Below are 226,766 nucleotides of genomic sequence, written 5' to 3'. Positions count from 1 at the left end.
CCAGTTCTTACTGTCTCCGAAGCCGGTCGTCTGCTCGACCACTATTGCCCATCGTGGCATCGCGCAGCCTCCTTATAGCATCCAGCATAGCCCGGCGGATGCCTCCTGAACGGTGTTCAAGTATGCTGCGGAGCTGTGAGTGCCGATCCCTTGAGCTGGCTGGACGAACGCGCCGCCGAGCGCGTGGATGCCGGACTGCGCCGCGAGCTACGCCCCCGCGCACCCGAGACCGCGAGCATCGACCTGGCCTCCAACGACTATCTCGGACTGGTCCGGCATCCCGAGGTGATCGACGGAGCCGTCGACGCGGTGTGCAAATGGGGCGCGGGCTCGACCGGATCCCGCCTGGTCACCGGGACCACCGCCGAACACGAACTGCTGGAGACCGAACTCGCCGAATTCGTCGGGGCCGAAGCGGGATTGGTCTTCGCCTCCGGATACGCGGCGAATCTGGGCGCGGTCACGGCACTGGCCGGGCGTGGATCGCTGGTGGTGTCCGATGCGGGCAGTCACGCCTCACTGGTGGACGCCTGCCGATTGTCGCGGGCGCGCGTGGAGGTTGCCGCGCACCGGGATCCGGGCGCGGTGGACCGGTTGCTGGCCGAGCGCACCGAGGAGCGGGCGCTGGTGCTCACCGATTCGGTATTCAGCGCGGACGGCGATCTCGCACCGCTGGCCGAACTGCATCGAGTGACCCGGGCCAATGGCGCGGTGCTGATCGTGGACGAGGCGCACGGCATCGGGGTGCGCGGCGAGGGCGGGCGCGGACTGGTGCACGAGGTCGGACTGGCCGGGGAACCCGATCTGGTGATCACCGCGACGCTGTCCAAAGCCCTTGCGGCACAGGGTGGTGCGGTGCTGGCCAGTGCCCGGGTGCGGGCGCACCTCATCGATTCGGCGCGGACGTTCATTTTCGATACCGGACTGGCTCCGGCGGCGGTCGGTGCGGCGCGCGCCGCGCTGCGGGTGCTGCGCCGTGATCCCGGTATGGCCGCGCGTGTACTGGAGCGGGCCGCCGATCTGGCGCGCATCGCCGGTGTGCCGCAACCTGATTCGGCCGTGGTCTCGGTGGTGCTCGGTGAGGCGCAGATCGCCTACGACGCCGCCCAGGCGTGTGCGGCGCGCGGGCTCAGTGTCGGATGCTTCCGGCCGCCCTCGGTCCCCGAGGGCACCTCGCGACTGCGGCTGACCGCGCGCGCGAATCTCACCGACAATGACATCGCCACCATCGCAACGATTCTCGGCGAAGTGCTGGCACAAGCACGGGAACGGACGGTTGTCGCCTCATGAGTCTGCTCTTCATCACCGGCACCTCGACCGATGTCGGCAAAACCATCGTCACCGCCGCGCTGGCGGCCACCGCCGCCGCGGCGGGCGCACGTGTTGCCGTGGTCAAACCGGCCCAAACCGGTATCGCGCCGGGCGAACCCGGCGATCTCGCCGAGATCACCCGGCTCAGCGGTATCACCCGCACGGTGGAACTGGCCCGCTATCCCGAACCCCTGGCCCCCGATACCGCCGCCCGCCGCTGCGGTCAGCCGCTGCTCACCCTGGCCGAAACCGTGGCCGGTATCGAATCCTGCGCCGACGCCGACCTCACCCTGGTCGAAGGCGCGGGCGGCCTGCTCGTCCGCATGGGCGAATTCACCCTCCTGGACCTGGCCCAAAAACTCGACGCCCCAGTCCTGGTGGTCGCCGCCGCCGGACTCGGCACCCTCAACCACACCGAATTGACCACTCGCACCCTGCACTCCGCGGGCGTCCACTGCGCGGGCCTGGTCATCGGCTCCTGGCCCGAAACCCCCGACCTGGCCGCCGACTGCAACCGCACCGACCTCCCCGCCGTCACCGGCATCGACATCATCGGCACCCTCCCCGCCGGCGCGGGCTCCTGGTCCACCGGCCGCTTCACCACCACCGCCCCCACCTGGTTCGACCCCGCCTGGACCGCCCGCCACCTGCACCCGGCCAACTAACGCCGCCCCCGTCATCCCGGCATGCTTTCGGCAGGGATCCACACCTGCGGATCTCCAGCCGTCCGCAGTGAATTCCGGCTAACGCATCGGACTGACGGGAGCCATTCTCCCGGCCTCACGATTTCCTAATGAGCCCACTGCGACCGTGAGCGCATGGACGAGTTCGCCGCTGTGGCGCATGTACTGCGGCGTACCACCTTCGGCCCATTTCCCGGGATGACCGAGGCGTTCGCTGCGCGCGGGGTCGGGGGCACCCTGGATGCGGTGCTGGACGCGCGGCCGCTGACACCCGCCGCACCGGTGTTCGACGAGCTCGCCGAAGCCGGGGCGGATGGACCGGCGGTGCGCTGGCTGCGGCTCATGGCCGATCCGGCCGCCGGGGTGCACGAGAAGCTGGTGTGGTTCTGGCACGGGCATTTCACCTCCAGCCACGACAAGGTCGACACCTGGGATCTCATGTGGCGGCAGCATTTACTGCTGCGCGAGCACGCACTGGGGAATTTCCGGGCGCTGGCACAGGCGATCACCGTCGACGCCGCCATGTTGCAGTGGCTCGACGGGGCGGGCTCGGTGGCCTCCGCGCCGAATGAGAACCATGGGCGAGAACTCATGGAACTGTTCACCATTGGGCGCGGGAACTATTCGCAGGCCGATGTGAAGGCCGCGGCGTCGGCGCTGTCCGGGTGGAGCGTGGATGACGACGGTAAGGCCGTATTCGATCGCGAATCCGGGAATCAGACCGCGGTGCAGCTGCTTTCGCGCCCGGTGACCAATGTGCACGACGCCGTGGACGTGCTGTGCGATCAGCCGGAGACCGCGCGGCTCATCGCCGCCAAACTGCACGCCTTCCTGCTGGGGGAGTGGCCCGGCGACCAGCGGCTCGGGGAGCTGGCCGAGGTATTCACGCGGGCGCGCTTGGAGATTCGGCCGCTGGTGGAGGCAATCGTGCGGCATGAATCGTTTCGCACCGCCGTGCGCACCCGCCCCCGCTACCCGGTCGAATGGGTCACCGCCGCCTTCGCGGTGTGCGGAATCGATGATCCGGCAGCGGCTTTCGAGCATATGACCGCGCTCGGCCAATCCCCGTTCTATCCGCCCAATGTCGCGGGCTGGCCACTCGGCGGCACGCTGCTGGGTCCGGGCAGCGCGGTCGCGCGCGCCGCGCTCGCGGTGGACGCGCCGGTGATTCCCGAATTGGCCAATGCGGCGGATCCTGTCGCGGCGGTATTCGCCCGCGCCGGAATCCACGATGTGACACCGGAAACCACCGTGGCCGCACGTGATCTCGCGTTCGCACTGCGCCGCGATCCCGAACAGGCCGCGACCGGATTGCTCGCGCTCACCCTCACCTCACCCGAATTCGCGCTGGCCTGAACGGCCGGTGCGCACGCACAGTAGGGAAACTCATGGTCTCGTTGACTCGGCGCACGGCATTGCGGGCCGGTGTCGGCCTGGGCGTGGCCGCCACCACGGCGGGCATCGCGGCCGTGCGCACCCTGTCCTGGCAACCTCCGGATCTCTGGCAGCCGTCCCCGCCCGTGCGCGCCGCCGCACCCGAGCTGCGGCGGCTGCTGGTGATCGAAATGGCCGGTGGCAGTGACGGTTTGTCCATGGCCGTGCCCTATGCCGATTCCCGCTACCGGGATCTGCGCCCCGCCACCGCGATTCGCGCCGACGCGGTGCACGCGATCGACAATTCGATCGGGCTGCACCCGGAACTCCCGAAATTGGCGGCCGGGGGCGTCTCGGTGATTCCGGGTGTCGGTGTCGCCCAACCCGATCTCTCGCATTTCGAAATGCTGTACCGCTGGCAGACCGGTGATCCGGCCGGCAGCACCCGACCGGCCACCGGATTCCTCGGCAGGCTCTGCGATCACCTCGGCGATCCGAGCGTCCCGGCGGTCGGCGTCTCCCTCGGTGTCGGCGCGACCCAGGCGCTGGCCTGTGAACACGTCACCACGCTGTCGGTGGATGCCGGAAACGACGGTCTCTTCCCGGTTTTCGAGGATGAGAACCTGCGTTCGGCATGGCTGGCCGCCCAGCGCGCCATGTCGCATCCGGACCGTGCGGACACCCCGCTGCTGGCCACCGCCCGCGCGGGCACCGCATCGGCCCTGCGCTTCTCGGATGTCGCCGCCACCCTCTCACCCGCCGCCGCGGGCTATCCGGACACCGACCTCGGCATCCAATTGCGCCTGGCCGCACGGCTTCTCGCCGACGACCAGCACGGTCTGCGCATAGTCCACGTCCCGGTGGGCGCGGATTTCGACACCCACACATCGCATCCCGCGCGCTATGCCCTGCTCATGCGCGACCTCGACGCCGCCCTCGCCGCCCTGCGCACGGACCTCGCCGCGCGCGGTATCGCCGACCGCGTCCTCATCGCCGCCTACAGCGAATTCGGCCGCCGCGTCCCCGATAACGGCTCCGACGGCCTCGACCACGGCGCGGCGGGCACCGCCCTGCTCCTGGGCCCCACCAATACCGGTGTCTTCGGCGCGCTGCCCTCCCTGCGCACCCTCGACCCCGACGACAACCTCCGCGCCACCGTCCACATGACCGAGTACTACGCCACCCTCGCCGAATCCTGGTTCGGCATCCCCGCCTCCGACGTCCTCCCCGGCTTCCCCCGCCCCATCCCCGGCGTGATCGCCGCGTGAGCCCGGCGTCCCGCCTCGAGACGCGGTCGGCCGCTGCGCGCGCTGACCTGGACGTGTGCCTGATTGTTGGATGGCACACCGCGCGTGTGCTGGCCGGGGCGTCGGGGGTGATGCTCTAATGGCGAAAGTGCGGGTGTTGGTGTGTGAGGACGATCGGCGGCTGGGCGACGAGGTGGCCGCCGGGCTGCGCGCGGCCGGGTTCGCGGTGGATCTGGCCCGCGATTACGCCGACGCGGATCTGAAGATCGCGGTCAACGCCTATGACTGTCTGGTCGTGGATCGCGGGCTGCCCGATGGGGACGGGCTGGATCTGGTGAAGGCGCATCGGGAGTCCGGACAGCGGACGCCGGTGGTGATGCTCACCGCGCGGGACGCGCTGGCGGATCGGCTGGACGGGTTCGCGCAGGGGGCCGATGACTACGTGGTGAAACCGTTCGCCATGGATGAGCTCACCGCGCGGGTGGGCGCGCTGTGCCGCCGCCGGGAACCGCCCGCGCCGACCCGCACCACGCTCGGCGATCTCACCGTCGATCGCCCGCGCCGCAAGGTGCATCGCGCGGGCGTGCTACTCACCTTGACGCCCAAGGAGTTCGGCGTGCTGGAGTTGCTGGCCGCACGCGCGGGCACGGTGGTCTCGCGCACCGAACTCATCGAATCCTGTTGGGACGAAATGGCGGAGCCCGCCTCCAATGTCGTGGACGTGGTGGTCGCGCAGCTGCGCCGCAAACTCGGTGATCCGCCGCTCATCGATACGGTGCGCGGTGTCGGCTTCACGATCGCCGAATCCCCATGAGCGCGTGGCTGCTTCGGCTGCGCGCACGGGTGGCGGCACTGTTTCGATCGCGCGGCGATAAGGCCGCGACCGGTCCGAGCCGCAATCCGACGACGCCGGGGCGGTTGCGGCGGATGCGATGGTTGCTGACGGCGCTTTTCACCGCGCTCACGGCCGCCTGTCTGCTGGTACTGGCCACGGTGGCCGCGTCGATCGACAGCCATTCGCGGGACCGGGAGCTCGATGACAGCGTGAATCGGGTGGTCACCGGGTTGGCGCGAGTGGTGTATTGGAATGAGGAGGGCGCACTCGATCTGGAGGCGCTGCGGGATGACGATCTGGCGCAGGGTGATGCGGCGGTCGTGGTGCTATCGCTGGAACAGGACGGGAAATGGCATGAGAAATATGGGCATCTGCGCTCGGAGCTGCCGCAGGATCTGAGTGCGGCGGCGGCGCAGACGGCGCTCGCCGAGGACACCGTGCTCAGCACCATGACCGATCGATCGGGTAATCGGATTCGGGTGGCGGCGGCTCCGGCATACGACGCCGACTATGCCGTCGGCGCGGTGGTTTTCGCGGGCGCGGACCCGGAACCTTCCCTGCGCGATCACCGAAAACTGGTGCTGGCCTTGGAATTCGGCGGTCTGGGCCTGATCGCCCTCGCGGCCTTGATCGGTCACGTGCTGTCCGGGGTGAGCACCCGCCCGGCGGTGCGCATGCTCGCCGAACAGGAGCGTTTCCTCGCCGACGCCTCCCATGAACTGCGCACGCCGCTGGCCACGCTGCGGCTGTATCTCGATGCGGCACTGCGGGATCCGGATGACACCCGGCGCGCGGTCACCGAGGCGCGTGAGCTCACCGATCGGATGGGCCGCCTGGTCACGGGCCTGCTGGCGCGCACCCGCACCGAGACCGGGATAGGCGAACTCGAGGTGGAGCGGCTGCGCCTGGACCAGCTGGTGGAGGGCGTGGTCGCCGAATCCGGGGTGGCGGATATCGAGGTGCGATCGGAACCGGTTGTGGTGCAAGCGGATCCGGATCTGCTGGCGCTGACGGTGCGCAATCTCATCGATAACGCGCTGGTGCACGGCGGCCTGCCGATCGAGATCACCGTCGCCGATTACGCGGTCACCGTGCGTGATCACGGTCCGGGCTTGGATCCGGAGCTGGCCGATCCCTTCGAGCACGGTGCGACCGGTCCGAGCGGTCGGTACGGTATCGGGCTATCCCTGGTGCAGTGGGTGGCCCGCGCGCATTCGGGTTCGGTGGCGATCGGTTCCGCACCCGATGGCGGCACCTTAGCCACGCTCACCCTGCCCGCCCCACCCCAGCTCTGACCTGCGCGCTGTCCACTCGAACCGGCCTCGGAAACCAACAGACCGGGCGTATGGTGACGCCCGTGAACTCCACCCGCGTCGAGTGGTTCGTGAGTGCTCCCCGCCCGAATGTCTTCCGGGCACTGCTCGATGCGCGATCGGTACGAACGTGGATGGTCCCCGACGGTATGACGAGTCGCATCCACGAATTCGACCCGCGCGTCGGCGGCCGCTTCCGAATCTCGCTCACCTATGACGTCCCCACCGTGGCCGGTAAAACCTCCGCGCATACCGACACCTTCCACGGCCACTTCGTGCGCCTGGTGCCGGATGCGGAGGTGGTGCAGAGCGTCGAATTCGAAACCGAGAACCCGGACTTATCCGGCGAAATGACCATTACCTATTCGCTATCCTCCGAGCGCGGCGGCACCCGGGTGATCGCCAAGCATGAGAATCTGCCGCCCGGACTGTCCCCGGACGACAATGAACTCGGCTTCCGCATGTCCCTCGCCAAGCTCGCCGACCTGGCAGAACACGCCGAATCGAATACACCGCCCGACTGAATCAGGCGTAACGGACGGCTGCGCGATCCCGGGTTCGGTGCCTATGGTGGATTGGTATGGCGCTGCCGGGCTATCCACGTCCGTCCACTGCCGTTGAGTACGACGATCGACGGCGGCAGGCCCGCCTGCGCGAAACCCGCCTCGGCCACGACTGGATCGATTGGCGGCGCACCCGGCTGATCCTGCTGCGCGGCAGCCTGATTCCGCTCATGCTGATCGGCCTCTTCGCCCAGTATCTGGCCTGGGATGTCATGCCCGAACGCGCCCGGCTGGCGCGCACCGAACCGGCGGTCATGCCGATCGCCGGACCCTCGGATCCGCGCGCGTCCGATACCGCGGTCTTCGATCTCGTCGGGCTCGGCGTGCTCGATGCCACCGATACCGCGCAGGCGCTGCCGTCGCTGAGCAAACTCGGTTCGGTGTGGGCGGTGCGCTATGACAACACCGGTATCGACACCAAGGTCATCGCCGATCTGATCGTGAAGGTCACCGCGGCGGCCCGCGCGCCGAACGTGGTCCTGGTGGGCCACAGTATGGGCGGGGTCATCGCGCTCGAGATCGCCAATCACCTGCATACCGAGAGTGATCGACGGGTGCTCGCGGTCATGCTGGACTGCACCCCGGTCGACCTGCACGCGGTCCGCGCCGAGAGTCGCGATCAGGGTGAGGAAATGCTGCGCTGGACCGGCTGGATTCCCGGCGCGCGGGAAAGCCGCCTGCTGCGCTTCACCGTCGAAATGTACGCTCGCCATGAGCGATTCATGGGCGGTGGCCGCTACGGCTTCCGTCCGGAACGATTCCGCGAGGCGGTAGCGCAGGTGCTGCGCGACAAGATCTTCAACAGCGATATCGCCAGCAACGGGCTCATCGAGGCGCAATTCAAGGCGATCGTGGCGGGCGGCGCGATCGACGATCTGCGCGCCCTGGCCAAACCCGCCGCCGGAAAACCGCGTCCCGCAATCGTTTTCATCCGCCCGCATGACGGCTACCGCGATCCGATCGTCGATGTCGACTACTCGCATCGCGTGCTCATCGATCAGGTCGGCGGCGTCAACGGCACGCTGTTGGTCATCACGACGCGGAATACCGCGCACGCCAATCCGATTCAGCGCCCGCGCGAGTACAACGCGGTCATCGAACAGCAGGCGGTGCCGTTCATCCGGCTGCTGCGGCAGCAGCCGGTATCGGTCGCGGCCCCGCCCAGATGATCCTGCACCGACAACTATACTTGTCTTGACAAAAATATTTGTCGGTAGCAGACTGGGCGCATGCTCGACGTAGCCGTGATCGAAGAACCCGCCGTGGCGGAGGCGTCCCTGGACCCGATTCGGTCCCGGATCCTGGCCGCGCTGGCCGAACCCGGTTCGGCGGCCATGCTGGCGGGGCGGCTCGGATTGCCTCGGCAGAAGATCAACTACCACCTCAAGGAGCTGGAGAAGCACGGTCTGGTCGAGCTGGAGCAGGAGCGGCGCAAGGGCAATGTCACCGAACGGGTCTATCGCGCCATCGCCGCGTCCTATGTGATCTCGCCGAGTGCGCTGGGCGCGATCAGTCCCGATCCGGACCGCTCACCCGATCAGCTCTCGGCCCGCTGGTTGCTGGCACTCGGCTCACGCCTGGTGCAGGAGGTGGGCGCGCTGCTCACCGGAGCCGCGCGGGCCCAGCGCCGGGTCGCCTCGTTCGGCATCGACGCGGAAGTGCGATTCGCTTCCGCCGCCGACCGCGCCGCCTTCGCCGATGAACTCGCGCAGACCGTGGCCGGGCTGGTGAGCCGCTATCACGATGAGTCGGCCGCGGGCGGACGTCGCCACCGGGTGATCGTCGGACTGCATCAGATCCCCGATGCGCTACCGAGCTCCACGCCGAAGCCGGAGACCGAAACCGAAGCAGGACAGGAGAACTGACCAATGCCGCAGCCGTTCGAAATCGAACTGGAGACGATTCTCGCCGCGAGCCCGGAACAGGTGTGGGAGGCGATCGCCACCGGTCCGGGCATCGATTCCTGGTTCATGGGAGCCAATGAGGTCGAACCGCGCGTGGGCGGTATCGCCGCCATGGACACCGGCGGGCACCGTGAGGAATCGACCGTCACCGCCTATGACCCGGGCAAGCGCCTGGCCACCCGCACCGAACCCGATGCCGACGGCAAATTCATGGCCTTCGAATACCTGCTCGAGGGTCGCGACGGTGGCAGCACCGTCCTGCGGGTCGTGCACAGCGGCATGCTCGGTGACAACTGGCAGGACGAGTACGACGCGCTGCGCAGCGGCTGGCCGTTCCACCTGCACACGCTGAGTGAATACCTGACGCACTTCCCGGGCCGCATCGGCGTGCCGGTCTTCGCTGTCGCGAATGGTGAGTCGGCACAACAGGTTCGGGCCGCGCTCACCGCGGCACTGGCCCTGCCGACGCCGATCACCAACGGCGCGCGGGCGCACGCCGAGATCGCCGGACTTCCGCCGCTGGACGGCGAAGTGGTGTGGGCGGATGACCAGCGTTTCGAGGTCCGCACCGCCGACGCCCTCTACAGCTTCCACCAGGGGCCCACCGGCCTGACCCTGATGTTCCACCACCTCTTCGGCCCGAAAACCGATGGGGTACAAGCCACTTGGCAGCAGTGGCTCAGCACCCTGCTGGGCTGAATCGACCAACGATCCGAAACACACAGAAGGACAACCACATGCGCACCCTGATCAGCACCGCGTTCATCTCCCTCGACGGCGTCGTGGAAGGCCCGGGCGGCGAGCCCGGCTACCGCAATTCCGGCTGGACCTTCAAGGACATCGACTTCGTGCCCGATGCCTTCGAGATCAAGGGCCGCGAACAGACCGAGGCCGCCGCCATGCTGCTGGGCCGGGTCAGCTACCAGGCCTTCAGCCCGGTCTGGCCGGATATGGAAGAGTTCGGCGACTACAAGAAGATGCCCAAGTACGTCGTCTCCACCACCCTGAAAGACGAAGACCTGGTCACCAATTGGGGCGACACCACCATCCTGCGCTCACTCGACGACGTCGCGAAGCTCAAGGAAACCGAAGGCGGCCCCATCATCGTGCACGGCAGCGCCTCCCTGAACCAGTCCCTGTCCGACGCGAACCTCATCGACCGCTACCACCTCCTGGTCTTCCCCCTCCTCCTCGGCGCCGGCAAGCGCCTGTTCTCCACCACCGACAAGGACACCCAGAAACTGAAGCTGGTCGAAAGCGAGTCCTACTCGAACGGCCTCCAGAAGAACGTCTTCGACGTCATCCACTGATCGGTCATTCGCGAGATCAAGTTCGCGAATGGCCGACGTGAGTCGCGCCGGAACCGCACAATCAGCGTATGCCGAGCAATGCGATCGGCGACAGCTTCGGTGCCAGGGTCCGGCGTGCCCGGCTGTCGAGGGAATTGAGCGTCGCGGACCTCGGCGCGCTGGGCGATTGGCCGGAGTCGTGGGTGCGTGAGGTGGAAGCCGATCGGCTCACCCCGGATCGGTATTCGTCGATCGACAGGCTGGCCGACCTGCTCGGCACCGATATTCCATGGTTGTTGGGACAGCCCTATCGATCCGCCGAACCCGCCCGGGATGCGGGATTCGGTGCGGTTCCCGCGCTGCGTACCGCGCTGTGCCGCACCGATCTGATGTTGTCGGGGCATCGGAGAATATCCGCGGTCGCCGAGCCGGTGCCCATGGATGCACTGCGCGCCAACGTCTTTCGTGTAGTGCGAGACAGGCAGGCGGCGAGCCTGCGCGCGGTCATGTTCGAACTGCCACGGCTGGTGGAGGATTTGAACACCGGGGCGCTCGACGCGGCGGACACCGCTGAGCTGGATGGGATCTATCGCCTGATCATCGAAACCAGCCAGGTCGCGCGAATGGCGTTGAACAAGCTCGGTTTCCACGATCTGGCCTGGACCGCCGCCGGTAACGCCGCCGCGGCCGCCGCTCGTCTGGGTGATCCGCTCATGCTCGCGGTCGCGGCCTGGGACCGGTGCGGTGTGCTGCTGCACAGCGGGGCGCTGCGGCAGGTTCGCGTGGTGGCCGAAGCGGCACTGGACGATCTGCGTCCCGGGCTGAGTTCGCCGAACCCGCAAGTACTTTCGCTGTTCGGGGCGCTCAATCTGCGGTGTGCTGTGGCGGCGGCGCGCGGTGCTGACGCGGCGTCGGCCTGGGAGCACCTGGGCGAGGCCGACCGGGCGGCGACCCGGCTCGGTGTCCAGCGCAACGATTTTCAGACTGTCTTCGGTCCCGGCAATGTGGCGATTCATGCCGTCGAGATCGCGGTGGAACTGGATCAGCCGGATGTGGCGCTACGGCGCAGTGCCGGTTTCGATCTCACCTCGGTGCCGAGTAAGGAACGCCATTCCCGGCACCGCATCGATGTGGCACGTGCCTACGCGCACATCGGCGACGACGCGAGTGCGGTCATGACCCTGCGCATAGCGGCTGACGACGCACCGCAGTATGTCTACGGTCATCCTCTCGCACGCGGTGTGGTGGAGAATCTGCTGCGCCGGGCGCGACGTTCCGCATTTGATGCCGGACTGGTCGGAATCAAAAATGGAATGGGCCTGGAATGAACCGTTTCATGATCTCGGGCGCTCATTGCCGTACAGCGTGAGGATGGCGAGAAACACCATCGACGCCGTATTCCAGTCGGTGAGCAGTCCGGTGATCGTGGCCAGTCCGGCGCTGATCGAGAGCACCACCATCGGACGCGTCGACGATTCGGTATCCGCTCGATGATCATTTCCGCTGTCCGGCGATTCATTGAAATCTGTCATTGTGAAGGTTCCATCCCATGCGCAAGATCGATTCGCCGGATTCCCGGCCGCGAATAGAATGGCAACTATTCGGTCGAAGTTTCGTCAGATATCTGACGGTCCGGCGAAGAATCTGTCGACCGTCAATTTATTAGCGGTTTTTCCGGATCGACCCCATAGACTCGGAGTGTGGCCACCAGCACCAATGCCGCATTGACCATCGGCTCGCGAATACGACGATCTCGGCGGGCCCGCAGGATGAGTCAAGCCACCCTCGCCGGTCTCGTGCAGCGTTCGGAATCCTGGCTGCGAGGAGTCGAGGCCGGCCGCATCGAACTCGACAGGTATTCGGTGATCGATCGGCTCGCCACCGTGCTGGAGATCGATATCGGCTGGCTGCTCGGACAGCACCTCGATTTCGGCCAGGAGACCGAGCACAGCGCCATCCCGGCGTTGCGAACAGCCTTGCGCCGCACCGGTCTCGGCCTCGCCGGACAGCCCGGTCTACGTCCGGCGGCACCGCCGCAGCTGCTCCCGGATCTGCGAGCCGAGGTCGACCGCATCACCAGGCGGCGTCAGGCCGCGAATCTGCCGGAGGTGATGCGGCAGCTCCCGGATCTGGCCGAATCGCTGAATACCGCCGCCCTCACGGTGGACGGCGCGGAACGGGATCTGGTCGACGGATTGATCGTGGAGACATCGCATGTCGCCCGGACCGTGCTCAATCAGCTCGGTTACCACGATCTGGCCTGGACGGCCGTAGAGAACGGCGCGACCGCCGCGGCCCGGCTCGGAGATCCGCTCATGCGTGCCTGCTCGGCCTGGGACCGCTGCGGGGTGCTGTTGCACACCGAGGCCACCACCGAGGTGCTGACGGTCGCCGAGGCCGCACTGAACGATCTCCGCGCCGCCATGACTTCGCCAGCACCGCAGGTGCTTTCGCTGTGGGGAGCACTGCATCTGCGCTGCGCGGTGGCATCCGCGCGCCGCCACGATGCGTCCGGCGCGTGGGCGTACCTGGCCGAGGCGGAGGTGGCCGCGGCCCGGCTCGGTGTGGATCGCAATGACTTTCAGACCGTTTTCGGGCGTACGAACTGCGATATCCATGCCGCGGAGATCGCCGTCGCGCTCGATCAGCCCGATATCGCGTTGCGTCGGCATGCCTCGATCAATCTGGCGCGACTCGCTTCGAAGGAGCGGCACACCCGGCATCGCATCGAAATCGCCCGCGCCTGTGGGCTACTCAAACAGGATGGTGCGGCGGTGCATCAGCTGCAGCGGGCGGCTCGGCTGGCCCCGCAGTACGTCTACAACCATCCGACCGCCCGGGATCTGGTCGGCGAACTGTGCCGACGAGGCCAGCCGACCGCGATCGACGCCGGACTCGGCGCGATCGAACGCGCGATGCGGCTGGCCTGAGGGATCAGGCTGTCCGGGCGGCTGGTGCGTGACCGGCGAGGATCGCTTCCTCGACGATGTGGAGCTGGCGGATCGCGGGATCGGTCAACGGGGGAACGATCAGGGTGGGCATGCCGACCGCCGCGGCAGCACCGTCACGCGAGGGCCGATCGCCGACCATCAGGGTGGCGGCGGCATCGGTACCGAGTTCATCGAGCATCAGCTGGAAGATCGCGGGATCCGGCTTCTGCACGCCGACCTCGTTGGACAGGATGAACGCGTCGATCTGTTCCAGTAGCCGGGCGGCGTCGAAGACCGGACGGATATCGAAATGAATGTTGCTGAGAACGCCGATCTTGCAACCATTCTCGATAGCCATGTGGATGGTGTCCGCCGCGTCTGCCGCGAAATGGTTGTATTTCGTACTCGAGTCGATGTCCCACAATGCGTCCGCCACATCTTTTTCCAGCCCGGCATCGGTGAAAACGCCGTAGTAGGTCTCACGGTGACGCTGTGCGCTGGTGTTGCCCTGCGGTGACTGGAGTCTGCGGAGTAATTCGGGCGCGTGAATGGCTTTCAGTACCGTGTCGACGGCATGATCATCGTGATCGCGGTTCGTGAGTCGTAGTGCTTCGCGGACCCATCCGCATGCGTCGAGTTCTGAGACGAGCGTGCCTCTCCAGTCGAAGACGACCGCTCGGATACGCTGGGGGAGTGGATCATTCGGCGTAGGTGTCAGCATGATTGCGCAAGACTAATGTGACACCGGAGGAATCGCCGAACAATGCGGCGGACTCGCCGGATGTGCCCCGAATTTGCAGAGTGTGCCTATTCGAACTAATTGTTCTGCTGATTCAGCGCACTCGGGTGCCGAGGAGGTGGCGGACGCCGCTGATGAATAGTTGCAGGCCGAAGTCGAAGCGGGAGGTGGCGTCGGGGCTGTCGTAGAGGGGGGAGCTTTCCTCGGGAAGGGCTCCGGCGGAATCCATTTGGATGCGGGACTGTTCGTCGACCGTCTGACCCAGCACGTAGTAGAGGAGGGTGTAGGCCGCCAGTTCGGCTTCCTCGCGGGTCATGCCGGCGCGGATTGCCGCGCCCGCCAGGCGTTCCCGGCCCTTGCTGGTGGTGAGGCGGGAAGCGTATGTGGCCGAGACCAATTCGGCGCCGTCGCGGTAGGCGAGCAGGCAGGAGCGCAGGCGGTGCGCCAATTCGGTGATCTGGCCGGACCATTCGGTGGTTTCGACCGGTTCGTCCATGGGGGCCAGGATGCGGTCCGCGACCGCGCCGAGCAGGGCCTGTTTATTGGGGAAGTGCCAGTACAGCGCGCCGGGCTGTACGTGCAGGGAACCCGCGAGCCGCCGCATGGTCAGATCGGCGAGGCCGTACTGGTCGAGAATGGCGATGGCCCCGTCGACCACGTCCGTGCGGTGCAGTTGCACTGAAATTCGACCCCTTCGTGTTCCGGCTCACTCTCCGGACTGCTAGCCTACCCTGAACACCGTTCAAGTTGCTCGGCCGCACCCGGCCGGACGAAGGGATTCGCGCGCATGACCCAGGCAGCCGTCCGCACCGAAGCCGACAGCACGGCAGGTGAGGACATTCTGACCATCGCCCGCGAGCAGGTGCTCGAGCGCGGCATCGGTCTCACCCAGGAGCAGACCGTGCAGGTGCTGCGGCTCGGTGACGACCGGCTCGAGGAAACCCTCGCCCTCGCGCACGAGGTGCGCATGAAGTGGTGCGGTCCCGAGGTCGAGGTCGAGGGCATCATCTCGCTCAAGACCGGCGGCTGCCCCGAGGACTGCCACTTCTGTTCGCAGTCCGGGCTTTTCCAGTCGCCCGTGCGCGCCGCCTGGCTCGATATCCCCAGCCTGGTCGAGGCCGCCAAGCAGACCGCCAAGACCGGCGCGACCGAATTCTGCATCGTGGCGGCGGTGCGCGGCCCGGACGCCCGCCTCATGGCGCAGGTCGCCGCGGGCGTCGAGGCCATCCGCAACGAGGTCGACATCCAGGTCGCCTGCTCGCTCGGCATGCTGAATCAGGAGCAGGTCGATCAGCTCGCCGCCATGGGCGTGCACCGCTACAACCACAACCTCGAGACCGCCAAATCGCACTTCCCGAACGTGGTCACCACGCACTCCTACGAGGAGCGCTACGACACCCTGCGCATGGTGCGCGAGGCCGGTATGGAGGTGTGCTCCGGCGGCATCCTCGGTATGGGCGAAACCCTGGAGCAGCGTGCCGAATTCGCTTCGCAGCTGGCCGAATTGCAGCCCGACGAGGTGCCGCTGAACTTCCTCAACCCGCGTCCGGGCACCCCCTTCGGTGACCTCGAGGTGCTGCCCGCCGCCGACGCGCTGCGCGCCGTCGCCGCGTTCCGCCTCGCACTGCCGCGCACCATCCTGCGGTTCGCGGGCGGTCGCGAGATCACCCTCGGCGACCTCGGCGCCAAGCAGGGCATCCTGGGCGGCATCAACGCCGTCATCGTCGGCAACTACCTGACCACGCTGGGCCGACCCGCCGAAGCCGATATCGATCTGCTCGGCGAGCTCTCCATGCCGATCAAGGCGCTCAACGAAACCCTCTGAGATAAACGGGTTATGGGAAACCGGTACCGTGAGCGGTACCGGAACTTCACTGAGGCTGAGGTGCACTGAGGTGGTCGTGGATATAGAGGAGCGCTACAACCCGTTCACGGGCAAGCGAGTGGTGCCGGGTCTGGACGATCCGGTGCCGACCGCCGCCGCCATGGGCCTGGAACCGCCGCGGTTCTGTGAATCGTGCGGCCGCCGCATGATCGTGCAGGTGAGTCCGGACGGCTGGTGGGCCAAATGCTCCCGGCACGGCGTACTCGATTCCAGCACCCTGGAAAACCGCTAGTGGCAACCACATTCACCGCTGCCGAGCAGCCGTCGATGCGTATCGAGACCCTGATGCGCGAGGCGCGCGCGGCAGCGGTGGTGTTCGCGGCCATCGCCGCGGTGAGCGCGCTCGGCGGGGTGCTGTGGGGTTTCCTCGCACCCGCCGAACAACTCCTGGTGGTCGATCCGGACCGGGGCGCGGCCCTGACGGGGGAGAGCACGCACCGTTTCGACGCGGTCGCCATATTCGTGCTCTTCGGTGTCGTCGTCGCCGTGTTGAGCACCGCCGCCGCCTGGCGCTGGCGGCGCGCTCGCGGCCCGGTCATGCTGCTGGGCCTGCTGGCCGGTTCGGCACTGGGCTCCTCGCTCATGCGCTGGGTGGGTGAGGCCGTCGCCGAGCAGCGCCACACCCGGCCCGCGCATCCGGTGGTGCACACCATCGTCGAATTCGCCCCGACCGTCGAGGGCTGGCCCGCACTGCTCATGCAACCCCTGATCGCGGTGCTGGTCGTGCTCATCCTCACGGCGCTGAGCACTTCCGATGACCTCGGCAGCGGGCAGTTCCTGCCGTTCGGCGGCAAACCGCGGGATCCGGCGGTCTTCGCTCCCGCCCAGTACGGTTCCGCCATCAGTTACGGCCCGTACGGTGGTCCGGGCGGCAATGGCGGACCGAGTTACGGACCCCGCGATCCGGTCGTGCCCTTCGATCCTTCCGAAGCCGACCGCAACCGCTGAAATTCGCTGGAGTGACCGGCCGAATCCCCCTACCCTGATGTCGAACTCACGACATCGCAGGGGGATCGGCCATGACAGCCGCACCGCACGCCGATCGTGCGCCGCAGGCTACCGAGGCCCCGGCGGAACGACCGGACCTCACCGCCTGGCGGCAGCGCCATGCCATCCGGCAATCCAATGCCGCACAACCGATTCCGAGTGGGCGCAGGTACAAGCGCACCTCGAAGCATCGCGATCGCGCGTGGTGATCGGCTCAGCCGAACCATTCGGGTCGGTCCGTCGGCGGTGGTCAGATCGACATCGAGCATGCGTGGACCGACCCCCGGATAGTCGATGTCCAGGCCCGACATCATGCCCGAGACGAAGTAATTGGTATCCGGCAGCCGCAGCAGATCGGTGAAGAGGTCGCGGACCGTGGCCAGATCCGCGTCCCGGCTCGGATTCATGATCATGCTCTGCGCGCGGGTGGTGCGCAGTACGCGCGCGGCGACCGGGTGGCGTTCGGTGTGATAGCTGTCGAGCAGCCCCTCCGGTGCCCAACCCCGCACTGCCGCAGCGAGTTTCCAGCCGAGGTTGATCGCGTCCTGAATGCCGAGGTTCACGCCCTGGCCGCCGATCGGCAGGTGAATGTGTGCCGCGCCCCCGGCGAAGAGCACCCGGCCCTCGCGATAGTTCTCGACCTGCCGGGTGGCATCGCTGAATCGGGATGCGGCAAGTAATTCGCCCAGGGTCGTCTCGGGTCCGTACACCGCAGTCAGTGCCTCCTGGACCTCCTCGGTCGTGATGGGCAGCTCGCGATCCGGGCGCTCGGCGGCGAACCTGCCGAAGATCAACCGGTACCGCTCGCCGTCGATCGGATGTAAGACGGTGAAGAATCCGTTGGCGGACTTGGGATATCGACTGAAATGTTCGGACACGCGCGGGACGGTCTCGGACCGGGACGCCAGGGTGAGGTCCGCGACCACCGATGACATGCGCCCCGGAATGCCGGGAAAAGGGACGCCGAGAAGTTTGCGCACCGCGCTGTGCCCGCCATCGCAGGAGAAACTGCGCCTGCGCGAGACGATCGCGGCCACGGCGATCCGCATGTTCCTCGAATCGGGATTCGACCGGGTGTCCATCACCGAGATCGCGCAGGCGGCGGAGGTGTCCCGACGCACGCTCTTCGCGTACTTTCCGACCAAGGAAGACCTTGTCCTGCAGCGGTTCGCCGATCACGAGGACGAGGCGGCCAGGCAGATCCGGGCCCGGCCCGGCCATCCTCCGCTGGATACCCTGCGGGAGGCGCGATTGGAGGCGCTGAGCCGTCGCGATCCGAACACCGGATTGAACGACACCCCGGAGATCATGGCTTTTCTCCAATTGGTCAGGGGTACGGAGTCTTTGGCGGCCAGGCTGACGAGCTATCTGTCCCGTGCGGTGGACACCCTCGCGGAAGCCTTGCGCGAGAACGGTTTCGATCCGCTCACCGCACGCCTGGTCGCGGCCCAGGTGGCCGTGATCCATACCGAACTGGCCGCCATGAATCACGATCACCTCGTCGCCGGCGAGTCCGCCGACCACCGCAATCCGGCGGCGGTGCACGCGACGAACGTGGCCTTCGATCTGCTGCGCGACGGGCTGGCCGCGCAGCGCGCGCACTGAGCGCCCGAGTTACCTCAATTCGCTTGGCTCTCCCGCATTTTCGATTCCATCCGCTGCACATAGTCGACCGCATCGCCCAGGGTGCGCAGGCTCGCCAGATCCTCATCGGGAATCTTGACCTCGTACTTGTCCTCGAGCTGCACCGCGATCTCCACCAGGGACAGCGAATCGATCTCGAGATCCTCCGAGAAGGATTTCTCGATGGTCACCTCGGACGCCTCGATGCCGGTCACCTCCTCGATGATTTCCGCGATACCGGCGACGATTTCCGCTTGCGTGATAGCCATGCGATTACGCTAGGAGCTCCAGTGGGGTGGAGGTTCAAGCGGTTGTGACTGATGACACACGGGACGGCGGACTCGTCAGCATCGGAGAGTTGGCGTGCGCCACCGGGATTGCCGTGCGGACGATCCGGTTCTATATCGAACGGTTGCCGCTGGTGCGGCCGCACTGCTGATTCTGCGGGCTAGCGGTTCCTGACCCGATCCCACAGGCGCAGATAGACTTCCGCGCCGTGGAACACGTCGGTCATGATCTCCGGACCGCCCAGAACGCGCACCGCCTCGAGCCAGTCGGCGTACGTGCCGTAGGTCGCGGTGCCGTCGGCGCCGATGTCGAAAGTGCGGTCGCCCCAGCGTTCCCGATCGAAGGTCACCGTGCCGTCGTAGGAGGTGAACGGGTAGCGCACGACGCCGGGTCCGACCGGTGCGCCCTGGCCCGCCAGACCGTTCATATCCGAGCCGAAACCGTAGCCGAAATCGCCGCCGGGGCCGTGCAGGGCTCGGGCCTTTCGCCACGAGTCGACGAATTCCTTGGGCGCGCCCGCGTACGGGGTCGCGAAACCCCCTGCGGCATAGACGCGTTGGGTGGTGCGCTCGGAGTCCCAGCCGTGTGAGGACAGCACGCCGGGGTAGCGCCGCTGTTCGATGATCGACATGACGTCCTCGGCCGTGGCCTCACTCATATGGTCGACTTCGATCAGGAATCCCTGATCGATCATCTTGTTGATCAGGTATCTGCCCAGATCGGTCAGCCCGCGTGCGTTGCAATGGGTGCCCGCCGGGTAGAGCGGCAGCGGTACACCGCCGAGCAGCGGGCCGGTGAGATTACCGAGGAACTGATTGATATCGCCCGCGATCGGCACCGACGGCTGGGTGCTGTCGCGGCCGGATCCGGTGCAGGGCTGCACATTCCAGAAGGTGCCGGTCTGTACGAAGTTGCCCGCGTTGACCAGTAGACCGGTGAGGTCGTGGTCCATCTTGGTGCCACCGAAGGCATCGTCGAATTTGTGAATCGGGAAGAAGCTGCTGACACCGAGAGCACGGAGTTCGACCAGCCAGCGGTCGATATCGGCGGTACCGCATTTGGGGCGGCCCAGGAATACACCGCAGCCCATGGGGTCGGACAACTCCATACCGAGAATCACCGCGAGCTTTCCCGATGCGGCGACCCGCCGGGCTTCGGCGGGTTCGGTGACGATTCGGAAGAAGCCCTGTCCGGGACCACCGGCCTGGGCGTCGATGTAGTCCTGGAGCGCACGCATGCCCGCGGCCTGGGTGCGCACCGAAGCCATGTCGTCACAAGGGTTTCGGCGATCGGTCAGCATGGCGCACAGGGACTCGTTGTCGACCAGGTCGACCGTCATGACGCGCAGGCCCGCCTTCCACGCTCGCTCGATACCGGTCCAGTAGGTGCCTTCGGTGGTGACCATGGACGGCTTGGGCCAGTCCCGGAAACCGGGCCAACCGGCGGTGTCCGATGCGTGGGCGGGTTCGCCGTAGTCGAGGAAATTGGCGATCAGGCCATTGGTTCCGGTGCGGTACGCCGCACAATCCGGCAGGGCGTACGTGACACCGTAGGGATGCCAGGGACGGCCGCAGTGGAAGTCTCCGCCCATGAATTCATAGGCGGAGATGTGGACGTGCGCGTCGATGGTGCCCACGATCGAACCATCCGCGCCGACGCTCGGTCCGGGCGTGCCGGTCGCGCCGACCTGGGCCTCCGGGAAGTCCGCGCAGCCGGTGTCCGGGATGAACGTGGCGGGCGTGGCGGTCTTGGTCGCGCCATTGGCGAGGGTGAATCCGCTTGCGCCGGAGCCGTTCACGGTCCAGACCGCATTGGCGGACGGGTTCTTCGCGGGATGGATCGACCCGGCCGAGGCGTCCAGCACCTCGCGGGTTCGTCCGTAGAGCAGGTATTCGCCGAGCGCTGTCGCGTGCATTCGATACGGGCCCGCCGCCGGAACCAGTGGGCCGCCGGGGGTGTCGATCCGATAGCAACCGTTGACCAGCGAATAGCGGGTTTGGCCCGGATCGGGCGTTGGGTCGGCGGCGGCGGGTCCGGCGCCGGGTCCGGCCAATCCCGTGGCGATCAGGGTGGCGGTAAGGGCTGATAGGTACTTCACACGTGCTTCTCCTGAGTGGGAGATGTTGAAGCGCAGGGCTTCTCACTCTGAACTAGTTCCGTTTCACATTTAGGGCGACCGTGCCCTCACGCAAAATACTATGGAACATAGTTTTTCGTGGCGGAATTCAGACCATGGCCAGGCAGGCCAGCGCCGCACTCAGCCCGACCGCGAGCGTCGCGGCGGCCGGACCCAGCAACATCGTCGCGAAAAGCAATGCCGTCGCGGTGCGTCGCGACGCGGAACGGGATTCCGGCGCCGCCGCAAGGCATTCCAGGCGCACCGCCAAGGCCTCGTCGATCAATCCCAGCCGTGCGGTGGGTGTCGCGGCCGAGTGCGCGGCGACCGTATGCAATGCGCTGTAGAGGCTGTGCGGATCGGTGGAGCAGGAGGCCGTGTGATCGGCGGCGAGTTCGACCAGGGTGGTCAACGCCGCCGGGGCCGCGGCGAACAACGGTATCCAGGGGAACGCACGCGCCAGGACCTGGCATGTGCCGATGATGTGATGATGGAATCCGCGCAGGTGAGCGGTCTCATGGGCGAGCACCGCCCGCCACTGCGCCTCGGTCAGACAGCGTGCCAGGCCATCGGTGACCACGACATAGCCGTCCCGCCCGGCCACGCTGTAGGCCAAGGGAATTGGATGATCGAGCCACACCAGTTTCGCGCGCGCGGGATCGGCGCGGCCCAATACCCGGACCACTTCATTGTGCCGTCGGCGCAGCGCGGCCCCGCGCCCTCGGTGCCCGATCGCGATCCGCGCCAGCTGTCCGGCCGGGACGGTGATGCCGATCGCGGCCGCCGGCAGGATCAGCCCCGCGGTCCAGGTGACGATCACCGGCTCGACCGCACCCAGGCACTCGAGCACGGTGCCCGCCAGGAATTCGCCCGGCGGATCACCCGGCCACGCCAGCGCGATGATCGTCAGCACCCCGCATCCGATGGTGGCGGCGATCGCGCCCAGCCACGCGCCGATCCCGACCACCGGTGCGGCGGTGAAATCGATGCGGGACAGTGCCGCGGGTGCGGCGACGGCCAGTGCGATACCCGCCGCCAGCAGTGCCGTCATCAGGATCACGGCTGACGCTCATCTCCGGAGAGCCCCTGCCGCAACGCTTCCACCTCGTGTGCGCTCGCGGTGCGCGCCAGATGCAGCAGCACCGCGGGAGCATCGGGACTGGCGTCCAGGATTTCCCGGAGCAGATCGGTGGTCGCCTCCGCGCGGGAACGGCTGGGCCGGTATCGATAGGAACGGCCGATCTTCTCCCGCCGGACCCAGCCCTTCTCCCAGAGATGCGTCACCACCGTCAGGACCGTGGTGTACGCCGGGGTCCGGTCCGCGTCCGTGAGCTGATCGACCAGCTCGTGCACCGACAACGCGTCCGGACCGTCCCACAGCACGGCCATCACCCGGCTCTCGAGCGCGCCCAGGCCCTTCATCGTTCTCCCTCGATCGGTTCGCCCCCGATCCGATGAATCGCCCGGACCGGTGACGCCCGCCCAATTTACTAGTGTTCGTAGTTTTTTCGAGCTCGGTTCACCTCCGCCGCCTCGATACCGGTCACCTCCACGATTTCCGCGATTCCGCCGACGATCTGTTCCCGCGTGGTTGCCACTGCACACCCTTCTCGTTGTGTGTGTCGGTACGCTGAGACCTCCAGTGGGGTGGAGGGTCAACAGCCTGTGACGGACGACATACGAGATGATGCGCCGGTGAGCATCGGAGAGTTGGCTCGTCGTACCGGGCTCGCGGTGCGCACGATCCGGTTCTATTGCGATGCGGGCATTCTGGAGTCGCGGCGCAGTGCGGGCGGACATCGGATATTCGAAGCCGATACCGCCGTCGAACGACTGCTGCTGGTGCGGCGGTTGCGTGCGCTCGGTCTCGGGTTGGGCGCGATTGCCGATGTGCTGCAGGGGAAATGGTCGATCGACGAAGCCGTCGCCGCCGAAACCGCGCTGCTGGACCGCGAATTCAGGACCTTGGCCTGGCGGCGGGCGGCATTGCGTGCGCTCGGCACGGGTGGTGCCGCGCGGCGCGATGAGCGGCTCACATTGCTGGCCGCGGTCTCGGATGCCGATGCGGTATATGAGGGTCTGGTGCGGTTCTGGCGCGGTGTGCTCGCGCCGATACCCCGGGCCGAGGTCGATATCTTCATCGGCTGGAATGTCCCGGAGCCGCCCGCCGATCCGACCGTGGACGAAATCGTCGCCTATGCCGAGCTGGCCGCGCTGATCACCGACTCCGGACTGCACGGCGCTGTGCGACAACAACTCTGGCGGACGCGTCCGGAAACCGTCCGCGATGGGCCGGAGCTGTATGCCGCGGTGGGTGCGGTGATGACCGATGTGGTGCCGCTGGTTTCGAGCGGGGTGGCACCGCGCGGCGGCCGTGAGCTGGACAGATTCGTCGGAGCGCACGCCACCGCGCGCGGTGAGCGGGATTCCCCGCGTTTCCGCGCGCGGCTGCTGATCGATGGGCCCGATACCGATCGGCGCATCGATCGGTACTGGGCGCTGACCGAACGGCTGCTGGGACCGCGCATCACCGTCGGGCGAGCGCATCGGTGGGTGTACGACGCGCTCGCCCATTCGGCCGATAACGCTATGAATTAGCTCGGTGGGCGGAAGGCCGCGAATTCGTCGGTGACCCGGATTTCGGAGTCGGCGAAACGGTAGAGCGCCGCCGGGCGGCCGCCCGCCCGGCCGGGGGAGGCGGTCGCACCGGTGGGGGTGATGACGCCGCGGCGGGTCAGCACCCGTTGCAGATTCGTGGTGTCGACGTCATAACCGAGTGCGGCGCAATAGATCTCGCGCAGCGTCGACATGGTGAAGCGTTCGGGGGCGAGGGCGAAGGCGATATTGGTGTAGGAGAGTTTCGCGGCCAGCCGGGTGCGGGCGTGCTCCACCACGATGCCGTGGTCGAAGGACATATCCGGCAGGTTCGATACCGGATGCCAGCGGGTGTCCGGGGGTAGCTGCGGATCCGCGGTCAGCGGGACCAGGCCGAGATAGGCCGAGGCGATGCGGCGATCGCCGGGCACCCGATCCGGATCGCTGAAGACCGAAAGCTGTTCCAGGTGCGTCAATTCGCGCACATCCACTTTCTCGGCGAGCTGGCGCGCGGCCGAGGTGTTCAGATCCTCGCCATCGCGTAGCCGTCCGCCGGGGGTTGACCAGGTGCCGATCGCCGGGTCCAGGGCGCGTTCCCACAGCAGTACCGCGAGTTCGGTGTGCTGTCCGGGCGGGCAACGGTCTCCGACTGGGGTGGAATTGCTCTCACCTGCGGTGTTGGTGTCCGGGAAGCGACGAACCTGGAACACCGCGGTGAGCGTTTCGTGGATGGTGCTACGATGGGGCACGTTTTCGATCCTAAGTCGAAAACCGGTTGTATGCGAATCGGCGATGTGGCCGGGCGCATGAGAGAAGGAGCCAGGAGATGGCTGCACTAGGTGCGACGTTGGCGCTCACCGAGCGCATTGTGGATGGGCCCGCGGGATTCACCGGCGTCAACGCCACCCCCGAGTGGGCGTCGGAGATCAAGCGGCTGGCGCGCGAGCGCAATGCGACGATCCTGGCGCACAACTATCAGCTGCCCGAGATCCAGGACATCGCCGATCATGTGGGCGATTCGCTCGCGCTCTCCCGGATCGCCGCCGAGGCGCCCGAGGACACCATCGTGTTCTGCGGTGTGCACTTCATGGCCGAGACCGCCAAGATCCTCAGCCCGACCAAGACCGTGCTGATCCCGGATCAGCGGGCCGGATGTTCGCTCGCGGACTCCATCACCGCCGATGATCTGCGCGAGTGGAAGGCCGAGCACCCCGACGCCGTAGTGGTCTCGTACGTGAACACCACGGCCGCGGTGAAGGCGCTCACCGATATCTGCTGCACCTCCTCCAATGCCGTGGACGTGGTCGCCTCCATCGACCCGGACCGCGAGGTGCTCTTCCTGCCGGACCAGTTCCTGGGCGCGCACGTCAAGCGCATCACCGGCCGCGAGAACATGCACATCTGGATGGGCGAATGCCATGTGCACGCCGGCATCAACGGCGATGAGCTCAACGCGCAGGCCAAGAGCCACCCGGACGCGGAACTGTTCGTGCATCCCGAATGCGGTTGCGCCACTTCGGCTCTCTACCTGGCGGGCGCGGGCGAGTTCCCGGCCGACCGGGTGCACATCCTGTCCACCGGCGGCATGATCGACGCCGCCAAGGCGGCCAAGTCGAATCAGGTGCTGGTGGCCACCGAGGTCGGCATGCTGCATCAGCTGCGAAAGGCCGCACCCGGCATCGACTTCCAGCCGGTCAACGATCGCGCGTCCTGCCAGTACATGAAGATGATCACCCCGGCCGCGCTGCTGCGCTGCCTGGTGGAGAACCGCGACGAGGTGCACGTGGACCTGGAAACCGCTGCGCTGGCGCGGAATTCGGTGCAGCGCATGATCGAGATCGGCAATCCGGGCGGCGGGGAATAGCACGGGCTCGGTCGTTCGCCGGAAAGGGTGAAGCCGTGAGTATTTCCCTCACGTGGGAGGCCGAAGCGGATCTGATCGTGGTGGGTGGTGGCGTCGCGGGTTTGACCGCGGCGCGCACCGCCTCACTGCGCGGACTGCGCGTCCTCACGCTCAGCAAGGGCGGGGCCACCGACACCTCCACGCAGTACGCTCAGGGCGGTATCGCCGTGGTCGCGCCGCACGGGGATTCGGTCGCCTCGCATGTACACGACACCGTGGTGGCCGGGGCCGGACTGTGCGATCCCGAGGCGGTGCGCTCGATCGTGGAGGGCGGCGTCGAGGCGGTCGCCGCGCTCACCGACCTCGGAGCCGTTTTCGATCACGGCCGCGATGGCGAGGTCGCGCGCACCCGCGAAGGCGGGCACAGCACGCGTCGCATCATTCACGCCGGTGGTGACGCCACCGGGGCCGAGGTGCAGCGGGCGCTGAACGCGGCCGGACTGCCGGTGCTGTTCGGGGCCGCCGTGGTCGAGATCGTGACCGGACCCGATGGCGTGCGCGGTGTGATCGCGGTGTCGGACAAGGGTTTCGGCATCGTGCACGCACCCGCCGTACTGCTGGCCACCGGCGGATTGGGGCAGCTCTACGCGTGCAGCACCAATCCGCCCGGAGCGACCGCGGACGGTATCGCGCTGGCCCTGCGCGCCGGTGCGGTGGTGGCGGATCTGGAGTTCCTGCAATTCCATCCCACCGTGCTGTTCACCCCGGGCGGGGTGGGGCGGCGGCCGCTGATCAGCGAGGCGGTGCGCGGCGAAGGCGCGATTCTGGTGGATTCCCAAGGGAATTCGGTGACCGCCGGGGTGCATCCGCGCGGTGATCTCGCACCGCGCGATGTGGTGTCGCGGGCCATCGCCGCGCGTATGCGCGAACTCGGCACCGATCACGTCTTCCTCGACGCGCGCGCCATCGAGGGATTCCCGGAGCGGTTCCCGACCATCACCGCGTCCTGTGCCGCGGCCGGGATCGATCCGCGCGTCGATCTCATTCCGGTCGCACCGGCCGCGCACTACCAGTGCGGTGGGGTGGTGACCGATACCCACGGGCGCACAGCGGTTCCCGGGTTGTACGCGGCCGGTGAGGTCGCGCGCACCGGACTGCACGGCGCGAATCGCCTGGCCTCCAACAGCCTGCTCGAAGGTTTGGTGGTCGGTGGGCGCGTCGGCGTCGCGGCGGCGGAACGACTCGGCCGGGCCGAGTTCATTCCCGCCGAACAGCGGTTCGCCGGGGTGGCCGCGCTCCCGCGTGCGGATCGCAAACTATTGCAGGAGTTGATGACCGAGCACGCCGGGGTCGTCCGCGACGGTGACGGCCTGCGCGGTGCGGTGCTGCGCCTGGTCGGGCTGATCACCGGCGGCGAAGCCGATGAGAGCGATGACGTGCGCGCCGATGATCCGGCCGCGGTGATTCGCGATCTGGAGGACTCCGCGCTCACCCTGACCGCGCGAGCGTTTCTGCTGACCGCCTCGGCGCGCACCGAAAGCCGTGGCTGCCATACCCGTTCGGACTATCCGGAACCGCGCGAGGAACTGCACCGCAGTACCGCGGTGCGACTCGGCTCCGACGGCCGCCCCCAGTTGCTCACCGATGGCTCGGAAATGGTGCCGACCTGGCATCACGACGCTTCACGCACTGAAGAAGGAGTGCCGCAATGACTCTCGACGCCGGACTGGATCGCGATGAGGTGATCGCGCTCATTCGCCGGGCTCTGGAGGAGGACCTGCGCTACGGCCCCGATATCACCACGGCCGCAACGGTTCCCGCCGACGCGGTGGCCAAGGCGACCATGGCCTCGCGTCAGCCCGGCACCATCGCCGGACTCGATGTCGGGCTGCTGGTGCTGGACGAGGTGATCGGCGCGGGCGAGTACGAGGTCACCGCCCGCGTCGCCGACGGCACCCGGGTGCGGCCCGGTGACGCTGTGCTGAGCGTGGTCGCGCCGACGCGCGGCCTGCTCACCGCCGAGCGCACCATGCTGAATCTGGTGTGCCATCTGTCCGGAATCGCCACGGCGACCTCCGCGTGGGTGGATGCGGTCGCGGGCACCGACTGCCGAATCCGGGACAGCCGCAAGACTTTGCCCGGTTTGCGAGCCTTGCAGAAGTACGCGGTGCGCACCGGTGGCGGCGTGAATCACCGCATGGGCCTGGGCGATGCCGCGCTCATCAAGGACAATCACGTGGTGGCGGCCGGTTCGGTGGTCGCGGCATTGCGCGCGGTGCGCGAGGTGAACCCGGACATCGAGTGCGAGATCGAGGTGGACAGCCTCGACCAGCTCGATGCCATCCTCGACGAAGACGTCCAGCTGGTGCTGCTGGACAACTTCCCGCTCTGGGCTACCCAGGCCGCGGTACAACGCCGCAACAACCGCTCGCCGGGGACCAAGCTGGAATCCTCGGGCGGGTTGTCCCTGGATGTCGCGGCGGAATACGCGGGCACCGGTGTCGATTATCTATCGGTCGGCGCATTGACCCACTCGGTCCGAGTTTTGGACCTGGGTTTGGATATGTAATTCCGCTTTTCCCGAAAAGTCCGAAATTCCGGAATTTAACTGGGAATTTCGCTGCGGGTTCAGCGGCGGTATTGCGGCGCGTCGGCTAGCCAGCCGGTTCCGCCGCATACCGAGCACCACTGCACCGAGTCGTTGACCAGGCCGTAATCGCCCTTGCCCTCGCACATCATGCAGTACCGCCAGCCCCTATTGGGGTGAACGGTATCGAAGAAAATATTCAGAAAACCTTGGATCGCCATGCAGCGTGCACTCCTCGCTCGGAATCCAAACTCACCAAGGGTGCGATATTTACCGAGCGATGTAAAGGCGTATCCAGCAGTCTTTACACCCCGAATTCGAGTGTTTCCAGGTGCAGTACCTGACAAGCCTCCCGGACAGCGGCAACCTCGTGGGCATCGAGCCCGCGATCGGCGGCGGCGATCATGATGCCCAACCGGACCACGGCGCGCGCCTGTTCCGGATCGGCGGTGCATTCGGCGATCTGCGCCAGTACGCTGGCGCGGCCGAACGCCGGATCCATACTCATGCGGGAGCAGTTGTCCTCGAAGAGATTTCGCAGCTCATCGGCCGGAAAATGCTGGAGCGCGGGATCCGCGCCGAGCAGGTGCGCCACCCGCGCGCGATGTTCGGGATCGATACCGCCGTCCGCCGCGGTGATCAGGGCGCAGACCGCCACGATCGCGTCCCGGAAAGGGCCGCCGCGCAACTCGTTTCGCTGTGCCAGCAGCTGCTCCCGCCACTGTGCGGTGTGCTCCGGCAACCGGGGAATCGAGATCGGCTGGGCATCGACGCGATGCGGGAAAGTCATGACACACTCCGAAATGATCTCCCCGGACTCGTGAACCCCGTGTCGATGCCCGGACTGTGCGGATGTACGAACAGACCCTAACAGTCGGCGACCTGGTGAAGTCCAGGAAATTCCGGTGCGAACGCCCAGCATCCGCTGATTGCCCCGAGGTGAGAACGATTCCGGCCGTACGGGATTCGGTCGGCCGCGTGGATCCCGGCCACAAACGCGCCGGGATGACGGGGAGGCGGGCGAGATGGGCGGCCCGGTCTGCTCAGGTGGTGAGTTCGCGTTCCAGTGGGGTGCGGAAGCGGGGGATGGGACGGACTTCGCCGTACCAGGTGGTCATGCGCGCGGCTTCGGCCTCGATGCGGGCTTCGGCCTCGGCGCCGATGTCTTCCAGTAGGCGCCAGACTATTTCGCCGTCGGGGCGCTGGGCCCAGCCGCCGACGATGCGGCCGTCGGACCAGATGGTCGGGCCGACATTGCCATTGCGGTCGAATAGGGCCGGGCCGTGTGAGCCCAGGTACCAGTCGCGGGCCTGCCAGCCCATCGGGGTCGGATCGAGGGCGGGCAGCAGGGCCACCCAGGGGTCGGGGGTGGGGACCGGGTCGACATCGTCGGCCAGGACCAGGCCGGTTACGCCGTCCAGGTCCACCTCGACCGTATCGATGTGCGCGAGGGTTTTGCGGACCTCGCCCAGCGTCCAGCCCGTCCACCATTTGATATCGCTCACCGGGGCGGGGCCGAAGGCGTACAGCCACTTTCGCACCAGCTCGACACGGGCCTGCTCGGCGGAGAGTGCCGGAATGCCCGCGGGCAGCCAGGATTCGATGGGGGCCCAGGTGTACTGGCTGCTGCTCCAACTGCCATTGGGCCGTCCGCGCACGATGCGGCCCTCCGCGCCGAGCACCACCAGGATCCAGGTGGTGATGCTGGTCGGCTTGGAATACGACTTGCCCGGGGCCGCGTCGATCTGGGTGCGCAGGCGCGGCACCAGCTTGCTCAATTGCGCGCCGGTGGCGGCACCGGCGGTGAGCAACGCCTGATGGGTTTCGGCTTCCACCTCGGCTAGCCAGGAGGAGATATCGCCCTCGATCACCCCGGCCTGATCGATGAGCCGCCCGTAGGTCTTGCGCTGCTTGTGCGCGAGCGCGTCCGCGCACGAACCCTGGAGCGCGGGAACCAGTTCGAGCGGTGCGACGAACATGGTGCGCCGCATGGCCAGCATGCGCAGCAGTGTCCGATCCTCGTACAGCGCCTTCTCCACATGCCCGGGCTCGAGCACTCGGCTGCGCGCGGCGATCGAGAGGAACACCGTGGCCGGATCGGTGGCGTGCAGTACCACCAGCGACCGCACGATCTCGTTCACATCGTCGGCACGCTCGGCCGTGGCCAGCCGATGCCGCACCCCGACCCGAGCCCGCCGCTCCGCAACACTCATCGAACGCATGGGCGAATCCTAGCCGCCGGGTACGACATTCGACTTATCTCGGCCCCGGTGTCCGGACACCGGGGCCGGGCTGCGGAGTTCGGCGGCCGTGACGTGCGATGATTCCGCGATGGGTGGTCGGAATCGGCGGTGGCTGGTCGGCGGTGTGGTGCTCGCGATGCTGGGCGCGATGGTGGCCGGATTACCGGAGGCCGGCGCCGAAACCCCGGTGCGGGTGCGCGAGGTGACGCTCACCGTGGAGGGCGAACCGGCCACCGGGCGGGTCTACGAACCCGACGGTGAGATCCGGGATCTGATCGTCGCGGTGCACGGGCACGCGGGCAGCGCCGCCGACTTCCCCGAGTACATGGCCTCGATCGCACAGCACACCGGAGCCGCGCTGCTGACCATGGATCAGCGCTCGGCCGACGGCCGCTGGCGCACCGGGGAATGGAATGTGTGGGCGGGCTGGCAGGACATCGTCGCCGCCACCCAGTGGTATCGGGGTGAGCATCCGGGCATCGGCCGCACCGTGCTGTGGGGGTGGAGCCAGGGCGGATTGACCAGCGGTCTCGCCGCCGCGTACGCACCGCCGGGCACCTACGACTACTGGGTCGACACCTTCGGCCAGGCAAGCGATTTCATCTCCTGGTACGAGGCCCCGCTCGCCGGTCCGGCGCTGCGACCGGAGATCGAACGCGATGCGGGCGGCTGTGGACCGCTGACCTGTCCGGCCGCGTACGCGGCGCGCTCACCGTCCCTGCTGGCCGGGCGGATCGGGGTGCGCCGGGCAATCCTGTTGCACGGCACCGCGGATCCGCTGGTGCCGTACAGCTCCGGACTGGAAATGCGGGCCGCGCTCCTGGCCGCCGGGAAGCCGGTATCGATGTACACCGTGCTCAGCGGCCGCGATCTGGGCGGTGCGGTGGTGCCGGGGGAGCACGGCCTCGGCCCGGTCTTCTTCGAATCCGGTTGTGTGGTGGAACGATTGCTCGCGAACTCCGAGCCGTGGGGCAGCGACTACATCGTCGATATCGCCAACGGGATCAACACCGCCCCGCCCGCACCGCCGAATGCCAAGTGCGCCGCCTGAATCCGAGTGCCTATCGGTACCGCACGATGTGGGCGTGCGCTACCCGCGTCGATATCAGTCGGCGCTGACGGCCTCGACGATATTGAGCCGGGCCGCGCGGACGGCGGGCGGAATGGACCCGAGCAGGCTCAAAGCCAATGCGGCGACGGTGAATACGAGCAGCGGCGGCCCGGGCCGGAAGTGCACGTCCAGACCCATGATGTCGGTGGCCAGCAGCGAATACAGGTACTGGTTGGCCAAACCGAACAGCACACCCAGCGCCGCGCCGATCAGCCCGATGGCCGCGGCCTCGGCCAGCACCATGCGCAACGCGAACCGCCTGCTCGACCCGACCGCGCGCAGAATCCCCAATTCGCGGCGGCGCTCCAGCAGCGCCAGCGTGAGGGTGTTGAGCAGCGCCATCGCGGCGATGAACGCCACGATGACCAGCATCACCCGGGACAGGACGAGACCCTGCTCCATGGCCCGGCTGACACCGTCCAGCGCCGCCGCGCCGGTGTACACGTGTAGTTCGGGCGGCACGACCTGCCTTATGGCCGTGAGCAATCGCGCCTTGTCCGCGCCGGGCGCGGCATCGATCTGCAGGGTGGTCGCGCCCGGGCGATCGAACCACTCCCGCATCAGCGTCAGGCTCATCGACGCCGTACCGCTCAGTGCCGAGAAGTACGATACCGACGCCAGCACCCGCGTGCGCCGCTCCCCGCTGGGCGTCTGCACCGTCAACTCGTCCCCGGCCGAAACCCCCAGTGCGCGAGCCAGATCCCGGGACAGCACGACTCCCGCACCGGCGAGCAGTCGCTGCCGGGTCGCGGTGTCGAGTGCGCGCGCCATGGCGAAATTGCTGTCCGGATCTACCCCGTAGACCAATGCTTTGGTCCCGCCGAAGGATGCGAAGGCCAACTGCCCCTGGGTGACTCGTCCGACCCCGGGTACGGCGGCGACCTTTTCGGCCAGTCCGTCCGGCAGCAGCGGTGTGGGCACCATATCCTCGGCGGTCACGCTCACCCACACATCGTTATCGGCGATGGAGGCGAAGGTATCGCGCGCCGAGCGCACCGCGTCCGCGTTCGATCCGGTGATCGTGATGGTCATGGCCACCGCGATGGTGACCGTCATGAGCGTGGCCCACACCCGGCGCGGCGCGCGATCGACATTCACCCCGGCCAGCACGCCCGCGGACCCCAGCCGCCGCGCCGTCGCACCGGTCAGCCACACGATCGGACCGGTGCAGGCGAACGCCAGCGCGATCTCCGCGCCCAGCGCCGAACCCAGTGCGGCAGCGGCGAAAAGACCGAGGTGCGCGCGCACGACCAGTACCGTCACCACCGCCAATCCGGCCGCCAGCGCACCCGCGAGCAGCCGCGCGCGCAGCGGCACCGCATCGGCCTGCGAAACCCCCACCGGGGCCAGCGCTTCCACCGGCGACACCCGGTACACCTGCCGGGCCGCGACCGCGGTGGCCGCCAGATTGGTGAGCACGGCCGCCAGCACCGCGGCCGGAATCGCGTACCAGGGCAACAGGTATTCCAGCCGCGCCTCCATCATCTGACTGAACGCGCCCGGCAGCAGACCGATGGCATAGCGCCCCATGAGAACCCCGAGACCCGCGCCGAGCAGCCCGCCCACCAGACCGAGCACCGCGGCCTCGGCCAGCACATCGCGCACGATGGTCTGTTTGCGGCCGCCGATGGCCCGCAGCATGGAGATCACCGGCCGCCGCCCGGCCAGCGCCATGCCGATGGTGTTGTAGATCAGGAACGCCGACACCACGAACGCGATGGCCGCGCCCATGGCCGCGATGAAACGCAGCATGACGACACCGCCGCTGGTCTGCGCGGCGCGCAGGCTGGGCGTGCCCACCAGCGCGCGCCCCGCGACGGCGTTGGTGACCGCCGAATTCACCTGTGCGGCATCGGTGTCCGGTGCGGTGATGATCAGGATGGAATCCAGCTGTCCGGATCGGCCGGTGACGCGCTGGGCCAGGGGGAGCGGTGCGATCAGATAGTGGCCGCCATTGAGCCGGGACTGCTCCTTACCGGACAGGACGGCCGCGACGGTCACCGTGCCCGAACGCAGGGTGATCACATCGCCTTTCGTGAATCCGGCACCGGGTCCGGCCAGGACGCCATTGGGCACGCTCAGTAGCGCTGCCGTCTGCGCACTTCCGACCGAATCCTTCAGATCGCTGTCCAGCGCTGCGGTGGAGGCGTCCACGCCGAGCAGCAGGAGCCGGTCGTCGTCCGGTCCCACACTCGCGCGCAGCATCGGCACCGCCGCGGTGACGCCCGGGACCGCCGCGACATCCGCGCGCACCTGCTGCGGGAATCCGGCATCGGTGACGCCCGAGATCTCCAGCGCCGCATTGCCCGCCACACCCGATGACAGTTGCGCGATGGATCCGGTGAGCGAACCGGAGATGCCGATCACCGCCACCAGGAACGCCGAGGACACCGCCATGACGACGACCGAGGCCACCGTCCGGCCCCAGTGGGTGGCGAACTCACGAATGGTGAGCAGCCGCAACCGATCCAGCAGCGCGATCATGGACCGAGGCTATGACCGCCGGAACGCACTGTCCACGAAATCCGGACAACCGTCCCAGACGAACCCGATATGGATCACCCCAGTTTCCGCCCCGCAAACCCGCCGGAAATGCTCGATTCCGGAACATCTTCGTGATGTGCGGGGTTGCTGCGGAAGAACGTGAATCGAAACGGAGGCAGTGATGACGAAACCGGTGGATCCGTCCTATTTGTGGAGCGGTGGCGAATTGGATCTCGACGCGTACCTCAACCGCATCGGATACACCGGTGAGCGCACCCCGACGCTGGCGACCCTGCGCGGTCTGGTCCGTGCGCACACCACCACCATCCCATTCGAGAATCTGGAGAGCATTCTCGGCCGCGGTGTGCCGCTGGATCTGGAATCGTTGCAGGACAAGCTGATCCGGCAACGCCGCGGCGGTTACTGCTATGAGAACGTACTGCTGTTCGCCGCCGCGCTCGAACGCCTGGGCTTCGAATTCACCGGTATCTCCGGCCGAGTCACCATGGGCGCCAGTGGATTGCGGCCCGCCACGCACGCGCTGCTGCGGGTGCGCCCGGTCGATGACGAGCGCGCCTGGCTCTGCGATGTCGGTTTCGGCTCGGGTCCGCTGGAACCGTTCGAGCTGACCCCCGATCGCGGCGAATTCGCGCTCGGCGCTTGGCGTTACCGGCTCGAGCTCGGTGCGGACGCGCTCGGCGGTGAGCTCTGGACGCTGTATCAGTTCGGCCGGGACGGCTGGCTGGATCGCTATACGTTCAGCCCGAATCCGCAGTATCGAACAGACTTCACGGTCGGTAATCACTTCGTCGCGACCTCACCGCGTTCGCCGTTCACCATGCGGCCGTTCATTCAGCGCTTCACCGATGCGGTGCATCACCAAATCGACGGTACGACCTGGACGACTGACTATCCGGACGGAACGGGCGAAGTTCGCGAATTGGACGCGACCGAACTGCCCAAGGTGCTCGCCGAGGTGTTCGATATCGAACTCGGCGCGGCCGATGCGATGCGGCTCACCCGTGCCGAATGGCCCGCCGCGCACCGCGAGACCGACGGCGCGACACGCAACGACTGAAATCCCGTCCCACGCGGTGGGATCCACTCTTGTGCGGCAGAATTCGCTGTCATGTCATCGAACTGCTCTGAGCAGCACTTTAACGTGGCCCGTCGTATAAACGTCACCCGAGTGCGGCGTACATCTCACCGAGATCTCGCTCATATCTCACGCTGACGTCGGCGTGCTGCCCATCGCCCGCTACACTCATGCGGGGAAACACGCGGGCAACCGCGTCGTCACAGTCACCATCGCGCAGAATTTCGGAGTAGTGCCATCGAAACCGGCCAAGTGATCGCAGGGCATTACCGCCTGGTCGAACGGATTGGTAGCGGCGGCACAGGCGTCGTCTGGCGAGCCGTCGACGAGCGGCTGGAGCGTTCGGTGGCGATCAAACAGATCATCACCCAGCCGAGCCTGTCCGCGGCCGACAAGGACATCGTGCGTCAGCGCGCTGCCCGCGAGGCCCGCAATGCCGCTCGCTTCCAGCATCCCAACGCCATTGTGGTGTTCGACATCACCGAGCACGAGGGCGATCCATGCCTCGTGATGGAGTACCTGCCGTCGCAGAGCCTGGCGGTGGTGCTGTCCTCGCAGGGGACACTGCCGCTGCCCCAGGTCGCGCGCATCGGTGAACAGGTCGCGTCGGCGTTGATCGCCGCGCACCGGGTCGGCATCGTGCATCGCGATGTCAAGCCCGGCAACATCCTGCTCGGCGACAACGGGGCGGTGAAGATCACCGACTTCGGCATCTCCAAGGCCAAGGGTGATGTCACCCTCACCGCCACCGGACTCATCTCCGGTACCGCCGCCTACCTCGCACCCGAGGTCGCGCGCGGCGCCGAACCGAGCCCGGCCGCCGACGTATTCGCCCTGGGCGCAACGCTTTTCCACGCGCTCGAAGGCGAACCGCCCTACGGCACCAACCCGAATCCGCTCGCCCTGCTGTACGCGGCCGCCAACGGCCAGATCAGCACGCCGCGCAATGCCGGACCGCTCAGCGATCTGCTGCTGGCCCTGCTCAGCTTCGAGCCGGAGGACCGGCCGAGCATGACCGAGGTCCGCGACATCATGGCGGAGTTCGCGGAAATCGGGCCCGATGCCGAGGCCACCCGCGTCATGGCGGCACGCCGCCAGGGCGGCACCCTGACCCCGCCCGCCAAACCGGCGGGAGCGCGGCCCGCACCGCAGCGGGGCAATACCCGGCAGATGGACCGGCGCGGATCCGCCAACGCGGATATCCCGACCGGCGCCATGAGCCAGGCCCAGCTGCTCGAGACCCCGCCGCCGCGACCCTCGGTCAACGGCGGTCCGCCCACCCGTTCCACCTTCGCCCCGCATCTGGACGATGACGAGCCCGAACAGCCGCGCCGCACCAAACTGGTGATCGCGGCCCTGGTCGCCGCCGTCGTCGTGGCGGGCGCGGTGGTCTTCGGCCTGATGAGTTCGGGCGGATCGGACAGCCCGGGCACCACCGGTGGCGATACCAGCGCCACGAAGGCGTCCGCGCAGACCACCACCGGCAAGGGCACCGCCGGCGCGCTCGGCCAGACCAAGAGCGCCGGACAGGTCACCGTGCAGGACGGTGTCGACGCGGTACAGAAGTTCTACGACGGCCTCGTCTACCTGAACTTCGCCGACGCCTGGAACCGCCTCACCCCCGCCGCCCAGCAGGTGTACGGCAGCCAGTCCGCGTTCCAGTCCTACTGGACCGATAACCGAATCACCCGGTACTCCACCATCAATGGCGCGCGCGGCTGGTCCGACAGCGTGAATGCCGATGGCTCGGCGGATATTTCGGTGGCCACCGTCTCCACCTCCAGCTCCACCAAATCGGTGACGCTCCGCGTGATCGATATGGGTGGCGGCAATGTGAAGATCGACAGCGACACCAAGATGTAGTCGCTACCCGCGATACCCCTGCGCCGCACCGGAATCCCGGTGCGGCGCAGTGCGTTTACGGCGAATGCTGGGCCGGATCGCCGCGTCGCTCCGTGTTCGCCGCGGGTACGAAGGGCCGCGATGCGCACGTCAGGGGCTGTCCGAATGTGCCCGGGGTGATTAGCCTTTCGATATGAACGTGCGCCAGCTGCTCATCGATGAGCGCGGGGAACTGGTCGAACTACTGCGGTCGCTGACTCCGGAGGAGTGGGAGACACCGTCGCTGTGCGCGGGGTGGCGGGTGCGAGATGTGGTGAGCCACTTGCAAACCGATACCGTATCGCTGCCGAGCTATGCGCTGCTGGGGCTGCGCAATCCCGCCACCGATCGGCTCAATCAGGCGCTGGTCGAACACTTCAATGGGCGGCCCACCGGGGAACTGGTGGATCGACTGGTCGAACCGCGCGGCTGGTTCTCGCGGTATATGCCGAAAACGGCGCTGTCGGACAGCTTTGTGCACCAGCAGGACATTCGCCGTCCGCTCGGTCGCGCGCGGGAGGTCCCGGCCGAACGACTGATCACCGTTCTCGACAACCCGGATATGTTCGCCGGTCCGGGCCGCTATCTGAAGGGTCTGCGCTGGGAGGCGACGGACGTCGACTGGTCGAAGGGCTCCGGGCCGTTGGTCCGCGGCCCCGGCGAGGCGCTCGCCCTGGCCATGGTCGGGCGGACGGTCGCACTCGATGACCTCGAAGGTGCTGGGGTGAGCGAACTTCGGGCCCGCTGCGCCTGAATCGCGGTGTGCCCGAATCAGACCGACTGGGTTTCGGCGGTCAGGCTCGCGAGCAGGCGCAGCGCGTTGGCGCTGGGGGAGTCCTCCGCCACGGTGTGCGCGATCAGGCCCTGATCCGGATCATCGGGCAGGCGCAGGGTTTCGAAGCCCAGGTCGATGCGGCCGACAACCGGGTGCAGATAGACGTAGCGGCCGTGCGTCTTGTCCTTGAGTTCGTGCCGGTCCCAGAGCTCGCGGAACTCCGCACTGGATTCGGATAGGTCGGCGATCAATTCGGCGATGCCGGAATCGCCGGGGTTGCGGGCGGCGTCCAGCCGCAGATAGGCGACCACATCGGCGGCCTTGGCCTCCCAGTCCGCATAGAGTTCGCGCATGCCCTCGTCCAGGAAGACCAGGCGGGCCAGGTTCCGCTCGCGCGGCGGCAGTGCGGCGAAATCGGTGATCAGGGCCGCCGCCAAGCGATTCCAGGCCAGCACATTGGTGCCGCGCCCGACGATATACGCGGGCACATCAGCGGCGGATTCGAGTAGTCGCCGCAGGCCGGGGCGCACCTGCTGTTCGGCGGGCGGCTCCTCACCCGACCACGGCCGCGCCAGCCGGTAGAAATGTTCGCGCTCCACCGGATTCAAGCGCAGCGCCCGCGCCACCGCGTCCAGCACCGATTCGGAGAAGTGCAGCGTGCGGCCCTGTTCCAGGCGCACATAGTGATCGACGCTGACCCCGGCCAGCAGGGCGAGCTCCTCGCGCCGCAGCCCGGGCACGCGTCGCCGCGCGCCGTGATCGATCAGCCCCACCTCCTGCGGGCTCAGCCGAGCCCGGCGCGAGCGCAGGAATTCACCGAGTTCGGCACGACGGTCCAGGGTCATGCGTCCAGTATCGCGGGCCGGGCAGTTTGGTTCCTGGTCACCTCGTGCCCAGGCTCGCGACGTGCTCGAATCGAACCCGGCATACGGTGCCGGGAGCGAGTGCCGCGGCTCACCGGCAGGTGAGGTCCTGATCGGGGCGGGTGCCGTCGCGCAGGAAGCGTTCGACGGCCGCGTTGGCGCAGGCGTTCGGCGAGGGGTAGGCGCCATGGCCGCCCGCGTCGACGGTGATCATGCGGGCGCGGTCGCCGTACGCCCCGCGCAGATTGAGCGCGCCGCTGTAGGGCGTGGCCACATCCCGCAGATTCTGGACGAGCAGCACATTGGCGGGACCGTTCGAGTCGACGACTGTCTTCGCGGCCGGCGGGTAGGGCCAGAACGCGCACGGGGAGACATTCTGCGGCAGTCCGGCCGTGAGCGGATCCTCCGCGCGACTGCGCATGACCGCGTCGGCATAGTCGGAAAGCTTTGTCGGCCACGCGGAATCATTGCAGATGGTGCCCACCGCGACGGCGGTGCGCTGCTGGAGCAGAGGTTCGGGCGGCGCGGGCTGCGGATCGGGCAGCGTGGCCGAGGTTCGCGCGGCGCGAATCACCCGCGCCAGCGCGGGGAAGGCCGCATCGCGATAGAGCGCGTCCAGTAGCGCTTGCCGCAGCCCGTTGCCGGTCAACCGTCCCGTCTCCGATCCCGGCCAGGGCAGCGGATCGCGATCGAGTCGCGCTGCCAGGCCGAGGAATTCGCCGAGCATGGCCTCCGGTGTATCGACCAGGCGATCGGGATTGCCCGCATCGGCCGCCCAGCGCGCGAAATCCGGGAATCGATCCCGCACGCCCACCGCGTAATTCGCGTTCCATGTCCGCTCCACCCGCTCCGGATCGGGATCGTCATTGCTGTCCAACAGGATTCGATCGGTGCGCCCGCCGAACAGCGTCGCGTAGACCGAGGTCGCGTAGGTGCCGTAGGACTCACCCCACGCGGAGATGCGGTCCTCGCCCAGTGCCGCGCGAATGCGATCCATATCGCGGGCCTCGGTGCGGGTGCCCATGGTGCGCACCAGGGTGCCGCCGTTATCCGCGCAGGCTTTCGCGATGCGCTGCGAGACAGCGATATTCGCCGAGATGTCACCGTCCGGGCTCGGCCAGCCGCGGAACCGCTCCAGCGCCAGATCGGCGCGGTCGATCCGGCAATCGGCGGTGGTGCTCGCGCCGAGTCCGCGCGGATCGAAGCTGACCAGATCATAGGTATCACGCAGTGCGGCAGGGAGTTTCGCGCCCCAGGTGGTCGGCAAATCCAGTCCCGTTCCGCCGGGGCCGCCGGGGACGAGCAGCAGTACGCCGTGCCGCGACTCCGGATGCGCGCTGCGAATCCTGGAGACGGCCAGCGTGATCTGCTCACCCTCGGGATGGTCGTAGTCCAGGGGGACCGAGATAGTGCCGCATTCCTGCCTCGGATCCAGACCACCACCCTGACAGGTATGCCACTCCAGTGCGGTCGCGGCGGGCGCGGTGCGACAGGCCGCGATCGTCGAGACGGACAGAATCGCAAGCGCCGCAAGCGCTCCGACACGATGACTGCTCTTCATATGGCCGACGCTAGGAGCCCTGCGAACTCGGCCGCATCACCCTGCGGAGCCGTTCCCGCCTGGCTCCCGAGTCGCATCCTGGTCATCGCGTGCCCAGGCTCGCGCGGCACTGTTTACCCCGCTCGCGGCGGACAAAAGTAGTGCTCACAGCCGGAACCGATCCGGCAGCGTCAGGAGATTCGAATGAGCGACACCCGTCCCTTCGGCGATACCGGTATGAACCTCACCCCGCTCGGCTTCGGCACCTGGGTGGTCGCGGGATCCGGCTGGCAGTACTCGTGGGGAGCCACCGATGACGCCGAATCCATCGCCGCCATCCGGCACGCCGTGGACAGCGGCCTGAACTGGCTCGATACCGCACCCGCCTACGGTCTCGGCCATGCCGAAACCCTGGTCGGCCGCGCTCTCGCCGAACTGCCCGAGGCCGATCGCCCGTACCTGTTCACCAAGACCGGCCTGATCTGGGAGGAAGGCGACGACCGCTCGGGCCCGCCGCGCCGCATCATGCGCCCGGAAACCATTCGCGCCGAACTGGAATCGTCACTGCGGCGACTGCGCGTCGACCATATCGACCTGTACCAGGTGCACTGGCCGGACACCGGCGCGGTCTTCGTCTACGGCGGCGAGGGTGAGAGCCTGGCCCAGCCCACCCCGCTGGAGGAGTACTGGCAGATCATGGCCGACCTCAAGAAGGAGGGCAAGGTCCGCGCCATCGGACTGTCCAATCACGATGTGGCCGAACTGGATCGAGCCGAGGCGATCGCCCACGTGGACGCCATCCAACCGCCCTTCTCCGCCGTCAACCGCGGCTCCGCTCCCGAAATCGCCTGGGCGCAGGCGCATTCCACCGGCGTGATCGCCTACTCCCCGCTCCAATCCGGCCTGCTGACCGGCGCCTTCACCGCCGACCGCAAGCTCACCGCCGACGATTGGCGTTCCGGCAGCCCGGATTTCACCACCGGCCTGCTCGCCAACCTCGCCCTGGTCGACGCCCTGCGCCCGATCGCCGCCCGCCACGGCGTCACGGTCGCCGAGGTCGCCCTGGCCTGGGTCACCTCCTGGCCCGGCATCACCGGCGCGATCGTCGGAGCCCGCAGCACCACCCAGATCGACGGCTGGACCGGTGCGCTCACCCTCGCCCTGACCCCCGCGGACCTCGACGAGATCGCCACCGCCATCACCACCACCGGCGCGGGCACCGGCCCCGCCCGCCCCTGATCACCACACCTCACGAACGGAACATCTCATGTCCCTGCACGTCGTCGCCGAACTCCGCGCTCTCCCCGAGCATCAGGATCGCCTCCGCACCGCCCTGGAAGCCATGATCGAACCGTCTCTGGCTGAGCCGGATTGCCTGAGCTATCAGCCCTTCGCCAACCCCAACGATCCGGCGCATATGGTCGTGGTCGAGGAGTGGACCGGTGCCGAGGCACTGGAAGACCACTTCACCACCCCGCATTTTCGTCATATCGCGGGCGTGCTCGACGGCATCCTCGCCGAGCCCATGATCATCCGCCGCCTCATCGCCGAATAACCCCGCCGAGGTTTTCCGCCTCACATGCGGGCGCGTCCGGCCCGATCTATGGGTAGGGTCGACGGCATGGTCACGCGGATGAAGACGGCGGTGGTGCTGGTGTGCACCCTGATCGTCGCCGCGTGGGCCGTGCTCTTCCTGGCCGCGGCCGAACCGAATTCGCTCTTCGTACTGGGTGCGGCCGCGCTGGTCGCGCTGACCGCCGCGCTCATCGCGGCGCGCGGCCCGGTACTGCGGACCGCCGTCCACGCCGGACCACCCGAATCGGCGGCCGGACGGCGGCGGGGAGCCTTTCTGCGACAGAGCAATCCGGATGCGGCGGGACGACCGCGGCCGCGAGCGCCCGGGGTGTGCCCGGCCTGATCGTGCGCGCACGATCGGGTCCACCGCTGCCCTGAATCGCTCCACCCGCGCCCGTGCGCGGGTGCCTCGCAGTGAGGTCCCCCATGCTCAACTTCATCTATTACCCGGTATCGGCCGTGCTCTGGTTGTGGCACACCGCTTTCGCGGCGGTGCTCGGCGCATCGAGCGGCCTGGCCTGGGTGCTGGCCATCATCTTCCTGGTGCTGACCCTGCGCGCCCTGCTCATCAAACCGTTCCTGGCCCAGCTGCGCTTCTCCAAGGGCCTGGCCGAAATGCAGCCGCATATCGCGGAGATCAAGCGCAAACATCCGGGCGATCTGCAGAAGCAGAGCGAGGAGATGCGCAAACTCCAGGAGGAGAAGGGCGTCAACATGCTCCTGGGCTGCCTCCCGATAGTCGGCCAAACCCTGGTCTTCATCGGCCTGTACCACGTACTCCGCTCATTCCAGAACCCGAATATCGCGAACTACGTCTTCTCCCCGGAGCAGGTGCAATCGTTCCTTCAGGCCAAACTCTTCAGCGCCCCCTTGGCCTCGACCCTGATGAACGCGGGTGACTCGTTCACTTCCGTTGCGGCCGTGGCCATCCCGCTCATGATCATCGCCGCCGTCGCCACCCATTTCACCGCCCGCTTCACCGTGGAACGCCAGCGCCGCATCGGCACCGAGGTGACCCCGCAGGTGCGGTTGATCAACAACCTCTCCCTGTACGTCTTCCCCCTCGGCGCGATCGCCGCCGGCGCCGTCATGCCGGTCGCGATCCTGCTCTACTTCGTCACCCAGAACGCCTGGACCTTCGCCCAACAACATCTGGTCTACCGCCGTTTCGACGCGGAAGTCCCGGTGCCATAACCGGGCCGTGCCGGTCCTGCGGATAAGCGGTGGCGCCGACCCGATAGTCTGGTACCTGGTCGCGGGCAGTTTCGGCTGTGCGCCGGACCCCTTTGATGATCAGCACAGACAAGGACTTGACAGCGCTATGACAAGCCGCATCGAGCTCGCCCGCGTGGATCTGCGCGGACGTACTCCCACTGCTGCCGAACTGCGCGCGGCTCTGCCGCGTGGGGGCGTCGACGTGGACTCGGTGCTGCATCATGTGCGACCGGTCGTGGAGGCCATTCGCGATCGAGGTGTCGAGGCGGCGATCGAGTTCAGCGAGAAGTTCGACGGGGTGCGGCCGGTATCGGTGCGGGTGCCCGCCGCCGAACTCGAGCAGGCCCTGGCCGAACTGGATCCGGCCGTGCGGACCGCGCTCGAGGTCGCCATCGAGCGCACCCGCAAGGTGCACGGCGATCAGCGGCGCAGCGATAAGACCACCGAGGTGGTGCCCGGCGGCACCGTGACCGAGCGGTGGGTTCCGGTCGAGCGGGTCGGGCTGTACGTGCCCGGCGGCAATGCCGTCTACCCGTCGAGCGTGGTCATGAATGTGGTCCCCGCGCAGACCGCGGGCGTGGATTCACTCGTGGTGGCCTCACCGCCGCAGGCGCAGTTCGGCGGACTGCCGCACCCGACGATTCTGGCGGCCGCACAGCTGCTCGGGGTCGAAGAGGTGTGGGCGGTCGGCGGCGCGCAGGCGGTCGCACTGCTGTCGTACGGCGGTATCGATACCGATGGCGCGCAGCTGGAACCGGTCGACATGATCACCGGGCCGGGCAATATCTATGTGACCGCGGCGAAGCGGCTCTGCCGCGGACTGGTCGGCATCGATGCCGAGGCCGGGCCCACCGAGATCGCGATCCTGGCCGATGCCACCGCCGATCCGGCACATGTGGCCGCCGATCTGATCTCGCAGGCCGAACACGATGTGCTGGCCGCGAGCGTGCTCGTCACCGACAGCCTGGAATTGGCCGATGCCGTGGACAAGGCGCTCACCGCGCAGATGGCCGTGGTCAAGCACCACGATCGGGTCACCGAGGCGCTGACCGGTAAGCAGTCCGGCACCGTGCTCGTCGATGACATCGCGCAGGGCCTGCGCGTGGTGAACGCCTATGCGGCCGAACACCTGGAGATCCAGACCGCCGATGCCGCCGCCGTCGCCGCCCGGGTGCGCAGTGCCGGAGCGGTTTTCGTCGGCGCGTGGTCCCCGGTCAGCCTCGGCGACTACTGCGCGGGTTCCAATCACGTGCTGCCCACCGCCGGATGTGCCCGGCACTCTTCGGGTTTGAGCGTGCAGACCTTCCTGCGCGGCATCCACGTCGTGGACTACTCCGAAGCGGCGTTGAAAGACGTTGCCGGACACGTGGTCGCGCTGGCCAACGCCGAGGATCTGCCCGCACACGGCCAGGCCGTACAGGTGCGATTCGGAGAACTGTCGTGAACGCCGTGACCGTCCCCGGATCCGCTGTCTCGCTGGACGATCTGCCGCTGCGCGAGAACCTGCGCGGTAAGAGTCCCTACGGCGCACCGCAATTGACGGTGCCGGTACAGCTCAATACCAATGAGAACCCGCACCCGCCGAGTAAGGCGCTCGTCGACGATGTGGCCGAATCCGTTCGCGCCGCGGCCGCCGACCTGCACCGCTACCCGGACCGCGATGCCGTCGGCCTGCGCACCGATCTCGCCGCCTACCTGACCCGGCAGACCGGCGTCGCGGTGGACGTGTCGAATGTGTGGGCCGCCAATGGATCCAATGAGATCCTGCAGCAGCTGCTGCAGGCGTTCGGCGGACCCGGCCGCAGCGCACTGGGTTTCGTGCCCTCGTATTCGATGCACCCGATCATCTCCGAGGGCATCGACACCGAGTGGATCGAAGCCAAGCGCAATGGCGACTTCTCCCTCGATATCGACTACGCCGTCATGGCGATCGCCGATCGCCGCCCCGACGTGGTGTTCGTGACCAGCCCCAATAATCCGACGGGCCACAGCATTCCGGTCGCGGACCTGGAGCGCATCCTCGATGCCGCACCCGGCATCGTGGTGGTGGACGAGGCGTACGGGGAGTTCTCCAGCGCGCCCAGCGCCATCTCGCTGATCGACCGGTTCCCGGCGAAACTCGTTGTCAGCCGGACCATGTCGAAGGCGTTCGCCTTCGCGGGCGGGCGACTCGGTTACCTGGTCGCCGCACCCGCGGTCATCGACGCCATGCTGCTGGTGCGCCTGCCGTACCACCTGTCCGTGGTCACCCAGGCCGCGGCGCGGGCGGCACTGCGGCATGCCGACGAAACCCTGGGCAGCGTCGCGGAATTGGCGGCGCAGCGCGATCGGGTGATGGCGGCGCTCACCGATATGGGTTACGACGTCATCCCCTCCGATGCCAACTTCGTACTCTTCGGCCGCTTCGCCGACGCCCCCCGTGCCTGGCAGCACTACCTCGACGAGGGCGTGCTCATTCGCGATGTCGGCATTCCGGGGTATCTGCGCACCACCATCGGCCTGGCCGCCGAGAACGACGAATTCCTGCGCGTCAGCGCGAAACTTGTTGCGACCGAAACGGTTGCCCGATGAGCACGGAGGCAAGCCTCCCGATGAACACGGAAGCGAGCATGGACCGAATCGCCCGGGTGGAACGCACCACCCGTGAATCGAGCATCGTGGTCGAGTTGAACCTCGACGGCTCCGGTAAGACCGATATCTCCACCGGCGTCCCGTTCTACGATCACATGCTCACCGCGTTCGGCCAGCACGGCAGCTTCGATCTGACCGTGCAGGCCAAGGGCGATATCGAGATCGAGGCGCACCACACGGTCGAGGACACCGCCATCGTGCTCGGCCAGGCGCTGGCGCAGGCGCTCGGCGATAAGAAGGGCATTCGCCGCTTCGGTGACTCCTTCATCCCCATGGACGAAACCCTCGCGCAGGCCATCGTCGACGTCTCGGGCCGCCCGTACTGCGTGCACACCGGCGAGCCGGAACACATGCTGCACACCGTGATTCCGTCCGTCGGGGCCGGTGCCTCGTACTCCACGGTCATCAATCGCCATGTCTTCGAATCGATCGCGCTCAACGCGCGCATCGCGCTGCACGTGCGGGTGCTGTACGGCCGCGATCAGCATCACATCACCGAGGCCGAATTCAAGGCTGTGGCAAGGGCTTTGCGCGCCGCCGTGGAATACGACCCGCGCGTGACCGGCATCCCGTCCACCAAGGGGACGCTATGAGCACGAAACTCGCACTGCTGGACTATGGTTCGGGCAACTTGCACTCGGCCGAGCGCGCGCTGGTGCGCGCCGGGGCCGAGGTCACCGTCACCGCCGATCCCGAGATCGCCTTGAACGCGGACGGTCTTGTGGTGCCGGGCGTCGGCGCGTACGCGGCCTGCATGTCGGGGCTGCTGGGGGTGCGTGGCGATCGCATCATCGGTAAGCGGCTCGCGGGCGGCCGTCCGGTGCTGGGCATCTGCGTCGGCATGCAGATCCTGTTCGAGCGCGGTGTCGAATTCGGTGTCGAAACCGACGGCTGCGGTGAATGGCCCGGTGTCGTAGAGCGTTTGGACGCGCCCGTGCTCCCGCATATGGGCTGGAACACCGTCAAGGCTCCGGCGGACAGTGTGCTGTTCGCGGGCATGGACGCGGACACCCGCTTCTATTTCGTGCACTCCTACGCCGCCCAGAACTGGGAACTCACCGATGACGGCCCGCTCGCCCCGGCCAAACTGACCTGGGCCGAGCACGGTGTCCCGTTCCTGGCGGCGGTGGAGAACGGTCCGCTGAGCGCCACCCAGTTCCATCCGGAGAAGTCCGGCGACGCCGGTGCTCAGCTACTGCGCAACTGGGTCAACTCGCTCTGACATCGCGTATCGGCATCCGAAACCCCCGCTGTCGGCGGGGGTTTCGTGTTTCAGCGGGACGACTGCGATCGGCGCGTGACTGGAACGTTGGCCCCACCAACAAGAGGGGTACTTTGCCCGCATGGACATCGCGCCCGCAGGAGCCTCCGGCCGCCTCCGCGCCCTCCCGACCCGCCTGGTCGGCCAGGTCGCGATCCTGGCCAGCCGCGCCACCGAACGCGCCCTCGAACCCACCGGTTCGCGCCGCTACCACTACGCCCTGCTCGCCACCGTCGATGAAACCGGTCCCCTGAGTCAGGCCGAGGTCGGTCGCCGCACCGGGATCGACCGCAGCGATATCGTCGCCGCCGTGAACGCTCTCTCCGATCGCGGCTACCTCACCCGCACGCCGGATCCGGCCGATCGCCGCCGCAATACCCTCACCCTCACCGCCGCCGGACGCGCCCACCTGCACGACCTCGACACCCGTCTCGAAGCCGCGCAGACCGAACTGCTGCCCGGCTTCACCGCCGCCGAACGCGCCAACTTCGTCCTCACCCTGACCCGCATCCTGGAACTACACGCCCGCAACTGAATCGGCGGCAGTACGGGCCGACGCCGAGGCGGTGACCGGTAACTACTAGGATGCTTGCGTGAGTCTTGTGCTGCTACCTGCCGTCGATGTCGCCAATGGTGAGGCCGTGCGCCTGGTTCAGGGGGAGGCGGGCAGCGAAACCAGTTATGGTTCGCCGCGCGACGCCGCCCTGGCCTGGCAGAACGACGGCGCCGAATGGGTGCATCTGGTGGATCTGGATGCCGCGTTCGGCAAGGGATCCAATCGGGAACTGCTGGCGGATGTCATCGGTGAGCTCGATGTGAAGGTGGAGCTGTCCGGCGGTATCCGCGATGACGAATCGCTGAAGGCCGCGCTCGCCACCGGGTGCGCGCGGGTCAACCTGGGCACCGCCGCGCTGGAGAATCCGGAATGGTGCCGGCGCGCCATCGGTGAGTACGGCGACAAGATCGCGGTCGGCATGGATGTGAAGCTCATCGACGGTGAATACCGGCTGCGCGGGCGCGGCTGGGTCAGCGACGGCGGCGATCTGTGGGAGGTGCTCGAGCGCCTCGAACGCGATGGCTGCTCGCGCTACGTGGTCACCGACGTCAGCAAGGACGGCACGCTGACCGGGCCGAATCTGGTGCTGCTGCGCGATGTCGCCAATGCCACCGACTCGCCGGTCGTCGCCTCGGGCGGCGTCTCCACCATCGACGATCTGCTCGCCATCGCCACCCTCACCGAGGACGGCGTCGAAGGCTCCATCATCGGCAAGGCCCTGTACGCGGGCCGGTTCACCCTGCCCGAAGCCCTCGCCGCGGTGCGCTGAACCAGATGGCCGCCGAACTCGCCGAGCTGCTCACCATCGCCCGTGATGTACTCGACGCCGCCGCACCGCGTTTCGTGGAAGGCGTCGGCGCGCCCAGCGCGGTCGAGAAGGGGCGCAACGATTTCGCGACCGAACTCGATCTGGAGCTGGAACGCGCCATTTCCGAGCAGCTGACCGAGCGCACCGGATTCCCGGTGCACGGTGAGGAATTCGGCGGCCCCCAGCTCACCAGCGGTACCGCGTGGGTGCTGGATCCGATTGACGGCACCTTCAATTACTCTGCGGGACATCCGCTTTCGGGGATGCTGCTGGCGCTGGTGCGGGACGGCGAACCGGTCATCGGCTTGACCTGGCTGCCCGGGCTCAATCAGCGCTACGCCGCCACCGTGGACGGGCCGGTACTGCTGAACGGGCAGCCGCTGCCGAAACTGGCGCACGGCAAGCTCTCCAGCGCCATGATCGGCTTCGGGGCCTTCAATATCGATGGGGCGGGCCGTATTCCGGGAATCTTCCGCTTCAACCTGTTGGGTGCGCTGAGCCGGTTGTCGGGGCGCGTCCGCATGCACGGTTCGACGGGAATCGACTTGGCATACACCGCATCCGGCGTGTTGGGTGGAGCGGTCGTCTTCGGACACCATCCCTGGGACAACGCCGCGGGCGTGGCCCTGGTGCGGGCCGCGGGCGGCGTGGTCACCGATCTGCTGGGCCGCGACTGGACCATCGAATCCAAGTCGGTGCTGGCCGCCGCGCCCGGCGTGCACGAGGAACTACTGGACATGATCGGCGACACCGTCAGGGCCGCCGACATATCCGAGGAAAGGTAGAGCAATGACGTTGGCAGTGCGCGTAATCCCGTGCCTGGACGTGGACGCCGGCCGCGTGGTCAAGGGCGTCAACTTCGAAAACCTGCGTGACGCGGGCGATCCCGTCGAACTCGCCGCCACCTACGACGCCCAGGGCGCGGACGAACTCACCTTCCTCGACGTCACCGCCTCCACCGGCGACCGCGGCACCATGATCGACGTGGTGACCCGCACCGCCGAACAGATCTTCATCCCCCTCACCGTCGGCGGCGGCGTCCGCACCGTCGCCGATGTGGACCGCCTGCTGCGCGCGGGCGCGGACAAGGTCTCGGTCAACACCGCCGCCATCGCCAATCCCGATGTGCTGCGCGAAATGTCGGAACGCTTCGGCTCCCAGTGCATCGTCCTCTCGGTCGACGCCCGCACGGTGCCCGAAGGCCAGCCCGCCACCCCCTCCGGCTGGGAAGTCACCACCCACGGCGGCAAACGCGGCACCGGCATCGACGCCGTCGAATGGGCAATCCGCGGAGCCGAACTCGGTGTAGGCGAGATCCTGCTCAACTCCATGGACGCCGACGGCACCAAAGCGGGCTTCGACCTCACCATGATCCGCGCCGTCCGAGCCGCCGTCTCCGTCCCCGTCATCGCCTCCGGCGGCGCGGGCAAGGTCGAGGACTTCGCCCCCGCCGTCCAAGCGGGCGCCGACGCCGTCCTCGCCGCCAGCGTCTTCCACTTCGGCGACCTCACCATCGGCGAGGTCAAAGACGCCATGCGCACCGAGGGCATCACCGTCCGCTGACCCGCATCACCCCGAGCGTGTCCTCCCCAGGACCGCACCCCCTTTCGGAATGATTGCACCGGCACCACGCCGCCGCATACCACCGAGGGGGAGCTATGCCCGACCACGATCCGCAGCCGACTCCATCCGACCCGGCCGCCGCCGAGCCGAATGCCGAACCGGGCGGCCCCAGCATCAGCCCCGAACCCGGTTCGACGTCGAAATCGACTGTGTCGTCGATCGATTCGGGGCGCGGCTCCGAATCGGACGCTGAGGCCCCGGCTGCTGAATCCGGTCGGCGGACGCCTGCCGTCCTGGGCATGTTCGGTGCCGGACTGGTTATCGGGGGGACCGTACTGGCGCTCTACAGTCGATTCGGAGCGGCGACTCGGAATCTGGGCGACCGGTGGGCATCCGGGCGAGATGTGTTCGGCGAGTTCGCGCTGCCGTTCGCGACGGTACCGGAGCGGTGGTCCGGCCTCGCGCTCATCTGGGGTTTGATCCTGGTGGTCGTCATCGCGGATCTATTGCGCCGCAGCCGAACCGAGCGCCCTGACCGGGCTGTCAGCGCCTGGGCGCTGGTGCTGGGGGTCGCCGTGGTGAACCTGAGCTGGTACGCGGTCACCCAGCATATGCCCGGTGTGCTGACCGGGGCGCGGTTCGAGTACCCGCTGTTCCCGCGACTGCCGACCGCTGCCGGTGCGATCGCTCTGATCCTCTGCGGCACAGTGCTTCTCATCGGTCTACTGCGCCCCGCGACCGTGCGCGCCGCCGAACGGCGGCATCTGGTTCTCGGGCTCGGTGCCGGGATCCTCGTCAGCGCACTGGTAGCCGCGGTGTCGATCCACGCCGGTAACGACGGTACTCGGATCGATCATGTCACCGCCGCGTCGATCCCGGTTCCGGCTATCCCGGCCACGCTGGGCGCGGAGCGGTATCGCGTTTCGCTGCCGCTCAGTGCCGATGGTAAGAGCCTCGCCGGAATGGTCATCGCCGGAACCGGTTTCGTGATCGCCACCGAGACCGGACTGGTCGCCTACGACGGTACGACCGGTGCGGCGCGCTGGCACTACCGACGCTCGAACGTGCCGGTGGATGGTCAGTCGGGCGTCGCCTACATCGCGGACTCGCTGATGTCACTCGAAGGCGGATCGGTGGTGCTCGCCCAGTGGCGCAATGGCGGCTTGACGGCCTTCGACGCCGTCACAGGCGAATTACTGTGGGGCGAATCGGAATTCGCGGATCTGGCGTTCGGAAAGGAACGCTGGCCCGCGTGGCGGGAACGTGGCTGGAGCGGGCCGGTGGCACTGCTCGCCACCGACGAAACCCATATCGCTCGGTATGCGGCCCGGAGCGGAAAACGCCTGTGGTCCACCGAAGTCTGCGAGGGCGCGGGCCTGGATGACGTGATCAGCACCGACGCGGCGATCTACCGAATCGCGAAATGCCCGTTCCGACTCGACGGCGGTGTGCTCGCCGCGCGACTGGTGGTTACCGCGCTCGATCCCGTGACCGGGTCGATCCTGGCCGAACGTGAGCTCGCACGGGCAACCCGCAGGGGCGAGCTGGGGTCGATCATCACGCACCTGGCGGGTGCGGTGCTCATCGATTTCCACGCCGGGAACGGCCCGCGGCAGCGGATTCTCATCGATAAGCCCGAACATCTGATCAGCGCCCCGATCGTGAGATCGGCGGGGTCGAATGTCCTGGCCGTCGACCCGACCGGCACCGACATGCTGATCCAGCCGGAGACCGACCCCGACGAGCCCGTCGTGCTGGAGATTCGCAGGGTCGCGGACGGGTCGGCGGTCAACCGCCTCCAGGTGCCCGACCATTCGAACATCGCCGCGTCCGACGACCTGTTCCTGTCCGATGAACTGGTGGAAGCCACCCGCTACCGGTCCGATCTCCGGCTCTACACCGAAGTGCGGGCGTGGCGGCGCACCGACGGCACGCCCGTTGCCGGCGTGCCGATCACCAGGGATGGCATACGCTGCTCCGGCATCACACCACTGTCCGTTCCGGGCGCGACGCTGGTGCCGTGCGTCACTGACACCGGGGCCGACCTGGTCGGATTCCGGCCGAACGGCTAGCCGCGCGCGGACGGGGTCGTTCACCCTGTTATAACCGAGGGATGAGTCTCGATCCCGCTATCGCCGCCCGTCTCAAGCGCAATGAGGATGGGTTGTTCGCGGCTGTCGCGCAGGAGCGCGGTACCGGGGATGTGCTGATGATGGCCTGGATGGATGATGAGGCGCTGGCTCGGACGCTGGAGACGCGTAAGGGGACGTACTATTCGCGGTCGCGGCAGCAGTACTGGGTGAAGGGGGAGACCTCGGGGCATACGCAGTATGTGCATGAGGTTCGGCTCGACTGCGATGGGGATACCGTGCTGCTGATCGTGGATCAGGAAGGCGCGGCCTGCCATACGGGGACGCACACCTGCTTCGATACCGATGTGCTGCTCGCCCGGGGCGATCAGCTGCTCTAATCCAGGTGGCTGTTGGGGCGGCCGGAGCGGCCGACGCCGCGGGCCATGCCCTTGTCGAGTTGCTGGAGAAGCGCCTCGCCGAGTTCGAGCAACTCTTTGGTCTGGTCTTTGTCGAGTCCGTCGAAGACCAGACCGCGTACGCATTCCAGGTATCCGGGGGCGGCCTCGGTGACCTTCTGGAAGCCCGCGTCGGTGAGTACGGCCTGTGCGCCGCGTCGTCCGGAGATGGAGACGCGTTCGGCCCAGCCCAAACGCTCGAGCTTGGAAATCACATGGGAGAGACGCGATAGCGATGCGTTTGCCTTTTGCGCAAGCTCACTCAGTTGCAACCGGTGGCCTGGTTCTTCGGAGAGCAGAGTCATCACGAAGTATTCGAAATGGGTAATCCCGGACTCACGTTGAAGCTGGGTATCCAGTGCAGCGGGGAGTCGGGTGGTCAGCGCGATGACGGTTCGCCACGCTCGCTGTTCCATGGGATTCAACCACTTTGTCACCGTGCCAGCCCTCTCGTAGCAGCCAAGTGACATGTTGTGCTGGCCAGTCCGGCGGTTGGTGGAGCATCAACAGCGAGTCACCCGCAAAGCAAAGTTTGCCACGATTTCGCTCGTCAGTCACGGTGTTCATGAATGACGTGACATCCATCACGCGTGTCGCACGGCGAAATCAGTACGCGCCGGGTTCCGCGGGATTTGGCGGCGTATCGGCGGACACGCGCGGCTTTTCCGGAACCGGCTGTTGCTTCGCGGCGCGATTCTTCCGGATTCGCCTGCGCACCAAGAGAAATGCCACACCCAGGAACACCACCGCGGCCGCGATCGCACCCGCCAGCGCGGCCCCGCGAAATGCGGGCGCGTCGACATCCATAATCCGCTGACCGGCGTGTGCGGCATTGGAACTGCCGAGTACGACGGTCAGCGTCATCAAATTCGGGATGGCGGCAATGAGAGCGAGAACGGCCGAAGCGCCCGCAATAAACGGACCGCTCCGTTTCCGCCAGGTCATTCCCGCGATCAACAGCAGAAAAAGCGGCAGAAAGGTACAAACCGCACCCATCGACAAACCGGTCCAGATGCCCTTGGAGAAACTGCCGTGCACCATTTCCGCGATCCGCTGCGCCCACCAGCGCGGAATGAACGCCGCCAGAATGAGATACGACAACCACAGCACCACCGCCGCGATAACCAGCGCGATGATGCGATTGCGCCACGTGACGAACGAGGATCGCTTGCGCTCCGGCACGGTCTCGCTGGGCGTAGTCATAGCCCAAGCGTATGCCGCGCCACGCGACGCGGCAGTGAGCGCCACTCCGGACCAACCGGACGCGACGGACGAACCGAAGCGCCGCGGCGGGTGCGGGGCCTCGAATCAGCTACGCGCGCGCAGGAACTCCAGTGCCTCATCCGCGTGCACATTGGCGCGCAGCTCGCTGTTGATCACCTTGGCGATGCTGCCGTCGGGATCGATGATGAAGGTGGTGCGCTTGACCGGCATGAGCGGGCCGAGCAGTCCGCGCTTCACTCCGAATTCGGCCGCGACCTTCGCACCCTTGTCCGACAGCAGCGGGTAGCCGAGCCCCTGCTTCTGCGCGAACCCGGACTGCACCTCGACATCATCGGCGCTGATCCCGACGCAGGACGCGCCCAGGGCCTTGAATTCGCCTGCCAGATCCCGGAAGTGGCACGCCTCGGCGGTGCACACCGGGGTGTTGGCGGCGGGGTAGAAGAAGAGCACCACGGGACCATCCGCGAGCAGTGACTCGAGGGAACGCACGGTGCCGGACTGATCCGGAAGCTCGAACTTCGGGGCGAGCTGGCCTGGCTTCATACGCAGCAGATTACGTGATTACCTTCGCGCACGAATCAGCCCGTGGACGGACCTGTCTGTACGGTCCGGCCGCGGGCCGTTTTCGGAACTTCGGGAACGCCCCTGGGTCAGACACCGATGAGCGCGGCGACCTCAGGGTTCTTGATATCCATGACATCGAGAATGCCGTGTGCCCGCAGGAACGGCTTGAGCTCACGAAGACGCTCGGTGTGCTCGGCGTACTCGTCCGGGAAGTTGCGCGGATCGAGCGCCTCCAGGGCCTTCACATAGGTGACGAACGAGGCGATGGCGCTGTACTTACCGCCGACCTGCTGACCACCCTGCTGGTGATTCATATTCATCATCCGCGGCGGTTGACCGGGCATACCCTGGCCGACCTGCGGAGCAGCGTGCCGTGGACCCTCCGGAGCTACCGGTTGCGAGGGGTACATCTGTGTTGAACTCCTCTCGATTGGGATACCGCGTGCGACCTCTCCATCTGCTGGAGGAGCAGATTGATCTGCTGAAAGCGCAGATTGCCGCGAGCGTAGTGATGACCGCACCGAGTATTCGCCGCCGGAGGGGTCCTGGCTGGGCGGGGATGGCCAATTCAATTTCCCGTTGTGTCGCCTGGAATGATGGGGCAATGCCCAGCGCGTCGAACCCCTCCACCACCTCCCGCGAACAGTTCCGGTTGCTCGCGGCCGATCATCGGGTTGTGCCGGTGATTCGAAAGGTGTTGGCGGACTCGGAGACTCCACTCTCGGCCTACCGCAAACTGGCCGCCGACCGGGCCGGGACCTTCCTGCTCGAATCCGCCGAAAACGGGCGCTCCTGGTCGCGATGGTCGTTCATCGGCGCGGGTAGTCCGACCGCGCTGAGCGTGGTCGACGGTGAGGCGGCCTGGCTCGGGCAGAGTCCGGCCGACGCGCCCGCCGGTGGCGACCCGCTGGTCGCGCTGCGTGAAACCCTGGAATTGCTGCGCACCGAACGCCTGCCCGGTCTGCCGCCTTTGACCGGTGGCATGGTCGGCTACCTCGGCTATGACGCCGTGCGCCGGATGGAACGCCTGCCCGCGCTCGCCGCCGATGATCTGGAACTGCCGGAGATGGTGCTGCTGCTGGCCACCGATCTGGCCGCCTTCGACCATCACGAGGGCGCGATCACCCTCATCGCCAATGCCGTCAATTGGAACGGCACCGATGATCGCGTCGACGAGGCGTACGACGACGCCGTGGCCCGGCTCGATCGCATGACCGAAGCCCTTGCCGCCCCGGCCGAATCCACCGTCTCGGTATTCGACCGCCCCGAACCGAACTTCCGCCGCCAGCGCACCTCCGAGGAATTCGGTGCGGGCGTGCGCCGCCTGGTCAAGGAGATCGAGGCGGGCGAGGCGTTCCAGGTGGTGCTGTCGCAGCGCTTCGAGATCGAATACGGCGGGACGCCGATCGACCTGTATCGCATGCTGCGCGCGTCGAATCCGAGCCCGTACATGTATCTCATGCACATTCCGGACGGTTCCGGCGGCACCGCGTTCTCCATCGTCGGCTCCAGCCCGGAATCGCTGGTGACGGTCAAGGATGGCATCGCGACCACGCATCCCATCGCGGGCACGCGCTGGCGCGGGACCACCGAGGAGGACGATCTGCTCCTCGAGAAGGATCTGCTCGCCGATGAGAAGGAGAACGCCGAGCACCTCATGCTCGTCGATCTCGGCCGCAATGACATCGGCCGCGTCTGCGAACCGGGCACCGTGCGTGTCACCGAATACCGGCATATCGAGCGCTACAGCCATGTGATGCACCTGGTTTCGACGGTGTCGGGCCGCCTCGCCGCGGGCAAGGTGGCATTCGACGCGGTGCAGGCGTGCTTCCCCGCGGGCACCCTCTCGGGCGCGCCCAAGGTGCGGGCCATGGAACTCATCGAGGAACTCGAGCCCACCCGCCGCGGTATCTACGGCGGTGTGGTCGGCTATCTCGATTTCGCCGGTGACGCCGATACCGCCATCTGTATCCGCACCGCGCTGCTCAAGAACGGCACGGCGTACGTACAGGCGGGCGCGGGCGTCGTCGCGGACTCCGATCCGGACTACGAGGACGTCGAATCGCGCAACAAGGCGATGGCCGTCCTCAAGGCCGTGGCCGCCGCCGAAACCCTGCGCGCTTACCGCCCGAACGGCAGCACCGATGAGTGATCCGGACCCCGACCCGGAAAAGGCCGTACCGCAGCGGGATTCGGATGACCTGACCGCCGCGTCGGCCGATGCGCAAGCCGCACAGGCGGATGCGCAGGCCGCACAAGCGGATGCGGCGCGGGCCGAAGCCGACGCCGCCGAAGCGAAAGCCGATGCGCGACAAGCCGAGACGGATGGGGCCAAGTCGAAGCCCAGGCCCGTGGGCGCGGCGGCCCTGCTCGCCGTGGCCGCGGCACTGCTGTGGGCCGCGTCGCGGATGACCTGGGTGAGCGTCGAAGTCATCAGTGAACTCGGTCCCGGCCGCACCGATAAACTCGACGGCGGGACCTGGTTCGGCGCGCTGACGCCGCTGGCGCTGGTGCTGCTCGCCACCATCGCGGCGGTTTTCGCCACCAGCGGCTGGCCGCGCCGGATAATCGGCGTGGTGGTGGCGGTTCTCGCCGCCGTGGCCGCCGTACCCGCGTACGCCCTGCTCAAGGGTGCCGGTAAAACGGCGGAGCGGGCCGGTCGGCTGGCGGAATTGCACGACTGGGAACATGTAGGGCAGGCGCAGACCTCGACGCTGCCCGCGGTGCTGACCCTCATCGGCGCGGTGGCGGCGTTCGGAGCCGGTGTGCTGCTGACGCGCATGCCGTCGGCCTCCGCGCCCATGTCCGGAAAATACGACAACCCGGTTTTCCGGAAGTCCGAGGCGGCCGAACAGGTTGCCGAACATCACGCGGTCACGCGCGCCGCGGAATCCGGGTCACAGTCGACCCCGGCGGAGCCGCTGTCGGGCCGTGTCCTGTGGGATGCCCTCGACGCCGGTGCGGATCCGACCGACGATGAAACCAATACCCCTGCCGCACACGATGATCCAGGTAGCGGGAAAACGGGCCATAAGCCCGCGTGAACAGCGGGCCGGAGCAGAGTCGCTCCCGGTTCCGCCCCCGCCGACAGTGACGGGAACATAGCCATTTACTCTTTATCAGCATCGGTGAGACAGCGCCTGGGGGGATTCTCAGGCAGCAAGTCCGTCTCCCCAGAAAGGATTCGAGCCAGATGACGGTACTCGACTCGATTCTCGACGGGGTCCGCGCGGATGTGGCCGCTCGGGAAGCCCTCCTGGATTTTCAGGCAGTAAAGAAGGCCGCCGCCGCGGCGAAATCTCCACGTGACGCCAAGGCTGCGCTGCACGAAGAGGGTATCGGCGTTATCGCCGAGGTGAAGCGGTCTTCTCCTTCCAAGGGCGCCCTGGCCGACATTCCGGACCCGGCCGTGCTGGCCCGTGCGTACGAGGACGGTGGCGCGCGCATCATCAGCGTGCTGACCGAACAGCGTCGCTTCGGTGGTTCGCTCGCGGATCTCGACGCGGTGCGTGCCGCGGTCGACATTCCGATCCTGCGCAAGGACTTCATCGTCGGCCCGTACCAGATTCACGAGGCCCGCGCCCATGGCGCGGACGTGATTCTGCTGATCGTGGCCGCGCTGCCGCAGGACGTGCTGTCCTCGCTCATCGACCGCACCGAATCGCTCGGCATGACCGCGCTGGTCGAGGTGCACACCGAGGAAGAGGCGGATCGCGCCCTCGAGGCCGGCGCCACCGTGATCGGTGTGAACGCCCGCAACCTCAAGACCCTCGAGGTCGATCGGGATGTGTTCGCGCGCATCGCCCCCGGCCTGCCCAGCGATGTCATCCGCATCGCCGAATCCGGTATCCGCGGCACCGCGGACCTGCTGGCCTACGCCGGAGCGGGCGCGGACGCCGTGCTCGTCGGCGAAGGCCTGGTGACCAGCGGCGACCCGCGCGCCGCGGTGGCCGAGCTGGTGACCGCCGGCACCCATCCGTCCTGCCCGAAGCCGGTTCGCCGGGGCCGGTGAAAGAGCCGATGACACAGATCAACGACCTGGGTAAGAACACGCTCGGCCTGCCGCAGGCCAGCGCGGGCGTCGCGCAGCGCAGTGCGCATGAGCCGGATCTCGGCGGGCACTTCGGCGTCTACGGCGGCCGGCATGTGCCCGAGGCGCTCATGGCCGTGATCGAAGAGGTCACCGCCGAATACGACAAGGTGCGCGTCGACCCCAACTTCCTCAATGAGCTGGATCGCTTGCAGCGCGACTACACCGGGCGTCCGTCGCCGGTGTTCGAGTGCAAGAACCTCGCCAAGCACGCGGGTGGCGCTCGCATCGTGCTCAAGCGAGAAGACTTGAACCACACCGGTTCTCACAAAATCAACAATGTGCTCGGGCAGGCGCTGCTGGCCAAGCGTATGGGCAAGACCCGCGTTATCGCGGAGACGGGCGCGGGCCAGCACGGCGTCGCCACCGCCACCGCGTGCGCGCTGCTCGGCCTGGAATGCGTCATCTACATGGGTGCGGTCGATACCGCGCGGCAGGCGCTGAACGTGGCCCGCATGCGGTTGCTCGGCGCCGAAGTCGTCAGTGTGACAACGGGTTCGCAGACGCTCAAGGACGCCATCAACGAGGCGCTGCGGGACTGGGTCACCAATGCCGACGCGACCTACTACTGCTTCGGCACCGCCGCCGGACCGCATCCGTTCCCGCTCATGGTGCGCGACTTCCAGCGCATCGTCGGTATGGAGGCGCGCCAGCAGATCCAGGCGCTGACCGGTCGGCTGCCCGATGCGGTAACCGCCTGTGTCGGTGGCGGTTCCAATGCCATCGGCATCTTCCACCCGTTCATCGATGATGAGGGCGTGCGCCTGATCGGCTACGAGGCGGCGGGCGACGGTGTCGAAACCGGCCGTCACGCAGCCACTTTCGCCGGTGGCCGCCCGGGTGCGTTCCAGGGCGCGTACTCGTACCTGCTGCAGGACGAGGACGGCCAGACCATCGAATCGCATTCGATCTCAGCCGGTTTGGACTACCCGGGCGTCGGCCCGGAGCACGCGCATCTCAAGGACATCGGCCGCGCCGAATACCGGCCCATCACCGATGCCGAGGCCATGGACGCGCTCATGCTGCTGAGCCGCACCGAGGGCATCATCCCGGCCATCGAATCCGCGCACGCCGTCGCCGGTGCGCTGAAGCTGGGCCAGGAATTGGGCGAGGGCGCGATCATTCTGGTCAACCTGTCCGGTCGCGGCGATAAGGATATGGACACCGCCGCCCGCTGGTTCGGGCTCTTCGACAAGACCGAGGAGAACGACAAGTGAGCCAGCAGTCCCGTCTTGCCAATACTTTCGCGGCCTGCCGTGAGGAGAATCGCGCGGCGCTCATCGGTTATCTGCCCGCCGGATACCCGGATTTGCAGGGCAGCATCGACGTCTGCCGCACCATGGTCGAATCCGGTTGCGACGTCATCGAAGTCGGCGTCGCCTACTCCGATCCGGTGATGGACGGACCGACCATCCAGGCCGCCGCCGAACAGGCGCTGCGCGGCGGGATCCGCGTGCGCGATGTGTTCAAGGTCGTCGAGGCGATCAGCCAGGCCGGTGGTAAGGCCGTGGTCATGACCTACTGGAATCCGGTGCTGCAGTACGGCGTCGACACCTTCTCCCGCGATCTCGCGGCGGCGGGCGGTCTCGGCCTGATCACGCCGAACCTGATTCCGGAAGAGGCCGACGACTGGTTCGTCGCCTCCTCCACCTACAACCTGGATCGCATCTTCCTGGTGGCCCCGTCCTCCACCGAAGAGCGCCTGGTCAAGACCTTGGAAGCCTCGCGCGGATTCGTCTACGCGGCCTCCACCATGGGCGTCACCGGCGCTCGTGACGCGGTCTCGGATATGGCCCCGGCCCTGTGCGCCCGCGTCCGCGCGCATTCGGATATTCCGATCGGCGTCGGCCTGGGTGTGCGCAATGGCGCGCAGGCGGCCGAAATCGCTTCCTACGCAGACGGAGTCATCGTCGGCTCGGCGCTGGTGAGCGCCGCCGCCCAGGGCCTGGGCGCGGTCCGCACCCTCACCGAGGAACTCGCCCTCGGCGTCCGCTCGGCCGCCGTGGCTTCCTGACGAACCAGCAAAAGCGCAGGGCCCGCACCGAATTCGGTGCGGGCCCTGCGCGGCTGTGGGCCGGGCCCGTCCCTCGGAGGGGGCGAGCGGTGGCCGGGCCGCGGTGGGGTGTTGTTCGCCGAGGTGTCGGCGGCGCGCCACCCGGGCCACATGCCTTCCCAGCTGATTCCGCTACGGTGGGCGCGTGACCATACGAGCCCTGGCCGACCGAGTTCCGGCCTCCGACGTGCTGGCCTACATTCCCAGTCCGCCTCGCGGCGTATGGGATATCGGACCGTTCCCGCTGCGGGCCTACGCCATCTGCATCATCCTCGGTATCGTCGCGGCCATCTGGCTGGGGGAGAAGCGGTGGCAGCAGCGCGGCGGGCAGCAGGGCATGGTGCTGGATGTGGCCATGTTCGCGGTGCCGCTGGGTCTGATCGGCGGCCGGCTCTATCACGTGGCCACCGACTGGTCGACGTACTTCGGTCCCGGCGGTAAGGCGGGGGACTGGTGGAAGATCTGGCAGGGCGGCCTCGGCATCTGGGGTGCGGTGCTGCTGGGCGCGCTCGGCGCGTGGATCGGCTGCCGCATCTACAAGATCCCGCTGCCCGCGTTCGGTGACGCCATCGCGCCGGGCATTCTGCTCGCGCAGGGCATCGGGCGACTCGGCAACTACTTCAATCAGGAGTTGTTCGGCCGCACCACCACCATGCCGTGGGGTCTGGAGATCTACGACCGCTTCAACACCCACGGTGATCCGGATCTGATGAACGGCATCGCCTCGGGTCCGCCGGTCAAGATCGTGCAGCCGACCTTCCTGTACGAGCTGATCTGGAATCTGCTCGGCGTGGCGATCCTGCTGTACGTGGATCGCAAGTTCAAGATCGGGCACGGGCGACTGTTCGCGCTGTACGTGGCGATCTACTGCTTCGGGCGCTTCTTCGTGGAGCTGCTGCGTGATGATCACGCCACCCATATCGCCGGGATCCGGATCAACTCGTTCACCGCGGCGATCGTATTCCTGTGCGCCATAGCGTATTTCGTCTTCGCGACCAAGGGGCGCGAGACGCCGGACCAGGTGCGAGCCGGTGTGCTGCGGCCGTGGCCGTGGCAGTTCTCCGCCCTGCGTAAGTACGGCGCGGGCACCGGGGTCGCGGCGGCCGAGTTCACCACCGCCGATGCCGCCGCGGCCGACACCGCCGCCGACGATGCGGCGGTCGATCTCGAGAAGTCCGATTCGCCTGATCTCGAGAAGGCCGGGTCATCCGAGTCATCCGGGGACCCCGCCACCTCCGATTCCGCTTCGGAAGGCAACGAATCCGCAAAGGTGCGCGATAACTCTTCCGAATCCGGTGAATCCGAACCGGCGGTCACGCTCGACGCGACGAAAACGGTCGACTCGGGCAAGAATGGCTCCTGACCGCCGCGTATCGAGGCTCGCACGGCGGGTTCAGCACACAGGGGGCCGTGCGGCCCGCGATCCAGGAGGACTCGAGTGACCGACCCATTCGCCAAACAGCCCGAACCGGGCCCGCAGTACGGCGCGCCTGGTACGGGCCCGCAGTACGGTCAGCAGCAGCCGGGGTACGGCCAGCCGCAGCCCGGTTACGGTGAGCCTCAGCCCGGTTACGGTCAGCAGCCCGCCTACGGACAGCAGCCCGGATACGGTGCGCCGCAGCCCGCGTACGGTCAGCCCGGCCCCTACGGTCAGCCGATGCCCTACGGCGCGGATGCCGAGGCCCCGTTCGGCCGCGATCCGTACGGCGTCCCGTACTCGGACAAGTCCAAGCTGACCGCGGGCCTGTTGCAGATCCTGGTGGGCGGCCTCGGCATCGGCCGCTTCTACCTCGGTTACACCACCATCGGTGTGCTGCAACTGATCACGTGCGGTGGCTTCGGTATCTGGTCGCTGATCGACGGCATTCTCATCCTCACCGGCAAGGTGCCGGACCCGCAGGGTCGTCCGCTCAAGGACTGATCGCGCGGTAGCGACACACCGACTTCGGCGGGCACCACTGGGCAGGGCGGTGCCCGTCCGCCGTTTATCATCACCATGCGTGATCGCACAAGGTTTTCGCGCGATCAGATGGTTGACGTGCCACCCGGTTGGTTTACGGCGTACCCTTTGTCGGTTGTCCGTCGCGTGGGTCGACCACGCTCGAGGAGAGGTAGTCCCCGTGCGCCGTAAGTTGTTGGCCGCCGTATTCGCCGTAGTCGCCGCCACCGCGGCGCTCACCGCATGCAGCAGCGGCAATGACGACCCCAATGTGCTCAAGATCGGCACCGAGGGCACCTACGCTCCGTTCAGCTATCAGGACGGCGGCAGCATCACCGGCTACGACGTCGAGGTCGCCAAGGCCGTCGGCGAAAAGCTCGGCCGCAAGGTGGAATTCGTGCAGACCCCCTGGGATGCGATCTTCGCGGGCCTCGAGTCCAAGCGCTTCGATCTGGTCGCCAATCAGGTGACCGTGAATCCCGAACGCGCGCAGAAGTATTCGCTCTCGCAGCCGTACACCACCTCCGAGGGTGTCATCGTCACCAAGGCCGATAACACCGGTATCCACGCGCTCACCGATCTGAGCGGTAAGACCTGCGCGCAGTCGGTCACCAGCAACTGGAACAAGGTCGCCGCGGGCGCGGGTTGCAAGGTCGAGGGCGTCGAGGGCTTCGTACAGGCCATCCAGCTGCTCAAGAACGGCCGCGTCGACGCGACGGTCAACGACACCCTGGCCGTGGGCGAGTACAGCAAGAAGACCAATGATTCCAGCGTGCACGTCGCGGGCAAGACCGGTGAGACCAGCAAGCAGGCGTTCGCCGGGCGCAAGGATTCGCAGGCGCTGATCGATCAGGTCAACACCGCCCTTGATCAGCTGCGCGCGGACGGCACCCTGGCCAAGATCTCCGACAAGTACTTCGGCACCGACGTCAGCAAGTAAGCGGCACAGGACGATTGGACGACTGGCGACCGAATGGACGACGCCACCTGGGAACTGATCCGGGCGAATCTGTGGCCGATGTTGAAGGCCACCGTCGAGATGACGCTGCCGCTCACCGCCATCAGCTTCGCTATCGGACTGGTGCTGGCGCTGTTCGTGGCGCTGGCCCGGATGTCCAAGCTGTGGCCGGTATCGGCGGCGGCCCGGTTCTACATCTCGATCATTCGCGGCACGCCGCTGCTGGTGCAGCTGTTCATCGTGTTCTACGCGCTGCCGCAGTTCCACATAGTGATCGATCCGTTCCCGGCGGCGGTGATCGCGTTCAGTCTCAATGTCGGCGGATATGCGGCCGAAGTCATTCGCGGCGCTATTCTTTCGGTCGCCGAGGGGCAGTGGGAAGCGTCCTATGCGGTCGGTATGAGCTATGCGCAGGCACTGCGTTTGATCATCCTGCCGCAGGCCGCGCGGATCGCGGTGCCGTCGCTGTCCAACACCCTGATCTCATTGGTGAAGGACACCTCGCTGGCGTCCACCATCCTCGTCACCGAGTTGTTGCGGACGGCTCAGCTGGCGGCCGCGCCGACGTTCGACTTCTTCGCGCTGTATGGCGTAGCGGCACTCTACTACTGGGTAATATGCCTGGTCCTGGGCTTCGGGCAAACCCGGTTGGAGACCCGCCTCGGACGGCACGTCGCGCGCTGACCGGCGGTTAGCTGAACGGCATGTGTATATCTTTCGCGGGAGCGTGTGCCCGTTCAGCGGGACACCAACGGCAGGTCTAGGGTTGATGCCGTGATGCGACGAACGAAGATTGTGTGCACACTCGGACCGGCTGTGTCGTCCGAGGACCGTATTCGTGAACTCGTTGAGAGTGGAATGGACGTGGCGCGGCTGAATTTCAGCCATGGCGAACACTCCGACCATGCCGACAACTATAAAAAGGTGCGTCAGGCCAGCGATCTGCTCGGCCGCGCGGTGGGAATTCTCGCCGATCTCCAGGGACCGAAGATCCGACTTGGCCGGTTCATCGAGGGTAAGACCGTCTGGGCGACGGGTGAAGAAATCCGCATCACGGTAGACGACATCGACGGCACTCACGACCGAGTTTCGACCACCTACAAGCAGCTCGCGAAGGACGCCAAGGCCGGGGATCGGCTGCTCGTCGACGACGGCAAGCTGGGACTGACCGTCGAGCGTGTCGACGGCAATGACGTGATCTGCCGGGTCACCGAGGGCGGCCCCGTCTCCAACAACAAGGGCGTCTCGCTGCCGGGTATGGATATTTCCGTTCCGGCCCTGTCCGAGAAGGACATCGAGGATCTCGAGTTCGCGCTGAAGCTCGGCGTGGACTTCATCGCGCTGTCCTTCGTGCGCTCCCCGTCCGATGTGGAGCTGGTGCACGAGATCATGGATCGCGTGGGCCGCCGGGTGCCGATCATCGGCAAGCTCGAAAAGCCCGAAGCCATCGACAATTTGGAGGCCATCGTGCTGGCCTTCGACGCCATCATGGTGGCGCGCGGCGACCTCGGCGTGGAGCTTCCGCTCGAGCAGGTGCCGCTGGTGCAGAAGCGTGCCATCCAGATGGCGCGCGAGAACGCCAAGCCGGTCATCGTGGCCACCCAGATGCTGGAATCGATGATCACCAATTCGCGGCCCACCCGCGCCGAGGCGTCCGATGTGGCGAATGCGGTGCTCGATGGCGCTGACGCGGTGATGCTTTCGGGGGAGACCTCGGTCGGCGACTACCCGATCGAGACCGTGCGCACCATGGCCCGCATCGTGCACGCGGTGGAATCGGAATCCTCCACTCGGGTGCCGCCGCTGACCCATGTGCCGCGCACCAAGCGCGGCGTCATCTCCTACGCGGCGCGCGATATCGGCGAACGGCTCAATGCCAAAGCGCTGGTTGCCTTTACGCAGTCCGGTGATACGGTGCGCCGCCTGGCCCGCCTGCACACCCCGCTGCCGCTGCTGGCATTCACCCCGAATCCGGCGATTCGCAGTCAGCTGGCCTTGACATGGGGCACTGAAACATTCATCGTCCCCACCGTCGATAGCACTGACGAGATGATTCATCAGGTGGATACCGCGCTGCTGTCGATCGGCCGGTACCGCAAGGGCGATCTCGTGGTGATCGTGGCGGGCTCCCCGCCGGGTACCGTGGGGTCGACCAATCTGATCCACGTGCACCGCATCGGCGAGGAGGACCACTAGGTGAGTGCGTCGCTTGACGAAACCCTGACCGGGGCTGAAACACCGGCCCCGGCCGATGATCTACGGGTGCTCCTCGAGCTGCTCGATCTCGAGGAGCACGGACCGGACATCTTCATCGGACAGCACCCGGAGAAGGTGTGGAGTCGCACCTTCGGCGGGCAGCTGGTTTCGCAGGCGATCATCGCCGCCGGGCGCACGGTCGGCCCCGGCCGGCCGGTGCACGCGGTCAACGCGCATTTCGTGCGCGGCGGCGATGTCAAGAAGCCGATCGAATATCGCGTCGATCGGCATCGCGACGGGCGCGCGTTCGCCAATCGCACGGTGACGGCCTATCAGGACGATCAGGAACTGTTCGTCATGCTGGCCGCCTTCCAGGACTGGGGTAAGGGCCTCGAGCACGGTTCGCCGCTGCCCGAGGTCGCCGATCCGGAAAACCTTCCGCGCGTGGAGGAATCCTTCATCGGCATGGAAGACAAGCTCGAAATGTTCGTCAAGGCACCGCATCCCATCGATATGCGGTACACGAACGATCCGGCCTGGATCCTCAAGGGTACGGGCGAGAAGCTCAACCACAATCGGGTGTGGATGCGCACCGATGGCGCGCTGCCCGATGATCCGCTGATTCATGTTGCGGCGCTGGCGTATTCGTCCGACACCACGGTGCTGGACTCGATCATCACCACGCATGGGCTGTCCTGGGGGCATGACCGGATTCTCGCGGCCACGGTGAACCATTCCATCTGGTTCCACCGGCCGTTCCGGTTCGACGACTGGGCGCTGTACGCCACCGAATCGCCGGTCGCGGCGGGCTCGCGCGGGCTGGCGCGCGGTCACTTCTACTCGCGCGCAGGCGAACTCCTGGCCACCACGGTGCAGGAAGGCGTCATCCGGCACTTCCCGGCCCGCGCCTGAACCGAGACAGCAGATCTGGGCCGTACCCGTCGCGCGGGTGCGGCCCGTTCGTCATTCCGGCATGGTCTGGGCCGGAATCCACCCGCTCGCAATGGATGCCGAGGGGTAGCGGCTCAGATGAGCTCGCGGTTCTCTTCGAGGTCGAAGTTCTCCCGCTGCAGCGCGTGCACGATGTAGGGGATGGGTTCGTCCGCGGATAGCTCGAGCACCAGCCGCTGCTCCAGCCGGGCGATGCCCGCCTTGGTGAGCTGGCGCGCCTCGCCGACCAGGCTCAGCGCTATCTCGTAGGTGCGGCGCTCACCCGGATCGGCGTCGGGATGATCCAGGCGCCACTGGGTTTCGAGGACCGTATGGGTGGGATCGTCGCACTCCACCGGAAGGGTGAAGCGCCACGCGAAGATGTCGCGATCGTCCACGTAGTCATCCACGACGCGGCACACGGTTTCGGTGACGCGGTGGAGGGTTTGCGGTGTGACGAAAACATGGAGCGAAACATCCGAAATGCGCTTCGGCATGTCTGAGTCCTGTTCCTGTGTCGAACCACCGGCGGTGGTGTTCCGCGCGGAAGTGTAATCCCTTACCGGACTTAGCGGGCAGACAGGTGTATTGACACGCAGGGGCCAGCGTAATCCTGGTTACGCCACAAGGGAAGTAGCAGCGGGCCGCGAATGACCGAAATCGCTGCCGAGTGGCCGGAATTCGCCGACGTCGGTGGCCGGAATTCGTATGTGTCGCCGGCCGGAGCGGGGCCTATCCGGCCGAGTGCCGCACGGGTTCGGCTGACCGCCGGGACAATTCGGGCAGCGGACCGGTATCGGCGCGTCCGCCCGGCAGCACCAGCAGCGCGGGGCGCTGCGGCGCGTCGGCGTCACCCGCGCCGCGCCGCTGGATGGTGGCCTGCGGATGCTGATGCGCGTGCAATGCGAGCAGCAGCGGCACCAGCGCCTCGGCGATCCGATCGCCGACCTCGCAGAACTGCTGGGCCTTCAAACCCACCGGGTCCGAGATGTTCTCGCGCCCCACGTAGGCCAGATCGTCGCGGGCGGCGTGCAGTCCGACCACCGAGCGCGCACCGCTCACCTTGGCGATGCGGTACGCCTCCAGCAGGGTGAAGGTGCGGGGCAGCGCCTCGGGCACCAGTTCGCGCACCTGATCCCGGATCTTGTCGGTCATGGTGAGCACCAGATCGGCGCGCAGCACCATCTCCGGTTTCAGCCGGCGCGCCTTGAATCCGCTCGGGTCGCCGCCGAGTCCGATGATCGTTTGCGCCGCAAGCGGTTCCGCCGGGAAGCCGACCAGCGCCCGCACGCCCGCACTTTCGGCGGATAGCTCCTGTAGCCCGTGTTCGGCGGCCACCGCCAGCGTGAGGCGCTCGGCGATGACGGACCTGCAAACGTTGCCGCTGCACACGAAGAGCACATGCATGCGCTCAACGTATGCCCATGGCGCGGCCGCGAAAACGCCTGGAAGACCGAATCACACGTTTCGTCCGGGAAGTTCATCTCGCGGCCGAATGTCGGTCGCCTGGAGTTCGCTCCCGGCGTAGTACTCGGTCTCGTCGACCACCGATTCGACCAATGGTTCCGCGCCCCGCACGCGCTGGCGGGTGGAGAACATGCGGCCGCGCGCGGGCACCATCGGTGCGAATCGGGTGAGCCCGGAAACCGGGGACATATCGTCGTACACCGAATCGATCCCGCCGCGCGCGAAATACGCCTCATGCCAGAAGCCGGTGCCGCCGGAATCCTTCAGGAAGTCCCGCCACCAGATCTTGTGCGGTTCGGATCTGGTCCAGCGCTCCAGACTCTCCAGATCGCGCCAGTACTGCCGCGCACCCCAGTGCGGCGGGAACAGCGACCAGATCACGTCCTCATGCGAGAGCAGGCCGTCCGGGCGGTCGTGATGGGATCTGTAGAGCTTGGGGCCCACACCCAGCAGTCGCAGGATGCCGCGTGCCCGGTGCACCCGCATACCGAGCAGGATGACCACCAGGTCCGGGTATTCGGACAGATCCGCCGTAACCCTGTGCACCCGCATGAGGAGACCTCCACTTCGAACCGAGGCCGTCGTCAGGTCGGTCTGTGCGGATGTACGAGATAGCCGCTACGACGGTTCGGACCCTCTTCACTACGCGTCCCCTGGGGTCCAGCATGCTCTCTCGGGCCCGCGGATGCCATCCAGCCGTCCAGTCCGTTACCGCTATTCGTGCACGTTGAGCGAATTCACCACCAGTCGCGTGGCGTCCGCGAGCAATGCGTTATCGGTGGTGGCGTCGGGTTCGGTCTTGGTGGCCAGCATCGAGATCACGATCGGGCCGCCGAGTTCGGTCCAGGCGATCGCCACATCGTTGTTGCCGCCGTAGGCCGGGGTGCCGGTCTTGTCGCCGACCGTCCAGCCCGGCGGCAGACCGGCTCGAATCCGTTGTGCGCCGGTGGTATTGGCGACCAGCCAGGCTTTGAGCTGATCGCGTTCGGGCTGTCCGAGTACATCGCCGAGCACCAGGGTGCGGTAGTCGGCGGCCAAGGCGGCCGGGGTGGTGGTGTCGCGCTCATCGCCCGGAATATTGGTGTTGAGATCGGTTTCCCAGCGGTCCAGACGGCTCACCTGATCGCCGATGCTCCGCATGAACGCGGTGATCGCCGCCGGTCCGCCGAGTTGCTTCAGCAGTTGGTTGGCGGCGGTGTTGTCGCTGGCCGTAATGGCGGCATGACAGAGTTCCGAGATCGTCATACCGCTCTCGACTCGCTGCGAGCTGATCGGCGAGGCGGCCACCACGTCCTCCTGGCCGAAATGCGCCACGGTGTCCCAGTATCCGGTGTGCAGCGGATGCTGCTTCAGTAGCGCCCCGCACGCGATTCCCTTGAAAGTGGATGCCAGCGCGAACTTCTCGTCCTTGCGATACGACACCTCGTGGCCGCTGTCGGTATCCACCGCGAAGACGCCCAGGCGTGCGCCGTATCTGGTTTCCAGATCGCGCATCGCGCCGGTGACGTCGACGGTTTCGGCGGCGCTGCCTGTGGTTTCCTTCGCGTCGGGGCCGGAATCGTCACCACCGCCACATCCCGCGATCGCGATGAGGGCCGCCGCCCCCAAAACCGTGCCACGCCACCCGAACCGCATACGCATCCTTTCGTCGCCGCTATTCCATTACCGACCCTAATAAACCCGGGCGATCAGCTGCCATCGGGCAAATGCCGCATCCCGCGCAGCGGTCGCGCCACGCCGGTTCCCATCCGAACCGTGAGTCGTTCTAATGCCGTGCGGGACCAGCACCGGCCCGGATACTGTCCGGTGGTGAGCTCCGAAACCGTCGCCGCCCCGCGCACCTACCACCTACGCGATCTGGCCGAAATCTATGTACTGGCACAGGCGAACTGGTCCGATCCGATCGGTGGCTACATCCAGGAGAACACCGCCTACAACGCGGCCCTGCGCAAGTACCGCGAACGATTACTGAGCGGCCTGGAAGACCTCTACAGCCTCACCCTGGAAATGGGTCAGATGGTCGAAATTCCGCGCGGCACAGTCCTGTTCATGCACTTCAAACGTACCGTGAACTCGCTGCTCGCCCAGCGCACCCCCACCTCCGGACAGCAGGAGGCGGGCCTGCTGTTGCGCTCGCTCGAAGCGGCCGGCGATCAGGGCCGCCAGGTGCTGGCAACCTCGGCCCGCATCGACAAACTCATGCACTCCTCGCGAGAAGCCCACCTGGACATGCTCGAAGCGCTGCTCGGCATTCTCGCGGGCAGCCGCGCCAGCCTCACCTTCACCTCGGCGGACCTGCAAACCCGCGGCATCGACGATGTGCCGCCGGCGGTCGAGGATTTCGCCGAGGGCAGCGCCTGAGACGTTCGGCGGCGATTCCGATCGTGTCGGCTCGAGCCCGCGAGATCTTCGCGCACTCCGCCGATGCCGTGTGAGCGAGTTCAGTGTTCGTTGTAGCCCTGCGGGGCGCGGGCCGGACGGGTCTCGGTGCGGCATATCGGTCATCCGGTGCGCGCCGTCGGCTGTGTCAGCATTCCCAGTCGAGCACCGGTCCGAGGGCCTTGGACTGTGCCGATGAGGGGATCAGGCGCAGGACGGCGTTTCGGATGAATACCGCCGGGGCCGAAGCCAGTTGGGCGACCGAGCCGATCTTGCCGGAGCGTGCGGCGATCATCTGAGTCCGGGGTCGGCGTTCGGCGTCGTAGCGGGTGAGGTCTTTGTCCGCCGTGGCGACGCGGGCGAGCACGACCGCGTCCTCCAGGGCCTGGCATGCGCCCTGGCCCAGATTCGGGGTCATGGCGTGGGCGGCGTCGCCGATCAGGGCGATGCGGCCCGCCACATAGGTTGTCAGCGCGGGCAGTTCGTAGATGTCGTTGTGCAGCACGGCCGCGTCGTCGGCGGCGGCGAGCAGGCTCGGGATCGGATCGTGCCAGGTGCCGAAGCGGCGGCGCAGTTCGGCGAGGCCCTCGCTCGCGATGCCCGCGGGCGCGTTCGCGGTGGCGAAGCAGTAGACGCGGCCGTCGGCCAGTCCGGCATAGCCGAATCGCTCACCGCGGCCCCAGGTTTCGCCCAGATCGCCGACGGGGGCGGTGGGGGAGACCACCACTCGCCACGCGGTGTAACCGCTGTAGCGGGGTTCGACCACGCCGCAGACCGCGCGCCGCACGATGCTGTGGATGCCGTCGGCTCCGACGATCACATCGCCGGTGGAGGTGCCCCGCGAATGGGTGACGGTGCCGTCGGGGCGCACCTCGGTCACCGTGATGCCGGTGCGCAGCGTGTTATGCGGCAGTGCCGCGCGCAGCATGTCCAGCAGGTCGGCGCGGTGGATCATGATCGGGTTGCCGTAGCGGGCCCGCATCGTTTCGGTATCGGCGCGGGACAGCCACGCGCCCCTGCTGTTCCGGATTCCGGCCGAGCCCTCCTCGATGGCGCGCGCTCGCACCCGCTCGCCCAGACCGAGCGCGTCGAGTGCGCGAATGGCATTGGGCCACAGGGACAGTCCCGCGCCGACCTCCTTGATCGCGGCGGCCTTCTCCAGCACCTCGACCTCCCAGCCCTGTCGATCGAACGCGATGGCCGTAGCCAGTCCGCCGATTCCGCCGCCGATGATGAGCGCCTTGGGCATGTCGTTTCCCTTCGATCCGAATCGGCTCTCCCGAGCCGCTCGCTGCACGCCATGAACGGTACTACTCCTGTAGTGAAAAAACTACTGATGTAGTGTCAATCACTACCGATGTAGTATCCGTGCATGCCCACCAAACGCGAGCTGATCCTCGATGGCGCGATCGAACTCCTGGGTACGCGCGGCCTGCGCGCTCTCACCCACCGCGCGGTCGACGAGCTCGCGGATATGCCACCGGGCTCCGCCTCCAACTACTTCCGCACCCGCGACGCCCTGCTCACCGGCATCGCCGAACGCCTAGAAGAACGCGACTACGCCGACTGGCAAGCCGTCACCCGCATCGCCGCCCCCAGTACGCTCCCGCAATTCATCGACGGCCTCGCCGCCCTGCTCGCTCACGCCGTCACCACCGACCGCACTCGCACCCTCGCCCGCTACGCCCTATTCCTCGAATCCCAAACGGCCCCCGGCCTTCAGGAGGTCCTACTCCGCGGCCACACCCGCCTGACCGAATGGATCGCCACCATGCTCCGAGCGGTGGTCCCGAACGCGCCACCCGAGGTGACCCCGCTCGTGGTCAAATACATCGACGGCGCAGCCCTGCATCAATTGACTTATCCGGCAACAGATTTCGACCCGCATCCGGGTGTGGATCGCATCGTCCGCGCCCTACTCGCCTGACGATTCAACTGTGTACCGTGTGCTATGGATTTGGCTGGGGACAGCGTTCGGCCGCAAGCGCCATCGGGCCGGGGCGAGCGGGCCACGGTGCCGCCGGATTCCGGATGCGGCGGCGGGCAAGTTGTCCTGACCTACAGCGTCGGCGAGCTCATCCAGACCCGCCGCCCGTGTCGCCTCGAGCACGTCCGCGATGAGTCCGCGGCGAAATCGCCGCCGGAGCCCGCCGAAATCGCCCATATGGGACCGGTTTGCGGTATCTCCCCGAAACTTCCCGAGTTGACCAAGCCATCGCCGGATCGGCTCCGATACCCCTTGTGGCCGACCCCATCCCGAGGGGTCGGTTTGTCCATGTCGATCCAGCTACTTCGAAAGGCCGGTCCTACATGAGGTTGTTCAGTGCGCGGTTTGCGGTCGCGATCGCGACCACCGGTTTCGCCGCGATCGCGCTGGCGGGTCCCGCCGCCGCCGACCCGATGAGCGATATCGAGCCGCTCCTGACCTCGAGCTGCTCCTTCGCCCAGATCGACTCCGCCCTGCACAAGGTCTCCCCGGAAACCGCGGCCCAGCTCGACGCCGCCCCCGCCCAGAAATCCGCCATCAAGAACGCCTACGACCAGCCGGTCGACCAGCGCCGCACCGCATTCCAGAACCTCATCGCCCAGCAGCAGCAAATGGGCGTGAGCGCCGACACCAACGCCGAATTCGGCAACAAGCTCTCCCAGGTCGTCGACACCTGCGGCCAGTACTGATCCCGCACAGAGCGGCGGGGCAGGGTTGCCAACCAACCCTGCCCCGCCTCCGCTCCGGCCGCACCGATCTCATATGCGTCGACCCGCAGGGCGGACCCGCCCTCACTCCGGCAGTAGCCGCCTGTCGAATCCGGCGGCGACCAAGCGCGAGAAGGCTTTTCGCACGGCGTCGGGTATCGGTTGTTCGATGGCCCAGCCCTTGGCCGGATAGACCCGGAGTCGCTGGGTGTCACCGACCAGCATAGTGATGACGCGATCGACATCGCCGATTCGAGCGATGTATTCATCGAGCGGCACCGGGCGGGATGCGCAGGTGACTTCGACTCCGGGCCAACGCTTTCGGCAAATCGCATAGCTCCGCCGCTGCTGATAGGGGCGGGAGATCAGCAGCACCGAGCCGGTACGCCGCAGGACCGTGTGCTCCTCGATGAGCGCCCGTGTGAAGTCGATGTTCTCGCCGGTATTGGTAGCCCTCGGCTCGACGAGGATCGCGCTGTCCGGCACGCCGAGTTCGAGCGCGCGCTCACGAAAGTGCACCGCCTCACCCCGAGGGAACGCTTCCACCGTGCCCGGCGCATTGGCCCCGGTGAACACGATGGTCGGGAAGAACCCGCGGTGGTACAGCTCAGCCGCATAAACCGGCACATCCCGATCATGACTGCCGAGCCCGATCCCGATATCCACCGGTTTCGGCTCATGACCCATTTGGTTGAAGTCCCACAGCGTTTCGACATCGTCGCGCAAATCCTGGGGGATCGTCATCGGCGCGTGTCTCCCGGGGCGAATGAGTAGAGGGCCGTTCCGGGTGTGTTCGGAACGGCCCTCTATTTTGGTGCCGAGTGTGGGAATCGAACCCACACGTCCTTTCGGACAACGGTTTTTGAGACCGTCGCGTCTGCCTATTCCGCCAACTCGGCGCACCGCGTTGGAACTATAGCGGGTGGTGGGGCGGATGACCTAACCGGGGCTCGGGAGGGTGGGGGTGAGAATGACACGGTTGTGATACTGGTCGGTTTGCGCTGGGTACGTGGGTTGTGGCGGGGGACGGACGGTACTCTTTGGGGTACTCGGGTACGTGCCGATCCGTCGAGGGTGGCTTCGGACCGATGTACGTCGGGTGTTGGTATATCGGAGCGACAGGGGTTCATCTATGGGAACGACAGCAGGGGGCGGTTCGAAGAAGGATGCTGCGGCATCGGCCCCCAAGCGGGTGGTGGTTGCCGAGGACGAGGCGCTCATCCGGATGGACCTGGTGGAGATGCTCTCGGAAGAGGGTTATCACGTGGTGGGTGAGGCGGGCGACGGTCAGCAGGCCGTGGAGCTCGCCGAGGAGTTGCGTCCTGATCTGGTGATCATGGATGTGAAGATGCCGCGCCGCGACGGAATAGACGCCGCCGCCGAGATCGCGTCGAAACGTCTTGCGCCGGTGGTCATTCTGACCGCGTTCAGCCAGCGCGATCTGGTCGAGCGGGCACGCGACGCGGGCGCGATGGCCTATCTGGTGAAGCCGTTCACGAAGTCCGATCTGGTGCCCGCCATCGAATTGGCCGCCAGTCGCTTCCACGAGATCGCCGCGCTGGAAAGCGAAGTCGCGAATCTGTCGGATCGTTTGGAGACCCGCAAGCTCGTCGAGCGTGCCAAAGGTGTGCTCATGCAGACCCAGGGCCTCTCGGAACCGCAGGCATTCAAGTGGATTCAGCGCACCGCGATGGACCGTCGCACCACGATGAAGGCGGTCGCGGAGGTCGTACTGGAGAATCTCGCGCCGAAGTAGGTCGCGATTGCCCGAACATTGCCCCTCTGTTGCCGGAAATGCGCCAGCGCAATTAACCCACCGGTAACACGAGGGGCTCTTTCGTTTGTTGCGATGTCACATGAATGATCCGAATGTGATGCGGACCTAACGTGGCGGGGATATGTTCTGTCCGGGCCGATCGATGGGGCGGCCCTCCTCGGCGAGCCGGGGGAGCACAGAACATAGAGGTGAATCGTGCTTGGTTCAGTGACAAAACCGCGCAGCCGCATGGCGCGCGCGGTGGTCATCGGAGCTGCGGCAGTACTCGCGCTCAGCGCTGCCGGCTGCGGCAGCAAGTCCACTGATAATGCCGGTACCAGTGGAGACAACAACAGCAGCCTGACCATTGCCCCCCTTGTCCAGATCGACAAGGACGGTAAGGAAGTGGCCAGCGCCGACAACTCGGCCGCGGCCAATCCCGCCAGCGACGGCAACGATAAGTGCGCGCCGCAGACGATTGCCATGTCCGGACCGCTCACCGGCCCGAACGCCAATCTCGGTCTGAATATCGTGCGCGGCGTGAAGCTCGCGCTGGACCAGCACAACAAGGCGAATCCGAACTGCCAGGTGGCCGTCAAGGAATTCGACACCGAAGGTGACCCGCAGAAGGCCACCCAGGTCATTCCGACGATCATCAACGATTCGTCCATCGCCGCCATGATCGGCCCGACCTTCTCGGGCGAGACCAAGGCGACCGGCCAGGTCATCAGTGATGCGGGTCTGCTGTCGCTGACCCCGTCCGCCACCAACGTCACCCTCACCACCAACGGCTGGAAGACCTTCTTCCGCGGCCTCGGCAATGACGGTGTGCAGGGTCCGGCGGTCGCCAAGTACCTCGCCGGCACCGGCAAGTACAAGAAGATCTGCGTCGTACAGGACAACTCGGATTACGGTACGGGCCTTGCCAAGACGCTCACCGAGGGTCTCGGCTCGATCGCCGATTCCAGCTGTGCCACCCAGGTGAAGGCCGGTGACAAGGACTTCTCCGCCGCGGTCTCCAAGATGGCATCCGCCAAGCCGGATGCCATTTTCTATGCGGGCTACTACGCCGAGGCGTCCCCGTTCGTGCGCGCGCTGCGCACCGGCGGCGTGACCGCCACCTTCATCTCCGATGACGGCACCAAGGACGTCGAGTTCACCAAGCAGGCGGGCGACGCCTCCAAGGGTTCGCTGCTGTCCTGCCCCTGTGGTCCCGCGCCCGATAAGTTCGCCACGGATTACAAGGCGTTCAACGGTTTCGACGCCGGCACCTACTCCACCGAGGGCTACGACCTGACCACGATCGTGCTCAAGGGCATCGCCGCCGGTAAGACCAGCCGCGCCGATCTGGTCTCGTACGTCAAGACCTACCAGGGCCAGGGCCTGGCCCGCGAATACAAGTGGGGCGATACGGGCGAGCTGTCGAACGCCCTGATCTGGATGTACGAAGTCAAGTAGTCACCGACTCTGGAGCGGCGCGTGCCGGTAATACGGCGGGTCACAAACCCGTTCGGCACGCGCCGCTTCCTCTACGGCGAGAGTATTGAATGTCTTTATCCGTCTTGGCCGATGCGGCTCTGCTAGCCAACGGGTCCATCGAATTCAACGTCTCCGGCGTGGCCGACCAATTCTGGCGGCTCACGGTGGACGGCTTGGCCTATGGCTCGATCTACGCGCTGGTCGCGGTCGGGTACACGCTGGTTTACGGTGTGCTCCGGCTGATCAATTTCGCGCACTCCTCAATCTTCATGCTGGGCATGTTCGGCCAATACATCGGGCTCATGCTGCTCGGATTCGCGCCCAGCGGAAACGTTTATCACGAGGGCGTCGTTCTCACCGTCGTATATCTGTCCGCCGCCATGCTGTTCGGCATGCTGGTGTCCGGTGGCGCGGCGGTCGGATTGGAACGCGTCGCCTATCGGCCGCTGCGTAAACGCGGCGCGAAACCGCTGATCTTCCTGATCACCGCGATCGGCATGTCATTCGTGATTGAGCAGTCCGTGCAATACGTGCTGCCGAAACTCACGCAGGGCATGTCGACTCCGCTCGGCGGCAGTACCGCGCAGCAGCCGATCACGCTGGTACGCGATTCCACCCAGTTCACGATTTTCGGCGCCGCGGTCAGCAATGTGACCCTGGTGATCATCGTGGCCGCGGTGGTGCTGGCGGCGGTGACCGAAATTCTCATCAACAGAACGAAATTCGGCCGCGGTATTCGCGCGGTCGCGCAGGATCCCGATACCGCGACGCTGATGGGCGTTTCGCGGGAGCGGATCATCATGCTGACGTTCCTGCTCGGCGGTCTGCTCGCCGGTGCGGCGGCGCTGCTGTACACGTTGAAGATTCCCGGCGGCATCATCTCCTCGGGCGGATTCATCCTGGGCATCAAGGCATTCAGCGCCGCGGTGCTCGGCGGTATCGGCAATCTGCGTGGTGCGCTGCTGGGCGGTCTGCTGCTCGGGCTCGCGGAGAATTACGGTCAGATCCTGTTCGGCAATCAGTGGCGCGATGTCGTCGCGTTCGTGGTGCTGGTGGCCGTACTCATGTTCCGCCCCACCGGCATTCTCGGTGAGAGCCTGGGGAGGGCGCGGGTATGACGGATATGACGAAAAGCCCCCGCCCCGAGCAGATTCAGCCGCCCGCGGCCGAGGCGCCGGTGAAACACGGTGTGGGCGATAAGGTTCGCACCTGGTGGGCCGGACTTTCCCGGCCCGCGCAATGGGGTGTGGGTGTTCCGGCGATCATCCTGCTGGCCCTGCTCCCACTTTTCCCGCCGCCGCTCATCGATACCCCGGGCACCAGTTTCTCCGGTGTCATGGCGCAGTTCGCGATGACGGCGCTGATCGCGGTCGGCCTGAATGTCGTTGTCGGCCAAGCTGGTCTGCTCGACCTCGGTTATGTCGGCTTCTACGCGGTCGGCGCGTATACGGTCGGCCTGCTCACCAGCCCGAACAGTCCGTGGAATCAAACCGACGGCTGGTTGAAACCCGGTTGGGCGTGGGTGATCTGCGTTCCGCTGGCGATCGCGGTCACCGCGGTCTCCGGTCTGATCCTGGGCACCCCGACGCTGCGCCTGCGCGGCGACTATCTCGCGATCGTGACGCTCGGTTTCGGTGAGATCGTGCGCCTGCTGGCCGAGAATCTGGGCGATATCACCAATGGCAGCCTCGGGCTCTCCCGTATCGCCTATCCGCATATCGGCGGCACCGAGGCCAATCCCGGCGGGCATTTCTCGTCCGGCAATCTCGGTGACAAGAACAGCGGAAACCTGTTGGACCGCGCCAATTCGGGAGCCTGGTGGTTCTGGATGGGCATGGCGTTCGTGATCGTCATTCTGCTCATCGTCGGCAATCTGGAGCGCAGCCGGGTCGGCCGCGCCTTCGTCGCCATTCGCGAGGATGAGGACGTCGCGGAGATGATGGGCGTGCCCACCTTCAAATTCAAGCTGTGGGCGTTCATGATCGGCGCGGGCATCGGCGGTATGTCCGGTGCGCTGTACGCGGGTCAGGTGCAGTTCATCAATCCGACCGGATTCAACATCATCAATTCGATGCTGTTCCTGTGCGCGGTGGTGATCGGCGGTCAGGGCAATAAGCTGGGTGTCATCGTCGGCGCGTTCCTGATCGTGTATCTGCCGAACCGTTTCATGTCGGTGAATGTCGGCGGGCAATCGCTCGGCGAGTACAAATATCTCTTCTACGGTGTCGCACTGGTGGTCGTCATGATCTTCCGCCCGCAGGGCTTGTTCCCGGTGCGGCAGAAACTGCTCGCCTACGGGCGCACGGTATATCGCGCGGTGCACCGCACCCCCGGGGAGACAACTGGAGGGGTGCGATGACCGGGCCGGGTGGCGGCGCGCTATTCGACAATGACGATATGGCCGCCGGATACACCTCCGCCGAGGCCGAACCGAGCGCGGGCACCCTCGATGTCACCGAGGTGCTGCCCGTTTTCAAGGATCCCGAAGTGGTCGCGGATGTGGTTGCGCCGCACCGAGATATCGAAACCGAGGTGGGTGCGCCGCTGCTGCGCGCCGAGGGCCTGACCGTCAAATTCGGCGGTCTCACCGCATTGGACAATGTCACCTTCGACATCCGGCGCGGTGAGATCCTCGGCATGATCGGACCCAATGGCGCGGGCAAGACCACCTGCTTCAACGCCATCACCGGCGTCTACCGGCCCACCTCGGGCACGGTGAGTTTCGACGGCCGTCCGCTCACCAAATCCAAACGCAATGAGATCACCCGGCTCGGCATCGCCCGCACCTTCCAGAACATTCGATTGTTCGCGGAGATGACGGCCCTGGAGAACGTGGTGGTGGGCACCGACGCCCGGCACCACACCTCGGTGCCCGGCGCGGTCTTCCGCACCGCCCGGCATCGCCGCGAGGAGAAGGACGCCGTCGAACGCGGTATGGCGCTGCTGGAATTCGTCGGCATCGCACCGCGCGCGGTGGAGAAGGCGCGCAATCTCTCCTACGGTGATCAGCGCCGCCTGGAGATCGCCCGCGCGCTGGCGACCGAACCGAAACTGCTGTGCCTGGATGAGCCCGCCGCGGGCTTCAATCCGAGCGAGAAGGCCGCGCTCATGGATCTGATCCGCAAGATCCGCGACGACGGTTTCACCGTACTGCTGATCGAGCACGATATGCGCCTGGTCATGGGTGTGACCGACCGCATCGTGGTGCTGGAATTCGGCCGGAAGATCGCCGACGGATTGCCGACGCAGATTCGGGAGGACCCCAAGGTGATTGCCGCCTACCTCGGCGTGCCCGATGAGGAAGTGGGTGACCTCGGATGACCGCGCCGAACCCGGCACCGCCGAATCCGTCCCAACCAGAGGCGCTGCTCCAGGTCGACGATATGGTCGTCAACTACGGCAGAATCCAAGCGCTGCACGGTATTTCGCTCACGGTCGCACAGGGTGAGCTGGTGACCCTGCTCGGTGCGAACGGTGCGGGCAAGACCACCACCATGCGCGCGCTGTCCGGTCTGCTGCCGCTCTCGCGCGGCCGAATCCTGTTCGAGGGCAAGGACATCACCCGGGTCAAGGCGCACGATCGCGTCGGTCTGGGCTTGATCCAAGCGCCCGAGGGTCGCGGCGTCTTCCCGGGTATGACGGTCCAGGAGAATCTCGATATGGGCTGCTACTCACGCCCTTTCAAGAACAAGGCCGAGTACAACCAGACCCTGGAGTGGATTTTCACGCTGTTCCCGCGCGTCAAGGAACGGCAGAAGCAGACCGGCGGCACGCTGTCCGGCGGTGAACAGCAGATGGTCGCGATCGCCCGCTCGCTCATGGCCCGCCCCAAACTGCTGCTGCTCGATGAACCGTCGATGGGCTTGGCGCCCATGGTGATTCAGCAGATCTTCCGCATCATCGCCGATATCAACGCACAGGGCACCACGGTGCTGCTGGTCGAGCAGAACGCCCAGCAGGCGCTGACCCGCAGCGACCGCGCGTACATCCTGGAGACCGGTGAGGTCACCAAGATGGGCACCGGCCGCGATCTGCTGCACGATCCGGCGGTGAAGTCCGCGTACCTCGGCGTGGGCTGACGACCGCACCGGCGCACGGTGCGGTAGGAACGGCCTATGTTGCGGGTGATACATGAGATGGACGGGCTGCTCGAAGCGCCGCGCCCGGCGTCGGACGGTTCGATCCTGTTCGTCAATGTCGGTGCCGGAGGGGTTTTCGAGCTCCGCGACGGCGCGGTCGGCACGGTGCTGCCCGCCCGTCGCGGAATCGGCGGTCTCGCCCACCACGCCGACGGCGGTCTGCTGATAACCGGCCGCGATGTCATCGCCTACGACGGGCGGTCCGACCCGGTGACGGTGCTGTCCGTCCCCGGCTCGACCGGATACAACGCGGTATAGCCCGCTTCCACGCCGACGGCACCCTGGACGAGGTCATCGATCTCCGGGACCGCTTCGTCTCCTCGGTCGCCTTCGCCGGCACCACGATGGTCGTCACCACCGCGGGCGCGCTGCTGTCCGGTACCGCCGGTATCGCGGGCCTGCCGATCCCCGCATCCCGCATCCCGCGCTAGCCCGATCCGCCCGCGCACGTCGAAAAGTCCGAAACGCCCTGTCCAACAAAGCATTCGGGCCGGTCATCGGATGGATGACCGGCCCGATTCCTGCAGGGGCGACAGGACTTGAACCTGCAACCTGCGGTTTTGGAGACCGCTGCTCTGCCAATTGAGCTACGCCCCTTTGTCGTGCGCGGCAAGATTATCAGCCGGGGTGCCCGTCCCGGAAATCGATTTGCGTCAGCGCCGCTGCCTGCGGAGATTCGGCCCTCGCGGCGGCGATTCGGCGGCCGTGACGCGGCGATCGCGCCCGGTTCCCGCACGTGTCGGTGCACGTCCCTAGACTCTGTGCCGTGACCCCTGCCTCTACCGATCAACGGCCGAGCGCCGTGTCCGCACCTGCCGCGTCCACCGAGCAGCCCACGTTGCTGCTGCTGGATGGGCATTCGCTGGCGTATCGCGCCTTCTTCGCCTTGCCCGCGGAGAATTTCAAGACGGCGAGTGGGCAGACCACCAATGCGGTGTACGGGTTCACCGCCATGCTGATCAACCTGTTGCGGGATGAGAAGCCCACGCATGTGGCGGCGGCGTTCGATGTGAGCCGTAAGACCTTCCGCACCGAGGCGTATCCGGAGTACAAGGCGAATCGGTCGGCGACGCCGGACGAGTTCCGGGGGCAGGTGGAGACCACCCAGGAAGTGCTGGGCGCGCTGGGCATTCCGGTGATGGCCATCGACGGGTACGAGGCCGACGATGTGATCGCCACACTGGTCACGCAGGCGGTGCCGCAGGGCTTCCGGGTGCTCGTCGTCACCGGTGACCGCGATTCGCTGCAGCTGGTCAACGACGACGTCACCGTGCTCTACCCGAAGAAGGGCGTCTCCGAGCTGACCCGGTTCACCCCGGCGGCCGTCGAGGAGAAGTACGGGCTCACCCCGGCGCAGTATCCGGACTTCGCGGCGCTGCGCGGCGACCCGAGTGACAATCTGCCCGGCATTCCGGGCGTGGGGGAGAAGACCGCCACCAAGTGGATTCGCGAATACGGCAATCTCGCCGAACTCGTGGACAAGGTCGACACCGTCAAGGGCAAGGTCGGAGATGCCTTGCGCGCCAACCTGTCCAGCGTGCTGCTGAATCGCCAGCTCACCGAGATGGTGCGCGAGGTGCCGCTGCCGTACACCCCGGATCAGCTGGCCATGCAGCCGTGGGATCGGGACAAGATCCACCGCCTGTTCGACGAGCTGGAATTCCGGGTGCTGCGCGATCGGCTGTTCGACACCCTCGCGCCCGTGGAGCCCGAGGCCGAGGCGGGCTTCGAGATCAGCGGTGCGGCACTGACTCCCGGCGCGGTCGCGGACTGGCTCGCCGAACACGCCAAGGCCGGTGTCCGGCACGGTGTTTCGGTGGTCGGCGTGGGCAGCCCGGTACACGGTGATGTGAAGGCCATCGCGATCGCCGCCGCCGACGGTGAGGGCGCGTACCTGGACGTGCACATCCTCACCCCGGAAGACGAAGCGGCGCTGGGCGCCTGGCTCGCCGATGCGGAGACCTTCAAGGCCGTGCACGAGGCCAAGTCCGCCATGCACGCGCTACGCGGCCGTGGCTGGGTCCTGGGCGGTCTCAGCAGCGATACCGCGCTCGCCGCCTACCTGGTGCGGCCCGGACAGCGCACGTTCAATCTGGACGACCTGTCGCTGCGCTACCTGAGCCGTGAACTCCGCGTCGAGGATGCGGGGGACACCCAACTGTCCCTGCTGGACGATGAGGATCAGGCCGACGAGGAGATCGCCAAGGCCGAAATGCTGCGCGCGCGTGCGGTATACGACCTCGCCGACGCCTTCGACACCGAACTCGAGAACATCGAATCCACCGCGCTGCTCGGCGATATGGAATTGCCGCTGCTGAGCGTGCTCGCCGATCTGGAGGCGGCGGGCATCGCCGTCGACTCGACCCAGTTGGAAGAGCTGCAGCGCGAATTCGCCGACCGCGTGGCCGAGGCCGCCAATAACGCGTACGGCGTGATCGGCAAACAGATCAACCTGGGCTCGCCCAAACAGCTCCAGGTGGTGCTGTTCGACGAACTCGATATGCCCAAGACCAAGCGCACCAAGACCGGTTACACCACCGATGCCGATGCGCTGGAAGGGCTTTACGAGAAGACCCAGCACCCGTTCCTGCAACACCTGCTCGAACACCGCGACGCGACCCGCCTGAAGGTGACGGTCGACGGCCTGCTCAAGTCCATCGCCGATGACGGTCGCATCCACACCACCTTCAATCAGACCGTCGCCGCCACGGGCCGCCTGTCCTCGACCGAGCCGAATCTGCAGAACATTCCGATCCGCACCGATATGGGCCGCCGCATTCGCGACACCTTCGTCGTCGGCCCGGGTTTCGAATCGCTGATGACCGCGGACTACAGCCAGATCGAAATGCGCATCATGGCACACCTGTCCAAGGACGAGGGCCTGATCGAAGCCTTCAACTCCGGCGAGGATCTGCACAATTTCGTCGCCTCCAAGGCGTTCGACATTCCGATCACCGAGGTCGATCCGGAGATGCGCCGCCGCATCAAGGCCATGTCCTACGGCCTGGCGTACGGCCTGTCCGCGTACGGTCTGTCGCAGCAGCTCAAGATCAGCGCCGAAGAGGCCAAGGCGCAGATGGACGTCTACTTCGAACGCTTCGGCGCGATTCGCGAATACCTGCGCGAGGCAGTCGAATTGGCCCGCAAGACCGGCTACACCGAAACGCTCTTCGGCCGCCGCCGCTACCTGCCGGATCTGGATTCGTCCAACCGGCAGCGTCGCGAGGCCGCCGAGCGCATGGCGCTGAACGCCCCCATCCAGGGCACCGCGGCCGACATCATCAAGGTCGCCATGATCGACACCCAGCGCGCCATCCGCGCCGCCGGGCTGAAGTCCCGCATGCTGCTCCAGGTCCACGACGAACTCATCTTCGAAGTGGTTCCGGGTGAACGCGAACAACTCGAAGCCCTTGCCCGCGAACACATGTCGAACGCGATCGAACTCTCGGTCCCGCTCGAGGTCTCGGTCGGCGTCGGCCGCAGCTGGGACTCCGCCGCGCACTGAGTCGCGACAACCCCGACAAACCGGCAGCCCGTGCTCGTATGAGCACGGGCTGCGTTGTGTGCGCGTCGCGTGGCCGCGTTATCTGCCGGGCAGGTGAGCACGCTCGAAAGTCGTTGCGGTGCCCACCGTCTCAGAGCGGGCTGACCCGCAACTGGGACGCCAGCAACTCCAGCACCTCGGCGGTTTCGCGGCAGGTGCGCGCGCAGATCTTCTCGTCGAGCTGTTCGCAGCTCTCGGCGGTCGCCGTGCACACCTTGGCGGTGAGTTCGCACAGTTCCAGCGCCCAGGGTGAGCGCCGATCCAGAATGTCGGCGGTGAGGCGGCAGATCGCCGCGCAATCCATCAGTTGCGCGATATGCGCACGCGCGGCGTGATCGCCGCCCGAGTCCAGCGACTCGCCGGTCTGCCGGACGCAGGTGCGGTGACAACCGAATAGATGGTTGATGGTGCTCATGATTTTCGGATCGGTCATCGGTGCTTCTCCCGAGTGTGTTCACGAAGGGTTGGAACGCGCGTCCGGCAAGGTTTGCCCATTGTGACATCCGTGGTTGCCCACGGCCGGGAGCATGGTTGCTGTGCTCCAAGACACCGGTTGCTGTGCTTACCGGCGCTAGCCGGTATGGCCCGCGCCACACACCCGATGACCTGCGACAAAGTTACCCGTGGGTCGAATGCGAATATGGTTGCCATTGCGTGGGTCTGCCCCTATGCTCGGTGCCGTGCCGAATCCCGCCAACAGCCGCAACGCAGCGCTCGCTATCCGCGACCGCGCCGCGATTGTTCCGCTCACCGCGACGGTGGCTGTTGACCGCGTACTCGTAGTACCGCGCCGTAGCGGGGTCTGATTCGGACCGGCCCCCTCGCTGCGGCCGTTGAACTTTTTTGAGCTGGTCACCTCTGCCAATTTCTGGGAAGAAGTCGGGAAGACCTAGTCCAATGACAATCACACTTGATACTCACGCGTTCATCACCGCTGCCCCCGCGAGCCTGCGGGCCGAGAGCGCCGGTTTGAGCCCCGCCGAATTCCATGATCGCTACTGCCGCGATACCGGTGCGATCAAACTCGGCGAATGGACTCATATCCAAGCCGCGGATTTCACCGCGACCTTGGAATTCGCCGGTCACCTGCGCACCGTCTCCACCTCCGGCAGCCCGGTCGCGGCGCTCACCTCGGCCCTGTACGACGAGGGCTATCCGGTGGAGATCCTGCAATTCCATCAGCGCCGCACCGAACACGGCATCGCCACCTTCGTGCAGTGCGAGTTCAACGGCCGTCGCGGCTGGGGCGCCGCCCTCGCCGATGACAGCGCGGAATCCACCGTCCGTGCCATGATCGCCGGCATCAACACCTTCGCCTGAGAGTGCACCGCCTGCGGCTCATGAACGGCCGCAGGCGCTTTCGGCGTTCGGTGTATCCGCACCGGCCTTGACGCACGCAAAACGAATGCGCCGCAACCCTTTTCGGGTCTGCGGCGCATTCGATGCGTGAATTACCGGCGATACCGGCCTCTTTCGCGATTCAGGCCTTGGTCTCCTGCTGCTCGGCGAGCTGCTTGCGGACCTCGTCCATATCGAGCTCCTTGACCTGCCCGATGAGATCCTCCAGCGCGGCGGGCGGGAGCGCGCCGGGCTGTGCGAACACCAGCACACCCTCGCGGAAAGCCATGATGGTCGGAATCGACCGGATATTCGCGGCGGCGGCCAGGCCCTGCTCGGCTTCGGTGTCGACCTTGCCGTGCACCACATCGGGGTGCTTCTCCGAGGAAGCCTCGAAGGTGGGGGCGAACGACCGGCACGGACCGCACCACGCAGCCCAGAAATCTACGAGAACCACATCGCTCTTGGTGACGATGTCATCGAAGTTCTGCTCGGTCAGTGTCTGGGTGGCCATGGCGTCCTCTCATGTCGAGTTTCCCGGTCCAACACCGGGCCGTGCGGTTCTCTTCCCTTTACCCACTACGGTAGCGGCCAACCGCGTGCCGCCGTCCGGCCGCCGCCGCGATTGCGCGAGGATGACTGTCATGAGCGACAGCGTGACTCGGCTCCGGCTGGGCCTGATGGAGGGCGACGGCATCGGCCCGGAGATCGTCCGGGCGACCAGGACCGTGGTCGACGATGCCTTCGAGGTGGTGGGTCTGCCCGCGGTGGAGTGGGTGCCCCTCCCGATCGGTCACGCCGCCATCGCGGAATTCGGCGATCCGATGCCCGCCTCGACGCTGAAAGCCCTGGAGGGTGTGCGGGGCTGGATCATGGGTCCGCACGACAATGCCTCGTACGCTCCCGAGCATCGCACCGGACTGCCGCCCGGGGGCGCGGTCCGCAAGCATTTCGGGCTGTACGGCAATGTGCGTCCCTCGCGGACCATGGCGGGCGTGCGCGCGGTGGCGGGCGAGATGGATCTGATCATCGTGCGGGAGAACAGCGAAGGTCTGTACGCCGATCGCAATATGTTCACCGGCTCCGGCGAATTCCGCCCGACCGCCGATATGGCAATGGCCATCGGCGTGTTCACGCGTACCGCCATTGAGCGTGTCGCGCGGCTGGCGTTCGATGGTGCGGGCAATCGGGGCAAGAAGGTCACCATCGTGCACAAGGCGAATGTGCTTCCGGTGACCATGGGCATGTTCCGCGATGTGTGCTATGAGATCGCCAAGGACTATCCGGAGATCGCGGTGAACGATGAGCACGTCGATGCCGCCGCGGCGCATCTGGTGCGCGCGCCGCAGGACTACGACGTCATCGTCACCGAAAACCTTTTCGGCGACATCCTTTCCGATCTCGCCGGGGAATTGAGCGGTTCCCTCGGTCTCGCGCCCTCGCTGAACTGTTCCGACACGCAGGCGATGGCGCAGGCGGTGCACGGCGCGGCACCGACTCTCACCGGGCACAATCGCGCGAATCCGGTGGCGCTCATGCTCTCCGCCGCACTGCTGTTGCGCTGGATCGCGACCCGCTATTCGCACAGTGCGCTGCGCCGGGTGGCCGAGCGGATCGAACACGGGGTAGCCGAGACGTTGCGGGCCGGAATCGCCACATCCGATTTGGGTGGGTTAGCATCTACCACCGAATTCACCGAGCAGGTGCGCGCACGGCTGCACCGCTGGTGAGCGCGCTTCCGTAACCGGGCGTGTATCGGCCCGCTCCGGCGTGTCGCCGATTAATGTTCGGTTACCGACCGGCATGGAATGTACGACTCGCCTACATTTCAAAACGGCGGGCGACGTCCGGATGTCGCGTGACCGAACTGTGGAGGACTGCTGTGTCTGTTCGTAACTCTCTCCGCGGGCGTGCCCTGCGGGCCGCCTGCGTTATCGCGGGCGGCGCCCTGGTGCTGACCGCGTGTACCAGCAACTCGGATTCCGACGCGCCCGCGGTGGCCAAGGTCGACATCTCGAAGGTCGACACCATCGCGGCCAAGGTGCCGGCCGATATCAAGAGCTCGGGCAAGCTCATCGTCGGCGTGAACACCCCGTACTCGCCGAACGAGTACAAGGATCCGGGTTCGGGCAAGATCGTCGGCTACGACGTGGACCTGATGGACGCGGTCGCCAAGGTGCTCGGCCTCAGCGCCGATTACAAGGAAGCCGACTTCGAGAAGATCATCCCGGGTATCGAGGCCGGTACCTACAACCTCGGCATGTCCTCGTTCACCGATAACAAGGAACGCGAGAAGACCGCCGACTTCGTCACCTACTTCAGCGCGGGCAGCCTGTGGGCTCAGCCCAAGGGTAAGAACGTCGACCCGAACAATGCCTGCGGTAAGCGAGTCGCGGTGCAGCGCACCACGATTCAGGACACCGACGAGATCCCGGCCAAGAGCGCGGCCTGCGTCGCCGCCGGTAAGCCGGAGATCACCAAGGTCGCCTACGACGAGCAGAGCGCCGCGGCCACCGCGCTGGTCAACGGCCAGGTCGACGCCATGTCCGCCGATTCCCCGGTGACCGCGTACGCCATCAAGCAGAACCAGGGCACCATCGAGGCCGCGGGCGCCATCTTCGATTCCGCGCCGTACGGCTGGCCGATCAAGAAGGGCTCCGCGCTGGGACCCGTTCTGCAGGAAGCCGTTCAGTACCTGATGGACAACGGCCAGTACAAGAAGATCGCCGAGAACTGGGGCGTGCAGGACGGCGCGATCAGCAAATCGGTCATCAACGGAGCACAGGGCTGAGATAACCCACCATGTCACAGGACGAGACCAATTCCGCAGCCTCGGCTGTGACGGTCGCGAAATCCACTGAGCCCGAGCCGATCAAAGCGATTCCGCTGCGACGGCCGGGCCGGTGGATCGCCGCGGCGGTGCTGCTGATTCTGCTGGCGCTGTTCCTCTACGGCGCCAAGACCAATCCGGCGTACCACTGGGATACCTACTGGAAGTACTTGCGGGACAGCAAGATCGCTTCCGGCGCCATGGTGACCCTGGAGCTCACCGTGCTCGCCATGTTCATCGGCGTCCTGCTCGGGGTGCTGCTGGCGGTCATGCGGCTCTCCCCGAATCCGGTGCTGCGCTCGGTGGCGTGGGTGTACCTGTGGATCTTCCGCGGTACGCCCGTCTACGTGCAGCTGGTGTTCTGGGGCCTGTTCCCGTCGCTGTACAAGACCATCACCCTCGGCGTGCCGTTCGGGCCGTCGTTCGCGAACTTCGATGTGCAGCACCTGTCGGCCCCGTTCATATTCGCCATGATCGGCCTGGGCTTGAACGAGGCCGCGTACATGGCCGAAATCGTCCGCGCCGGAATCAATTCCGTGGACGAGGGCCAGCGCGAGGCATCGACGGCGCTGGGCATGTCGTGGTCGCAGACCATGACCCGCACGGTGCTGCCGCAGGCCATGCGGGTGATCATCCCGCCGACCGGCAATGAGCTCATCTCCATGCTCAAGACCACCTCGCTGGTCACCGCCATCCCGCTCACCACCGACCTGTACGGCCGGGCGCGCGATATCTACGGCGTGAACTTCCAGCCGATCCCGCTGCTGCTGGTGGCCGCCACCTGGTATCTGGCCATCACCAGCGTGCTCATGGTGGGCCAGTTCTATCTGGAGCGGTACTACTCGCGCGGATCCTCGCGCAAGCTGACGACCAAGCAGTTGAAGGCGCTGGCTCAGATTCAGCGTTCGGGGGTGGCGCAATGAGTTCGGTCGATCCGTCGACGCCGATGGTGCTCGCCGACCGGGTGTGCAAGAACTTCGGCGCGCTCAATGTGCTCAAGGGCATCTCGCTGGAGGTCAAGCGCGGTGAGGTGCTCTGCCTCATCGGCCCGTCCGGTTCCGGCAAGTCCACCTTCCTGCGCTGCATCAATCACCTCGAGGATGTGAACGCCGGTCGGCTCTACGTCGACGGTGACCTCGTCGGATACCGCGAGAAGGGTGGCAAGCTCTACGAGCTGCATCCGCGCGACGCCGCCCGCCAGCGCCGCGATATCGGCATGGTGTTCCAGCATTTCAATCTCTTCCCGCACCGGACGGTCCTCGAGAATGTCATCGAGGCGCCGACCCAGGTGAAGAAGATCAAGAAGGCCGAGGCGCTGACCCGCGCCCGAACCCTGCTGGATCGAGTCGGCTTGGCGGATAAGGCCGATTCGTATCCGGCGCAGCTCTCGGGCGGTCAGCAGCAGCGCGTCGCCATCGCGCGGGCGCTGGCCATGGACCCCAAGCTGATGCTGTTCGACGAGCCCACCTCGGCGCTCGATCCGGAACTGGTCGGCGAAGTCCTCGGCGTCATGCGGGAATTGGCGGCCGACGGTATGACCATGGTCGTGGTGACCCACGAAATGGGTTTCGCGCGTGAGGTCGCCGATCAGCTCGTGTTCATGGACGGCGGAGTGGTTGTCGAAGCGGGTAACCCGCGTGAGGTGCTCGCCAATCCGCAGCACGATCGCACCAAGGCATTCCTGTCCCGCATTCTGTAGCGGCACAGCGTATTCCGTCATCGGCCCCGCCTTCGATCAGCGAAGACGGGGCTGACGGTCCACCGCGGCCGTATCGGTGGAAGCGGAGTTCCCTCCGGGTGACGTCCGGTCCGCCTACTTCCGATCCGCGTGCGCGGTGAGGAAATTCAGCACCGGGTCGGTCTGGCCGAGAATGGCGTGGCCGACGCCGGGCAGCATCAGTACGGTCGCGTCCGGCACCGAAGCCCTGATGCGCCGGGCGGTTTCGGCCGAGTCGAGCATGGCGTCCTGATCGCCGACGATCGCCAGCACCGGCATGGGCAGGCCGCGCAATTGCTCGTCGGTGAAGCGCGGCAGCCGTTCGGTGCGCGGCTTGAAATGGGTGAACGTCAACACGATGTCATCGAGGATGGGTTCCAACTCCGCGCCGTACAGACCGGTGGTGGCCTGTGCGGAACCGCGCAGATCCCGGCGGCCGAGCAGACGCGGGACGATGGCCTCGAGCAGCCAGCCGTAACGCTGCTTGCCGATCCCGCCCGGGCACAGCAGTGCCAATGCCGTAACGCGTTCCGGCCTGCGGATGGCGTAATCCAGTGCGTGCCAGCCGCCCAGCGACATGCCGACCACGGCCGTCTCCGAAAGCCCCAGCCCCGCAAGCACATCGTCGAGCCAGAGCGCGATGGCCTCGGTACCCAGCTTCGGCCGCGACGGTGCGCTGCCGCCCGGTTCACCGACGAGATCGACGGCGTACACGCGGAAATGCCGTGCCCACGACGGGATATCGCCGCGCCAGGTGCCGGAATTGGCTCCGGAACCGTGCAGCAGCACCACCGGGGGCGCGGCCTCCGGTCCGGAGACGAGTACGAAGGTATCGCCCTCGCGCGTCGGAATGGTTCGCTGCTCGGCGGGAACCGGCCAGTCGCGCAACACTTCCCGGTAGCGCTCCCGGATGGCCGCCTGTCCGGCGGCGGATTTGTAGATGGGAGGCACCGTGTCATCGGCGGTGCTGCTCCCGGAGCGGTTCGCGGTGCTCATGGGGTGAGTACTCCGTCCAGATATTCGAGCAGCTGAGCCGTTTCACTCAGACTGCCCACGATGATGATCTTGAGCCGGGCCCGTTCGGCGTCGTACATGGTGTGGAACCGGATCGGCGCGTCACCGGCCTGCCGATTTCCCGTCGCGCCGGTGAGCAGGGCGGACACTCGATCCACCGTGGCGCGGTCCACCGCATCGGCCTCGACGATGCTGGAGACCTCGGCATGACGCTGCCGGGACACGCTCTCGCGCAACGCATCCGGCACCGGGCGGCCGGTGAAGGCTTCCAGATCCGCGTGCGCGATGCGGTACTGCTTGCCGATGCGCACGGCCGGGAGTTTGCCGTCGCGCACATAGCCGCGGACGGTGCGTACGTGCAGGCCGAGACGTTCGGCGACGTCTTCCACGGAGTACAGGCGTTCGGTCATGGAAACTACTCTAAACTTCCCTATCGAACATCTCAATAGGGAAGTTTAGGGAAGTATACGTCAGTAGGCGGCTATACCTGGTTCTCGCGTTCGACGAAGATCGTGTCCCCGCCCTTCCAGCCGCCCATGGCAATACGGACCTGGCCGAGCAGCACCTTCGCGGCCGGGCTCAGCGGGCGTTCCCGATTCCAGGCGAGGGCGAGACGCCCGGTGATCGCCGGATCGATATCGAGCATGCGCACCCCGATCGCCGACGCATCGGGCTCGCGCAACGGCGGCACCACCGCCACGCCCAGACCGTGCCCGGCCAGACGCAGCAGCAGCGGCGGTGCGGCCCCTTCGAATGCCACGTTCGGAGTCAAACCCGCTGCCGCGCACGCTTTCTCGAGTACGCCCCGAATGCCGGTGCCGCGTGGCAGGCAGATCAACTGGTGTTCGCACAGCTCCGCCAGCGTGATGCGGTCGCCGAATCCGGGGGCGTCGGCCGCGACCGCCGCGACGATGGCGGTATCGAAGACGGTCTCCAGCGCCACGGCGGGATCGTCTTCCGAACCGGTCAACCCCAGCAGGGCGATATCCAGTTCGCAATGCCGCAGCGCGGCGTACATGGCCTCGGAGGTGTCCTCGGTGAGCGAGATGGCGATCTGCGGATGATCGCGGTGATAATCGGCCAGCACCCGGGCCATATCGACCTCGTCATTGGCCGCGCCGGAGATCAATCCGACCCGGACGTGCCCGCGCAGCAGGCCGGTGAACTCGTCCACGGTATGCGTAATCTGTTGTGCCGCAGCCAATGCCGCCTTGGCATGGTCCAGGACGGCCGCGCCCACCGGGGTGAGGGTCACCGAGCGGGTGGAGCGGTCCAGTAGCTGCTGGCCGAGTTCGCGTTCGAGCTGGCGGATCTGCGCGCTCAACCCGGGTTGTGCCAGATGCAGCCGGGCGGCCGCGCGGGTGAAATTCGCTTCCTCCGCGACGGTGACGAAGTAGCGCAGCTGGCGAAGTTCCATAACCGATGATTCTAGTAGCAAGAAAAACTATGTGTTGGAGTTCTAGATCGACGCGGCGCAGAGTTGGGGACATGACGAAGACAGCGCACCACCGGAACGAACTCCCCGCCACCACCGGCGCGGTCCTGCTGCCCGAGGACGGCGACTACCGCGCCGAAATCGACGGGTTCCAAACCGCGTACACCCATCGCCCCGCCGTCGTCGTCGCGGCCGTGCACGCCGAGGATGTCCGCGCCGCCGTGGAATACGCCGCGCGGCACGGACTTCCGATCGCGGTGCAGGCCACCGGGCACGGCCTGGCCGCACCCGCCGACGGGGGAGTGCTCATCAATACCCGTCGCATGAAGGACATTCGGATCGATGCCGCCGCCCGCACCGCTCGCGTCGCGGCCGGTGTGCGGGCCGGAGAACTGATCGCGGCCACCGCGGCGCACGGGCTGGCACCGCTCAACGGCTCGTCCAATTCGGTCGGCGTGGTCGGGTACACCCTGGGCGGCGGCCTGGGACTGCTCGCCCGCGAATTCGGTTATGCCGCAGACCATGTGCGGGTCATCGAGATCGTCACCGCGGACGGCCGCCTGCGCCGCCTGACCCCCGGCGATGAACTCTTCGGCGCGGTGCTCGGCACCGGCGGCAACTTCGGTGTGGTCACCGCGCTGGAACTCGAATTGGTGCCGGTGACAACGGTGTACGGCGGACAGCTGCAATTCGACGCGCCGCTGGTGCCGCAGGCCCTGGAAGCCTGGCGGCTCTGGACCACCGATCTGCCCGATCAGCTCACCTCCGCCTTCGGCATGATGACCATGCCCGATATCCCGCAGTTCCCCGCACACCTGCGCGGTCGCTACCTGGCCACCGTCAATATCGCCTACACCGGCTCCGAGGCCGACGGCGAGCGACTGGTCGCCCCGCTGCGCGCCATCGGCGAACGCTTCACCGACAACCTGAAAGTGCTGCCCTACACCGAGTCCCACACCATCCACAGCGATCCGTCGCAGCCGCATCCGTACACCGCCACCAACGCCCTGCTCGCCGAACTCCCCGCCGATGCCACCGACGCCTTCCTGGAGGCCACCGGACCGGGCTCGGACCTGCCGGTCGTCGCCGGATTCCGCCACCTGGGCGGTGCGCTGAGCCGCCCCGCCGCCTACGAATCCGCCGTCGACCACCGCGACGCCCAATACGTGGCCCGCGCGATCGCGATGCCCGGTCCCGACGCCGACGCCATCACCGCGGGCCTGGCCCGCATCCGAAAGACCGTGGAGCCCTGGGCCATCGGCACCAACCTCAACTTCCTCTACGGCGGCGGCGACCGCGGCGCCGCCGAAACCCGCGCCGCCTACACCGACCCCACCTACAACCGCCTCGCCGCCTTGAAAGCGAAATACGACGCCGACAACCTGTTTCGCTTCAACCGCAATATCCAGCCCAGCTGATCGGGTCGAACCTCCGTGCCCGCGACCGGATTCGATCGCGGGCACGGAGCCGTGGGACGCCCGGTCGGATTCCGGCGTGAGGTTGGGCGGGATCTGCGAAACCGGTTGGTGTGCAACGGGTGTGGATCCCGGCCAAAAGCATGCCGGGATGACGGAGCAGGGGTCGGGGTCATCGGAGCGGCGTGCGCGGTGGTTGGAGTGGGGGAGCGGTGGTTGGAGTGGGGTGCTCGGCCGTCGGTGCATGGTGGAATGGCGGTCGGGCTGCGTGGCGGTGTGGGCGTGGCCGAGCGAGTGGCGTGCCGATCGGGACCGGGTGCGGGGATGGCGGGGCGTGGGCTGCTTCAGGTTCGGGGAGCGGCGGGGGATTCGCTCGCCGTGGCGAGCTGCCTCGCGATAGCGGTGGGGTGGGTCAGCTGGGGGTAGTGCCCGGCTCCGCTGATCTCGAGCACCGGGAGTTCGGTGGGCGTGACGAGGGGGTCGGCTGCGCCCACGATGATCGTGACTCGCAGGTCCGACTCATTCATGACCGGTCGCTGATCAGCGCGCGTCGGATTCGGCGCGCGCCGTGCCGTGCCGGCCTCGCCGAGCTGGCTCAGCAGGGCGTGCGACCGTGCGCGTTGCCCGGCGTCGGTGCGCAAGGCCGCGAGTGTTCGGCGCGCTACGCCGGGTCGGTGCAGATCTGCTGCGGCGCTGCGGATCTCATCGCCTTCTGGGAGATTCAGCGTCTTTGCCAGCCGCTTCGCGGACATGCGGCGCAGCAGCGGGGCGGACACACTGGATCGGGCCAGGCGACCGGCGGGTTTCTGGAGGAATGCGGGGGAGATGAGGACGAGTTCGCCGATGCGGTCGGGGTGGTCGGCGGCGAAGCGAAGTGCGGGTGCACAGGCCGCTGAATGGGCGATCAGGACGGGGCGGGTGCGGACCGGGCGGAACAGCTCGGCCAGCCAGGTGTCAGTGGATTCGGCTGCGGCGGAACGGCCTTGGCCGGGGAGGTCGGGGGCGAGGATCGAGCCGGGCAGGTGTGCGGCGAGTGGGGCCCACAGGTCGGCGTTCATCGGCAGGCCGTGCAGCAGTACGTAGTCGGGGCGTTCGCGGTCGCCGACCAGCCAGGTGCGGGTGCCCGCCACGTCGTGGAATCCGTGCGGGCGCCGCCAGGGTTCGGCCGCGCCGAAGCGGGCGGCCACCAGTTCATCGGCCCAGTCGCGTAAAGCGGCTGTGGCGGAGGGCATTTCCAGACCCGCGTGTGCCGCGAGCGCTCGGGCGGAGGCGGTCGGGTAGCGGTCGGTCGACAGGAACGACAGGGTTTCGGGGTCCGCTCCGGTCAAGGCGCGCGGCAGTCGTCGCAACAGGCTGACCGGGATACTGCGGCGCGGTGCTCGCACGCCGAGGTGATTCGCGATCGTGCCGATCAATTCGGGCAGTGGGGGAGTGGCGTCGTCGAGAATCCAATGGTGTTCGCCCGCAGGGTATTCGGGGATCTCGGCGAGGAACTTCGCCACGTAGTCAACCGTGACGATTGGTACGAAGGTGTCCGGGCCGCCCGGTAGCGCGGGCAGCTGTCCGTTCCAGAGCTGCTCGACCAGACTCGCCGGGCCGATGTACTGCCCGGGACCGATGACCGCGCTGGGATTGGCAATGGTCAGCGGCACCGCCAGCTCGCGGGCCCGGGTGCGCACCGCGAGATCGCCCTCGAATTTCGATGCCTCGTACGCGCCGAGTTCGTCATAGTCGGGTGTCCCGTCGGCCGTGCTCACCCGGTATCCGCTGACATGCACCAGTCTCCGGAGCTCGGGAAGCGTTGCGGCCCATTCGAGTACGTTGACCGCGCCGATCACATTGGTCGCCCGCGCCTCATCCGCGCCGAGGCCGAAGGCATAGCGCCCGGCGGCGTTGTAGACATCGCGTGCGATCGGCAGTCCCGCCAGGGGCCGGGTGATGTCGGCCGTGACGAGCTCCAGCCGGGCGATGTCGACGCCCTGGGCGATCAGCCACGGTGTGAGCGTGTCCTTACGCATGGCGGCGGCCACCCGCTGTCCGCGTCCGAGCAGTTCGGCCACCAGGGCACGGCCGAGAAAGCCGGTCGCGCCGAAGACGATTGCATCCATGAACGGTCCTTAATAGATCGGTCTACATATTTTGTCGTCCGGAAAATGGCCCGCCTTGCCGAGCGGGCCGAGTTGTTCAGGGGAGCCGAGGGGGCTCAGGAGGGCGCTGACAAGAGCGCGTTGATCTGTCGTCCCACCCGGGTCAGCGGGTCTCGGCTGCGGTGCGCGCGGGCGAGTACCAGCGCACCCTCCACCAGCGCCAGGATGGTGATCGCGAGATCATCGGCATCGGGCCGGTCCGCGACCTGGATGCGCAGCGCCGCCTCCCATGCGCGGTAGACCTCCGAACACGCCTGTTGCAGTGGATCATTGGTAGCCGCGGTCTCCAATGCCACGGTCGCCACCGGGCATCCCTTGCGCCAGCCCGACTGCTCCAGTTGGTCGCCGAGGAAGCCCAGCATGGCGTCCGCGAGCGCCGTTACCGATTCGCTCGATTCCGCCAGGCTCGTCAGCGCGTCGCCGATCGCACGCCCCGCGCGCCGCACCGACGCCCCGACCATTTCGTCCTTACCGCCGGGGAAGTGGAAGTACAGCGATCCGCGCGGCGCACCGCTGAGCGCGACCACCTGATTGAGTCCCGCGCCGAAGTATCCCCAGGTCTCCATCAGTTCCTGGGTCGCGTCCAGCAGCCGGTCCCGCGTTTCCGCACCCTTCTGTCCCATGCCTGAAAACTAGACCGGTCTACATATTGTCGCAACCCCGGGTTCGGAAACCTACTTGGCACCGGCCCGGTCAAGCGCTATCGTCGTGATATCACTTCGATACTAGGAGAGTGTCATGGAGATGCGTCGGGCGTTCCGCGTGAACGGGTTTCTGATGCTGGGGGTTTTTCTGATTTTCGGTGCGCTGGCCGTCGCGGGTATCGCGGTGCTCGGCAACTCCGCCAACAATCACAACGGTGCGTCACCGGCCGGGGCGGTGCTGCTGACCGTGGCCATGATCGCGGCCGTCGTGGTGCTCACCGGCTTCGTGGTGGTGAATCCCAACCAGGCCAAGGTCGTTCAGTTCTTCGGCCGGTACATCGGCTCGGTCAGCGAGGCCGGATTCCACTGGGTCACCCCGTTCAGCAGTCGGCGCGGAATCTCGTTGCGGGTCAGGAACTTCGAGACCCAGAAGCTGAAGGTCAATGAGGCGGACGGCAATCCGGTCGAGATCGCCGCGGTGGTCGTCTACCGCGTGGTCGACAGCTACAAGGCCGCCTTCGCCGTCGACGATTACGAGCAGTACGTGGAGACCCAGTCCGAGGCGGCGGTCCGCCATCTGGCCACCATCCACCCCTACGACGCCCATGACGACGCCACCCGCACCAGCCTGCGCGACGGCAGTACGGTCGCCGAGGAACTCACCACCGAACTGCGCGAACGCACCGATCTGGCCGGTATCGAGGTCATCGAGGCCCGCATCACGCACCTGGCGTACGCCCCCGAGATCGCCCAGTCCATGCTGGTGCGCCAGCAGGCCTCGCAAATCGTCGCGGCCCGCACCCGTATCGTGGAGGGCGCGGTCGGCATGGTCGGCCTGGCCCTGGAGCGGCTCGCCGCCGAGGGCATGGTCGAACTCGATGAGGAGCGCAAGGCCGCAATGGTTTCAAACCTCCTGGTGGTCCTGTGTGGTGACCGCGCCGCCCAGCCCGTCGTGAACACCGGCACCCTCTACAGCTGATGCCGGCGCCCAAACGCGAGCCCAAAAAGGTTCTGCTCCGCCTGGATCCCGGCGTCCACGACGCCATCGCCAAATGGGCCGCCGACGACCTTCGCAGCATCAACGCCCAAATCGAATACGCCCTCCGGGTGGCGTTGAAAAACGCTGGGCGAGAACCGAAGACACCCTGAACCGAACTCCTCCCGCACCGTGCGGGAGGAGTTCGGCGTATCCGGACCGGATCAGGAGATGAGTTCGGCGCTGTCGATCAGGAAGGTGTCACCGCTGCGGACCAGTTGGGCGCGGCGTTGTTCGGCGGCGATGGGTTTGCCGTTGTTGTAGCGGAAGGACAGGCGGTAGGTCACCGTCAGGGTGCTGCCGTCGGCGGCGACATCCCAGGCGGTGACGGCGTCGACCGTGGTCCAGAAGGATTGGTAGGCGGTATAGCCGCCGATGCGGTTCTGGTAGGCGGGTGTCAGGCGCGCCCAGGCGGCCGCCGGATTGCCCGGCAGCAGGGCGTAGTGCGCACTGAGGAAGTTCGCCGCGCGAGTGGCGGAATCCGCTGGGGCGGTGGTGGTTTCGCTATCGCCGGTGGTGGTCGGCGGGGGAGTGGCGCGGGTGCCCGGGGGCGTGAGGGCCAGGGTGCTGGTGGCCTGCGGGGCGGGGGAGCCCGCGGACTCGGACGAGGTACCGCTCTGGCGGATCAGCGGGACCGCGACGATCCCGATCGCGATGAGCACCGCCATCGCCGAGGCCGCCCACATCAGGGCGCGCAGCGAACGCCGCGCCGGATCCGGCGCGGCGGGGCGGATGAGCTGGGTGTCGGCCGTCGAGGCGGATGAGATCCAGTGGTCGGGTTGCGGCGGGGACAGCGGACTTGCCTGTGTCGCAACGGTATCCGCGTCCGTCCTGCCCGGTCCCGGAAGCGTGTGCGGTCCGGCGGCCGGACCCGGCGGTATGGGTTCGGGGCCGGAATCCGGCAGCCGCAGCTGCCCGCGCGCCGCCGCCCGGGCCGCGTCGATCAACGCTCCGGCGGTCCGATAGCGATCCACCGGATTCTTGGCCATCCCGCGCGCGATGACCGCGTCGAACGCGGTCGCCACACCCGCCACCTGAACCGACGGCCGCGGCGGCGGCGCGGACAGATGCGCGGCGATCTGCCGCTCGACGCTGGTGCCCGGGAACGGTTTCGAGCCCGCCAGGCTCTCGTAGAGCACACAGGCCAGCGAGTACACATCGGCCCGGCCGTCATAGCTGTCATTGGCCAGACGTTCGGGGGCCATATAGGCGAAGGTGCCGATGGCCGCGCCCATGGTGGTCAGATCGGAATCGTTCTCACCGCGCGCGATGCCGAAGTCGATGAGATACGCGAAATCGTTTGCGGTGGTGAGGATATTGGACGGTTTCACATCCCGGTGCACCAGTCCGGCGTGATGCGCGGCATCGAGCGCGGCCGCTATCTGCGCCAGCAATTCGACCGCGCGCAGCGGCGCGAGCCGCCCCGAGGCGTTCAGCACGGTCGCCAGATCGGTGCCCTCGACCAGCCGCATATCCAGGAACAGCCGCCCGTCGATCTCCCCGTACCCGTGGATCGGAATGATGTGCGGTTCGGTCAGCCGCGCCGCCGCCTGCGCCTCGCGCCGGAACCGTTCCCGGTACACCGGGTCGTGCGCGAATTGCGGCGGCAGCACCTTGAGCGCCACGACCCGCTCGGTCTCGGTATCGAAGGCGCGATAGACCCGCCCCATGCCCCCTTCGCCGAGCAGTCCGAGGAGTCGATAGCGGCCGAACGGACTTTCCTCCACCCGTCACGCCTACCACACCCGAGGTGACGGCGGCCAGATCAGAGCGGTTTCTCGGTGACGAAAATGGCTGTGCCCGGGAATATTTCGCCTCGCAAAGGACTCCACTGGCCCCATTCGCGTTCGAGCCACTCCGGCCATTCGGGTTCGATGAGGTCGACCAGGGTCAGCCCGGCGGCCACGATCTCGCGCACCCGATCGCCGACGGTGCGATGGTGCTCGACATAGGTGGGCTCACCGTTTCCGTCCAGCTCCACATATGGCGTGCGATCGAAATATGGGATGGCCGCGCGCAAGCCCTCCGGTCCCGGATCGTCCGGGAAGATCCAGCGCATGGGGTGGTTGACGGAGAACACCCAGCGCCCGCCCGGTCGCAGCACCCGCGCCACCTCGCGCATCACCTGACCCGAATCCGCCACGAACGGCACCCCGCCGAACGCCGAACAGGCCAGATCGAAACTCGCGTCCGCGAACGGCAGCGCCTCCGCACCCGCCTGCACCAGCGGCACCCGCGGCCCGCTCGCGGTCATGGCGTCCATCCCGCGCTCCAGCATCTGCCGGGAGATATCGAGTCCCACCGGATGCGCGCCGTGTGCCGCGAGCCAGCGCGAGCACGGCGCGGAACCGCAGCCGATCTCCAATATGTGCTTGTCCACAATGTCGCCGAGCAACCGCCAGTCACCCTCGTGCAGGCCCTCCGGGCACCAGATGAACTCCCCGGCAATCGAATCCACGCCCAGGAAATCGGCGTGCGTCTCGTGATAGGCCGCGGCGTCCGCATCCCACCATTTGCGGCTGGCGCGCTCGCTCGCGGTGGAGTCAATCTTGGTTCGGGCCACCCCCACCGTCCCGAGCAGGGAATTCGCCTCGGCGTGCCGGGTATCGTCGGGGAGAGCGGGGTGATCTTCGGCCATTGCGCAACCCTATCGACTGGCGCCGAGGTACCCGTGTTTGCTTGGTACAACAGACCTCGCGTACGCTGTTTCCCGCGAGTGTCTTCTGTACTCGAATCTCTGGGGAAACTCACTGGGTCGAGCAGAGCAGACAATCGTGCTGTGAGTCCGCATGCTTTTCAGGGCAGCGTTGTGCTCCGCCACAGCGATGTGCTGTCGCATGACCAACGTTAGTTCCATCAGCTGTGTGTTCGCAGCAATACCGAAAGCCCACATGTCCACTTCCGACCACAATCCGTCCGGAGCAACCTCACACATGCCCACTACTGTGACCTCGCCGCAGGTAGCCGTTAATGACATCGGCACTGCCGAGGACTTCCTCGCCGCTATCGACAAGACGATCAAGTACTTCAACGACGGCGATATCGTCGAAGGCACCATTGTCAAGGTCGACCGTGACGAGGTCCTTCTCGACATCGGTTACAAGACCGAAGGCGTCATCCCCTCTCGCGAACTCTCCATCAAGCACGATGTCGACCCGAATGAGGTCGTTTCCGTGGGTGATGAGGTCGAGGCCCTCGTTCTCACCAAGGAGGACAAGGAAGGCCGCCTGATCCTGTCGAAGAAGCGCGCGCAGTACGAGCGGGCTTGGGGCACGATCGAGGAGCTCAAGGAGCGTGACGAGGCCGTCAAGGGCACCGTCATCGAGGTTGTCAAGGGCGGCCTGATCCTGGACATCGGCCTCCGCGGCTTCCTCCCGGCCTCGCTCGTCGAGATGCGTCGCGTTCGCGATCTCCAGCCGTACGTCGGCAAGGAGATCGAGGCCAAGATCATCGAGCTCGACAAGAACCGCAACAACGTGGTCCTGTCGCGTCGCGCTTGGCTGGAGCAGACCCAGTCCGAGGTGCGCTCCGAGTTCCTGCACCAGCTGCAGAAGGGCCAGGTCCGCAAGGGCGTCGTGTCCTCCATCGTCAACTTCGGTGCCTTCGTGGACCTGGGTGGCGTCGACGGCCTGGTGCACGTCTCCGAGCTGTCCTGGAAGCACATCGATCACCCGTCCGAGGTTGTCGAGGTCGGCAACGAGGTCACCGTCGAGGTCCTCGACGTCGACCTGGACCGCGAGCGTGTCTCCCTGTCGCTCAAGGCGACTCAGGAAGACCCGTGGCGTCAGTTCGCCCGGACCCACGCGATCGGTCAGATCGTCCCGGGCAAGGTCACCAAGCTCGTTCCCTTCGGTGCCTTCGTGCGCGTCGAAGAGGGCATCGAGGGCCTGGTGCACATCTCCGAGCTGGCCGAGCGCCACGTCGAGGTCCCGGACCAGGTTGTCGCCGTCGGCGACGACGCGATGGTCAAGGTCATCGACATCGACCTCGAGCGTCGTCGTATCTCGCTGTCGCTGAAGCAGGCGAACGAGGACTACAACGCCGAGTTCGATCCGTCCAAGTACGGCATGGCGGACAGCTACGACGACCAGGGCAACTACATCTTCCCCGAGGGCTTCGATCCCGAGACCAACGAATGGCTCGAGGGTTCGGACAAGGTCCGTGAAGAGTGGGAAGGCCGTTACGCCGAGGCCGAGCGTCGCCACAAGATGCACACCGCTCAGATGGAGAAGATGGCGGCTGACGCCGCCGCCGAGGCCGCCAACGGTGGCCCGCAGAACTACTCCTCCGAGAGCGGTTCGCAGGCGGCCACGTCCTCCTCGTCGTCTTCGTCCTCCGCCGAGCCCGCCGGTGGCTCGCTGGCGAGCGATGCGCAGCTGGCCGCGCTCCGTGAGAAGCTGTCGGGCAACGCCTGATTCGCGACTGACGCGATAACGCGATAGTTCGAAAGTCCCCGAGTCCCTATGGGCTCGGGGACTTTCGCTATTCTCGATGCAATATGTTCCACTCCGCCGTCGAGTCTCCCGGATCGCTCTGGGAGCGCCGCAAAGTCGAAGCCATGAGCCGTATCCAGCGAATCGCGCTGGATCTGTTCGAGCGGCACGGGTACCGCGAGGTGACGGTGGAACGGGTCGCGACCGCGGCGGGGGTGTCGCCGAGCTCGATCTACCGGTACTTCGGGACCAAGGAAATGCTGGTCCTCTACGACGAGGCCGATCCGCAGATTCTCGAGGTGCTGCGCACCGCCGGTGACGGCGGTATCGCCACACCGGCCGAACTGCTGGCCCTGACGCGCACGCTCGCGCCGATCCTCATCGATACGCTCATCACCCCGGAGCTCGAACGCCGCACCCGCATGCGCATGCAGCACGCGCTGACCTATCCGGAAGTACGGGACCGCCAGGTGCGGCAGATGCGCGATCTGGAGGCGCAATTCCTGGCGCTGCTGGCCGAGCGGTCCGGGCGCGACGCCAATGATCTGCAACTGCGGATCGCCGTCGCCACCGCCATCTGGGGGTGCATGGCCGCGCTGGACCATTGGGCCGGAACGGATTTCGCGGTGCCCATGCGGCAGGTCTACACCGAGGCGCTGGACTCGATCCTGTCGGCGCTGGACGCCGTGATCGGCTGAGTCCGGCGCAGCGTCGGCAGCCACCAGTTCCAGCGGCCGAACAGCTGCATGAAGGCGGGCACCAGAATCAGGCGCACGATCACCGCGTCGATGGTCACCGCGACCGCCAGTGCGAAGCCGATCTGCTCGAGCTCCAACACATCCGCGGTCACGAAACTCGCGAAGACCGCGACCATGATGGCCGCAGCGGCCGTGATCGGCCGGGCGGTGTGCTGCAATCCCTCCGCCACTGCGGCCGCGTTATCGGGATTGCGCTCCCATGCCTCCTTCATGCGGCGCACCAGGAAGACCTCGTAATCCATGGACAGCCCGAACAGCACCGCGAACACCAGCATGGGCAGATACACCTGGAGGAATCCGGCGCTGTGGAACCCGAGCAGCGATTCGCCGATACCGCGCTGGAAGACCGCGACCGTAATGCCCAGTGCCGCACCGGTGGCCAGCAGATTCAGCGCGATCGCCTTGACCGCCAGCACGATACTGCGGAACGCGAAGACCAGGAACGCCATCGAGACGGTCAGCACCAGCACGATCACCCACGGGAATCGCGAGGTGATGAGCTCGGAGACATCGGCGAAGGTGGCCGACACACCGCCGACCGAGATCGTCGCGGAGTCCACAGTGCTTGCGCGGGAACGGATATCGGTGGTGAGGTCGGCGACGGCGGTGGAATCGAAGGAATCCTTCGGCACCACCATGGCGAGCATGCGGCCGTCGGCGGTCTGCGGCAGCACCGAGGCGATACGCGGATCGCGATCGAGTTCGGCCACAAAGCGATTGGCGTCCACGAAACCACTGCCGGACAGGGCGGTATCGTCCGGCCCGGTCAGCACCACCTGAATGGGGGAGAGCAGACCCGGGCCGAACTCGCTCCGAATCAGTTGGGTGGCTTGTCCGGCGGGGCGATCGCCGAGCGAGCCCAGCGCCATATCGATGCCGTACTTCATGCCGGCCAGCGGTGCGGCGGCAATGGCGAGCACCGCCACCCCGGCCACACCGAACAGCACCGGGCGGCCCATGACCAGATGCGCCCAGCGGGTCCAGGCGGTCGAGGTGACGGCGGCGCGAGTCTCGGCGGGGCGCAGGCGCGCGGGCAGCGCACCCCGGTTGATCGCCGGGCCGAGCAGCGAAAGCACCGCGGGCAGCAGGGTGCAGGCCGCGGCCAGGGTGGCGAGCACTGCGGTCACCACGCCGATGGCGACACCGTTGAGCATCGGCAGCCCGACCACGGTCAGGGCGCAGAGCGAGATCATCACGATGAGCCCCGAGGCCAGGATGGTGCGCCCGGTGGTATCGAGGGCCGCGCCTACGGCGGCGTCGATCCGCGTGCGCGCCTTGCGATCACGGACTTCGCGTTTGGTGAGCTCCTCGTTGAATCGGCTCACGATGAACATGGCGTAGTCGATGGCGGTACCGGTGCCGATCATGGTGGCGACCGAGAGCACCAGTGAATCGAAGGTCAGCAAGCTGGTGAGCCCGAACAGCACGCCCACCGCCACCGCGATACCCGCGCCGGTCACCGTGATCGGGATGGTGGCGGCCACCATCGCGCCGAGGGCGAGCACCAGCACCAGGGCCGCGACCGGCAGGCCGATGCTCTCCCCGCGCTGCAGATCCGCGGTTTCCATACGCATCAATTCGCCCTGGACGGGGGAGTATCCGGTGACCGCGACCTGAATGCCGTTGGCGCCGACCGGGTCCAGGGCGGTCTGCAGGCGGCCGGCGAGATCCACCCGCTCGGTCATCTCGCCGTTGAGGCCGACGATGCCGAACGCGGTATGCCGATCGGCCGAGATCTGCAGTGCCGCATTGCCTTCGAAGGGACCGATCGCACCGGCGATGCCGGGGATGGCGCGGGCGGCGGTGAGCGCGCTGTCGATGACGGTGCGGAATTCGGGGCTGTCGGCGGTATGGCTCGCCGAATGGAAGACGATCAGATCCTGTTCCACGCCGAGCTGTGAGAAATGCTGCGCCGCAAGCTGTTCCACCCGTTTGGATTCCGAGCCGGGGACGCTGTAGTCGGGTGCGCCGAGGCGGCTGTGCAATGCCGGATAGGCGGCCGCGCACCCGATGACCAGCAGTAGCCAGACTCCCAGGACCGTGCGGCGATGCCGGGCCATGAACATGCCCACCCTGCCGACCATGCCGAATTGTTCGGACGCTGCGGGCTTTGCGGGCTCTGCCATGGTTCCCCTCCGGACGCGATACCTGAAAGTCACTCTCAGGTATGTCGCTCAGCCTAGGCCGGTGCCGAGGATGCCTGCAAGTCACTCTCAGGAATTTTGTGATCATGCGGTACCGTGACCGGCGTCATGGTCGGAAACCCGGTCCGAAACCGGGGATTCGCAGTCCCGACACCAATCGAAGGTTGGATGCAGGCATGGGCGTGTTCGACGGCATCAACAGGCGTGACTTCATGGCGAAGGCGATGGCCGCGGGCGGCGCGGGCATGCTCGCGTCCTGGGCCAATCCCATTATCGATCGCGCCTACGCCGCCGATCCGGCCGGAATGGGCGGACTCGGGGATATCGAGCACTTCGTGCTGCTGATGCAGGAGAACCGCTCCTTCGACCACTACTTCGGAACCCTGTCCGGCGTAAGAGGATTCGACGATCCGTCGCCGGCGTGGAACCAGTACGGGTACGCGCCCGGCATCGGCCCGACCGCCGACGGATTCATCAATCCGTTCCGCCTGGACACCGAGCGCGGGCCGTCCCTGGACGGTGAATGCATCAACGATCCCGACCACACCTGGGCCGGCATGCACAAGGCGTGGAACAACGGCCGCAATGACGGCTGGATGCCGATGTCCATCGCCTCGGTCGGCGCGGCCAACGGCCCGGCGGCCATGGGTTACTACACCCGCGCCGATATCCCGGTGCACCACGATCTCGCGGACGCGTTCACCATCTGCGACAACTACCACTGCTCGGTGCTCGGGCCGACCGATCCCAATCGGCTGTACTGGGTATCGGCCACCATCGATCCGGATGGTCTCGCGGGCGGTCCGCTGCTGGAGACGCCGACCATGATTCCGCAGAACGCGTACAGCTGGCGGACCATGCCGGAGAACCTCTCCGATGCCGGGGTGAGCTGGAAGATCTATAACAATCGCGATGTCGGCCCGCTGTCCTCGGTGATCCTGGACGGCATGATGGGCTGTTTCAAACAGGCCGCCGATCCCGCTTCGGAGCTGGCGCGCCGGGGTAAGGCCCCGGTGTACCCGAGCGATTTCGCCGCTGATGTGGCCGCGGATCAGCTGCCCAATGTGTCCTGGGTGATTCCGTCCCTGCTCAATTGCGAACATCCCGCGCTGCCACCGGCTCTGGGTGCGGTCGGCATCATGCAGGTGCTCGATATCCTCACCTCGAATCCGAAGGTGTGGGAGAAGACCGCGCTGATCGTCAGCTATGACGAGAACGGCGGTTTCTTCGATCACGTGACGCCACCGACCCCGCCGCCCGGAACCGCCGGTGAATACCTGACCGTGCCCCTGGATCGCGCACACAAATCGGAAGGCATCGCCGGACCGATCGGTCTGGGCTATCGCGTGCCGTGCTTCGTCATCTCGCCGTACAGCCGCGGTGGGCTGGTCTCCTCGCAGACCTTCGACCACACCTCGCAGCTGCGCCTGCTGGAGCGCCGCTTCGGCGTCGACGTGCCGAACCTGACCGCGTGGCGGCGCGGCGTCACCGGCGATATGACCTCCAGCTTCGACTTCGGCTCGACCCCGGACACGGCGAAACCGGCCTTCGGCCCGGCGGACCGAAAGCTCAATGCCGCACTGGCGCAATGTGGTCCGAATGTCGCCCTGGGTACGGCGAATGTCGGCACGCCGTATCCGGTGCCGCCCAACGCCATGCCCACACAGGAGCCCGGTACCCGCCGCAGGCCCAGCGGGCTCACGGTCTGAGTCGGCACCCGCGCACGCGAAATTGTGGCCCAGCCCCGGAAGGGGCTGGGCCACAGTCGCGTTCGCGTATCAGGCGGTAGCGGGCACCCACTGTTGGACGGCAGGACGTTCGGCGCGTTTTCGCGTGGCGGCGGCGCTGTGCCGAGCGGGGGTGAGGTTGAGCAAAGCGGTGAACCAGCCGCGCCGATGTACGGCGAGCGCTGCCGCGACCGCGGGAATCTCGATGCAGTGCATCATGCCCGGCAGTCCCAGACGGTGCCGACCCGTCTGGATGTTTCTGGTGCCCAATGAAGTTCCTTCTCCTACGTGTTACCGGCCCTGGATCGCCTGCGGCGAACCTTAGCCGAACAAAAGTGTGCGACGCCGTATTTTGCGCGACATTCACCCCGGCGTGTCGGAATGTTGCCGACAAACGGTCCGTATTGAACGAAAAAGTTGCGAATTGGTCTCATCAATATCACGGAATGGGCAAACTCCACGGCTACAAGTGAATTCACCGGTCCGACTGGGTAATCCGTACTTTCGCCAGGTGAGGGGTGGTGTACGTGACCGCCGCGACAGATGTCAGACTGGGCGAATGTTGCGAATCGGTCTCACCGGAGGCATGGGAGCGGGCAAATCCACCGTGGCCCGCATTCTCGTCGAACACGGCGCGTTGCTGGTGGACAGCGACGTTATCGCGCGCGAAGTCGTCGCGCCCGGCACCGAGGGATTGGCCGCACTCGTGGCCGCCTTCGGAAACGATATTCTCGCCGCCGACGGCAGCCTGGATCGACCGGCATTGGCCGCCAAGGCTTTCGCCAGCGATGCGGCGCGCGCCACCCTCAACGGCATCACCCATCCGCTGGTCGGCAAGCGCACCAATGAACTGGTCGCCTCCGCCCCCGCGGACGGCATTGTGGTGCAGGACATTCCGCTGCTGGTGGAGAACGGGCTCGCGCCCTTCATGAATCTGGTGGTCATCGTCGACGTGGCCGAGGAGACTCGGCTGCGCCGCCTGGTGGAATTCCGCGGCGTGGACGAAGCGGACGCACGCGCACGGATCGCCGCCCAGGCCACCGATGCCCAGCGTCACGCGGTGGCCGATGTACTGCTGGACAACAATGGCGCGGACGGCGCGGTCGCCGCGGCCGTCGACACGCTCTGGACCGAGCGGCTCATCCCGTTCGAACGCAATCTGCGCACCCGCACTCCCGCTGCCCGGCCCGCCGAACTGCCCGTGGTTCCCGCGAATCCGGAATGGCCGGTGCAGGCCAAGCGCCTCATCGCCCGTCTCGCCCTGGCATGCGCGGCCGATGCGCGGCGCATCGAACACGTCGGGCCGACGGCGGTGGCGGATAAGCCCGCCGAGGATGTGCTGGATATCCGCATCACGGTCGCCGACGCGACCGTCGCCGAAGGGCTGCGGGATCGATTGGCGGACGCCGGTTTCCCGCGTGCCACGACCGATCAGCCGGTCGCGGGGGAGTGGGCGCATGCGAACGCCGATCCCGGTCGCCTCGCCAATGTGATTGTGGCCGTGGAGAACTGATCTACATCCAGGTCAGGGTGATGTCCCGGGCCTGCAGCCAGGCTTCGAAACTGTGCCCGTGCGCGGCGATTCCGTCGATGACGGTGGTCGCGGTTTCGATGGCCTGCTGCGCCTGGCTCAGATCCAGATAGCCGGCGGCGTGCGCGGCGAGGAGCTCGTCGACATCGAGGAGTTCGACCTCGCGGTTGCTGCGCACCACCAGATCCAGGTAGTGGTCGACCGACTTCCACTTCTTCGGATCGACCTGGGCGTACTCGCCGATATCGATGTAGTAGTCCTGATCGCGCAGGTGGGCGGGGGTGAAGTGGAAGACCGTCGCGCGAATGGACATGCTTGGCAGCAGCCAGGATTCGATGTAGTGGAACTCGGGATGGTCCGAGGTGCGCGCCATGTACAGCCCCCACGGTTCGACGTGGTAGCGCTCGACCTGCCGAACGAAGCCCTTGGGATCGATATTGGTGAGTTCATCGACGTTGAAGTACTCAACCTTGGGTCGGTGTAGGTCAACCGCGGAAGCCTGAGTCATGCCCGTAAGCATCGCCTGTCCGGCGGGCGTCGTCCAGGGGAGTGTGGCCGATTCGGCCGAGTTTCGTCGAAACGCAAATGTGAAACGTTGCCTTCCGTTATGTTGCGGCTACCCATTACTTGACGTGGGTAGTTCGAATAAGGGAAGCAAAGATGAAGGTACAGAGCGTTCGCGCTCGCCGGGCCGGGATGGGAGTCACCGCCTTCGGCGCGCTGGCCGCCACCATGGTCATGGCCGCACCCCAGGCCGGCGCGTGGGTCGGTAATCTCCAGGTCGACGGAGGCGCCGAGCATAAGACCGGTTGCAGCTACACCGTCACCGCCTCGGTCGAGGTGGACCGGCTCTCGACGGTGAAGTTCACCGATAACGGCGTGGACATCCCGGGCAGCCCGGTCGCGCCCTCGCTGCTGAGCAATAAGGTCACCATCAAGTGGACGCCCACCACCGTGGGCAATCACAAGCTCGAGGCGCGCCAGATCCTGATCAGCGATTCGATCAACGTTCAGGTCACCGCGGGCAGCAATACCGGCAGCCTGGGCTGCGGCGGCGGGCTCGGCGGTCTCATTCCGACCGGCTCCAGCTAGCGCCGAAAAGTACGACGGGACAAGGCCACCCGGGCCGGGTACAAGACGGACCGGGTGGCCTTCTCCATATCTCGCGCAGCCGAGGCGAGATCTCGCGCGGCTAGAGCCAGCTCAGCGCGACGCCCTTGGTGGCGAGCCAGCGGTCCACATCGTGACCGCAGCCCGCGATACCGTCCACCACCGCCGCGGCCCGCTCGATGGCCTTGTGCGTGCGCGCGGTGTCGAAATGCCCGGCCGCGTGCGCGGTCAGCAGCTCATCGATGCCGAGCAGTTCGGGCACCTGTCCGGGCCGCGCGACCACGTGCAGGTAGTGACCCTCGCCACGCCACTTCTTCGGCTCGATCTGGCTGTACTCGCCGATATCGAGGTAGTAGGTCTGGCCGCGATCGTGGCCGGGCCGCAGGTGATAGACCGTGACCCGGAGGAAAAGCTCTGGGAGCAACCAGGATTCGATGTAGTGGAAACGCGGATTGTCCACAATCCGCTCGATATAAAGGCCCCAGGGTTCGGCGTGTAGCCGCTCCACGGAGTGCACGTACCCGTGATAATCCGTCCAGCACAGGTCCGCCAGATTGAAGAACTCCAGCCTGGGGCGATGCGCGGACGCCGCGGGAGCCGGCCGCTCGACCCTTTGTGGATCTGCGCCGTTGGTGGAATTGCGCTGTGGCATATGCAGACCGACCATGGCCTTGCCTCTTTCCGACTCGTCCCGAACCGCCAGCCCAGGTTACACCTGGATGCTGGGAATGGGACCTCCGTTGTGTGGGAAGGAAATTCGAGGTTCGTCACATGGGAATTCTTTGAACTTTCTTGGGAGAAACAATAATTCGGACAATTGACCCATTGGAAAGAGGAATGCGCCAGCATCGAACCGTGCGGTCGGAAGGGTGGGTCCAGACGGGGGCGGCTCGCCCGCCGCGATCACGGTCCGCGTGAACCTGTCGGTGGGTCGTTCTAGGCTGTGAGCATGGCTTTCGCATCCGAGATCCCCGAAGACCGGCCGCTGGCGCATTCGGAGCATCGGCCCATCGGCGATATCGAGCGGACCGAGGGGCGGTTCCAGGTGGTCAGCGAGCATGTGCCCGCCGGTGACCAGCCCGCGGCCATCGCCGAACTGGAGAAGCGCATCAACAGCGGTGAGCGCGATGTGGTGCTGCTCGGCGCCACCGGTACCGGTAAATCGGCCACCACCGCCTGGCTCATCGAGAAGTTGCAGCGGCCTACGCTGGTCATGGCTCCGAACAAGACCCTCGCCGCGCAGCTGGCCAATGAGCTGCGCGAGATGCTGCCGAACAACGCGGTCGAGTACTTCGTCTCGTACTACGACTACTACCAGCCCGAGGCGTACATCGCGCAGACCGACACCTATATCGAGAAGGACAGCTCGATCAACGACGATGTCGAGCGCCTGCGGCATTCGGCAACGTCGAGCCTGCTGTCCCGGCGCGATGTCGTGGTGGTGGCGTCGGTGTCCTGCATCTACGGTCTCGGCACCCCGCAGTCCTATCTCGACCGCTCGATCCAGCTCGAGGTCGGCAATGAGGTGGACCGCGACAAACTGCTGCGGCTGCTGGTCGATGTGCAGTACACCCGCAATGACATGTCGTTCACGCGCGGCAGTTTCCGGGTGCGCGGCGATACCGTCGAAATCATTCCCAGCTATGAGGAATTGGCGATCCGCATCGAATTCTTCGGTGACGAGATCGAGGCGCTCTACTATCTGCATCCGCTCACCGGTGATGTGGTGCGGCAGGTCGATATGGTCCGCATTTTCCCGGCCACCCATTACGTTGCGGGTCCGGAACGTATGGAACGCGCGGTGAAGGATATCGAGGCCGAACTCGAAACGCGCCTGGCCGAATTGGAGAAGCAGGGCAAATTGCTGGAGGCGCAGCGGCTGCGCATGCGCACGCAATACGACCTGGAAATGATTCGGCAGGTCGGCTTCTGCTCGGGCATCGAGAATTACTCGCGCCATATCGACGGCCGTGGCGCGGGCACCGCGCCCGCCACCCTGATCGATTACTTCCCGGATGATTTCCTGCTCGTCATCGACGAATCGCATGTGACCGTGCCGCAGATCGGCAGCATGTACGAGGGCGATATGTCGCGTAAGCGGAATCTGGTGGAGTTCGGCTTCCGGCTGCCGTCCGCGGTCGACAATCGCCCGCTCACCTGGGAGGAGTTCGCGGACCGCATCGGGCAGACGGTGTATCTGTCCGCGACCCCGGGCAAGTACGAATTGGGCCAGTCCGGCGGCGAATTCGTGGAACAGGTGATTCGCCCGACCGGTCTGGTGGACCCGCACGTGGTGGTGAAGCCGACCAAGGGCCAGATCGACGATCTGGTGAACGAGATTCGGTTGCGCACCGAGCGCGATGAGCGCGTGCTGGTCACCACGCTCACCAAGAAGATGTCCGAGGATCTCACCGATTATCTGCTCGGCCTGGGCATTCGGGTGCGCTATCTGCATTCGGAGATCGACACCCTGCGCCGCGTGGAGTTGTTGCGCCAGTTGCGACTCGGCGAATACGACGTGCTGGTCGGCATCAACCTGTTGCGCGAGGGCCTGGACCTGCCCGAGGTATCGCTGGTCGCGATTCTGGACGCCGATAAGGAGGGCTTCCTGCGCAGCGGCACCAGTCTCATCCAGACCATCGGCCGCGCGGCGCGCAATGTCTCCGGTGAGGTCCACATGTACGCGGACAAGATCACCGACTCCATGGCGCACGCCATCAGCGAGACCGAACGCCGTCGCGCCAAGCAGGTCGCCTATAACGAAGAGCGCGGAATCGATCCGAAACCGTTGCGCAAGAAGATCAATGACATTCTCGACACCGTCTATCGCGAGGCCGAGGAGACCGAGGTCGAGGTGGGTGGTTCCGGCCGCAACTCCAGCCGCGGCCGGCGCGCCCAGGGTGAACCCGGGCGCGCGGTGTCGGCGGGCGTCTTCGAGGGCCGCGACGTCAAATCCATGCCCCGCGCCGAACTCGCGGACCTGGTCAAGGATATGACCGCGCAAATGATGAACGCCGCCCGCGAACTGCAGTTCGAGCTCGCGGGCCGCCTGCGCGATGAGATCGCCGACCTGAAGAAGGAGCTCCGCGGTATGGACGCCGCCGGATTGCAATGAGCGAATCAGCCCTGCTGGGCCATCCATTCGTTGACGCGGCGCTCGGCCTCTTCGCGGGGGACGTCCTCGACGCGGGTCATGCAGACCCAGCGGTAGCCGAAGGGGTCGTAGAGGACGGCGTAGCGGTCACCGGTGACGAAGGTGGCCGGTTCGTCCGCGATGCGCGCCCCGGCGTCGCGGCCGCGTTCGATGACGCCGTCCACATCCGGGCAGTAGTGCACGATGCTGGTGTTCAGGGTCTCGCCATTCGGGGCGATGAGGCCGCTCTCCGGAATCGGCATGCCGACCTGGATGGTGGAATCGCCGATCAGCAGTTCGGCGTGCGCGGGCTGGCCGTCGGGAAGATCGTTGCGGCTCACCACCTTCGCGCCGAACACGGTCGCATAGAAGTCCAGGGCCCGATTGCCGTCGGGGACGGTCAGGTAGCAGGTGATGGAGTGGTAGTTCTCCGGGATCGGATTCACTGCGTTGCTCATGGCACTCACTCTGCTCGCCGGGCCGCCGCGGATCTTGTAAGAAAGCGACAGCCCCATGACCAGCTCTGATACACCGCCGCCGAACCGCCGCCCGGTGCCGCCGCCGGAGACCGCCAAGGGCATTCTGCGTCCGCGTGAACAGATCGCGGCCAGCAATCACGCCCGTTTGCCGGCGGGGGAGCAGGTCGCGCGCTACGTCGAGTTCTACTGGTCGGTGCACTGGGATCGCACCGGCCTGCCGCCGTATACGGCCGAGGTACTGGGTTTTCCGGTGGTGAACCTGACCTTCGAGAACGCGCACGATCGGCGCGGTGGTTTTGTCACCGGCGTCTGGACCACCAAGTATGTGCGCGAATTATCCGGTGTCGGTGACACTTTCGGTGTGAAGTTTCGTTCCGGCGGGTTCGGCGCGTTCACCGGTATGGATGTCGGGGCGCTGCGCGATACCGCGCTCCCGGTCACCGAGGTGCTGCCCGATGCGGCGGGTCTGTCCGAACGCGTACTGGGCGCCACCGCTCTGGAACAGCGCCGAAAGCTGGTGGAGGACTTCCTCATCGAGGCCATCGACCGCCGCGCCGTCGCCGACGACACCTCCTACCACCTGGTGCTGAGCATTATCGACGCGATGGAGTCCGATCGCGATCTCACCCGCGTCGACCAGGTCACCGAACGCTTCGACATCCCGATCCGCACCCTGCAACGCCTGTTCCGCCGCTATGTCGGCGTCGGCCCGAAATGGGTGCTGCGCCGCTTCCGCCTCCAGGACGGCGCGCATCTGCTCGCGCAGGGCCGCAGCTCGGATCTGGCCGCGCTCGCACTGGACCTCGGCTACTTCGATCAGGCGCACTTCTCCCGCGAGTTCACGACCGAGATCGGAATGCCTCCGCTGGAATACGCCAAGACCTCGCTACCCTCCTGAACAGCAAGATCGGGAATGCGCAAGCCCCTGATGTGGTTGGTTGCCGTATCACCCTATGGCAGGAATCGACTAAGGAGCGGGCCATGGATGTGCTGGTATTGATCGGACGGATCCTGTTCGTTCTACTGTTCCTCTCCTCGGCGGTCGGGCATCTGACCCAATCCGAGGCCATGGCGCAGTACGCGCAATTCAAAGGGGTTCCGGCAGCTCGATTGTCGGTGCTGGGCTCCGGGGTGCTGCTGCTGCTCGGCGGGCTGAGCGTGCTGCTCGGCGTCTGGGCGGATCTGGGCGCCCTGCTGCTGGTCATCTTCCTGGTCCCGACCGCGTTCATCATGCACGCGTTCTGGAAGGAAACCGATCCGCAGGCCAAGCAGACCGAGATGATCTCGTTCAATAAGGATCTGTCGCTGGCGGGCGCGGCGCTCATGCTGTTCGCCTTCTTCGCCTATGTCGGCCACGATCTCGGATTGACGCTGACCGGACCGCTTTTCAGCCTCTGATGCCCGGCCCGGCGCGTTAGTATTGCGCGTCAATGATCGGCCGTAGCGACAGGAGTGAGGATGACCATCCTCAGCGTGATTCTCGGCTGGTTCTGGGCCGACTATCACGAGCTGTGAGGTAGCGGTTTCACGGCCCATCCGGTGCGCGCCTCGCACCGGATGGGCCGCGCCGTATCCGGGCGAATTCCACCGTTGTGATGAAAGTCCCAGGCGCGCAATGCGGTTGACGATTTCTGGGAGGTCTCACAAACGCCCGCCGAATTCGCTGGTAGTGCGGGCCCTATCGGCCGACGTCACAGAATGTGCGTTGTATCCGGCACGGCACGCGAGTGTGATGTGGGGCGATATCGAAAATTTCCGCCGGTTATGCCGCTATTGTCAGGCGCAGTTGTCGAGGCGGTAACCACGAAGGTGGACGCCACGACCCCGACCCTTGTACTTGGAGGAGAGAATGACCGCCTACCGGACGATTGTCGTCGGTACCGATGGCTCGGACTCGTCGTACGTCGCCGTCGAGCGGGCCGCGGCTCTGGCCGGCGACGAGGGTGCGACGCTGTACATCGCCTGCGCGTACTACCCGACGGATGACCGTGATGTCGCCGCCGCCGCCGACGTGCTCAAGGACGAGGCCTACCAGGTGCGCGGCTCCGCGCCGACGAGCGAGATCCTGCGCGTCGCACGCGATAAGGCCACCGCCGCCGGCGCCACCAACGTGGTCGAGAAGGCCGTCGTCGGTGAGCCCGTGGAATCCCTGCTCGCCCTGCTCAAGGAAGTCGACGCCGACCTGCTCGTCGTCGGTAACCGCGGCCTCAACACCCTCGCGGGTCGCCTGCTCGGCTCCGTCCCCTCGGACGTGGCCCGCAAGTCCCGCAGCGACGTCCTGATCGTGCACACAGTGCGCTGATGTTGAACAACGAAGCGGCCGTGACCAGTTGGTCACGGCCGCTTTGCTTTGTCCGGGGAGTACTGGTCAGCCCAGGCGGTGCAGGACCGGGGGTAGATCCTCGGTGTGCACCACGGCCAGGCGCTGGGTGGCGCGGGTCAGGGCCACGTAGAGGTCGTTCAGGCCGCGGGGGGATTCGTCCAGGATTTGCCGGGGTTCGACGAGGATGACCGCGTCGAATTCCAGGCCCTTCACATCGTGCACGGTGAGCACGCGGGCCGAATCCGTCGCCAGGTGAGCGAGTTTCGCGGCCAGTTCGTGCGGCACGATGACCGCGGTGGTGCCGGGGTGCTCGGCCTCGGCGGTGACCAGGCGGCCCACCTCATCGGCGAGTTGCCCGGCGGTCACTCGATGCGCGGCGGGTTCGAAGCCCGAATCGCGGACCGATCGCGGAATGGCCGCGCCGGGATCGATCTCGGCGAGCACATCCGCCGCTACCGCCATGATCTCCGCCGGGGTGCGGTAGTTGACGGTCAACTCGGTGAGTTTCCAGCGTTTGGCGACATAGGGTTCCAGCACCTGCTGCCAGGACGACGCGCCCGCCGGATCACCGGTCTGGGCCACATCGCCGACGGCGGTGATCCAGCGATTCGGGATGCGCCGCATCACCATTCGCCATGCCATCTCCGAAAGCTCCTGCGCCTCATCGACGATGACATGCCCGTAGGTCCAGGTGCGGTCGCCCGCGGCGCGTTCGGCGGTGGTCTGGCTGGTGCGGACCTGCTGGCGTTCGGCGAGCTGACTGGCGTCGATGAGGTCGTACGCCATGAGCAGTTCGGGATCGAGCTCATCCTCGAGATCCTGTGGCGCGGAGCCGGTGAGGATATCGAGGGCGTCCTGCGCCTCGGCGAGCTGGGCGCGCCAGCGGCGGCGGGAGCGTTCGCGCTCCTCACTGTCGTCGATGCCGAGCAGTTCGGCGAGCTCGTCCAGCAGCGGCGCGTCGGCGGCGCTGAACTCACCGTTATCGCTGCGCGCCAGTTCGGCCCGATCCTCCGGGCTCAACTGCGAGGCGGCGTTGGCGAGTCGTTTGGCATCGGCCCACAGCCCGCCCAGCACGTCCTGCGGGGTGAGCAGCGGCCACAGCCCGGCGATGGCGCGCTGGATATCGGCGTCGGCCCGCATCTCATCGCGGATCTCGGTGAGATCGGTCTGGCTCAACAGGTTTCGCCCGCCCAGCGGATCCGCGCCGATGAGCTGCGCCAGCTGATCGGTGAGCGCGTCCACCACGCCCGCCGCGAAGATCGGCCGCGCCAGATTGTGCGGTCGCCGCGAGGACCGCGCCCGCCCGCGCGCCTTGGTGACGATGCGCCGATCCAGGGTGAGTTCGCGCCCGTCGAAGTGCAGCCGGATCGGATCCTTGGGAATCTCCTGCCAATCCCGCACGGCCTTCTTGAGCACCTCGAGCATGTCGAGGGAACCCTTGAGTTCCCCGGCGCGCAGCGAATCCTCCAGCGTGGCGCGCACTCCCGGATACAGATCGCCGATGGTGGACAGCAGCACCCCGGTCTCACCCAGCGAGGGCAGCACCTGCCCGATGTAATCCAGGAAGGTCGAGTTCGGCCCGATGATCAGCACACCGGCTTTGTCCAGCTGCTGCCGGTAGGTGTACAGCAGGTAGGCCGCACGATGCAGTGCCACGGCGGTTTTGCCGGTGCCCGGCCCGCCCTGCACCACCAGCACGCTCTTGTGCTCGGAGCGGATGATGGCGTCCTGCTCGTGCTGAATGGTCTCGACGATGTCGTTCATATGCCCGGTGCGCGCGGCATTGAGCGCGGCCAGCAGCGCGCTCTCACTGCCCACGCCGCCGTCATCGTTGATGACGCCGTCGCGCCGGGCGGTCTCCAGATCGAGGTACTCGTCGTTGACCGAGGTGACCTTGCGATTGCGGGTGCGGATATGCCGCCGCCTGGTCACCCCGTCCGGGGCGGCGGTGGTGGCCAGGTAGAACGGCCGCGACATGGGGGCGCGCCAATCCAGCAGCAGCGTCTCGTAATCGGCGGCCTCGTCGAGGATGCCGATGCGGCCGATATACCGGCGCTCGCCCTCGGGCGAGGTGCCGTTCCCGGAGTCGTCCGCGCTCTCGGGCGCGAGATCGATGCGGCCGAAGCACAATCCGTGTTCGGCCGCGTCGTACTTGGATAGATCCTCCGAATACAGCTGGGTGAACGATTCCCGTTCACTGCGGGCCTGCGGTGTGCCGCCGGTTTCCAGCAGCACCGTGCGCAGTCGTCGCTGCGCGTATTCGCGCATTCCGTCGAGCCGCTCGTAGAGCAGGGTCAGGTGCTGCTGTTCGCGTTCCAGTTCCGCCGCGGTCTTGGCATCGGAACTGGACGCGGACACAGAACGCTCCTCGGTGAGGTCGGGCAAAACGGAACTCCTTGTCACCACGCGGTGCTGTACGCGCACAGCGCGCGAACCATCGAGAACAGAGTTATCGAGTCTAGTTCCCGTTTGCCCGGCGCGCCGTACCGGCAGGTCAACCGTGACGTGTGGCGCGGAAACCGGGTCGGCGCATCGGTTCAGGAGGCATGCGTGGAATCACTGCGCCGGCTCAGCGTGGTGTCCCGGTGCCCGGGCGGTTTGGCCCGGTACATGGCCAGATCGGCATCGTGCAGCACAGCTTCGGGGGTGCGCCCGTCACCGGGATGCAGCGGTGTGATGCCGATCGACGCGTTCACCTGGATGCGATGCCCGCGCGCGATGATCGGCTCCGCCATGGTCTGCCGCAATCTGGTGACCAGCGCCTCCAAGTCCTCGCCGAGGGTGCGCCCGGACAGCAGCACCAGGAATTCGTCCCCGCCGATGCGGCCGACGATGTCGTCCGAGCGCAGCCCGCGCTGTAGCCGCTGCGCCACAATTTGGAGCACGGTATCGCCGATGGCATGCCCGAGCGTGTCGTTGATGGTCTTGAAACCGTCCAGATCGATGAACAGCACCGTGGACACCGGCAGCGCCTCGCTGGTGCCGAGCGCCCCCGCCAGCCGGGACAGCACCAGTGCCCGATTGGCCAGCCCGGTGAGCGGATCGTGGGTGGCCTGATACTCCAATTGCCTTCGGCTGGCCCGGAATTCGGTGATGTCGTTGAACGATGACACCGCGGGTGAATTCGGGTCCTCGGGATTGAGCAACCGGCTGCTCGCGGACAGCCAGCGCCGCTGCCCGTCGGGCCGGTCCACCCCGAATACGAAGCGCGTCACCGTTTCTCCGGTCGCCAGCGTGCGGATCACCGGATACCAGGACGCCGGCATGGGCTGGGCGTTGGCGTCGAGCAGGCACAGCGGTATGTCGTTGAGATGCGTGCCGACGAGATCGTCGGCGTCATAACCGAATATGCGGCGCGCGGCCGGATTCGCGGATTCGATGCGCCCGTCCCGGTCGATGACCACCACGCCCTCCTCCAATTGCGAGACCACGGTGGTGAAGAACTGTTCGGCGCGTGCCTGCGCGGCCTCGGCGCGTCGTTGCGGGGTGAGGTCGTGCACCACCACCTGATAGGCGAGTCGTTCATGCCAGGCGGTGAGCACCGAGACGGTTTCGGCTTCGACGGTGCTGCCGTCGATCTTCACCAGCACCAATTCGGCGGGCTCGGAAGCGGTTCCGGCGATGGTGAGTCTGCGAATGCGTTCCAGCATGGCGGGCACATCGCGCGCCATCACGAAATTGGTGACCGGCTGTCCGACGACTTCGTCGATCTCCGTGGCCCCCAGCAGCCGCACCATGGCGGGATTGGCGTAGACGATCGTGCCGCGTTCGTGGACCACAACCCCGTCCGGGCTGTGTTCCACCAGCGTGCGGTACCGCTGGGCCAGCTGTTCGGCATCGGTCGGGGAGTTTGCCCGATCGTTACCAACCACCTCAAGCACCCCCTGGTCGTCGTTGAAACGCTTCGCTGGAGCACGGCACTATGGTGTGAGCGGCGGGGTTTGCTGGAAACCGCGCCGAACGTATTGGATCAATCACAGTTCCGCACAGCATCGGCCTGTTGGTGGTGATCATTACAGGCACCGGCTCTGGGAAGGATCGATGCAATGCCTGGCACCAACCCCGCTCCGAACACTGCGATACAGCACCAAGATCATATGACCATTGCCGGAATCGGTGCCGTCACCGGGTACGGCTGGGGTCGAGAAGCCCTCTGGGAGGGTTTGCTGAGCGGTAAGCCCGCAGCCCGGTTGCATCCAGGGTACGGCCCCGAACGCGATCGGCACGGATGGGTTGCCCGCGTGCCGGACGGCGGTGATCCGGAAATCGGCCCCAGTCGCTATGTGCGCGCGGTGCAGGAATCGGTGCGCGAGGCCGTCGCCGACGCCACCCTACGCGGCTGGCGGCCCGGTCGCACCGTGGGTCTGCTGCACGCCATCGTGCTCGGCAATGTGTACGAGTGGCGGGATTTCTATGTCGAGGATCACGGGCATCGGCGTGCCCGGGACTATCTGCGATTACTGCCCTCGACCCCGAATGCGAACCTGATGCGGGAGTTCGGTTTCCACGGTCCCGCCATGAATGTGACGGCGGCGTGCTCCTCGGCGAACGCGGCGTTGATCACCGCGCAGCTGTGGCTGGCGCAGGGCATCGCCGACGATGTGGTGGTGGTCGCCTCGGATCTGTCCGCGACCCCGGACATGGTGGAGCACTTCGAATCCCTCGGCGCGGCCGTCACCGATGTGGAACCGCTCGTCGCCTGCCGCCCGTTCCAGGAGGGCAGTCGCGGTTTCAGCTGGGGTGAGGCGTCCACCGCGTTCGTGGTGACCCGCGAGGCGGACCGGCCCTACGCGGCGGTGCTGGGCGGGGCCATGACCAATGACGGCTATCACGTGATCTCCGTGGAGCCTTCGCACGAGCACATCTTCGAATGCGTGCGCCGCGCCCTGGCCAACGCCGCGGTGCGACCGGACGAGGTGGCGTATCTGAACGCGCACGGCTCGGGCACCCAGCAGTGCGATGACGCCGAAACCGCGCTGCTCGCGGACCTTTTCGACAATCGCCCGCTGGTCTGCGCGACCAAACCGCTGACCGGGCACTGTCAGGCGGCCTCGGCGGGCGTCGAAGTCGCCGCCGTGGCAATGGGATACGACCGCGGCGCGGTGGTGTCGTCGCCGATCGTCGCGCCCGCGCACGCCCGCCTGGTGGACGGGGTGATCTCCGGCGGTGACGGCATCACCCTGAAAACCGCGCTCGGCATGGGCGGCAACAACTCCGCGCTGGTGCTGGGCCCGGTCTGAGCCCGGTTCGGGGACAACCGGATCCGCGTCGACGGGCTCGTTCAGTGCAGCGGGACCGACCAATTCAATTTCGTGCCGGTGTGCTCTCCCGAGTTATCGCGCTGCGGGTAGACCGCCAGCCGGCCGCCGCACTGTTCGGCGCGATGCGCGAGATTGGTCAGCCCGCTGGGCGTGATGCCGTCCGGAATGCCGCGGCCGTTATCGGCGACCACGATGGTGAGATCGTCCGCCACCCCGATATCGATGGTGATGGTGTCGCCGCCCGAATGCCGCACCGCATTGCTGACCGCCTCGCGCACAACGGCTTCGGCGTGATCGGCGAGCGCGGGTTCGACCACCGACAGCGGTCCGGTCACATGCATGAGCGCGCGGATCCCGGTGGTTGTCGTCTGCTGTTTGATCGCGCGCTCGAGACGCTGGCGCAGCCGGGTGCTGTGCCCGTTGCCGCCGTGCAGATCGAAGATCGAGGTGCGGATCTCCTGCACCACGTCCTGCAGATCGTTGATGGCGTCGGTGAGCCGTTGCGCCACTTCGGGAACGCGGGCGCGCGGCACCGTGCCCTGTAGTGAGAGCCCGATGGCGAAGAGCCTTTGGATGACGTGATCGTGCAGATCCCGGGCGATTCGATCGCGATCGGTGAGGATGTCGAGTTCGCGCATGCGGCGCTGTGCCACCGCCAATTGCATGGCCAGCGCGGCCTGATCGGTGAACGCCGCGATGAGTTCCACCAATTCGTCCGGGTACGGGCTGGATTCGGCGGCGCGCAGGATGATCAGCACGCCCAGCGTGGAATCGGGGGTGTGCAGCGGCAGCACCAGCGCCGGTCCGATCCCCGGAATGGTCTTGCCCAGATCCACCTGCCGGGCATCGTCGAAGCGCAGCGGGGTGCGGGTGGTCAGCGCGTGCCCGACCGCGGTGCCGATGGTGCGCACGGTCTTACCGTCCGCACCGCCGCCCGGTCCGGACCACTGCGCGATCACCAGTTCGGTGACATCCTCGGGCGGTGTCTCGGGATCGGCGACCACCGCGAGCAGCGCGCGTTGGGAGGCGGTGAGCTCACGGGCGTGTTCGACCACGTGCGCGAGCACTTTGGTGGGATCGGTATCGGCGAGGAATTCGGTGGCGATATCGCGGGTCGCCTCGATCCAGGCCTGCCGGGTGCGCGCGGATTCGTAGAGCCGGGCATTGTCGACGGCGATACCGGCGGCCGCGGCCAGCGCCTGCATCAGCACCTCGTCGTCTTCGGTGAAGGGGTGCTCGCCGGATTTCTCGGCCAGATACAGATTGCCGAACATCTCACCGCGAACGCGCACCGGCACACCCAGGAAGGTGCGCATGGGCGGATGGTGTTCGGGAAATCCGATGAAGGCCGGATGCCGCGTAAGATCGTCCAGCCGAACGGGTTCGGATTGTTCGGCGACCAGGCCGAGCACCCCGCTGCCCTCCGGCAGCGCGCCGATGAGCACTCGGGTGGGCTCATCGACGCCGTGGTGGATGAACTGGGTCAGCTGCCGATCGTGCCCCCGTACGGCGAGCACGCCGTAGCGGGCGTCGACCAGGCTGGCGGCTGCGCGCACGATGGTGCGCAGGGTTTGATCGAGGTCGAGTCCGGAGGTGACCGCGAGCATGGCCTCGACCAGTCCGTCGATGCGATCGCGGGCGTCGATGATCTGTTCGACGCGGTCCTTGACCTCGGTGAGCAGTTCTCGTAACCGCAGTTGGGACAGGGTGTCGCGTACGGAATAGGGGCCCGTGCGGTGCGTCTCGTGCATGCTCGTCCTGCCTTGTCCGGCAACCGATTCCACCCCATGCAACCATCCGCCAACTTTTTAGCGGAAGAATTTCCAAAAAATAGCCCGGATTGGGACCTTCGCCCCTGTCGGCCACGTACGCGAGCGTGTTGTCATAGGAGCGGGTTGCCGGGTCGGAATCGGGAAAGTGGGTCGGCTATGGGCGGATTCGATGTGTGGTCCAGTGGCAGTGACGAGGATTTCGTGGTGACCACGCGCGGGCCCGTACCGGCCGCCGAAGTGACCCGCGTGGTGCGCGGACTGGGCAGAATCCTGCGGCGCCACGGGGTGGAAGGGCCGGTGCGGGCACGCCTGCACTGGCCCGACTCCGATGATGAGCACACGTTGACCCAAATATCGATCCGGACGCTGGGGAAGGCGTTCCGGGTACAGGTCGCCGGGCCGGGACGCTTCGCGACCACCTTCGCTTTGGAGCGCCTGGACCTGCGGCTGGGCTGCCCACCGGAGGAAGCGTCCCGGCCCTGGCCCGATCCGGCGCGGCCCGCGCTGGCCCTGGTCACCGATCCGCGCCCGATCGTGCGGCGCAAGGATTGCCGACTACAGGTGGCCACCGCCGGCGCGGCCGCCCGGATCCTGGACGCGATGGATTTCGACGCGCACCTCTATATCGACGCCGAGACCGGCGCGGACGCGGTGGTGTGCTGGAACGGCGCCGCAGGTGTGCGGCCGGTGCGCCGCCATCGCGACAGCGTGCCCGCACTGCATGAGGACGAGGCCGCCGCACGACTGTGCCTGGGTGGATCACCGTATCTGTTCTTCACCGATCCGGACACCCATCGGGGTCGGCTGCTGTACCGCCGATTCGACGGTGACCTGGCCTTGGTCACCGCGGCGGGTTCGGAGGAGCGCCCGCGCGATCGCGGTTTACAGCCGCGCGCGATCGTGGTGCCGTGTGTGCGCCGGAACATCCCGGAACAATCCGGGTCCGAACAATCGTTGTGGCTCACGGACCGACTCGTTCCGGAGTGAGCTCGCGCGCAATTTCCTTCATCTGACCAGCGTTTCCGCGTGCGTAACCGAACTTGTCGGTGGGCACGCCTAGCATGGCGTCGGGGGTATGTCTTGATGCCGAAACGTTGGAAGGATGGCCGGTGGCGGATCGCCTGACGGTGCGTGGAGCGCGGGAGCACAACCTGAAAGGGGTCGATCTCGACCTACCCCGCGACAGTCTTATCGTGTTCACCGGCTTGTCCGGGTCCGGTAAGTCCTCGCTGGCGTTCGACACCATCTTCGCCGAGGGGCAGCGCCGCTATGTGGAATCGCTGTCGGCGTACGCCCGGCAATTCCTCGGGCAGATGGATAAGCCCGATGTGGATTTCATCGAGGGCCTCTCGCCCGCGGTGTCCATCGATCAGAAGTCGACCAACCGCAATCCGCGGTCCACGGTCGGCACCATCACCGAGGTCTACGACTATCTGCGCCTGCTGTTCGCGCGCGCGGGCACCCCGCACTGCCCGACCTGCGGTCATCTCATCGAGAAGCAGTCGCCGCAGCAGATCGTGGATCAGGTGCTCGCCATGGAGGAGGGCATCAAGTTCCAGGTGCTCGCGCCCGTGGTGCGCACCCGCAAGGGCGAATTCGTGGATCTCTTCGAATCGCTGAACGGCCAGGGCTATTCGCGCGTGCGGGTCGACGGCGTGGTGTACCCGCTGACCGATCCGCCCAAGCTGAAGAAGCAGGAGAAGCATGATGTCGAGGTGGTCATCGACCGTCTCGCCGTGAAGCCGACCTCCAAACAGCGCCTGACCGATTCGATCGAGACGGCACTGCGGCTGGCCGACGGGGTCGTGGTGCTCGATTTCGTGGATCGCGATGAGCACGCGCACGATCGCGAGCGTCGTTTTTCCGAGCGGCTGGCCTGCCCGAACGGGCATCCGCTCGATATCGAGGATCTCGAGCCGCGCTCGTTCTCGTTCAACTCGCCGTACGGCGCCTGCCCCGATTGCACCGGTCTGGGTATTCGCAAGGAGGTCGATCCGGATCTCGTTGTGCCCGATGCGGAATTGAGCCTGGGCGAGGGCGCGATCGCGCCGTGGTCGCGCGGGCAGACCGCCGAATACTTCACCCGTCTGCTGTCCGGCCTGGCGGAGGCGATGGGTTTCTCCATGGACACCGCCTGGCAGGATCTGCCGTCCAAGGCCCGAAAGGCCGTGCTGGAGGGCAGTTCCGAACAGGTGCACGTCTCGTACACCAACCGGTACGGCCGCAAGCGTTCGTACTACGCCGATTTCGAAGGTGTGATGCCGTTCCTGCAGCGGCGCATGGACAACACCGAATCCGAATCGGCCAAGGAGTACTACGACGGGTACATGCGGGATATCCCGTGCCCGGTCTGCAATGGCGCGCGCCTGCGCCCGGAGATCCTGGCCGTCACGCTGCGCGCGGGGGAGCAGGACCGCTCCATCGCCGATATTTCGGACCTGTCCATCGGCGATGCCGCGGACTTCCTGAACTCGCTGACCTTGGACGACCGGCAGGCCGCGATCGCCGCGCAGGTGATCAAGGAGATTCAGGCGCGGCTGGGCTTCCTGCTCGATGTCGGCCTGCAATATCTGTCGCTGTCCCGTGCCGCCGCAACGCTTTCCGGTGGTGAGGCGCAGCGCATCCGGCTCGCCACCCAGATCGGTTCCGGACTGGTCGGCGTGCTGTACGTCCTCGACGAGCCGTCCATCGGCCTGCATCAGCGCGATAATCGCCGGTTGATCGAAACTCTCACCAGGCTCAAGACACTCGGCAATACGCTGATCGTGGTCGAACACGATGAGGACACCATTCACGCCTCGGACTGGGTGGTCGATATCGGTCCGCTCGCCGGTGAACACGGTGGTGAGGTGGTGTACTCGGGTCCGTATCCGGGTCTGCTGACCGATCCGAAATCCCTCACCGGCGCATACCTTTCCGGCCGCGAGAGCATCGAGGTGCCGTTGATTCGGCGGCCGATGGACAAGAAGAAGCAGCTCACCGTGGTGGGCGCGGTCGAGCACAATCTGCGCAATATCGATGTGAATTTCCCGCTGGGCATTCTCACCTCGATCACGGGTGTGTCCGGTTCGGGTAAGTCCACGCTGGTCAATGACATTCTCGCGACCGTGCTCGCCAATAAGCTCAATGGCGCGCGCCAGGTTCCGGGTCGTCACACCCGCGTGAACGGTCTCGATCACCTGGACAAGCTGGTGCAGGTCGATCAGTCCCCGATCGGCCGCACCCCGCGCTCGAACGCCGCCACCTACACCGGCGTGTTCGACAAGATCCGCACCCTGTTCGCCGCCACCACCGAGGCCAAGGTGCGCGGTTATCAGCCCGGCCGGTTCTCCTTCAATGTCAAGGGCGGCCGCTGCGAAGCCTGCTCGGGCGACGGCACTTTGAAGATCGAGATGAACTTCCTGCCGGACGTGTATGTCCCGTGCGAGGTCTGCCACGGCGCGCGCTACAACCGCGAAACCCTCGAGGTGCACTACAAGGGCAAGACCATCGCCGAGGTCCTCGATATGCCGATCGAGGAGGCCGCCGAATTCTTCGAACCGGTCACCTCCATCCACCGCTACCTGGCGACCCTGGTGGACGTCGGCCTCGGCTACGTCCGCCTGGGCCAGCCCGCGCCGACCCTGTCCGGTGGTGAGGCGCAACGCGTCAAACTGGCCGCCGAACTCCAGAAGCGCTCCACCGGCCGCACCATCTACATCCTCGACGAGCCCACCACCGGTCTGCACTTCGAGGACATCCGCAAGCTGCTCAAGGTCATCAACGGCCTTGTCGACAAGGGCAATTCGGTGATCGTCATCGAACACAACCTGGATGTCATCAAGACCTCCGACTGGGTCATCGATATGGGTCCGGAAGGCGGTTCCGGCGGCGGCCAGGTCATCGCCGAAGGCACCCCGGAAGACGTTGCCGCCGTAGCGGACAGCTACACCGGCCAATTCCTGAAGACAGTCCTGGAAGCCCAGCCCGCCCCGAAGGCCGCAACCGCCCCGGCCAAGAAGGCCCCGGCCAAGAAGGCCGCCGCCAAGACCAGCAGCACGGCCAAGAAAACCACGACCGCGGAGAAGAAGCCCGCCGACGCGGCAGCGAAAAAGGCCGCCGCAGCACGCCGAAAGGCCGCCGCCCTGCGCTGATCGAGAGCGTACGAGCGAAAAGGCCCCCGCCGAATTCGGCGGGGGCCTTTGGTTTTCGTATCGCTGGAATCGAATTACAGCATGCCGCCGGGGATGGCGGCGACCAGGCCGCCGTCGATGATCAGGTCCTGACCGTTGATGTACGACGCCTCATATGAGGCGAGGAAGGCGACCGCGGACGCCACATCCTCGGCGGTACCGAGCCGTGCTGCCGCGACGGCTGAGATGACCTCGGTGTGGGCGTCCACCGACACGGCCTCGTGGAACATCGGGGTTTCGATGTAGCCGGGGCTGACCGAGTTGACGCGGATCCGGCGCGGGGCGAGATCGGCGGCGAGGGTGTGGCCGAGATTGTGCACAGCGGCCTTGGTCGCGGAGTAGACGGTTGCGCCCTGGAGGCCGCGATGGAGGGTCCAGGAGGCGTTGATCACGATCGCCGATCCGTCCACCAGCAGTGGAAGCGCCTGCTGGATGGTGAAGTACACGCCCTTGAAGTTGACCCCGATCACCCGATCGAATTCCTCCTCGGTCACCTCGCCGATCGGTCCGAATGATCCAATGCCCGCATTGGCGAACAGCACGTCCAGCCGTCCGAACCGCTGCCGGACGGTGTCGATCAGCGTTGTCAGATCCACGCGATCGCCCACATCGCCCACGACCGCCAGCACCCGTTCCGCCGCAGCGCCTTCCGGCAAACCCCGTTCGAGTTCGGCGACGGCCGCATCGAGTCGCTTCTTACTCCGCCCGGTAATGATCACGCTCGCGCCCTCGGCCAATAGCCGGTGCGCGGTCGCCAGTCCCATACCGCTGGTGCCGCCGGTGATAAGTGCGATCTTGTCCTGAAATCGAGAAGTGCTGTGCGTCATGGCATTCAGCCTGCCGAGCACGGCCACCAGCAAACAGTGCGCAGTCAACCTGGGTCCGCCACCACCAGGCTCCCGCCATCAGCCCTCGCCCCGTTCCCGTGTTGTGCCTCGCCCCGTCATCCCGGCGTGCTTGTGGCCGGGATCCACACCGGTTCGGCGAGCAGTCCGTCCACCCGCTCCAGCGTCCCCGTGCCGATCTTCGGGTTGTACAGCTCCAGGTACCACCCCGGGTGGTCGATGACGGCGAGTGTGGTGGTGTCGAAATACAGTTCACCCGCGCTCGGGTGCGTGATGGCCTTGACCTCCTGGGTGGGTGCGGCCACATCGTGCTGCGCCCACAAGTCGGCGAATTCGGTGCTCACCGCGCTCAATTCGCCGATGACCCGCCGCAGTTCCGGGTCATCGGGCAGATGCGCCGTCTCGGCTCGGAAGGCGGCCACGATGGTCGGGGCGACTCGTTCCCAGTGGGCGTGGATACCGCGGTAGCGGCCATTGGTGAAGAAGGTGATCAGGCAGTTCTGATCGCTGTCGTCGTAGCCGAAGACGGCGCGGGTGGCGTCGTTGATGGCCAGGATGTTCCAGTACCGGTCGCGCAGAATGGCGGGTCGCGGTGTCCAGGCATCGATCAGCTGCTGGAGTTCCGCACTCACTGGCGACTCCGGAACCCGCTGCGCCGGTGGCGGATTCAGTCCCGCGAGCACGAACAGGTGCGCTCGTTCGGGCTGACTCAACTGCAGCGCCCGTCCCACCGCTTCGAGCACCTCGGCGGAGGGGTTGATATCGCGTCCCTGTTCGAGCCAGGTGTACCAGGAAACGCCGACACCGGCGAGCAGCGCGACTTCCTCCCGGCGGAGCCCGGGGGTGCGCCGGGTGCCCGCCGACGGCAGGCCGACATCACCGGGCGTCAATCGCGCCCGGCGGGTCCGCAGGAAATCGCGGAGCTGTGCCCGTCGCTGCTGTTTCATTGCCGGTGATTCGCTGACCATGTATTCGACAACATCGACGGGATCGTGGTTACTCCGCGGCCACTTCCGCGGTGGCAATTCCTCCTTCGGGCCAGGGAATTTCGGCCCTGCCGCCGGGAGCATCGCGTCATCGACACTGGTAGGCGAGCCGGCGGAGCGACTGCCGGTCAGCACGGAAGGTATGGATATGAAGGTCGAGGATGTTCTCACCGCGGCAACGGATTCCATTTCGGTGCGCCGGGTCTACGCGGAGCCGATCGAACGGGATGGCATCACCGTCATTACGGCGGCGGCCGTGTCCGGGGGCGGGGGCGGTGGCGGTGGTACCGACGAGAACGGCCAGGGTGGTTCCGGCACCGGTTTCGGCCTGGGAGCCAAACCGGTCGGCGCCTATGTGATCCGGGGCGGCACGGTGAGCTGGCAACCCGCGCTCGATGTGAATCGGTTGATCGCGGTGCTCGGCTTCGTGGTGGTCGCCGGGCTGGCGTTCGGGGCGCGGCTGGCGAAACGAGGTTGACCGGTGCGCAGCACTGCCGTAACCGCGACACCGCTGCCGGTCGGGTCTGCCGTCGCCGCTCTGGCGCGCTGTCTGTTCCGGACCCTGATGCTCCTGTCGCGCAACCGGATTCGGGTGCCCGCCGGCAATCGCGGGCTGCGCCTCGGTTTCGCGGACGGGACCTCCGCCACGGTCTTCCGGGAGACCGTTATCGAGCGCCCCGCGCCTCGCGATCCGTGTGTCCTGGTGGTGAGGTTCGAATTGCGGGCGGTCCACGGTCGTGGTCATGCCTGGTTCCGCCGCGAGAGTCTGCTCAATACCTTGCTGTTCGCGGGCTTTCCCGGACTGATTTCCAAACTCTGGTTGACCGATGACCAGCGCGGCAGATATCGCGGCCTGTACGAGTGGGACGGGCCCGAATCCGCCGCCGCCTACGCTCGGGCGCTGTGGTGGGTGCTGGCATTGGTCAGTGTGCCGGGATCGATCGACTATCACGTGGTGCCGGGACCGCACCGCGCCGATCTGTTCGACGCGGTGCGCCGCGATGCCGCGGGTGCCGGGGCGCAATGGTGGCGGGTCACCGAGATCGGCTCGCTATCGGGTGGATGAACCGGTCGCGAGTACATGGCAAGGCTCCCACCGTGTTTCGGTGGGAGCCGGGGTCATGGCGCGCTATTCCGCGCCGGACGCCGATGCCGTCGTACCGGCCTCGGTGAGTTTGCCGAAGTCGAGTTTGACCAGCTGATCGGCGAGGTGGAAGTAGCGGTCGTCGTGGGTGATGACGATGACCGTCTTACCGCGCGCCTTCAACTCGGCCAGGATCTCGGTGTAGAACACATCGCGGAACTTGGGTTCCTGATCGGCGGCCCACTCGTCGAAGAGGTAGATCGCGCGATCCTCCAGCAGTGCGGTCAAGAGCGCCAGCCGCTTTCGCTGTCCCTGGGACAGGTCGATGGTGGAGAGCTTGCCGTCCTGGACGGTCACCTTGTGCGCGATCTGCAATTCCTCGAGGTAGTGCCGCACTTCGTCATCGATGCCGGGGCGATCGAAGCCGAGGTAGTCGTCGAAGAGATGGAAATCGGTGAAGATGGCCGAGGCGTTCTGCCGGAACCACTCGATATTCTCGTGGTCGATGCGTTCGCCATTGAGGCTGACCGTGCCCGAACGCGGCACGTACAGTCCGGTGATCAGCTTGGCGAGCGTGGATTTGCCGCTGCCGTTACCGCCGACGATGAAGGTGATCTGACCGGGTTCGAAGGTGAGATCGATTGGGCCCAAACGGAATCCGTCGCCCTCACCCGCCTCCGGCATCGCCATCATCGGCACCGGTCGGGTATCGCGCTTACCGTGGTCGACCCAGCGATGGCCGTTCACGTCCGGTCCGGTGGGATGCGCGCCGCGGCGCGGCGGCGGCGGCCCGCCGGGACGATGCGCCCCCGCGCCCCCGGGGTGACCACCCGGATGCGGCGGATGTCCGCCGGGTGCCTCACCCGGAAGAGTCGGCGCGCCTTCGGGATTCGCCGCCTCCGGCCGTCCGCCCGGATGCGGTCCGGTGCCCGGCGGCGGTCCGCCCGGCCCCTCGTCCATCGGTGAGCGCGCCTCGTACCGGTAGTTGTAGCTGACATTGGTCAGTTCCAGCCGAGCCTCGGTGGCCGCGGGCCGATCGCTGTACGGCAGCAGCGATTCATTGTGCGCGGTCTCCATCGAGAGGTTCATGCCGCGAATCTTGGCCAGCGCCACATCACCTCGCAGCAGATCCGGAATTCGGTGCATGAAGTTCTGCATCGGCATCGCCAGGAAGGTGGTGACCAGCACGTAGCCGACCATGACATCCTGGTGCACGCCAAGGGATTTGGCGACCACGAACAGGATCAGCGCCATGGTGGCGAGCTGCAAACCCTGTCCCAGCCCCTGTCCGATGGAGAACCGCGAACCGGCCTCCACATTCTGATCCCGCAGTGCCCGAGCCGATCCCAGCAGATGCCGGTCCATGAAATCCCTGCGCCGCCCGCGATGCAGCTTGAGTTCCTTGATGCCCAGCGTCACCGCCTGGAAGGAGCGCAGCAGTGCGTCATCGTTCTCGCGCGCCTCGCGGTAGAGCACCCGCACCCGCTTGAGAAACAGTTCGACGGAGGAGATTCCGATAATGGTGCCGACCAGCGTGATGGCGAAGATCGGTCCCGAGAGCACCACCAGGAAGATGAAGCAGCCGATGATGGTCGCCACATCGACGGCGATGCTCGGAATCGCGGTGACCGCCTGTGACAGCGATCGCACGTCCTCGGTCAGCGTGGCCATGAGCCGGTGCATGCCGAGTCGTTCCAGATGCTCCAGCGGAGCCGAGACGATGCCCGAGCTCAGCTCCGCGCGGAGCCGGTAGATGGCGTCCTGCGCCAGCCGCACCAGCAGCACCTGGGAGAGCACGCCACTCACCAGGATCACCAGACCGGTGGCCGCGAAGGCCCACACGGTCACCTGCGGATGCGGTTCGGGTGAGACGACCCCGCGGATCAGCGTCACCAGGTAGGTGTTGGCGGCGCCGCAGATCAGGCCGGCGGTGATGACGGCCGCGATCCGCATCCAGGAGATCGAGATGAGGAATCTGATGAGTTGCATGGCTTGCTCTCTGAAAGGTGCTGTGCGCGAAGATGATCAGCGGACGATGTCGAACAGGATGCCTTCGAGCGTTACACCCGGCGCGAAGGAGAACGCGACGCCGGTGGAGAGCGGCTTGGGCGAATCCGCCTGGCGCGCCATCTCTTCCAGCACGAAGATCAGCGAGACGCTCAGCATATTGCCGTAGCGCGCCAGCACGTCCCAGCTCACCGCGGCCTGTTCGACCGGGATGCCGAGCGATGCCGCGGACTGCTCGATGATCTTGGGTCCACCCGGGTGGATGGCCCACAGGTCGATATCGGACTTGTCGAGTCCATTGCGCCCCAGCACTTCCGAGACCACCGGGTCGACCCCGCGCAGAATGTACTGCGGCAGGCTCTCGGCGAGTTCGCAGGTGATGCCGTTATCGTTGACGCCAAGCACGATGCCGTCCTCGGCGTCGTCGAACAGGTAGCTGAAGCTGTCCCGGATGACGATCTTGCCGGGGGCGAGCTGCTGATGCGGCTGACCCGCGCCGATCACCACCGCCCCGCAGCCGTCGCCGAACAGGCTGTGCGTGATGACGTCATTGATGTCATCGTCGAAAACCGCGTTCACCGAACTGATTTCGATGCAGATGACCATGGCCTTCTTATCCGGATGGGCCCGGACGTAGTCCACGGCGGTGCGCATACCGTTCATGGCGGCGGCGCAGCCCATGAAGTTCACCACCACGCGGCCGACGGCGGGGGACAGCCCCAGCTGCTTGACCACGGCGACATCGACTCCGGGAGCGATGAATCCGGTGCTGGTGACGAAGACCAGCAGCCCGATCTGCGCGGCCGGATCGTCCAGCCCGGCGACCGCGCGCCGTGCCACATCGACCGCCAGCGGCGCGGCGTGCTCGTAGAACAGATTCATCCGCTCGCGAATGGTGGCGGGCTTGGAGCTGAACGGCAGGAACTCCTCGTCCAGCGGATCGATGGCCAGGCGGCGGGTGTCGATCCGGGTCTTCTGGTAGATCCGCGGAATGCGGGCCTGCTGCGCCGGATCGCTGAACCGCTCGGCGACCCGCTGGGCCGCTTCGCCCTGATCGATCACCGGCAGCGGGGAACCCGTTGCGATGCTTTCGATTACGCCGACGGTGGTCGGCGGCGCCGGCGGCAGTGCGGTGTCGATCCGCCCGTACCCGTGCTCGCCACCCGAAAGCCGGGCGATCGATACGGGCGCGGTGCCCCCCTCGTTGAATGTGATAGTCACGAAATTACTCCCCTTCTTTCAGTGAAAATGTGGCGCGCGACGGTCAACGGAATCGGTTCAGACCGTGCCGATTCCGGTGAAGCCCTGAACGGTGTAGACCGCGCAGGTCTTCAGTGCCGACGGCGCGAAGTGTTCGCGGAAGAAACCCCAGTTCCGTTCCTTGGCGTCGTCCGAGCGGGAAAACAGATAGATCGCGACCTGCTTCGGGAAACGATCGGTGAAGAAGCTCTTGGCGGGCAGCCATTCGACCCCGAATTTGGCTGCCTCCTCGCGCAATACGTCCTCGGTGGCGATATTGGCGAAACCGCTGCGCTGATAAGGCAATACGTGATGCACCCGGTGCGAGCTGAGCCCGGCGGACAGGAAGCAGTCGATATAGCGGTTGCCGATCACCTTGAGGTCGTAGGCCTGTTCGATCTGGTTGACGCCCCAGTCCTCGGTATTGGTCTCGATCTCCTCGACCTCTTCCTCGAAGTCGTGGCTGGCCACCACCAGGAAGGTGCTGATCCACAGTGAGATCACGAATTGCAGTGCCCAGGCCCAGAAGTCGCCCATCACCGTGAACAGGATGAGTTCGCCGAGCAGCAGGAAGCGCACGCCGAACGAGCCGATGAAGTGCGGCAGCGCCCCGCCCCAGGTGCCGTACATATCCTTGATGCCGACCTTGCGGGTCAGGCGGCATACGTCCAGCAGGCGGATGGTCATACCGGTGACGGTGTGCCCGAACTTGTGGATGGTGTGGATCGGCATCCGGTAGAGCCGGGGGATCCGCGTCATCATGGTGAAGACGTTCTTCTTGATGTCGACTTCACTCTGGGTGTGCGGGTGGTGCAGTAGCGCGTGCCCGTCCGCGGTGACGAAAGCCAGTGCGACGTAATTGAAGTCGAAGGCATTCGTATAGATCTTGTTCATGCCCTTCTGGGCGCGGTGGATGGCGTAGTGCCCGAAACCGGCCAGCGAGCTGCGCAGCAGCACCATGGCGATGACGAACACCGGCAGCGGCATCCAGCTGCGTTCGAACAGGCGCAGACCCTGGACGGCGAAGTACGAAATGGCAAGTACCGCAACGACAATGTTGAACAGGGTGTCCATCCGCTTGATGCGGGCGGCCAGTTCCGGCTCCTTGAGCCGCTTCTTGACCTGATGCAGCAGGTCGTCCTTGTTGTCGAAGGCGTACTTGGGGGTGTCCCGCCAGCTGTCGAAGCCCTCGGTGAACAGGAAGTCCGGCGCGTTCGCCTTGGGATGGATATCCTCCGGCAGCGCAACACGATTGAGCGCGTACCGCTCGATCAGCTTGCCGATGCCTTCCGGATTCTTGTGGTACGAACCGATAATCGAGGTGATATCCCGGTTTTTCGTTCGCCCGATGAAGAACTCACCGCCCGGATGCTTGGAAATCCAGTCGCTGAGGTCGTAGGCTTTACCGTTATAAACCCATACGTTCGATACCGGAGGGGGGCCATCGGGCGGAGGTTGACGGAGTTCCCGCTCCTCGATTTCTGGGCGGTCGTCGGTCGTCATCTCATTCCTCCATGTCTGATCGGCTGTCGGTTCGGCCGATCAGGTTCATCGCTGCCCCCGGAAAGCCATACGCACACACAGCGTTTGAGCGTTGTGTAGGTATCGTCTGTGCGGAGCCTTGCATTTCACTGAAAAACTTCTTAAGCGGCGTTTTCGTGGCGAAGCTTGCGTCGAGACGCGTCCGGTCCGGGACCGCGGACGGCAGTCATTGCCGCCGTTCCGCTTTCCCGGACCGGGTGGTGAGACTCGGTGACCGAGCCGATGCCGGCTAGCTGCCCGGCTTGACGACGGTGACCGGCTTGCCCCAGTTGGACAGGGTCAGGCTGACATTGCCGCCGTCCTTGGTGACGATGGCGCGAACCAGGTTCGGGCCGGTGCCGGGGGATGCGGCGCTGGACGGCAGCGGGGTGGCCGAGGCGGTCGGCGGCGCGACGTCCGCGATCCACAGCGTGATGGGCAGGACGCCGGCGGCCTGGCCGATGCGCGGCACGACCGGGTCGATGACCGCGGTGTCGATGGTGCCGGAGACCTTCACGGTGTTGACGCCGTTGATGGTTTCGCGGGATTCGACCTTCGGGTTCTTCACCTCGCCGATGACGTGCGCCAGGCCCTTGTCCTTGTCCAGGATGACGCCCGGATCGTAGATCTTCTCCGCGGGACCGACCGGTGCGTACTTGGTGCCGTCACCGGCGTACAGGGTCTTGTCCACGACCAGGAACTTGGTCTCGGTCCAGTTGGCGTCGCCCTCCTTGACCTTCACCTTTGCCTCGCCGACCGCCTGGCCGCTGCCCTGCGGCTGATTGGTGATATCGGCCTTGACGTAATCGACCGGCAGGTTCTCCAGGCCGGTGGCCTTGAGGTCCAGGTGCACGGACTGCAGCGTCTGGGTGGTGCGCGAGGATTCGGCGATGAGCTGACCGCCGTCGGGCAGCGGGCCGGTGGCGGGCGCGGCGGCCGAGGTGGTGGAGGAGCCGGAATCGGAAGAGGAGCAACCGGTTACGAGGGCGCCGAACAGGGCAGCCGCGGCGACCATGGCCGGAACAACCGCTCGTCGCCGCCGCGACCCGGAGATTCCTTGGGTAATCGAGTCAATCATGTACAACCCCCGAAGGTTCGTGACGGACAGCTGCCGCTGCCCGCGTCAGTATGCAGGACTTGATATGCGCAGCGCTCGATCGGGCGCTACATCCGGCATCCAACCAGCACCGCGTCCCGAGCGCCAAGGTTTTCCGTCCCGTAATCGGGAAACTGCTTCCGAGCGAAAAGGTTTGAGAGTGTTAACAGTAAATCCGCAAATTGTGCGCAAATTTTTCCGGACCGGTTTCATGTACCGATTCTGGGAGTTTCCTGGGACTGCGGGGTGCGCGCGCAACCCGGGGGTTACTGCCTCCGACCGTATGCTTGCGGAGTGTATGCCCAGAGAGTAACCTGCGTCACAATCGAATTGAGACCGAAGCGTATCACTTTCATCGCATAGGGGATTCAGTGAAGCCGACAACCCCGCGAAACCATTGGGGCACAGGGCTGCTCGCGGCCGCACTGCTGGTGCTCGCCGCCTCCGCCACGCCCGCACCGGCGACCGCGGCACCGGCCGACGGTGGCGCAACGTATGTGGCACTGGGGGATTCGGGCGCGGCGACCACCGGGGTACAGGACTTCGACGCGAGCGCACCGCTGCAATGCGCGCGATCCACCGCGAATACTCCGAAACTGGTCGCCCTGGAGTTGGGGCTGAGACTGGACGATCGCACCTGCAGTTCCGCGAAGATCCCGCATCTGACGACCTCGCAGGGCCCGGGCATCGCACCGCAGTTCGACGGCCTCGGGCCGAATACGACACTGGTGACAGTTCATATCGGCGCGAACGACGCCCAGATGACCAAGTACATCCTGACCTGTCATCTGGCCGGGCTGAAGCCGTGCGCGGATCCGGCCTGGGATGCCGATATCGACGGTATCGCGAGCGCGTATTCGAGCGCGCTGCATCGGATTTCGGTCCTCGCTCCGAATGCGAAGATCTACGTCGACGGCTGGCCCACCTATGTCCGCCCGGGCGGCTGCGCGGACCTGATCGGCCTGCGGCCCGAGGACGCGGTGCATATCCAGGCCGCGTTCGACCGTCTCGACGCCGTCGTTTCTCGTGCGGCCGCCGCGGCCGGTGCCGTCTATATAGACACCCGGCCCGAGTCGATCGGCCACGATATGTGCGCCCCCGCCGGGGCGCGCTGGTTCGAGCCGGTGCTCGCGACCCAGACCCTGGTGCCGTATCACCCCACGCTGGAGGGGATGCGCGGCGTCGCCGACATCATCGTGCGCGCGGTACGTGCCGACCGGGGTTGAGGTGAATCAGCGGATCAGTAGACCGGGCCGGTGTACTTCTCGCCCGGGCCCGCGCCCGGTGCGTCCGGATGCGCCGACGCCTCGCGGAACGCGCGCTGCAACGACTGCAGGCCATCGCGAATCGGTCCGGCGTGCGGGCCGAGGTACTCCACCGACGCGGTGACCAGACCGGCGAGCGCGGTGATGACCCGTCGCGCCTCGTCCAGATCCAGATGCGGGCTGGTCGAGGGATCGGCCTCGCCCAGGCCGAGCTTCTCGGCGGCCGAACTCATCAGCATGACGGCGGCGCGGCTGATGACCTCCACCGCCGGGATATCGGCCAGCTCGCGCACGACCTCACCGTCGATGAGGGCCGACTCCTGTTCGTGTAGTGCCTCGCTCATGCCCTAGATCTTGGCATCGACCGGGTTGCCGCTGGTCCAGGGGGCGGCCGATTCGGAGCTACGGCGATGGGCTGTTAGACTCTTCTGCGACGACCGTCCCGGAGCGTTGCATGCTGTCAATCTTCATGTAATCACCCGGGGCATCAAGTGGAGCCCGACTCCCACCGTCCGCCGATCTTCGAATCAGGCTAACGGTTCCGGTCGCCCATCCTTTACCGGATGGGTATCTGTATAGGTTCGCCCTGTACAGGTGCGATGCGAGTTGTTTGCGTCGTGGATCGGTCGACTCGGGCCCCGTGTTGGAGAAATACCAACCCGGGGCTTTCGTGTTGAAATTGGGGTTGCAGTTATTGCTTGCGGTCGTTGACGAACCGCTTGACCTAGGAGGCCCCATCAGCACTGAGACTCGCATCAACGATCGCATCCGCGTACCCGAGGTCCGCCTCATCGGACCGGGTGGTGAGCAGGTCGGGATCGTGCGTGTTGAAGATGCACTACGCGTCGCCATGGAGGCTGACCTCGACCTGGTCGAGGTCGCACCGGACGCGCGTCCGCCGGTATGCAAGATCATGGACTACGGCAAGTTCAAGTACGAGACCGCGCAGAAGGCGCGTGAATCTCGGAAGAACCAGGTCCAGACCGTGATCAAGGAGCAGAAGCTCCGCCCGAAGATCGACGACCACGACTACGAGACCAAGAAGCGCAACGTCGTTCGCTTCCTCGAAGCCGGCTCGAAGGTCAAAGTCACGATCATGTTCCGCGGTCGTGAGCAGTCGCGCCCCGAACTCGGGTTCCGGCTGTTGCAGCGATTGGCCTCCGACGTCGCCGATCTCGGTTTCGTCGAAACTTCGGCCAAGCAGGACGGCCGAAACATGACCATGGTCCTCGCACCCCACAAGGGCGCGAAGACGCGGGTGAAGGCGCAGAACGAAGCCAGCTCGGCGCCGCAGCGCAGCAGTGCGCCCGCGGCCGCGGCTCCGGCTGAGGCTCCGGCCACCGAGGTCGCGGCGGCTCCGGCCGAAGCGCCGGGTGCCGAGGCTTCGGCGGCCACCCCGCAGCAGTAATAACGATCAGGCTCCGGCGGCGCGCTCACGCGCGCCTTCGGGACGAGACAGATAGAGGAATCCATGCCGAAGATGAAGAAGCACAGCGGTGCCTCGAAGCGATTCAAGGTGACCGGCAGTGGCAAGCTCCGTCGTGAGCAGGCCAACCGCCGCCACCTGCTCGAGCACAAGTCCTCTCGCCGGACGCGCCGTCTGGAAGGCACGGAGGCCGTCGCCACGGTTGACGTTCCCCGCATCAAGAAGCTGCTCGGTCTCTGAGACCCGCACAGCAACTCGCGTTCTCGAACGCCACCCCGACCCACTCCGGGCGCGACCGCAGCGCCCGCCGAATCGATCAAGGACTGACAAGTGGCACGCGTCAAAAGGGCCGTAAACGCTCAGAAGAAGCGCCGTTCCGTACTCGAGGCATCCAAGGGCTACCGCGGCCAGCGCTCGCGGCTGTACCGCAAGGCCAAGGAGCAGCAGCTCCACTCGCTGACCTACGCGTACCGCGACCGCCGCGCGCGCAAGGGTGACTTCCGCAAGCTGTGGATCGCTCGTATCAACGCCGCCGCGCGTCTGAACGACATCACCTACAACCGCTTCATCCAGGGCCTCAAGGCCGCGGGTGTCGAGGTCGACCGCAAGATCCTGGCCGAGCTGGCCGTCTCCGACGCCGAGGCCTTCGCCGGTCTCGTGGCCGTCGCCAAGGCTGCCCTGCCTGCCGACGTCAACGCCCCGGCTGCCTAAGCCCTGCGTGACGACACAGCAGAATTCGGAACGACCCGTGGAAGCGCTCTCCGAGCGCAACCCGCGGGTCGTTTCGGCCGTTAAGCTGCACCGCGCGCCGGTGCGCCGCAAGTCCGGCCTGTTTCTCGCCGAGGGCGCGAATTCGGTTGAGGCGGCCCTGGATACGGATCGGGTGGAAGAGCTCTTCTATTCGCTCAAGGCCGCCAGCCGCGAAACCGAATTGGTCGCCGGCGCCGCCGCGAACGGTGTACGCACCACGCTGGTCAGCGATCGCGCCGCGGAAGCGCTGGGGGAGACCGTGACTCCGCCCGGACTGGTCGCGGTCTGCCGCCAGGTCGATGTGCCGATGACCGAGGTGCTCCGTGCCGCGCCGAGCCTGCTCGCCGTGCCCGTCGGCACGGCCGATCCCGGCAATGCGGGCACCCTCATTCGAGTCGCCGATGCGGTGGGCGCGAATGGCGTTGTGCTGGCCGGTGATTCGGTGGATCCGCACAATGGCAAATGCGTGCGCGCCGGAGCGGGCAGCCTGTTCCATCTGCCGATCGCGCGTCAGCGCGATACCGAGAAGGTGCTGTCCGCCTTGGAAGCCGCTGGCATCACCATCCTGGCCACCACCGCCAAGGGTGAGGTCGACCTCGACGAGGCCGATGACATCCTGCGCGGCCCGGTCGCCTGGCTCTTCGGCAATGAGGCACACGGACTGGACCGGGAGATCGCCGAGCGCGCGACCCATCGCGTCCGCATTCCCATCCACGGCCGCGCCGAAAGCCTGAATCTGGCTGCCGCGGCGTCGATCTGCCTCTACGCCAGCGCGCGCGTGCAGCACGCCGCTCGGCGCTGATCGATTTCTGATCGCGGGTCCCGTCCGGTTCGGGCGGTCCCGCGATTCGGTGTGCTGGGTGATAGCCCTTAATGTTGTCCGGTGACTTCGCCCAGTACTCTGCGCTCCGGTGCGCTTTCCCTGGCATCCAGTGTGGTGATCGGGGTGGCCTCGGCCGGACCCGCGTACAGCATTACCGCGACGCTCGGCCTCGTGGTCGCGGCGGTCGGACTGCAATCGCCGATCATCGTGGTGCTGGCGTTCATTCCCATGCTGCTGGTGGCCATCGGGTACCGGGATCTCAATGCGGTGGAACCGGATCCGGGGACCACGTTCGTCTGGGCCACGCGCGCTTTCGGGCCGTTCACCGGATGGATGTCCGGGTGGGCGATCGTGGTGTCGGATCTGCTGGTGATGGCTAGCCTGGCGCAGATCAGTTCGCAGTACACCTTCCATCTGTTCGGGGCGCACGGCATCGGCGCGGATGCGACCAACCCCCGGGTGCTGTTGCTAGGAATTGTCTACCTCGTGGTCATGACCGCGATCGCGGTGTACGGGATCGATGTGTCGGCTCGGCTGCAATCCTGGCTGCTGACGGTCGAATTCGGGATGCTGGTCGTGTTCTCGGTGGTGGCGCTGGTGCGCGTCGGGATCGGCAATGCCCCGGAGGGGGCGCATATGCCGGAATGGTCCTGGTTCAACCCCTTCGAGATCGGGTCGTTCTCGGACTTCGTCACCGCCATGCTGCTGATGGTCTTCATCTACTGGGGCTGGGATTCGGCGGTCGCGGTGAATCAGGAGACCGTCGATCCGCGGCATACTCCGGGCCGGGCGGCGGTGCTGTCCACCGTCACGCTGGTCGCGCTGTATCTGCTGGTGACCGTTGCCGGGCAGGCGTTCGTCGGCGCGGGCACCGAGGGGCTCGGACTCGCCAATCCCGATCACGTCGACGATGTGCTGGGCGCGCTGGGTAATGCGGTATTCGGCGCGGGGCCGGTCGGTTCGGTGCTGGTGCATCTGCTGTTCCTGATGGTGCTCACCTCGGCGGCGGCGTCCACGCAGACCACGATTCTGCCGACCGCGCGCGCCACCTATTCGATGGCGCTGCATCACGCGCTGCCCGCCGCGTTCGGGCGGATTCATCCGCGCTTCCGGACGCCGGTGTTCTCCACGATCGTGTTCGGCGCGGTATCGGTGGTGTTGTACGCGGGCCTGAATTTCGCCTCGGGCGGGCGGCTCATCGCGGAGGCGGTGACGGCGATCGGTATTTCGATCGGGCTGTACTACGGGCTCACCGGCCTCAGTTGCGCCTGGCTGTATCGCGACCGGTTCGCCTCCAGCCCACGGGATTTCATCATGAAGGGGGTGCTGCCCGCACTGGGCGGCTTCGCCCTGTTGTTCGCGGCCGGATGGACCGCGGTGACCTCGTGGTTCAGCGCGATCTTCGTACTGGGTGTTGGCACGCTGCTGCTCGGCATTCCCATCTACCTGGTGCTGGCGCGCATGATGCCGCCGTTCTTCCGGGGTGAGGTGCTGGCGCGGCAACTGCCCGAGCCGACCGAGCAGATCATCGAGGCCGACGCGCCCGCCGCCGAGGCCGAATCGCCCACGCGCGGCTGAGGCGAACCGCTACAGTTCCTCGGCCTCGAAGCAGGTGAGAATCTCGGTGGCCCAAGGGGTTTCGATCGCCTCGGGTCCGACCACCTGCATGGCCGCCATATCGGTGAGCAGCATGCCGGTGGCGATGAATCCGCCGGCCTCGCTCGCCGACGCCCCGGTCAGATCGCGGACCAGCTGGTAGATTTCGCCGAACCGTTCGCGCATGACCGGGCCGATCGCCGGATCATTGCTCGCGGAGAAGCCGTGCAGCATGACGCGCGGTATATCGCGCTCGGTGAGCAGGACCTTGTAGGCGTCGCCGAGATTCTCCAGCGCTTCCCTGGTGGTCGCATCGGGCAGGGTCTGTTCGGCCGCGGCCCGGAACAGCTCCTCGATGCGATCGCAGACCTGGCGCAGCGCGGCTAGGAAGAGCTGCTGTTTGGTGCCGAAGAGCCGGATGACATACGGCTGCGATACCCCGGCGCGGCGTGCGATCTCATCGGTTTTGGTTGCGGCATAACCGGATTCGGCGAAGGCGGTGACGGCGGCCGCGAGTACCTGCTCGCCGCGTTCGCCGGCGGTCATGCGTGTTCTCGCCATGGCTGTGAGCCTCCTCGTCAGTGGCGGGCCGGATGCACCATTGACATGTTATCAGTCGATGCATACTCTCTAGTTATCAGTCGATTACAACTAGGGAACCGGATATGACTGAAGTACTCGAAACACCCGCTGCGCAGCCGGTTTCCGGTGTGCGCACGCCGCCGCTGGCGGCGGTGCTGGCTGCCGTCGGCATCCCGATGTTCATGGTCACGCTCGACAATCTGGTCGTGACCAACGCGCTCCCGGTGATTCGCACCGAGTTGAACGCCTCGCTCAGCGATCTGCAGTGGTTCATCAACGCGTACACGCTGTCATTCGCCTCGCTGCTGCTCACCGCGTCGGCGCTGGGGGACCGGCTGGGTCGTCGCCGCCTGTTCCTGATCGGCATCGCGGTATTCACCGCCGCGTCGGCGGCCTGCGCCATGGCGACCGAGCCGTGGATGCTGATCCTGTTCCGCGCGCTGCAGGGTTTCGGCGGTGCGGCGGTCATGCCGCTCTCGCTGACGCTGCTCTCGGCGCATGTCCCGGAGAAGATGCGCAGTGCCGCCATCGGTATCTGGGGCGGTATCACCGGTCTCGGCGTCGCACTCGGCCCGGTGGTCGGCGGCGCGGTCGTGGACGGCCTGAGCTGGCAGTGGATCTTCTGGCTGAACGTGCCGATCGGCATCCTCGCACTGCCGTTCGTGGCTCGCGTGCTGAGTGAATCCTATGGCGGCGCAAGGCGTTTGGATGTGCTCGGCCTGCTGCTGTCCGCCGGTGGCGTGCTCGCGGTGGTGTGGGGCGTCGTGCACGGTGCGGATGACGGCTGGACTTCCGCCCCGGTGCTGAGCGGTCTGCTCGGCGGTGCCGCTTTGCTCGCGGCGTTCGTGGTGTGGGAATTGCGGGTCGCCGAGCCGATGCTGCCGCTGCGCCTGTTCCGCTCGCGCGGTTTCAGCGCCATCAACACCGTCAATTTCGCGTTCTCGCTCGGCGTCTTCGGCTCGATCTTCCTGCTGTCGCAGTACTTCCAGGTCGTGCAGGGCTATACGCCGCTGGAATCCGGTATCCGCACCATGCCGTGGACCATGGCTCCGATGGTGGTGGCTCCGATCGCGGGCCTGTTGGTCGACAAGGTCGGGCCGCGAGTGCTGGTCGTGGTCGGCCAGGTCTTCCTCGCCGCGGCCCTCGGCTGGATGGCGCTGATCGCCGAGGTCGACGTCTCGTACAGCTCGTTCGTGCTGCCGTTCATTCTCGGTGGCGTCGGCATGGGCTTGACCTTCGCGCCGGCGTCCACGGTCGTCATGGCCAGCGCATTCGAGGAGGATCGCGGAATGGCCTCGGGCACCAGCTCGACCGTGCGTGAGGTCGGCGTCGCCATGGGTGTCGCGGTACTCGCCTCGGTCTTCGCCTCCCGGGGCGGCTACGGCACCCCGCAGACCTACGTCGACGGTCTGGCCCCCGCCGTGGCGGTCGGTGCGGCCATCGTCGCGGTCGGTGCGCTCATCGCCACCCTGATCCCCGGGCGCAAGGCCATCGCCGCCGAACTCGGCGACGGCGCAACCGAACTCGTGCACTGAACAGATAGCGGACCGAACCGGTCCCCATATCGCGATTCACCCCTCCCGATCCGTTATCAGGAGGGGTGAACTCGTATCCGGGCCGCCCCGTAACCAGGGTGAAGGATTGGAGCCCTCATGAATCAGGCTGCCGTGGCCCGGCTTTACCTCAGGATCTTTCTGTTCACCGCCATCCCATTCGGTGTATTGATCGGTCTGTACGACTCGATCACCTTCGCCCGCACCACTTCCGCGATACTCGGCGGCATCATTGCGGGCGTGATCTTCGGTGCCCTCATCGCAGCCTTCGGCGGTACCCGGCAGGTGCGTGCCGCACGGGCGGCAGTGCACACCGACGCCTCCGATCCGGGCCTGTCCCAGCGCGCCCGCATCCACCTGCCGCGCTCACCCCAGCAGTCCTACGCCCTGGCCCAACAGGTGCTGCGCTCACTCCCCGCGCGCATCACCACCGAAGACGCCGCCACCGGACGAATCACCGCGCAGACCCCGATGTCCTGGCAGACCTTCGGCGAAACCCTCACCATCACAGTCGAATCCGATACCCCCGACACCTCGTCGGTCCTGATCGAAAGCCACCCCCGCCTCCGCTTCACCGCCGTCGACTACGGCACCGGCCGCCACTACGTCGAACGCATCGCCGCCACCCTCATCGATCTCGCCGCGCGGGGGCGCGCTCGACCGCGGTAGTGGTGCCTGCCTTCGGGACAATGTCGTTGGGTTGTTCCCTCGGTTCGTCACGGAACGCGCGATAGGCTGGCTGCCTGGTCGCGCAGACTGATCCGAGGTCGAATCCGGTTGGATCGGAAACTGTAAACACCACCCTCGCAATGGGTTCGGTGACCCGGCTGACTCCTGCCACGCGAAGAGCGCAGTGGCCTATTCGATGTCGTCGTCCGAGTACGGCGCATGTCGTTCCGATCTGCCCCGGAGACACTCTCGATGAGTCCGCCGGGGCATTTTCATGCCCGAAATGAGTGTGATCCATGGCCCCGCAGCCGAATTCGCCCGATCCCTCCGGTACCGACGGCAAAGTCCCCCCTGCCGCTTCACATTCCGGCTTCGGAGGTCAAATCGGTTCCGGTCAATCCCAGTCGACTCACGGTCTCGGCAGTGCCGTCAGTCCCGTACAGAATTCGACGACTCCCGAGAAACCGGCAACGACTGCTCAGGACCCCGCGATCCTGAACCTCCTGTACCCGGGCATCAACCTTCCCAAGCCCAAAGACGAACAGCCGCAACGGCCTTCGGAAAAGGATATTCCGGCATACAACCCGAATACCGTCGGCCTCGTTCCGCCCGCTGCGCAACCCGCACACACCCTGCACAGCTATGACCCGAGCACCGGTGCGCAGGCCGATGTCACCATCCCCGCCCAAAAGCCCGCTGCCGCCAGCGATCCCTACGCGGCATCGAAGGTCCGTCTCGCCGATGTCAACGGCCAGCCCCGATATGCGGTCTTGAACGCAGCGGGCGAATACCTGTTCACCATCGATGCCAACGGTAACCGGGTAACCCCTGCGAACCAACCGAACAGTGCCGACTCGACCAAGGGTCTCGGCGTGGGTGCCGGCGCCGCATTGGCCACTGGCGCAACTCAATTGGGGACCGCGGAGGCCGCGGGTCTCACCGGAGCCGAGCTCGGTGCCATGGTGCTCGAAGGCGCCGAACTGGGCGGCGCGATCGGTGCGGTCGGCGGTGAAGGCGTGGGCGCCGCCCCCGGCGCGGTAATCGGCGCTGCCGCGAGTCTCGTTGTGGGCCTCGGCCTCATGGCGGGCTACTGGTATGAGAACCACAACCGGACCAAGCCGACGCCGACCCCGGATGAGCGGGTCGACCCCAACTCATTGCCGGATACCACCTATCCCACTCCGAACGGCGGTCTTCAGCCTCAGCAGAACGTCGCGCCCCCTGTCGATCCCAGCGTTCGGCCGACTCCGTCCGATGACCCGGACACCGTACAGACACGGATTCTTTTCCCCAGCGCTGTGCCCGGCCAGCCAGGAGTGCCGGTCGAAGGAATGGCATGGCAAGGAAACCAGTTGGTTTGGCCAAAGGGAAACCCGGCTGGAATGCGACCCGGCTTTGCGGCAGATCCCAACCGGCCGAACAAGATCAGTCTATCCGCCGATCTTTTCCTGCTGAAAACCTGGTCGGGGAAATTGGAAGACGTCGATGAAAAGTATCGACCGAAACTCGCCGCGCTGATCGCTTCGATCGCCGCCGCGCAAGGGGTTCGAGATGCGCTGCTCGCTGGAATTGTGACATTGGCTGGAACTCCAGGTGTCGATGCAGATATCAACGAACTCACAAATGGGACGGCGCGACTGAATGCGGAGCTCAAGAGGCTCAGGGACCGAGGGCAGGGGGCAGCCGCAGATCTCTTGAATAAGGCTGTCGGTGCTTGGTGGAAGGCGGTCGCACCGGTTGACGATGCCAAAGAATTGCTTGGCCACGCAGGTGCGATAGCGGTATTGGAAACCGATGGCTGGGAGGTGAATACTCGGACCAAGGGTGGTAATAAGCACGATCTCGTCGCCTTCAAGAACGGTCAGTTGATGATCGTCGAGACCAAGGGCGGAATCCCGGGCAAACCCAGGGTCGGCAACGCGTCGATTCCGGATGGAGCCGGCGGAAACTACCTCGGTGAGCAGATGACCGATCCCTACCTGTGGTACAAGCTCAAACAGGATGCGGCCAACGATCCTGAATTCAAACAGTGGCTCATCGATCGCGGAATGCTGGAGGCGGTGGAGGCCGAAGACGCGTCGAAGATCGGCTACCGGCTGATCAAAACCGATACCAACGGCAAAATCCAGATCTACGGCTCCACGCAGGAGAAAGCGGCGGACAGCACCGTCTCCGACAGTGATATCAACAAGACAACCGGCACACCACCGGGAACACCCGAAGGCGAAGGCAACGGTGGTCCTACCTTGCACGGTGTCGCCTTGCCGATGCCCGTCGCATTCGATGCACCTGCGGTCGGTACGGTCGGGCCTTGGATCACAGATGTATCCCGGACACTGTCGGCGACGCTGAAGTCCCTGTCGGCGCTGATCCCGCCCATTTCACCGATCCCCGCGCCGCAGGTTCGGGCGAGCGGTGCAGAGCCTGCGCCCGCAGCCAACTTGGCCTTGCACATCTCATATCCTGCACAGTCATACGCCGATCGGGCCGAGACCGGGAAGGTCCTCGGTTATGGCGCACGGATTTTGAAGTAGAGCTCAATTCGGTGACTCCGCCTGTGGGTCATGTAAAGCTGAAGATGGATCGGTACCGTGCCACCGCACGAGGAAGAGTAGAACGCGACAATGAGAACAGATTTCGATCGGGCGATCCTGGTGGTGCGGGCCGCCCTCGAGTTCGAGTGGACTTGGACGGCCGATGACCTGCCCGCGTTCGCCGAGCGTGTGGGCTGGCACGTTGGTGGGCTCGACCAGCCTTCACCGACGATCACTACCGACTTCGATCTCAACCGCACCGACGCGATGGCGTTCCTCGACGATACGGACGACACCGGTGGACATCGTCCGCTGCAACAGATCTGGTGCTACTTCACCGATGTCGTTCTGGATGACCCGGACGCGAAGCCCTTGCTGTCCAATGCATTCGACGAGTTCGCGCAACGGGTGTTCGATCTGGTCGGTCAGCGGCCGAATGGTTGGTGGTGGCGGGATCCGAATCGGAGCCTGCGGTGGGATCTGGCGAACGTCGTGCTGGAGCTCTCGGTCAGTGATACATCGGCTGATATCGCACTGGTCAGCCCGGCATATCGCGCGTTCCAAGATGAGATCGACAGTCGAATCGATTCGGAGCAGACCCCCGACCTCGACACAGTCTGGCCGTTGAATTAGCGGAATGCCTGTGTGCGGGGGATGACCGCCGCCGTTCAGGATTGCCGCGCGCGGGCGCGCTCGACCTCGTTGATGTGCTGTTCGGTCCAGTTGCGCAGGGCCGCAATGGGTTCGGCGAGGCTGCGGCCGAGGTCGGTGAGTTCGTAGTCGACTCGGGGCGGGATGGTGGGTTCGACCGTGCGGGTGAGGAATCCGTCGGTTTCCAGGCTGCGCAGGGTTTGGGTGAGCATTTTCTGCGAGACGCCGCCGATGCGGCGGGAGAGTTCGGTGTAGCGCATCGGGCCCTGCTGGCGCAGGGCGTCGATGATCAGGATGGTCCATTTGCCCGCGATGTGGTCCAGGATCTGGCGGGTGGGGCATTTGGCGGAGTAGACGTCGGCGGTCAGGCCGGAGGATTCCACGAGCATCGTCACCTGTAGGAGAGTAGCGCACTAATTAGTGCCTACTTCCCAGACGATTGTCACTCTCCGATAGTTAGTGGCATGAACACGATCTCGGTTGCCCACGCCATTCGCACCCGCCGCACCGTCCGGCATTACCGGCCCGATCCGGTCGCTCCCGCCGATCTGGACACCCTGCTCGAACTCGCCATGGAAGCGCCGTCGAGCTGGAATCTGCAGGATCGGTCCATCGTGGTGATCACCGATACCGCCGGGCGTGAGGGCCTGACCTGGGCCACCGGCGGCCAGCCGCAACCGCGGGAAGCGCCGGTGCTGCTCGTTTTCGTCGCGGAAACCCAAGCGTGGCAAGCGGATCGGGCCGATGTGTACGAGCTGGCTCGGCGGAATGGCGCGTGGAACGAGGAGTTCATCACCGGATTCGCCGCCGCCTCGCAGGAATTCCAGCAGGGGCTGGCCGAGCGCGGTCTGCTGCGCGAGTACGCGGTGAAGGACGCCATGATCGCCGCGAGCTTCGTCATGCTGGCCGCCACCGAGCTGGGTCTGGCCACCTCGCCCATGAACGGCTGGGATGAGGACCGGGTGAAGAAGGTCATCGGCATCGAGGAGCGGCCGGACCTGTCGATCGCGCTGTTGATGTCCGTCGGCTATGCCGCCGAGGATCGGATTCACCCCGGTCGCCGGAGCGTGAGCCATACGGTTTTCCGCGAAACCTATCCCGCCGCGTGAGGCCCGATGGTGGCGCGCACCACGCCGACGCGGTGCGCGCTGCCTGCGGGAAAACCGGGTGAACCGGGCTGAGTACAAGGCTTACGATTCGACCAGCAAGAATAGGGGAGAAGATCCGCCCTACCCAGACCAGCCAGGGGAGAGACGAAGCATCGTGGCCGACGATATCGACCGTGCCGAGCAGACCGCGGCGCTGACCGAGGAATCCCTCGGCGCCGCTGCCGAAGCCGCCGAAAAGGCCTTCGCCGCTGCCGCCGATCTGGAAGCCCTGGCGAGCGCGAAAACCGAGTTCATGGGCGGTAAATCGCCGATCTCGCTGGCGCAGCGCTCCCTCGGCACCCTGCCCAAGGAGGAGAAGGCCGAGGCCGGTAAGCGCGTGAACGTGGCGCGCCAGCGGGTCACCGCCGCCTTCGAGGCGCGCAACGCCCAGCTGCTCGCCGAGCGCGATGCCGCGGTGCTGGTGGCCGAGGCCATCGATGTCACCGTGCCCGCACGCCGTGCGGCGGTCGGCGCGCGGCATCCCATCAACGCACTGTCCGAGCGCGTCGGCGATGTGTTCGTCGCCATGGGCTGGGAGATCGCCGAGGGTCCCGAGGTCGAGACCGAGCATTTCAATTTCGATGCCCTGAACTTCCTGCCGGATCATCCGGCGCGCACCATGCAGGACACCTTCCATATCGCGCCGGAGGGTTCGCGGCAGGTGCTGCGCACGCACACCTCGCCGGTTCAGGTGCGCTCCATGCTTTCTCGTGAGCTGCCGATCTATGTGGTGTGCCCGGGTCGCACGTTCCGCACCGATGAGCTCGATGCCACGCACACCCCGGTGTTCTCGCAGGTGGAGGGTCTGGCCATCGATAAGGGCCTGACCATGGCACATCTGAAGGGCACGCTGGATCATTTCGCGAAGGCGCTGTTCGGCCCGAACACCACCACGCGCATGCGGCCGAGCTTCTTCCCCTTCACCGAACCGTCGGCCGAGGTCGATGTGTGGTTCGAGGACAAGAAGGGCGGACCGGGCTGGGTCGAGTGGGGCGGCTGCGGCATGGTCAATCCGAAGGTGCTCATCGCCAGCGGTATCGACCCCGAGGTGTACAGCGGTTTCGCCTTCGGCATGGGTCTGGAGCGGACCTTGCAGTTCCGCAATGGCCTGCCCGATATGCGCGACATCGTCGAGGGCGATGTGCGCTTCACGCTGCCCTTCGGCATCCAAGCCTGAGTCCACCACCCCTGCTGGGTCCCATTCACTAATCGAGGAAGCGAAACGTCAAGTGCGAGTAGCGCAGTCCTGGCTGACGGAAATCCTGCAGCGCACCACTCCGGGGTGGTCGGTGACGCCGGAGGAGCTCGACGCCGGATTCGTCCGGGTCGGCCTGGAGGTCGAGGAGGTCGATCGGCTGCAGCGGGTGGGCGGTGAGATCGAGCATCCGCTGGTGGTCGGGCGGGTCGCCGAGATCACCGAGCTGACCGAGTTCAAGAAGCCGATCCGCTTCTGCAAGGTCGATGTCGGCAATCCGGAGCTGCAGGAGATCGTCTGCGGTGCAAGGAATTTCGCCGTCGGTGATCTGGTGGTCGTGGTGCTGCCGGGCGGTGAGCTGCCCGGCGGTTTCAAGATCGCCTCGCGCAAGACGTACGGGCACACCTCGAACGGCATGATCTGCTCGGTCGCCGAACTCGCGATCGGCAAGGACCACAACGGGATTCTGGTGCTCGAGCCCGGCACCGCCGAACCCGGTGCGGACGCCAATGAGCTGCTCGGACTCGATGACACCGTCATCGAACTCGCCATCACCCCGGACCGCGGTTACGCCTTCTCCGCGCGCGGTCTGGCGCGCGAGCTGGCCTGCGGTTTCGATCTGGAATTCCAGGATCCGGCCGTGCGGCTGCTGCCCGATTCCGATGCCGAGGCGTGGCCGGTGCGCATCGATTCGGAATCGCAGTGCACGCGTTTCGCCGTGCGCCGCGTGACCGGTGTCGATCCGAAGGCGGTGAGCCCGTGGTGGTTGCAGCGCCGGCTGCTGCTCTCGGGCGTGCGCCCGATTTCCCCGGCGGTGGACGTCACCAACTACGTCATGCTCGAACTGGGTCAGCCGCTGCACGCGTTCGATGCCGCCAAGGTGTCGGGCGGACTCGTGGTGCGGCGCGCCAACAAGGGCGAGACGCTGCGCACCCTCGACGAGGTCGAGCGCACCCTCGATGCCGAAGATGTTGTGATCGCCGATGATTCGGGTGTCATCTCGCTCGCGGGCATCATGGGTGGTGCGAGCACCGAGGTCGGCGACGAGTCGACGGATATCATTCTCGAGGCCGCCACCTGGAATCCGATCGCCGTGGCGCGCACCGCGCGCCGCCATAAGCTCGGCTCCGAGGCCAGTCGCCGGTTCGAGCGCGTCGTCGATCCCGAGGTGAATCTGGCCGCGCTGGATCGCGCCGCCACGTTGCTCGCCGAAATCGCCGGTGGCACGGTCGAATCCGTGCTGACCGATGTGCGCGTGCCGGTTCCGGCCGCCGCGCCCATCGTGATGGATATCGACCGGGCCGATCGCATCGCCGGTGTGCAGTACGCGCCGGGCACCTCCACTCGCCGTCTGCAGCAGGTCGGCTGTGTGGTCGAGGTCGGTGTCAGCGACGCCGGGCACGGTCAGCTCATCGTCACCCCGCCGACCTGGCGGCCGGACCTCACCCAGCCCGCCGATCTGGTGGAAGAGGTGCTGCGCCTCGAGGGTCTGGACAAGATCCCGTCGGTGCTGCCGTCCGCGCCCGCCGGTCGCGGTCTGACCGCCGAGCAGAAGCGCCGCCGCGCGATCAGCAAGGCGCTCGCGTTCGAGGGTTGTGTCGAGGTGCCGACGCCGGTCTTCATGGCCCGCGACGTCTTCGATGTCTGGGGTCTGGACGCCGACGATCCGCGCCGCGCCACCATGCGCGTGCTCAACCCGCTCGACGCGGACCGCCCGGAGCTGGCTTCCACACTGCTGCCCGGTCTGCTGGAAGTGGCCGCGCGCAATATCTCTCGCGGTGAACGCGATCTCGCCATCTACGGCATCGCCCAGGTGGTGCGCCGCACCCCGGACACCGGCCCGGTCGGACCGCTGCCGGTGGATCGCCGTCCCACCGAGGACGAGATCAACGTGCTGCTGCGCTCGCTGCCGTCGCAGCCGGTGCACGTGGCCGCCGTGCTGACCGGTAAGCGCGAACCGCGCGGCCCGCACGGTCCGGGTCGCCCGGTCGAGGCCGCCGACGCCTTCGCCCTGGTCGACGTGGTCGCCGAAACCACCGGCCTGGTCATCGAACGCCGCGCCACGGCCTACCTGCCCTGGCATCCGGGCCGCTGCGCCGAACTCCTGGTGGACGGCACCGTCGTCGGCCACGCCGGCGAACTGCACCCCGCCGTCCTGGAACGTTCGGGCCTGCCCCCGCGCACCTGCGCCGTGGTCATCAACCTGGACGCCCTCCCGCTCCGCGAAAACCGCCCCGCCCCAGTGGTTTCCGCCTTCCCCGCGGTCCTCCAGGACGTCTCGGTAAGCGTCGACAAGGCAGTCCCCGCCGCTTCGGTCGAGTCGGCCCTCCGCTCCGGCGCAGGCGCCCTCCTCGAAAAGATCTCCCTCTTCGACGTCTACGAAGGCACCCAAGCAGGCGAGGGCCGCAAATCCCTCACCTACGCCCTCCGCTTCCGCGCCCCCGACCGCACCCTCACCGAAGACGAAGCCAGCGCGGCCCGCGACTCGGCAGTGGCGGCTGCGGCCGATGCGGTAGGAGCAGTACTGCGCGGCTGACCTTCCAGACCGATCAGACACGAAACCCCGGCAACCGCGGCATCGCTTTGATGTCCAGTTGTCCGGGGTTTCGTGCCTGACGGAGCGATTTGGATCAGGTGCGGTAGGAAGGGTGTATGCGGCATCCGGCGGAGACGATTCTCAATGTGCTGACCTATGTTCCGGGGGATCGGCGGATCTATGCGACGCCCGAGCAATTCGGGGTGGGGTTCGAGGATCTGTTGTTGCGGACCGCGGATGGGGAGACGGTTAACGCCTGGTTTGTGCGGGCGGTGGGGGAACCGCTGGGGCACATACTTTTCGCGCATGGGAATGGCGGGAATATCGGGGATCGGTCGCCGGTGCTGGCATTGCTGGCGGCGGCCGGATTCGATGTGCTGGTGTTCGATTATCGAGGGTACGGGCGCAGTACCGGGCGGCCTTCCGAGCGGGGGACGTATCTGGATGCGCGGGCCGCTCGGGAGGCATTGCTGGCCCAGGACGGCGTTGATCCGGAAAGGGTTGTGTACCTGGGGAAATCGCTCGGCGGGGGAGTGATGATGGAATTGGTGACCGCGTTCCCGCCTGCCGCGCTGATCCTCATGTCGACGTTCACGGGATTGCGGGATGCGGCGGGAGCGGTGTATCCGTATCTGCCGAAGGTGTTCGTGCCCAACGCTTATCCGAGCCTGAAGCGGATTCGCGGGCTGACGTGTCCGGTGCTGATCATGCACGGGGATCACGATGAATTACTGCCGGTGCGGATGGGGCGCGAACTGTTCGCGGCGGCTCCGGAGCCCAAGGAATTGGTGATCTATCCGGGCGGTGCGCACAATGACATCGTGTTGAAACCGGGGTGGGCGAACACCGTGGCGGAATGGGTGGCGAAAGTCCTGCCGACCCGATAACGCTTACTTGCGAGTGATATTGAGCAGGAATTCGGCATTGCTGCCGGTGCGCCGCAGACCGTCGAGCATGAGGTCCAGGGCTTTCTGATCGTCGAGTTCGGCCAGGGTGCGGCGGAGTTTGCTCACCGCCGCGTGCTCGGCGGGCGTGTGCAGCAGATCATCGCGCCGGGTACTGGACTTGGCGATATCGGCGGCCGGGAACACGTGCCGGCTCGCGAGGGTGCGATCCAGTTTGAGTTCGGCATTGCCGGTGCCCTTGTACTCCTCGAAGATGACGGTGTCGGCCAGCGAACCGGTCTCCACCAGTGCGGTGGCGATAATCGTGAGCGAACCGCCGTGCTCGATGTTGCGTGCGGAGCCGAGGAACTTCTTGGGCGGCAGCAATGCGGTGGAATCCACACCGCCGGACAGGATTCGGCCCGATGCGGGTCCGGAGGTGTTGTACGCCCGAGCCAATCGGGTGAGCGAATCCAGCAGCACCACCACATCGCGGCCCTGCTCCACCAGCCGCTGTGCGCGTTCGATGGCGAGTTCCGCGAGCGCGGTCTGCTCCGCGGGGGAGTGATCGAAGGTGGCGGCGATGACCTCACCGGGCACGCCCCGGGTGAATTCGGTGACTTCCTCGGGTCGTTCGCCGATCAGCACCAGCATGAGGTGCGCCTCCGGGTGATTGGCGGTGATACCGTGCGCAATCGCTTGCAGCACAGAGGTTTTGCCCGCCTTGGGCGGTGCGACGATGAGCGCGCGCTGACCCTTGCCGATCGGCATGATCAGATCGGTGACCCGGGTGGTGAGCTTGTTCGGCTCTGTTTCCAGGCGCAGGCGCTCATCGGGATGGATGGGGGTCAGGTCCGCGAAACGCGGCCGGGCCTTGGCCTCGCCGGTCGGCCGGTCATTGACCGCGTCGACCCGGACGAGCGGGGCGAGCTTGCCGCCCTTGCCATTCGGCTGCGCCAGGCCGGTGATGGCATCACCGCGACGCAGTCCGTGTTCGCGAATCAGGTGATTCGGCACATGGATATCGCCCGGACCGGGCAGATATCCGCGGTGGCGCAGTACCGCCGTATGTCCGCTGATATCGAGGATTCCCGTTGCGGGAGAAAGTGTTTCGATGACCTCGAGACCGAGGTCGGGATTGATGGTAGTCATGGTGGTTCTCCTGAAGAAGGTGTGGTGAACCGAGTTCGGGTAAACGTCAGCGCTCGAAGAAAATTCAGAGCTCGAGCTGGATTCGAACTCGGGAGGGAAGAAATCTCGGGGGAGGGAATGCTATCGACCTGCATCCTCGAGATTGCGACGCCACCACCGTACGCCCGGTTCCGATTCGGCGCAAGGGCCGGACTCGGAACAGGTTCGCCACCGGGGCGAATGCTCAGGCGGAGTGCCCGGTAATGATCGGCAGCAGATAGCCCCGCGCGAAATCCTCGAGCTGCGAATCGGTTTCGAGGTCGAGCGCCGCGTGCGGCAGCAGGATGAGCGAATGCACCACCCGGCAGGCGAGTTCCGCGCGTGCGGTGAGATCGCTTGCGGGAGCAAGCATTTCACGTTCGACGGCGCGTTCGAGAGCGGCCGCGGTGGCGGCCACCGCCATGGTGAAGATATCCGCGCCGTGCACGCTGAGCTTCATGACAACCCGTTCGGGTTCGAGCGTCAGCATGCTTTGGGCCACCGGATGCGCGCGCCAGAGTTTCAGCACCGTCATGAACATATCGGTTATCAGGTCGCCGATATTCCCGTGCCGTTCGGGGATGAGCGCGAGCTCGGCCAGTACGAGGGCGACTTCGCGGCTGAAGACCGCGGTCACCAGATCATCGCGGGAGCCGATCCGGCGGTACACGGTGACCCGATCCACCCCGGCTTCGCGCGCTACGTCCTCGATGGTCGTCTTCTTGACCCCGACGCGCTGGAACTGGAGCAGGGCCGCATCGAGAATCCGGGTGTTGTCATCGGCCGTGACCCGGCCGGCCTGGGGTTTCGATGCGGTTGGCACGTCCACCACGCTAGCAAAGCGCACCTTCATTGCAACATTCGCCCGGATTTTGTTGCGTGCAACATTGCAAAGCAATTTGTTGCACTGTACTTTCGGATCATGGTTGCACAGGACGGCGCAAAGACGCGCCAGTACCTCGCCGAAGCACACGCCATCGCCGCGCGCGATGTCCGGTTCGACTTCGAATCCGTTCCGCTGCACTACATTCCGGGCGAGGTGCTGGCCACGCACATTGTCAATGTGATGCATCTGGTGCTCCCCGAGGGGGAGCGCGCCATGGCCGCGACGCTTGCCGAGGCCCTGCCGTATATCGACGATGAGCGCCTGCGCGAGGAGGTGACGGGTTTCGTCGGGCAGGAGGCCATGCACGCCAGCAGTCATGAGGGCGCGCGCAACCATCTGCGCGCCATCGGGCTCGATGTCGACTCGTATGTGCGCGCCATCAGCTGGCTGGTGGATCGCATTCTCGGCGATCACGGACTCACCGGCCGGGCGCGCGAGGAATGGCTCAAGGAGCGGCTCGGCCTGTTCGCGGGGATGGAGCACTACACCGCCGTACTCGGCGAATGGCTGCTCGAGGCCGATGTGCTGGAGACCAAGGGCATGCATCCCGCCATGCTGGATCTGGTGCGCTGGCACGGTGCCGAGGAGGTGGAGCATCGCAGCGTCGTCTACGACGCCTACATGCACGTGGACGGCGGCTACGCCCGCAAGGCCCGCACCGCCCTGCTCGCCAGCGCCACCCTGCTTCCCCTGTTCATCATCTCCACGGGCTACCTCTACCGCCAGGATCCGAGCCCGGACAAGGGCCGCTTCTGGGGCCTGCAATTCATCAACGCCACCCGCCGCGGCGTAATCCCCAGCTGGACAGTCTTTTTCAAGGAGATCCCGCGCTACCTGCGCCCCGGCTTCCACCCCTCCCAACTGGGCCCCATGGACACCGCCCTGCGCTACCTCGCCCATTCCCCCGCCGCCCGGGCGGCCAACGGATGACCGCGACAACAACACCGCGATCGGGGAGCGGTCCCACCCTGCTGCGGGACGCTGCTCACGGCTCCGCCTCGGACAATGCTCCGGCCCCGTCATCCCGGCGTGCTTTCGGCCGGGATCCACACGGTCCGGCGGCGCTGCGCTTGCTCGGCAATGTGATGGACGCGTACCTGAAGGTCTTCGTCAGCGGCCCTGCCGCGCCGCTGCTGTCGCGGCCGAATCCACTGCGGCGCAGCGGTTTCGATATCGATGTGGTGGTCGGCGCACGCACCCGCGAGGCCGATGACGTGGTGAGCCTGACCCTGCGCCGCCCGGGTGGCGGTGCGTTGCCCGCGTGGCGGCCGGGCGCGCATGTGGATGTGTTCCTGCCCTCGGGTCGCCAGCGGCAGTACTCGCTGTGCGGGGATCCGGCCGATCGCGACCGGTATCGAATCGCTGTCCGGAGGATTCCGGATGGCAGTGCCTCGGCGGAGATGCACGATGAGCTGTGGGTCGGAGATCGGCTCCGAATTCGCGGTCCACGCAATGCTTTCACCCTGGTGGACGCGCCCTCCTACCTGTTCCTCGCCGGTGGCATCGGCATCACTCCGATCCTGCCGATGGTGCGGGCGGCCGACGCGCGCGGGCAGTTGATCTACACCGGGCGGTCGCGGGAGACCATGCCGTTTCTCGATGAAATCGGTTCGGCGCGAATACTTCCCGATGACGAGTGCGGTGTGCCCGACGTGGCGGAGATACTCGCCACCGCCCAACCCGGCGCGGCCGTTTACGTATGCGGTCCGCCGCCGATGCTGGCCGCCGCACAACGCTGTCTGTTCGAGCTGAATCCCACGGGTTCGCTGCATACCGAACGCTTCTCGGCGCAACCGGTGGTGGACGGCCGGGAGTTCGGCATCACCCTGGCCCGCACCGGAACCACGCTGCGGGTGGGTGCGCAGGAGACCGCACTGGCTGCCGTACGCCGCACATTGCCCGATATCGCCTACTCCTGTCAGCAGGGCTTCTGCGGCTCCTGCGAGGTGGGCGTACTGGCCGGAGCGGTCGACCATCGTGACCGGCTGCTCACCGAATCCGCACGGGCGCAACGCATGCTGCTCTGTGTCTCGCGTGCGGCGGGCGATCAGCTCGTGCTCGACCTGTGATCTGGAAGGGAAGTCGGTACATGACCACAGCGGTCGAACACACACCCATCGCCATTGTCGGCGCGGGCTTCGGCGGGATCGGTTTGGCGATCAAGTTGCGGGAGGCCGGGTTCGAGGATCTGGTCATCCTGGAGCGCGCGGACGATCTGGGCGGCACCTGGCAGGCCAATACCTATCCCGGCTGCGCCTGCGATGTCCCCTCGCACCTGTACAGCTATTCGTTCGCGCCGAATCCCAACTGGTCCAGGATGTATGGGCGGCAGAGCGAGATTCTCGAGTACCTGCGGGCAGTGGCGGTCGAGCATGACGTGCTCCGGCATATGCGTTTCGGTGTCGAACTCCTCGACGCTCGCTGGGATGACGCGGATTCGCGGTGGCGGATCGAGACGAGCGCGGGCCCGCTCACCGCGGATTTCCTGATCTCGGCGACCGGCGTCTTCGCCGAAGCCAAGTACCCGGAACTGCCCGGCCTGGAGACTTTCGAGGGCAAGGCATTTCACTCCCTGCACTGGGATCACGACCATGATCTGACCGGTCAGCGGGTCGCGGTCATCGGTACCGGGGCGTCGGCCGTGCAGTTCGTTCCCGAGATTCAGCCGCTGGTGGAGAAACTGCTGCTGTTCCAGCGTTCGGCCCCGTGGATCGTGCCGCGCATGGACCGCGTCACCTCGGGCGTGGAACGCTATCTCCTGGATCGGATTCCGCTGGCACAGCGCTTGATTCGCGGCGGCTTCTATTCAGCCATCGAGGCTTTCGGACTCATCTCGCTGGTAGACAGGCGATTCCGGCACCCGTACGAGGCGCTGGCCCGCTGGCAACTCCAGCGCCAGGTCCGCGATCCGGAGCTGCGCGCGAAACTACTGCCCGACTACGTGATCGGCTGTAAGCGCGCCATCTTCTCCGACGCTTACCTGCCCGCCCTCGATCAGCCCAATGCCGAGGTGGTGACCGAGGCCATCGCCGAGGTGCGCCCGCACTCGATCGTGCTGCGCGACGGCACCGAGCATCCGGTGGACACCATCATATTCGGCACCGGATTCACCTCCATCCCAACGGCTTACGACCGCTACATCGGCATCGACGGCCGTAGCATGGCCCAGCTGTACGACAAGGAGCCGCAGAGCTATCTCGGTGTCGCGGTATCCGGATTCCCGAATTTCTTCTGCACGCTCGGCCCGTTCGGCGCGGCCGGGAATCAGTCCGCCATCTTCATGATCGAATCCCAGATCACCTACATCGTGGACGCCCTGATCACCCTGAGCGACAGGGGAGCTCGCCGGGTGCAGGTGCGCCTGCGCGCACAGCAAGCCTTCCTGGCCGAAATGGCCCACCGCAGTACCGGCACCGTCTGGCTCACCGGTGGATGCCAGAGTTACTACACCACCGCGGACGGACGCAATGCCGGGCTCTATCCCAACTGGAGCTTCGAATACCGCCGTCGCACCGCGAAATTCGACAGCGCGAACTACGAGGTGACCCGATGATGCCACTGCTCAGCCTGCTCTCGCCGAAGCGGCCGGGTCATCGGGTCGCCGGGCAGACCGTGCTCATCACCGGAGCCGGACAGGGTATCGGCCATGAACTCGCGGTGCTGTTGCACGAGCGTGGTGCCCGGGTGGCGCTGGTCGATATCGACGGGCATGCCGTCGCGGCCATCGCGCATCGGCTGGGTGATCGCGCACTGGCCGTCACCGCCGATGTCGCCGATCGAGAAGCCATGCGCCAGGCCGTGATTCGCACCGTCGAACATTTCGGCGGCCTGGATGTGGTGGTGGCCAACGCGGGCGTGGTGCCGCGACCGGCGACGCTGCGCATCATGGACGGCGCGGATTTCGATCGCGTCATCGGCATCAATCTCACCGGTGTGTTCAATACCGTGCGCCCGGCACTGGACGAGATCGTCAGTGCCCGTGGGCATGTGGTGGTGGTGTCCTCGTGCGCGGCGTTCGCGCCGGGGATGGCGGGTGCGCCGTACATGATCAGCAAGGCGGGCGTGGAGCAGTTCGGCCGCGCGCTGCGGGTGGAGCTCGCCCCGTTCGGGGCCACCGCCGGGATCGCGTACTTCGGCATCGTGGACACCGATATGACGCGGGCCACGCTGGATCGCGATGAGCTCGGCCGTGATCTGGACGAGCTGCTGCCGTGGCCGCTCAATGTGCGGATCACCGCCGCCCGGGCCGCGGAGGTGATCGCGGACGGTATCGAGAAGCGGGCGGCCCGCACCATCGCGCCGTACGGCTGGGAGCCGTACGCGCTGCTGCGCGGCCTGGTGAATGTGGTGCTGGACCGCGCTTTGGCGGCCGATCCGCGCGTCCATGATCTGGTGCGCCGGGCGGAACAGCGCCGGGTGCGCCTGTAGATACGGTTCCGGGCACACCGGGAATCCGGACTCACCGGACGAACCCGCAGGCAAGCCGCATTTCGGGCATGTCGCCCGAGACCGTGCGTAGCCTGGTCATCATGAGCGATGCCCAGGATTTCGGATCGGAATTGGCGGGGCTGTCGGACGCCGAATTGGCGGCCGTGGTGGAACGGGCCACCGAAGGCCGGGCCGGATTGGCCGCCCTGCACGCGGTGGCCGCGTCGGTGGCGGCCACGGTCGGTCATGCGCCCGCGGTCATCGATGTGACTCCGGACACGGACGATGAATCCGAGCTGCCGCCGATACCGCTGCCGGATACATTCGGGCAGGTGGAGGGCGGTCCGGTGGTCACCGGAGTGCCGGTACCTCCGGCGGGTATCCCCGTGGCCCCGGGCATCGGCGGATATACGAACACCGGCGTCCCTACTTTCGAGTCAGTTCGCGATAAGGTCGAGCAGCGCTACGGCACCGCACAGGGGATGGGCGAGCTCGATCGGCAGACACCAGTGGGTCGTAGCGTCGAGGAACAGTGGGACGCGCGGGAGAAAGCCGCGCGGGAACGCCTGGAACAGATTCGAAAATCGGTGCACGGCAACGATTCCGACTGAACTCGGCGGTCCCTTCTTGACGATGGGTGGAATCTGTGACCGAGCCGCGCGAAATCGCCGAACGGCTGCTCGACCTGCAAGTGGACTTCCTGCTCGCCGAGGTGAGCGGTGACCGCTTCACCGAGGTGATCGGCCGCGATGTGGAAGCGGTGATCGGCGTCGCCGACACCATCATCTTCCGCGATGTGGTGGAGATCGATCAGGCCAAGCAGACCGTGGCCAATATCATCAATCTGATCGGCGGCAGCCCGGTGCTGGGGGAGATGGTCGGTACGCTGGCCAATTCGCTCTACACCGATATCGCCAGCAATAACGACTACACCCTCGGCGATGTGGTCGAGCGCGAGCCGGTGGAACAGCTGCTGGAGAAGATCTTCGGCATGCACCAGGCGCAGGAGCGCATTCTGGAGCGCCTCACCGAGAGCCCGCTGGTCGCGACGGTGGCCTCCAAGTTCGTCGACAAACTGATCGACGATTTCATGGAGAGCAATCGCCAGATGGCGAACAAGATCCCGGGCGTCGGCTCGCTGGTCTCGTTCGGCACCTCTGCCGCCAAGCAGGCCCGCAAGGCCGCCGAGAAGGCCACCGGGGACGGCACCTTCCTCGGCGAAATGGCGGGCAAGGGTGCGCAGTTCGCGCTCAAGCGCACCAATAACGCCATTCGCGAGATGCTGCGCGATGCCCCCGTGCACGACGCCGCCATGGAGTTCTGGGATCTGCACGCGGGCGAACCGGTCAGCGGATTGCGCGACTACCTTTCGCAGCAGGATCTGCACGAGCTCGCGCTGATCATCTACCGCATCGCGCTCACCACCCGCGAGAAGGAGTACTTCGGAGTCCTGGTCGATCAGGGCGTCGAGGTCTTCTTCGAGAAGTACGGCGATCACACCCTCGCGGCGCTGCTGCCCGAACTGGGTCTGTCCGGTGAGGACATCGCCGGCGAGATCCTGCGCTACGGCCCGGCCGTGGTCGAGGCCGCCAAGCGAAATGGCGTGCTGGCCAAGCTGGTTCGCGAACGCCTGGAACCATTCTTCCTCTCCGATGAGGTCATCGCCGTGCTGGCGGAGGCCACCAAGTAACGAGAACGCTGGAGGCGCAATGAAACTACCGATCACCGGTGAGCGCCTCACAGTCATGTCACCGGGCCCCTACGTCATCGTGCTGGCCGCCGGTGTCTACGAGATCCACATCGAGGGTGAGTTGGTGGTGCACCGCGCCGTCGGCTCACCCTCGCACAGTCTGGCGGGAGAGGCCCGCCCGGAAGATCTGGCCACCGTGGTGGAGGGCGAAATCGTCGCCGCCGCGGTCGAATCCACCGGCGAACTCCGCATCGACCTCGATACCGGCCACCGCATAGTCGTCGAACCCGACCGGTACTTCGAGGCCTGGCACGTCACCGACCCGGGCCGCTACCTCGTCGCCTGCATGCCCGGCGGCGAACTGGCCATCTGGTCCCAGGACGCCTGAAACCCATGCACGACGGCCGGTGCCGATCCGGCCCGTCGTGCCGAATCCCCGTGCGGCACGTGGCGCGGGCCCATCGTCGGCAGCGATGGTTCCGCGGTCATGCCGTCCCCTCCGGGTATTCGTGGCGCCGAACAGCGTTGGACGGCTCTGAGAGCATCGCGGGTGAGCGGGGGGAAGATCAAGCAATCGCCCTGTCCCAAATTGTCCCACCCTGCTGATTCGCGTGGTTGCCCGCGGCGTATAGCCACGCGCCGGACTCGGTGCGCACCGGCCGATTAATTCGCTATCCCGCTGCGGCGCAGCCTGTTAGCGTTGTTCTCACCGACGACGAAAGGAATGGCGATGAACGGCTGTATGACTTCCGAACGCTATTCCTATGAGTCGTCTGAGCGCTGAACAGCGCTGCGGCTCGGTCGTAATCACACTATTCGGGGGCGAGGAGCCTGGTGGCTCAGCCTGTCTGTAAAACAGGTGCGCGAGCATGGCAGGTTCGATCCCTGCCGCCCCCACCGCATTTCGCTCCGGCGAGATCGCGGCGCAGTTGCTCTGCTGGTACGGGCACCCTGACTTTCACTCAGGACTTCGTCGGTTCGATTCCGATCTGCGTCACGGCGACCATCAGGGAAAGCAATGCGGACCGGCGTCCGCCACCGCCTTGAAAGCGGCAGGTCCTCCGGGAGGGGATGGGGTTCGACACCTCTGCTTTCCGCAATCCCCTTGTGTACCAGTGGTGTTCGGGCTGGAGATCAGCTCTCGGTGCGGCGGGTCAGGACCGCGATGGGGAAGCGGCGCGTGCTCAACGCGGCGTAGGTGTGGAAGTCCGGATATCCGGCTTTGAGTGTGCGCCAGTGCTTTTCGTATTCGGCGTCATCGGTGACGATGTGCACGTCCACCGGCCAGGTGTCGGGGCCGACCTGGACGCGAGCGGTGGGCTGGGCGGCGAGATTGTGCCACCAGTTCGGGGTGCCGGGATGGCCGCCGTTGGAGCCGCAGACCAGCAGATCGTCGCCGTCGCGAATGAGCATGAGCATGACGGGGCGGGGCTCGCCGGATTTACGGCCGGTGACAATGAGCTGGAAGACCGGTTTGCCCTGCAGCGTATTGCCGCGGGTGCCGCCGGAGCGGGCGTAGGTGCGGCTGTTCAGGCGTGCGAAGGCGCGCGCGGCGAAGCCCAGGTAGATGCTGGAGTAGTGGTTGAAACGGCCGCTCAGGGTGAGGTTGCCGGTTTCGGAGCTGTTGCCTGCCATCTGTTTTCCCATGATCGGCCCGTTGTATCGCGGCTCACTGTACATGCTGTCCAGTGAGTGGGCGGGGTGCGGGCGTTCAGTTCACGCAGGGGATGCTGCCGCCGATGGTGGTGGTCACCGGCTTGCCGTTATTGGGGGTGTCCACGGTGGTGGTGGCGGCGGCCGATTTCGAGGTGGTGGCCGTGGTGGTGGTGCTCGCGGCCGCCGGGTCGAGCGTCTCCGGAATCTCGAAATCGGTGCCGAGCACCAGCTTGATATGCCCGGCGCTGACATTCGAGGACGCGGCCGGGGTGACATTGCCGCCGAGCATATCGGCCAGCGCCTGGGCATCGGTGTCCGCGCCGGTGCCGAAGTAGAGCATGGTGGAGGTGCCGTCGGCATAGGTGGCGTTGCTGACATCGCCGACCGGGAATCCCTTGCCGCCCAAGGACTTCGACACCTTGGCCGCCATGCCGGAGGTGCCGGTCGCATTGACCACGTCCAGGGTGGAGGTCGGTGTGATCTTCGGTGCGGCGGCCACGGTCGGTTGTTCGATGCCGAACGCGGCGCGCACTTCCTTCTTGATGGCGGCCGGATCGATGATGTTCACATCCTGGCCGTCGACATTGTCGTAGCGCAGCACCGGCAGCGTCCGGAATTCCACCGCGGGGGATTTCGCGCGCCCCAGGGTGGTGATGAAGTCGCTCAGATCCCAGCCGTCCGAGAGCACCACATCGCGGTGCGCCGCGTCCATCAGCGCCCGGAGCTTGCTGATATTGGTGAGCGTGCCGGAATCCTTGATCTGCTTGGCCACCGAGGTCAGGAACGCCTGCTGGCGATGGGTGCGATCGAGGTCGCCGTTCTCCAGCCCGTGCCGCTGCCGCACGAAGGACAGTGCGTTGGCGGCGTCGAGATGCTGTGGCCCGGCGGGGAATACGGCTCCGGAGTAGTAGCTGTCGTCAACCGCGTGATTGAGGCATACGTCGACGCCGCCGAGCGCGTCGGCCAGATCGTAGAACCCCACGAGCGATACCTCGGCGAAGCGGTTGATCGGCACCCCGGTGAGCGTTTTCACCGCCTGCACGATCGACGCGCGCCCGGCTTCGCGGCCCTGGCGCTCGATATCGACCTTATCGGTGACGCCCTGCGCCTTGAGCTTCTCCTCGGCGTAGAACTTCTTGAGCCCGTACGCCTCTTTGATCTTGATGTGGTCATAGCCGGGAATACCGACCGCCTGCACATAGTCGTCACGCGGGATGGAGAATGCGACGATCTTCTTGAGATCCTTCGGAATATGCACCAGGATAAGTGAATTGGCGTTGTATCCGCCCTCGGTGCCGTCACCGGCGTGCAGCTGATCGAGGATGTTCTTGGGGAGATCGTTGCCGTTCAGATCCTTGCGGGTGTCGAGTCCGATGAGCAGCATATTGATATCGCCGTCGAGGGACTGATCCTCCTTCGGAATGACCTGGCTGTGCTCGAAGCCGTTATTGAGGCTGGTCTCGCCATACCAGCCGATCCCGGTGACACCGACGACGCCGACGGCGAACAGCGACATGAGCCCGCGCCCGGCGTACCGCATGCGATGCGACTCCGTCGGTGCGGAGCGGCGATGCGAGGTCGGCTGAGCGCGCCGGGCACGGCGCGGCTCTGGCGGAGGCGTCTGCGCCACTCCGTGCGTCCCGCCGGGGCGGTAGACGGGCAGCTGCTCGGTGTCGTCGTCGTACATGGCTATGTCGAGTCTGCCGGAGCCATTCCGAGTTGTCACAACGGACGGCCCCGGCCTCAGCCTGGTCTCAGCTTTCGACGATGGCGATGCCGTCGATCTCGACCAGCATCTCCGCGCGCGGCAGGCCGGTGAAGACGGTGGTTCGGCTCGGCAGCACCCCGCCCGAGCTGTGCTTGGTAACGAATTCGCCATAGGCGTCGTTCATGATCGGGAAGTCTTCGCGCTTGGTCAGATACACCCGCAGCATGACCACATCGTCGAAGCTCGCACCGCTGGCCTCGACGATCGCCTTGACGTTCTCGAGGGTGCGGGTGGTCTGCGCGGCCACATCCCCCGGGTACAGGTATTCGTTGGTGACCGGATCCACCGGACCCTGTCCGGAGACCTGGACGAACGGACCCTTGCGGACACCCTGGGAGAAGGTGTGCGCGGGGGCGGGGGCCTTATCGGTGCGGACGGCGATCTTCTCGGTCATCGGCGGCCTTTCATTTCTCGGGGGTGGGACTCCAGCCCAATTCGGTGGAGACGGCATCGGCGGCGGCGCGCACCTGCGGCAGCATGGCGAGCACCTGATCGTGATCGAGCAGCATGTCCGGCACCGACATGGACAGCGCGGCGACGACCGCGCCGGTGCCATTGCGAATCGGGACGGCCACGCAGTTGATGAAGCTCTCATGTTCCTCGTGGTCCTCGGCATAACCCTGGGACGCAACGAGTTCCAATTCGGCGAGGTACTGCTCCGGCGTGCGGATGGTGCGATCGGTGAACGCCTTGTATTCCAGGCCCTCGGCGATACCGCGCCATTGTTCGTGCGGCAGTGCGGAAACCAGCACCTTGCCGACCGCGGTGCAGTGCAGTGCGGCGGGACGCCCGATGCGCGAATACATTCGGACGCTGTGCGTGGCATCGAGTTTGTCGATGTAGACGGCCTCGCCGGATTCATAGGTGGCCAGATGCACGGTCTGCCCGGTGGCGGCATTGAGCGCGCTCAGATGCGGTCGCGCGGCGGTGCGCACATCGCGCCCCTCCAGTGAGCGGTTGGCGAGTTCGAAGAGCTTGGAGCCCAGCCGATATCGATGCTCCGCGTCATGGGTGACGAAGCGTTCGCCCTCCATGGTCTGCAACAGCCGCAGCACCGTGGATTTGTGCACCCCGAGCCGGGTGGCCAACTGGTCCAGCGATTTCGGCTCCTCGCCGAGTTCGCCGAGGATGGTGAGGGCACGCAGCAGACTCTGGCTCATGAGCCCACATTCTCGGGGATGGGCTGTGCCGGGCTGTAATTCAAGTCCGCCCAGTCGGAAGCGCTGACGGCCGACTGCGATTCGAGGGTGTGCGCCGGCGGCAGTTCGGCGACATCACCGGTGCCGGTGAGCGCGGCCGCCGCGCACAGGTGCCCGAAGCGCAGCAGCTGCTCGTGCGGGCGGCCCTGGAGCAGCGCGGCGAGATAGCCGCCCGCGAAGGCGTCGCCCGCGCCGATGCGCTCGGTGACGCGCAGGCGCAGGGCGGGCACTTCCAGGCGCTTGTCGCCGATGTATCCGGTCACCGAATGTTTATCGTTCTTGACGATCAGATGCCGCGGTTCGGGGAAGAGCTCGCGCAGCCGATCGGCCTCACCCATACCGAAGACCTCGAGGGCCTCGTCCGCGCCCAGGAAAACCACATCGCTGCCGCGAATATGCCGGGCCAGGATGTCGGCGGCGGATTCCGCGCGCCGTTCCCACAGGGCCGGGCGGAAATTGAGATCGAAGCTGATCAGGCGCGATCCGCGCGGCTGCGCGAGCAGGGCTTCGGTGCAGGCGGTGGCCGAGGGCGACAGCGCCGGGGTGATGCCCGTGAAATGCACCAGTTCGGCGTCGTTGAGCAGCCGCGCGGCGACGGTCAGATCGTGTGGTGACAGCGCGCTGGCGGCGGAACCGGTGCGGTAGTACAGCATTCGGCTCGACCCGGCGGGCAGATCGTCCTGTCGCGCGGAGCCGCTGCCGCGTTCCTTCACGTACAGGCCGGTGGGCCGCGCCGGATCGATGGCGACCGCGGAGGTGTCCACATCGCGTTCGCTCAGATGCCGCAGCAGATAGCGGCCGAAACCGTCATCGCCGACCCGGGAGATCCAGGCGGTCGGCACGCCGAGCTGTGCGAGCACCGTGGCGGCATTGGCCTCCGCGCCGCCCGCGCCGCGCGCGAAGGTGTGCGAATCCTCCAGCGGTCCGGGGTGCGCGATGAGCACGGCGAGTCCCTCACCGATGGTGACCGCGCGGGGGGTCGCCTGGATCACACCAATCTCCTTCGAATGGTTGCGGCTTTCGGCCTTCGTGTGCAGAATAACCACGGAGAACACAATACGCAACAAGCGTTGCAGATTATGCAATAGCTTTCGGCTATGATCCGGCCGAAGGGAAATCGGAAGGAGCGTCGTGGCTCTCGACAACGATGTCGTCGCAGCACTGCATGACCGCGAGCTGAGCGCGCAGCACAAATCGCTGCCGCCCGCCGCGTGGGGACTGACGGTGCGCGAATATCTGGCCACGGCACCGTATTTGGACCAATTGCAGACCCCGGTGCTCACCGTGGATCGCGCCGCGGTCGACTCCAATCTCGCCGTCATGGCGGAATGGGCCGCGGCCGCGGGTGTTCGGCTCGCACCGCACGGTAAGACCACCATGTCGCCGCAGCTGTGGGGCGAACAGCTCGGGACCGGATCCTGGGGCATCACGCTGGCCACCGGCTGGCAGTCGCAGGTCGGCCGTTCCTTCGGGCTAAATCGCATCTTGCTCGCCAATGCCCTCGTCGATCCGGTCGGATTGCACTGGGTGGCAGAAGAATTGGCGCGCGATCCGGAATTCGAGTTCTACAGCTGGGCCGATGGCGTAGATACCGTCCGGGCGATGGAGCGGGGTCTGGAATCCGCTCCCGCCGGTGTGCGGCTCTCGGTGCTGGTGGAACTCGGTGGGCCGCACGGCCGTACGGGTGCGCGCACGCTGACCGAGGCGCACGAGGTGGCCGAGGCCATTCATGCTTCCGACCGCCTGATCCTGGCCGGTGTCGGCGGCTACGAGGGCGCGCTGGCGCACGACCGCACCCCCGAAGGTCTTGCGGCCGTTCGGCATTACCTCGACGAGCTGGGCGTCCTGCACAAGGAGCTGGTGGCGCAGAGCTATTACGAGGACCGCGCCCTCATCACCGCCGGTGGCAGCGCCTATCCGGACCTGGTGGTGGAACGTCTCGCCGGTCTCGCGGATGAACAAGGCGCGCACGGTATTCCGACCACCGTGGTACTGCGCTCGGGCGCGTACGTCATCCACGATGACGGCTTCTACTCCGGCATTTCGCCTTTGACCGCGGGCGGTGCCTCGCTGACCGGCGATGCCCGTCCACTGCGTTCGGCCATGCACGGCTGGGCGCGCAGCGTTTCCCGTCCGGAACCGGGACTGGCGCTGCTCGACGCGGGCAAGCGCGATCTGCCGTTCGATGAGGGGCTGCCGGTCCCGCAGATGATTGCGGGACCGGCAGGCAAACCGCTGCCGGAGGGCGCGACCGTGAGCGCGCTCAACGATCAGCACACCTTCCTGCGACTGCCCGGCGACGATGCCGACGCGGTTCCGGTGGGTGCGGTGGTGCGGCTCGGCCTTTCGCATCCGTGCACGGCCTTCGACAAATGGCGGCTCATCCCGGTGATCGATGACGCCGAGGCCGAACGCCCGCGTGTCGTCGACTTCCTGCACACCTTCTTCTGAGCGGAACGTCATGGCCGAGTTATTGATTCGCGATACCGAGATCTTCGACGGCACCGGCGCGGACCGGTATCGAGGCGATGTGCTGGTGGATGGCGGGCGGATCGCCGCGATCGCGCCGCCCGGCACGCTGACCGAGGCCGACCGGATCATCGACGAGGGTGAGAACCTCGCGCTGGCACCGGGTTTCATCGATATGCACGCGCATTCGGATCTGCATCTGCTCACCGAGCCCGGGCATTTCCCCAAGCTCAGCCAGGGCATCACCACCGAGGTGATCGGGCAGGACGGACTGTCCTACGCGCCGATCGACGATGCCGCGCTGGCGATCGTGCGCCGTCAGATCGCGGGCTGGAACGGCAATCCCGCCGATCTGGACTTCTCCTGGCGCACCGTCGCCGAATACCTGGACCGGCTGGATTCCTCGGGCATCACGCCCAATGCCGCGTACCTGGTGCCGCAGGGCACCTTGCGCCTGATGGTGGTCGGCAGTGAGAAGCGCGATGCCACTCCCGCCGAGATCGAGCGGATGCGCACGCTGCTCACCCAGGCCCTCGCCGAGGGCGCGGTCGGCATGTCCAGCGGCCTCACCTATACGCCCGGAATGTACGCCGACACTTCGGAACTCGCGGCACTGTGCGAGGTGGTGGCCGCGGCCGGTGGCTTCTACGCACCGCACACCCGCTCCTACGGCGCGGGCGCACTGGAGGCGTACGCGGAAATGATCGACCTTTCCCGCCGCACCGGCTGCGCCCTGCATCTGACCCACGCCACCATGAATTTCGGCGTGAATCGCGGGCGCGCACCGGAATTCCTCGCCATGGTGGACGCGGCGCTGGCGGACGGCTGCGATATCAGCCTGGACACCTACCCGTATCTGCCCGGCTCCACAACGCTTTCGGCGCTGCTGCCCAGCTGGGCCATGTCCGGCGGACCCGATGCCGCACTGGAACAGATCGCCGATCTGCCGACCCGGCTGCGAATCGTGGCCGATGTCAATGTGAACGGCTCGGACGGCTGTCACGGCGTCACCGTGGAATGGGAGACCATTCAGATCAGCGGCGTCGCCAATCCCGAGCTGGATCGCTATGTCGGGCGCACCGTCAGTGAGATCGCCGCCGACCGCGATATGCCGCCGGTCGAGGTGTTCTTCGATCTACTGACCCGGGATCAGCTGGCCACCACCATTCTTCAGCATGTCGGGCACGAGGAGAATGTGCGCGCCATCATGCGGCATCCCCGGCATATGGGCGGCAGTGACGCCCTGCTGGTGGGGGAGCGACCGCATCCGCGCGCCTGGGGCACCTTCCCGCGCTATCTGGGCCACTATGCGCGCGAACTCGGCGTGCTCGGGCTCGAGGATTGCGTACACCACCTGACCGGCCGTCCCGCACAACGACTTCGGCTGCCGGACCGCGGGCTGATCCGCGAGGGCTATGCCGCCGATCTAGTGCTCTTCGATCCCGCGACCGTGGCCGACACCGCCACCTTCGAGAACCCCAAACAGCAGGCGCGCGGCATCCCGTACGTGCTCGTCAACGGCGAATTCGCCTTGGACGCGGGCAAACCCACCGGTGTACGGGCCGGCCGCGCCCTGCGCATGAATTCCGTTCGGAAGGAGACCCGTTGACCTCCGCCATGGATGTCATTCGCGCCGATCGCGTGCTCACCGTGGTGCGCGCACCCGAGATTCCCGATCCGGCCGCACTGGCCCAGGCCCTGGCCGGATCCGGAATCCGGGCCGTGGAACTGACTTTCACCACCCCGGGGGTGCTGGACGCGCTGCGCAAGGCGGCCGAATCCGGCCACGGGGTGATGGGCGCGGGCACGGTCATGACCGGTGATCAGGCCGCCGCCGCCATCGACAGCGGTGCGCGCTTCCTGGTCACGCCCGGAATCCGGGAAGAGGTCGCCGAAGTCGCCACCCGGCGCGGAATCCCGGTCGTCATGGGCGCTTTGACGCCCACCGAGGTGATGCGCGCCATGGATCTGGGCGCGGCCGCGGTGAAGATCTTCCCCGCCAAGGCTTTCGGGCCGGGCTATTTCAAGGACCTGCGGGGCCCGTTCCCCGAGGCGCAGCTGATCCCCTCCGGCGGGGTCAACGCGGGTAATGCGGCCGACTTCCTCGCCCAGGGCGCGGTAGCGGTCACCGCCGGAACCGATGTCGTCGCACCCGCGGATGTCGCGGCCGGCCACTGGGCCGAAATCGCCGCGCGCGCGGCATCGTTCGTTCGATCTCTGACCTGAGAGGTACACCATGGGCGCCACAGTCGACTGGCTGCGCACCACCACACCAGGACTGCTGGTGCTCTGCGGACTCGCCATCGCGGTCCTGCTGTTCGCGATCATTCGCGTCAAACTGGAGCCGTTCATCGCGCTGCTGCTCGTGAGCCTGGGCCTGGCCCTGGCGGCGGGACTGCCGGTGGCCAAACTGGTGGGCTCACCGCTCAAAGCCGGTGACTCACTGCTGGAGACGGGTTTCGGCGGAATTCTCGGGCATATCGCGGTCATCATCGGCCTCGGTACGGTGCTCGGGGCGATCCTGGAGCGATCCGGGGGCGCGGACGTGCTCACCGATCGGTTGCTGAAGATCTTCGGCGATAGGGGCGCGCCCGTCGCGATGGGCCTGCTGGGCTTGATCTTCGGCATTCCACTGTTCTTCGATATCGGCATCTTCGTGCTCGCGCCGCTGGTGTACGTCGCCGCCAAGCGCGGTGGCGGGTCACTGGTGCGGTACGTGCTGCCGCTGGTCGCGGGTCTGTCCATGACGCACGCGTTCCTGCCGCCGCATCCGGGGCCGGTGGCGCTGGGCGGGCTGATGGGCGTGAGCCTGGGCTGGCTGATCCTGGTCGGATTCATCTGCGGTATCCCGGGATTCATCGCCGCGGGCATCGTGTGGGGCAGCTGGATCGGTAAGCGCGTCATGGTCGAGGTGCCGGAGGAATTCCTGGTCGCCGAGGCGCACCAGGACGCCGCGCACACGGATGCGGGTGCGGGTGCGGTCAAGACGCTCGCGGGTAAGAGCGACGGGCCCGGCACCACCACCGCCGCGGCCGTTCAAGCTCCGCCCTCGGTGGCGCTGATCGGCGGCATCATCGCGATTCCGCTGATCCTGATTCTCGGCGCGACCTTCGGTAGCCAGCTGCTGATCGCGAATTCGCAACCGCTGCAGGTGCTCACCTTCCTCGGCACGCCCGCCGTGGCGCTGCTCATCGCCGTGCTCATCGCGTTCTACGTGCTGGGCCTGCGCCGCGGGCAGACCGTGCAGGAGCTCAGCGTCCTGACCTCGGAATCGCTGCGCCCGGTGGGCATGCTGCTGCTGGTCGTCGGTGCGGGCGCGTTCTTCGGAAAGGTCATCTCCGCCACCGGAATCGGTTCGGCGCTGGCCGAAACCATGTCCGCCGCAGGGCTTCCGGTGATCGTGCTGGCGTACATCATCAGCTGTGGACTGCGTATCGCGCAGGGTTCGGCGACGGTCGCCATCGTCACCACCGGCGGTATCGTCGCGCCGCTGGTGGTCGATCACGGGTACTCGCAATTCGCGCTGGCCCTGATCGCCATGTCCATCGCGGCCGGGTCGATCGTGCTGAGCCATGTCAACGACGGCGGGTTCTGGATCATCTCCAAGTACTTCAATATGACGGTGAAGCAGACATTGCAGACGTGGACGGTGCTGGAGACCATCCTGTCCGTGGTCAGTTTCGCGGTCGCCGCGGTGCTGTTCGCCCTGTTCACATAGCGTTCGAACGGTAGCGGGGGCGGGGGCCGCCGGACCCCGCTGTGAATGAGCTTGCACAATCGTGCATAATCATCACATGGCGGATACCTCTGGTGGGCCCTCGGTACGGGTCGCGGTCGCTGGTGCGAGTGGGTACGCGGGCGGCGAAGTCCTGCGTCTGCTGCTGGGGCATCCAGCCTATCGAAGCGGGCGCCTCGAGATCGGGGCGCTGACCGCCGGATCCAATGCGGGCAGCCCGCTGGGTGAACTCCAGCCGCATCTGCTGCCCCTCGCCGATCGGGTGCTCGGCCCGACCACCGTGGCGGAACTGGCCGGACACGATGTCGTGTTCCTGGGCCTGCCGCACGGACAGTCCGCGGCGCTGGCCAAGGCGCTGCCCGAATCCACGATCATCATCGACTGCGGGGCCGATTTCCGGCTCACCGACGGCGCGGCCTGGGAGAAGTACTACGGCACCCCCTATGCGGGCAGTTGGCCGTACGGCCTGCCGGAACTGCCGGGACAGCGGGATCAACTACGCGGGGCGACCCGGATCGCGGTGCCCGGCTGCTATCCGACGGTGTCCAGCCTCGCGCTCGCCCCGGCCATCGCCGCCGGAATCATCGAACCGCAGGTGAATGTGGTTGCGGTGAGCGGTACTTCGGGCGCGGGCCGCAAACTCGATGTGAGCCTGCTGGGCTCGGAGGTGATGGGCTCGCTGCGCGCGTACAGCATCGCGGGCGCGCACCGGCACACCCCCGAGATCGCGCAGAATCTGAAGGCAGTCGGCGGTGTCGACGTCGCGGTGTCCTTCACCCCCGTGCTGGCCCCGCTGCCGCGCGGCATTCTCGCCACCTGCACCGCCCCGACCCGCGTGGACGCCGCGGCGGCGCGCGCGGTCTATGAAAAAGCCTATGCCGATGAGCCTTTCGTGCATCTGCTGCCCGAAGGCGTACTGCCGCAGACCGGTTCGGTGCTGGGCTCCAATGCCGTCACCCTCCAGGTCGCCGTGGACGAGGCCGCCGGAATGCTGGTCGTGATCGGGGCCATCGACAATCTCGCCAAGGGCACGGCGGGCGCCGCCGTGCAATCCATGAATCTGGCTCTCGGAATCGACGAGACCGCAGGACTTTCCACCGTAGGAGTGGCACCGTGACTTCATCCATCGACGGCAAGCTGGTCCGGACCCAGGGCGTGACCGCACCGCTCGGGTTCCGCGCGGCCGGTATCACCGCGGGCATCAAGGTCAGCGGGAAGCCGGATCTGGCACTGGTTTTCAGCGAGGGGCCGGAGTACGCGGCGGCCGGTGTGTTCACCCGCAACAAGGTGAAGGCCGCGCCGGTGCTGTGGTCGCAGCAGGTGTTGAAAACCGGGCGGCTGCGCGCGGTGATCCTGAATTCCGGTGGGGCGAACGCGTGTACGGGTCCGGGCGGATTCCAGGACACCCACACCACCGCCGAAGAGCTGGCGAAGGCGCTGAGCAACTGGGGCACCGAGACCGGTGCGGGCGAGATCGCGGTCTGCTCAACGGGTCTCATCGGCGACCGGCTGCCCATGGACAAACTGCTGCCCGCCGTCACCGAGATCGTGCACGAGATGGGCGGCGGACTCTCCGGCGGTGCCGAGGCCGCGCGGGCCATCATGACCACCGATACCGTGCCGAAAGAGGTTGCGTTCCACCACAAGGACAAGTGGAACGTCGGCGGGATGGGCAAGGGCGCGGGCATGCTCGCGCCATCGCTGGCCACCATGCTGATCGTGCTCACCACCGATGCGGTGGCCACGCCCGAACAGCTGGACTCCGCGCTGCGCAAGGCCACCGGGCTCACCTTCGATCGCCTGGACGTGGACGGCTCCTGCTCCACCAATGACACGGTGCTGCTGCTCGCCAATGGCGCCAGCGGCGTGACGCCGAGCCAGGACGAGCTCGACGCCGCCGTCTTCGCGGTCTGCGATGACCTCGCCGAACAGCTCATGGCCGATGCCGAGGGCGTCACCAAGCGGGTGCACATCACCGTGCGCGGCGCGGTCAGCGAGGACGAGGCGCTCATCGGCGCGCGGGCACTGGCGCGGGACAGCCTGGTCAAGACGGCGTTCTTCGGTTCGGATCCGAACTGGGGGCGCGTGCTCGCGAGCATCGGCATCGCGCCGATCGAGCTGGAGCAGGACAGGATTACGGTGTCCTTCAATGGGCATCCGGTGTGCGTGAACGGTATGGGCGCGCCCGGTGCGCGCGATGTCGATCTGTCCGGGCCGGATATTCAGGTGCTGGTCGACCTGGGTTTGGGCGCGGGCGAGGCCACCATTCGCACCACCGATCTCTCGCACGGTTATGTCGAAGAGAATTCGGCGTACAGCTCATGACCTCGGCGCGGGAACAGCTTTCGGCTCTCGACAAGGCGCATGTGCTCGCCGATGCGCTGCCGTGGCTGCAGAAGTTCCGGGACAAGGTCGTCGTCGTCAAATACGGCGGCAACGCCATGATCGACGATGAGCTCAAACGCGCGTTCGCCTCGGATATGGCGTTCCTGCGCACCGTCGGGGTGCATCCGGTGGTGGTGCACGGCGGCGGACCGCAGATCAGCGCCATGCTGAAAAAGCTTGGGCTGCAAGGGGAATTCCGGGGCGGATTCCGGGTCACCACGCCCGAGGTGATGGATGTGGTGCGCATGGTGCTCTTCGGCCAGGTCGGCCGGGAGCTGGTCGGACTGATCAACGCGCACGGACCGTACGCGGTCGGCATCTCCGGTGAGGACGCGGGACTGTTCACCGCCACCCGGCGCACCGTGACCGTGGACGGTGAACCCACCGATATCGGCCTGGTCGGCGATGTCACCGAGGTGAATCCGGACGCGGTGCTGGATCTCATTGCGGCCGGGCGGATTCCGGTGGTGTCCACCATCGCGCCGGACGCGTTCGGAGTGGTGCACAACATCAATGCCGATACCGCCGCGGCCGCGCTGGCGCAGGGCATCGGCGCGGAGAAGCTCGTCATCCTCACCGATGTCGAAGGGCTGTACACGAATTGGCCCGATCGGTCCTCGCTGACCTCGCGCATCGATACCGACGCGCTGGGTAAGTTGCTGTCGAGCCTGGATGCGGGCATGGTCCCGAAAATGGAAGCCTGCCTGCGCGCCGTCGAGGGCGGGGTGCCCACCGCGCACGTAATCGACGGCCGGGTACCGCATTCGGTGCTGCTGGAGCTGTTCACCGGGGAGGGCATCGGCACCATGGTGACCCCCGCGGACGGCGTGAGTTCGAACGGAGTGAAGTCATGAGCACGGCCGATATCCAGCAGCGGTGGAATACCGCGCTGATGAACAACTACGGCACCCCCAAGGTGGCGCTGGTGCGCGGCGCGGGCGCGGTCGTCTACGACGCCGACGGTAAGCGCTACCTCGACTTCCTCGGCGGGATCGCGGTCAACAGCCTCGGGCACGCGCATCCGGCGATCCTGTCGGCGGTCACCCAGCAGCTGGGCACGCTCGGGCACGTATCGAATCTGTATGCCAGCGAACCGGCCATCGAACTCGCCGAGCGGCTGCTCGCGCACTTCGGGGACGGGCACGGGCGGGCGTTCTTCTGCAATTCCGGCACCGAGGCCAATGAGGCCGCGTTCAAGATGGCGCGGCTGACCGGTAAGACCAAGATCGTCGCGGCGGAAGAGGCGTTCCACGGGCGGACCATGGGCGCACTGGCGCTGACCGGACAGGCGGCCAAGCGCACGCCATTCGAGCCGATGCCCGCGGGCGTCGTGCACGTGCCGTACGGGGATGCGGCGGCATTGGCCGCCGCGGTCGATTCCGATACGGCCGCGGTGTTTCTCGAACCCATCATGGGGGAGAGTGGTGTCGTTGTGCCGCCCTCGGATTACCTCGCGCGGGCGCGGGCCATCACCAAAGAGCATGGCGCACTGCTGATTCTGGACGAGGTGCAGACCGGTATCGGCCGCACCGGGGCGTTCTACGCGCATCAGGCGGCGGGCATCGTGCCCGATGTGATCACCCTGGCCAAGGGGCTCGGCGGCGGTCTGCCCATCGGTGCGGTGCTGGCGCAGGGTCCGGCGGCGGAGCTGTTGCAGCCGGGGCTGCACGGGACCACGTTCGGCGGCAATCCCGTTTGTGCCGCAGCGGCTTTGGCGGTGCTGCGCACCATCGACGAGGAGGATCTGCTCTCGCACGTGGAGAAGATCGGCAAGGTGCTGGTCGACGGGATCGACGCGCTCGGGCATCCGCTGGTCGATCATGTGCGCGGTGCCGGATTGCTCATCGGGATCCAGCTCACCGAGGATGTCTCCGCACAGGTCGACGAGGCCGCGCGGGAATCCGGGTATCTGCTGAATCCCGCCAAGCCCAATGTGATTCGGCTGGCGCCGCCGCTGATCCTCACCGAAACCCAGGCCGATAACTTCCTGTCCGACCTTCCCGGCATTCTCGATGCCGCGCAGGCGAAGGCGAAGGAGAACAGCAAGTGACCATCCGACACTTCCTGCGCGATGACGATGTCAGTCCCGCCGAACAGGCCGAAATCCTCACCATCGCAACGGATCTGAAGCGTGCGCCGCTGCTGTTGCGACCGCTCGAGGGGCCGCGCGGTGTCGCGGTCATGTTCGAGAAGAACTCCACGCGTACGCGGTTCTCGTTCGAGATGGGTATCGCCCAGCTCGGCGGGCATGCCGTCGTGGTCGACGGACGCGACACCCAGTTGGGTCGCGAGGAGACGCTCGCCGATACCGGTCGCGTGCTGTCCCGCTATGTGGACGCCATTGTCTGGCGCACCTTCGGCCAGGAGCGGCTGGATGAAATGGCCGGTGCCGCGACCGTTCCCGTGGTGAACGCGCTCTCCAACGAATTCCACCCCTGCCAGGTCCTGGCCGACCTGCAGACGCTTCGTGAGCGCAAGGGCGACCTCGCGGGCAAGAACCTCACCTACCTCGGTGACGGCGCGAACAATATGTCGCACTCGCTGCTGCTCGGTGGCGTGACGGCGGGTCTGAACGTAACCATCGCCGCCCCCGTGGGTTTCGAGCCGCTGCCGTGGATCGTGGATCTCGCACAGAAGCGCGCCGCCGAAACCGGTGCCTCGATCACCCTCACCAATGATCCGCTGGCGGCGGCCGAAGGCGCCGACGCCCTGGTCACCGATACCTGGATGTCCATGGGCCAGGAGGGTGACGGCCGCGACCGCGTCGCCCCCTTCCGTCCCTTCCAGGTCAACGCCGACCTGCTCGCTCGCGCGGCCTCGGATGTGACTGTGCTGCACTGCCTCCCGGCGCATCGCGGTGAGGAGATCACCGACGAGGTCATCGACGGCCCGCACAGCGCGGTCTGGGATGAGGCCGAAAATCGTCTACACGCCCAGAAGGCCCTCCTGGTCTGGCTGCTGCGCCAACACGACCGAGGTGACGCGTGACAAGCGGCGACCGCCGCTCTCCCGCAACGGTTTCCGGCAAATCGGGTGCGGCCATTGCCCGCACCCGCGCCGGTCGCCAAGCCCGAATCGTGGCCATCCTCTCCCAACATGAGGTCCGCAGCCAATCCGAATTGGCCGCCCTCCTGTCCGGTGAAGGCATAGACACCACCCAGGCCACCCTCTCCCGCGACCTGGATGAACTCGGCGCAGTGAAGTTGCGCGCCGCCGACGGCGGCGCGGGCGTCTACGTGGTCCCCGAAGACGGCAGCCCCGTCCGAGGCGTCACCGGCGGCACCGAACGCCTCTCGAAGCTGCTCGGCGACTTACTGGTATCCACCGACGCCAGCGGCAACATAGCGGTCCTGCGCACCCCACCCGGCGCCGCCCACTTCCTCGCCAGCGCCCTCGACCGAGCCGCCCTCCCCGAAATCGTAGGCACCATCGCCGGCGACGACACCATCGCCGTCATAGCCCGAGAACCCCTCACCGGCGCCGAACTAGCCGCCAAAATAGAACAACTCGCCTGAACAGGGCCGCATGGGGACGAATTCGGTAACCCCGCGGCCGCTTTCGGCGCGAGAGACAGCGGTGTTGTCGAAGATCCTCTCGGGAGACTTCGACGGAGCTGCTGAACTCAGGGCGCAGCTTCCCGTCTCCAGGGTGGTGGCCACCTGGGGCATCGGATCGCCGAGCGTGGATCTGGAGACATCGTCGGACGTCGCGGCTGCCGATGTGGTGGACGGATTACTACCCGTAGGGGCTGAGGTTCGCGATGAATCCGGTGTATACGTTGGTGAGATCCTGATCTGGGTCACCGGGGGCTATCTTTCCGCAATCGAATTCACGTGGGTTACCGATTGTCGGCCGAAGGTGCTGCCCGAACCTGACGCAATGCGTCTTACGAGATGAAATGGCTGTGCTTCATGTGTTTGACGGTGTGTTGGGGTGCGAAGTTCGGTGAGGGGGTGGGGTAGCTGATCGGATGCCATAGGATGCTGCGCTGAAGGGAGGGCGCGGTGAGTGGGTTCGGTGGGGAATCGGCGCGGTTGAGTGTGGTTCCGGATGCTGTTCGGGCGTTCGGGCGGGTGGCGTACCGGATGGCTGAGGAGTTGCGGGCGGGGTCGGGGGCTCTCGATCGGGAGGTCGGGGAGTTGATGAATACCTGGAAGGGGGCGGCGGCCACTTCCTATGGGGCGGGGTGGGATGAGATGCATCGGGGGGCGGTCGAGGTGTGGGATGAGTTGTTCGAGCTTGCCGGGAAGCTTGGCGTCAGCGCGGAGACTTATCGTGACGCGGATGCTGAATTCGGGGCTGCTGTGAATTCCCTGGAGTTGCCGTGACGGGTCCGGGTGCGGGGTATTCGGTTGATCTGGCTCATCTTGATGAGGTGACCGCACGGATTCGGGCGTTCAAGGGGTTTGTTGCCGATTATTTGAAGACGCTTGATGAGAAGGCGGGGGAGCTGTCGGGGTCGTGGTCCAGTGAGGCTGCCGCGGCCTACGAACTCGCGCATCGTGAATGGTTAAGTGGCGCACAGGAAGTCCGCGAGGGGCTGGATGTGCTGGAGTCCGCTGCCGCGTCCGCGCATCGCAATTATCGGGGCGCGGTTGCCGCGAATCTGAAGATGCTCGGGCTGTGAGCGGGTTCGGGGGATGACCTGGTGAATGTTGACTTCGGGACGTATTACGCGGTCGGCAGAGCATGTTTCGGGCTCAATGACGCGTTGCAGACCGCGTTTCTCGCCGAAACGCGGGCGATGGCCGACTGCGGTGCGATGGCCGGTGTCGATGAAACGGGTGAAGCGTGGGGTCGGAAATATGACCTTCGCGCGGCCGAGGTTCTCACCATGGTCTCGGACCTCGGTGAAGGATTGCAGAAGCTCGGGAACGTAATCGTCCAGGCTGGATACAACCACTACCTCGCCGACTACGACAGCATCCTCGACTCCACGGTCCCGCCCGCCGCAAAACCCGCGGGCCCGATCCCCGCCTGCCTCTACTACGGCAGCACGCCCTCGGCCGGCGGCCCGAGCGATGGTCTCCGCGAAGCCGCCGACTCCCTGATCCGCCTGGCCGACAAAGTCGGCATCGACATTCCCGACGGCAACACCGACAAACTCCAAACCGCCGCCGACGCCTGGACCCGCCTGCACACCGGCCACGCCGAACTGACCTCGGTCCTGAAGAACGCCGCCTCGGTAATGTCCCGAAACGACGTCGAAGACGCCACCGAATTCACCCGCCGCCTCCTCGACCTCCAATCGGCAATGGACGATATCCTCGCCGCCTGCGGCGAACTCGCCCAACTCTGCACCACCTGCAAATCCGACCTGGACCACCTCCGCGGCGAAATCCTCCACCGCATCCTGGTGGAACTCTCCTGGGCGGTAGCAGGCGAACTAACCATCGCCATAGCCTCCGCCTGGTTCACCTTCGGCATCACCGCCGTCACCATGACCGGCGTAACCGCCGCCACCGTAACCCGCTACGCCCTCCGCATCACCGAATCCGTCACCACCTGGCGCACCGGAATAGCCGCCGCCCGAGCCAGATTCGCCCTCCGCGACCTGGGCCGCTCTCGCAAGACCATCGACGAGGCGAAGGCTCTCGAGGTTGAGCGATCGAATGTGCAACGCGCGGTACATCCTCCAGTGCCCAGGTTGACCTTGCGTGAGGAGCTGGACAATGCGCCGACGTGGCAGGGCAGACTCCTTCCGACGAAGGATGGGCCGCCCAACGGATACTTCGTCAAACGCGATTCGCAAGGCAATGTCACGAACTACGCCCAATACGATGCGGATGGGTTCGGTGTGAAGCGTGTGGATCTGACGGGCGCGCCACACAATGGCGTGCAGACACCCCACGTAGTCGACATCAGGGTCGATACAAAACCGGGTACCGGTGAGAGGTTCGCGCGTACCGACAATCGAAGCATTCGTCCGGCACTTCCCGAGGAGATTCCATGAGTGACAACACCGCGGATTCGAAACTGGCTGCGGATCTGCGACTTTCGGAGTCTCCGGAGTGGGCGGATCGAGTCAGGGCGATCGATGGACTGGTGGCTGCGGTCGACTCGCCGCAGGCTCGGGCGCGGCTCGAAGCGATGCTGCACGATGCGGGCGACGTCGGGGTGCAGGTGGCCGCAGCTGACGCGCTGACTCGATTCGGCGGATGGCGAGGTCTGCTGGCTGTGCTCAGCGAACTCGGCCGGCGCGATGACTCCGATGTCGACTACATCGGTTACAGGTTGTCCGAGCTGGAGGAGTCGGGCGAGTTTGCGGTATTGGACGCGGCAGCCGCCGTCGACCCGAGTCAGATGTCCCCGGAGGCAGTTCAAGGTCTGCAAGATCTGAAGAAATTGATCGGTCTTTGAGAATCCTGCATCGATTGAATCAGTGGAGCAAAGAATTCCGAGCTCGAAAGAGCACCGACCTGACCGCTGCGCTCGTGCGCTCCGAGAGCGATGACACCCGGACCCGGTTGGATGCGGTTGCCGAGTTGGGAGCGTTCATCGAACAGCCGGAGGCGCGGGCGCGTCTCGGCGAGATGATGGACGACGCGAACGTCACCGTGGAGGTGGATGCGGCCGAGGTGCTCGTTCGGCACGGGGGTAGAGACGGATTGCATGCGGTGCTGGACAGGTTGGGGAGCCGTCGCGAGGATCCGGACGCCGATTACATCGCCTATATGCTGCAGAATCTCGACTTCGGGGGCGAGTTTCCGGTTATCGAGATCGCGAATTCGATTGCGCCGGAAGATCTTTCCCCGATGGCGGTGATCGGGTTGCGGAACTTGAAGAGGCTGATGTTCAGTCGGTGGGATGACCCCGAGTAGGTAGTGCCGCCCTGACGGCGACGGCGCTGGGGCTGAGCTGGGGATATCTGTTGGCCTACCCCCGGTTATGAATGGGATTGCATCATCGTGCATAATCATTTGTAGGACGCCGGGGGAACCGACCTACACGTACTAATCGAGGAGCACACGGACTATGACCAAGCGCGTCGTACTCGCCTACTCCGGCGGGCTGGACACATCGGTCGCGATCAGCTGGATCGCCAAGGAGACCGGGGCCGAGGTGGTCGCGGTGGCGATCGACCTGGGGCAGGGCGGCGAGGACATGAACGATGTGCGCCAGCGCGCGCTCGACTGCGGTGCGGTCGAGTCCATCGTGGTGGACGCGCGTGATGAGTTCGCCAACGAGTACTGCCTGCCGACCATCCAGTCCAACGCGCTGTACATGGGCCGCTACCCGCTGGTTTCCGCGATCTCCCGGCCGCTGATCGTCAAGCACCTGGTCGAGGCCGCCGAATACCATGGCGCGGACACGGTTTCGCACGGTTGCACCGGTAAGGGCAACGATCAGGTCCGCTTCGAGGTCGGCATCGGCGCGCTCGCGCCCGATCTGAAGGTCATCGCCCCGGTCCGCGACTACGCCTGGACCCGCGAGAAGGCCATCGAGTTCGCCGGCGAGAACAAGCTCCCCATCAACGTGAGCAAGAAGTCGCCGTTCTCCATCGATCAGAACCTGTGGGGCCGCGCCGTGGAAACCGGCTTCCTCGAGGATCTCTGGAACGCCCCGACCAAGGACGTGTACGACTACACCGTCGACCCGACCGTCAACTTCGAGGCCCCCGACGAGCTCATCGTCACCTTCGACAAGGGTGTTCCGGTCGCCATCGACGGCCGCTCGGTCAGCATGCTCGAGGCCATCACCGAACTGAACCAGCGCGCGGGACGCCAGGGCGTCGGCCGCCTCGATATGGTCGAGGACCGGCTCGTCGGCATCAAGAGCCGTGAGATCTACGAGGCCCCGGGCGCCATCGCCCTCATCACCGCGCACCAGGAGATCGAAGCGGTCACCATCGAGCGTGAACTGGGTCGCTACAAGCGGCAGGTCGAGCAGCGCTGGGGCGAGCTGGTGTACGACGGCCTGTGGTTCTCCCCGCTCAAGCGCGCGCTCGACGCCTTCGTGCTGGACACCCAGCAGCACGTCTCCGGTGATGTCCGGATGGTCCTGCACGGCGGCAATGTCGTGGTCAACGGCCGTCGCTCGGACGAGTCGCTGTACGACTTCAACCTGGCCACCTACGACGCGGGCGACACCTTCGACCAGTCGCTGGCCAAGGGTTTCGTGCAGATCCACGGCCTGTCCTCGAAGGTCGCCGCGCGCCGGGATCTCAGCAAGAAGTAGAGCGGGACTCTCAGCGAGAAGTAGTAGCCTGCGGACCGGGACCCGACCGGCAACAGGAGGCGCTCATGCGAACCGATGACGACAGCTGGGACATCACGGAGAGCGTGGGCGCCACCGCCATCGGCGTCGCCGCCATGCGGGCCTATGAGACCGGCCGCGAGGACGCGGTCTTCCAGGACCCGTACGCGGGCAAGCTCGTCGGCGCGGTCGGCTCCGACAGCTGGACCCGGATGCTGCGCGGTCAGGACCAGGACCTGCGCGAAACGGGCGGAGCGTTCATTCGCGGGGTGATGGGCTACTTCCTGATCGCCCGCACGCTGTACTTCGATCGGTACTTCGCCGATGCGATGGACGTGGGCGTCCGCCAGTTCGTGATCCTGGCCTCGGGTCTGGACGCGCGCGCCTACCGCATGCAATGGCCTTCCGGCAGTGTGGTTTTCGAACTGGATCTGCCGAAAGTGCTGGAGTTCAAGGCGAACGCGCTCGCCGACGAGCCGATCGGGGTCGACCGCCGCGAGGTGCCCGTCGACCTCCGGCAGGACTGGCCGAAAGCCCTGCGCGACAAGGGTTTCGATCCGAACCAGCCGACCGCCTGGCTCGCCGAGGGTTTGCTCCGCTACCTCCCCGGTGAGGCACAGGACCGGCTACTGGCGAATGTCGCCGAACTCAGTGCCCCCGGCAGCCGGATGGCGCTGAATATCGGCACCGGTGAACGCGCGGTCTCCGACGAGTTCCGCAAGCGCCGCGCCGAAGCGCTGGCGCAGGCCGGACTGCGCGTGGACCTGGAACAACTCTGGTACCCGTGGGAAGGCCGCACCGACCCGCGCACCTGGTTCGCCCTGCACAGCTGGCTGGTGCGCGAGGGCGATCCGGTCGCCCTGCTGGAAGCGCACGGCCGTACTGTTCCCGAGGCGGCACTGCCCGATATGGGCAACCACATTCTGATGACCGCGATACGACCGCGAGGAGACGACACGCTATGACCGAGGGCGGCAGCACGAACGAGGGCGCGCTGTGGGGCGGACGTTTCGCGTCCGGCCCGGCCGCGGCGATGGCCGCGCTGAGCAAGTCGACCCACTTCGACTGGGTGCTCGCGCCGTACGACATTCGCGCGTCCAAGGCGCACGCCCGCGTGCTGCACAAGGCCGGACTGCTCTCGGCCGAGGATCTGACCGCCATGCTGGCCGGACTCGATCAGCTCGGGGCCGATGTCGCCTCGGGCGCGTACGGTCCCGCCGACTCCGATGAGGATGTGCACGGTGCGCTCGAACGCGGTCTGATCGAACGCGTCGGCACCGAACTCGGTGGCCGCCTGCGCGCCGGTCGTTCGCGAAATGACCAGGTGGCCACCCTGTTCCGCATGTGGCTGCGCGATGGCGTGCGCCGCGTCGCCGCCGGTGTGCTCGATGTGGTCGACGCCCTCGTCGCGCAGGCCGCCGCGCATCCGGACGCCGTCATGCCGGGTAAGACGCATTTGCAGGCCGCCCAGCCGGTGCTGCTCGCGCATCATCTGCTCGCGCACGCGCATCCGCTGCTGCGCGATATCGACCGCCTGCGCGATTTCGACAAGCGCGCCGCCATCTCCCCGTACGGTTCGGGCGCGCTCGCCGGTTCCTCGCTCGGCCTGGACCCCGAGGCGATCGCCGCCGACCTGGATTTCGATGCGGCCGCGGCCAATTCGATCGACGCCACCTCCTCCCGCGATTTCGCCGCCGAGGCCGCGTTCGTGCTGGCCATGACCGCCGTCGACCTCTCCCGTATGGCGGAGGAGGTAATCATCTGGAGCACACCGGAATTCGGTTACATCACGCTGGCCGACGCCTGGTCCACCGGCTCCTCGATCATGCCGCAGAAGAAGAACCCCGACGTCTCCGAGCTCACCCGCGGCAAGGCCGGACGCCTCATCGGCAACCTCACCGGCCTGCTCGCCACACTCAAGGCGCAGCCGCTGGCGTACAACCGCGATCTGCAGGAGGACAAGGAACCGGTCTTCGATTCGGTGGCCCAGCTGGAGCTGCTGCTCCCCGCCATCGCGGGCTTGGTCTCCACCCTGACCTTCCACACCGACCGCATGGCCGAACTGGCCCCGGCGGGCTTCACCCTCGCCACCGATATCGCCGAATGGCTTGTCCGCCAGGGTGTTCCATTCCGCGTCGCGCATGAGGCGGCCGGTGGCTGCGTCCGCGCCGCCGAAGCCCGCGGCGTCGGCCTCGGCGAACTCACCGACGCCGAATTCGCCGCCGTCGACCCGGCCCTGACCCCGCAGGTCCGCGAGGTCCTCACCGTCGCGGGCTCCATCGCGTCGCGCAATTCCCGCGGCGGCACCGCCGGCGTCCAGGTCGCCAAACAACTCGAAGAGGTCCGCTCCACCGCCGCCGAACAGCGCACCTGGCTGGCCTGACCAGGAATCGACTCGCCAGGGAAACGCCGCCGACTTGCGCGTTCGATTGAACTGTCCTCCCATTTCGAGGCGTTGAGGCTTGCCGTCGATATAACGTCCGTGTTATGTATTGGGGAGAGGTGGAACTGGAGATTGACGACTGGTTCGACGCACTCGGCCAGGACGATCAGGAGACCGCGGCCTTCTATATCGACCTGCTGGCGCAGCTGGGCGTACTCCTGGGTGAGCCTTACACGCGTCAGCTACAAGGCAAACCGCGAGCTCCGATTCCATCTCGCGCGTGACGCGGTGCGAATCAGTTACTGGATCGCACCCGGTAGGCGCATCATCCTGTTGACGGCGTTCCGGAAGCAACGGATGCGTGAGAAAGCTGAGGTGGAACGAGCGGTGCGTGCGATGAACCGTTGTATCGCCGAGGCTCATACCGTGGAGGAGGATCAGATCCATGGGTGAACGTAAGAGTTGGGCCGATAAGCGTGCCGAGGTCATGAGTCGACCCGGTGCGGGCGCCGCCTACGAGTCCGCGCGAATCCGGTTCGAACTGGGTGCGGCCGTGCGTTTTCGACGTGAGGAACTCGGGCTCACGCAAACCGAGCTTGCCAGCCGGACCGGATTGAAACAGCCTGCGGTCGCACGCTTCGAGGCGGGTGGCACCATGCCCACCATTCCGATGCTCGAACGATTCGCGGAGGCCCTGGAACTGCGGCTCAGTGTCCGATTCGACCCGCTGCGAGAAGCTGGCTGACAGTGCCGGTTACGCTCCGGCAATGACCTTGCTGCTACTGGGATTGGCCATCGCCTGTGAAGTGACCGCGACCGTATCGCTGAAGATCTCCGATGGGTTCAGCAAGCTGGTGCCGTCGATCATCGTGGTGATCGGATACGGGGCGGCGTTCTACTTCCTGTCGCAGGCGCTCGAGCGCGGGATGGCGATCGGCGTGGCGTACGGGATCTGGTCGGCGGTCGGCGTGGTGGCGGTCTCGGTCATCGGCGCGCTGTTCCTCGACGAGAAGCTGACGCTGGTGCAGGTGGGCGGGATCGCACTGGTGATCGCGGGGGTGCTGGCGCTGGAACTCGGTGGGGCGCACTGAGATTCGGCTGAAGCACGGGGCGCGCCGGCCATCGCCGACGCGCCCGCCGCATTCGGGCTTCGCTCAATCCTCCACGCGCAGTTGATAACCGACATCCGCGAGAGCGTCGAGCACCTCATCGCGATGAGTGGGCCCTCGGGTTTCGAGGGTGAGCAGTACTTCGACCTCATCGATGGCGAGCCACGCGCCGGTGCGGTAGTGGACCACGTCGAGCACGCTCGCACCGGTCTTCCCGAGCTCTGCCAGCAGACGGCTCAGGCTGCCGGGGCGATCGGAAATGGTAACGCGGGCAGCCAGATAACGACCCGCGGCGCTCAGACCGTGGCCGATCACCCGGGTCAGCAGCAGCGGATCGATATTGCCGCCCGACAGCACCGCGCAGACCGGGCCGCGCAGATCGAGTTCCTCCGGGGCGCAGGCCATCAGCGCGGCGACGGCGGCCGCCCCCGCCGGTTCGACGATCAGTTTCGCGCGTTCCATACACAGCAGCAGCGCCTTGGACAGCGCGTCCTCATCCACGGTGATGATGGCCGGAGCGCATTCGACGATATGCCCGAACGGCACCTCACCCGGGAGTCCGACCGCGATACCGTCGGCCATGGTCGCCATCTGCTCCAGCCGGAGCGGCTTACCGGCCTCGAGCGATCCGGGCCAGGCCGCCGCACCCTGCGCCTGCACGCCGATCACCCGCACGTGCGGCGCCAATTGCGCCAGCGCCCCGGCGATTCCGGCGAGCAGTCCGCCACCACCGGTCGGCACGATCACCGTGCCCACATCGGGTAGCTGCTCCAGAATCTCCAGCGCCACCGTCCCCTGTCCGGCCACGATATCGGGGTGGTCGAACGGATGCACCAGGGTCGCCCCGGTCTGTTCGGCGAATTCCCTTGCGGCCGAGAGCGATCCCTCGATGGTCTCGCCCACCTGATGCACCGTGGCCCCATAGGCCTTGGTGGCCACCAGTTTCGGCAGCGCGGCCCCGACGGGCATGAACACCGTCGATTCGATACCGAGCGAGGTCGCCGCCCACGCCACGCCCTGCGCGTGGTTACCGGCGCTGGCCGCCACCACCCCGCGCCGCCGTTCGGCCTCGGGCAGATTGGCGATCCGGTTGTACGCCCCGCGCGGTTTGAATGATCCGGTGCGCTGCAGGTTCTCGCATTTGAGCCATATGTCGTGCCCGGTGCGTTCGGCCAGTACCCGCGAAGCCACCACCGGAGTCCGGCGGATCACCGGCGCCAGCAGGGTGGCCGCCGCGTCGATCCGTGCGATCAGGTCCATGGCGGTCATGCTGCCAGGTAATAGCCGAACTGTCCGCCACGCGATCGGACCCGGGGCGAATCGGCAATCAGGGTAGCTGGACGATAGCCAAGTTATCTTCTCTCCGATAGGCGCTGACCTGCACTGATGCCCGATCTAGGGCATGGGAAGACAAATGCCGAGCATCGGGAGAGAGGGAAGCTGTGCCGAAAACAGTGAAAGCCCTGGCGGTCGCGGCCATTGCCGCCACCCTGGGCGCGATCCCCACGGGCACCCCCGTGGCAGCGGCCGATGCGATCGCCAGCTGTTCCGGCGGCGACTTCCGCTGGACCGCGGTGGACGGCGCGATCACCATGCGGCCGACGCTGCTCACCTTCACCTCGGTCGGCCGCCTCTGGGGTTGCAGCGGTCCGGGCAATATCTCCAGCGGCACCTTCACCGGCGTGCACATCGCGTGGTCCGACTGCATGCATCCGGCGGACGGCCCGCTCACGGTCAAGATCACCTGGGACAACGGCGAAGTCAGCACCCTGTGGGCACCGTGGCCGGTCGGCATGTCCCAGCCCACCGTCGGCCCGATGGAAGTGGTGGACGGCCTCGGTGTGGGCAGCCGCGTCGAAGTGGTCGCCGAATACGAGATGATGACCCCGGACATGGTCATGGGCTGCATGGGCGCGGGCGTGAAAACCGGTCCGGGACGCCTGTCCGCCAGCATGATCTGACCACCTCGGGGCACGTCCGCGGGGTTCGAGGGCGGAGTCCCTGAGAGTTTCGCGAGTTGTACTAACTTTTCGTGGTTGTGACACGGGCGACCGCTGGAGCCAACATGGGAAACATAGCGTGGCGCTATGTCCCAACGCCGACGCTCCGCCCTGCTTGCCACTCTGGTGGTCGATCAACCGGGTCGCCCGCAGATCATTCTCGGTGAATTGCGCCGGGTCATCCTCGATGGCGCGGCCCCGCCGGGCACCGTGATCCCGCTGCGCGAGATCGCGGAACTGTTCGGCGTCAGCCACATTCCGGTCCGCGAGGCGCTCAAGACCCTGATAGGCGAGGGCCTGGTCACGCACGCCCAGCACGCCGGATACACCGTCGCCCAGCTCACCGCCGATGAACTCCGCGAAATGTATGTGGTGCGACAGACTTTGGAGGAGGCCGCGCTGGCCCTCGCGGTCGTGAACGCGAGCGCGGACGATCGCGCCGCCCTGATCGCCGCGAACGAACTACTCGAGCGAGCCATCCATGACGACGATTCGACCGCCTACAACCGGCACTCCCGCACCTTCCATCTCGCCCTGACCCGTCCCTCGCGCATGTTCCGGCTCGTGCACATGCTGGAGGCGGCCTGGAATGTCACCGAGCCGATTCAGCCCATGGTCCATGTGGCACAGGCGGATCGCGAACGCCTGCACGGTGATCACAACCTCATGCTGGACGCGTTCCTGGATCGCGATGTGGATCGGCTGCTCGCCATCGCTCGCCGGCATCACCACCGGTTGGAGCAGGTGATCGCCACGCTGCCAACCGATATCGGCCTGCTGGTGCATCCGGAAGATATATCGATCCCGCAATGAGCGGGCAATAGAGGTGCAACGGAGGGGCAATAGCCACTTCCTATTTTGGTCCGACCATTGCTCTTCGGATCGGATGCACCATGACCGATATCGTCACCCCCGCCGCGGCATCGGCCGCGCCGGATTCACCGCCGACCGCACCAGTTTACGACCCGGCGCTCACCAATGAGGATCTGGCCCCCCTGCGCGAACAACGTTGGGGCTCTTACCATATCTTCGCCTTCTGGATGTCGGACGTGCACAGCGTCGGCGGTTATGTCACCGCCGGCAGCCTGTTCGCGCTCGGCCTGGCCGGATGGCAGGTGCTCGCGGCGCTGCTCATCGGCATCACCATCGTGTACTTCCTGTGCAATCTGGTGGCGGCGCCCAGTCAGCGCGCGGGGGTGCCGTATCCGGTCATGTGCCGCAGCGCATTCGGCGTGCGCGGTGCCAATATCCCGGCCATCATTCGCGGTTTGATCGCGGTGGCCTGGTACGGCATTCAGACCTACCTCGCCTCGGCGGCGCTGATCGTGGTCGCGGTGAAATTGTGGCCGAGTCTGGCCCCGTACGCGGTGGCCGATGATTACGGCTTCCTGGGTTTGTCGCTACTGGGCTGGTGCGCCTACCTGGTGCTCTGGGTGGTGCAGGCGGCGGTGTTCTGGCAGGGCATGGAGTCCATTCGCAAGTTCATCGACTTCTGCGGTCCCGCCGTGTATGTCGTGATGTTTCTGCTCTGCGGCTATCTGATCTACAAGGCCGGGTGGGGTTCGATCGATCTGCAGCTCGGCGCGGTCAAGTACCACGGCTGGGACGCGCTGCCGGTGATCCTGGGCGCGATCGCGCTGGTGGTGTCGTACTTCTGCGGTCCCATGCTGAATTTCGGCGACTTCTCCCGCTATGCCAAGTCCATGCAGGCCGTGCGGCGGGGCAATCTGCTCGGGCTGCCGGTGAACTTCCTGGCGTTCTCACTGCTGGTGGTCATCACGGCCTCGCTCACCATTCCGGTGTACGGCGAGCTCATCACCGATCCGGTCGAGACGGTCTCGCGAATCGATTCCACCTTCGCGATCGTGCTGGGCGCGTTGACCTTCACCATCGCCACCGTCGGCATCAATATCGTCGCCAACTTCATTTCCCCGGCATTCGATTTCTCGCATGTGAGCCCGCAGCGCATCAGCTGGCGCATGGGCGGCATGATCGCCGCGGTCGGCTCGATCATCATCACGCCGTGGAATCTGTACAACAATCCCGAGGTCATTCACTACACGCTCGAGGTGCTGGGCGCGTTCATCGGCCCGCTGTTCGGGGTGCTGATCGCCGACTACTACCTGATCCGCAAACGCACCATCCACGTCGATGAGCTGTTCACCCTGTCGCCGACCGGAAGCTATTGGTACCGAAAGGGATTCAACCCGGTCGCGGTCATCGCCACGGTGGTCGGCGCGATCGCGGCGGTCTTCCCGGTACTGGCCAAGGACCTGACCGGTATGTACACCGCCGCCCAGTACAGCTGGTTCATCGGCTGCGGTCTGGCGCTGGTCATCTACTACGCCCTGGCCAAACGCTCGAGGTTTGCCATGACGGTGTGACGACCGGTATCGGGGTCACACCGATGGTGGGCATTCTCGAATATCTCGCCGCGACGGCGAGCGGCCGCCGAACCCTGGTCCGGCACGCGGACCGTTCGGCGGCCGCCCACCCGCTCCGTGACACCGTCACCGATCTGGTTGGCGCGCTGCGTGATTCGAATCCGCGGACGTGGTATCGGGCCGAGGGGCACGGCCGGATGGACCTGTCCGAACTCGAACTGCCGCAGCACGCCGACTACTACCTGTGCGGCGGCAACGGGTTTCTACAGGCGGTCCGCAGTCAATTGCCGGCCGCCGCGATTCCGGGTGACAGCGTGCGTTTCGAACTCTTCGCACCCAATGATCGGCTGCTGTCCCAATCCGGGTAACCGGATCAGGGCCGCCCGCGCTCGGCGATATCGAGCACCTGCGCCAGCCAGGGCGTGTACCCCGCCGGAACCGCCGACATGGCGGTGCGCAGTTCTCCGATGCTCACCCACATGGTTTCGGCCACCTCGGCCGGATCCGGTTGCGGCACAACGCCGTCCACCCGCCCGAGCAGAACGTGATCGAATTCGTGCTCGACTCGCCCGGTGGCCGGATCGGCGGCCTGGTAGGTGAAGGCCCCGGCCTCGAACAGTTCGGCCGAGAGCCCCATCTCCTCGCGCAGGCGCTGCGCCGCGGCCGCGATCACCGATTGCCCGGGTGCGGGATGACCGCAGCAGGTATTGGTCCACAGCAGCGGGAAACGGGTTTTGACCCCGGCCCGCTGTTGCAGCAAGACCTGGCCGCTGTCATCGAACAGCAGCACCGAGAACGCCCGATGCAGCTGGCCGGGCGCGGTGTGGGCCGCCGCCACCGGCAGCGATCCGATCGCGTGGCCCCGCTCGTCCACCAGCTCGACGAGCAGGGTTTCGCGATCGACCGCCGCTGAGGCGTCGGGAGTGTCGAGAGTGCCGGTCACCGTCCTACCTTATCGGCGGCGATCAACAGGTACTGGAAGCTCCCCTCCCGGTACGAGGTCAGGAAGGGCTTTTCCACGCCGGTGGCCAGCTCGGAATGGGTCCGCAGATCCCAGTACGGGATGGTGTCCGGGGTGAGATCCTTGACCGCGACCGGCACCAGATTATTGGCGGCCAGAGCCTTGAAGTACTCGCTGCGCGGATGGATATTGCAGCCGTAGTGCGCGTCGATCCAGCTCACCGCCGCCGACCGCTCGCCGAAGACGTCATTGGAACAGCCGGTGATGCAGACGTACCGCCCGCCCGGCTCCAGCAGCCGGGAGAATTCGGCGAAGAGTTCGAAAAGGTCCACGTACATGGTGGTTTCATTGGTCCATATGCCGCGCTTGGAACCCGCGTCGAAACCGGTGTCGAGCATATTCTTGAAGTGGAACTGCACCTTGTCGGTGACCCCGCGCTCCTTGGCCTGCGCATTGGCGAAGCCGGCCTGATATTCGGAGATGGTGACCCCGTCCATCCGGCAGCCGAAGCGCTGATTGGCCATGAAGCTGGTGCCGCCGCGCCCGGAACCGCCGTCCATCAGCTGATCGCCCGGACGCACATCGCCCAGATGGTCGAGCAGCAGATCGGCCTGTGCGGTTTCCAGCCGGTGCAGTTCCTTCACCAGGCGCTCCTGGCGGGTGTCCTCGGGACCTTCGAGGACCGACAGATCGGGTGCGCCGATGCCGTAGTGATGGTGGTAGAGCCCGTCCACCTCGCCGAGCACGGTGTTGACGCGATCATCATTGGGATTGTTGTTCCAATAGGCGGCAACCGACTTCTGGTAGTCGGTGCGCAGTACCTCGGTCTCGGGGTGCAGCGCGGTCATGGGAACCATCCTCTCGCATACGGACAGAAACAAGAGCTGAAAAGCCTTGCGGCTCAGTGGCTTTCAGTGGTGCGGCGATCTTCTGCCGGGCGTCATCCCCACGGTGGGATGACGAATTGGGTGACCGGCAGGGCGCGCACTCGGGGGAACGGATGGGAAAGCCGCCGCACCGCGGTCGATTCCGGGGGCGTGCGCCCCACCCCGCTGGGAGCGGGACGGGGCGGCGCCGATATCGCCAGGGTGTCGGGTGGCGGCAGATTCACCAGCAGGCTCGCGGACCCCAACCCCATGGGACCGAGTAGCCGCTTGGGTGACAGGTGTACTTCCGCCGCATCCGGGACACCGAGGCGTGGATCATCAAGTGCGCCTAGGGCTTCCGGTGTATCCGGAGGCACCGGCCGGGGTGGCACCGACATGGCCCGCTCCGATCAGTCGGACTGCCGGGCGACCAGCACGTTGTCGAGAATGCCGAGCGCGTCGGGGACCAGGACCGCGGCCGAGTAGTAACAGCTGACCAGGTAGGAGATGATCGACTGATCGTCGATGCCCTTGAAACGGACATTCAGGCTGGGCTCGTACTCATCCGGAATTCCGGTCTGGTGCAGGCCGATAACGCCCTGATCCTTCTCACCGGTGCGCATGGCCATGATCGAGGTGGTCTGGGTATCGCTCACCGGGATCTTGCCGCACGGGAAGATGGGCACGCCGCGCCAGGCGGGCACGCGATGGCCGTCCACCTCCACCGGATCCGGGTACAGGCCGCGCTTACTGCATTCGCGGCCGAACGCGGCGATCGCCTTCGGGTGTGCGAGAAAGAGTTTGGTGCCGCGCCGCATGCTGAGCAGCTCGTCCATATCGTCCGGGGTCGGCGGGCCGGACTCGGTGTAGATGCGCTGCTTGAGATCGCAATTGTTGAGCAGGCCGAAGTCCGGGTTGTTCACCAGGTCGTATTCGCGGCGCTCGTACATGGCCTCGATGGTCAGGCGCAGCTGCTGTTCGATCTGATCCATCGGATCGTTGAACAGATCCGCGACGCGGGTATGCACCCGCAGCACGCTCTGGCCCAGGCTGAGTTCGTACTCGCGGGGCTGCCCGTCGTAGTCGACGAAGGTGCCGTCGAGCATCGGCTCACCCGAGTGACCGGAGGAGACCACGATCTCGGCCTCACCGTATTTGTTCTGCGGCGCCGCGGGCTGGCTGGCCACCGCCTCCAAATGCCGCTGCAGGGCCGGGATCTGATCATTGAGCTGATCGAGCGCCTGCCGGGTGAGCACCAGCACGGTGGTGGGCGTGACCGTCTTGATCGTCACCGGCCAGATGGCGTCCGGATCGACCAGGGTTTCGTCACCGTAGAAGTCACCGCCGGCCAGCATGCCGAGCTTGGTGGTCTCACCGTATTCGCCGGTGCCCATCTTGGTGAGCTTGCCGTGCACGATCAGCAGGACCTGGTCCATCGGGTTGCCGAATTCGGCAACCACGGTGCCGGGGGCCAGATCTCGCTGCTCGAAGCGCTGGGCGACGGCGCTCAGCACCTCCTCGTCGTCGAATCCGCGCAGCTGCGGCAATTCCTGCAGCTCCAGCGGGATGACCCGGGCCTGCGAGCCATTGATGATGTACTCCACCTCGCCGTTGCCGACGGTGTGGGTGAGGCGCCGGTTGACGCGATAGACGCCGCCCTTCACCTGGGTCCAGGGCAGACTGCGGGTGAGCCAGCGTGAGCTGATGCCCTGCATCTGAGGTTCGGACTTGGTGGTGTGCGCCAGCTGGCTGGCGGCGGCGGTGCTGAGGGTTTTGCGCTGATGATTAGTGGTCTCGATGGGTAATTCAATGGTCATGCTGCGGTCCTCACCTCGAAGGGCCACCGCGTCGGCAAGCGGTGGAATCCACGGCGATAGAGCAGGTCCGGCACGGGCCTGCGGAATTGGACATGTAATGAAATGACAAGCGCGACAGTGCGTTCCAGCGATACCGATGGTAGGACCGGGTATCGGGAAACCGCAGCAAAATGCATAAACATGATGTCTGGTGTATTGCTATCGCCGTCGTGTCGCAGCTTCGCCGCCTCGCAATCGTGCGTTCGCAAGCGTTTCGGCGGTGTATTCGACCAGCGTGTTGACCGGCCGGGCGCAGGTGGCGGGCGCCGCATTCGCAGCTTCACAAAAATAGCTGAACCGACCGGGCCGTACGTAGATTTCGCCGCGCCCGGGGGTCCGTGCGCATGGTGCTGGTCACAGCCGCCACGGGATAGAGTGGCTCTATGGCAAGCTCATCTGGACGCGTTGGGGCGGATGACGCAGGTCACGAGCAGATTATGTCTGGGAGCGAAGCCGTGAAATTCAATACGAGGTCCGTTGTCGGTCCTATGCAGCGCCTGGTGGCGACCGCTCAGAACGGGCTCGAGGTGATCCGGTTCGGGGGACTGGTTCACGAAATCGAATCGTCGCCGTATGAAATAGCCGAGCGCAAACGCATGTACCGGCTGCGGCATTATTTCCCGGACGCCGAGGGAACCGACCGGCCGGTCGTGCTATTGGTGCCGCCCATCATGGTCACCGCCGAGATCTGGGACGTGAATGCCGCCGATGGAGCGGTCGGCATTCTGCACGCCGCCGGAATCGACTGCTGGGTGGTGGATTTCGGCTCGCCGACCACCGAGGAAGGCGGCTGGGATCGCGATCTCGCCGACCATGTGCTCGCGGTCAGCAGCGCCATCGACACGGTCAATGAATTGACCGGGCGCGGTGTACATCTCATGGGCTACTCGCAGGGCGGTATGTTCGCCTATCAGACCGCCGCCTACCGGCACGGCAGCGGCGTGGAATCCATCGTCACCTTCGGCTCCCCGGTGGACGCGGTCGCGGGCATCCCGTTCGGCATTCCCTACGGGGTCGCCTCCGGCGCTGCTGAATTCCTCGCCGATCACGTGCTGAACCGGCTGCCCATCACCGATTCCATGGTGCGACTGGGCTTTCAGGCCCTGGATCCGGTCAAGACCGCCAAGGCGCGCATCGACTTCCTGCGCCAGCTGCACGACCGGGAGGCGTTGCTGCCCAAGGAACGTCAGCGCCGCTTCCTCGAGGCCGACGGCTGGCTGGGGTATCCGGGCCCCGCGCTCACCGATCTGCTCCGGCAGTTCATCAAGCACAATCGAATGATGCTGGGCGGCTTCGTCATTCGCGATCAGCCGATTTCGCTCGCGGATCTCAAATGCCCGATCCTGGCCTTCGTCGGCGAGGTCGACGATATCGGCCAGCCCGCCGCCGTACGCGGTATCGTGCGCGCCGCTCCCAATGCCGATGTGTACGAAGCCAGCGTGGTGGCGGGGCATTTCGGCCTGGTCTCCGGTTCCACCGCCACCAAGTACACCTGGCCCGTGGTGCGCGACTGGGTGAACTGGCTCAGCCAGGGCGGCGAACAGCCCGCCCAGGTGGTGCCGATGAGCCAGGAAGTCGCGCGCAAGGGTCCGAGCACCGGACTCACCCGCGCCGTGCACGCCGTCGGCAGCCTCGCCGAGGCGGGCGCCGGACTGAGTAAGACCATCGAGGGCGTCGCCAGTCAAACCCTGCGCGGCACAGTCGAATTGACCGGTGAGGCGGCGCGCGCCCTGCCGCGCCTCACCCGGCTCGGCATGATCCAGCCGCACACCCGAATCTCCCTGGGCCGCCTACTGTCTGAACAGGCCCGGCGCGGACCGGAAAGGGAAGCCTTCCTTTTCGAGGATCGGGTGCACACGCATTTCGCGGTGAACCAGCGCATCGACAATGTGGTGCGCGGACTCATCACCGCCGGGGTGCGACCGGCCACCCGGGTCGGCGTCGTCATGGAGACCCGGCCCAGCGCCATGGTCGCCATCGCCGCACTGTCCCGGCTCGGCGCGGTCGCGGTGCTGCTCGCACCCAAGAGCGAATTGACCAAGATCGTCGAACTGACCGGCACCAAACTGCTGATCGCCGATCCGGAGAATCTGAAGGACGCCGCCGCCACCGGCAGCCGCGTACTGGTGCTCGGCGGCGGTGACGCACGCGCACTGGATATTCCGGCCGGTTGCGATGTCACCGATCTCGAGCAGATCGATCCGGCGCAGGTCGCCGTGCCCGCCTGGTATCAGCCCAATCCGGGTCTGGCCCGCGAACTGGCGTTCATCCTGGTGACCGGCACCGGCGATCGCTTCGACATCAAGTACGTCACCAATCACCGCTGGGCGCTGTCCGCCTTCGGCACCGCCTCGGCCGCCGATCTCGGCCGCAAGGATACGGTGTACTGCCTTGCGCCCCTGCATCATTCGTCCGGCTTACTGGTGAGCCTGGGCGGGGCCGTCGCAGGTGGCAGCCGTATCGCGCTGGCCCGCTCGCTGGATCCGGCGCAGTTCGCCGCGGAGGTGCATCGCTACGGCGTCACCGTGGTCACCTACACCTGGACCATGCTGCGCGACATCCTCGATGCCGACACCTTCCCCAATGGCCACCCGCATCCGATCCGCCTGTTCATCGGCTCGGGTATGCCCGCGGGTCTGTGGCGTCGCACCCAGGATCGCTTCGCCCCCGCCCGGGTGCTGGAGTTCTACGCCTCCATCGAGGGAGATGTGGTGCTCGCCAACGTCTCCGGCGCGAAGATCGGTTCCAAGGGCCGCCCGGTCCCCGGCACCGCCAAGGTCGAACTCATCGCCTACGATCCGATCTCCGATGAGATCCAGGTCGCGGACAATGGTTTCGCCCGCCGCTGCGCCGATAACGAGGTGGGGCTGCTCATCGGGACCGCGTCCGATACCGTCGATCTCTCGGCGGGCGGCCTGCGCGGCGTCTTCACCCCCGGTGACGCCTGGATGCCGACGGAGAACCTCTTCCGCCGCGACAGCGATGGCGACTACTGGCTCATGGATCGCCGCGATACCGTCATCCACACCCCGCGCGGGCCGGTGTACACCAAGCCCATCGTCGATGTCCTCAATGACATCACCGCGGTGGATCTCGAAGTGGCCTACGGTCTTCCGGCGGGCAACCGCATGCTCGCGGTGGCGGCCGTCAGTGTCCGCGCGGATATGCGCCTGACGCCCAAGGATGTCACCGAGGCGCTGCGCGACCTGCCCCCGGATCAGCGCCCCGATCTCATCTACGTGGTGGACGATATCCCGCGCAGTTCCACCTTCCGGCCCTCCACCAAGGCCGTACAGGCCGCGGGCCGCCCCGAACCGGGCGAGCTCACCTGGTGGTACAACCGCGAAACCGAGAACTACGAAATCCTCACCGAGGAATTGGCGACCCGACTGTTCGCCTGATACCAGCGACGATCGGCCGGGTCGGGGTTCGGCCGATCGCCGCTGTAGTGACCGAGTCTAGGGATTCCCCGAAATCGGGCATATCCCCGAAAGTCGGGGGCGCGGTCGGCGGCTGCGGCGGAGCCACGCCGGTAGCATCGAGGAGTGAATCCGCTTGCCGCACGTGTGATGTCCACTGTTGCCGGTCAACTCGGCAATCCGCATGGTCTGCTGGGTAAGGGGACCGCGCTGATGCTCAATCGGGTGAATCGGTTCCTGATCGAGGAGGCGGTGCGAGCCGCCGCACCGGTGGCGGGGGAGACGGTGGCCGATATCGGATTCGGCGGCGGGGTCGGATTGTCGCTGCTGCTGGATCAGGTCGGGCCGACCGGCAATGTGCAGGGCGTGGAGATCTCGCCGGATATGTTGAACCGGGCCAGGGCCGGATTCGCGGCGCAGATCGGCGCGGGCCGGTTGCAGGTGATGGCGGGATCGCTGACCGAATTGCCGTTCGCCAAAGCGAGTCTGGACGCGGCGATCACGGTGAACACCATCTACTTCGTGCCCGAATTGGACCGCGTCTGTGCGGAATTCGCGCGCGTACTGCGGCCGCAGGGCCGGGCCGTGATCGGAATCGGCGATCCGGACGGTATGGCCAAGATGCCGTTCACCGAATTCGGTTTCCGGCTGCGGCCGGTTCCGGAGGTGATCGCGGCGCTGGAGGCCGCGGGGCTGGTCGTGGAAGACCGTGCGGTGGACCATAAACCGGTTCCGGGCCATCTGCTCATCGCTCGGCCCAAGAACTGATCCGGGGCGGCGGAACCGCGTGAAATCCGGCCCCCGAACGAGGGGCCGGATTTCAGGATCACACGGTGAAGCCGGTGATGCCCTCGACCACGCGGTCGAGCTGCTGTTCGGTGAGCCCGGGCCACAGCGGCAGGCGCACAATGGTTCCGGAGAATTCGGCACTGCGGGTGCAGGGCGTGGGCGTGCGGCCCAGCTTCAATCCGGCCGGACTGGAATCCAGCGGAATGTAGTGGAACGGGGCCGAGATGCCCTGTGCGCCAAGATGCTTGATCAGGTCATCGCGGCGGCCCTCGGTGGGCACGCGCAGGAAGTACAGGTGCGCGGTGTGCTCGCGATCCTCCGGCACCGTCATGAGCTGAACGTCATTGCGGGCGGCCCAGTCCGGCAGCGCGGCGGCGTAGTGATCCCATACCCGATGCCGATTGGCTTGAATCGTCGCGAATTCCGCCAGCTGCGCGTCCAGTACCGCCGCGTTCAATTCACTCGGCAGATAGCTGGAGCCGATGTCCTGCCACGAATATTTATCCACCGCGCCGCGCAGGAAGCGCGCCCGGTCGGTGCCCTTCTCGCGCACGATTTCCGCTCGCGCCATGAGGATCTCATCGGTGAGCAGCAGTGCGCCGCCCTCACCGCAGTGCACGTTCTTGGTGTCGTGGAAGCTGAGCGCGCCGACCGTGCCGATGGTGCCCAGCTGCCGTCCGCGCCAGGTGCCGCCCAATCCGTGCGCGGTGTCCTCGATGAGCGCGAGACCGTGCGCGTCCGCGATCTGTTGCAGCCGTTCCATATCCGCGCCGACGCCGCCGTAGTGGATGATCACCACGGCCTTGGTGCGCGGGGTGACCGCCGCGGCCACCGACTCCGGATCGATATTGCCGGTCGCGAGATCGATATCGGCGAACACCACCGTGGCTCCGCGCAATGCCATCGCCGTCGCGGTCGAGGTGAACGCGAAGCTCGGCACGATCACTTCGTCCTCGGGCCCGAGTTCCAGCAGCAGCCCGGCCATTTCGAGGGCGTGCGTGCACGAGGTGGTCAGCAGCGCGTACGGCGCGGCGGTGATATCGCGCAGTTTCGCGGTGGCCGCCGCGGTGAACGGGCCGTCGCCGTGGCTGTGATCCGACGACAGCACGGCCTCCACGTTCGCCAGCTCACCCGTGGCGCGGAACGGACGGCTGAAGATGATGCGATCAGTGCTCACCCGGGTCGTTCCCCCTCGCTCCTGCGTACTGGAATTGCTTATCCGCGTGCTCCGAATGCTGTTGCACCGGTCGCGGTGTCGGCGAATCTACCGTCAGATACAGCGGTTTGCCCACGAGCACGTGCAAGGCCACACCCAGATATTCGGCGATCAGGCCGAGTGAGAACAGCACCGCGCCCGAGCACAGCAGCAGCACAGTCATCAGCGAAGCCCAGCCCTCGGGATCGCCGCCGCTACTGGTGAGCTTGTGATAGACCACCCACGCCGCCATCCCGCCGCCCGCCAGCGCGAGCGTCACACCCAGCATGCTCACCAGCCGCAGCCCGCGAGTTCCGCTGCACAGCACCATCTTCCAGAACAGCGAGAACAGTCGCCGGTAGTTGTACCCGGACTCCTCACGTCCCTCCGCGCGCAATTGCACCGGCACCTGCGCCACATCGCTCACCACCCAGGTGAGCGCCACATCCAGATACACGCCATTGGAGGCGACCTGCGCGAGCTGGCGCGCGATATCGCCGCGAATCAGCCGATAACTCTCGAACCGGGTCGAATCCGGGAACGCGAAAATGGTCGCCAGCACGATCTTGGCTCCGCGCGAGGTGATATTGCGCAGGAAGCCGTGCGGCCGGGTATTGACCGGCTTGGAGTACACCAGATCCGCGCGCTCGCGCAGCGCCGCGTCCAGGAATTCACCGATGAAGGCCGGATCGTGCTGGCCGTCCTCATCCATGGTGACGGTCCAGTCGCCGTCGGCGGCGGCCATCCCCGCGATGGTGGCGGCGTCCTGTCCGTAATTGCGGCTCATCCACACCACCCGCACCTGCGGATAGGTCTGCTCGAGTTCCTGCAGCACCACATCGGAGCGATCCGGTCCGTGATCGTGCACCAGCACGATGTCGTTCACGGTGAATTCGGCCCCGGCGGGGGAGCGCACCGGACCGCTGAGCTTGTCCAGCTCGGCGACGAGCGCGGCAATGGTGTCTTCACCGCGATACACGGGTACGACAACGGATACGGCGTGCACCCGCGCCGACCCGGAAGGGCCGGAGGTGACGCTCGGAGCGGTCTGCGCGCGGAGCGGGCGAGACGGAATCGGCATCAGCTGGATCGACTTTCGATGACGGAGCGCGCCGGTACTCCACGCCAAATTACAGAGCCCGAGCCGCGGAGAACTCTAACACGGTGCAGGTCGCGGCTTCCGGGGCGAGAGATCATCACCCCATCATCATTGCCGCACAGCTTGATGCCCGCGAGCGCGACGCCCTGTAGGGTCTGGAACTCGTGGTGGAAAGCGCATTTTCGACGGTGGCCGGGACCACCGGAACCGAACCCGCCGAACAGTCGGCGCGACGCGAGGTATACCGCTGGGGAGTTGTCACCGCCGTCGGCGTGACGCTCGGCTATATCGCGGTGCTGCTGGCCAATGCCCGCCACTTCTACACCGATGACAGCGAATCCCAATACACCGGTTTATGGGTGTTCTTCGGCCGCGCCTTCCGCGACGGCCAGTTCCCGTTCCTGCTGCCGCAGCAGTGGATGTCGGGCAATTACACCAATGAGGAAGCGGGACTGTTCAACCCGCCGCAGCTGCTGATCGATCTGATCGCGCCCTCGGTGCCGAACCTCGCGGTGTACGCGACCATCGTCAAACTGATCTTCGCCATTATCGCCGGGCTCGGGGTGTACCGGGTCTGCCTGGCATACGGCTCGCGCCCGGAATGGGCGGCGGCGGCCGGTGTGGCATTCCCCTTCACCGGATTCTTCCTGTTCTTCGATTCCGCCAGCTGGTTCACCGCCATGAGCGGAACCGCGTGGATGATCCACGCCTGGGCGTCCTCGGTGCGGTACGCGCGCGGTAAGGGCGGGCCGATCCCGGTCTTCGTGTACCTGTACCTGGCGATCTCGGTGCAGTACGTGTTCCCGGCGGTCGAGGCCGCCATCATGCTGGTCGCGGTCGCGATCGGGGAATTGGTGTGGCGCGGGCGCGCGGCCTGGGCTCCGCTGGCCCGGCTCACCGCCGCCGCTGCCGCCGCGGGCGCGGCCGGTCTGATCACCTTCCTGCCGAGCATGCTGTCCGCGAAGGTCAGCTGGCGCGGCACCTCGCAGATCAATAACGACCAGTTCCTCACGGTGCCGTGGTCGGAATCGCTCAATGCCAGCCTGCCGAGCACGCTGCCCGCGTTCAATTCGTGGTGGGGGTACATCCAGCCGCTGCCCATGGTCTACATCGCGTGGTTCCTGATTCCGGCGCTGGCGTTCGTGGATTGGCGTGCGGCCAAGGCGCGGTGGAAGGAACTCACCTCCATCGCGCTGTTCGCCGCGGTGATGCTGATGTGGACCGCCGGGCCCGGCACCATCGGACCGCTGCGCTGGCCCGCGCGCGTACTGCCCATGCTGGCGCTGGGACTGCTGGTGCTGGTGTGTGTACTGCTCGGGCGGTTCGGCACGGTACAGAGCTGGCGTAATCGCGGGATCGCCGCGGGCGTGCTGATTCTGCTGCTGTGGGTGCGCACCTTCTCCGCCGATCCGCACGATGTGCTCTGGCATGTGCTGTCCGCGCTCGTGGTCGGGGCACTGGTCGCGGGCGTGGTGTGGCTGGGCCGCACCCGGGGTACTGCGGCGGCGGTCGCGCTGACCATCGTCGCCATGCTCCCGATCGCGTACTTCCAGGTGCGGTCGGTGCAGCCGACGCCGATGTCGTGGAATCTGCCCGCGAATCGCGACGAGGCCAAGGCGGCGTTCCCGAAGTTCACCACCGGCACCACGCTCCAGCTCGGTGATCGCGGGTTGCTGCAACCCGCGGACAAGAGTCTCGAGGGTGCGTACGGATCGCTGGTGTGGGGCAACTACGCCAAGGATCTCGAACTCGACTACGTGAACGGCTATACGCCCAACGGGCACTTCTACTTCGGTGAGATGCTCTGCATGCGCTGGGACGGCAGCACTTGCCCCGACTCGTACAAGCGCATGTTCGCCCCCGAACCGACCACCGGCCGCCCGCTCGCCGATCTCATGCTGATCGATCGAATCGTGTTGCAGAAGGCCATGTTCCCCGAGGCCGGGAACGAACCCGCGCCGGAGGGCTGGCATTTCACGCCGGTGCCCGGGCATGAGAAGTACATCTGGGTACTCGAGCGCGATGCCGGCCCGATCTCCACGGTCAACGGCCGCATCGGTGACGCCCACAATGTGGATGCCACATCGCTCTCCGAATCCGGCACCAGCAGCGTGGTACGCGTGTCCTCGGAGACCGGCGGCCGCATCACCTTCGCCCGCCTGGGCTGGCCGGGCTACCGCGTCACCCTGAACGGTAAGACGATCCCGTTCACCACGGTCGCGAAATCCTTTGTGGCCGTCGATATCCCGGCGGGTACCAAGGCCGCCGAACTGGAAGTCACCTGGCGTCCGCCGGGCTGGAAGATCGGCATCGGCGCGGCCGCGGCGGGCCTGATCGGCATCGGTGTCCTGCAATGGCTTTACCTGCGCTCCCGCCGCGACGGCGACGACGGTGACGAAGGCGGCGACGATACCGGCCCGATCAGCCCGGACCCGAAACGCGAACTGGCGGAATCGGTTTCGTGACCACGGAACGATCCGTCGGCACGTCCGACGACCTGCGCGCCGCATCGTCGAATGGTGCGGTTGCCGCCAGCACGGCCGGTGCCGCAGCGGCCGACCCGGAGCCGGTGAGCGCTCCGCCCGGGCCGCTACTGCGGCTGGTGCGGCGGCAGGAAATCGCCTTCGCGCTGGTCGGCGGATTCAACACGCTGCTGGGCATGGCCCTGACCATCATGTGGCTGACCGTGCTGAACGGCATGGTGTCCAAGGATGTGGCCGCCGCGCTATCGGTGGCGCTGGCCTATACCGTGAGCGTGTTCATCGCCTTCGGCCTGCACCGCACGCTGGTCTTCCGGGTGCGCGGTCACCTGCTCCGCGATTTCGTCGCCTTCGTCGGCGTCAACTCGGTCGGCATGGTCCTGAACATGGCCCTGCTCCAGTTCGCCGTCTCCATCCTGCACGCCCCGGCCCGCCCCGCCGCTGTCGTGGTCATGGCGCTGGTGGCGGTGGCGAGCTTCTTCGGCCATCGCCACATCTCCTTCCGCCGCACCGATTCCCACCCCGCCCCGGCGGACCGGTAGGTTGACCCTCATGTCGGAGGAAATCCTGGACCCCACGCTGCTGACCCTGCTCGCCTGCCCGCAGGACAAGGGCCCGCTGCACCTGGTCCGCAATGCCGAGGGCGATCCCTTCCTCTACAACCCCCGCCTGCGTCTGGCCTACCCCATCGACAACGGCATCCCGGTCCTGCTGGCCGATGAAGCCCGTCCGGTCGCCGACGAAGACCACACCGCTTTCCTCACCCAGGTCTGATCGCGCCGGACCGCACGCTGTACCGCGTTCATCGCGGTGATCGACCGTGCTGTCGAGCGGGTCCGGCTAGCCGAGGTCGCCGGTGAGGTAGCGCTGGATGTTGGGGCCCACGGCGGCGGCCAGCTCCTCCACGGGCATGGAGGCGATCGGCTCGATCGGCACAATTTTGCGGGTGACCAAGAGACCGGCCAGCTGCGAGGCGGCCAGGACGGCGCGTTTGGCTCCGGTGCCCGGGGGTGAATCCACGCGGGCGCGAACGTCTTTCAGGACGACTTCGAGCAGGAAGGCGCGGGCCAGGGCCGGGTCGGCGGTGGTGAGCAGGGTGCGGAAGCCCGCTATCGCCTGAACGCCGATGGGGGAGTCCCAGACCGAGACGACCGTGCGAATGATGGTCTCGCCCAACTCTTCCAGGGGTGCGGCGGCGATGCGGGCCAGGATCACGTCCGGATCGATGGGGATTTCCAGTGCGGCGGTGAACAATTCCTGTTTGGTGCCGAAATAGTGGTGCACCAGGGCGGGATCCACGCTCGCGGCGGTCGCGATCGAGCGGATGGAGGCCCGATCGAAACCCACCTCGGCGAAACGCACCCGCGCGGCGTCCAGAATCGCCTCGCGGGTGCCGGAGCGGCCGGGTCGCCGGCCGCTCCGGGAATTGCCCTCGACGCTCACGCGGTGCGCCGCCGTAGCGTGGCCGCGCCCAGACCCAATGCGATACAGGCGAATCCGGCAACAATCGCGATATCGCGCCACATCACCCCGGTCACCCCGCTGTGCGTGGACACCTGCTGCAGCGCGTCCACGGCGTAGCTGAGCGGCAGCACATTGCTGATGGCCTCGAGCCAGCCGGGCAGCTGGCCGCGCGGAACCAGCAGTCCGCACAGGAAGAACTGGGGCAGCACGATCACGGGCATGAACTGTACGGCCTGGAATTCGGTCCGCGCGAAAGCGCTGGCCAGCAGCCCCAGCGCCACCCCGAGTACGGCGTCGACCACGGCGATCAGCACCACCAGCAGGGGACTGCCCGCCGCGTTCAGATCCAGCAGCCAGAACGCCACCAGACATGCGATCACCGCCTGCCCCGCCGCCGCGATGGAGAACGCCGTCCCGTACCCGCCGAGCAGATCCAGTTTCGACAGCGGCGTGGTCATCAATCGCTCCAAGGTCCCCGAAACCCGTTCGCGCTGCATGGCGATCGCGGTGATGAGGAACATGACCACGAACGGCAGCACCCCGAGCATGGTGATCCCGACCCGATCGAACAGGCGCGGTGCCCCCGGCGCGGTCGGATAGTTCTGGTACACGAAATACAGCAGCGTCATGAGCAGTGCGGGCACCAGCAGGATCATCGCCACCGTGCGGCGATCCGCGCGCAACTGGCGCAGAATGCGCAGCGTGGTGGCGGCGTAGCAGCGCAGCGGTTTCGGCCCGGCCGGGCGCGACAGGGTGGCGGTCACGACTTCTCTCCCATTTTGATCAGTGCCAGGAAGGCGTTCTCGAGGCTGGATTCGCCGGTGTCCGAGCGCAATTCGGCGGGGCTGAGCTGTGCCAGCAGCTGCCCCTCGCGCATGAGCAGCAGTTGGTCGCAGTGCTCGGCCTCATCCATGACGTGGCTGGAGACGATCAGGGTGCGGCCCTGTTCGGCCAGCGCGTGGAACTGCGTCCACAGATCCGCGCGCAGCACCGGGTCCAGGCCCACCGTCGGTTCATCGAGCACCAGCAGTTCGGGATCGGCGACCAAGGCGCAGGCCAGCGATACCCGGGTGCGCTGTCCGCCGGAGAGCTGATTGCCGCGATTCCCGGCGTGCCCGCTCAATCCGACCGCGGCGATGGCGGATTCGACGTCCCCGGCCGAACAGCCGTACAGCGCACCGAAATACGCCACATTGTCGGTGACGGTCAGATCGTCGTAGATGCTCGGCGCCTGGGTCACATAACCGACCCTGCGGCGCAGCGCGGGTGATCCGGCTTCCTCGCCGAGTACCCGCACGGTGCCCGCGGCGATGATCTGCGTCCCCACCATGCTGCGCATGAGCGTGGTCTTACCGCAGCCGGACGGCCCGAGGAGTCCGGTGATGCTGCCGCGCGGCACGGTCAGCGAAATGTCCTGCAGGATTTGCCGCCCGCCGCGATCCACCCGCAGGTGGTCGATCGCTATGGCGGGCGCTGGGCTCGGTGCCGTCACTGGGTCACCCTCAATTCATCGAGTGTTGAATTCACTACGTGATGAATTGTGCGCCGGGTGTGGGTCCGCGCGCAAGACCCGCTCGGAGAACGCGGTCAGTGTCCGGAGTGCTGATGCGGCGGCTGCCCGGCCTGCTGACCCGGTTCGACCACCACGAATTGGCCCATCATGCCGAGATCCTCATGCCAGAGCAGATGGCAGTGGAACATATATGGGGTATTCGGATCGGCCGGTCCGTCGAAGCGCAGCGCCAGCTTCACCGTGCCGCCCGGCGGCAGGAAGACGGTGTCCTTCGGTCCGCGCAGGGCGGGCGGCGGCGCGTGGCCATCCACCTCGACGACCGCGAACTGCACATCGTGCACATGGAAGTTGTGCGGCATACCGTCGGCATTGCGCACCGTCCAGGATTCGGTGCTGCCGCGGGTGACGGTGGCGTCGATGCGATCCATGGCCATCTTCGCGCCGTTGATCTTCCCGAATTCCAGGGTGAAATCGCGCTGCTGGACCGCGGCCCCGGCATCGGGCAGCTGTGCGGCGACCCGCGCGGCGGGTACCGCGGGCGAAGGCCGAAGCGTCTGTGCCGCACGGAATTCCAGTAGATCGAAGCGGTCATCGCCGCCGCTGAACCGCTGCCCGAAGAAATCCATTCCCAGATCCACGCGATCACTGCGCAGCGTCACACGTTCGCCGGGCTGGAATCGCACCACGATCTCGGCGCGCTCACCGGGCGAAAGTCGCAGCTGGTCAAGGCTTTCCGGTTGCGCCAGCAGACCGCCGTCCGTGCCGACGAGCGTGAAGCGGCGGGCATCGGAGAATCCGAAGTTGTACACCCTTGCGGTGGAGGCGTTCAGCAGCCGCAATCGCACCGCTTCATCACCGATGTTCCGATACGGTGCGAGCACCCCGTTGACCATGGTCCGGTCCCCGAGCACGCCGATATCGGCGAACATCCCACGGCCGGTGGCGAATTGCGTTCCCTTGAATTTCACATCCTGCACGATGAGCGGCATATCGTCGACGCCGTAGGTGTGCGGTAGCGCCCCTGGATCATTGGCGTCGTCATCGATGAGGAACATGCCCGCCAGGCCCATACGCACATGAGATTCGGTGGCCCCGTGCGGATGCGGGTGATACCAGAGCGTCGCCGCGGGCTGATCCACCTGCCACTGCGGTGTCCAGGTAGCCCCCGGCCGCACCATCTGATGCGGGCCGCCGTCCATCGCGGCGGGCAGATGCATACCGTGCCAGTGCACCGTCGACGCCTCGGTCAGTCCATTGCGCACCTGTACCCGCACTCGTTCGCCGCGTTGCGCACGCAGTGTGGGTCCGAGGTAGTCGCCATTGAAGCCCCAGGTGGAAGTCGCTTTGCCGGGCTGGAATTCCTTTGTCCCGGAACGCATGTCGAGCTGGAATACGCGGGTTCCGTCCGCGTCGACGGTCGACGGCGCGAGCGGTGGCACGCTCAGCTCATCGGTGAACTCGACCGCGCCGACCGTGGAGACATCGGCCGTCGTATAGGCCCAGGCGAACCCGCCGCCCACCACCGCCGCGATCGCCACCGCGATCACACTGAGAATCAAGAGAATTCGCCGCAGCCGCGACCTGCCGAACGCCATGCTCAGACGGTAGGAAATACGGGTGCGACGGCACATCGGGTGAGAGCCCCCATTCGATACCCATCTATCCCTGAGCCCGCCCCCTGCTCCGTCCCGCCGCGTCGTCGTTGCGGTGTGGTAGCCAATCCGTGGGATACCGGCTGGTTGGAATGGTGAATTACCGGTTCAGCCTTTACGATCACCGGCGTGACCAGCGATTATCCCGGTGCGATGGAGGACGCGGCCGAAGGCGGCCAAGTGCGTGCTTCCACCCTGGAACTGTTCTTCGACCTCGTATTCGTCTTCACCATGACCCAGCTGACCCACGCCTTCACCCACCACCCGGGCTGGACCGCGCTCGGCCAGGTGGCACTCATGTTCGGCATCATCTGGTGGATGTACGCCGGATACGTCTGGCTCACCAATGAGGTCGCGCCGAACAGCTCGAACCGCCGCACCTGGCTGCTGATCGGCATGTTCGGATTCTTCGTGCTGGCGCTGTCGATTCCGGGCGCGTTCACCGGCAGCGGACTGGCCTTCGGCCTCGCGTACTTCCTCATCAACACCGTGCACACGCTCATGTTCGCCACCTCGGGCGGTGCGGGAGCGGCGGGCATTCGCCAGATCGGCCCGGTGAATCTGCTGTCCGCGGCCCTGGTGCTCGGCGGCGGCTTGATTCACGAATGGCCGCGATACCTGCTGTGGGGGTTGGCCTTCGGCGTGCAGATCATCACCCCGTACCTGTTCGGGCCGGAGGGATTCTCGGTCCGGGTCGCACACTTCTGTGAACGGCACGGCCTGGTCATCATCGTCGCGCTCGGTGAATCGGTGGTGGCGCTGGGCACCGGACTCGCCGGACAGGACATCACGCCCGCGCTGGTCGCCACCGTCGCGCTCGGCCTGACCCTGGTGTACGTGCTCTGGTGGGCGTTCTTCGGCCTCGACGACGAACGCGGTGAACACGCGCTCGCGGCGCTGGCACCCGGCGCTCGCACGCGCGCCGCGCTGGCCGCCTACGACTACGCCTTCTACGTACTGCTCGTCGGCATCATCCTCACCGCCGCCGGCATCAGCATGACCATCGCGCACGGCAATGAATCCGCGAGCACCGCCGCGGCCCTGGCGCTTTCGGGCGGTGTGGCGCTGTACTTCTTCGGGCAGTGCGTCTTCCGCCGGGTGCTCGGCCTGCCCCGCCCGTGGCTGCGGCTGATCGGGGCGGCTGCGGTCCTCGTGACCGCGCCCATCGGCGTGCTCTGGGTGGCCTGGGGGCAGCTGGCGGTGCTGGTGCTGGTCGGCTACGCCTTCGTCATCCTCGACGACGTCCTCAGCCTTCGCGACGGCGAAATGGGCAAATACCTGAGCCACTCACCTGTCGCAGCGCGCGTCCGCCGACCGCGCGGATAGGACCGCCCGCGCGCCGAACGTCGACGCGCGGACCGCTCATGACCAAACACTGACGAATCCGCGCCACGCCGCGCGCGGGCGGGCCCGTTGTCCGCCCGACGACCACAATCGACGCCATGACCTGGAATCTCAGCAACCGCGCGAGCGGTGCGAGCCCGAATGCGAGCGGCGGCTCGATCGGCGAAGCGCGGAATCCACACGACGGCTCGGTCGACGGGGTGCCGGGTGCCGGTGACAGTTCGATCGGCGGTGCTTGACATGCGGGTATTGCTCACCGGCGCGGCCGGATTCATCGGGTCGCACATTCGTCGCGCGTTGGCCGCCGTGGGGCATGAGGTGATCGCGGTCGACCTCATGCTCCCCGCCGCGCACGGATTCGACGCGACCCCGCCGGTCGGCGTCTCGGTACTGGATGTGCGCGATCCGGAAGCGCTCGACGCCCGATTGCGCGGCATCGATGCCGTCTGTCATCAGGCCGCCGTCGTGGGCGCGGGCGTCAGCGCGCAGGACGCGCCGGCGTACGCCGCGCACAACGACCTCGGCACCGCAGTGCTGCTCGCCGCCATGGACCGCGCGCACTGCCGCCATCTGGTGCTGGCGTCATCAATGGTCGTCTACGGCGAAGGCCGATACCGGGACGCCCCAGCCGATTACATTCCGGGCCCGCGCGACCGCGCCGATCTGGATCGTGGCCTCTTCGATCATCGTTCGCCCACCGGCGGGGCACTCGACTGGATTCCCATCGACGAATCCGCCGCCCTGCACCCGCGCAGTCTCTACGCGGCGAGCAAAGCGGCACAGGAGCATTACGCTCTGGCCTGGGCGACCGCGACCGGATCGACCGTCACCGCGCTGCGCTATCACAATGTCTACGGCGACGATATGCCGAGGGACACACCGTATTCCGGCGTAGCCGCCATCTTCCGCTCCAGTCTGGAAGCGGGCGAATCCCCGCGCGTCTTCGAAGACGGCCGCCAGGCAAGGGATTTCGTCCACGTCCGCGATATAGCCGCCGCCAACGTCGCCGCGCTCGAACAGCCCCTCGCGGCCTTCACCCCACTGAATATCGCCTCCGGCAATCCCATCACGATCGGCGAGGTGGCGTCCATATTGGCGACCGCCAGCGGCGGCAAACCCCCGGTGGTCACCGGCGACTACCGGTCCGGCGACGTCCGTCACATCGTCGCCAGCCCTGAAAAAGCCAGGCACGCCCTCGGATTCGAAGCCGCCATCCCGCCGGCCGACGGCCTGGCGGACTTCGCGCACGCGCCACTCCGAGCCGCGGCGGGCACCGGAGCCCCGACCTGGCGCTGACCCCGATCATCCGAGGTGGCAGGCCGCCGAGCGATCGTGCCTGTCGGGCGTCGGTCTCGTAGGGTAAGCCCGCGTCGTCCCGGCGTGCTTTTGGCCGGGATCCACACCTCTCGTCCGCACGCTGTCAGCTGGCACCTGCACCCGTCAACAGCGGCAGTCGCACCTGGAAGCGTGCGCCGTGCTCGCGGTTCTCGGCGGTGATATCGCCGTGGTGCGCCTCCACCAATCCCGCCGCGATGGCCAGCCCCATCCCGCTGCTGCTGCCCAGCGCGTCGGCGGCGGGGGAGCGGGCGGAGGTGCCGCGGTAGGCGACCTCGAAGATGCGGGGCAGGTCGGTGGGGGCGATACCCGGGCCGGTGTCTTCGACTCGCGCCCAGGCGTATCCGCCGTCGATGCCGGTGGAGATATCGATGCGGCCGCCGGGCGGGGTGTGCGCGATGGCATTGGCGACCAGGTTGGTGAGCACCCGGCTGAGCGCGTGATCGCTGCCCGCCACCAGGATTCGATCCCCGGGTTGCCGCGCGGTCAAGCTCACCCCGGCGCGCTGCGCGGTCGGCTGATTGGCGGCGAGCACCTCGTCGATGAGCTCGCGCAGATCCACCGGTTCCAGACTCAGCCGCAGCGCACCCGAATTGATCTTCGACATCTCGAACAGGTCGTCCACCATGGTGGAGAGCCGATTCGTCTCGCGCACAATCTGATTCGCGTACCGCTCCACATCCGCGGTCTCGGCGACCACACCGTCGGCCAGCGCCTCGCCCATGGCGCGGATACCGGCCAGCGGTGTGCGCAGATCATGGCTCACCCACGCCACCAACTCCCGCCGGGATCGTTCGGCCGCGCGTTCCTGCTCCAGCATTTCCCTCTCCCACACCATGGTTCGCGCCTGCGCGCGGCCGAGCACTACCGCGGCGGGCACCGTCACCGCGGTGACCACGGCCAGCACCACCGCGAGCCGCTCGAACTCATCACCGAACATGAGCCCGCTCACCGCCACCACACCGCTGAGGGTGGCGAGCGTCGGAATCAGCACCAGCACGGCCATACTCGTGGTCATGGACCGGTTGCGCAGATAGCGCAGCAGTAGCGCGCCCAACAGCACCACCGGCAGGGACGCGGCCAATGCGTAACCGATCAGGCCGGGCATATCAGTCGGCACTGCTCGCCTCCTCGGAATCGACGCGGCCCCAGGCGTATCCGCGACCCCATACGGTGTCGATGCGATGCGCCGCACCGAGTTTCGCGCGCAACCGTTTGATATGCACGGTCACCGTGGATTGATCACCGAACGTCCACCCCCACACCTGCGCCAGCAATTCGTCGCGGCTGAACACCCGCTGCTGATTCGACAGCAGGAACACCAGCAGATCGAATTCGCGCGCGGTCAACTCCACCGGCGCGCCGTCCACCGTCACCACCCGCGCGGCCCGGCGCACCTCCACGCTCCCGCTGCGCAGCACCTGATCCCCGGCCACCGCCGGATTCGCCCGCCGCAACACCGAGGCCACCCGCAACGCCAGCTCGCGCGGACTGAACGGCTTGGTCACGTAATCGTCCGCCCCCGCCTGCAATCCGATCACCCGGTCATCCTCGTCCCCGAGCGCGGTGAGCAGAATGATCGGCGTCCCCGGCCGCGCACCGGACCGCACCGCCCGGGTCAAATCGATCCCATCCGGCGGCGGCATCATCACATCAAGCACCGCCAGATCGATATCCTCGCGCGCCAGCACCGCCGCGGTCGCGGGCCCATCCGCGGTCTCGATCACCTCGAGCCCGTCCCGCTCCAGATATCGCCGCACCACCTCGCGCACCACGGGATCGTCATCGGCCACCAAAATCCGCATCTGCCTCACCAATTCGTCAGAATGAAATGAACGAGCACCAGCGCCCCTACCGCCTGCACCCCCAGCCACACCCGCCCCCACCGCGTGGGCAACAACCCCGCCCCCGCGATCACCCACACCGTGAACGGCAACCAAATCCGCTCCGTCTCAGCCTTACTCAACCCACTGAGATCCGCGAGCAAGAGCGCGGTCAGCCCCGCCGCCGCCACCAATGCGGTCGGATCGACCGCGCCGCGCCAGTCCCGTACGGCACTGAGCAGCGCGGGGTACCGTGCGGCCGGTCCGCTGGGATTCATCCGCCCACCATCGTGCGGGGCGGACAACGCGACAACGCCTTCCCGGTCCGAGACGGCCGCCTCTCCGTCGAATGCGCTCCCCGCGTCCGGGTGTGCGGGCGCTACCGCGGTCGGTGCGAGTCGTGCCGCCGAATCGGCGGCGGACGCGGGCCCCGGCATATTCGGCGCTATGCCGCGCGCGACCCGTGCCAGGGCTGCCACCGGAGCCAGGCCGAGGGCGCACACGGTGCCTCCGAGGTTCGCCCACACCCAATAGGAGTACGGTCGCTCGCTCGCGATGCCCTGGTAATACCGTTGCACCACAAGGTGATAGCCGTCGAGCCACCAGAATCCGGCGGCCTTGAACGCGGCCACCACCAGCAGTACGCCGATGAGCGCCGGAATGGCCGGACGGAATGTGCGGGCCGCGAGTACGAAGGCGGCGGGGACCGCCATCAGCACGAGGCCGTAGCTGAGGAATATGCCGAAGCCGAAGAGCAGACCGGCCGCGAGCCCCGTCGCCACCCAATGCCGCTGCCCCCGTGTGGCAATCGCGAGTAATGCCACCGCCCACGCCGTCACACCGGCGAAGAGCGCGTCGGCGGACACCGCGATCCAGATCGCCGCGGGTGCGAGGGCGAGGAAAGGCAGTGCGGCGCGAGCGCGCCGCTCGGCGATATCGGTGAATTCGGGCGCGGCATCGGAGCTTCCGGCGAATCGGCTGAACCATTTCGGCTGATCGCCGGTAGCCGCGCTGTGGCGGTCCACACCAGCGCCGTGGTCGAGGTCCGCCGATCCGAGGGCGCGAATCGCGACCGGAATCGCCACCACCGCACTGGTTCCCACGAGCAGGCACAGCGTCGCCGCCCAGGCTCCGCCGCCGAGGCCGATGCGGTCCAGCAACACGAAGCTGAGCAGTGCGCCCGGCGGGTGGCCGGAGACATGGGTGGTCCACGAGTTGGGCTGGAAATCGAGGATGCGGCCGGAGAATCCGCGCAGCATGGCGGCGATATCGTGTACGCCACCCACCTCGTGCAGGTATTCGTCGCGGGTGGTGAGGCGGCCCGCGAAACCGCGCTGCCAGCCGTCGACCATCGCCAGCGCGAACGCCCAGGCGATCGCGGTCAACCAGGTCAGCGCGAGCGCCCGCCGCCAAGGCAGCCGATGCGCGAGAGTCGGTCCGTAGCTGATCACGAGTGCCGCCACGCCGATGGCGGGCGCGGTGCCCCAGCCGATATGCGGCAGCCAATTGCCGAAGATCGGCGCGGCCCCGGCGTACAACCGCCCGCGCGCCGGTTCGCTGAGGATTCGCGGGTTTAGGAAAGCCGCTGCGACGAGGACCGCTCCGGCTGTCGCGCAGTACACATCGGCGCGGCCGGTGAGGCGGCGCGGGGGAGTCAGGACGGGGGCATTCCGCACGGGTTCCACCCTAGGCCGCCCGACCCGCCGATCCACCGCGAAATGAGCGTCGGTCCAGGTCTCGTCATACTTTCGTCACCGGTCGCTACCGGTGAAAACACCCGGTTGGGCCCTACGGTCATGGGGTGACCGAATCCGAGGTTGAACACGGCGTCACCGTCGTGATCCCATGCAAGGACGAAGCGGGCGCACTGCCCGGCGTACTCTCGGCAATCCCGCGCGACTACCGGGTGATCGTGGTGGACAACGGTTCCACCGATGCCACCGCCGCCGTCGCCCGGCTCGCGGGCGCACAGGTCGTGGCCGAACCCGAACCCGGCTACGGCAGTGCCGTCCAAGCGGGCGTGCACGCCGCTCGCACCGCGGTGGTGGCCGTACTGGACGGCGACGGCTCCATGGATCCGCGCGAATTGCCCGGCCTGGTAGCCGAACTCGGCCCCGAGGTGGATATGGTGGTCGGCCGCCGCCGCGCCCACCGCGCGGGCGCCTGGCCCTGGCATGCCCGCCTGGGCAATCAACTCGTCGCCGCCCGTCTGCGGCACCGCTACGGCCTGGCCGTCCACGATGTGGCGGCCATGCGCGTGGTGCATCGCACCCGACTGCTCGACCTGGGCCCGCTGCACCCGCGCTCCGGCTATCCGCTCGAATTGCTGGTCGCCGCAGCGCATTCCGGCTGGCGACTGGTCGAACGCGATATCACCTACCGGCCGCGCACCCACGGCCGATCCAAGGTTTCCGGTTCGCTGCGCGGCACCCTGCGCGCAGCCAAAGACTTCTGGAGTGTCCGATGAGGCCCGCCACCGTCCCCGCCACCCTGCTCGTGATCGCCAAGGCCCCCATCGCGGGCTTCGCCAAAACCCGTCTGACACCGCCGTTCTCACCCCGTGACGCCGCCCGCCTGGCCGCCGCCGCACTTCTGGACACCCTGGCGGCCGTGCGCGCCTGCGGCGCCCGGCATCGCATGGTTGCCTGGACCGGAAACCTCGACGACGCACAGGAATCCGCCGCCCTGTCCCTCGCGCTGCGTGATTTCACCGTGATCCCGCAGCGCGGCAACACCTTCGGCGAACGCCTCGCCAACGCGCACGCCGACGCCGCCCAATTCGGCGTCCCCGTCCTGCAAATCGGTATGGACACCCCGCAGGCCGGTCCCGAACTCCTCACCCGTTCGGTCCTGCATCTGACCGCCAGCGGCGATGCCGTCCTCGGTCCGGCCGCCGACGGTGGCTGGTGGGCACTGGGATTGACCGATCCGCGCCCCGCTCGCCTGCTGACCGAGGTCCCCATGTCCACCGCCCGCACCGGCGAACTCACCCGGGAGGCCGTGCGCCGCTGCGGTTACCGCGTCCACCGCCTCCCGGTCCTCACCGACGTCGACACCTACGCCGACGCCGTCACGGTCGCGGCGCACTCCACCGGCCAATTCGCCGCGACCTTCGATCGGCTCGCCGCGGCAGTGACCCCCGCCCTGCTGTGACCGTCCACCGCCCCGACCCGAGAATGCATCCGGCCCAATGAATACGACACCGCGACAGCCCCGCGATGATCGCGCCGACACCGGTGCGGCAGGACCGGATACACCAGCAGCCGCGCCGGTATCGGCGACGAACCCGGTAGCTTCGGAGCAAACGGGAACGGGCCGCACGCCGGGAGCGAAAGACGCCGTCGCTCGGCCGAGCGCCGAAGCCGTGGGTGCCGATTCTGTGGCGAACGCCCCTATCGAGCAGCAGGATTCGGAGCAGGCTCGGCCGACCGCGCCGACGGTTCCCGAGGGGGCGGGGCTACTGCTGCCCGCCCCGCTCGTCCATCGGATTTCGGCGGCGCGCGGTCCGGCGGTGGCGGCCCGGGTCGGAATCGCCCTCGGCCTCAGCATTCTCGTCTGCTTCCTGACCGGGCTGATCAGTCATTGGATTCAGCATCCGCCGACGTGGTTCTACTGGCCCGCGAATCCGGTGTGGCTGTATCGGGTCACCCAGGGCGCGCATGTGATCTCGGGCGTGATCGCGATACCGCTGCTGCTGGTCAAGCTGTGGTCGGTGTATCCGCGACTGTTCAGCCGTCCGCTCATCGGGAATCCGCTGCGCCTGCTGGAGCGCGGATCGATTGCGCTGCTGGTGGGTTCGGTGATTTTCCAGCTGGTCACCGGGCTGTTCAATACGGCGCAGTTCTACCCGTGGAAGTTCTTCTTCACCACCACGCACTACGCCATGGCCTATGTGGCGTCGGGCGCGCTGGCGATTCATCTCGCCGTGAAACTGCCGGTCATTCGCACAGCTCTGAGCCGCCCGATCGCCGAGACGGAAGATGCTGTGGTGCGGGAGGATTCGACAGTCTCCGGCATCTCCCGCCGCGCGGTGCTGACCACCGCCGGACTCGGCGCGGTCGTAGCGGGTTTGGCGGTCGCCGGGCAGACCGTGCCCTTCCTGCGCTGGGTGGCGGTGCTCGCGCCGCGCAGTGGTGAAGGCCCGCAGGGCGTTCCGATCAACCGCACCGCCGCCGATGCTGGGGTGGGGGACAAGGCCCGCGATCCCGGCTACCGGCTCACGGTGCGCACGTCCGGCGGTCATCGCGAATTCAGCCGCGCCGAATTGGCCGCGCTACCGCAGACCACCGCCGCCCTGCCGATCGCCTGCGTCGAAGGCTGGAGCGCCTCGGCCCACTGGTCCGGTGTGCGCCTGCGCGATCTGCTCACCGCGGTCGGCGAATTCCACGGCGGCGATGTGCGTTTCGAATCCCTCGAACCCGGCGGCCTCTACCGCACCTCGGTACTGCCGCGCCGCCGCGCCGTCGACGACTCCACCCTGGTGGCGCTGCGCCTCAATGGCGAGGACCTCACCCTGGACCACGGCTACCCCTGCCGTCTCATCGCCCCGAACCGCCCCGGAGTCCTGCAAACCAAATGGCTTTCGACCATCGAGGTGCTCTCGTGAGAATCATTCGTGTGCTGCTCATCGCACTCGGGCTGTGGCTCGGCTGGTACGGCATCAGCCTGCTGCTGGAGATGAATCCCGCGGACCTGCGCTCGATCGCGCTGTGGTTCGCCGCCGGAATCCTGTTGCACGACGGCGTTTTCGCACCGATCGCCGCCGCCCTCGGCGTGACCGGGCGTCGCCTGCTCCCGTCCGGCTGGTGGGCTCCGGTCGCCTGCGGCGCGGTCTGCACGATCACCCTGCTGCTGATCGCGGTCCCGGTCATCGATCGTGCGGGAGCGCTCGCGAGCAACCCCACCATCCTGAACCGCGATTACCTTGCGGGACTGCTCATTTCACTGGCGGTGGTGTGGACCCCGGTCGCACTCCTGCTGCGCCGCGTCCGCACCACCCGTTCGACGGTCGACTGACCGTCAATTCCGTTCCGGCACAGCGCAACCGTCCGGGCCGCACGCCTCGGCGTCCGCGGACCCGGGCAACGTCACCAGCTGCGGTGCGTGGTCACTCCACGCCTGCTCCAGCGCCTGCGCGAACACCTCCGGCGGCTGCGCGCCCGACACCCCGTACTTGCGATCGATGACGAAGAACGGCACACCCCGCGCTCCGAGCGCGGCCGCCTCGGCCTCATCGGCCCGCACCGCCTCGGCGTAGGCATCGGAGTCGAGCACCTCGCGCACGGCCGACTCATCGAATCCCGCGTCCACCGCGACCTGAACGAGCCGCTCGGCATCACCGAACAGCGGTGCGTCCACCGCGAAATTGGCCGCGTACAGCGCGTCCAGCAACGCTTCCTGACGACCCTCCGCGAGCGCGAAGTGCAGCAGCCGATGCATATCGAAGCTATTGCCGAAGTCACGTCCCGAGGTCAGGTAGGTCAGTCCCGCCGCCTCGGCCTGCGCGCCGATACCGCGCTCATTCGCGGCGGCCTGCGCCTCGCTGATCCCGTACTTCTCGGCGATATGCGGCACCACCGCATCGCTGTGATCGCGCGGCAGCGTCGGATCCAGCTCGAAGGATTTGTGCACCACCGATACCGCGTCGCGGTGCGGGAAAGCTTCGAGGGCCTCCTCGAACCGCCGCTTGCCCAGATAGCAGAACGGGCAGTTGATATCGGTCCAGATCTCGACCTGTACGGCCATCACACCTCACTCGATAGTGGCAACTCGCAGGCCGGAGACCCGGCCACCGTATGAACCAACCGGTGGCGAGGCTCGAAGATTCCATGGTGACCCAGGTCACGCGACGCGGTTGTCACGTTCGCGGGCCCTCGGCTGTCCCATAGCCGACCACACGGGAACACACCCTTCGGAGCGCAGCGATGAACACCACCGACACCCACGAAATCGTCGTCCTCGGCGCTGGCTACACCGGCATGCTGGCCGCCTTGCAACTGGCCAACCGCACCCGCAAACTCGCCGTGCGCATCACCCTGGTGAATCCGTCGGCGCGCTTCACCGAGCGCTTGCGCATGCACCAGATCGCGGCCGGACAGGAACTCGGCGATCACCGGATCGCGGATCTGATCGCGGGCACCGGCATCGAATTCCGGCAGGCCGCGGCCACCGCCATCGATCCGGAGGCGCGCATCGTCACCCTCGACGACGGGCATGCCCCGCTGCGCTACGACACCCTCGTCTACGCGCTCGGCAGTGCCACCGACACCGGGCAGGTGCCCGGTGCGAACGACCACGCCTGGACCCTGAACGATCCGCGCCTGGCCCGGCGCTTCTCGATCCGACTGAATGAGATTGCGGCACAGAGTGGTTCGGTCACCGTCTGCGGCGGCGGCCTCACCGGCATCGAAGCTGCCGCCGAGATCGCCGAAGCCCACCCGGAACTCACCGTCACCCTGATCAGCAATGCCGAACCGGGCGCGATGATGGGCGAAAAGGCCCGCGCCCACCTGAACCGCGCACTGGACCGGTTCGGGATCGAGCGCATCGTCGGCGCGAAGGTCACCAAGGTGCTGCCCGATGCCGTGCGCCTGGACACCGGTGAACTCATCCACTCGGATATGACTTTGTGGACCACCGGGGTTCGGGTCTCCCCGCTCGCCGCTACGGCCGGAATCGACACCGACGCAAGGGGTCTCATTCGCACCGACGCCACCCTGCGCTCGCTCTCACACCCGGAGATCCACGCCATCGGCGACGCCGCCGCCATCGACCAGGCATGGGGTCCGATCCACGGCACCTGCCAGAGCGGTCTGCCCACCGCCGCCTACACCGCTCGAACCATCGCGAAACTGTTGCGCGGCAAGACCGTCAAGCCGTTCCGGTTCGGCTATTTCCACCAGCCGGTCAGCCTGGGCCGCTCGGACGCCGTCATCCAGTTCACCAATGCCGATGACACCCCGAAGCGCTGGTACCTGAAGGGCAAGGCCGCCGTCACGTACAAGGAGCAGGTCAGCGGCAGCCCCCTGACCTCGTACGCGGTGAGCAAGCGCGTCCCGATGCCGGTGCAGCTGTCCAAGGGCGGCCGCGCCACCCGCGGCCGGGCATGACGTCGGAATCGGCGGCCGGGGATGACGGAAATCCCCGGCCCGCCGTTGCCATCGGACCGTAGGACCGGGTAGATATGATTTCCATGCCGGATAGATACACCGCTGTACCGCATCGCGAGGACGTCGACCCGTTCGTCGAACATCGCAGGCTGCTGTTCGGCACGGCGTACCAAATGCTCGGCTCGGTCACCGACGCCGAGGACGTCCTCCAAGACGCCTGGATCAAATGGCATGGCACCGAACGGGATTCGGTGCAGCACACCAAGTCCTACCTGGTGCGGGCCGTCACCAACCTCTGCCTGAACCGCCTCACCTCCGCCCGGGCCACCCGCGAAACCTATATCGGCCCATGGCTTCCCGAACCTCTGTTGACCACCACCGACGCAGCGCAGGAGACCGAGATGGCCGACACCGTGTCGACCGCCATGCTGGTCGTCCTGGAAACCCTCACCCCCGTCGAACGGGCGGTATTCGTACTGCGCGAGGTATTCGGCTACTCGCACGCCGAAATCGCCGGTTTCCTGGACCGCCCCGAGGCCACCGTTCGGCAGATCTCGCACCGCGCCCGCTCGCATGTGCAGTCGCGCCGACCGCGATTCGACGCCGATGACGGCGCTCGCCGCGAGATCACCGAGAAGTTCATGGCCGCCTGCCACGGCGGCGATGTCAATGCCCTGATGGAACTGCTCGCACCCGAGGTGACGCTGTGGAACGACGGCGGCGGCAAGGTCACCGCCGCGCGCCGCCCGCTGTTCGGCCCGGATCATGTGGCGCGCTGGATGCTCGGCGTCATGGCCAAACCGATCAGCGCGGGTATCCACCTCGAGCCCGCGGTCATCAATGGTGAACTCGGCATTCTGGGCAAGATCGGTGATTTCATCGTCGGCGCGCTCACCTTCGATCTGATCGGCGGGCGCATCGAGAATCTGCGCTTTCAGATCAATCCAGACAAGCTGTCCGGTCTGCGACCCGGCGCGGGTGAGATCCCAGGGTCCGCAACGCAATAGCTATCTCGGCTCACGACCGACGGAATTCGCCAGCGGGCACGGAAAACACTGTCATCCCGTGCCAACTTGGATTCGGCCCTCGAGCAGAGCAACCGGCCCGCGTTACGCTAACGCGGCTCAATCCGGGGGGATGCACTATCCCCCCGACCGAAATACGCACTGCTAGAAGGATTCCGAATGAGTTTTGGGGGAACCCGACCGGCCCTGATCGGCCGGTCCGCCGCGTTGGCGAAGCGCTCCGCACTACCCGCCCTGTTCGCCGTCATGATGGGCGCGGCCGCCTTCACCTCCGCTCCGGCCACGGCCGCACCCGTACTGATGGAAGCGGCCTGCCCGTCCAGCCAGTACGAGAACGCGCAGGGCAATTGCGTCCAGCGCCCGCAGCAGTCGGACACCGCGCCCGACGGCGCCACCGCCCGCTGCGGCGACGGCACCTACAGCTTCAGCCAGACCCGCCGCGGCACCTGCTCGCACCACGGCGGCGTCTCCCAGTGGCTGTAAGCGATTGACCGATCGCCGTCCCGAATCCCTACCGGGACGGCGCACCGGAACCCGCGCGCCCGAGTCCGGGTGCGCGGGTTCCGCCGTCCCGGGACTCGGCTCGGAATCCGTTCCGGGAACAATGGCCTGTCGTGGATGCCGAAGAGTTGGCCGTCGAACCGCTACTAGCCGCCCGACGATTGCTCGGCGCGACGTTGTGGTCCGGGCCGGTCGGTATGCGAATCGTCGAGGTCGAGGCATACGGGGGAGATCCTGCCGGACCGTGGCACGATCCCGCCGCGCACTCGGGGCGGGGCCGCACCCCGCGCAATGCCGTCATGTTCGGCCCGCCGGGCGTGCTGTACGTCTACTTCAGCTACGGCATGCACACCTGCGTGAACGTCACCACCGGTCCCGACGGCATCGCCAGCGCCGTACTCATCCGTGCGGGCGAGATCATCGCCGGTCAGGACGAGGCCCGCGCCCGCCGCCCCGCCGCGCGCACCGATGCCGCACTCGCCAAAGGCCCCGGCAATGTCGGCAGCGCCCTCGGAATCTCCTTGAGCGACTACGGTATTCACCTCTTCGACCCGAAATCGCCGATCCGACTGGAACTCGGACCCGAGATCACCGATCCCACCGCGATTTCCGCCGGACCTCGAGTCGGTGTGAGCCTGGCCGCCGATCGGCCGTGGCGGCTCTGGCTCACCGATTCACCGGCGGTATCGGCCTACCGTCGCAGTCCGCGCGCCCCGCACCCGGCTTGACACCCGAACCCGAAGTACACCAGCGGATTCGGCGAGAACCACCCCGGCCGGGGCTACCGTGAAAAGCACAGTGCTCAGCAAGGGGGTCCATGCCATGTTCGATCGCTTCTCGCCGCAAGCCCGCCGGATCGTCATTCTGGCTCAGGAAGAGGCCCTGGGCTTCGATCACAATTACATCGGCACCGAACATCTGCTGCTCGGACTGCTGCGCGATGACGACGGGGTGGCGGCGCGCATACTCGCCGACCTCGGCATCAGCCTGGACGCGGTGCGCGGCCGGGTGGGGGAGTTGATCGGCCGGGGAACCGCGGCCGCATCGGGCCACATCCCCTTCACACCCAGGGCGCGCCGAGTGCTCGAGATCTCGTTCTACGAATCGAAAGATCTGGGGCAGAACGAGATTCGTCCCGAACATCTGCTGCTCGGCCTGGTCGTGGAGGGTGAGGGCGTGGCCGCGCAGGTGCTGCGCGCCATGGACGCGGACGCCGACCGGGTGCGCGCCCGGGTGCTCGAATCGCATGGCATCCCGGAGGCGGCACCGCTACTGCGGGACATCGGCGAGGATCCCGAACCCGCCGGATCCGATGACCGTGCCAACGGCTCCGATGACCTCGAGCAGCGCATCGCGGCCCTCGAACGCCGCGTCACCGAACTGGAGCAGCGGCTCGGCGGCGGTCGAGAGGATGCGGGCGCCTGAATCACGCCATCGCGTCGGCCCCGTAGCGCTCGATGAACAACTCCCGCAGCGTCAGCGCCGACACCTCGGTCCCGGTCCGATCCAGATACTCCTGCACGTACCGCGCGAACTCGATCTGGGTGCGCCGCGACATCTCGATCCCGTACTCCTGCTCCAGCAGATATGCGATACCGCCCTTGCCGGACTGCGAATTCACCCGGATCACCGCATCGTAGGAGCGGCCCACATCGGCCGGATCGATCGGCAGATATGGTACCCGCCAAGGGATTTCACGCTCCGGCTGCCCAACTTCGGCGGCCCGGGACCGATGTTCGGCGAACCCCTTCCTGATGGCGTCCTGATGCGTCCCGGAGAACGCGGTGTACACCAGATCCCCGGCATAGGGATGCCGATCGTGAATCGGCAGCCGCGTGCAGTACTCCACCGTCTCGCGCACCCGGTCGATATCGGAGAAGTCGATCATCGGATTCACGCCCTGCGCGTGCAGATTCAACGCCAGCACCGCCAGATCCACATTGCCGGTGCGCTCACCATTGCCGAATACGCAGCCCTCCACCCGCTGCGCCCCGGCCAGCACCGCCAACTCCGCGGCGGCGATACCGGTGCCGCGATCATTGTGCGGATGCACCGACAGGATGACGCTGTCCCGCCGCGCCAGATTCCGATGCATGTACTCGATCTGATCGGCGTACACGTTCGGCGTCGCCACCTCGACCGTCGCGGGCAGATTCAGCACCACCGGCCGCTGCGGTGTCGCATCCCACAGCGTGGTGATGCGATCACAGATATCCAGCACGAAATCGGGTTCGGTCAGCATGAACACCTCGGGCGAGAACTGGAACCGCACATTCGGCAGATCCTTTGCCAGTTCCAGGATGTCGCGCCCACCCGCCATGATCAGGTCGGCCACCTGCTCCCGCGATGACCCCAGCACCACATCGCGCCAGGTCGGGGCGGTCGCGATATACATATGGATGACAACGTCATTGGTGATGCCGCGCACCGATTCGATCGTCCGCTCGATCAAATCCCTTCGGGCGGGCGTGAATACGACGATCGACACATCCTCGGGCGCGAGCCCCTCGGTGCCGATCAGCCGCACGAAATCGAAGTCGGCCTGCGAGGCGCTGGGATACCCGACCTCGATCTCCTTGTAGCCCATGGCCACCAGCATTTCGAAGAACCGGCGCTTGCGCTCCGGATCCATCGGCTCGTGCAGGGCTTGATTACCGTCCCGCAGATCCACCGGCACCCACAGCGGGGCCTGCGTGATCCGGTTCGACGGCCAGTGCCGTTCGGTCAGCGGTACCGAAACCCGTTGGTACACATCGCTGTACCGATGCGACGGCATGGCGGAGGGCTGCTGGCGATTCCAGTTGTTGGCAGAGAACACGGTTGCTGTCTTTCGCGTCGGAAGGCAGACCGGCGCAGCACCGCAACCCGCGGACGGGGTGCCGGTCGATCAGACCCCGTCGCGGCGGAGAAGCAGAAGCAGCACACCCTGAAGCATGTGGCCTAGACTAGAGGGAAACAACTCCTCAGACAAGTAGAGAGGCAAAACGGATATGTCCCAGGTCCAGCGGCACCCACTCGCCGCACAAGCCGCAGAGGTACTACTCGAACGGCTGCGCGCGGGCGAATGGGAACTGGGCCACCGGCTACCCGGCGAAACCACCCTGGCCGCTCAGCTCGGCGTCGGCCGCTCCACGCTGCGCGAAGCCATCCGGGAGCTCGCGGGCCGGGGCGTCCTCGAAAGCCGCCAGGGTGCGGGCGTTTTCGTCACCTCCCTGGATGTGGCCGAGGACTGGGACACCGTGCTGCGCCGGGCGGATATCGCTGCCGTCATCGAGGCCCGCATCGCCATCGAAGCCGAAGCCGCCGCCTTGGCCGCCGCCCGGCGCACCCCCGCGGATCTGCGAAACATCCTGCGCGCCCTCACCGCCCGCGCCGAGGCCGACGCTTCGATCGAAGCCCTCGTCGACGCGGACACCGCCTTCCACCGCACCGTCGTGGTCGCCGCGCACAACGACATCCTGCTGGAGATGTTCAACGCCTTCGTCCCGCGCCTGCGCCGCTCGATGATCGATATGCTCCGCATTCGGCCCATCGCCGATCCACCCGCCGATCATCACGCGCACGAGGACCTCTATGTCGCCATCCGCGCCCGCAAGCCCGATGTCGCCGCCAGCGCCAGCCGCGTCCACCTCACCGCGCTCCGGGCCGCGCTCGCCTGACCAGGCAAAAGATCATTCTCGAAATTTCTTTTCGCGGCACCGATGAGTTTCCGCGGGGGGTCCCGTCCTAACCCATGACCGAGTTCAGCCCCGAACTCGCAACCCCCAGAAGGAAACTCATCATGACCGCCATCGCCGCATCCGCCCAGACCACCACCACCGTCGCCGCCCCGGCCGCCCCCGGCAAGACCCGCAACCGCGTGCTGTGGACCCTGCAAATCCTCTTCGGCCTCTTCTTCATCATCGCCTCGGGCCTGCCCAAGCTGGTCGGCCAGCACGATGCGGTCGAGTCCTTCCGCACCATCGGCTGGGGTGAATGGTTCCGCTACTTCACCGGCGTCGTCGAGGTCTCCGGCGGTATCGGCCTGCTGGTGCCTCGTCTGAGCGGCCCGGCCGCCGCAGGTCTGTCCATCACCACCGTGCTGGCCGCTCTCACCCAGATCTTCTTGCTCGACGCCCCGGCCCTGGCTCCCTTCCCGCTGGTGCTGGCCGTCATGTTCGCCTGGATCGCCTACGAGCGCCGCGCCTCCTTCTCCATTTTCACGGACCTGGCCAAGCACTGACCCGATGAATAGTGCTTCGACACCGGATCCGCTCTCGGGGACGCCGAGAGCGGATCCGGTTGTGCGGATGGCAGTGGTGACCGCTGTCATCCGCTTCTCGTGCTCGCGGGCGGGGCTGTCCGCGAGCACGAGAACGAACTCCTGAACCGCACCCCGAGATCGCGGCCCGTCCCGTTTCTGGACTGAGTGGAGCGGAGGAGCGAAGCGGGGGAGCGGAGGGAGGGAAGAAATGGGACACTCCGGGGCCGCGATCCGCCCGGAGCGGAGCGGAGGGCAAGATAAACCCAGTGAGCGGCGACATCATTGATGAACTGACCTGGCGCGGTTTGATCGCGCAGTCCACCGATCTGGACGCATTGCGTGCGGAGCTGGCGAAGGGCCCGATCACCCTCTATGCGGGATTCGATCCCACCGCCGCCAGCCTGCACGCCGGACATCTCGTTCCGCTGTTGGCGCTCAAGCGTTTTCAGCGTGCGGGCAATCGCCCCGTGGTCCTCGCGGGTGGCGCGACCGGCCTCATCGGCGACCCGCGTGATGTGGGCGAACGCTCGATGAACTCCACCGACACCGTCGCCGAATGGGCCGGGCGCATCCGCTCCCAGCTGGAGCGTTTCGTCGATATCGACGATTCCCCGACGGGTGCGATCATCGCGAACAATATGGATTGGACCGGGCCGTTGAGCACGGTCTCCTTCCTGCGCGATATCGGCAAGCACTTCTCGGTGAACGTCATGCTGGCCCGCGACACCGTCAAGCGGCGGCTGGAGAGCGACGGCATGTCCTACACCGAGTTCTCCTACATGTTGTTGCAGGCCAACGACTACCTCCAGCTGCGCCGCAATCATGAATGCCGGTTGCAGGTCGGCGGCTCGGATCAGTGGGGCAACATCATCGCGGGCGTCGAGCTGAACCGTCGCGTCGACGGTGAGCACGTGCACGCCCTGACCGTTCCCCTGGTGACCTCGGCGGACGGCAAGAAGTTCGGCAAGTCCACCGGCGGCGGCAGCCTCTGGCTCGATCCGGAGATGACCAGCCCCTACGCCTGGTACCAGTACTTCGTGAATACTGCGGACGCCGATGTGGTCCGCTACCTGCGCTGGTTCACCTTCCTGTCCCGCGAGGAACTGGACGAACTGGAGACGGCCACCACCGAGCGCCCGCATGCTCGGGAGGCGCAGCGTCGCCTGGCCGCCGAGATGACCACGCTCGTGCACGGTGAGGAGCACACCCGTTCGGTGCAGCTGGCCAGTCAGGCGCTGTTCGGCCGCGGTGAACTGCGCGATCTGAACGAGTCGACCTTGGCCGCCGCGCTCACCGAGGCCGCGGTTGAGGGCAAGGTCGCCGAGGCCACCGCGGAATCGACGATTGTCGATCTACTGGTGTCCAGTGGTCTTTCCGAGAGTCGCGCCGCGGCTCGCCGCGCTGTCAATGAGGGTGGCGCATCGGTGAACAACGAACGCGTCTCCGATCTGGAGTGGACTCCCTCGGAGTCGGACTACCTGCACGGCAGCTGGCTGGTGCTGCGCCGCGGCAAGAAGAACTTCGCCGGCGTCCGCCGGGCCGAATGATCTTGTTTTCCATGACCTGGGTCACAAAAAGGTGGCCCGGGTCGGGAAACGGCTCGGTGCGGACCTTCGTGAACTGCGAAGACGCGCCCGTGACCAGGCGATTTGACTCTCCGTTTTCCGCCACGTAACTTATTCCAGGTCAGAGCGACACGGACACCGACCGGGTGCCAAACGCCCAGCTCAGAAGCTGGAAACGCGGAACCGGACAACGAGGTCGTACGAGGAGCGCCTGGCAGCCTGCGAACCGATCCACAACCCCGAGTTTGACTCTGCGGGATGCGGCCGGTAGGCTGCAAAAGTTGCCTCTTCTGAGGGTCGCTAAAGCGGCCGGATGATTTGTGCGCCTGTTCTTTGAGAACTCAATAGTGTGTCGATGAATGTCAGTGCCAATATTTTATTGGTTCCGGCCTTCCACACCCCCGTGTGAGAAGTGTCGGACATTTAGTCAGCAAATACTTTTGCTGGCGTTTGATTTTGCCAAGGTTTTCGGACTCTGGTTAATTCTTCCAATTGCACCCTTCGGGGTGGGGTTGAGAGTCTTCAACGGAGAGTTTGATCCTGGCTCAGGACGAACGCTGGCGGCGTGCTTAACACATGCAAGTCGAGCGGTAAGGCCCTTCGGGG

The 226,766-nt window shown here is 66.5% G+C and carries 223 protein-coding genes, 4 tRNA genes, 1 rRNA gene and 3 pseudogenes (1 of these 231 running past the window's edge); 154 read left to right on the top strand and 77 right to left on the bottom strand.

The features are described 5' to 3' along the window. Positions 1-60, bottom strand: partial view of a hypothetical protein gene (locus AB0L82_RS30025; protein ID WP_364643481.1) — the 5' end (the start) only. Its footprint begins 252 nt before the window's first position; 60 of the gene's 312 nt are visible here — the first part of the coding sequence; it begins with the start codon at positions 58-60; the stop codon falls past the left edge of the window. Between the two features lie 75 nt (positions 61-135). Here AB0L82_RS30025 and AB0L82_RS30020 point away from each other — a divergent pair, with 75 nt between their 5' ends. The 12 genes from AB0L82_RS30020 (at position 136) to AB0L82_RS29965 (ending at position 11,847) form a co-directional block, all read left to right on the top strand. Then, positions 136-1,290 carry an 8-amino-7-oxononanoate synthase gene (locus AB0L82_RS30020; protein WP_364643478.1) on the top strand — a complete coding sequence of 385 codons (1,155 nt, stop codon included), beginning with the start codon at positions 136-138 and terminating at the stop codon, positions 1,288-1,290. After that, the gene (gene bioD, locus AB0L82_RS30015; protein WP_364643475.1) at positions 1,287-1,976 is read left to right on the top strand and encodes a dethiobiotin synthase; all 690 of its coding nucleotides are present in this window, start codon (positions 1,287-1,289) and stop codon (positions 1,974-1,976) included. Before AB0L82_RS30020 ends, bioD begins: the two co-directional genes overlap by 4 nt. A gap of 153 nt (positions 1,977-2,129) precedes the next feature. Next, positions 2,130-3,350, top strand: coding sequence for a DUF1800 family protein (locus AB0L82_RS30010; RefSeq protein WP_364643472.1), 1,221 nt, complete (start codon positions 2,130-2,132; stop codon positions 3,348-3,350). 32 nt (positions 3,351-3,382) lie between these two features. Next, positions 3,383-4,636 carry a DUF1501 domain-containing protein gene (locus AB0L82_RS30005; RefSeq protein WP_364643469.1) on the top strand — a complete coding sequence of 418 codons (1,254 nt, stop codon included), beginning with the start codon at positions 3,383-3,385 and terminating at the stop codon, positions 4,634-4,636. Between the two features lie 127 nt (positions 4,637-4,763). Beyond that, positions 4,764-5,429, top strand: coding sequence for a response regulator transcription factor (locus tag AB0L82_RS30000; RefSeq protein WP_364643466.1), 666 nt, complete (start codon positions 4,764-4,766; stop codon positions 5,427-5,429). Continuing rightward, positions 5,426-6,745 carry a HAMP domain-containing sensor histidine kinase gene (locus AB0L82_RS29995; RefSeq protein WP_364643463.1) on the top strand — a complete coding sequence of 440 codons (1,320 nt, stop codon included), beginning with the start codon at positions 5,426-5,428 and terminating at the stop codon, positions 6,743-6,745. The genes AB0L82_RS30000 and AB0L82_RS29995 overlap by 4 nt, the downstream gene beginning before the upstream one ends. Before the next feature lie 62 nt (positions 6,746-6,807). Then, positions 6,808-7,287: an SRPBCC family protein gene (locus AB0L82_RS29990; protein ID WP_364643460.1), complete on the top strand. Its 480-nt coding sequence runs from the start codon at positions 6,808-6,810 to the stop codon at positions 7,285-7,287. A gap of 56 nt (positions 7,288-7,343) precedes the next feature. Further along, positions 7,344-8,495, top strand: coding sequence for an alpha/beta hydrolase (locus tag AB0L82_RS29985; protein ID WP_364643457.1), 1,152 nt, complete (start codon positions 7,344-7,346; stop codon positions 8,493-8,495). A gap of 60 nt (positions 8,496-8,555) precedes the next feature. Beyond that, positions 8,556-9,191, top strand: a complete 636-nt coding sequence (locus AB0L82_RS29980; protein ID WP_364643454.1) for a helix-turn-helix domain-containing protein — start codon at positions 8,556-8,558, stop codon at positions 9,189-9,191. A 3-nt stretch (positions 9,192-9,194) separates the two neighbouring features. Then, positions 9,195-9,929, top strand: coding sequence for an SRPBCC domain-containing protein (locus AB0L82_RS29975; protein ID WP_364643452.1), 735 nt, complete (start codon positions 9,195-9,197; stop codon positions 9,927-9,929). Positions 9,930-9,967: 38 nt separating this feature from the next. Then, positions 9,968-10,540 (top strand): dihydrofolate reductase family protein, encoded by a 573-nt coding sequence (locus tag AB0L82_RS29970; protein ID WP_364643449.1) that lies wholly within the window; start codon positions 9,968-9,970, stop codon positions 10,538-10,540. Between the two features lie 68 nt (positions 10,541-10,608). After that, positions 10,609-11,847, top strand: coding sequence for a helix-turn-helix domain-containing protein (locus tag AB0L82_RS29965; protein ID WP_364643446.1), 1,239 nt, complete (start codon positions 10,609-10,611; stop codon positions 11,845-11,847). A 6-nt stretch (positions 11,848-11,853) separates the two neighbouring features. Here the strand turns inward: AB0L82_RS29965 and AB0L82_RS29960 are convergent, their stop codons facing one another. Beyond that, on the bottom strand, positions 11,854-12,051 hold the full coding sequence (locus AB0L82_RS29960; protein WP_364643443.1) for a hypothetical protein: 198 nt from the start codon (positions 12,049-12,051) through the stop codon (positions 11,854-11,856). A 168-nt stretch (positions 12,052-12,219) separates the two neighbouring features. Here AB0L82_RS29960 and AB0L82_RS29955 point away from each other — a divergent pair, with 168 nt between their 5' ends. Then, positions 12,220-13,449 (top strand): helix-turn-helix domain-containing protein, encoded by a 1,230-nt coding sequence (locus tag AB0L82_RS29955; RefSeq protein WP_364643440.1) that lies wholly within the window; start codon positions 12,220-12,222, stop codon positions 13,447-13,449. A gap of 4 nt (positions 13,450-13,453) precedes the next feature. On the opposite strand, the gene AB0L82_RS29950 is transcribed toward AB0L82_RS29955, so the two are convergent. Together AB0L82_RS29950 and AB0L82_RS29945 are read right to left on the bottom strand one after the other, a co-directional pair. After that, positions 13,454-14,170 carry an HAD-IA family hydrolase gene (locus AB0L82_RS29950; RefSeq protein WP_364643437.1) on the bottom strand — a complete coding sequence of 239 codons (717 nt, stop codon included), beginning with the start codon at positions 14,168-14,170 and terminating at the stop codon, positions 13,454-13,456. A gap of 112 nt (positions 14,171-14,282) precedes the next feature. Then, the gene (locus tag AB0L82_RS29945; protein WP_364643434.1) at positions 14,283-14,867 is read right to left on the bottom strand and encodes a TetR/AcrR family transcriptional regulator C-terminal domain-containing protein; all 585 of its coding nucleotides are present in this window, start codon (positions 14,865-14,867) and stop codon (positions 14,283-14,285) included. A 108-nt stretch (positions 14,868-14,975) separates the two neighbouring features. Here AB0L82_RS29945 and bioB point away from each other — a divergent pair, with 108 nt between their 5' ends. The 3 genes from bioB to AB0L82_RS29930 all read left to right on the top strand — a co-directional run bounded on the left by bioB (position 14,976) and on the right by AB0L82_RS29930 (position 17,021). Then, the gene (bioB, locus tag AB0L82_RS29940) at positions 14,976-16,013 is read left to right on the top strand and encodes a biotin synthase BioB (protein ID WP_364643431.1); all 1,038 of its coding nucleotides are present in this window, start codon (positions 14,976-14,978) and stop codon (positions 16,011-16,013) included. A 76-nt stretch (positions 16,014-16,089) separates the two neighbouring features. Then, positions 16,090-16,305, top strand: coding sequence for a hypothetical protein (locus AB0L82_RS29935; RefSeq protein WP_364644195.1), 216 nt, complete (start codon positions 16,090-16,092; stop codon positions 16,303-16,305). Between the two features lie 35 nt (positions 16,306-16,340). Continuing rightward, positions 16,341-17,021, top strand: a complete 681-nt coding sequence (locus AB0L82_RS29930) for a DUF2567 domain-containing protein (RefSeq protein ID WP_364643429.1) — start codon at positions 16,341-16,343, stop codon at positions 17,019-17,021. A 29-nt stretch (positions 17,022-17,050) separates the two neighbouring features. On the opposite strand, the gene AB0L82_RS29925 is transcribed toward AB0L82_RS29930, so the two are convergent. Beyond that, positions 17,051-18,109: an FAD-dependent monooxygenase gene (locus AB0L82_RS29925; protein ID WP_364643426.1), complete on the bottom strand. Its 1,059-nt coding sequence runs from the start codon at positions 18,107-18,109 to the stop codon at positions 17,051-17,053. On the opposite strand from AB0L82_RS29925, the gene AB0L82_RS29920 reads away from it, so the two are divergent. Beyond that, positions 18,108-18,665 (top strand): TetR family transcriptional regulator, encoded by a 558-nt coding sequence (locus AB0L82_RS29920; protein ID WP_364643423.1) that lies wholly within the window; start codon positions 18,108-18,110, stop codon positions 18,663-18,665. The two genes, AB0L82_RS29925 and AB0L82_RS29920, sit on opposite strands and share 2 nt — an antisense overlap. Before the next feature lie 14 nt (positions 18,666-18,679). Here AB0L82_RS29920 and acpM read toward each other — a convergent pair whose 3' ends face one another. Continuing rightward, the gene (gene acpM, locus AB0L82_RS29915) at positions 18,680-18,952 is read right to left on the bottom strand and encodes a meromycolate extension acyl carrier protein AcpM (protein WP_364643420.1); all 273 of its coding nucleotides are present in this window, start codon (positions 18,950-18,952) and stop codon (positions 18,680-18,682) included. Positions 18,953-18,996: 44 nt separating this feature from the next. Here acpM and AB0L82_RS29910 point away from each other — a divergent pair, with 44 nt between their 5' ends. Next, positions 18,997-19,122 carry a MerR family transcriptional regulator gene (locus AB0L82_RS29910; protein ID WP_364643417.1) on the top strand — a complete coding sequence of 42 codons (126 nt, stop codon included), beginning with the start codon at positions 18,997-18,999 and terminating at the stop codon, positions 19,120-19,122. Positions 19,123-19,131: 9 nt separating this feature from the next. Here AB0L82_RS29910 and AB0L82_RS29905 read toward each other — a convergent pair whose 3' ends face one another. The 3 genes from AB0L82_RS29905 to AB0L82_RS29895 form a co-directional block, all read right to left on the bottom strand. Continuing rightward, positions 19,132-21,069 carry a peptidase gene (locus tag AB0L82_RS29905; protein WP_364643414.1) on the bottom strand — a complete coding sequence of 646 codons (1,938 nt, stop codon included), beginning with the start codon at positions 21,067-21,069 and terminating at the stop codon, positions 19,132-19,134. Between the two features lie 127 nt (positions 21,070-21,196). Continuing rightward, complete coding sequence (locus AB0L82_RS29900) at positions 21,197-22,138, bottom strand: M56 family metallopeptidase (RefSeq protein WP_364644192.1); 942 nt, start codon at positions 22,136-22,138, stop codon at positions 21,197-21,199. A gap of 5 nt (positions 22,139-22,143) precedes the next feature. Further along, entirely contained in the window at positions 22,144-22,509 is a 366-nt protein-coding gene (locus AB0L82_RS29895; RefSeq protein WP_364643411.1) for a BlaI/MecI/CopY family transcriptional regulator, read from the bottom strand. Positions 22,510-22,782: 273 nt separating this feature from the next. Here AB0L82_RS29895 and AB0L82_RS29890 point away from each other — a divergent pair, with 273 nt between their 5' ends. After that, the gene (locus tag AB0L82_RS29890; protein WP_364643408.1) at positions 22,783-23,685 is read left to right on the top strand and encodes a MerR family transcriptional regulator; all 903 of its coding nucleotides are present in this window, start codon (positions 22,783-22,785) and stop codon (positions 23,683-23,685) included. Here AB0L82_RS29890 and AB0L82_RS29885 read toward each other — a convergent pair. After that, positions 23,682-24,431 (bottom strand): NUDIX domain-containing protein, encoded by a 750-nt coding sequence (locus AB0L82_RS29885; protein ID WP_364643405.1) that lies wholly within the window; start codon positions 24,429-24,431, stop codon positions 23,682-23,684. The genes AB0L82_RS29890 and AB0L82_RS29885 overlap by 4 nt on opposite strands. A gap of 77 nt (positions 24,432-24,508) precedes the next feature. Between AB0L82_RS29885 and nadA the strand changes: the two genes are divergently transcribed. From nadA to nadC, 3 genes are read left to right on the top strand one after another with little or no spacing between them, the layout of a single operon-like run. Next, positions 24,509-25,546 carry a quinolinate synthase NadA gene (gene nadA, locus AB0L82_RS29880; protein WP_364643403.1) on the top strand — a complete coding sequence of 346 codons (1,038 nt, stop codon included), beginning with the start codon at positions 24,509-24,511 and terminating at the stop codon, positions 25,544-25,546. 35 nt (positions 25,547-25,581) lie between these two features. After that, a complete protein-coding gene (locus AB0L82_RS29875; protein ID WP_364643400.1) occupies positions 25,582-27,237 on the top strand; it encodes an L-aspartate oxidase in 1,656 nt (551 codons plus the stop codon). Further along, positions 27,234-28,094, top strand: coding sequence for a carboxylating nicotinate-nucleotide diphosphorylase (gene nadC, locus AB0L82_RS29870; protein WP_364643397.1), 861 nt, complete (start codon positions 27,234-27,236; stop codon positions 28,092-28,094). The genes AB0L82_RS29875 and nadC overlap by 4 nt, the downstream gene beginning before the upstream one ends. A 59-nt stretch (positions 28,095-28,153) precedes the next feature. Here the strand turns inward: nadC and AB0L82_RS29865 are convergent, their stop codons facing one another. The 3 genes from AB0L82_RS29865 to AB0L82_RS29855 all read right to left on the bottom strand — a co-directional run bounded on the left by AB0L82_RS29865 (position 28,154) and on the right by AB0L82_RS29855 (position 30,334). After that, the gene (locus tag AB0L82_RS29865; protein ID WP_364643394.1) at positions 28,154-28,333 is read right to left on the bottom strand and encodes a hypothetical protein; all 180 of its coding nucleotides are present in this window, start codon (positions 28,331-28,333) and stop codon (positions 28,154-28,156) included. 83 nt (positions 28,334-28,416) lie between these two features. Beyond that, positions 28,417-28,902 (bottom strand): TerB family tellurite resistance protein, encoded by a 486-nt coding sequence (locus tag AB0L82_RS29860; RefSeq protein WP_364643391.1) that lies wholly within the window; start codon positions 28,900-28,902, stop codon positions 28,417-28,419. A gap of 253 nt (positions 28,903-29,155) precedes the next feature. Further along, entirely contained in the window at positions 29,156-30,334 is a 1,179-nt protein-coding gene (locus tag AB0L82_RS29855) for a winged helix DNA-binding domain-containing protein (RefSeq protein ID WP_364643388.1), read from the bottom strand. 109 nt (positions 30,335-30,443) lie between these two features. Here AB0L82_RS29855 and AB0L82_RS29850 point away from each other — a divergent pair, with 109 nt between their 5' ends. Then, positions 30,444-31,406 carry a prolyl oligopeptidase family serine peptidase gene (locus tag AB0L82_RS29850; protein ID WP_364643385.1) on the top strand — a complete coding sequence of 321 codons (963 nt, stop codon included), beginning with the start codon at positions 30,444-30,446 and terminating at the stop codon, positions 31,404-31,406. 54 nt (positions 31,407-31,460) lie between these two features. Here AB0L82_RS29850 and AB0L82_RS29845 read toward each other — a convergent pair whose 3' ends face one another. After that, positions 31,461-33,950 (bottom strand): FtsX-like permease family protein, encoded by a 2,490-nt coding sequence (locus AB0L82_RS29845; RefSeq protein ID WP_364643382.1) that lies wholly within the window; start codon positions 33,948-33,950, stop codon positions 31,461-31,463. Positions 33,951-34,131: 181 nt separating this feature from the next. On the opposite strand from AB0L82_RS29845, the gene AB0L82_RS29840 reads away from it, so the two are divergent. From AB0L82_RS29840 to AB0L82_RS29830, 3 genes are all read left to right on the top strand, one after another. Continuing rightward, complete coding sequence (locus tag AB0L82_RS29840) at positions 34,132-35,028, top strand: arylamine N-acetyltransferase (protein ID WP_364643379.1); 897 nt, start codon at positions 34,132-34,134, stop codon at positions 35,026-35,028. Between the two features lie 270 nt (positions 35,029-35,298). Next, positions 35,299-36,909 (top strand): protein kinase, encoded by a 1,611-nt coding sequence (locus AB0L82_RS29835; protein WP_364643376.1) that lies wholly within the window; start codon positions 35,299-35,301, stop codon positions 36,907-36,909. A gap of 172 nt (positions 36,910-37,081) precedes the next feature. Next, positions 37,082-37,681 carry a maleylpyruvate isomerase family mycothiol-dependent enzyme gene (locus tag AB0L82_RS29830; RefSeq protein ID WP_364643373.1) on the top strand — a complete coding sequence of 200 codons (600 nt, stop codon included), beginning with the start codon at positions 37,082-37,084 and terminating at the stop codon, positions 37,679-37,681. 17 nt (positions 37,682-37,698) lie between these two features. Here the strand turns inward: AB0L82_RS29830 and AB0L82_RS29825 are convergent, their stop codons facing one another. Both AB0L82_RS29825 and AB0L82_RS29820 read right to left on the bottom strand, forming a co-directional pair. After that, positions 37,699-38,547, bottom strand: a complete 849-nt coding sequence (locus AB0L82_RS29825) for a helix-turn-helix transcriptional regulator (protein ID WP_364643371.1) — start codon at positions 38,545-38,547, stop codon at positions 37,699-37,701. A gap of 109 nt (positions 38,548-38,656) precedes the next feature. Next, positions 38,657-40,126, bottom strand: a complete 1,470-nt coding sequence (locus AB0L82_RS29820) for an alpha/beta hydrolase (RefSeq protein WP_364643368.1) — start codon at positions 40,124-40,126, stop codon at positions 38,657-38,659. Between the two features lie 183 nt (positions 40,127-40,309). On the opposite strand from AB0L82_RS29820, the gene AB0L82_RS29815 reads away from it, so the two are divergent. The 14 genes from AB0L82_RS29815 to hisI all read left to right on the top strand — a co-directional run bounded on the left by AB0L82_RS29815 (position 40,310) and on the right by hisI (position 52,184). Then, positions 40,310-41,344 carry an aldo/keto reductase gene (locus AB0L82_RS29815; RefSeq protein WP_364643365.1) on the top strand — a complete coding sequence of 345 codons (1,035 nt, stop codon included), beginning with the start codon at positions 40,310-40,312 and terminating at the stop codon, positions 41,342-41,344. A 28-nt stretch (positions 41,345-41,372) separates the two neighbouring features. Next, the gene (locus AB0L82_RS29810) at positions 41,373-41,660 is read left to right on the top strand and encodes a putative quinol monooxygenase (RefSeq protein ID WP_364643362.1); all 288 of its coding nucleotides are present in this window, start codon (positions 41,373-41,375) and stop codon (positions 41,658-41,660) included. A 66-nt stretch (positions 41,661-41,726) separates the two neighbouring features. After that, positions 41,727-42,023 (top strand): DUF6412 domain-containing protein, encoded by a 297-nt coding sequence (locus AB0L82_RS29805; RefSeq protein WP_364643359.1) that lies wholly within the window; start codon positions 41,727-41,729, stop codon positions 42,021-42,023. An 83-nt stretch (positions 42,024-42,106) separates the two neighbouring features. Beyond that, entirely contained in the window at positions 42,107-42,874 is a 768-nt protein-coding gene (gene yidC / locus AB0L82_RS29800) for a membrane protein insertase YidC (protein WP_364643356.1), read from the top strand. A gap of 127 nt (positions 42,875-43,001) precedes the next feature. Beyond that, entirely contained in the window at positions 43,002-44,339 is a 1,338-nt protein-coding gene (gene hisD / locus AB0L82_RS29795; protein ID WP_364643352.1) for a histidinol dehydrogenase, read from the top strand. Then, positions 44,336-45,466, top strand: coding sequence for a histidinol-phosphate transaminase (locus AB0L82_RS29790; protein ID WP_364643349.1), 1,131 nt, complete (start codon positions 44,336-44,338; stop codon positions 45,464-45,466). The genes hisD and AB0L82_RS29790 overlap by 4 nt, the downstream gene beginning before the upstream one ends. 38 nt (positions 45,467-45,504) lie before the next feature. Then, positions 45,505-46,119 (top strand): imidazoleglycerol-phosphate dehydratase HisB, encoded by a 615-nt coding sequence (hisB, locus tag AB0L82_RS29785; RefSeq protein WP_364643346.1) that lies wholly within the window; start codon positions 45,505-45,507, stop codon positions 46,117-46,119. After that, the gene (hisH, locus tag AB0L82_RS29780; protein ID WP_364643344.1) at positions 46,116-46,748 is read left to right on the top strand and encodes an imidazole glycerol phosphate synthase subunit HisH; all 633 of its coding nucleotides are present in this window, start codon (positions 46,116-46,118) and stop codon (positions 46,746-46,748) included. Before hisB ends, hisH begins: the two co-directional genes overlap by 4 nt. Positions 46,749-46,869: 121 nt before the next feature. Further along, positions 46,870-47,322: a MarR family transcriptional regulator gene (locus AB0L82_RS29775; protein ID WP_364643341.1), complete on the top strand. Its 453-nt coding sequence runs from the start codon at positions 46,870-46,872 to the stop codon at positions 47,320-47,322. A gap of 58 nt (positions 47,323-47,380) precedes the next feature. Continuing rightward, positions 47,381-48,112 (top strand): bifunctional 1-(5-phosphoribosyl)-5-((5-phosphoribosylamino)methylideneamino)imidazole-4-carboxamide isomerase/phosphoribosylanthranilate isomerase PriA, encoded by a 732-nt coding sequence (gene priA, locus AB0L82_RS29770; RefSeq protein ID WP_364643338.1) that lies wholly within the window; start codon positions 47,381-47,383, stop codon positions 48,110-48,112. Positions 48,113-48,117: 5 nt separating this feature from the next. Beyond that, on the top strand, positions 48,118-48,936 hold the full coding sequence (locus AB0L82_RS29765) for an inositol monophosphatase (RefSeq protein ID WP_364643335.1): 819 nt from the start codon (positions 48,118-48,120) through the stop codon (positions 48,934-48,936). 4 nt (positions 48,937-48,940) lie between these two features. Next, positions 48,941-49,714: an imidazole glycerol phosphate synthase subunit HisF gene (gene hisF, locus AB0L82_RS29760; RefSeq protein WP_364643332.1), complete on the top strand. Its 774-nt coding sequence runs from the start codon at positions 48,941-48,943 to the stop codon at positions 49,712-49,714. A 95-nt stretch (positions 49,715-49,809) separates the two neighbouring features. Beyond that, positions 49,810-51,786, top strand: a complete 1,977-nt coding sequence (locus tag AB0L82_RS29755) for a PQQ-binding-like beta-propeller repeat protein (protein WP_364643329.1) — start codon at positions 49,810-49,812, stop codon at positions 51,784-51,786. Positions 51,787-51,827: 41 nt separating this feature from the next. Further along, complete coding sequence (hisI, locus tag AB0L82_RS29750; RefSeq protein WP_364643326.1) at positions 51,828-52,184, top strand: phosphoribosyl-AMP cyclohydrolase; 357 nt, start codon at positions 51,828-51,830, stop codon at positions 52,182-52,184. Here hisI and AB0L82_RS29745 read toward each other — a convergent pair. The 4 genes from AB0L82_RS29745 to AB0L82_RS29730 all read right to left on the bottom strand — a co-directional run bounded on the left by AB0L82_RS29745 (position 52,181) and on the right by AB0L82_RS29730 (position 54,343). Further along, complete coding sequence (locus AB0L82_RS29745; RefSeq protein WP_364643323.1) at positions 52,181-52,711, bottom strand: MarR family transcriptional regulator; 531 nt, start codon at positions 52,709-52,711, stop codon at positions 52,181-52,183. The two genes, hisI and AB0L82_RS29745, sit on opposite strands and share 4 nt — an antisense overlap. A 136-nt stretch (positions 52,712-52,847) precedes the next feature. Further along, entirely contained in the window at positions 52,848-53,444 is a 597-nt protein-coding gene (locus AB0L82_RS29740) for a permease (RefSeq protein WP_364643321.1), read from the bottom strand. A gap of 105 nt (positions 53,445-53,549) precedes the next feature. After that, positions 53,550-54,008 (bottom strand): peroxiredoxin, encoded by a 459-nt coding sequence (locus tag AB0L82_RS29735; protein WP_364643319.1) that lies wholly within the window; start codon positions 54,006-54,008, stop codon positions 53,550-53,552. Between the two features lie 107 nt (positions 54,009-54,115). Next, on the bottom strand, positions 54,116-54,343 hold the full coding sequence (locus tag AB0L82_RS29730; RefSeq protein WP_364643317.1) for a hypothetical protein: 228 nt from the start codon (positions 54,341-54,343) through the stop codon (positions 54,116-54,118). Between the two features lie 290 nt (positions 54,344-54,633). Between AB0L82_RS29730 and AB0L82_RS29725 the strand changes: the two genes are divergently transcribed. The 11 genes from AB0L82_RS29725 (at position 54,634) to AB0L82_RS29675 (ending at position 66,177) form a co-directional block, all read left to right on the top strand. Continuing rightward, positions 54,634-56,181: an anthranilate synthase component I gene (locus AB0L82_RS29725; RefSeq protein ID WP_364643315.1), complete on the top strand. Its 1,548-nt coding sequence runs from the start codon at positions 54,634-54,636 to the stop codon at positions 56,179-56,181. Further along, positions 56,174-57,073 carry a TIGR02234 family membrane protein gene (locus tag AB0L82_RS29720; RefSeq protein ID WP_364643313.1) on the top strand — a complete coding sequence of 300 codons (900 nt, stop codon included), beginning with the start codon at positions 56,174-56,176 and terminating at the stop codon, positions 57,071-57,073. Before AB0L82_RS29725 ends, AB0L82_RS29720 begins: the two co-directional genes overlap by 8 nt. A 149-nt stretch (positions 57,074-57,222) precedes the next feature. Continuing rightward, on the top strand, positions 57,223-58,041 hold the full coding sequence (gene trpC, locus AB0L82_RS29715; RefSeq protein WP_067570623.1) for an indole-3-glycerol phosphate synthase TrpC: 819 nt from the start codon (positions 57,223-57,225) through the stop codon (positions 58,039-58,041). 8 nt (positions 58,042-58,049) lie between these two features. Beyond that, positions 58,050-59,336: a tryptophan synthase subunit beta gene (gene trpB, locus AB0L82_RS29710; RefSeq protein WP_364643310.1), complete on the top strand. Its 1,287-nt coding sequence runs from the start codon at positions 58,050-58,052 to the stop codon at positions 59,334-59,336. Continuing rightward, a complete protein-coding gene (trpA, locus tag AB0L82_RS29705) occupies positions 59,333-60,133 on the top strand; it encodes a tryptophan synthase subunit alpha (protein WP_364643308.1) in 801 nt (266 codons plus the stop codon). The genes trpB and trpA overlap by 4 nt, the downstream gene beginning before the upstream one ends. Before the next feature lie 184 nt (positions 60,134-60,317). After that, on the top strand, positions 60,318-61,535 hold the full coding sequence (gene lgt / locus AB0L82_RS29700; protein WP_364643306.1) for a prolipoprotein diacylglyceryl transferase: 1,218 nt from the start codon (positions 60,318-60,320) through the stop codon (positions 61,533-61,535). A gap of 75 nt (positions 61,536-61,610) precedes the next feature. Beyond that, positions 61,611-62,093 carry a TM2 domain-containing protein gene (locus AB0L82_RS29695; protein WP_364643304.1) on the top strand — a complete coding sequence of 161 codons (483 nt, stop codon included), beginning with the start codon at positions 61,611-61,613 and terminating at the stop codon, positions 62,091-62,093. Between the two features lie 199 nt (positions 62,094-62,292). Beyond that, positions 62,293-63,051: a transporter substrate-binding domain-containing protein gene (locus tag AB0L82_RS29690; RefSeq protein WP_364643302.1), complete on the top strand. Its 759-nt coding sequence runs from the start codon at positions 62,293-62,295 to the stop codon at positions 63,049-63,051. 33 nt (positions 63,052-63,084) lie between these two features. Further along, on the top strand, positions 63,085-63,753 hold the full coding sequence (locus AB0L82_RS29685) for an amino acid ABC transporter permease (RefSeq protein WP_364643300.1): 669 nt from the start codon (positions 63,085-63,087) through the stop codon (positions 63,751-63,753). Between the two features lie 90 nt (positions 63,754-63,843). Next, positions 63,844-65,265, top strand: a complete 1,422-nt coding sequence (pyk, locus tag AB0L82_RS29680) for a pyruvate kinase (RefSeq protein ID WP_364643298.1) — start codon at positions 63,844-63,846, stop codon at positions 65,263-65,265. Continuing rightward, the gene (locus AB0L82_RS29675; RefSeq protein ID WP_364643296.1) at positions 65,266-66,177 is read left to right on the top strand and encodes an acyl-CoA thioesterase II; all 912 of its coding nucleotides are present in this window, start codon (positions 65,266-65,268) and stop codon (positions 66,175-66,177) included. A gap of 113 nt (positions 66,178-66,290) precedes the next feature. Here the strand turns inward: AB0L82_RS29675 and AB0L82_RS29670 are convergent, their stop codons facing one another. From AB0L82_RS29670 to bla, 4 genes are all read right to left on the bottom strand, one after another. Further along, the gene (locus AB0L82_RS29670) at positions 66,291-66,692 is read right to left on the bottom strand and encodes a hypothetical protein (protein WP_364643294.1); all 402 of its coding nucleotides are present in this window, start codon (positions 66,690-66,692) and stop codon (positions 66,291-66,293) included. A gap of 235 nt (positions 66,693-66,927) precedes the next feature. Next, positions 66,928-67,602, bottom strand: coding sequence for a low molecular weight phosphatase family protein (locus AB0L82_RS29665; RefSeq protein ID WP_364643293.1), 675 nt, complete (start codon positions 67,600-67,602; stop codon positions 66,928-66,930). 51 nt (positions 67,603-67,653) lie between these two features. Continuing rightward, positions 67,654-68,214: a DUF4188 domain-containing protein gene (locus AB0L82_RS29660; protein WP_364643291.1), complete on the bottom strand. Its 561-nt coding sequence runs from the start codon at positions 68,212-68,214 to the stop codon at positions 67,654-67,656. Between the two features lie 162 nt (positions 68,215-68,376). Next, the gene (gene bla, locus AB0L82_RS29655; RefSeq protein ID WP_364643289.1) at positions 68,377-69,297 is read right to left on the bottom strand and encodes a class A beta-lactamase; all 921 of its coding nucleotides are present in this window, start codon (positions 69,295-69,297) and stop codon (positions 68,377-68,379) included. A gap of 174 nt (positions 69,298-69,471) precedes the next feature. Between bla and AB0L82_RS29650 the strand changes: the two genes are divergently transcribed. Next, a complete protein-coding gene (locus AB0L82_RS29650) occupies positions 69,472-70,023 on the top strand; it encodes a hypothetical protein (protein ID WP_364643287.1) in 552 nt (183 codons plus the stop codon). A 166-nt stretch (positions 70,024-70,189) separates the two neighbouring features. Here the strand turns inward: AB0L82_RS29650 and AB0L82_RS29645 are convergent, their stop codons facing one another. Next, positions 70,190-71,290 (bottom strand): FAD-dependent monooxygenase, encoded by a 1,101-nt coding sequence (locus AB0L82_RS29645; protein WP_364643285.1) that lies wholly within the window; start codon positions 71,288-71,290, stop codon positions 70,190-70,192. A gap of 123 nt (positions 71,291-71,413) precedes the next feature. Between AB0L82_RS29645 and AB0L82_RS29640 the strand changes: the two genes are divergently transcribed. Beyond that, positions 71,414-71,968: a TetR family transcriptional regulator gene (locus AB0L82_RS29640; protein ID WP_364643283.1), complete on the top strand. Its 555-nt coding sequence runs from the start codon at positions 71,414-71,416 to the stop codon at positions 71,966-71,968. A gap of 383 nt (positions 71,969-72,351) precedes the next feature. Further along, complete coding sequence (locus tag AB0L82_RS29635; protein WP_364643281.1) at positions 72,352-72,717, top strand: hemophore-related protein; 366 nt, start codon at positions 72,352-72,354, stop codon at positions 72,715-72,717. A gap of 102 nt (positions 72,718-72,819) precedes the next feature. Here AB0L82_RS29635 and AB0L82_RS29630 read toward each other — a convergent pair whose 3' ends face one another. Continuing rightward, the gene (locus AB0L82_RS29630; protein WP_364643279.1) at positions 72,820-73,479 is read right to left on the bottom strand and encodes a YdcF family protein; all 660 of its coding nucleotides are present in this window, start codon (positions 73,477-73,479) and stop codon (positions 72,820-72,822) included. Between the two features lie 68 nt (positions 73,480-73,547). Then, positions 73,548-73,634 (bottom strand) — tRNA-Leu (locus AB0L82_RS29625). Positions 73,635-73,867: 233 nt separating this feature from the next. Here AB0L82_RS29625 and AB0L82_RS29620 point away from each other — a divergent pair. The 7 genes from AB0L82_RS29620 (at position 73,868) to AB0L82_RS29590 (ending at position 80,367) form a co-directional block, all read left to right on the top strand. Next, on the top strand, positions 73,868-74,491 hold the full coding sequence (locus AB0L82_RS29620) for an ANTAR domain-containing response regulator (RefSeq protein WP_364643277.1): 624 nt from the start codon (positions 73,868-73,870) through the stop codon (positions 74,489-74,491). 249 nt (positions 74,492-74,740) lie between these two features. Beyond that, the gene (locus AB0L82_RS29615) at positions 74,741-75,949 is read left to right on the top strand and encodes a branched-chain amino acid ABC transporter substrate-binding protein (RefSeq protein ID WP_364644189.1); all 1,209 of its coding nucleotides are present in this window, start codon (positions 74,741-74,743) and stop codon (positions 75,947-75,949) included. An 89-nt stretch (positions 75,950-76,038) separates the two neighbouring features. Next, on the top strand, positions 76,039-77,088 hold the full coding sequence (locus tag AB0L82_RS29610) for a branched-chain amino acid ABC transporter permease (protein ID WP_364643275.1): 1,050 nt from the start codon (positions 76,039-76,041) through the stop codon (positions 77,086-77,088). Continuing rightward, positions 77,085-78,329, top strand: coding sequence for a branched-chain amino acid ABC transporter permease (locus AB0L82_RS29605; protein WP_364643273.1), 1,245 nt, complete (start codon positions 77,085-77,087; stop codon positions 78,327-78,329). The genes AB0L82_RS29610 and AB0L82_RS29605 overlap by 4 nt, the downstream gene beginning before the upstream one ends. Beyond that, positions 78,326-79,291, top strand: coding sequence for an ABC transporter ATP-binding protein (locus AB0L82_RS29600; protein ID WP_364643271.1), 966 nt, complete (start codon positions 78,326-78,328; stop codon positions 79,289-79,291). The genes AB0L82_RS29605 and AB0L82_RS29600 overlap by 4 nt, the downstream gene beginning before the upstream one ends. After that, positions 79,288-80,049 (top strand): ABC transporter ATP-binding protein, encoded by a 762-nt coding sequence (locus tag AB0L82_RS29595; RefSeq protein ID WP_364643269.1) that lies wholly within the window; start codon positions 79,288-79,290, stop codon positions 80,047-80,049. Before AB0L82_RS29600 ends, AB0L82_RS29595 begins: the two co-directional genes overlap by 4 nt. A gap of 36 nt (positions 80,050-80,085) precedes the next feature. Then, positions 80,086-80,367 (top strand): hypothetical protein, encoded by a 282-nt coding sequence (locus AB0L82_RS29590; protein WP_364643267.1) that lies wholly within the window; start codon positions 80,086-80,088, stop codon positions 80,365-80,367. 266 nt (positions 80,368-80,633) lie between these two features. On the opposite strand, the gene AB0L82_RS29585 is transcribed toward AB0L82_RS29590, so the two are convergent. Next, a tRNA-Trp gene (locus tag AB0L82_RS29585) sits at positions 80,634-80,706 on the bottom strand. A gap of 169 nt (positions 80,707-80,875) precedes the next feature. Between AB0L82_RS29585 and polA the strand changes: the two genes are divergently transcribed. Further along, positions 80,876-83,614, top strand: a complete 2,739-nt coding sequence (gene polA / locus AB0L82_RS29580) for a DNA polymerase I (protein WP_364643265.1) — start codon at positions 80,876-80,878, stop codon at positions 83,612-83,614. Between the two features lie 130 nt (positions 83,615-83,744). Here polA and AB0L82_RS29575 read toward each other — a convergent pair whose 3' ends face one another. Continuing rightward, positions 83,745-84,086 (bottom strand): four-helix bundle copper-binding protein, encoded by a 342-nt coding sequence (locus tag AB0L82_RS29575; protein ID WP_364643263.1) that lies wholly within the window; start codon positions 84,084-84,086, stop codon positions 83,745-83,747. A 464-nt stretch (positions 84,087-84,550) separates the two neighbouring features. On the opposite strand from AB0L82_RS29575, the gene AB0L82_RS29570 reads away from it, so the two are divergent. Continuing rightward, a complete protein-coding gene (locus AB0L82_RS29570) occupies positions 84,551-84,973 on the top strand; it encodes a 2-keto-3-deoxygluconate kinase (RefSeq protein WP_364643261.1) in 423 nt (140 codons plus the stop codon). Positions 84,974-85,133: 160 nt separating this feature from the next. Here the strand turns inward: AB0L82_RS29570 and trxA are convergent, their stop codons facing one another. After that, positions 85,134-85,505, bottom strand: a complete 372-nt coding sequence (gene trxA, locus AB0L82_RS29565) for a thioredoxin (protein WP_364643259.1) — start codon at positions 85,503-85,505, stop codon at positions 85,134-85,136. Positions 85,506-85,635: 130 nt separating this feature from the next. Here trxA and AB0L82_RS29560 point away from each other — a divergent pair, with 130 nt between their 5' ends. The 4 genes from AB0L82_RS29560 (at position 85,636) to AB0L82_RS29545 (ending at position 89,520) form a co-directional block, all read left to right on the top strand. Beyond that, the gene (locus tag AB0L82_RS29560) at positions 85,636-86,721 is read left to right on the top strand and encodes an isocitrate/isopropylmalate family dehydrogenase (protein WP_364643257.1); all 1,086 of its coding nucleotides are present in this window, start codon (positions 85,636-85,638) and stop codon (positions 86,719-86,721) included. A 152-nt stretch (positions 86,722-86,873) separates the two neighbouring features. Beyond that, positions 86,874-87,782 carry an ABC transporter substrate-binding protein gene (locus AB0L82_RS29555; RefSeq protein ID WP_364643255.1) on the top strand — a complete coding sequence of 303 codons (909 nt, stop codon included), beginning with the start codon at positions 86,874-86,876 and terminating at the stop codon, positions 87,780-87,782. Between the two features lie 11 nt (positions 87,783-87,793). Then, positions 87,794-88,744, top strand: coding sequence for an amino acid ABC transporter permease (locus AB0L82_RS29550; protein WP_364643253.1), 951 nt, complete (start codon positions 87,794-87,796; stop codon positions 88,742-88,744). Continuing rightward, the gene (locus tag AB0L82_RS29545) at positions 88,741-89,520 is read left to right on the top strand and encodes an amino acid ABC transporter ATP-binding protein (protein WP_364643251.1); all 780 of its coding nucleotides are present in this window, start codon (positions 88,741-88,743) and stop codon (positions 89,518-89,520) included. Before AB0L82_RS29550 ends, AB0L82_RS29545 begins: the two co-directional genes overlap by 4 nt. Before the next feature lie 114 nt (positions 89,521-89,634). Here AB0L82_RS29545 and AB0L82_RS29540 read toward each other — a convergent pair whose 3' ends face one another. From AB0L82_RS29540 to AB0L82_RS29530, 3 genes are all read right to left on the bottom strand, one after another. Continuing rightward, a complete protein-coding gene (locus AB0L82_RS29540) occupies positions 89,635-90,534 on the bottom strand; it encodes an alpha/beta fold hydrolase (RefSeq protein ID WP_364643249.1) in 900 nt (299 codons plus the stop codon). Further along, a complete protein-coding gene (locus AB0L82_RS29535; RefSeq protein ID WP_364643247.1) occupies positions 90,531-90,962 on the bottom strand; it encodes a helix-turn-helix domain-containing protein in 432 nt (143 codons plus the stop codon). The genes AB0L82_RS29540 and AB0L82_RS29535 overlap by 4 nt, the downstream gene beginning before the upstream one ends. Before the next feature lie 71 nt (positions 90,963-91,033). After that, positions 91,034-91,969: a LysR family transcriptional regulator gene (locus tag AB0L82_RS29530; protein ID WP_364643245.1), complete on the bottom strand. Its 936-nt coding sequence runs from the start codon at positions 91,967-91,969 to the stop codon at positions 91,034-91,036. A 71-nt stretch (positions 91,970-92,040) separates the two neighbouring features. On the opposite strand from AB0L82_RS29530, the gene AB0L82_RS29525 reads away from it, so the two are divergent. Further along, the gene (locus tag AB0L82_RS29525) at positions 92,041-93,405 is read left to right on the top strand and encodes an FAD-binding oxidoreductase (RefSeq protein ID WP_364643243.1); all 1,365 of its coding nucleotides are present in this window, start codon (positions 92,041-92,043) and stop codon (positions 93,403-93,405) included. A gap of 341 nt (positions 93,406-93,746) precedes the next feature. Here AB0L82_RS29525 and AB0L82_RS29520 read toward each other — a convergent pair whose 3' ends face one another. Next, positions 93,747-95,510, bottom strand: a complete 1,764-nt coding sequence (locus AB0L82_RS29520; protein WP_364643241.1) for an alpha/beta fold hydrolase — start codon at positions 95,508-95,510, stop codon at positions 93,747-93,749. Positions 95,511-95,605: 95 nt separating this feature from the next. Continuing rightward, positions 95,606-96,172 (bottom strand): TetR/AcrR family transcriptional regulator, encoded by a 567-nt coding sequence (locus AB0L82_RS29515; RefSeq protein ID WP_364643239.1) that lies wholly within the window; start codon positions 96,170-96,172, stop codon positions 95,606-95,608. Between the two features lie 115 nt (positions 96,173-96,287). Between AB0L82_RS29515 and AB0L82_RS29510 the strand changes: the two genes are divergently transcribed. After that, the gene (locus tag AB0L82_RS29510) at positions 96,288-97,172 is read left to right on the top strand and encodes an SPFH domain-containing protein (RefSeq protein WP_364643237.1); all 885 of its coding nucleotides are present in this window, start codon (positions 96,288-96,290) and stop codon (positions 97,170-97,172) included. 221 nt (positions 97,173-97,393) lie between these two features. On the opposite strand, the gene AB0L82_RS29505 is transcribed toward AB0L82_RS29510, so the two are convergent. Then, on the bottom strand, positions 97,394-98,956 hold the full coding sequence (locus AB0L82_RS29505) for a serine/threonine-protein kinase (protein WP_364643235.1): 1,563 nt from the start codon (positions 98,954-98,956) through the stop codon (positions 97,394-97,396). 38 nt (positions 98,957-98,994) lie between these two features. Continuing rightward, positions 98,995-99,867: a class I SAM-dependent methyltransferase gene (locus AB0L82_RS29500; protein ID WP_364643233.1), complete on the bottom strand. Its 873-nt coding sequence runs from the start codon at positions 99,865-99,867 to the stop codon at positions 98,995-98,997. Positions 99,868-100,162: 295 nt separating this feature from the next. Between AB0L82_RS29500 and rpsA the strand changes: the two genes are divergently transcribed. Together rpsA and AB0L82_RS29490 are read left to right on the top strand one after the other, a co-directional pair. Next, positions 100,163-101,644: a 30S ribosomal protein S1 gene (gene rpsA, locus AB0L82_RS29495; protein ID WP_364644186.1), complete on the top strand. Its 1,482-nt coding sequence runs from the start codon at positions 100,163-100,165 to the stop codon at positions 101,642-101,644. Positions 101,645-101,787: 143 nt separating this feature from the next. After that, the gene (locus tag AB0L82_RS29490; RefSeq protein WP_364643231.1) at positions 101,788-102,360 is read left to right on the top strand and encodes a TetR family transcriptional regulator; all 573 of its coding nucleotides are present in this window, start codon (positions 101,788-101,790) and stop codon (positions 102,358-102,360) included. Here the strand turns inward: AB0L82_RS29490 and AB0L82_RS29485 are convergent. After that, positions 102,306-104,546 (bottom strand): MMPL family transporter, encoded by a 2,241-nt coding sequence (locus tag AB0L82_RS29485; RefSeq protein ID WP_364643229.1) that lies wholly within the window; start codon positions 104,544-104,546, stop codon positions 102,306-102,308. The genes AB0L82_RS29490 and AB0L82_RS29485 overlap by 55 nt on opposite strands. 194 nt (positions 104,547-104,740) lie before the next feature. Here AB0L82_RS29485 and AB0L82_RS29480 point away from each other — a divergent pair, with 194 nt between their 5' ends. Continuing rightward, a complete protein-coding gene (locus tag AB0L82_RS29480; RefSeq protein WP_364643227.1) occupies positions 104,741-106,273 on the top strand; it encodes an alkaline phosphatase family protein in 1,533 nt (510 codons plus the stop codon). Between the two features lie 69 nt (positions 106,274-106,342). Here AB0L82_RS29480 and AB0L82_RS29475 read toward each other — a convergent pair whose 3' ends face one another. After that, the gene (locus tag AB0L82_RS29475; RefSeq protein WP_364644243.1) at positions 106,343-106,561 is read right to left on the bottom strand and encodes a hypothetical protein; all 219 of its coding nucleotides are present in this window, start codon (positions 106,559-106,561) and stop codon (positions 106,343-106,345) included. 289 nt (positions 106,562-106,850) lie between these two features. Here AB0L82_RS29475 and coaE point away from each other — a divergent pair. Further along, positions 106,851-107,798, top strand: a pseudogene (coaE, locus tag AB0L82_RS29470) (dephospho-CoA kinase); the annotation flags it as partial. A 7-nt stretch (positions 107,799-107,805) separates the two neighbouring features. Here coaE and AB0L82_RS29465 read toward each other — a convergent pair. Next, positions 107,806-108,330, bottom strand: coding sequence for a DUF402 domain-containing protein (locus AB0L82_RS29465; protein WP_364643225.1), 525 nt, complete (start codon positions 108,328-108,330; stop codon positions 107,806-107,808). Positions 108,331-108,482: 152 nt separating this feature from the next. Between AB0L82_RS29465 and AB0L82_RS29460 the strand changes: the two genes are divergently transcribed. Continuing rightward, positions 108,483-108,914 carry a hypothetical protein gene (locus tag AB0L82_RS29460; protein ID WP_364643223.1) on the top strand — a complete coding sequence of 144 codons (432 nt, stop codon included), beginning with the start codon at positions 108,483-108,485 and terminating at the stop codon, positions 108,912-108,914. 100 nt (positions 108,915-109,014) lie between these two features. Here the strand turns inward: AB0L82_RS29460 and AB0L82_RS29455 are convergent, their stop codons facing one another. After that, on the bottom strand, positions 109,015-109,599 hold the full coding sequence (locus AB0L82_RS29455; protein WP_364643221.1) for a DUF402 domain-containing protein: 585 nt from the start codon (positions 109,597-109,599) through the stop codon (positions 109,015-109,017). A gap of 282 nt (positions 109,600-109,881) precedes the next feature. On the opposite strand from AB0L82_RS29455, the gene uvrB reads away from it, so the two are divergent. Continuing rightward, the gene (uvrB, locus tag AB0L82_RS29450; protein ID WP_364643219.1) at positions 109,882-112,047 is read left to right on the top strand and encodes an excinuclease ABC subunit UvrB; all 2,166 of its coding nucleotides are present in this window, start codon (positions 109,882-109,884) and stop codon (positions 112,045-112,047) included. 5 nt (positions 112,048-112,052) lie between these two features. Here the strand turns inward: uvrB and AB0L82_RS29445 are convergent, their stop codons facing one another. After that, the gene (locus tag AB0L82_RS29445; protein WP_364643217.1) at positions 112,053-112,523 is read right to left on the bottom strand and encodes a VOC family protein; all 471 of its coding nucleotides are present in this window, start codon (positions 112,521-112,523) and stop codon (positions 112,053-112,055) included. A gap of 55 nt (positions 112,524-112,578) precedes the next feature. Between AB0L82_RS29445 and AB0L82_RS29440 the strand changes: the two genes are divergently transcribed. From AB0L82_RS29440 to AB0L82_RS29430, 3 genes are all read left to right on the top strand, one after another. Further along, on the top strand, positions 112,579-113,442 hold the full coding sequence (locus AB0L82_RS29440; protein ID WP_364643215.1) for a helix-turn-helix domain-containing protein: 864 nt from the start codon (positions 112,579-112,581) through the stop codon (positions 113,440-113,442). 83 nt (positions 113,443-113,525) lie between these two features. After that, on the top strand, positions 113,526-113,942 hold the full coding sequence (locus AB0L82_RS29435; protein ID WP_364643213.1) for a DoxX family membrane protein: 417 nt from the start codon (positions 113,526-113,528) through the stop codon (positions 113,940-113,942). A 451-nt stretch (positions 113,943-114,393) separates the two neighbouring features. After that, the gene (locus tag AB0L82_RS29430) at positions 114,394-114,846 is read left to right on the top strand and encodes a universal stress protein (protein ID WP_364643211.1); all 453 of its coding nucleotides are present in this window, start codon (positions 114,394-114,396) and stop codon (positions 114,844-114,846) included. Positions 114,847-114,912: 66 nt separating this feature from the next. Here AB0L82_RS29430 and AB0L82_RS29425 read toward each other — a convergent pair whose 3' ends face one another. Further along, positions 114,913-117,225 carry an ATP-binding domain-containing protein gene (locus tag AB0L82_RS29425; RefSeq protein WP_364643209.1) on the bottom strand — a complete coding sequence of 771 codons (2,313 nt, stop codon included), beginning with the start codon at positions 117,223-117,225 and terminating at the stop codon, positions 114,913-114,915. 179 nt (positions 117,226-117,404) lie between these two features. After that, the gene (locus tag AB0L82_RS29420; RefSeq protein WP_364643207.1) at positions 117,405-118,739 is read right to left on the bottom strand and encodes a diguanylate cyclase; all 1,335 of its coding nucleotides are present in this window, start codon (positions 118,737-118,739) and stop codon (positions 117,405-117,407) included. A 225-nt stretch (positions 118,740-118,964) separates the two neighbouring features. On the opposite strand from AB0L82_RS29420, the gene AB0L82_RS29415 reads away from it, so the two are divergent. Then, the gene (locus tag AB0L82_RS29415; protein WP_364643205.1) at positions 118,965-120,107 is read left to right on the top strand and encodes a beta-ketoacyl synthase N-terminal-like domain-containing protein; all 1,143 of its coding nucleotides are present in this window, start codon (positions 118,965-118,967) and stop codon (positions 120,105-120,107) included. Between the two features lie 41 nt (positions 120,108-120,148). Here AB0L82_RS29415 and AB0L82_RS29410 read toward each other — a convergent pair whose 3' ends face one another. Further along, positions 120,149-121,879 carry a GAF domain-containing sensor histidine kinase gene (locus AB0L82_RS29410; RefSeq protein ID WP_364643203.1) on the bottom strand — a complete coding sequence of 577 codons (1,731 nt, stop codon included), beginning with the start codon at positions 121,877-121,879 and terminating at the stop codon, positions 120,149-120,151. 177 nt (positions 121,880-122,056) lie between these two features. On the opposite strand from AB0L82_RS29410, the gene AB0L82_RS29405 reads away from it, so the two are divergent. Continuing rightward, entirely contained in the window at positions 122,057-122,887 is an 831-nt protein-coding gene (locus tag AB0L82_RS29405; RefSeq protein ID WP_364643201.1) for a hypothetical protein, read from the top strand. A gap of 122 nt (positions 122,888-123,009) precedes the next feature. Further along, a complete protein-coding gene (gene uvrA / locus AB0L82_RS29400; RefSeq protein ID WP_364643199.1) occupies positions 123,010-126,033 on the top strand; it encodes an excinuclease ABC subunit UvrA in 3,024 nt (1,007 codons plus the stop codon). A gap of 74 nt (positions 126,034-126,107) precedes the next feature. On the opposite strand, the gene AB0L82_RS29395 is transcribed toward uvrA, so the two are convergent. Next, positions 126,108-126,899, bottom strand: a complete 792-nt coding sequence (locus tag AB0L82_RS29395) for a glucose 1-dehydrogenase (protein ID WP_364643197.1) — start codon at positions 126,897-126,899, stop codon at positions 126,108-126,110. Positions 126,900-127,015: 116 nt separating this feature from the next. Continuing rightward, on the bottom strand, positions 127,016-127,864 hold the full coding sequence (locus AB0L82_RS29390; protein WP_364643196.1) for a helix-turn-helix transcriptional regulator: 849 nt from the start codon (positions 127,862-127,864) through the stop codon (positions 127,016-127,018). A gap of 187 nt (positions 127,865-128,051) precedes the next feature. On the opposite strand from AB0L82_RS29390, the gene AB0L82_RS29385 reads away from it, so the two are divergent. Continuing rightward, positions 128,052-128,381 (top strand): sporulation protein, encoded by a 330-nt coding sequence (locus AB0L82_RS29385; RefSeq protein ID WP_364643194.1) that lies wholly within the window; start codon positions 128,052-128,054, stop codon positions 128,379-128,381. 3 nt (positions 128,382-128,384) lie between these two features. Beyond that, complete coding sequence (locus AB0L82_RS29380; protein WP_364643192.1) at positions 128,385-128,969, top strand: hypothetical protein; 585 nt, start codon at positions 128,385-128,387, stop codon at positions 128,967-128,969. 63 nt (positions 128,970-129,032) lie between these two features. Here AB0L82_RS29380 and AB0L82_RS29375 read toward each other — a convergent pair whose 3' ends face one another. The 4 genes from AB0L82_RS29375 to AB0L82_RS29360 form a co-directional block, all read right to left on the bottom strand. Then, complete coding sequence (locus tag AB0L82_RS29375; protein ID WP_364643190.1) at positions 129,033-130,976, bottom strand: ATP-binding cassette domain-containing protein; 1,944 nt, start codon at positions 130,974-130,976, stop codon at positions 129,033-129,035. Positions 130,977-131,012: 36 nt separating this feature from the next. Continuing rightward, a complete protein-coding gene (locus tag AB0L82_RS29370) occupies positions 131,013-132,173 on the bottom strand; it encodes a 3-oxoacyl-[acyl-carrier-protein] synthase III C-terminal domain-containing protein (protein ID WP_364644183.1) in 1,161 nt (386 codons plus the stop codon). Between the two features lie 99 nt (positions 132,174-132,272). Beyond that, the gene (locus AB0L82_RS29365; RefSeq protein WP_364643189.1) at positions 132,273-133,736 is read right to left on the bottom strand and encodes a fatty acid desaturase; all 1,464 of its coding nucleotides are present in this window, start codon (positions 133,734-133,736) and stop codon (positions 132,273-132,275) included. A 268-nt stretch (positions 133,737-134,004) separates the two neighbouring features. After that, a complete protein-coding gene (locus AB0L82_RS29360) occupies positions 134,005-134,832 on the bottom strand; it encodes an LppX_LprAFG lipoprotein (RefSeq protein ID WP_364643187.1) in 828 nt (275 codons plus the stop codon). Positions 134,833-135,221: 389 nt separating this feature from the next. On the opposite strand from AB0L82_RS29360, the gene AB0L82_RS29355 reads away from it, so the two are divergent. After that, positions 135,222-136,076, top strand: a complete 855-nt coding sequence (locus tag AB0L82_RS29355; RefSeq protein ID WP_364643185.1) for an SGNH/GDSL hydrolase family protein — start codon at positions 135,222-135,224, stop codon at positions 136,074-136,076. Between the two features lie 14 nt (positions 136,077-136,090). On the opposite strand, the gene AB0L82_RS29350 is transcribed toward AB0L82_RS29355, so the two are convergent. After that, positions 136,091-136,459, bottom strand: coding sequence for a DUF1844 domain-containing protein (locus AB0L82_RS29350; protein ID WP_364643183.1), 369 nt, complete (start codon positions 136,457-136,459; stop codon positions 136,091-136,093). Between the two features lie 341 nt (positions 136,460-136,800). Between AB0L82_RS29350 and infC the strand changes: the two genes are divergently transcribed. The 5 genes from infC to AB0L82_RS29325 all read left to right on the top strand — a co-directional run bounded on the left by infC (position 136,801) and on the right by AB0L82_RS29325 (position 140,692). Continuing rightward, positions 136,801-137,523, top strand: coding sequence for a translation initiation factor IF-3 (gene infC / locus AB0L82_RS29345; RefSeq protein WP_364644180.1), 723 nt, complete (start codon positions 136,801-136,803; stop codon positions 137,521-137,523). 63 nt (positions 137,524-137,586) lie between these two features. Next, positions 137,587-137,781 carry a 50S ribosomal protein L35 gene (rpmI, locus tag AB0L82_RS29340; protein WP_330181812.1) on the top strand — a complete coding sequence of 65 codons (195 nt, stop codon included), beginning with the start codon at positions 137,587-137,589 and terminating at the stop codon, positions 137,779-137,781. A 90-nt stretch (positions 137,782-137,871) separates the two neighbouring features. Next, positions 137,872-138,252, top strand: a complete 381-nt coding sequence (rplT, locus tag AB0L82_RS29335) for a 50S ribosomal protein L20 (RefSeq protein WP_043650578.1) — start codon at positions 137,872-137,874, stop codon at positions 138,250-138,252. 37 nt (positions 138,253-138,289) lie between these two features. Further along, entirely contained in the window at positions 138,290-139,093 is an 804-nt protein-coding gene (locus AB0L82_RS29330; protein ID WP_364643181.1) for an RNA methyltransferase, read from the top strand. Between the two features lie 81 nt (positions 139,094-139,174). After that, positions 139,175-140,692, top strand: coding sequence for an APC family permease (locus AB0L82_RS29325; RefSeq protein WP_364643179.1), 1,518 nt, complete (start codon positions 139,175-139,177; stop codon positions 140,690-140,692). A 9-nt stretch (positions 140,693-140,701) separates the two neighbouring features. Here AB0L82_RS29325 and AB0L82_RS29320 read toward each other — a convergent pair whose 3' ends face one another. Continuing rightward, on the bottom strand, positions 140,702-141,271 hold the full coding sequence (locus tag AB0L82_RS29320) for a TetR/AcrR family transcriptional regulator (protein ID WP_364643177.1): 570 nt from the start codon (positions 141,269-141,271) through the stop codon (positions 140,702-140,704). Positions 141,272-141,375: 104 nt separating this feature from the next. Between AB0L82_RS29320 and AB0L82_RS29315 the strand changes: the two genes are divergently transcribed. The 4 genes from AB0L82_RS29315 (at position 141,376) to AB0L82_RS29300 (ending at position 146,681) form a co-directional block, all read left to right on the top strand. Further along, positions 141,376-142,827, top strand: coding sequence for an MFS transporter (locus tag AB0L82_RS29315; protein WP_364643175.1), 1,452 nt, complete (start codon positions 141,376-141,378; stop codon positions 142,825-142,827). Positions 142,828-142,944: 117 nt separating this feature from the next. Continuing rightward, positions 142,945-143,514, top strand: a complete 570-nt coding sequence (locus AB0L82_RS29310; protein WP_364643173.1) for a hypothetical protein — start codon at positions 142,945-142,947, stop codon at positions 143,512-143,514. Between the two features lie 296 nt (positions 143,515-143,810). Then, positions 143,811-146,048: a hypothetical protein gene (locus tag AB0L82_RS29305; protein ID WP_364643171.1), complete on the top strand. Its 2,238-nt coding sequence runs from the start codon at positions 143,811-143,813 to the stop codon at positions 146,046-146,048. A 120-nt stretch (positions 146,049-146,168) separates the two neighbouring features. Beyond that, positions 146,169-146,681 (top strand): DUF6301 family protein, encoded by a 513-nt coding sequence (locus AB0L82_RS29300; RefSeq protein WP_364643169.1) that lies wholly within the window; start codon positions 146,169-146,171, stop codon positions 146,679-146,681. 35 nt (positions 146,682-146,716) lie between these two features. On the opposite strand, the gene AB0L82_RS29295 is transcribed toward AB0L82_RS29300, so the two are convergent. Further along, complete coding sequence (locus tag AB0L82_RS29295; RefSeq protein WP_364644177.1) at positions 146,717-147,088, bottom strand: helix-turn-helix domain-containing protein; 372 nt, start codon at positions 147,086-147,088, stop codon at positions 146,717-146,719. Between the two features lie 75 nt (positions 147,089-147,163). Between AB0L82_RS29295 and AB0L82_RS29290 the strand changes: the two genes are divergently transcribed. The 4 genes from AB0L82_RS29290 (at position 147,164) to AB0L82_RS29275 (ending at position 152,465) form a co-directional block, all read left to right on the top strand. Beyond that, positions 147,164-147,808, top strand: coding sequence for a nitroreductase family protein (locus AB0L82_RS29290; protein WP_364643167.1), 645 nt, complete (start codon positions 147,164-147,166; stop codon positions 147,806-147,808). Positions 147,809-147,962: 154 nt separating this feature from the next. Then, complete coding sequence (gene pheS, locus AB0L82_RS29285) at positions 147,963-149,024, top strand: phenylalanine--tRNA ligase subunit alpha (RefSeq protein ID WP_364643165.1); 1,062 nt, start codon at positions 147,963-147,965, stop codon at positions 149,022-149,024. A 52-nt stretch (positions 149,025-149,076) separates the two neighbouring features. Further along, entirely contained in the window at positions 149,077-151,578 is a 2,502-nt protein-coding gene (gene pheT / locus AB0L82_RS29280) for a phenylalanine--tRNA ligase subunit beta (RefSeq protein ID WP_364643163.1), read from the top strand. Positions 151,579-151,694: 116 nt separating this feature from the next. Beyond that, on the top strand, positions 151,695-152,465 hold the full coding sequence (locus AB0L82_RS29275) for an alpha/beta hydrolase (protein ID WP_364643161.1): 771 nt from the start codon (positions 151,695-151,697) through the stop codon (positions 152,463-152,465). A gap of 3 nt (positions 152,466-152,468) precedes the next feature. Here AB0L82_RS29275 and rho read toward each other — a convergent pair. Together rho and AB0L82_RS29265 are read right to left on the bottom strand one after the other, a co-directional pair. Continuing rightward, positions 152,469-153,554, bottom strand: a pseudogene (gene rho, locus AB0L82_RS29270) (transcription termination factor Rho); the annotation flags it as partial. A gap of 283 nt (positions 153,555-153,837) precedes the next feature. Further along, positions 153,838-154,455 carry a helix-turn-helix domain-containing protein gene (locus AB0L82_RS29265; protein WP_364643160.1) on the bottom strand — a complete coding sequence of 206 codons (618 nt, stop codon included), beginning with the start codon at positions 154,453-154,455 and terminating at the stop codon, positions 153,838-153,840. 99 nt (positions 154,456-154,554) lie between these two features. Between AB0L82_RS29265 and AB0L82_RS29260 the strand changes: the two genes are divergently transcribed. The 9 genes from AB0L82_RS29260 (at position 154,555) to AB0L82_RS29220 (ending at position 161,633) form a co-directional block, all read left to right on the top strand. After that, entirely contained in the window at positions 154,555-155,448 is an 894-nt protein-coding gene (locus tag AB0L82_RS29260; RefSeq protein WP_364643158.1) for a metal-dependent hydrolase, read from the top strand. 155 nt (positions 155,449-155,603) lie between these two features. Then, the gene (locus tag AB0L82_RS29255; RefSeq protein WP_364644174.1) at positions 155,604-156,587 is read left to right on the top strand and encodes a PDR/VanB family oxidoreductase; all 984 of its coding nucleotides are present in this window, start codon (positions 155,604-155,606) and stop codon (positions 156,585-156,587) included. Between the two features lie 20 nt (positions 156,588-156,607). Then, positions 156,608-158,071, top strand: a complete 1,464-nt coding sequence (locus AB0L82_RS29250) for an NAD(P)/FAD-dependent oxidoreductase (protein ID WP_364643156.1) — start codon at positions 156,608-156,610, stop codon at positions 158,069-158,071. Further along, the gene (locus tag AB0L82_RS29245; RefSeq protein WP_364643154.1) at positions 158,071-158,946 is read left to right on the top strand and encodes an SDR family oxidoreductase; all 876 of its coding nucleotides are present in this window, start codon (positions 158,071-158,073) and stop codon (positions 158,944-158,946) included. Before AB0L82_RS29250 ends, AB0L82_RS29245 begins: the two co-directional genes overlap by 1 nt. Positions 158,947-159,047: 101 nt before the next feature. Next, entirely contained in the window at positions 159,048-159,557 is a 510-nt protein-coding gene (locus AB0L82_RS29240; protein WP_364643152.1) for a hypothetical protein, read from the top strand. A 35-nt stretch (positions 159,558-159,592) separates the two neighbouring features. Continuing rightward, complete coding sequence (locus AB0L82_RS29235) at positions 159,593-160,636, top strand: hypothetical protein (RefSeq protein ID WP_364643150.1); 1,044 nt, start codon at positions 159,593-159,595, stop codon at positions 160,634-160,636. A gap of 19 nt (positions 160,637-160,655) precedes the next feature. After that, positions 160,656-161,024, top strand: coding sequence for a DUF6188 family protein (locus tag AB0L82_RS29230; RefSeq protein WP_364643148.1), 369 nt, complete (start codon positions 160,656-160,658; stop codon positions 161,022-161,024). 430 nt (positions 161,025-161,454) lie between these two features. Next, a tRNA-OTHER gene (locus AB0L82_RS29225) sits at positions 161,455-161,533 on the top strand. A gap of 25 nt (positions 161,534-161,558) precedes the next feature. After that, a tRNA-Glu gene (locus AB0L82_RS29220) sits at positions 161,559-161,633 on the top strand. 137 nt (positions 161,634-161,770) lie between these two features. Here the strand turns inward: AB0L82_RS29220 and AB0L82_RS29215 are convergent. The 5 genes from AB0L82_RS29215 to AB0L82_RS29195 all read right to left on the bottom strand — a co-directional run bounded on the left by AB0L82_RS29215 (position 161,771) and on the right by AB0L82_RS29195 (position 166,251). Then, positions 161,771-162,271 (bottom strand): nitroreductase/quinone reductase family protein, encoded by a 501-nt coding sequence (locus AB0L82_RS29215; RefSeq protein ID WP_364643147.1) that lies wholly within the window; start codon positions 162,269-162,271, stop codon positions 161,771-161,773. Positions 162,272-162,347: 76 nt separating this feature from the next. Continuing rightward, positions 162,348-163,979 (bottom strand): LCP family protein, encoded by a 1,632-nt coding sequence (locus tag AB0L82_RS29210; protein WP_364643145.1) that lies wholly within the window; start codon positions 163,977-163,979, stop codon positions 162,348-162,350. A gap of 67 nt (positions 163,980-164,046) precedes the next feature. Beyond that, positions 164,047-164,454: a RidA family protein gene (locus tag AB0L82_RS29205; protein WP_364643144.1), complete on the bottom strand. Its 408-nt coding sequence runs from the start codon at positions 164,452-164,454 to the stop codon at positions 164,047-164,049. A 10-nt stretch (positions 164,455-164,464) separates the two neighbouring features. Next, positions 164,465-165,220: an IclR family transcriptional regulator gene (locus tag AB0L82_RS29200; RefSeq protein WP_364643142.1), complete on the bottom strand. Its 756-nt coding sequence runs from the start codon at positions 165,218-165,220 to the stop codon at positions 164,465-164,467. Further along, on the bottom strand, positions 165,217-166,251 hold the full coding sequence (locus AB0L82_RS29195) for a sugar kinase (RefSeq protein ID WP_364643140.1): 1,035 nt from the start codon (positions 166,249-166,251) through the stop codon (positions 165,217-165,219). Before AB0L82_RS29195 ends, AB0L82_RS29200 begins: the two co-directional genes overlap by 4 nt. 139 nt (positions 166,252-166,390) lie before the next feature. Between AB0L82_RS29195 and AB0L82_RS29190 the strand changes: the two genes are divergently transcribed. From AB0L82_RS29190 to AB0L82_RS29080, 23 genes are all read left to right on the top strand, one after another. After that, on the top strand, positions 166,391-167,710 hold the full coding sequence (locus AB0L82_RS29190; protein WP_364643138.1) for an amino acid deaminase: 1,320 nt from the start codon (positions 166,391-166,393) through the stop codon (positions 167,708-167,710). A gap of 10 nt (positions 167,711-167,720) precedes the next feature. Next, a complete protein-coding gene (locus AB0L82_RS29185; RefSeq protein WP_364643136.1) occupies positions 167,721-169,337 on the top strand; it encodes a D-aminoacylase in 1,617 nt (538 codons plus the stop codon). 8 nt (positions 169,338-169,345) lie between these two features. Continuing rightward, on the top strand, positions 169,346-169,954 hold the full coding sequence (locus tag AB0L82_RS29180) for a bifunctional 4-hydroxy-2-oxoglutarate aldolase/2-dehydro-3-deoxy-phosphogluconate aldolase (protein ID WP_364644171.1): 609 nt from the start codon (positions 169,346-169,348) through the stop codon (positions 169,952-169,954). Positions 169,955-169,964: 10 nt separating this feature from the next. Beyond that, positions 169,965-171,446 carry an SLC13 family permease gene (locus AB0L82_RS29175; protein ID WP_364643134.1) on the top strand — a complete coding sequence of 494 codons (1,482 nt, stop codon included), beginning with the start codon at positions 169,965-169,967 and terminating at the stop codon, positions 171,444-171,446. A 76-nt stretch (positions 171,447-171,522) separates the two neighbouring features. Next, on the top strand, positions 171,523-172,581 hold the full coding sequence (gene argC, locus AB0L82_RS29170) for an N-acetyl-gamma-glutamyl-phosphate reductase (protein ID WP_364643132.1): 1,059 nt from the start codon (positions 171,523-171,525) through the stop codon (positions 172,579-172,581). Next, complete coding sequence (gene argJ / locus AB0L82_RS29165; protein WP_364643130.1) at positions 172,578-173,789, top strand: bifunctional glutamate N-acetyltransferase/amino-acid acetyltransferase ArgJ; 1,212 nt, start codon at positions 172,578-172,580, stop codon at positions 173,787-173,789. The genes argC and argJ overlap by 4 nt, the downstream gene beginning before the upstream one ends. Beyond that, positions 173,786-174,703 (top strand): acetylglutamate kinase, encoded by a 918-nt coding sequence (gene argB, locus AB0L82_RS29160; RefSeq protein WP_364643128.1) that lies wholly within the window; start codon positions 173,786-173,788, stop codon positions 174,701-174,703. The genes argJ and argB overlap by 4 nt, the downstream gene beginning before the upstream one ends. Further along, a complete protein-coding gene (locus AB0L82_RS29155; protein ID WP_364643126.1) occupies positions 174,700-175,899 on the top strand; it encodes an acetylornithine transaminase in 1,200 nt (399 codons plus the stop codon). Before argB ends, AB0L82_RS29155 begins: the two co-directional genes overlap by 4 nt. Further along, on the top strand, positions 175,896-176,837 hold the full coding sequence (gene argF, locus AB0L82_RS29150) for an ornithine carbamoyltransferase (protein ID WP_364643124.1): 942 nt from the start codon (positions 175,896-175,898) through the stop codon (positions 176,835-176,837). The genes AB0L82_RS29155 and argF overlap by 4 nt, the downstream gene beginning before the upstream one ends. Then, on the top strand, positions 176,834-177,364 hold the full coding sequence (locus AB0L82_RS29145) for an arginine repressor (RefSeq protein ID WP_364643122.1): 531 nt from the start codon (positions 176,834-176,836) through the stop codon (positions 177,362-177,364). The genes argF and AB0L82_RS29145 overlap by 4 nt, the downstream gene beginning before the upstream one ends. A gap of 61 nt (positions 177,365-177,425) precedes the next feature. Next, positions 177,426-177,746, top strand: a complete 321-nt coding sequence (locus tag AB0L82_RS29140; RefSeq protein WP_364643120.1) for a hypothetical protein — start codon at positions 177,426-177,428, stop codon at positions 177,744-177,746. A gap of 107 nt (positions 177,747-177,853) precedes the next feature. Then, positions 177,854-178,177 (top strand): WXG100 family type VII secretion target, encoded by a 324-nt coding sequence (locus tag AB0L82_RS29135; protein ID WP_364643118.1) that lies wholly within the window; start codon positions 177,854-177,856, stop codon positions 178,175-178,177. Continuing rightward, on the top strand, positions 178,174-178,476 hold the full coding sequence (locus AB0L82_RS29130) for a WXG100 family type VII secretion target (protein ID WP_364643116.1): 303 nt from the start codon (positions 178,174-178,176) through the stop codon (positions 178,474-178,476). The genes AB0L82_RS29135 and AB0L82_RS29130 overlap by 4 nt, the downstream gene beginning before the upstream one ends. Before the next feature lie 21 nt (positions 178,477-178,497). Next, positions 178,498-179,802, top strand: coding sequence for a polymorphic toxin type 24 domain-containing protein (locus AB0L82_RS29125; RefSeq protein WP_364643114.1), 1,305 nt, complete (start codon positions 178,498-178,500; stop codon positions 179,800-179,802). Further along, entirely contained in the window at positions 179,799-180,209 is a 411-nt protein-coding gene (locus AB0L82_RS29120) for a HEAT repeat domain-containing protein (RefSeq protein WP_364643112.1), read from the top strand. The genes AB0L82_RS29125 and AB0L82_RS29120 overlap by 4 nt, the downstream gene beginning before the upstream one ends. Before the next feature lie 14 nt (positions 180,210-180,223). Next, positions 180,224-180,670 carry a hypothetical protein gene (locus tag AB0L82_RS29115; protein ID WP_364643110.1) on the top strand — a complete coding sequence of 149 codons (447 nt, stop codon included), beginning with the start codon at positions 180,224-180,226 and terminating at the stop codon, positions 180,668-180,670. 154 nt (positions 180,671-180,824) lie between these two features. Beyond that, positions 180,825-182,027: an argininosuccinate synthase gene (locus tag AB0L82_RS29110; protein WP_364643108.1), complete on the top strand. Its 1,203-nt coding sequence runs from the start codon at positions 180,825-180,827 to the stop codon at positions 182,025-182,027. 65 nt (positions 182,028-182,092) lie between these two features. After that, a complete protein-coding gene (locus AB0L82_RS29105) occupies positions 182,093-183,010 on the top strand; it encodes an SAM-dependent methyltransferase (protein WP_364643106.1) in 918 nt (305 codons plus the stop codon). Then, positions 183,007-184,428 carry an argininosuccinate lyase gene (gene argH / locus AB0L82_RS29100; RefSeq protein ID WP_364643104.1) on the top strand — a complete coding sequence of 474 codons (1,422 nt, stop codon included), beginning with the start codon at positions 183,007-183,009 and terminating at the stop codon, positions 184,426-184,428. The genes AB0L82_RS29105 and argH overlap by 4 nt, the downstream gene beginning before the upstream one ends. 104 nt (positions 184,429-184,532) lie before the next feature. Beyond that, positions 184,533-184,712 (top strand): hypothetical protein, encoded by a 180-nt coding sequence (locus AB0L82_RS29095; RefSeq protein WP_364643102.1) that lies wholly within the window; start codon positions 184,533-184,535, stop codon positions 184,710-184,712. Then, positions 184,651-184,881, top strand: coding sequence for a type II toxin-antitoxin system RelE/ParE family toxin (locus tag AB0L82_RS29090; RefSeq protein ID WP_364643100.1), 231 nt, complete (start codon positions 184,651-184,653; stop codon positions 184,879-184,881). Before AB0L82_RS29095 ends, AB0L82_RS29090 begins: the two co-directional genes overlap by 62 nt. Further along, complete coding sequence (locus AB0L82_RS29085; RefSeq protein ID WP_364643098.1) at positions 184,874-185,173, top strand: helix-turn-helix transcriptional regulator; 300 nt, start codon at positions 184,874-184,876, stop codon at positions 185,171-185,173. Before AB0L82_RS29090 ends, AB0L82_RS29085 begins: the two co-directional genes overlap by 8 nt. Before the next feature lie 22 nt (positions 185,174-185,195). After that, positions 185,196-185,519 carry a multidrug efflux SMR transporter gene (locus AB0L82_RS29080; RefSeq protein WP_364643096.1) on the top strand — a complete coding sequence of 108 codons (324 nt, stop codon included), beginning with the start codon at positions 185,196-185,198 and terminating at the stop codon, positions 185,517-185,519. A gap of 63 nt (positions 185,520-185,582) precedes the next feature. Here the strand turns inward: AB0L82_RS29080 and ilvA are convergent, their stop codons facing one another. After that, positions 185,583-186,806: a threonine ammonia-lyase gene (ilvA, locus tag AB0L82_RS29075; RefSeq protein ID WP_364643094.1), complete on the bottom strand. Its 1,224-nt coding sequence runs from the start codon at positions 186,804-186,806 to the stop codon at positions 185,583-185,585. Between the two features lie 173 nt (positions 186,807-186,979). Between ilvA and AB0L82_RS29070 the strand changes: the two genes are divergently transcribed. The 4 genes from AB0L82_RS29070 (at position 186,980) to AB0L82_RS29055 (ending at position 190,289) form a co-directional block, all read left to right on the top strand. Continuing rightward, positions 186,980-187,498: a hypothetical protein gene (locus AB0L82_RS29070; RefSeq protein ID WP_364643092.1), complete on the top strand. Its 519-nt coding sequence runs from the start codon at positions 186,980-186,982 to the stop codon at positions 187,496-187,498. Positions 187,499-187,624: 126 nt separating this feature from the next. Further along, a complete protein-coding gene (locus AB0L82_RS29065) occupies positions 187,625-188,350 on the top strand; it encodes a GntR family transcriptional regulator (protein ID WP_364643091.1) in 726 nt (241 codons plus the stop codon). Positions 188,351-188,430: 80 nt separating this feature from the next. Next, complete coding sequence (locus AB0L82_RS29060; protein WP_364643089.1) at positions 188,431-189,921, top strand: NCS1 family nucleobase:cation symporter-1; 1,491 nt, start codon at positions 188,431-188,433, stop codon at positions 189,919-189,921. Then, positions 189,918-190,289: a hypothetical protein gene (locus tag AB0L82_RS29055; RefSeq protein ID WP_364643087.1), complete on the top strand. Its 372-nt coding sequence runs from the start codon at positions 189,918-189,920 to the stop codon at positions 190,287-190,289. Before AB0L82_RS29060 ends, AB0L82_RS29055 begins: the two co-directional genes overlap by 4 nt. 5 nt (positions 190,290-190,294) lie before the next feature. On the opposite strand, the gene idi is transcribed toward AB0L82_RS29055, so the two are convergent. The 4 genes from idi to AB0L82_RS29035 all read right to left on the bottom strand — a co-directional run bounded on the left by idi (position 190,295) and on the right by AB0L82_RS29035 (position 193,565). Next, entirely contained in the window at positions 190,295-190,864 is a 570-nt protein-coding gene (gene idi / locus AB0L82_RS29050; protein WP_364643085.1) for an isopentenyl-diphosphate Delta-isomerase, read from the bottom strand. After that, entirely contained in the window at positions 190,861-191,730 is an 870-nt protein-coding gene (locus AB0L82_RS29045) for a geranyl diphosphate 2-C-methyltransferase (protein WP_364643083.1), read from the bottom strand. Before AB0L82_RS29045 ends, idi begins: the two co-directional genes overlap by 4 nt. Positions 191,731-191,822: 92 nt before the next feature. Further along, a complete protein-coding gene (locus AB0L82_RS29040) occupies positions 191,823-192,020 on the bottom strand; it encodes a hypothetical protein (protein WP_364643082.1) in 198 nt (65 codons plus the stop codon). Positions 192,021-192,158: 138 nt separating this feature from the next. After that, a complete protein-coding gene (locus AB0L82_RS29035; protein WP_364643080.1) occupies positions 192,159-193,565 on the bottom strand; it encodes a family 2B encapsulin nanocompartment shell protein in 1,407 nt (468 codons plus the stop codon). A gap of 476 nt (positions 193,566-194,041) precedes the next feature. Between AB0L82_RS29035 and AB0L82_RS29030 the strand changes: the two genes are divergently transcribed. Both AB0L82_RS29030 and AB0L82_RS29025 read left to right on the top strand, forming a co-directional pair. After that, a complete protein-coding gene (locus tag AB0L82_RS29030; protein WP_364643078.1) occupies positions 194,042-197,005 on the top strand; it encodes an AMP-binding protein in 2,964 nt (987 codons plus the stop codon). Positions 197,006-197,149: 144 nt separating this feature from the next. Further along, on the top strand, positions 197,150-197,791 hold the full coding sequence (locus AB0L82_RS29025) for a methyltransferase domain-containing protein (protein ID WP_364643076.1): 642 nt from the start codon (positions 197,150-197,152) through the stop codon (positions 197,789-197,791). 58 nt (positions 197,792-197,849) lie between these two features. On the opposite strand, the gene rffA is transcribed toward AB0L82_RS29025, so the two are convergent. Continuing rightward, positions 197,850-198,989, bottom strand: coding sequence for a dTDP-4-amino-4,6-dideoxygalactose transaminase (rffA, locus tag AB0L82_RS29020; RefSeq protein ID WP_364643074.1), 1,140 nt, complete (start codon positions 198,987-198,989; stop codon positions 197,850-197,852). Next, entirely contained in the window at positions 198,979-200,013 is a 1,035-nt protein-coding gene (locus tag AB0L82_RS29015; protein ID WP_364644169.1) for a glycosyltransferase, read from the bottom strand. The genes rffA and AB0L82_RS29015 overlap by 11 nt, the downstream gene beginning before the upstream one ends. Positions 200,014-200,378: 365 nt before the next feature. Between AB0L82_RS29015 and AB0L82_RS29010 the strand changes: the two genes are divergently transcribed. The 3 genes from AB0L82_RS29010 to AB0L82_RS29000 are packed head-to-tail and all read left to right on the top strand — an operon-like array spanning position 200,379 to position 203,360. Continuing rightward, complete coding sequence (locus tag AB0L82_RS29010; RefSeq protein ID WP_364644166.1) at positions 200,379-202,571, top strand: hypothetical protein; 2,193 nt, start codon at positions 200,379-200,381, stop codon at positions 202,569-202,571. After that, positions 202,568-203,128, top strand: coding sequence for a GtrA family protein (locus AB0L82_RS29005; RefSeq protein WP_364643072.1), 561 nt, complete (start codon positions 202,568-202,570; stop codon positions 203,126-203,128). Before AB0L82_RS29010 ends, AB0L82_RS29005 begins: the two co-directional genes overlap by 4 nt. A 10-nt stretch (positions 203,129-203,138) precedes the next feature. Continuing rightward, on the top strand, positions 203,139-203,360 hold the full coding sequence (locus AB0L82_RS29000; RefSeq protein WP_364643070.1) for a Trm112 family protein: 222 nt from the start codon (positions 203,139-203,141) through the stop codon (positions 203,358-203,360). A gap of 66 nt (positions 203,361-203,426) precedes the next feature. Here the strand turns inward: AB0L82_RS29000 and AB0L82_RS28995 are convergent, their stop codons facing one another. The 4 genes from AB0L82_RS28995 to AB0L82_RS28980 all read right to left on the bottom strand — a co-directional run bounded on the left by AB0L82_RS28995 (position 203,427) and on the right by AB0L82_RS28980 (position 207,158). After that, on the bottom strand, positions 203,427-204,029 hold the full coding sequence (locus AB0L82_RS28995) for a TetR family transcriptional regulator (RefSeq protein ID WP_364643068.1): 603 nt from the start codon (positions 204,027-204,029) through the stop codon (positions 203,427-203,429). Continuing rightward, the gene (locus AB0L82_RS28990) at positions 204,026-204,814 is read right to left on the bottom strand and encodes an ABC transporter permease (RefSeq protein WP_364643066.1); all 789 of its coding nucleotides are present in this window, start codon (positions 204,812-204,814) and stop codon (positions 204,026-204,028) included. The genes AB0L82_RS28995 and AB0L82_RS28990 overlap by 4 nt, the downstream gene beginning before the upstream one ends. Further along, complete coding sequence (locus AB0L82_RS28985) at positions 204,811-205,542, bottom strand: ABC transporter ATP-binding protein (RefSeq protein WP_364643064.1); 732 nt, start codon at positions 205,540-205,542, stop codon at positions 204,811-204,813. Before AB0L82_RS28985 ends, AB0L82_RS28990 begins: the two co-directional genes overlap by 4 nt. Positions 205,543-205,637: 95 nt before the next feature. Beyond that, on the bottom strand, positions 205,638-207,158 hold the full coding sequence (locus tag AB0L82_RS28980; protein ID WP_364643062.1) for a multicopper oxidase domain-containing protein: 1,521 nt from the start codon (positions 207,156-207,158) through the stop codon (positions 205,638-205,640). 186 nt (positions 207,159-207,344) lie between these two features. On the opposite strand from AB0L82_RS28980, the gene AB0L82_RS28975 reads away from it, so the two are divergent. The 3 genes from AB0L82_RS28975 to AB0L82_RS28965 all read left to right on the top strand — a co-directional run bounded on the left by AB0L82_RS28975 (position 207,345) and on the right by AB0L82_RS28965 (position 209,855). Further along, positions 207,345-208,541 (top strand): low temperature requirement protein A, encoded by a 1,197-nt coding sequence (locus AB0L82_RS28975; protein WP_364643060.1) that lies wholly within the window; start codon positions 207,345-207,347, stop codon positions 208,539-208,541. Positions 208,542-208,657: 116 nt separating this feature from the next. Next, on the top strand, positions 208,658-208,798 hold the full coding sequence (locus tag AB0L82_RS28970; RefSeq protein WP_364643058.1) for a hypothetical protein: 141 nt from the start codon (positions 208,658-208,660) through the stop codon (positions 208,796-208,798). A 1-nt stretch (position 208,799) separates the two neighbouring features. Next, positions 208,800-209,855, top strand: coding sequence for an NAD-dependent epimerase/dehydratase family protein (locus AB0L82_RS28965; protein ID WP_364643056.1), 1,056 nt, complete (start codon positions 208,800-208,802; stop codon positions 209,853-209,855). A 124-nt stretch (positions 209,856-209,979) separates the two neighbouring features. Here AB0L82_RS28965 and AB0L82_RS28960 read toward each other — a convergent pair whose 3' ends face one another. Genes AB0L82_RS28960 through AB0L82_RS28950 form a run of 3 tightly spaced genes read right to left on the bottom strand, consistent with a single transcriptional unit; the run spans position 209,980 to position 213,393 of the window. Then, positions 209,980-211,014: a HAMP domain-containing sensor histidine kinase gene (locus tag AB0L82_RS28960; protein ID WP_364643054.1), complete on the bottom strand. Its 1,035-nt coding sequence runs from the start codon at positions 211,012-211,014 to the stop codon at positions 209,980-209,982. Next, positions 211,004-211,699, bottom strand: a complete 696-nt coding sequence (locus AB0L82_RS28955) for a response regulator transcription factor (protein ID WP_364643052.1) — start codon at positions 211,697-211,699, stop codon at positions 211,004-211,006. The genes AB0L82_RS28960 and AB0L82_RS28955 overlap by 11 nt, the downstream gene beginning before the upstream one ends. Positions 211,700-211,704: 5 nt before the next feature. Next, positions 211,705-213,393, bottom strand: a complete 1,689-nt coding sequence (locus AB0L82_RS28950) for a hypothetical protein (RefSeq protein ID WP_364643050.1) — start codon at positions 213,391-213,393, stop codon at positions 211,705-211,707. 125 nt (positions 213,394-213,518) lie between these two features. On the opposite strand from AB0L82_RS28950, the gene AB0L82_RS28945 reads away from it, so the two are divergent. From AB0L82_RS28945 to AB0L82_RS28930, 4 genes are all read left to right on the top strand, one after another. Then, a complete protein-coding gene (locus AB0L82_RS28945) occupies positions 213,519-214,184 on the top strand; it encodes a glycosyltransferase family 2 protein (protein WP_364643048.1) in 666 nt (221 codons plus the stop codon). Continuing rightward, entirely contained in the window at positions 214,181-214,870 is a 690-nt protein-coding gene (locus AB0L82_RS28940; RefSeq protein ID WP_364643046.1) for a DUF2064 domain-containing protein, read from the top strand. The genes AB0L82_RS28945 and AB0L82_RS28940 overlap by 4 nt, the downstream gene beginning before the upstream one ends. 310 nt (positions 214,871-215,180) lie before the next feature. Next, positions 215,181-216,323, top strand: a complete 1,143-nt coding sequence (locus tag AB0L82_RS28935) for a molybdopterin-dependent oxidoreductase (protein WP_364644163.1) — start codon at positions 215,181-215,183, stop codon at positions 216,321-216,323. Further along, entirely contained in the window at positions 216,320-216,733 is a 414-nt protein-coding gene (locus AB0L82_RS28930; protein ID WP_364643044.1) for a hypothetical protein, read from the top strand. The genes AB0L82_RS28935 and AB0L82_RS28930 overlap by 4 nt, the downstream gene beginning before the upstream one ends. Positions 216,734-216,736: 3 nt before the next feature. On the opposite strand, the gene AB0L82_RS28925 is transcribed toward AB0L82_RS28930, so the two are convergent. Next, entirely contained in the window at positions 216,737-217,462 is a 726-nt protein-coding gene (locus tag AB0L82_RS28925; RefSeq protein WP_364643042.1) for a DsbA family oxidoreductase, read from the bottom strand. A gap of 179 nt (positions 217,463-217,641) precedes the next feature. Between AB0L82_RS28925 and AB0L82_RS28920 the strand changes: the two genes are divergently transcribed. The 5 genes from AB0L82_RS28920 to AB0L82_RS28900 all read left to right on the top strand — a co-directional run bounded on the left by AB0L82_RS28920 (position 217,642) and on the right by AB0L82_RS28900 (position 221,777). After that, on the top strand, positions 217,642-218,826 hold the full coding sequence (locus tag AB0L82_RS28920) for an FAD-dependent oxidoreductase (protein ID WP_364643040.1): 1,185 nt from the start codon (positions 217,642-217,644) through the stop codon (positions 218,824-218,826). 74 nt (positions 218,827-218,900) lie between these two features. Then, complete coding sequence (locus tag AB0L82_RS28915) at positions 218,901-219,833, top strand: RNA polymerase sigma-70 factor (protein WP_364643039.1); 933 nt, start codon at positions 218,901-218,903, stop codon at positions 219,831-219,833. Between the two features lie 177 nt (positions 219,834-220,010). Next, positions 220,011-220,334 carry a DUF3761 domain-containing protein gene (locus tag AB0L82_RS28910; protein WP_364643037.1) on the top strand — a complete coding sequence of 108 codons (324 nt, stop codon included), beginning with the start codon at positions 220,011-220,013 and terminating at the stop codon, positions 220,332-220,334. Between the two features lie 131 nt (positions 220,335-220,465). Then, positions 220,466-221,080: a DNA-3-methyladenine glycosylase gene (locus AB0L82_RS28905; protein ID WP_364643035.1), complete on the top strand. Its 615-nt coding sequence runs from the start codon at positions 220,466-220,468 to the stop codon at positions 221,078-221,080. Positions 221,081-221,150: 70 nt separating this feature from the next. Beyond that, positions 221,151-221,777 (top strand): Clp protease N-terminal domain-containing protein, encoded by a 627-nt coding sequence (locus AB0L82_RS28900; RefSeq protein WP_364643033.1) that lies wholly within the window; start codon positions 221,151-221,153, stop codon positions 221,775-221,777. A gap of 4 nt (positions 221,778-221,781) precedes the next feature. Here AB0L82_RS28900 and AB0L82_RS28895 read toward each other — a convergent pair. Continuing rightward, positions 221,782-223,128 (bottom strand): annotated as a pseudogene (locus AB0L82_RS28895) (2-isopropylmalate synthase); the annotation flags it as partial. 214 nt (positions 223,129-223,342) lie between these two features. Here AB0L82_RS28895 and AB0L82_RS28890 point away from each other — a divergent pair. The 4 genes from AB0L82_RS28890 to AB0L82_RS28875 form a co-directional block, all read left to right on the top strand. Then, on the top strand, positions 223,343-224,011 hold the full coding sequence (locus AB0L82_RS28890; protein WP_364643031.1) for an FCD domain-containing protein: 669 nt from the start codon (positions 223,343-223,345) through the stop codon (positions 224,009-224,011). A 74-nt stretch (positions 224,012-224,085) separates the two neighbouring features. Next, a complete protein-coding gene (locus AB0L82_RS28885; protein WP_364643029.1) occupies positions 224,086-224,574 on the top strand; it encodes a DoxX family protein in 489 nt (162 codons plus the stop codon). Positions 224,575-224,861: 287 nt separating this feature from the next. Continuing rightward, entirely contained in the window at positions 224,862-226,142 is a 1,281-nt protein-coding gene (gene tyrS / locus AB0L82_RS28880) for a tyrosine--tRNA ligase (protein ID WP_364643027.1), read from the top strand. Between the two features lie 540 nt (positions 226,143-226,682). After that, positions 226,683-226,766: ribosomal RNA gene (locus AB0L82_RS28875) — 16S ribosomal RNA — on the top strand; the annotation flags it as partial.

The organism is Nocardia sp. NPDC052001 (genome assembly GCF_040680615.1).
Lineage (GTDB): Bacteria > Actinomycetota > Actinomycetes > Mycobacteriales > Mycobacteriaceae > Nocardia.
The sequence above is the reverse complement of the archived record's forward strand: the minus strand, read 5'-3'. Positions and strand labels throughout refer to the sequence as shown.

What these genes read in the sequence shown, in the direction of transcription:
- bioD (WP_364643475.1), top strand. Translation starts at nt 1,287, where the DNA reads ATGAGTCTGCTCTTCATCACCGGCACCTCGACCGATGTCGGCAAAACC.
- AB0L82_RS30010 (WP_364643472.1), top strand. Translation starts at nt 2,130, where the DNA reads ATGGACGAGTTCGCCGCTGTGGCGCATGTACTGCGGCGTACCACCTTC.
- AB0L82_RS30005 (WP_364643469.1), top strand. Translation starts at nt 3,383, where the DNA reads ATGGTCTCGTTGACTCGGCGCACGGCATTGCGGGCCGGTGTCGGCCTG.
- AB0L82_RS29995 (WP_364643463.1), top strand. Translation starts at nt 5,426, where the DNA reads ATGAGCGCGTGGCTGCTTCGGCTGCGCGCACGGGTGGCGGCACTGTTT.
- AB0L82_RS29985 (WP_364643457.1), top strand. Translation starts at nt 7,344, where the DNA reads ATGGCGCTGCCGGGCTATCCACGTCCGTCCACTGCCGTTGAGTACGAC.
- AB0L82_RS29980 (WP_364643454.1), top strand. Translation starts at nt 8,556, where the DNA reads ATGCTCGACGTAGCCGTGATCGAAGAACCCGCCGTGGCGGAGGCGTCC.
- AB0L82_RS29975 (WP_364643452.1), top strand. Translation starts at nt 9,195, where the DNA reads ATGCCGCAGCCGTTCGAAATCGAACTGGAGACGATTCTCGCCGCGAGC.
- AB0L82_RS29970 (WP_364643449.1), top strand. Translation starts at nt 9,968, where the DNA reads ATGCGCACCCTGATCAGCACCGCGTTCATCTCCCTCGACGGCGTCGTG.
- AB0L82_RS29965 (WP_364643446.1), top strand. Translation starts at nt 10,609, where the DNA reads ATGCCGAGCAATGCGATCGGCGACAGCTTCGGTGCCAGGGTCCGGCGT.
- AB0L82_RS29960 (WP_364643443.1), bottom strand. Translation starts at nt 12,051, where the DNA reads ATGACAGATTTCAATGAATCGCCGGACAGCGGAAATGATCATCGAGCG.
- AB0L82_RS29950 (WP_364643437.1), bottom strand. Translation starts at nt 14,170, where the DNA reads ATGCTGACACCTACGCCGAATGATCCACTCCCCCAGCGTATCCGAGCG.
- bioB (WP_364643431.1), top strand. Translation starts at nt 14,976, where the DNA reads ATGACCCAGGCAGCCGTCCGCACCGAAGCCGACAGCACGGCAGGTGAG.
- AB0L82_RS29930 (WP_364643429.1), top strand. Translation starts at nt 16,341, where the DNA reads ATGCGTATCGAGACCCTGATGCGCGAGGCGCGCGCGGCAGCGGTGGTG.
- AB0L82_RS29920 (WP_364643423.1), top strand. Translation starts at nt 18,108, where the DNA reads ATGTTCCTCGAATCGGGATTCGACCGGGTGTCCATCACCGAGATCGCG.
- AB0L82_RS29925 (WP_364643426.1), bottom strand. Translation starts at nt 18,109, where the DNA reads ATGCGGATCGCCGTGGCCGCGATCGTCTCGCGCAGGCGCAGTTTCTCC.
- acpM (WP_364643420.1), bottom strand. Translation starts at nt 18,952, where the DNA reads ATGGCTATCACGCAAGCGGAAATCGTCGCCGGTATCGCGGAAATCATC.
- AB0L82_RS29900 (WP_364644192.1), bottom strand. Translation starts at nt 22,138, where the DNA reads ATGACGGCACTGCTGGCGGCGGGTATCGCACTGGCCGTCGCCGCACCC.
- AB0L82_RS29895 (WP_364643411.1), bottom strand. Translation starts at nt 22,509, where the DNA reads ATGAAGGGCCTGGGCGCGCTCGAGAGCCGGGTGATGGCCGTGCTGTGG.
- nadA (WP_364643403.1), top strand. Translation starts at nt 24,509, where the DNA reads ATGGCTGCACTAGGTGCGACGTTGGCGCTCACCGAGCGCATTGTGGAT.
- nadC (WP_364643397.1), top strand. Translation starts at nt 27,234, where the DNA reads ATGACTCTCGACGCCGGACTGGATCGCGATGAGGTGATCGCGCTCATT.
- AB0L82_RS29865 (WP_364643394.1), bottom strand. Translation starts at nt 28,333, where the DNA reads ATGGCGATCCAAGGTTTTCTGAATATTTTCTTCGATACCGTTCACCCC.
- AB0L82_RS29860 (WP_364643391.1), bottom strand. Translation starts at nt 28,902, where the DNA reads ATGACTTTCCCGCATCGCGTCGATGCCCAGCCGATCTCGATTCCCCGG.
- AB0L82_RS29855 (WP_364643388.1), bottom strand. Translation starts at nt 30,334, where the DNA reads ATGCGTTCGATGAGTGTTGCGGAGCGGCGGGCTCGGGTCGGGGTGCGG.
- AB0L82_RS29850 (WP_364643385.1), top strand. Translation starts at nt 30,444, where the DNA reads ATGGGTGGTCGGAATCGGCGGTGGCTGGTCGGCGGTGTGGTGCTCGCG.
- AB0L82_RS29845 (WP_364643382.1), bottom strand. Translation starts at nt 33,950, where the DNA reads ATGATCGCGCTGCTGGATCGGTTGCGGCTGCTCACCATTCGTGAGTTC.
- AB0L82_RS29840 (WP_364643379.1), top strand. Translation starts at nt 34,132, where the DNA reads ATGACGAAACCGGTGGATCCGTCCTATTTGTGGAGCGGTGGCGAATTG.
- AB0L82_RS29830 (WP_364643373.1), top strand. Translation starts at nt 37,082, where the DNA reads ATGAACGTGCGCCAGCTGCTCATCGATGAGCGCGGGGAACTGGTCGAA.
- AB0L82_RS29825 (WP_364643371.1), bottom strand. Translation starts at nt 38,547, where the DNA reads ATGACCCTGGACCGTCGTGCCGAACTCGGTGAATTCCTGCGCTCGCGC.
- AB0L82_RS29820 (WP_364643368.1), bottom strand. Translation starts at nt 40,126, where the DNA reads ATGAAGAGCAGTCATCGTGTCGGAGCGCTTGCGGCGCTTGCGATTCTG.
- AB0L82_RS29815 (WP_364643365.1), top strand. Translation starts at nt 40,310, where the DNA reads ATGAGCGACACCCGTCCCTTCGGCGATACCGGTATGAACCTCACCCCG.
- AB0L82_RS29810 (WP_364643362.1), top strand. Translation starts at nt 41,373, where the DNA reads ATGTCCCTGCACGTCGTCGCCGAACTCCGCGCTCTCCCCGAGCATCAG.
- AB0L82_RS29805 (WP_364643359.1), top strand. Translation starts at nt 41,727, where the DNA reads ATGGTCACGCGGATGAAGACGGCGGTGGTGCTGGTGTGCACCCTGATC.
- yidC (WP_364643356.1), top strand. Translation starts at nt 42,107, where the DNA reads ATGCTCAACTTCATCTATTACCCGGTATCGGCCGTGCTCTGGTTGTGG.
- hisD (WP_364643352.1), top strand. Translation starts at nt 43,002, where the DNA reads ATGACAAGCCGCATCGAGCTCGCCCGCGTGGATCTGCGCGGACGTACT.
- hisB (WP_364643346.1), top strand. Translation starts at nt 45,505, where the DNA reads ATGGACCGAATCGCCCGGGTGGAACGCACCACCCGTGAATCGAGCATC.
- hisH (WP_364643344.1), top strand. Translation starts at nt 46,116, where the DNA reads ATGAGCACGAAACTCGCACTGCTGGACTATGGTTCGGGCAACTTGCAC.
- AB0L82_RS29775 (WP_364643341.1), top strand. Translation starts at nt 46,870, where the DNA reads ATGGACATCGCGCCCGCAGGAGCCTCCGGCCGCCTCCGCGCCCTCCCG.
- AB0L82_RS29765 (WP_364643335.1), top strand. Translation starts at nt 48,118, where the DNA reads ATGGCCGCCGAACTCGCCGAGCTGCTCACCATCGCCCGTGATGTACTC.
- hisF (WP_364643332.1), top strand. Translation starts at nt 48,941, where the DNA reads ATGACGTTGGCAGTGCGCGTAATCCCGTGCCTGGACGTGGACGCCGGC.
- AB0L82_RS29755 (WP_364643329.1), top strand. Translation starts at nt 49,810, where the DNA reads ATGCCCGACCACGATCCGCAGCCGACTCCATCCGACCCGGCCGCCGCC.
- hisI (WP_364643326.1), top strand. Translation starts at nt 51,828, where the DNA reads ATGAGTCTCGATCCCGCTATCGCCGCCCGTCTCAAGCGCAATGAGGAT.
- AB0L82_RS29745 (WP_364643323.1), bottom strand. Translation starts at nt 52,711, where the DNA reads ATGTCACTTGGCTGCTACGAGAGGGCTGGCACGGTGACAAAGTGGTTG.
- AB0L82_RS29740 (WP_364643321.1), bottom strand. Translation starts at nt 53,444, where the DNA reads ATGACTACGCCCAGCGAGACCGTGCCGGAGCGCAAGCGATCCTCGTTC.
- AB0L82_RS29735 (WP_364643319.1), bottom strand. Translation starts at nt 54,008, where the DNA reads ATGAAGCCAGGCCAGCTCGCCCCGAAGTTCGAGCTTCCGGATCAGTCC.
- AB0L82_RS29730 (WP_364643317.1), bottom strand. Translation starts at nt 54,343, where the DNA reads ATGAATCACCAGCAGGGTGGTCAGCAGGTCGGCGGTAAGTACAGCGCC.
- AB0L82_RS29725 (WP_364643315.1), top strand. Translation starts at nt 54,634, where the DNA reads ATGCCCAGCGCGTCGAACCCCTCCACCACCTCCCGCGAACAGTTCCGG.
- AB0L82_RS29720 (WP_364643313.1), top strand. Translation starts at nt 56,174, where the DNA reads ATGAGTGATCCGGACCCCGACCCGGAAAAGGCCGTACCGCAGCGGGAT.
- trpC (WP_067570623.1), top strand. Translation starts at nt 57,223, where the DNA reads ATGACGGTACTCGACTCGATTCTCGACGGGGTCCGCGCGGATGTGGCC.
- trpB (WP_364643310.1), top strand. Translation starts at nt 58,050, where the DNA reads ATGACACAGATCAACGACCTGGGTAAGAACACGCTCGGCCTGCCGCAG.
- AB0L82_RS29685 (WP_364643300.1), top strand. Translation starts at nt 63,085, where the DNA reads ATGGACGACGCCACCTGGGAACTGATCCGGGCGAATCTGTGGCCGATG.
- AB0L82_RS29670 (WP_364643294.1), bottom strand. Translation starts at nt 66,692, where the DNA reads ATGCCGAAGCGCATTTCGGATGTTTCGCTCCATGTTTTCGTCACACCG.
- AB0L82_RS29665 (WP_364643293.1), bottom strand. Translation starts at nt 67,602, where the DNA reads ATGCATGTGCTCTTCGTGTGCAGCGGCAACGTTTGCAGGTCCGTCATC.
- AB0L82_RS29660 (WP_364643291.1), bottom strand. Translation starts at nt 68,214, where the DNA reads ATGCGGGTGCACAGGGTTACGGCGGATCTGTCCGAATACCCGGACCTG.
- bla (WP_364643289.1), bottom strand. Translation starts at nt 69,297, where the DNA reads ATGCGGTTCGGGTGGCGTGGCACGGTTTTGGGGGCGGCGGCCCTCATC.
- AB0L82_RS29645 (WP_364643285.1), bottom strand. Translation starts at nt 71,290, where the DNA reads ATGCCCAAGGCGCTCATCATCGGCGGCGGAATCGGCGGACTGGCTACG.
- AB0L82_RS29640 (WP_364643283.1), top strand. Translation starts at nt 71,414, where the DNA reads ATGCCCACCAAACGCGAGCTGATCCTCGATGGCGCGATCGAACTCCTG.
- AB0L82_RS29635 (WP_364643281.1), top strand. Translation starts at nt 72,352, where the DNA reads ATGAGGTTGTTCAGTGCGCGGTTTGCGGTCGCGATCGCGACCACCGGT.
- AB0L82_RS29630 (WP_364643279.1), bottom strand. Translation starts at nt 73,479, where the DNA reads ATGACGATCCCCCAGGATTTGCGCGACGATGTCGAAACGCTGTGGGAC.
- AB0L82_RS29620 (WP_364643277.1), top strand. Translation starts at nt 73,868, where the DNA reads ATGGGAACGACAGCAGGGGGCGGTTCGAAGAAGGATGCTGCGGCATCG.
- AB0L82_RS29615 (WP_364644189.1), top strand. Translation starts at nt 74,741, where the DNA reads ATGGCGCGCGCGGTGGTCATCGGAGCTGCGGCAGTACTCGCGCTCAGC.
- AB0L82_RS29610 (WP_364643275.1), top strand. Translation starts at nt 76,039, where the DNA reads ATGTCTTTATCCGTCTTGGCCGATGCGGCTCTGCTAGCCAACGGGTCC.
- AB0L82_RS29605 (WP_364643273.1), top strand. Translation starts at nt 77,085, where the DNA reads ATGACGGATATGACGAAAAGCCCCCGCCCCGAGCAGATTCAGCCGCCC.
- AB0L82_RS29600 (WP_364643271.1), top strand. Translation starts at nt 78,326, where the DNA reads ATGACCGGGCCGGGTGGCGGCGCGCTATTCGACAATGACGATATGGCC.
- AB0L82_RS29595 (WP_364643269.1), top strand. Translation starts at nt 79,288, where the DNA reads ATGACCGCGCCGAACCCGGCACCGCCGAATCCGTCCCAACCAGAGGCG.
- AB0L82_RS29590 (WP_364643267.1), top strand. Translation starts at nt 80,086, where the DNA reads ATGTTGCGGGTGATACATGAGATGGACGGGCTGCTCGAAGCGCCGCGC.
- AB0L82_RS29575 (WP_364643263.1), bottom strand. Translation starts at nt 84,086, where the DNA reads ATGACCGATCCGAAAATCATGAGCACCATCAACCATCTATTCGGTTGT.
- AB0L82_RS29570 (WP_364643261.1), top strand. Translation starts at nt 84,551, where the DNA reads ATGACAATCACACTTGATACTCACGCGTTCATCACCGCTGCCCCCGCG.
- trxA (WP_364643259.1), bottom strand. Translation starts at nt 85,505, where the DNA reads ATGGCCACCCAGACACTGACCGAGCAGAACTTCGATGACATCGTCACC.
- AB0L82_RS29560 (WP_364643257.1), top strand. Translation starts at nt 85,636, where the DNA reads ATGAGCGACAGCGTGACTCGGCTCCGGCTGGGCCTGATGGAGGGCGAC.
- AB0L82_RS29550 (WP_364643253.1), top strand. Translation starts at nt 87,794, where the DNA reads ATGTCACAGGACGAGACCAATTCCGCAGCCTCGGCTGTGACGGTCGCG.
- AB0L82_RS29545 (WP_364643251.1), top strand. Translation starts at nt 88,741, where the DNA reads ATGAGTTCGGTCGATCCGTCGACGCCGATGGTGCTCGCCGACCGGGTG.
- AB0L82_RS29540 (WP_364643249.1), bottom strand. Translation starts at nt 90,534, where the DNA reads ATGAGCACCGCGAACCGCTCCGGGAGCAGCACCGCCGATGACACGGTG.
- AB0L82_RS29535 (WP_364643247.1), bottom strand. Translation starts at nt 90,962, where the DNA reads ATGACCGAACGCCTGTACTCCGTGGAAGACGTCGCCGAACGTCTCGGC.
- AB0L82_RS29530 (WP_364643245.1), bottom strand. Translation starts at nt 91,969, where the DNA reads ATGGAACTTCGCCAGCTGCGCTACTTCGTCACCGTCGCGGAGGAAGCG.
- AB0L82_RS29525 (WP_364643243.1), top strand. Translation starts at nt 92,041, where the DNA reads ATGACGAAGACAGCGCACCACCGGAACGAACTCCCCGCCACCACCGGC.
- AB0L82_RS29520 (WP_364643241.1), bottom strand. Translation starts at nt 95,510, where the DNA reads ATGGATGCAATCGTCTTCGGCGCGACCGGCTTTCTCGGCCGTGCCCTG.
- AB0L82_RS29515 (WP_364643239.1), bottom strand. Translation starts at nt 96,172, where the DNA reads ATGGGACAGAAGGGTGCGGAAACGCGGGACCGGCTGCTGGACGCGACC.
- AB0L82_RS29510 (WP_364643237.1), top strand. Translation starts at nt 96,288, where the DNA reads ATGGAGATGCGTCGGGCGTTCCGCGTGAACGGGTTTCTGATGCTGGGG.
- AB0L82_RS29500 (WP_364643233.1), bottom strand. Translation starts at nt 99,867, where the DNA reads ATGGCCGAAGATCACCCCGCTCTCCCCGACGATACCCGGCACGCCGAG.
- rpsA (WP_364644186.1), top strand. Translation starts at nt 100,163, where the DNA reads ATGCCCACTACTGTGACCTCGCCGCAGGTAGCCGTTAATGACATCGGC.
- AB0L82_RS29490 (WP_364643231.1), top strand. Translation starts at nt 101,788, where the DNA reads ATGAGCCGTATCCAGCGAATCGCGCTGGATCTGTTCGAGCGGCACGGG.
- AB0L82_RS29485 (WP_364643229.1), bottom strand. Translation starts at nt 104,546, where the DNA reads ATGGCAGAGCCCGCAAAGCCCGCAGCGTCCGAACAATTCGGCATGGTC.
- AB0L82_RS29480 (WP_364643227.1), top strand. Translation starts at nt 104,741, where the DNA reads ATGGGCGTGTTCGACGGCATCAACAGGCGTGACTTCATGGCGAAGGCG.
- AB0L82_RS29465 (WP_364643225.1), bottom strand. Translation starts at nt 108,330, where the DNA reads ATGACTCAGGCTTCCGCGGTTGACCTACACCGACCCAAGGTTGAGTAC.
- AB0L82_RS29460 (WP_364643223.1), top strand. Translation starts at nt 108,483, where the DNA reads ATGAAGGTACAGAGCGTTCGCGCTCGCCGGGCCGGGATGGGAGTCACC.
- AB0L82_RS29455 (WP_364643221.1), bottom strand. Translation starts at nt 109,599, where the DNA reads ATGGTCGGTCTGCATATGCCACAGCGCAATTCCACCAACGGCGCAGAT.
- uvrB (WP_364643219.1), top strand. Translation starts at nt 109,882, where the DNA reads ATGGCTTTCGCATCCGAGATCCCCGAAGACCGGCCGCTGGCGCATTCG.
- AB0L82_RS29445 (WP_364643217.1), bottom strand. Translation starts at nt 112,523, where the DNA reads ATGAGCAACGCAGTGAATCCGATCCCGGAGAACTACCACTCCATCACC.
- AB0L82_RS29440 (WP_364643215.1), top strand. Translation starts at nt 112,579, where the DNA reads ATGACCAGCTCTGATACACCGCCGCCGAACCGCCGCCCGGTGCCGCCG.
- AB0L82_RS29435 (WP_364643213.1), top strand. Translation starts at nt 113,526, where the DNA reads ATGGATGTGCTGGTATTGATCGGACGGATCCTGTTCGTTCTACTGTTC.
- AB0L82_RS29430 (WP_364643211.1), top strand. Translation starts at nt 114,394, where the DNA reads ATGACCGCCTACCGGACGATTGTCGTCGGTACCGATGGCTCGGACTCG.
- AB0L82_RS29415 (WP_364643205.1), top strand. Translation starts at nt 118,965, where the DNA reads ATGACCATTGCCGGAATCGGTGCCGTCACCGGGTACGGCTGGGGTCGA.
- AB0L82_RS29410 (WP_364643203.1), bottom strand. Translation starts at nt 121,879, where the DNA reads ATGCACGAGACGCACCGCACGGGCCCCTATTCCGTACGCGACACCCTG.
- AB0L82_RS29405 (WP_364643201.1), top strand. Translation starts at nt 122,057, where the DNA reads ATGGGCGGATTCGATGTGTGGTCCAGTGGCAGTGACGAGGATTTCGTG.
- AB0L82_RS29395 (WP_364643197.1), bottom strand. Translation starts at nt 126,899, where the DNA reads ATGACGCACAGCACTTCTCGATTTCAGGACAAGATCGCACTTATCACC.
- AB0L82_RS29390 (WP_364643196.1), bottom strand. Translation starts at nt 127,864, where the DNA reads ATGAAACAGCAGCGACGGGCACAGCTCCGCGATTTCCTGCGGACCCGC.
- AB0L82_RS29385 (WP_364643194.1), top strand. Translation starts at nt 128,052, where the DNA reads ATGAAGGTCGAGGATGTTCTCACCGCGGCAACGGATTCCATTTCGGTG.
- AB0L82_RS29375 (WP_364643190.1), bottom strand. Translation starts at nt 130,976, where the DNA reads ATGCAACTCATCAGATTCCTCATCTCGATCTCCTGGATGCGGATCGCG.
- AB0L82_RS29365 (WP_364643189.1), bottom strand. Translation starts at nt 133,736, where the DNA reads ATGACGACCGACGACCGCCCAGAAATCGAGGAGCGGGAACTCCGTCAA.
- AB0L82_RS29360 (WP_364643187.1), bottom strand. Translation starts at nt 134,832, where the DNA reads ATGATTGACTCGATTACCCAAGGAATCTCCGGGTCGCGGCGGCGACGA.
- AB0L82_RS29350 (WP_364643183.1), bottom strand. Translation starts at nt 136,459, where the DNA reads ATGAGCGAGGCACTACACGAACAGGAGTCGGCCCTCATCGACGGTGAG.
- rpmI (WP_330181812.1), top strand. Translation starts at nt 137,587, where the DNA reads ATGCCGAAGATGAAGAAGCACAGCGGTGCCTCGAAGCGATTCAAGGTG.
- AB0L82_RS29320 (WP_364643177.1), bottom strand. Translation starts at nt 141,271, where the DNA reads ATGGCGAGAACACGCATGACCGCCGGCGAACGCGGCGAGCAGGTACTC.
- AB0L82_RS29315 (WP_364643175.1), top strand. Translation starts at nt 141,376, where the DNA reads ATGACTGAAGTACTCGAAACACCCGCTGCGCAGCCGGTTTCCGGTGTG.
- AB0L82_RS29310 (WP_364643173.1), top strand. Translation starts at nt 142,945, where the DNA reads ATGAATCAGGCTGCCGTGGCCCGGCTTTACCTCAGGATCTTTCTGTTC.
- AB0L82_RS29305 (WP_364643171.1), top strand. Translation starts at nt 143,811, where the DNA reads ATGGCCCCGCAGCCGAATTCGCCCGATCCCTCCGGTACCGACGGCAAA.
- AB0L82_RS29295 (WP_364644177.1), bottom strand. Translation starts at nt 147,088, where the DNA reads ATGCTCGTGGAATCCTCCGGCCTGACCGCCGACGTCTACTCCGCCAAA.
- AB0L82_RS29290 (WP_364643167.1), top strand. Translation starts at nt 147,164, where the DNA reads ATGAACACGATCTCGGTTGCCCACGCCATTCGCACCCGCCGCACCGTC.
- AB0L82_RS29275 (WP_364643161.1), top strand. Translation starts at nt 151,695, where the DNA reads ATGCGGCATCCGGCGGAGACGATTCTCAATGTGCTGACCTATGTTCCG.
- AB0L82_RS29260 (WP_364643158.1), top strand. Translation starts at nt 154,555, where the DNA reads ATGGTTGCACAGGACGGCGCAAAGACGCGCCAGTACCTCGCCGAAGCA.
- AB0L82_RS29255 (WP_364644174.1), top strand. Translation starts at nt 155,604, where the DNA reads ATGGACGCGTACCTGAAGGTCTTCGTCAGCGGCCCTGCCGCGCCGCTG.
- AB0L82_RS29250 (WP_364643156.1), top strand. Translation starts at nt 156,608, where the DNA reads ATGACCACAGCGGTCGAACACACACCCATCGCCATTGTCGGCGCGGGC.
- AB0L82_RS29245 (WP_364643154.1), top strand. Translation starts at nt 158,071, where the DNA reads ATGCCACTGCTCAGCCTGCTCTCGCCGAAGCGGCCGGGTCATCGGGTC.
- AB0L82_RS29240 (WP_364643152.1), top strand. Translation starts at nt 159,048, where the DNA reads ATGAGCGATGCCCAGGATTTCGGATCGGAATTGGCGGGGCTGTCGGAC.
- AB0L82_RS29230 (WP_364643148.1), top strand. Translation starts at nt 160,656, where the DNA reads ATGAAACTACCGATCACCGGTGAGCGCCTCACAGTCATGTCACCGGGC.
- AB0L82_RS29215 (WP_364643147.1), bottom strand. Translation starts at nt 162,271, where the DNA reads ATGGCAGGCAACAGCTCCGAAACCGGCAACCTCACCCTGAGCGGCCGT.
- AB0L82_RS29210 (WP_364643145.1), bottom strand. Translation starts at nt 163,979, where the DNA reads ATGTACGACGACGACACCGAGCAGCTGCCCGTCTACCGCCCCGGCGGG.
- AB0L82_RS29205 (WP_364643144.1), bottom strand. Translation starts at nt 164,454, where the DNA reads ATGACCGAGAAGATCGCCGTCCGCACCGATAAGGCCCCCGCCCCCGCG.
- AB0L82_RS29200 (WP_364643142.1), bottom strand. Translation starts at nt 165,220, where the DNA reads ATGAGCCAGAGTCTGCTGCGTGCCCTCACCATCCTCGGCGAACTCGGC.
- AB0L82_RS29185 (WP_364643136.1), top strand. Translation starts at nt 167,721, where the DNA reads ATGGCCGAGTTATTGATTCGCGATACCGAGATCTTCGACGGCACCGGC.
- AB0L82_RS29180 (WP_364644171.1), top strand. Translation starts at nt 169,346, where the DNA reads ATGGATGTCATTCGCGCCGATCGCGTGCTCACCGTGGTGCGCGCACCC.
- AB0L82_RS29175 (WP_364643134.1), top strand. Translation starts at nt 169,965, where the DNA reads ATGGGCGCCACAGTCGACTGGCTGCGCACCACCACACCAGGACTGCTG.
- argC (WP_364643132.1), top strand. Translation starts at nt 171,523, where the DNA reads ATGGCGGATACCTCTGGTGGGCCCTCGGTACGGGTCGCGGTCGCTGGT.
- argB (WP_364643128.1), top strand. Translation starts at nt 173,786, where the DNA reads ATGACCTCGGCGCGGGAACAGCTTTCGGCTCTCGACAAGGCGCATGTG.
- AB0L82_RS29155 (WP_364643126.1), top strand. Translation starts at nt 174,700, where the DNA reads ATGAGCACGGCCGATATCCAGCAGCGGTGGAATACCGCGCTGATGAAC.
- AB0L82_RS29120 (WP_364643112.1), top strand. Translation starts at nt 179,799, where the DNA reads ATGAGTGACAACACCGCGGATTCGAAACTGGCTGCGGATCTGCGACTT.
- AB0L82_RS29110 (WP_364643108.1), top strand. Translation starts at nt 180,825, where the DNA reads ATGACCAAGCGCGTCGTACTCGCCTACTCCGGCGGGCTGGACACATCG.
- AB0L82_RS29105 (WP_364643106.1), top strand. Translation starts at nt 182,093, where the DNA reads ATGCGAACCGATGACGACAGCTGGGACATCACGGAGAGCGTGGGCGCC.
- argH (WP_364643104.1), top strand. Translation starts at nt 183,007, where the DNA reads ATGACCGAGGGCGGCAGCACGAACGAGGGCGCGCTGTGGGGCGGACGT.
- AB0L82_RS29095 (WP_364643102.1), top strand. Translation starts at nt 184,533, where the DNA reads ATGTATTGGGGAGAGGTGGAACTGGAGATTGACGACTGGTTCGACGCA.
- AB0L82_RS29085 (WP_364643098.1), top strand. Translation starts at nt 184,874, where the DNA reads ATGGGTGAACGTAAGAGTTGGGCCGATAAGCGTGCCGAGGTCATGAGT.
- AB0L82_RS29080 (WP_364643096.1), top strand. Translation starts at nt 185,196, where the DNA reads ATGACCTTGCTGCTACTGGGATTGGCCATCGCCTGTGAAGTGACCGCG.
- ilvA (WP_364643094.1), bottom strand. Translation starts at nt 186,806, where the DNA reads ATGACCGCCATGGACCTGATCGCACGGATCGACGCGGCGGCCACCCTG.
- AB0L82_RS29065 (WP_364643091.1), top strand. Translation starts at nt 187,625, where the DNA reads ATGTCCCAACGCCGACGCTCCGCCCTGCTTGCCACTCTGGTGGTCGAT.
- AB0L82_RS29060 (WP_364643089.1), top strand. Translation starts at nt 188,431, where the DNA reads ATGACCGATATCGTCACCCCCGCCGCGGCATCGGCCGCGCCGGATTCA.
- AB0L82_RS29045 (WP_364643083.1), bottom strand. Translation starts at nt 191,730, where the DNA reads ATGACCGCGCTGCACCCCGAGACCGAGGTACTGCGCACCGACTACCAG.
- AB0L82_RS29040 (WP_364643082.1), bottom strand. Translation starts at nt 192,020, where the DNA reads ATGGGGTTGGGGTCCGCGAGCCTGCTGGTGAATCTGCCGCCACCCGAC.
- AB0L82_RS29035 (WP_364643080.1), bottom strand. Translation starts at nt 193,565, where the DNA reads ATGACCATTGAATTACCCATCGAGACCACTAATCATCAGCGCAAAACC.
- AB0L82_RS29030 (WP_364643078.1), top strand. Translation starts at nt 194,042, where the DNA reads ATGTCTGGGAGCGAAGCCGTGAAATTCAATACGAGGTCCGTTGTCGGT.
- AB0L82_RS29000 (WP_364643070.1), top strand. Translation starts at nt 203,139, where the DNA reads ATGTCGGAGGAAATCCTGGACCCCACGCTGCTGACCCTGCTCGCCTGC.
- AB0L82_RS28980 (WP_364643062.1), bottom strand. Translation starts at nt 207,158, where the DNA reads ATGGCGTTCGGCAGGTCGCGGCTGCGGCGAATTCTCTTGATTCTCAGT.
- AB0L82_RS28970 (WP_364643058.1), top strand. Translation starts at nt 208,658, where the DNA reads ATGACCTGGAATCTCAGCAACCGCGCGAGCGGTGCGAGCCCGAATGCG.
- AB0L82_RS28965 (WP_364643056.1), top strand. Translation starts at nt 208,800, where the DNA reads ATGCGGGTATTGCTCACCGGCGCGGCCGGATTCATCGGGTCGCACATT.
- AB0L82_RS28955 (WP_364643052.1), bottom strand. Translation starts at nt 211,699, where the DNA reads ATGCGGATTTTGGTGGCCGATGACGATCCCGTGGTGCGCGAGGTGGTG.
- AB0L82_RS28940 (WP_364643046.1), top strand. Translation starts at nt 214,181, where the DNA reads ATGAGGCCCGCCACCGTCCCCGCCACCCTGCTCGTGATCGCCAAGGCC.
- AB0L82_RS28925 (WP_364643042.1), bottom strand. Translation starts at nt 217,462, where the DNA reads ATGGCCGTACAGGTCGAGATCTGGACCGATATCAACTGCCCGTTCTGC.
- AB0L82_RS28920 (WP_364643040.1), top strand. Translation starts at nt 217,642, where the DNA reads ATGAACACCACCGACACCCACGAAATCGTCGTCCTCGGCGCTGGCTAC.
- AB0L82_RS28915 (WP_364643039.1), top strand. Translation starts at nt 218,901, where the DNA reads ATGATTTCCATGCCGGATAGATACACCGCTGTACCGCATCGCGAGGAC.
- AB0L82_RS28910 (WP_364643037.1), top strand. Translation starts at nt 220,011, where the DNA reads ATGAGTTTTGGGGGAACCCGACCGGCCCTGATCGGCCGGTCCGCCGCG.
- AB0L82_RS28890 (WP_364643031.1), top strand. Translation starts at nt 223,343, where the DNA reads ATGTCCCAGGTCCAGCGGCACCCACTCGCCGCACAAGCCGCAGAGGTA.
- AB0L82_RS28885 (WP_364643029.1), top strand. Translation starts at nt 224,086, where the DNA reads ATGACCGAGTTCAGCCCCGAACTCGCAACCCCCAGAAGGAAACTCATC.